Raw genomic sequence first — 201309 nt, forward strand, 5'->3', positions numbered from 1 at the left:
TCGTCAACAAAGCTTATATTATCAAGGGACTTGCGAGTTCATTCATCTTTCTAAATGCTGTTTTCTTACTTTTTCAGCAAGCCCTAAATATCTGCTAAAATTGGTACAGATTGAACTGCCGCCGCAGTCGGAGTGCGGGCTCGTTTATCTGCTACTATATCGGCGAGAGATTCGTCTCTTTCGTACCCGATGCCTGTAATAATTGGAATCGCACAATTCGCGATCGCCCTGACAACTCTTTCATCATTAAAACAAGCCAAATCTTCCGCAGAACCGCCGCCCCGCCTTCAAACGATCGCATCGGCCCTACCGTCCAATTCTACCCGGGCGATCGCGCGGGCGATCGTTATGTGTCAATAAAAGTCGCTACAAGCTGAAAAAAAACAGTAAAAATTAGGTCATAAAATTGGGTAGTTCTTATTAGACAAACCGTTGAAATCTTTATTTAAGCGTTGGTTGCTGCCAGAGAGTCCCCTCCGGAAACGTCCGCCAGCAAGCAAGCGGGGGAAGGGATTTGAACGATGGAAGAAGTCTATTATAGAAAATTTCCCAACTTTCCTAAAGCCCGCTCCTATGCCCTCTCTTCCTCTATGGAACAGGAGTCCGGCCTGTAAATTCCTGCACAACAAACAGTGGAACAGGGGGGACGTGTGTGAATCCCTGTGGTTCAATCCAACACTGCCTCACCAACAAATGTGCGGCCCAACATCCCGCCCGCCCCACATTCTCCAAAAGGCGCCAAACCATTCACTTCACCCAAGCCGGATGAGCCATCAAAGCCGAAAACGGCTGCACTCCTCGCAACTGATTCGACAGCGGCAAATGACCCCTAGGCGCGCTCAAATCCCAAATAAATTCTTGCGGATACCGCGTCCAATTATTTCCCTTCTTCCAGCCAATTAGCGGCCACAACTTATCCCAATTCTTGCCCGAACTCAGCCAAATTTCCCGCTGCACTGAAAAGCCAAATTTGCCTTCGGAATGAACTTTCCACAGCGTATTAATTGTTTGCAAATCCGCCACGGGCAAACTCTCAACTTGCGTAAAATACAGCCACTTTCTCTGCAAAGCTGTATCACCAGCCAATTCACAAAGCTTGTCTAAAGTTAAGCGATCGGCTTCTTGAAATTCCTGTAACGCCAATAATTGTTGCAGCGGAGTGTAATCAATGTTAGAGTCCGATCGCAGCGGCACGAGCCCAGTCGGAAAATTCGCTTGCAAAAACTCCGCCGCTCTCGGAGAATTAGCACTGTAAAGAATTTGGTAAGCCTTACCCATGACCGCAGTCGGTGCCTCTGACTTGCGCTCTAATAAAAATTCCATCAATACATCCCAACCGGAATCTGCTATTTGTTGTTGCAGCAGTTGCAGTTGAGCTTTTTCCGAACCCGACCTCAACTGAGAGCGGAGTTCGGCTGTATCGGCTGCCGAGTCTAGAGGAGAAGTTGAAATCGAGTCAGTCATGAGAAACTATCAGCTATCAGCTATCAGCTATCAGCTATTAGCTGAAGCCCTGGTTTTCCCCCATTGTACAATGGTACTGACTCCGATTCACTTCTCTATACTCGGATGCCTGCGCGCAATGCCGGCTAGTTAAGCCGATCGCCCGCACACTCTTGGCCAATGGCAGCAATAGCAAATAAGTCTACCATCTAAAATTTACGATCGATGCCATGTCAAAGAGTTTGTCTTGAAGCTAGTCGTCCACGATCGAAACCCATGCAGAGAACGAAGGCGGAAAAAAGTTTATGTCATATTCCGAGTCTTCCCACTCTTTGACCCAAAGCGGCACGGCGCCGGGGCGAGGAGTTGGAGCAAACGTGCGTTCTTTGACTTCGATCGAGTGAAATAGCTGTTTTAAAGTATCTCCCCGATCCAAAGCTTCGCTGAGGATGTCGTCCAAGTCAGGATCGACCCGTTTGACCCGGTTCTTGTCGTCCTCAAGCCACAGAAGTTTCAAAGACTTCAGATCCCTCGGACTGAGGATGCTCTTGTAGTAAACCCGCTTGAGGGTCGCTACGGGCTCCAACGAGCGTTCGATCCGGCGGATTTGCTGAACTCGCAGGTAGTGCCATTCCGCTAAACGCTTGCTTTCCGAAGGCGGGAGGGTTCCCTTCCCGGCTGCGTGTTTGTAGTCGTATTTAATCAAACTGCAAGCCATATTGGCTAGCAGGTGAATCAACTGTTTTTCTTTGGGTGTCGCCTGACGCCGTTCCTGGGTTCTTGTCAATACGCGCTGTCTGCGGGTAGTTTCGAGAGTATTTTCCATTGGGTTTTTACGAGATGAAATACGATTTTGCCAGATCCGAATCCCGAACATCAGAAGGTAAGGAAGTTTATAGGCGGGGAAACTGCACCGACAGACTTGCCTTACCTGTTTATTTTCCCATCCACGGTTCTCAGAAACTGACCCCCACCCCCGGGATTAGGTAGACTGATTATTGGGATCGAGTTTTAACCGCCTCGATCCGAGGCGGTTGCGACAACAAACGCCACCACAACCACAACCACAACCGCACAACAGCGAACCACACTATAGCGCCAATTATTTCCTGTTTTTACCCGTTTTTACCTCTTCTTGCTCCCCATCCTCATTCGTTCCAGTGTAGTTAAAGTCGGGACGACTCTCCCAAGCCGTCAAACTGCTGGTTGATGAAGGTTGTGGGGCGATCGCAGAAGCGCTGGCGCTGCCTGCCTCGAAAAAGCCGAAGCCAGCCGAGGCAATTACCCCTAATACTAAGATGCTGTTTTTCATGTTCGATGACCCTGATTTTCGTAGATTGACACTTTTTGGCTAACCCGATCTGTCAGAAATGGGTTGATGCAATAACCCACTTGTCTTCTGATAAATCTGCCTGCCATAATCAATTCAGACAGGCACACCCGCTTGCGATCGGAAACGCCGGAAGTGACGTGTTACTAACGTCCACGATCATCTACCAACCCGAATCTTTTGGGTAGTGGAGCGAAAGCCATCAGGGCGCCGATCCATCAGGGAGTTATGCCATCAGGGTGCTAATCCATCGGGTAGTTAAGCCATCAGGGCGCATCTTCTACAATTAGCCACAGACTTAACTTTTATAGTTGAGCGAGTGGTTTGCCGGGCTCTGACAACGCCTTTAAGAATTAAACTTTTTGTGGATTCATCCTGAAAAGTTTGTTCTTAGGAATCCCCGAACGCGAAAGCCCGGGGAAAGTCAGCAGCATGGAATTCCATGCAATCTAAGTCAACTAAAAAAAACGCAGATTAACGATATCTCCCACTCAAGCAGTCCTCAGCAAAACGCTGGGGTTTTTTATTGGCAGCCTTGCTCAGCGTTTGCCTCCGGCATCCGGCAGGCGGATCTGAAGGCAGAAGGTTGACGGCGCTGCGGTTATGAGTTTCCCTGGCAACATCATACCACCGAGTGATTTTTAAAGTATTATTGTAAAAAAATGTGAAAAAAAGGGCATTTTAGCGTTTTCAATCCGATCGGGTGAAAATTCATCAATTATGTGAACGAGCGTAAAGAATCAATTGCCGGGGTACAATTAGGCCGATCGTAGGATTTGCGGCGAACGCTTGCAAAGATACGGTAAAGATTGACAAGGAGAAAGCTGAGCTAGTAGATAATAGAGAAAGAGGAACAAAAATTTTAAACAATATTAAGCTGGCAATAATTGGAATTTTGTAACCTTTCGATCGCACAGCATAGGGGCGTAGTATCTTGATGAATTCCCAGATGACAGCAGAAGTCCACTCCACCTACCAATATCAAGTCGGAGGATATTTGCCTGCCGGTGCGCCCACCTATGTCAGGCGATCGGCCGACAGCGAACTCTACGAAGGGCTCAAAGCCGGAGACTTCTGCTACGTGTTGAGTTCGCCACAAATGGGCAAGTCCAGCCTGCTAGTGCAAACGGCCAAAATGTTGCAAGCAGAAGGTACAGCTTTTGCCGCCGTCAACTTGAGAAGCATCAGCAGCCCAAATATCTCCCCCCAAAAGTGGTATGCCGCAATCATGTACCGCATGGCAAGCAGTTTGCACCTCACAAACAGGTTTGATGCCATCAAGTGGTGGAACGATCGCGAACTGCTATCGCCGGTGCAGCGATTGGAGATATTTATCGAAAAAGTTTTGCTCAAGTCACTTCAGCAAAATCTGGTAATTTTCATAGATGACATTGACAGCATCAGCAGCCTAAATTTCAGTACCAGCGATTTTTTTGCTTTGATCCGGGCTTGTTACTCCAAGCGGGCAGAGCAACCGGAATACGATCGCCTGACTTTTGCTGTTATGGGAGTAGTAGCCCCCTCAGCATTGATCCGAGATCCAAGCTGCAACCCTTTTAATATTGGACGGCAGATTCATTTAAGTCGATTCCAACTGCACGAAAGTTTGCCGCTAGCAAAAGGATTGGCTCTCAAAGCTTTTCGCCCCCAAAAAGTGCTCCAAGAAATATTAGCTTGGACGGGCGGGCAACCGTTTCTAACTCAAAAAGTTTGCCAGTTGGTACTTGAATACGGGCCTTTTATTGGCAGAAATTCAGAAGCTCATCAGGTTGAAAAACTGGTCAAACACAGAATTATTAAAAATTGGGAAGAAGAAGACGAACCCCAACATTTGACACCCATTCGCGATCGCATTTTCCACAGCCACTGCGACCTCACACGGCTGTTAACGCTGTACCAGCAAATTTTGCAACCGCCCCAGCCAACAAAACCGGGGGAATCGCAGGGAGTCGCAGCAGATTACTCTCCCGAAAAAATCGAATTGCAACTGTCAGGACTGGTTGTTAAATCTCACGGTAAATTAATAGTTGCCAACCTAATTTATCAGTCAGTTTTTAATCGGTTCTGGGTAGAAAAAGAGCTGGGAAAATTGGCTCCGTACCGCTCCGCGCTAGCAGCATGGCTGGCTTCTGACCGCGAAGATGAATCGCTGTTATTGACAGGGGAAAGTTTGCAGTCAGCTTTGGATTGGGCTGCGAACAAACAATTAAGCCAAGAACACTATTGGTTCTTGAATCCCGATCGAACTTTTGAAGAAAAACCGACAGTCGTTGTCGCACAAGTTGCAGACAGCAGCGCAGACACCGATGCAGGCAGCAGCATCCTCACCCCGCCCTCAGAGAGTGTTCCAACTGGCAGCAACGAACAGAGATTGTACGATCACATCGTCTCCTGCGTGGAAACAGAATCCCCCGCACAGGTGATCGAACGGTTCAGAAAGCTATTTATCGACGGCATGGGCTATCCCGATCGAGAGATTGAAGCAACTTTGTACAGTATAGTCTCCGTCAAGCGAGCAAATTACGACTTTAAATATATCCTCCACCGCTGCTGCTACATCCCGATTAACCGCTGGCAATTGCATTCCCAAAACCACTTGGCTATCGCAAAGTTAGTAGCTTTATTTAAGCAGACTTCTCCCAGATTCGGGATGGAATTTTACATAGTCAAGCGCTTGCAAGAACAAATAGCTTTCTTTACTCAAAGTGAAGAATTCCAGACCATAGAGCGCTTAGTAAAAGCCTTAGATAGAGAGGCGGAACAGCAGAAACAAGATACAGATTCTCCTTTGGGCGAATTGATCTGTCGGTATCCTTATTTGTACGGCCATTCTCTACTGAGCAAGGACAGCATTGAGGAAGACCAACAAACTATCAAAAAACTGGCATTTCAAAGACAGCGACAATTTGAAATACATTTGTCTCAATATTTAAATTATTTGGTTGAGCCGAGAAATACAGAAATAGGCATTGTGCAGCGGGCAGCTAATCCCACACTTTTGAACGATGCAGAACTGCACTTAGCGGTCAGGGAATTTGCGGGAAAAGTAGTAGCAGGCGATCGCAGCTACAAAGAAGCGGCTCAATTTTTCCTGAGAGATTCCAGAAAAACTCCATCTTACGGTTCATTTAAAGTGGATTTATATGAATATTTAATATCGTCGGTCGAACCAGAATACGGCGGGCGTCAATTTAATGACCGTTTGTACAAGCAAATCAAAAATACATTGCGAGAAAATGACTCGGTGAAATTCAATAATATATTGTTAGTTCGGACTTGCCACCAGTTGTTCAACTTCTTAGTAGTGGAAAATTCCCAACATCCCAGCCACTACGTTTTTTACGACTTGGTGTACAACCTCGGCGCCAGCAGGACTATGGGTTTAATGTTCAAACTCGTTCTACTTTCGGGCAAAGTTAAACCAGAGTTGGAAAAGCGATTTTCTATTTTGTTTAATCACTATGAAGGTAAAGCTTCTAATGAAATTATGTGGTTTGTCAAATCGTTGGAAAATTTCAATGTGGCTTTGGTTGTGAATTTTGGCAAGACGGATTTGTCTTTGGTTAAACATCATCTTATTTTGAACTAAAAAATAACAAAATCGCTCGGACAGGGTTATATAATAGTATTAATTTAAAAAAGTCCAGGAGAAACAAATGAAAGCCTTTGAAGTCACAGGAACGATCGACGAAAAAGGTCAATTAATTCTCGATCGACCTTTAGCACTAGACACTCCGGGCCCCGTGCGAATTATCGTCCTTCTTCCCGAACCTACAGATGAAGCTGAAGACGACCCCGACGATACTCCAGTTGAAGAAGTAAAAGCTAGTCTCAAAAGAGCGTTGCAGGAAGCTAAAACCCGACAGCGAATACCTCTTTCTCAAATGTGGGAGGGCATCGATGTCGAATGAATCCGATCATCTAGTTCAAATCGATTTAACGCCTGAGTATAAGCGAAATTTGCGTGAATTATCCAAAAAGTATCGACAAATCCGGCTAGATACTCAGCCCGTAATTGAACAAATACAGGCTGGCAATTTTATTGGCGATCGCATTCCCGGAATGGGCGAAGATTATATCATCTTAAAAGTCCGGGTGAAAAACAGCAACATCCAAAAAGGAAAAAGTGCAGGATATCGCATGATTTACCAAGTCGAATCGCCGTCGATCGTACTTTTGTTAACCATTTACTCAAAATCCGATCGAACAGATATTAGCCTCAACGAAATCTGCAGCATCATCGCCGAGTTTGATGAAAACGAATAGCGGTGTATTATAAACTCTATGATTAGCTATCTCAAAGGCACAGTCGCCGATATCGCCAAAGGCAGCAACCGCGTCATATTGACTCTCGAAGTCAATCAAATTGGCTATGAAATCCAAATTTTGCCCCGCGTGACCGGTCAATTGCCAGCCTCCGGCGAAGTCGCCCAAATTTTCACCCACCAGCAAGTTAAGGAAGACCAAATCGTATTGTACGGTTTTGGCAGCGCGGCAGAACGCGATTTGTTTCGGCAGTTGACGAGTGTCAGCGGTGTCGGTGCTCAACTGGCGATCGCACTTCTCGATACTTTAGGATTGCAAGATTTAGTCCAGGCGATCGTCGGCGGTAACACCCGGATCCTCGCCAAAACTCCGGGCGTCGGTACAAAAACCGCTGAACGTCTTGCCCTCGAACTCAAAAGCAAACTCTCGGAATGGCGACAGCAAGCAGGTTTGACAACTTCAGTCGCCGCCGGAGTCCCCCCAGCTATTCAAGAAGAAGTCGAGATGATCCTGCTGGCGATGGGATACACTGCGGCTGAAGTCTTGCAAGCGCTGCAAACCCTCAGTCAAGACAGCACTTTGGCCGCCAAAGGTAGTGCCGATGATTGGATACGGGAGGCGATCGCCTATTTGAGCCGATAATCTGCCAGCCAATCAAGCAAACGGGAATCAAAACCAAAATTCTGCCGGGCCAACAAACCAATCCCTGGCACAAATTTTATGCTTAACGCTTTCCCTGTGATATCATTGGAGATTGTGACATCGTACAAAAAAACATAAAATCAATTCATGCCACTTACACAACAGCGCAAACTAGAAATCATGGGCGATTACCAAACCCATGAAACCGATACCGGCTCAGCAGATGTCCAAGTCGCCATGCTGACCGATCGCATCACCAAACTCAGCGCCCACCTGAAAATCAACCAAAAAGACTTCGCCTCCAGGCGCGGTTTGATGATGATGATCAGCCGCCGCAAGCGCCTGCTGGCCTACATCCAAAAGCAAAATGCCGATCGCTACAAAGCATTGATTGCCCGTCTAGGCATTCGCGGCTAAACACCAAAGCCAAAATTTGCGACAATATTCTTTAATCTTGGACAAACACCAAGACTTATTGAAAAATGTTCGAGATTTCAGGTTAGAGATAAAATATGTCCTCCGAACCACCCCGCCAGCGCTTGCCCTTTGAACCGGCAACAAATCGTAAAAAAACGCCTAAAAAGCCCCCAGAACCACAAGCAAACGCAGCCTTAGAGTCTGATTCTGCCGAGAAGCAGCCCAAAGCTAACAAAACCGGAAAACAGGCGCAATCCATCCCAGAAGCAGTTAGTAAACGCATGATATCCCGCATAGCGGTATTCTGCGGCATACCGACCCTCCTGGGAATTTCCACATTTTTTGTAAGCTATTTGGTAGTCAGCAACGGCTTGTTTGACCTGCCCAATACAGCAGTATTGCTGGTAAGCATGGGCTGTTTTGGTCTAGGGGTTCTGGGATTGAGTTACGGAGTCCTCTCGGCTTCCTGGGATGAAGAAGTTTCAGGAAGCACTCTGGGGTGGGAAGAATTTAATACCAATTTTGGCAGGATGCGAGAAGCGTGGCGCGCCGCCAAGCCAAAAAGTTAGTCATTAGTCATTAGCTAAAAACTAAGCTGTTAACCATCTAGAGTTTGTCCTTGGGGAGGGAAGAAGAACCCGCCCCACAAAATTGCTAATCATACTGATATAAATAGATTCTCGATCGCCCATTGCATCTATTTTTCTCAGTGCATCCGTGTCATAATCCGTGTCTAGCCCAACAGAAAAGGCAAAAAAAATATGATTATTGTAATGAAAGCCGGCACTCCAGAAGCCGAGATCGATCGACTAGACGAAGACCTCCGCACTACCTGGGGTTTGATCCCAGAAAAAATAGTCGGCCGTTACAAAACCGTCATGGGTTTGGTAGGCGATACCGTCGATCTCGAACCTCTGCAACTGCGCGAAATGAGCACCTGGATTGAAGAAGTGCTGCGCGTGGAAAAACCCTACAAGCGCGCTTCTCTGGAGTACCGCCAAGGAGAACCCAGCGCAGTAAAAGTTTCTACTCCTTTAGGAACTGTGACGATCGGCCTAAATCATCCGATCGCGATCGTAGCAGGCCCTTGCTCGGTCGAAAACGAAGAAATGATTGTCGAAACGGCAATGCGCGTCAAAGCTGCTGGAGCTCATTTTCTGCGCGGTGGCGCGTACAAACCGAGAACTTCCCCCTACGCTTTCCAAGGTCACGGCGAGAGTGCTTTGGGATTGCTGGCGGCGGCCCGGGAAGCTAGCGGCTTGGGAATTATCACCGAAGTTATGGATGCGGCCGACTTAAGTGCGATCGTAGAAGTAGCCGACGTAATCCAAGTCGGGGCGAGAAATATGCAGAATTTCTCACTGTTGAAGAAAGTCGGAGCTCAAGACAAACCCGTTTTGCTGAAGCGCGGCATTTCGGCAACTATTGAAGAATGGTTGATGGCTGCTGAGTATATCATGGCTTCTGGCAATCCGAACGTGATTTTGTGCGAGCGCGGAATTCGCGGGTATGACAGGCAATATACACGCAATACCCTAGATTTGTCAGCAGTACCAGTATTGCGAACCCTGACTCACTTACCGGTGATGGTTGACCCCAGTCACGGCACCGGTTGGGCGCAGTTTGTACCGTCAATGGCGTTTGCTTCGATCGCCTCCGGTACTGATTCGCTGATGATTGAAGTGCACCCGAATCCGAAAAAAGCTTTGTCTGACGGGCCGCAATCTTTAACACCGGATCAGTTCGACAAGTTGATGGAAGAATTGGCGGTGATTGGTAAAGTCATGGGTCGTTGGCCGCAGCCCGTGCCAGTTTTGGCATAAAAACAGGCGAAACGCCTAACCTAAAATGCGATCGCGGTTAAATCCCCGACTTCTTTAAGAAGTCGGGGATTTTGTTATTCGGTTTTTGGAATAGAGGCCCAGGGGCGATCGTACTTCTAGGAAAGTTGGGAAATTTTGTATAATTGATATTTGAATTAATTAGCGAGAGGGCTGGGATTCATGGTAGGCATCGGAACCAAACTCACTTTAGCAGAATTTCTAGCTTTGCCCGACGGAGATATATATTGTGAGTTTGTAGATGGTGAAGCAGTTCCTAAAGTGTCTCCAAAATTTTTTCATTCCAGTTTACAGGGAGCTTTGTGTCGCCTGATTCGTGTATGGTGTAAAGGACGCGGGCGAGTGCTTCCAGAATGGGCAATTTTGTTGAAACGTCAGGATAAAGATTGGGCACCTGTTCCCGATTTAACGTACATTTCTTATGAACGTCTGCCGAAAAGTTGGCGCCGAAATGAAGCTTGTCCCGCAATTCCTGAACTGGTGATTGAGATTATATCGCCGGATCAAAGTATGAAGGAATTTGAAGAGAAGGCGAAAGATTATTTGGCGGCGGGCGTTCCGCGAGTTTGGGTGATAGATCCAGAGGCTATTTTAATAATAAGTTTTTTGACCGATGGTTTGAGTCAAGTTTATACGGATAATACACTAATTTTGGATGAGTTGCTGCCTGGTTTGGAGTTGACGACTAGACAGATTTTTGAAGAAGCGGAATTGATTGATTGAGGGCGATGTTTTGGGGAAGGTGGGGCGTGGATGCTCGCCCCATCATTGAATTGGCTTATTTACCAGATTTGCGTACTATTGGGGCTAGAACTTGAATCAGAAGTGCGATCGATCGAACTAGGACAGCCACTGCGAGAATCGTTTCAGTTGCTCCACCCAAAGAGTGGGGTGCCATAAGGGAACAAAAGGCACACTCCCAAAAGTATGAGACAGGAGATACGGCTAACTTTATTTTATATAGCTGTGACCAAAACGTATTCCTCTGCTTTGGCAGGATATTTACATAAATTTACATATAAAGTCAACATAAATTTATTGACACCTAATCAGCGCTGACTATAATTGGAGTCATAGCAAAATGCAGCGCTTTGAGCTGGTACCTCTAGGCGCTGTCCTTGAGCTATATTGATGTTTACTCCCTAACTATATGTGTCAACCACCTTTGCTGGACCCACAGCAGCACTTATTGCAAGCGCTGCTTATGTTCATTTATCTGGTAGAGCGTACCTTTCGGTACTGGAACAAGAACCCAAAGAGCCGAAGGATAGCTGATACAGCAGCCTGTTCCTTTAGCGGGTTGTACTGCATGGCTTGTATGGCTCAACTTGTCCTAATCACCTTTCGGTAATTACCTCTTTGTCTGAGGTTTTTGACTCTACCCAGAGCTGAGCTAGGTCTGCTTGGCTCTTTCTTGGTGACATCTACAATTAGTCAGGTAAGGAAATAAAGACAGAAGTCTAAGTTTCCACTTTTTTATGATGACTGAGGTAAACAGATTGAAAATCACCACTTTTGGCTCATGTTTGAGACTGAACCTAAAAGTGAGCCGAAAATGAACCAAAAATATTTGTAATTTAGTATATAATGTGGCAATTTCTCTCAGAGCTTCTAAACAAGGGCTGGAAATCGTCGATGCAAAAAGAAAAAAGAAAGGCTGGGAAGCAACAGCAGTTGCTTGGTGTAGTGCGGCTAATACTTCCGTAGCAACTTTAAAGCGGTTTAGGCGGGGGATACCAATTGACCGAGATTTATTTATTGCTATTTGTAAAGCGGTTGGCATAGAGAACTGGGAAGAAATTATTGACAAAACCTCAACCCAGCAACCTTCAGCATATATTGACAAAACCTCAACCCAGCAACCTTCAGCATATATGGAGTTTAGCGTCTATGACGATGCGTGGGTTGGGCGAGAAAGTCTGATTCAACAGTTGAGCGATCGCGTAAATTCTTCCAGTCGTGTCTTGCTATTGGTTGGCATTACAGGTATCGGTAAAACTGCTTTGGCTGAAAGGCTAGTACAGGAATTGCGAGGAGATTGGAGGGAACACAGGGATAATTTTGAAGATGAGAATAAAACTTCAGACTTTGCCAGTGTGGCGCTGCAATGGCTGGAGAAGTGGGGAGAAATTGTCCCAAAGGACGATCGCAAACCAGAGCAACTGTTACGGCGGTTAGTCAAACGCTTGCGTGAAAATCGCTATTTAATCCTCATAGATTCTCTTGAGTACCTACTAACAGGCAATGAAGAGGATGGCTGGGGTGATTTTGCTGATGAGTGGTGGGGTAAATTTTTTGTAAGTTTCTTGGCAGAACCATCCTGTGAAAGTCGATTTATTCTTACTTCTCAGGATTTGCCAACTAAGTTTGAGACAGCAGAATGCGATCGCTACAAAAATCTCTGGTATTGCCAACTTTTGAAAGGCTTAGAAATGCCTGAGCAGGTGGCGTTATTTCAAAAAGCTCAACTAGATGGCGACTTGGAACTAGCACAGAGTCCCCTGCGAGTAATTGGTGCAGTTTATGACGGGCATCCTTTAGCTTTGCGGACAATCGCGGGAGAAATCAAGCAGTCTTATGGTGGGAAAGTCAGGGCTTACTGGAAAGAGAATAGTCGTTACATTGAAGAGGTAAAAGAAGCTATTGACGACGCTCGTAACCAAGGAATAGTGCAAGGAGATGAGGATAGGTGGGAGTTAGCATCATATACGAAAGTTTTACGAAGGAAAGTTAAAGAAAGGATTGAAAAGACATTTGAACATTTAAAAAATGATGTTTATGATGCCTATGTGTTACTTTGTACTGCCTCAATCTATCGCTGTGAAGTCAAAGAAAAGTGGTGGCTGATTAATTTAGAAGATGAGGGTTACAGTGAGGATCAGCAAAAGGCTGCAATCCAAACTCTGCGGGAAAGATATTTAGTTGAAGATGGAGGAATTGACGATGAAGATAATCGGCTTGTAGGACAACATAATTTGATTCGCAGTGTGGCGATCGATCATCGATTAAGGCTACCAGTAAACTGAATAAATTGGAGAAAATTACTATGGAAAATAATCTGACACCATCTGGTGATTTGGTTTTGGAACAGTTAGGTATCAATCCTCATAATCTCCGTGCCGATTTTCCAACTCGTGAGCAACGGCTTCAGTACAGAGCAGTTGTACAGTGGCTCACGGATTATAAACCCAAGTCAGATTCTACTAATTTGAAGAAGGTGCGTAACTATTTGGAAGCGTTTCACCACCTTTGTGCAGTCGAAGACTGGGAAAGAGCTAGCAAAATACTTTTTATCCGGCTCAATACTCCGACCAATGAAGAATTACACGCTCAACTAGATACTTGGGGATACTATAGCGAACAGATTGACTTATATAGCAGAATAGTAGGTAAACTCAGTCCCAGTTTAGACACAATTTTTTTTATGGTCTGGGCAAGGCTTACCATATTTTGGGAGACTATGCCAAGACGATTGAGTATTCTCAGCAGAGTTTGACAAATGCGCGGGAAATCAAAAACCGTAGAAATGAGAGTTTAGCGTTGAATAATCTAGGCATTACTTACTATTGTCTGGGAGATTATGCAAAAGCGATTGCTTACCATGAGCAGAGTTTGACAATTACGCGCGAAATAGGCGATCGCATTGAAGAAGGGAGATCACTGGGGAATATTGGTAATGTCTATTATTCTTTAGGAGATTATCAGAAAGCGATTGCTTGCCATCAGCAATGTTTAGCTATTGCACAGGAAATAGGCGATTGGATTGAAGAAGGGAGATCACTGGGAAATATTGGTAATGTCTACTATTCTTTAGGATATTATCAGAAAGCGATTGCTTGCCATCAGCAATGTTTAGCTATTGCACAGGAAATAGGCCATCGTTATGGTGTTGGTCATGCGCTAAACAATTTGGGCAATTCCTACTATTCTTTTCAAGAATATGACAGATCCCTTGATTTATATCAACAGAGTTTGTGCATTGCACGGGAAATAGGCTATCTCTCTGGGGAAGGAGAAGCGCTGGGGAATATTGGTAATGTCTACTACTCTTTAGAAGATTATCAGCAAGCGATTAATTACCACCAGCAATGTTTAGCTATTGCACAGCAAATAGGCAATCGCTTGGGAGAAGCAAAAGCACTGGCTAATTTAGGACGAACTTTCATCAAAATTTACCATTATTCAAAATCTTTAGAAACCTTGCAGGTTTCATTACAGATTTATAGAACTATTGGCTCTCGTTTTGGTGAGGCTGTAACTCTGAAATACTTGGCAGAACTTTATCTTCAGATAGGCGATCGCACTTTAGCTCTTGAATCTTGCGATCGCGCTTTATCCATCGCTAAAGAATTAGACATCCCGCTAGCAAAAGAGTGTCAGGAGTTGAAGGAACAATTACTGAGCGAAAAAACATAAACTGTGACGTACACAACATCTCCTCTTGTATATGTTGGATTTACTGATGAAGCTGCTACCATTGAATCTCTCCACGGGCTAACTTTTCTTCGTAGGCTTCTAAATTCTTTAAATAGTCAGAAGAGTCTGATTCCGTAAGCTGTGGCAATTCACTGTTGTATTTGAGGAGCAAAAAGTCTATAAAATCATTCACCTCTTGAACAAGTGACTCTGGCAGTTGGCTAATTTTAGCAATAGTTAGATCGTAAACTGTCATGTTTTTACCCTATTTATCTTATTCACTTAACTATAACGCTCTCGATCCAATTACCGTTTAGCTGCGAAACTCAAGCAAGCCAAAACATCCTGTTGGGTGAGATACGGAAAATCATCTAGAATTTCTTGATAAGTCATCCCAGAAGCGAGATATTCCAGCACGTCATAGACTGTAATTCTCATGCCTCGAATACAAGGTTTACCACCTCGTTTACCAGGTTCTATCGTAATTATATTAGCGATATCTTGGTCTGACATGGCTCTCTTCTGTTAGTTTCTGTTTTTAATTCTAACCTAGGAAGCTGATTTTCACGATCGCACACCCTACTCAAAGACATTCATTAAGTTGTTTCATATCCCCTTGCTGCTGCACTTGCTTGTGCAAACTAATTTTGTCGCCCACTTCATACCCCGAATTAAAACCCGCCTCGCTGCTGACTTGAGAATCTGTTCTCGTTCTAATTTTAACCCCTCGGCCCTCTAGATAATCCGCGATCGCCCGTTGATTTTTCTCAAACATCGATCGCACTACAATGCCTGGAGTCGCCGCCGCATCCCCCGAACCCGGAATCCCCGACTCTTCCATCTCCTGTTTTTGTTCCAACAATCTTTGTCTCAACCTTGTCGCGCATCCAACCCGAAAAGCATTCAGATACGCCAATCCCCTCCCATTTCCTTTGCGGTACTTCGCTCTTTTTTCAATCGCAGAACTCAAATACTCGTAAAGATGTTTGCAAACAATCAGGTTGGTAGAAGTTCCCACCAAAAACATACTGCCATTATAAGTGTTTCGCATGGCATTGCAACCGTTAGCATCGGCAATTCCCGACAGCAGCATCATTTTCCAAGTAACAAATTTCGATGTTGTTTCAACAGAGTTTTCGTCAATCTCTTCTTGGTGATTTGGCCCTAAATCCGCGAGGCTGAGATTGTACTGTGCAAGTAACAGGGAAGCTTTTTCTGCCGCAGCAGTCGATTCGTTTTCATTGGATGAGGTGGCGAGGGCTAAAAGCTTTTTGATTCTTTCAACAATACTTGTGTCTGGCATTTTTCAATCGATTTTAGGATGAGAGTACGCGGTGGCAAAGATTTGGGTAAATTCCCATTTTAGTATAGCGTGCAATGTGCGATGTTTTTTGAGGATAATTTAATTCATATAATAGGCTTTTTTTAAACCGCAGAGGGCGCAGAGAGAGAAAGAAATAAGTTGGCAACTCATGCGCGGATTGGTTACTATTCGAGGACTTCCAGGACTGATTTGGGCAACAATTTATCTTTAAACCAGACTACTTTTGCTGGCACGTCATTTACATTCACCCCGGCTTTTTCTAAATTCAGCCGTTCGGAAATAGCTAAAATCAAGTGATCGCATTCAGACTTCTGTACTTGTGCAAATTTCTTTTGCAAATACTCCGGCCGCCAATAGCCCACTATTTCTAATAAAAACACTCGCCCGTCGGGATGCACTAACCGAAAGTCGGGAATCATCACACTACCTGGAATTGGAATTAAATCAACTTCTCGCTCTAGTTGCCACTCGGTTTTTGTGGAATTCCATCGCTCAGCAAATGCTGCTTCTAACATACTATCATAAGGCTTGCCAGGGGGATAGTGGCTGACTAAACCGCAGTCGGAATTGAGGGTGAATTTACCTGTTTTCAAAACGCCGCTAAAAGGATCTTTTGTGTGCAGTGTCGAGTGCATACTCCATTTGGTGACGTGCAGCAGTGCGGGCAGCATTTTCGCGAGGGCTAAACCGTAGCGGGTGCTGGGTTTGAACAAGCTTGTAGGGCCGTCTATTGTCAGTGTAAAACCGTGGTCTGCATCGCCTTCGATGTAAGTCATTAATTGAAATAGTTTCAGATAGCGAAATAAGAGTTTGTATTCTCCTGGATCGTTGCGGTGGGCGGTTAATTGGACTTGACTTGCTCGGTAAAATATGCCTTGAACTTGAGAAAGATTGTATTTGTGAAGCAAGTTTTCGGGAGTTGGTGCATTAAACTCAGTGAGGATTTTATTTTCGTTTAAATCGGCGTATAAACCTGTAGTGATTTCGTGAGGCAAAACTTCTCTGTTTAAGTCTTGGCTGAGTTCAGTTGCTACTTTTTCCAGGGTTAATTGGGTGGATTGAGGGCTGGGAGTCGATCGCGCAGACAATGCAAAAACCCGCTGTCTCAACTCTGAGGGTTCTAGGGGACTGATGACTTCCAAGGTGCAGAAACCGCCTTTAAGGAGGTGCGCTAATCCCCGTTTCAGCCGATAATCCGGGCTGTCGCCTTCTAATTCTAGCAAGCGTCCGTCGAGCTCGCCTTGGGTTTTGCCGATCGACTCTTGGAAGCAGTTTATCGTTTCGATAGCTGCTTCTAAGTTTTTAGCATCTATCTTGAGGCGTAGCGGGACGATTGATTCTCCGTTTTGGCGGTGACTTAATAAATCAGTTGGTAGCATAAGCAGTGAAAAGTTTTACTCAATTTTTTGTTCGACAATCACCATAACTCCCCTGAGTTTTCCTTCTTCTGTCAAGCTTTGGGTAGTCCGAATTCGCCGATCGCAACTGACAAGATTTATGGTTTCTACAGCCCTGAGAATGCCAGTTGCTTTGTCCCATACTTGAAAAACGATTAAATTATCTCCAACTTCTGTGGCTAGTGTCTTGTAGTTAGAAAAGATAGAGTCATTACTTTCAATTTCTACTTGCCCTTCACCGACAACATGACCCACAAAGTTTTGTGTTTCACTCTTGCCATTGGCATAAGTTTGAACGTTAGTTTGCCTCCACTGGTTATCAACAATTTTCTGGGTTAACACTGCTGTAAAACGCTGGGTGTCTTGGAAATCAGCATTGAGGATTGTCCAAGTTCCCTCCCAAACTCCTGTATGTTTGGGGAAGACTTTAAAGTTACTTATTTGTGTGATATCGATCATTTTCCGGTACTATGAATTAGTCACTATTCAGATTGTACACTAATTGGGCAACCTTTAAAATTTCTTGAAATCATCATTTTTTACCCACTTTGCTGTGATTCTGCTGCTTTTTAGTCGCCTCTCGGTTGACTCCGTAAATCGATTGTAGATGGTAGTTTTTAAATAGACCTAGGAGTGATTTAATTATATAGCCATCTTTTCACTAAGACTACCCATCCCACAACTAACTTATTTAGGCTTGCTACCAGGGAATTTCATCATTGTCTTCTCCCCATTTGGCGGGTGATTCTGCTGCTTTTTTGGTTGTCTCTCGGTTGACTCCGTAAATGGGTGTCGGTTTGACAGTTTCTAATTTCTGATATTCTGGCTTTGGCGGTTCTATTTGTGTTTGTGGTTGGGGTTGGTGAGGCTGCATTCCTCCTCGGCGGCGTTGAGAAGTTCTTTCTTCGCTGGTGTCTTCGGTGACGACTTCGTAGAGAATTGCTAACTTATTTACATCGCTGCTTTTGCGGAGAACTCGACCCAATCGCTGGATGTATTCGCGTTCGCTGCCGGTTCCTGACAATATGATAGCAATTCTGGCGTCGGGAACGTCCACTCCTTCGTTGAGGACGTGGGAGGCGACGAGGGTTTTGTATTCGCCGCTGCGAAAGCGATCGAGGATTTCGTGGCGTTCTTTGACTGGGGTTTGGTGGGTAATTGTGGGGATGAGAAATTCTTGGGAAATTCGGTAAACTGTGGCGTTGTCTCCGGTGAAAATTAGGGTGCGCTGGGGAGAGTGTTCTGCTAGTATTGTGGCTAAAATTCGCAGTTTTCCTTCGGTACAAAGGGCGATTTCTTTGGCTTGGCGGTGGGCTAGCATGGCGCGCCGTCCCAGGGGCGATCGCGCGCTTGCCATGATAAACTGTTTCCAACCTTCGAGGCTGGATATTCTGATGTTAGACTGTTTTAAGAAGTCGTTGCGAATGTTGATTAATTCCGCGTAGCGATCGCCCTCTTCTTTTGACAGTTTTACCATGATTTGAACTATTTTATGGTCGGCTAAAGCATCGCCTGCCAAATCTTCGGGTCTTTTGCTAAATACTGTCGGGCCGATCAGGAAATGCAAATCGCTGTGGCGGCCGTCGGTGCGATCGGGTGTGGCTGTCAGCCCGAGTCGAAAAGGCGCGATCGCATATTCGGAAATTACTCGATAAAAGTCTGTTGGCAAATGGTGGCATTCGTCAAAAACCAGCAAGCCGTATTTATTGCCCAAGGTTTCTGCATGAATACTTGCACTGTCGTAGGTTGCCACTAAAATTGGCGTTTTGTCCCGCGAACCTCCGCCCAACAATCCGATTTCGATGTCGGGAAAAGCTGCTTTTAAATTAGCGTACCACTGGTGCATTAAATCGAGAGTTGGTACTACAATTAATGTACTGCGACCAGTGACTTGCATGGCTAATTGTGCCAGATAAGTTTTGCCGGAAGCGGTGGGGAGGACGACTACTCCTTGGCTTCCTGCTTCCTGCCAAGCTGCCAGGGCCTGTTCTTGATGTGGGTAAGGCTGCATTTCCACGCTGGGTACGAGTCCTAGTAGTTCGTATCCCCTAGCTTCGTCGGTGAAGTGAATGCACTCGGCTTGGAGGCATTCTACCAGCGGGCGGTAGTGAATGGCTCGAATGCGGTATTTTTCCACGCGATCGTCCCATGTCGCAAAGTCCACCCAGTCTCTGCCTTTGGGCGGCGGGTGCAGCAGGAGAGTTCCGCGATCGAATGTTAAGGTAGGTGTGCGTGGCATTTGTTTAGATAGGGGGGCGAGTTATGCCTGTTAAATTATAAGTGACCGATCAAATATATTGACACCAAACTCTCTAGAAGTTAGTTCTTTTTTAAGCAAATCTCTAGAACCACCATCTACTTTATACCGTTTCGGGTTGTTTGTTGAGATTTTTACCATTTTTTTTAGCAGATAAGTTTCCCCCAATGTCAAAAGTTCATTTGCACCTACCTAGTTAGTTGAAAGTCTGGCGAAGATGTTGGAATATCTAAAGATAGTATGGTTGCTGAGGTGGGTACTCAATACGGGCGCTTTGCCTAAAAAATAATTTTTCTTACCAGCCCAAAAAACTGCCCCTCATTGATTATAATTTGGAGTCATTTAAAGAAAAAGTAAGTCACACACAAAAAAAAAAAAAAGGGGTAGAAAAGGTAAATGTAGAGTAACCATTTTAACTGGCTTTACTTACGACTATTTTGACCTAGGGTATATCAATGCTGACTACGCATATCAAATAAAGTAGGAACAAGCTAAAAAGACGATCGACTTTATGGAAAACGATCAATTTGGGAACTTGCGATCGCACTGGCTGAAAATCCCACAAAAATTCTCCTAGCCCAGCCGGATTGCCAAATCTAAAATCTACAATGGTATTGTCCCGCTGGGGATGGTTTTTAGGTTAGATTCGATCTATGTATGCCTGAGATTAGAGGTTATAGATGGAAATAGGCGTCCCCAAGGAAATCAAGGATTTAGAGTTTCGAGTCGGGCTAAGTCCCACAAGTGTTCGGGCTTGTTCGGACAAAGGCCACGTAGTTTTCGTGGAAACGAATGCTGGTGCTGGGGCCGGTTTTGCGGACGAGGACTACGTTGAAGCAGGGGCTAAGATTGTTTTAAAGGCTTCAGATGTCTGGAATCGCGAACTAATTGTTAAAGTTAAAGAACCGCTGCCTGCTGAGTATCCGCTGATTCAAAAAGAGCAGTTGCTGTTTACATATTTGCACTTGGCGGCCGATCGCACATTAACCGAACATTTAATCAGCAGCGGAGTCCAGGCTATCGCCTACGAAACCGTCGAACTCCCCGACAGAAAGTTGCCGCTGCTGACGCCGATGAGCGTTATTGCAGGGCGTTTGTCCGTGCAGTTCGGAGCTCGGTTTCTGGAACGACAGCAAGGTGGCAGAGGAGTGCTTTTGGGTGGTGTACCGGGGGTAAGACCGGGTAAAGTTGTGATTTTGGGCGGCGGAATCGTCGGCACAGAAGCAGCGCGAATTGCTGTAGGAATGGGCGCGAGAGTGCAGATTTTGGATGTAAATGTCGATCGCCTAGCCTATTTAGAAACTCTGTTCGGTTCCAGAGTAGAATACCTCTATAGCAGTCCTTTGCAAATTGAAGCAGTTGTTCCCGATGCTGATTTGTTAATCGGTGCGGTTTTGGTCTTAGGTAAAAGAGCTCCGGTGCTGGTTTCTCGCGAATTTGTTGCGAAAATGCACCCCGGTTCTGTGATTGTTGACGTAGCCGTTGACCAAGGTGGCTGCGTGGAAACTTTGCGGGTAACTTCACACACAAATCCTACTTATGTTGAGGAAGGAGTCGTGCATTACGGCGTGCCGAATATGCCCGGTGCTGTGCCTTGGACTGCAACTCAAGCTTTGAATAACAGCACTTTGCCTTATGTTTTGCAGTTGGCAAATAACGGGATTAAAGCTTTGGAAATGAATCCGAGTTTGGCGAAGGGATTGAACGTGCAGAATCACCGATTGGTGCATCCGGCCGTGCGCGAGGTTTTCCCCGATTTGGCCGATTAGATTCCCATTTTTCAGCAAATCCCCTAGGGTGCGTCAGATCAAAGCTTGTGGATTATTAATAACCGGACGCGATCTGACACACCCTACTCAACTACACAGCGTTTGGCGATGTTTGGCTAACAGTAAATCCTCGAAACTAAAGCATTTCTCAACCCGAACAGTAATTTGTGCCAAATATTACTCACAGCCCAGAAAAAAAATAAATTCCTCAAAACACTTGACAAACTGGCGAACATATGGCAATGTAGTAATTCGTGACCGATGCGGAACTGGCGGAATTGGTAGACGCGCATGATTCAGGTTCATGTGGTGCAAGCCTTCCGGGTTCAAGTCCCGGGTTCCGCATTCCAAAGGCAGAAGGAAGTTTGGGGTTAACCCGATACAGGCAATAACCCCATTCGCTCTGCTGAATTAAACAATGCTGACAAGTATTCAAAACCCCCTAGTTAAAGAAATTCGCAAGCTGCACAGCTCGAAGGGACGCAGGGAACAACAATTATTTTTACTCGAAGGGACGCACTTGCTCGAAGAAGCTTGCGCTGCCAAATACCCGCTAGCAACGGTTTGCTGCACTCCCGAATGGCTGGAGCAGCACGGGAAACTTTGGCAGCAAGTTGGTAATTTAGCCGATCGCACAGAATTAGTAAGTGCAAAAGTGTTAGAGTCGATCGCCACTACAGTCCAACCCGACGGCATTGTCGCCACCGCACCCCGCCCCGCAACAGATCCCGCAAAATTGTCCACTTTAGGAATAGCCCTAGAAACAATCCAAGATCCCGGCAACTTGGGGGCGATCGTCCGCACGGCTGCGGCTGCTAATGCCGACGGTTTGCTGCTGAGCGCAGACAGCGCCGATTTAGACCATCCCAAAGTGCTGCGCGCCTCCGCAGGAGCTTGGTTTAAGCTGCCAATGGCAGTCAGTCCAGATTTAACCGCCGAAGTCTCCGCGTATAAAAATCGAGGAATGCAAATTTTAGCAACCGTCGCCGGGGCCAGTTTAAGTTATTGGGAAGTAGATTTGCGAGTGCCGACTCTGATAGTTTTGGGCAACGAAGGCTCTGGTTTGTCGGAAGAATTGAGGAGTTTGGCCGATCGACAAATCCAAATTCCCCTCAGTCGTGGCGTAGAATCTTTAAATGTGTCGATCGCCGGAGCCCTCATATTGTACGAAGCTCAACGGCAAAGAACTGATTAGACTTATTGCATAAATTTTTGATCTATAGGGAAACCGCAGATAAATTACGAAGCTCAACGGCAAAGAACTGATTAGACTTATTGCATAAATTTTTGATCTATAGGGAAACCGCAACGGATCGCAAATGCAACGCCGATTCATTTCAAGATTGGAGAGCGAATGCTTGCAATTCAAGTCTATGGGTCAATTGTTAATTGGTCATTATCTGTAGGGCGGGTTCATCAATATCTCTAACTTCAAATTTATACCCTTGGACAGACGGGTGGCCTGAAACCCGGTTTTTCAACCAAAATACCTCGTTACAGCCCGCAGATTCGGTAAAAAGCCCGGTTTTTTGGGTCCTTTGTGCGATCGTCAACTGAAGCTGCCGGGCATTTAAATTGTATTTTTCACTTCGCTGTGCCCCCAGCGTTTCCTCCCCCTCTACCAATCTCCCCCTCTGAGATGTGGCGGATTTTGTTTATATTGATGCAAACTGTAAAGCCAGGAAAGCGGATACTCTGGTATCAACAGTCCAGCCTGGCATGAAATAAATATGAAGAAGTGTAGGCAAGTGCTCTCACAAATGTTAAGATTCTTAACATAACGTAGTATTGTGCACACCCCAACCAAAACCTAACCTGAGACGGTGCTGACTGGGAGTAGTAGCTAGCTACCATAAAATTAAGCCTCTTTAAATGGAAGGAAAGCGCAAGTCCCCGCCCGCTTTCCTTCCCAGCTAAAGCTAGGGGTTTGCGACTACCGCAAACCTTTAGAGGCACAGATCCTCAGCGGGAAAAGCTCATGAAAACTCTTAAGTCCTCAGATACAGATTCTGTTCGCGCTTACTTGCGGGAAATCGGCCGCGTTCCCTTGTTGACCCATGAGCAAGAAATACTCTACGGGAAACAGGTACAGCGCTCAACCGCACTGCATCAGGAGAAAAATATTTTAGCCGAAGAGTTAGGCCGCGACCCGACGGCGGCTGAATGGGCACAGGCAGTTGGGCTGTCTGAGGCACAGTTGCAGCGGACGATCGAAAACGGGGAAAGGGCAAAGCGCCAAATGGTGGAAGCGAATCTCCGCCTGGTAGTGTCTGTTGCCAAAAAATATATCAAGCGCAACGTAGATTTACTGGATCTAATTCAGGAAGGCACGATCGGGATGCAGCGGGGAGTAGAAAAATTTGACCCGACTAAGGGCTACAGATTTTCTACTTATGCTTATTGGTGGATTCGTCAGGCAATTACTCGGGCCATCGCCGAAAAAGGCCGCACTATCCGCTTACCCATCCACATAACCGAAAAGCTCAACAAAATTAAAAAGGCTCAGCGCCAACTTGCTCAACAGCTCGGTCGCGCGGCCACGGCTGCTGAATTGGCATCAGAGCTAGAATTGACTCCCAAACAGATTCGCGAATATCTCGATCGCGCGCGCCTGCCACTTTCCCTGGACTTGCGCGTGGGAGACAATCAAGATACAGAGTTGGGCGATTTGTTGGAAGATACGGGTACTACGCCAGAAGATTTTGCCCTGCAATCTTCCCTGCGGACTGACTTAGACCACCTGATGGCGGAACTGACTCAGCAACAGCGAGAAGTGCTCGCCTTGCGGTTCGGTTTAGAAGACGGGCAAACCCTAACTTTGGCCAAAATAGGCGATCGTCTCAACATCAGTCGGGAACGAGTGCGGCAAATAGAACGCGAAGCTTTGACCAAACTCCGCAAGCGCAAGCAAGATATCAACGATTATCTCGCCAGCTAGCTAGATTGGGGATTGGCGATCGGACATTTCGCCCACTCGCAATCCCCAATCTAAAATCGTAAAAACCGCCGCTTTTAATTCGGTTGTGCCCACTTGGTTGCTACAACTGTCCTGCTACATTAGTAATTACTTAGTAATAAAGATCAGCAGCGATCGGATAAAGGTTATTTAATTTAACCGCCCGCGTCTAACATAACAAGCTGTCTCTGCAACGGAGGTACTCGTGAGCAACTCATCTAATAAATCCCCAGAATTCTTTGAAGAAGACGGAGAAAATGCCAACTTATTATGGCAATACGTGCAGTCCATGGCTCCCGACACAGTTTCTCAGTTGTCTAAGCCAACTTCTCACGAAGTGTTTCAAGTAATGGAGCGAAATATTGTTGGACTTTTGGGGAATTTGCCTTCGGAACACTTCGGGGTGACAGTGACTACCAGTCGCGAACATTTGGGTAGATTACTCGCCTCGGCTATGATTAGCGGTTATTTTCTCAAAAATGCCGAACAGCGAATGACTTTTGAAAAGTCCATACAAGCCAGTGAGAGACACGGCTCAGACGATTAGTAGATTCTAAACATTTAAGTGCTAAAAATGTCAAGACCCCCCTCGCAAGATGGGGGCTTAATATTTTAGATTTTAGATTTTAGATTTTAGATTTTAGATTTTAGATTAAATAATTGAATAATTATTGATATTATTCTTAAATTCCCAATTCGCAATTCCCAATTTCCAATTCCCAATTCCTAATTAATATGTCTCTTTCTCCTGTTGCCCACAAAGTTATCGGCGTTGCTGCAATCTGGAACGATCGCCAACAAATTTTGATTGACAAGCGCCGACAACACGGACTGCACGGGGGTTTCTGGGAGTTTCCGGGCGGTAAAATAGAGCCTGGGGAAACGATCGAAGCTTGCATAAAACGGGAAATTATGGAGGAGTTGGGGATTGTCGTAGAAGTTGGCGATCGCCTGATTACAATCGACCACGACTACACTAAATTCACAGTTAGACTATACGTGCACCACTGCCGCCACATCAGCGGGGAACCGCAAACGATCGAATGCGATGAAATTCGCTGGGTGACACTCGACGAAATTGACCAATTTACTTTTCCCAAGGCAAACGCACAGATTATTGCTGCACTGCGGAAACGTTGAGCTACATACCAGAAGTAAGAAGCAAGAAGCAATCTTCCGCAAGGGTTTTAGGAATTAAGAACGTCCTAACCGTCGGGCGCAGTTGCTGTAATATCAAATTCGGTTGCTACTGACAACTGTTAACTGACAACTGACAACTGTTAACTGACAATTGACAGCTAACTTTTATTTTTGGACGGGCAGAGTAAAGTGAAAACAACTGCCTCTATCGGGTACGGAGTCTACCCAAATTTGACCGTAGTGAGCGCGGATGATGCCTTGACACAGAGACAGTCCAATACCGTAACCGTCTGTTGATTTATCTCGCTGCAAGCGAAAGCTGTCTTCAAAAATGCTCGCGCAATCTTCTTCAGGAATTCCCGGGCCGCTGTTGCAAATGCTGACTTGAACTTTATAAGCGGTGCGGTGGAGAATTGAAAGATTAACAGTTCCTCGGTCTGGCGTGTACTTGCTGGCGTTGTCAAGCAGGTTGACTATGACTTGTTTGATGCGATCGGGATCGGCATAAACCAAGGGCAAATCTGCGGGAATGTCTGTTTCTAAGTTGAGACTTTTCGCCTGAAATTTGTCTTGAAACTGCAAGATTACATCTTGACAAATCGCCCCCAGTTCGATTCTTTTTGGTTCAATGTGGAGTTGAGCGTTTGTACCCCGGGCTGCTTGCAGAATATCTGTAATCATACGATCGACAATCCGGATTTGGCGGCGGGCTTGTTTCATCAAATGAGCCGCCAGAGTCGGTGTCAAACGCGACTTTTCTCCCTGTTTCACCTTCTGACTAGACTCCAAAGTCTCCAAAGCCAAAGATGCGGCCGTCAAGGGATTGCGCAAGTCGTGAGCTAGCATCGCAATAATTCGGTCTTTCAACTGCAACTGCTCTTGCAGGTGTTCTTTTTCCTGTTTGAGGCGAAAAACTTCATCAGAAAGCTGCACAATTTCGGCGGCGCAAGCAACCGAATAGATGGGTTTTGGGTCAGTCATGGCTTCAGCAAGAGCTGGGGCAGACTGTTGCTGAGCTGCGTATTCCTCTACAGAGCGCTTCCAGCGGGGCCACCAGTGTTCGAGTTGGGCGATCAAATTGCTGCCGGCGAGAGTTTGTCGCGGCTCGGGATGAATTTTGAGCAGCGAAGGAGTTGCTACAAGTTTAAAGTGTTCGGCTAAATCGGGCTGTTCTCCTACGTCGATGATTTGAAGCTCAAAGTCGCACTCTGCCTTCAAATCCTTTAGGGACTTGCGGATGTGTCTGGTCTGTTCCCTGGAAGAGGGACGCTTGTCTACGAACAGCAAAAGCTGTAAAAGCGGTGCGGAATTTGCCGGCTGTTCGGGAGAACAGTCAGTGCCGCTGGTGCCTGGTGTTGGATGGACGTTGTTGAGCTTTTCGATCGGGTGAAAATAATTGAGCATTGCCGAGCCGAGTTATTTCACTTCTACTTTAATTTAATACTTACTTTAGATTTATGCTATTGTCCGATAATTTCATTACAGGCGGGCAGATGATATTTTTGAGATGGAAGAAAAATGAATCGCTGCGGGTGGTGGTTCAAGTGGCGGCCGCCTTTTTTGTGCTGTGCCTGTTGCTGACGCTGCACCGCTACTACAGCTTTTACGCTACTTACGACCAAGGCATTTTCAATCAACTTTTTTGGAACGGCACTCGGGGTCACTTGTTTGAGAGTTCCCTATCTTCGGCTTTGTCCACTAATGTGGTTCACCAAAACCAGCTCCCGGAAGTATCTTACTATCGGTTGGGGCAGCATTTCACCCCGGCGCTGATGCTGTGGCTGCCAATTTACTCGCTGTTTCCCTCCCCCGTCACTTTGACTGTATTGCAGGTGACTTTAATTACGGCGGCTGGAGGAGTGCTCTGGGCTCTCGCCAGACACTATCTGGAACCGAGGCTGTCGGCGACAATTGTTGTGAGCTATTACTGCGCTAACGCGGTCATCGGCCCGACTTTGGGCAATTTTCACGATATTTGTCAAATGCCGCTGTATGTATTTGGCTTGCTGCTGGCGATGGAGAAGCGCTGGTGGCCCTTGTTTGGGATTCTGGCAACTTTAATTTTGGCCGTGCGAGAAGATGGGGGAGTTGTTTTATTTGGCGTCGGAGTTTACATGATTTTGAGCCGGCGCTACCCTCGGACTGGTTTAGCAGTCTGCATACTCAGTTTTGGTTATATGATCGTCCTGACCAATCTGATTATGCCTTTGTTTTCTGCTGATATATCCCAGCGGTTTATGATGGAGCGCTTCGGTCAATATGCCGATGGAGATGAAGCTTCGACTCTTGAAATTATTTGGGGAATGGTTAGCAATCCCGGGCGCTTGGTGGCTCAATTATTTACGCCGTTTTTTGGTAAGATTAGATACCTGCTTGGCCAGTGGTTGCCATTAGCTTTGGTTCCAGCTTTCGCGCCTGCGTCTTGGATGATAGCTGGATTTCCGCTGCTGAAGCTATTTTTAGCGAAAGGAGAGTCGGTGCTGGCGATTAATATTCGCTATGCGATGACTGTGGTTCCAGGGCTTTTTTATGGGGCAATTCTGTGGTGGGCCCAGCGTCAAAAGGAAGAAGATAGAATGGTGAAAGAGGAAAGAATGTTTTTGCGTTTTCCTTCTGCTTTATTTCCTCTGCCTTCGTCTTCAAAGTTTCGCCGCTTTTGGGCGTTTTGCATCTGCTTGTCGCTATTTTTTACCTTCACGTCTAACCCAAATCGGACTTTTTCTTGGATTTTGCCCGATGCGATCGATCCTTGGGTGCAGGTTCCTCTCGTCAGACAGTGGCAGCACGTATCTCAAGTGCGGCCGCTGTTGGCTCAAATTCCTGCTGATGCTAGCGTGGCAGCTACGAATACTATTGTGCCGATTTTGTCAAGCCGCCGGGAAATTCTCAGGTTTCCGATGTTTGAACTGCGCAATGATGCGGGGAAGGCCGTGAAGATGGAATATGTAATTGCCGATATCTGGCAGTTGCAGCAGTATCAGGCTGCGTTTCGCGGGGAACGGGGACAGTTGCGGGAGATCGTACCGGCGATCGATCGAATGTCCAAATCAGGAGAGTACGGAATTGTGGGCTTTGAAGACGGCGCGATTTTGATGCGTCAGGGTGCTGTTTCTAACTCTGCATCGGCTGCTGCTTGGACCGGTTTTCGCCGTGAATTGGAGCCGATTTTGAAGAAAGGGTAGGCGGATAGACGCGATCGCCATTGCTTCCTTCTGTGGCACAAATCTTGAGGAAACCTGTGTTTTCAGGCAATGGCGATCGAGCCATTTCCTGCAAAAACCCGGTTTCTGCATGATTTTCCGTCCTTGTTGCTGCCGCAAGTCAGGGATTGGGCATAAACTTGCGATCGATTAAAATTTGAGGCTGATTATCATACAATAAATCTGTCAATTCTAAACATTAAGATATATAAAATCTTTGGAGGGGAAAAAGATGAAAATTTTGGTATTGGCATGGGAGTTTCCTCCCAGAATCGTAGGCGGTATCGCCCGCCACGTAGCGGAACTGTATCCAGAATTAGTGAAGCTGGGCCACTCGATTCACTTAATTACAGTCGAGTTCGGCCACGCGCCGATGTATGAAGTGGTGGAAGGCATACGGGTGCATCGGGTGGTGGTGGGACACGCCAGGGACTTTTTTCACTGGGTAGCGAACCTCAATCAAAGCATGGGCAAACAAGGCGGCAAACTAATGCTGGAGGAAGGCCCCTTTGATATCATCCACGCTCACGATTGGTTGGTGGGAGATGCGGCGATCGCCCTCAAGCATACCTTTAAAGTACCGCTAATTGCCACCATCCACGCCACCGAATACGGGCGCTTCAACGGCATCCACAATGAGGGGCAGCACTACATTAACACCAAGGAAAACGACCTCGCTTACAACGCTTGGCGGGTAATTGTTTGCAGCGATTATATGCGGCGGGAAGTCGAACGGGTACTATCGACTCCGTGGAACAAAATAGAGGTAATTTACAATGGAATTAGGTCGGAGAAAAAACCGCGATGGCACGAATTTGACGCGATGAACTTCCGACGCCAGTTTGCGGCAGACGACGAAAAAATAGTCTATTATGTAGGAAGAATTAGCTACGAAAAAGGCATTGCTGTATTTCTGAATGCTGCGCCTAAAGTAATTTGGGAAATGGGTGGTAAAGCAAAAATTGTAATTGTTGGCGGCGGCAATACAGACCATCTAAAACATTTGGCTTGGCATTTAGGAATTTGGAATAAATGTTATTTTACAGGCTTCATGTTTGAGGAACATCTCGACAAATTCCAGACGGTGGCTGACTGCGCGGTTTTCCCCAGTCTTTACGAACCTTTTGGGATTGTAGCGTTAGAAAGCTTTGCTGCAAGGGTGCCGGTGGTTGTGTCGAATGCGGGCGGACTTCCAGAGGTGGTGCTGCACTCTAAAACAGGCGTTGTTACTGAGGCCAACAATCGGGATTCTTTGGCCTGGGGAATTTTGGAGGTGCTGAAAAATCCGGGTTACGGGCGGTGGTTGGTTGACAATGCTTATGAGGATTTGGAACGCCGGTTTAGTTGGCCGAAGTTGGCGATGGAAACCCAGTGGGTTTATGACCGGGTGGTGGAGGAAAGGGCTGAGGTTGATTGGTGAAACTGCCAGGGTGAAGATTAGACTCGGCAGTTGAAACCGCTGCAGAGAGTCAAACTTGTGCCCCTTTCTAAGAGACTAAAATATAAAGGGGTATTTAAACCGAATTCGGCAATCAAAAGGCAGGAAATAAAACTGCCGAAGTATACCTTACTTTGAGTGCATTCAGACAATTTAAAGGGAATTAGCATCTTGAATATTTTTAGGGACATAGATCCCCAACCCAGACGCGGCTTGCTGACTTTATTCACCGCAGGCCTGCTATTCTGGTCGAGTTTGGCTTCGCTGCTGCCAACTTTGCCGCTGTACGTTCAATCTGTGGGCGGCACAAAACAGCAAATTGGCTTTGTGATGGGTGCATTTGCGATCGGACTTTTGCTATCGAGGCCGCAGTTGGGTAAAATAGCCGACAGCAGGGGGCGAAAACAAGTTTTGCTTCTAGGCGCGGCAGTCGCTGCGATCGCCCCGATGGGCTACCTGTTAGCTCAATCTATCCCCTTACTCTTACTTATTCGCGTTTTTCACGGCATTAGCATTGCCGCTTTTACCACAGCTTACAGCGCTTTGGTAACAGATTTGTCGCCGCCAGGAAAGCGGGGCGAATTAATCGGTTACATGAGCTTGGTGAACCCTATTGGTCTAGCAGTTGGGCCGGCTATTGGCGGATTTGTGCAAGCTTGGGTTGGTTATATTCCTTTGTTTGCGATGTCGGCGGCTTTCGCGGCAACGGCTATATTTTTTACCTGCAAAGTTGCGGAACCTAATTTTGTAGGTTTAACAAAATCGGACTCGCTATCTGAGGACAAAAATAGCCAGAAATACTGGAAAATGCTCTGGAATCCTAGAGTGCGGATTCCGGCTTTAGTGTTATTGGTGGTTGGTTTAGTATTTGGAACTTTGAGCACTTTTATGCCTTTGTTTATCCAAGAAACCAAGGCTAATTTGAATCCGGGATTATTTTATTCTACGGCGGCGATCGCCAGTTTTGGTATTCGCTTAGTCACGGGACGGGCTTCGGACAAATACGGCCGCGGCTTGTTTATTTCTGCAGGCTTAATCTGTTATGCCGTATCTATGTTATTGTTGTATTTTGCTAACAACAGCAGTGCTTTTTTAATCGCAGCTTTGGTTGAAGGTTGTGCCGGCGGTATGGTTTTGCCGATGATGGTAACGCTGATGTCTGACAGGTGCGAACCTCATGAAAGGGGCCGCTTGTTTTCGCTGTGTATTGGCGGATTTGATTTGGGTATTGCGATTGCGGGGCCGACTTTAGGCTTTGTAGCTGAACAAGTTGGCTACAGAAATATGTTTGGTTTTGCGGCGGGACTCGCTGGCTTGGCTTTGGTGGTTTTTATTACTCTGTCTAGCAAGGGCTTGTCTAATTCGATGAAATTTGCGATCGGTCGAGGCAAAGATATTTATGCTTTGAATCAGTAAACGTACCAAATTAAAAAAGTTATGAGTTTTAAGTGGTGAGTTGAATTAATTTCTTAATTCAAAACTCAGAACTCAAAACTCATAACCTTTGATAATGGGCTTGGAGGGATTCGAACCCCCGACCTCATGGTTCGTAGCCATGCACTCTATCCAACTAAGCTACAAGCCCCTGTTGAGTTCAGATTTAATCTAAAATTGATTAAGTTCTTTTCTCACAGAATCTAACAGTAACACCATTACCAAAATAATGCAAGACCTTTCGCCAACTTTTTCTAAATTGCCCGATGCAGCACAGCTAACTCACCTCGACAGCAGCGGGGAAGCCCAAATGGTGGACGTTTCGGCGAAGATGCCGACTGTGCGACAAGCTGTGGCCGCTGCGAGGGTGCGGATGTTACCGGAGACTTTTGCGGCGATTGAAGCGGGGAATGCGCCGAAAGGTGATGTGTTGGGCACGGCCAGGTTGGCTGGAATTATGGCGGCGAAACAGACGGCGAATTTGATTCCTCTGTGTCACCCTCTACCGCTGAGTAGTGTGGAAGTGCAGGTGATAGCGGATGCTGGGTTGCCGGGGTATCAAATTCGGGCGACGGTGAAAATTAAGGCGGAAACAGGGGTGGAAATGGAGGCGCTGACGGCGGTTTCGGTGGCGGCGCTGACTCTGTACGATATGGCGAAAGGATTGGAAAAGTCGATCGCCATTGAATCGATTCGACTGGTGAGTAAAAGTGGCGGCAAGTCAGGAGACTATGAAAATTTAGAGGCATAAGTTTCCTGCCTTGAGAGGGATGCAGAATTCAAAAAGCTGCACTTAAGATTAAAATAGGCAGAGAACTACTAATATCAAGTGAAAAACTATGCCTCCTCGTTGGCCCCGCAAACCCGATCGCAATGATCCAGAGTACCGCCGTTTAGATGACCGGATGAATTTTGCTATCCACGTCGGTCTTTTTTCTGCTACAAATTCTGGTTTGTGGTTTGTTCACAATTTGCAAAAGGCTGATTGGCCTTGGGCAATTTCGGTAACGGGTGCATGGGCTCTAGTAGTTTTGGCCCACGCGGTTTACATTTTCGCGATCGCCGATTATTCGCCCCTCACCAAAGATTCTGGCTGAAGGCAGTGGTGTGCGATTTGTTAAGTCTTTTGATTGATAACAAATAACTTTCGGCTTTTTTGATATGGCTAATACTACACAGGCGATCGAATCCTTAGCCGCTGAAATCGGCGAAAATGTCTACATTGATATTGCCAAGTGGCATTTGTATCTCAGTGATGCCCACCTGCACACCGTTGTTGCTCAACAACTTTACCCGATGCTGGAAAATGGGAATATAGATGCTGACAAAGTGGGACAAGTTTTGCAAGGAATTCCAGTCAAGTTGGGCGGCGGCAAGCGAGAAGTGCCGCTGGCAGATTTAATTCCGATGCAGTGTCAAGTTCAGTTGATGGATGTGCTTGAGGAATTTCAGCGGAATATGTGATCTCAATTGTTGATTTGGACTTAAGCGCGATCGCCTTTTTTGGTCTTTTTTGATCGAAGGGGCGATCGCACTTTTGTTGATTCCTTGAATCAGCCGCAAATTTCCGATATCTATTTGCGAAAACGGCCGCGAATGCGATCGACAAACATATCAACTTCCGGCAACTTCATCTGACTGACAAACAGGGCAAAAACTCCTAACCCTACAAAACTTGCTACACTCAACTGCACTAATTGAATTACCAAACCTTCAGTACCCAAAACTCTTTGACAGGCTTGCAGAGTAGCCAAGGTAACGAAAGCAGTTAGAAAACTGCCAGAAGTTAACCCCAAAAAAGGCAAACTCCACTCCCGCCAAGGCAGGCCGCCCAGCTTTTTATCTAATAAGTACAAAAGCATAACCATCGAAAGAAGATTCACTCCCACCGTCGCCAAAACTAACCCGGGCGCGCCATAAGCTCCTACTAACAAATAATCCAGCAATCCGTTAAAAAAGATATTGATAATACTGACGCGAAAAGGGGTTTCTCCGTCTCCCAAAGCGTAAAATACCCGCACCACAACGTCGCGTCCCAAATACACAAACATTCCAATACTGTAAGCCATCAATATCGGCGTGACAAACTCCGAGGCTGACCGATCGAAAGCATAGCGTTCGTAAACAACGCGGACGATCGGCCCGGCAAGTGTTACCATTAAAGCGCTCAGGGGCAGCATCGTAATCCCCGTCAAAACTAAAGATTGACGAATTTTATTTTTTAATTCCGGCCAGTCTTTGGGTTCGGTGAGGCGAGAAAATATCGGCAAAAATGGTACTAAAATTACATTAGAAATGATGCCTAAAGGAGTCATAACTAACAACCCGCTGTAACCCATCGCAGAGGCAGCTTGAGGGATGTAAGATGCGAAAAATAGGTCAGTATAGACATTAATTTGCAGCATTCCTGAGGATAAGGTAGCAGGAACCATCACCTTAATTACTTCTTGCACTCCGGGGCGTTTAAAATTAAACCGCAAGCGCAATGTTCCCAAGCCCGCGCGCCACTGGGTTGCTAGTTGCACCAACCACTGCAAAACTGCTCCCGCTAGCGTTCCCCAAGCTAACACTAAGCCGCCAATTAATGCGTATTCTGGCTGAATAATTTTGTCTCCGAGTTGCAATGCGAGAATCCCTAAACCGCCGACAAGTGCAACGCTGGAAAATAAAGGGCTAATCGAAGGCAACCAGTACATATCGGCGGCGTTGAGAGTGCCGAAACCAATGCCGATTAAGCCTGAAAGTAATGCCATCGGCGCCATAATCCGAAATTGCTGGACGGCAATTGCTTTGATTTCTAAACCTTCTGCTGTTCTATTTAATCCCGGTGCCACCAAATCAATCAGCGGATCGGCAAAAATAATTAAAGCGACTGTCACCAACAGCAGCAAGCCGCCGACTAAGGTGGTGATAGTCTCGACTAAGGGCGCTGCTTCTTGTTTGTCGCGGCGGGCTAAAACGCTGACTATGGCGCTGTGAAATGGCCCGTTAATGCCTCCGAGCAAAATAAATAAGAAACCAGGGATGACGTAGGCGTAGTTGTAGGCATCGACGGCGACACCGACTCCAAAGGCTGCGGCGATCGCAATTTGACGCACCAAGCCGAAGACTTTGCTAATGAGAGTGGCGACTGCGACAATGCCGGCAATACCTGCGAGGGAACGAGAGGGCTTCTGTAATTGGGACACAAATGGTTACAAACGCTAATGCTAAAGGGATTCACTTATTTTAATAGCGAATCGGGAAAATCATATCATGAACTCAGAAAACTTCTATACCGAATTGCGTTTACTAGACAATTTTATCGATATTACTGACTTGCAGAACTTTGTTGACGTACCCGATGATTGGTACATTGTTATCACAGATATTCGCGGTTCTACAAAAGCGATTGAAGCTGGAAAATATAAAGAAGTTAACTTATTGGGGGCTTGTTCGATCGCTGCTGTTTTGAATGTAGCAGGCAAAATAGAAATTCCCTTTATCTTTGGTGGCGACGGCGCTTCTCTTTTAATGGGGCCATCGCTTTTACCCGCTGCCCAGACAGCTTTGCTGGCAACTAAACAAATGGCTGAGACTGAATTTGACATGGATTTGCGAGTAGGGGCTGTGCCCGTTAAAGTTGTGGTAACAGCTAATTATTCGGTTAAAATAGCTAAGTTTAAAGTTTCGGAAAATTACAGCCAAGCTATTTTGATCGGCGGCGGCTTAACCCGTGCTACTGAACTTATTAAAGACCCTGCTGCTGGTAATATTTACAGTATTAAAAATAATGGCATTTCTGCAACAGCCGATTTTTCGGGATTGGAGTGTCGGTGGCAGGATATTCCCAGCAAGTACGGGGAAATAGTAACACTGCTGGTAATGGTGCGATCGGATTTTGCTCAGGAGAGCAATCTAATTTATAGAAAAGTTTTAAAAATAATCGAATACATTTACGGCAAGGAAGATTATTTAAATCCGATAGATCGCCAAAATCTTAAATTGACATTGAATAGCGCCAAGCTGATTAAAGAAACTCTAGTTAGGGCGAGCGGTTGTAGTTGGTTAGACCGCCAGCTATATTTATCAAAAATACAGTTAGAAACGGCGCTTGGTTCGCTGCTAATGAATTTGGAAGTTAAGACAGAAGAGTTAGATTGGGGAGTTTATAAAGATATTGCGATCGCAGCTACGGATTACCGCAAATTTGATGATATGTTGAGAATGGTAATTTCGGGCAATGGGTGGCAGCGAAAAAATTTGACGGGGTATTTGGAAAAGAATTACCGAGAAGGCAAGCTGGTTTACGGTTTGCACGTTGCTGACAGAGCGTTGATGACTTGTTTGGTGTTTGAACGCAACGGCCAACAAGTGCATTTTATAGACGGTGCTGATGGTGGTTATGCTTTAGCGGCGAAGGATATGAAACAAAGAATGAATCAATAAGTAAGCCTACCTAAACTAAAAACCGTCGTTTCGTGCTATCATGCCTCAATCTAAAATCTCAAATCTAAAATCTAAAATCGAATGACCGTGCTGAAACTTTATCACAATCCGCTTTCGACTAACAGCCGCCGGGTTTGGATCGCCTTGCTCGAAAAGGATATTCCGTTTGAATTGGTGTCGCTCAAATTAAATGGCGATCAATTTCAACCGGATTTTTTAGCCATTAGCCCTTTTCACCACGTTCCTGTTTTAGCTGATGGGGATTTTCATTTAATAGAAACGCTGGCAATTCTTGATTATCTGGAAGCTAAGTATCCCGCGCCTGCACTGCTACCGGAGAATGCGAAAGCAAGGGCGATCGTCCGAATGGTACAAATGGTAACAGTGAACGAGTTGACACCGGCGATGAGTCCTTTGGTACGCCAGACTTTCGGTGGGGAAGCTGACTCGCAGCAGTTGGAGAAAGCACAGCAACAAGTAGCTACTGTACTGGGGTTTTTTGAGGGTTTGTTGGGCGATAAAACTTTTTTGGGCAGCAACGATGGAATTAGTTTAGCCGATGTTGTAGCGGGAGTTTCCGTGCCGTGGCTGCCGGAGTTAGGCGTGTCTTTGGACGAGTATCCTAAATTGCAGGCTTGGTGCGATCGGCTAAATTCCCGCGATTCTTGGCAAAAAACTCAAGCCAGTCCCGAATTAGTAGAAGCTTTTAAAGCCCAAATGAAACAGTTGATGAAAGGCAAGCAAAATCAGCCTTTGAATGAGGAGAGAAATGAGTTGAGAAAAGAAGATAAATAACAGAGAATTCATATATGTTAGATTCCCAATTTTTTGAATAAGTCGGGAATCCTGGTATTCTATTCTAGGTAAAATCTAAAATCTAAAATCTAAAATCTAAAATCTAAAATCGAATGACAGACTTAATTTATAAATATCCCGCTTTATTACCCGGAATTCTCATCAAGCGGTACAAGCGATTTTTTGCCGAAATCGAACTAACTACTGGAGAAATCATCACCGCACACTGTCCGAATACCGGCCCGATGACTGGTGTTTGCATTCCCGGAAATCCCGTGCTGGTATCTAGTAGCAACAATCCCAAACGCAAATTGGCTTATACTTGGGAATTAATTAAACTGTGCGACACCGAACCAACTTGGGTGGGAGTTAATACGGGTTTGCCGAATCGAGTAATTAAGTTAGCTTTGGAATTAGGCTTGTTTCCCGAGTTGGGTAATTACAGTTTAATTCAACCAGAAGTTGTTTACGGGCTAGACAAAAAAAGCCGAGTTGATTTTTGGTTGACTGGCGATACTAAACCAATTTTTCTGGAAGTTAAAAATACAACTTGGGCCAAAGAAAACTTGGCTTTATTTCCCGATACAGTCACAGAAAGAGGACAGAAACATTTGAGAGAATTGATCGAAGTTGTGCGGCAGGGTTCGAGGGCTGTAATGCTGTATTTTATTAATCGCGGGGATTGTACTGATTTTGCTCCCGGGGATAGTGCCGATCGCCTTTACGGAGAATTGTTCAGACAGGCGATGGGTGAAGGTGTAGAGATTTTGCCCTGTCGGTTTGATGTGACACCGGAAGGCATTCGCTATTTGGGATTGGCAAAGCTTGATGTGTGAGGACACGATCGTCTTATATTATTAATTTTTGTCCATCCACAATTAAAACCCGATCGCCATCAACAACCGGGCCTGGTAAAACTATCATTTAACCAAGAGCGATCGCCTCTTAATTTTGACGGCCAACAATCCCAATCCTGCAACGATCGTGGCAGCCATACTGCTAGGTTCAGGCACTGTTTCGGCAATACTGAGGGCATTAATTCCCAAGGCGCGATCGCCCTCAGAACTGCTATAGACGAGCCGCGAGATGTTGGCCGCATCGCTGCGAACGCCGAGAAATTGAGCCGAATTATCTAGGGTTTGCTGAATAAGCCGATCACATATTGCGTGGTCTGGGTTTTCGATCGCGCGATCGAGAATAAAGTGCAAGATAAACAGGTAAAATAGTTCAAAACCCGTGCATCACCACCTGCGATCGTGTACAAAAAAGCTGAGCTTGCCTCCAGCCCGCCATCCGAGTTTGAACTGCCTTTCGGAGGAAAGTTGTCTGCTGACAACCGTTGGGTAAAAATGGCCAAAATAATCCCGTGGTCTGAATTTGAAGCAGAATATGCTCAAAACTTCCCCACAGAAAAAGGGGCACCAGCCAAATCATTTCGGATGGCATTGGGGGCATTAATTATCAAAGAAAAGTTGGGAATTAGCGATCGGGAAACAGTCGAACAGATCCGTGAAAACCCCTATCTGCAATACTTTATCGGTCAATCAAGCTACAGCAATGAGCTACCATTTGACCCATCACTCTTAGTACACTTTCGGCAACGAATCAGTCCGAACCTAATCAATAAAGTGAACGAACGCACGCTCGAAAAAATGCGAGAAATCACGCCAGTTAAACCCGAAAAAAAAAAGGATTCGGACGGCAAAAATGAGTCATCCAATAGCGGTAAACTAATCATAGATGCAACCTGCGCTCCCGCCGACATTACCTATCCGACCGACCTAGGACTATTAAACAGAGCCAGAGTTCATACAGAAAAAATCATAGATATTCTGTATAAACAAATCAAAGAAAAAATCCATAAAAAACCAAGAACCTACCGTAATCTAGCGAGAAAAGACTACTTAGCAGTAGCCAAACAAAGACGGCCGACCAAAAACAAAAGAATCCAGGCAATTAAAAAACAACTCCAATACATCAAAAGAAACCTCGGTCATATTGAACAGCTAATCGATTTAGGTGCGAGCCTAGAAAATCTGAATAAAAAGCAATATAAAACCTTGCTAGTCCTCACAGAAGTCACTCGCCAACAACAGTGGTTACTTGACAACAATAAACAGAGTATTGAGGATAGAATAGTAAGTTTAAGTCAACCCCATATTCGTCCCATAGTCAGAGGAAAAGTAGGAAAAAGTGTAGAGTTTGGAGCTAAACTATCAGCCAGTTGTTTTGAAGGATATGTGTTTTTAGACAGAATGAGCTGGGATAACTTTAACGAATCAGGGGACTTGAAAGCACAGGTAGAATCATATCATAGATTCACGGGATATTATCCAGAGTCAGTTCATGCAGATCGCATTTACCGAAATCGGGAAAACCGAGCGTGGTGTAAAGAAAAAGGAATTAGGCTTAGTGGGCCGCCTTTAGGAAGACCGCCAGCAAATGTGAGTAAATCAAAAAAGAGGCAAGCTAAAGAAGATGAGAGGATTAGAAATGCAATTGAGGGCAAGTTTGGACAAGGAAAACGAAGATTCGGTCTCAGTCGAGTGATGGCAAAACTCGATAATACATCTGGTACAGTTATTGCAATTACTTTTTTGGTCATGAACCTTACTACCTGGTGGCGCCTGGTTTTTTGTGTTTTTTTATGTCTATTTGGAAACAGAACACCTGTTTTTGGGGTGAAGATAATCTTCCATTATATTTGGAGTGGATTAATACACAGAAGACTTATATTAAATCGAGCTTGAATATATCGATCGCTCCTGCTCTTGGTTGGCGATCAATTATTCAGCAAACCCTATCTAGTGCTAATGAGGATGTTCCCTGGGTTGAGAAACTGCCTAACAAATTATTAGCGCTGTCAAATGCCGAGATCGATGCAGTGAATAAAAATGTATCATCTACCGCTATTTGCGTCCCCGCTGCTGCTACGGGGCGATCGAAGGTAATCAATCGTCAGCGGGCCAGGGTTTCCTAGTGCTGGCGGCGGGCCTGGTATTAAGCCTGTAAACAAAATGAAATCGCCGCTGGCAAAGTTGGTGGGAATGCCTGGTGAAGGCAAGGTTTGAAAAAGTAAGGGAGGCGTCACTCCTGGATTTGCAGCTTGGGGAATATTGACATTAACTCCGAGTCCTTGTTCCGATGTGACTGAGAAGGAATTGGGCAATACTTTGAACGGCGGCTGGACTGGCCCTAAAATCGACCAATAAACGCGATCTGTACCTCCCAAGGCCGCGCGATCGCTCACGAATGTCAGATTAGCAGCTTCAACTGGCGGTGCTAACAGAATTAGCAGAGTGCCGATCGCAGTTCCCGCAGCGGATATTTTAAGCGATCGCGTTGTTTCTTCTATGAGTACAAATTCCGGCAGGCGATCGCTTTCCAATAGCTGCACTTTGAAGTGTTGAAATTTGTCACAAATCATAATAATTTCTCCAATCAACCTTTCCACAAATTATTACAAAAGTCTGGTCGCATCCAAACTGAATGTTTAAATTAGGTCGATGTCTAATATACTTTACATCCTGAGAATTCACTATAATTATTTAACAACACATAACATTACGCAGACTTTTGTAATAGTCGCTGTACTCAACATTTCGTTCAATCTGTAAATAATGGAACTTCCAGCACAAATCCAGGTAAAACATCTTCTCCAGAAAGTTGTGTTGGTAAAGAGCGAACCTCTTTTGTTTGTTCCTGTCGATAAATTTCTACCTGCTGATTCTGTGGATTAAACAACCAACCCAAGCGCACCCCACTTTGCAGGTATTCCAGCATTTTATCTTGTAAGGTTTGCAGATTGTCCGATCGCAAGCGCAGTTCAATTACAAAATCCGGCGCGATGGGGGGAAATTTCTGTCGTTGTTCTGGAGTGAGTGCTTCCCAGCGAGACAACTCTACCCATGCTACATCAGGAGAACGAGATCCTCCACCTGGCAATTTGAATAACGTGGAAGAACTAAACACCTTACCTAGTTGGGTTTGGCGATTCCAAATATAAACTTCACCGCCGAGATCCATCTCGCAACTACCGCTATCGCCGCCAACAGGAGACATAACAATTAACCTTCCTTCAGCATCGCGCTCGATCGTCAATTCAGGATTGCTGAGACAGAGTTGATAAAACTGCTCATCGGTAAATTGAACGCGATCGAGATTAACTTTTAGGGGTAACGTTAGCAAGGTCATCGTCATTACTCCCGATCTTTGAGACCTGATAATTTCTATTTTAAGATAATGTTTCGCTTACAATACACTTGTAGCATCTAATAAAAAAGAGCGATCGCACTATGGGAATGACCCTGACCGAAAAAATCTTAGCCAAAGCATCAGGCCGCACTAAAGTTGAGCCCGGAGAAAACATCTGGGTAGAAACAGATGTGTTGATGACCCACGATGTCTGCGGGCCCGGCACTATCGGCGTTTTCAAACGCGAATTCGGTGAGAATGCTAAAGTCTGGAACCCCGACAAAATCGTCCTCATTCCCGACCACTACATTTTCACCAACGACGAACGCGCTAACCGCAACGTCGATATTCTCCGCGATTTTGCCAAAGAACAAGGGATAAAATACTTTTACGACATCACGGATCGATCGGACTTCAAAGCAAATCCCGACTACAAAGGAGTTTGCCACATCGCGCTAGCACAAGAAGGTCACACCCGGCCCGGCGAAGTGCTATTCGGCACAGATTCCCACACCTGCAATGCCGGCGCTTTCGGACAATTTGCCACCGGTATCGGCAATACAGACGCGGCTTTTATCATGGGAACTGGCAAACTGTTAATCAAAGTTCCGGCAACCATGCGCTTTGTATTCAACGGCGAACTGCCGGATTATTTGTTAGCAAAAGACCTGATTTTGCAGATTATTGGTGATATTAGCGTTGCGGGTGCTAACTACCGGACGATGGAATTTGCCGGCGATACAGTTGAACGTTTGACGATGGAAGAACGGATGACGCTGTGCAATATGGTAATCGAAGCTGGTGGTAAAAACGGCACGGTTGCGCCCGACAAAACTACGTTTGATTACGTTACTTCGCGGACTGACAAACCCTTCGATTCATTTTACAGCGATGGGGATGCTAAGTTTTATAGCGATCGCACCTACGATGTCAGCAAATTAGAACCAGTCGTCGCCAAACCGCACTCCCCCGACAACCGCGACTTAGCCCGCAACTGTCGCGATGTCAAGATCGATCGAGTTTACATCGGTTCCTGCACCGGCGGCAAAACCTCCGACTTCCTGAATGCCGCCCGCATTTTGAAAGGAAACCAAGTCAAAGTTCCGACTTATTTAGTACCAGCAACTCAGAAAGTTTACGAAGATTTGTTTGTCACAAAATACGAGGGTCAAACACTTTCGGAAATCTTCTTAGCAGCCGGCTGCATCGAACCAGCAGCGCCTTCTTGCGCCGCTTGTTTGGGTGGCCCAAAAGATACTTTCGGGCGGATGAACGAACCCGAAATTTGCGTGTCTACAACTAACCGCAATTTCCCCGGCCGCATGGGGAATAAAGAAGCGCAAGTTTATCTAGCTTCGCCTTATACGGCTGCGGCTTCGGCGCTGACTGGTCACGTCACAGATCCGCGCGAATTCCTATAAGGTAGGGGCAATCCCCCCGTGGTTGCCCAGATCGGGGGTAGGCACTCTTGGCACTACCCCTACAAATCTATATGAATGATCTAGACACGATAACTAGAATAAAATCAAAATAACTATATATCTCAAATGTAAAAAATTATGGTAACTCATCAGATTTTACGCAAGATGTCTGCCGCAATTGTCCTATTAGCTGTTGCCCTATCATGCAGTTCAACTACGACAGTAACTCAAGCACAGAAAAAAGCAGAAAATCTACAGCCACAGGTTGCTTACGACGATTTAATCGTTGACCATGAATCAGAATATATTATGATTCCAGTTATCCTATCTAGCGCTGAAAAAAAATCTGGACACAATCCTATCTCATCAAAATTAAGTTTTTCAAAGAACCGTCGTATGATTGGTTATAATATGATTTTTTATAACAAAACTAACGGGGAATCTAATATTTTATTAAACAGAAAAGCGTTAATATCTAAATTTGAATATCTGTTAGGTAAAAAAAAGCCAGGAAATTCCAGCAATCAAAATGGACAAACAAGTCAACCCAAGCAAAATCCCTCAAAAAAAGTATCCAGCAAGCCTCAGGATCAATTGCTATTGTTTCATATCATAGATAGGGACACAAATGCTGATGGCAAACTTGACGATGCAGACGCGATCGTTGGATATTTATCTAACTTGGCAGGCAAATCGCTTCAGGCAATCACTCCGCCCGATACCCAGTTAATGAGTTGGGTATTTGATGAAAAGAGCGACGGGATTTTTGTTACAATTAGAAAAGACTCGGATGGCGATCGCAAATTTACCGAAAAAGATGATATAGATTTTGTCCGAGTGAATGTCAGCAAACCCAATGTTGGCCAAGAGATAATCGACGGTAAAACTCGGCAAGAATTGCAAAAAATTATTATTAATTCAAAGTAAACATACGGTGGGCTACCTACTTGAATTGACAGGAGATTTGCTTTGAAAACACTATTTTTGGCTTGGCAAAGCCCGGGCAGCCGTTCTTGGTTTCCGATTGGTCTATTGACATTTAACGGTAAAGAATACCGATTCAGTTATACAAAGGGTGTTCTAGAAGCTCAGCTTAAGTGCGGGTTTGGCCCCTTGCCATCTTTCCCTGATTTCAATAAGGTTTACACTTCACAGAAACTGTTTCCCTTGTTTTCCAATCGAGTGATGCCGCGATCGCGCCCTGACTACCCTGAATTTGTACAGTGGTTGAATATCCCTCAACACGAAGATGACCCAATTGCTTTATTGGCCCGCAGCGGAGGGAAACGGGTAACTGATAATTTTGAGGTATTCCCATGTCCCGAACCGGATGAAAATGGACGTTACCGCATCCATTTTTTTGCACATGGACTGCGACACCTTCCCAAGCCGGCAATTGAACGGATTAATGGGCTTCAAGTGGGCGAACTTTTGTATTTAGCCCACGAATTTCAAAATCGGCACGATTCCTCTGCTTTGCTTCTGTGTACTGAAGATCGCTGGATTGTAGGCTATTGTCCGCGCTATCTTTGCGGGGATATTTTGAAAATTATCTCGCAGGATCGAGAATTGGTGCGCGTAGAAGTCGATCGCCTCAATCAACCCCCAACGCCGCTACAGTTCCGCTTGCTGTGCAAGATGACCGCCGATTGGCGAGACTTTCGCCCCTTCTCCAATCCGATGTACCAGCCGGTTAGCAGTGATGTTTTAGCTGCAAGTGCGATCGGATAATCAGCAACAATAAGTAAAATTACGATTGCATAATTAGGCAAGAAGTCAAGTTAATTATTGTGAATTGAATACAGAAGATTGCACAATTTATACAAATAATTGGCTAAATATTGACATTTTTCCTCGAATGGAGTATGTTTGAGCTAATTTATCGATTTCAAATTCCGCATTCTCAGTTAAGCCCATACAAATTCTGAAAAGTAGAGCGTAACAATCCTAATGCTTTCCATTAGGATTGTTACGCTTCATGAAAGAAATTGGAACTCTATTTTTTAGAGTTAGAATTGGTCGGGTTGCGAAATTGACCGAACATAAACTTCAGAGAATTGTGAGTATGAACAAAAAAATAAAGATTGGGGTGGCTGAAGCTTTTGGTACTTTTGTGTTGGTATTAGGTGGATGTGGCAGTGCGGTTTTAGCTGGAGACAAAATCGGCTTTTTGGGAGTGTCGATCGCCTTTGGTCTATCCCTCTTAATCATGGCTTATACGATCGGGCCTATCTCTGGATGCCACATTAATCCGGCGGTAAGCATCGGTTTAGTAGTTGCCAAACTGATCGATGCTGTTTTGCTTCCTTATTATATAGGCGGTCAGATTGTAGGGGGAATTTTAGGCGGTCTTGTTTTGTACATGATAGCATCAGGAAAACCGGGTTTTGATGCGGCGGCTTCGGGATTTGCATCTAACGGTTTTGGAGAACATTCTCCCACTGGTTACGGACTTTTGGCAGCAGCTTTGACGGAAATTGTACTGACTGCTTTTCTGTTATTTACAATCATGGGTACTACCCATCCCAAATATCCCGTCGGTTTTGGCGGAATTCCCATCGGCTTGATGCTGGTGTTGATTCACTTAGTCGGAATTCCCATAACCAATACTTCTGTTAACCCAGCTAGAAGTATCGGTGTGGCACTTTTTCAAGGCGGATGGGCAATCCAACAGTTGTGGGCGTTTATTGTATTCCCAGTGCTTGGTGGAATTATCGGCGTTTTGGCTTATAATTTCATTAAACCGACTCTGGAAGAAATTTGATCTAGAATCAAAAATAAACCGGGTTTATTGAATTTTTTAGGGTGGTAGAATTCATCCGGCAACTTAAGAAACCCGGTTTGTCGATCGCACAACTCGATGAGATTGCAAGTATTTCGGTAAATAAGTGCCATGATTACGATCGTGATGGGAGTCTCCGGTTCTGGCAAAACTACTGTTGGCAAGTTGCTGGCGCAATCTCTAAATTGGGATTTCAGCGACGCCGACGATTTTCACCCATCAGCTAATATCGAGAAAATGAGTCGGGGCATTCCTTTAGAAGATGCGGATCGCGTTCCTTGGCTATTAAAATTGCAAGCTGCAATAGACAGGTGGCTGTTAGAAAATAAAAATGTCGTGTTGGCTTGTTCTGCTTTAAAAGCATCTTACCGCGAAATTCTCTGCCGCGACCCACAGCGGATGAAAATAGTTTATCTCAAAGGTTCTTTTCAGTTATTGTCAGCCCGGTTAGCAAGTCGCGAAAATCACTACATGAAAGCAGACTTGTTGTTAAGTCAGTTAGACACTCTCGAAGAACCACAAAATGCAATTATCATAGATGCTTCGCAGCCGCTAGACATAATCGTGCGCCAAATTAGAAATCATCTGATGTGCGGTTAATTGCCCACAATAAAACCTATAATACCAAATCTGGCTTAAATACCTGTTTATTTTTTAGTTCCTCTGAGCTAGGACGAGAGTTTGTATAGTAGGAGTTCAAACGCCGAGTCTTATCGAGGGTTTTTAACGCGGGTTTAGTATAAGAGTTATTTTTTTTTGAGCAACCGGGTTTCTGAACCAAATTTAGCCCCCTCTCCGTTTCCGGGGGAGAGGTTTGGCGTGCTAATGTTTGTACAAATACAAGAAAGCTTCTACTTCAGCGGCAGTTGGTTGAGATCTAATTGCCCCGGGTTTCATCGCTGTCATCGCACCTACCGCGCTCGCATAAGTTACAATTTTTTTTGTTATTTCTGACTCGGCTAAACTCTTAATTCCCACCTTGCACAATTGGCTGACAAAACCAGCCAGAAACGCGTCGCCGGCACCTGTTGTATCCTCAACATCTACTCTAAAGGCGGGGATTTTTCCTTCATTTTCCGAGAGACAATAGGCGCAACCTTTCTCGCCTGCAGTCACCAAAACGCCTTCTACGGAATCGAGGCGGTAGGTAATAGCTCCAGCATCAGTAGTTGCAAACAACCATTCGGCCTCTTCCTCAGATAACTTGACAAAATCAACTTTTTTTAAGATTTTTCTAATGTGCGCTTTTGCTTCGTCTGGATTTGGCCAAAACACGGGACGCCAATTGATGTCAAGTATAATTTTAACATCGTACTGTTCCGCTAGTTCGATCGCTCGGGCGATCGCGTCTCGACTTTCAGGATAAGCTAATTCTAAAGTGCCTAGCACTAAATAGTCGGCATTTTCAAATAGCACGTCGGGTAATTGTGCAGCGAGAAGACGGGTGTCGGCAAAATCCGCAGTATTGAATTCGCCAAAACCGGCAAAATTTCGATCGCCCGCTTGATTCCGCAAGACATAAACTTGCCGCGTCGGCGCACTTGGATGGCGCTGCACTCCAGCGGTATCAACCCCTACTTCTTGCAATACCTCCACTAGGGAATTCCCCAATTCATCCCCACCTACAGCACCGATAAATCCCGCAGCCGTCCCCAATTTAACCAAAGCGCAGGCAACATTAGCAGGAGCACCACCGGGATATGCAGTCCAAGATTCTACCTCTTCGAGAGATACTCCTGGTTTGTCTGCTAAACAATCAAATAAAATTTCACCCAGACACAGAACGCGAGGATAAGTCATATGAATTTTAGATGTTAGATTTTAGATTTTAGACTAGCAGTAGACAGGTCAATAATTATTTTTAACCCTTCCCAGAAAAATTGCCAGCTATTTTTTAATCGCTGCTCTTATAATATCAGACCTACTGATACTGGCAGTTACTCCCTTAAGGGTGAAGTTTAGTGCGGGCCTATTATTAGTTTTACGTGCAAACATCTGCGGGTTTTGCTGCCCGGATGTCAGATGCGGCCAGGTAAAGGGAGCATCCGCTACCCGGCTCGCCTGCAGTGCAAGTGGCTGTGGCTGCGCGTCTTGCTGTGGTGGCGCTGGGTTTGCACTTTTTCCGATTCTACAAGAGAGTTGGTGCTTGGGGTCCAAAAGAGTAGCACAGTAAATTTAATTTTCTCTTCATACTTCATCCCTCATCCTCTAGAATTGTAGATAGGTAAATATGCAGACATAGGAAAAATTTATGAGCGGGATCGTCTCTGGTACCCCTGTCACCCTGTCGGACAGAGAATTGCAAGTGGTAGAGTTAGTAGCGGCGGGATTGACTAATGAGAAAATAGCCGAAAAGTTAGAGATTAGCAAGCGTACAGTTGACAACCACATTAGCAATATCTTGAACAAGACGCGCGCCGACAATCGAGTTACGCTGGTACGTTGGGCGTTGCAGTGGGGGAAGGTATGTTTGGACAATATTAATTGCTGCCCTCTACCGCGGCCGCTCGATAAAGAAGTATCTTAAGTAGGGGTTCTGGTTGGGGACAGGCAAAGAAATGATGCAAACGGCACAAGAAAAACAACTCCGCTACCAAATTCAATGCCCTGGATTGCCGCTGGCGGTGTATCGCGAAGTGGCGGCCCATTTGCGTCAAGTTGAAGGGGTGCAAACCGGTTTAATTCCGCAGCAGTCGCAGCGGTTTAATTACGGCGACAGCCAAATTGGGGGTTTGTGGATACAGTATCCTGAAGGGTTCGATTTGGCAGGTCGCGAGCGGGTCGATCGCATTTTGGCTTATTATGGCGATCGTTACGGAGCTTGGGAATTATTAAGTCATTAGTCATTAGTCAGCAGTTATTAGTCATTAGCTAAGAGTTAAGGACACAGACCTAATGAATACAGAAGTTATGAGCTGCTTAGTTAAAAGGCTATTTGCTAACAACTTTCATACGAGTTACTTTCATACCAATGACCAATGATTAATGACCAATGATTAATGACCAATGATTAATGACCAATGACCAATGACTAACAAAATGAATGAGTGCAATTAAAACTTTAACGGGAACGCGAGATATTTTGCTCGATGAAATTCGATATTGGCAAAATGTCGAAGAAGTGGCTAGAACAATTTTGAAAAAAGCGGCTTATCGGGAAATTCGGACGCCGATATTTGAACAGACATCTTTATTTGAACGCGGCATCGGCGAAGCTACCGATGTCGTGGGCAAAGAAATGTACACTTTTAAAGATAAGGGCGATCGATCGATTACTTTGCGTCCAGAAGGCACCGCCGGAGTAGTCCGAGCTTTTATTCAAAATAGTTTAGAAGCTCAAGGTGGATTGCAGCGTCTTTGGTACGCGGGGCCGATGTTTCGCTACGAACGTCCTCAGCAGGGACGGATGCGGCAATTTCACCAAATTGGCGTAGAAGTTTTGGGAACTGCCGATCCGCGGGCGGATGTGGAGGTAATTGCGATCGCCTGCGATATCCTGCAAACTATCGGTTTAAAAAATTTGCGACTCGATATTAACTCTGTCGGAAACAAGGAAGACAGACAAAATTATCGGCAAGCATTAATCGATTATTTTACACCGCACAAATCCGAATTAGATGCCGATTCCCAAGACCGCTTGACTCGCAATCCTCTGCGGATTTTGGATAGTAAAAATGAACGAACTCAAGAAATTGTAGCTGGTGCGCCGAGTATTTTGGACTATTTGGGAGAGGAATCGCGATCGCACTTCGAGCAAGTGCAGCAAATGCTCACCAATTTAGGAATCAGCTATCAGTTAAATCCCAGATTAGTGCGCGGTTTAGATTACTATACCTACACAGCATTTGAAATTATTTCTGACGATTTGGGAGCGCAAGCAACAGTCTGCGGGGGCGGCCGCTACGACGGTTTAGTTAAGGAATTGGGCGGCCCAGATACCGCAGCAGTCGGTTGGGCAATGGGTATGGAAAGGCTGATTATTCTGCTGCAAAAGTTGCAACCATTGCCCGCGCCGAATTTAGATTTCTATTTGGTGTCCAGGGGAGAAAAAGCAGAACAGCAATCCGTCTTGTTAGCTCAAAAATTGCGGAGTGCGGGGTTTATTGTAGAGATGGATTTGAGCGGCAGTCCTTTCAGTAAACAGTTTAAAAGAGCAGTTCAAAGGGGCGCCGCTGCGTGTTTAGTTTTGGGAGATACGGAAGCTGAAAACGAGACGGTACAATTGAAGTGGTTGGCGAGTGGTGAACAAAGTGCGATCGCCCAATCAGAACTACTAGCAATGACCACCGAACTACAGCAGAAAATTAACAACCCTTAGAACTCTCGGTTTTAGCCCAGTCTAGATTTCCCTAAATCCCCCTTAAAAAGGGGGACTTTGAATTCCAATCCTCTCGTTACCAGGCTCTGCCTGGTAACGCATATCCAGAGGCTTTGCCTCGTCATTAAGCCATTAACATGAATCCCAAAAACCAAGAGATATAATTTAAGCCTTAAAACATTTAACCTCTGATAAACTATGTCTGTAGCAACTAAAAATCCTGAAACACAACTCACAATCACCTGGCCGCTACTACCAGAAGATTTCCAACTACCAGACGACCCCGTGGAAGACGAAAGCCAACCATTATTAGCTGCAGCTTTGCGCCAGCCGCTAACAGCATTTCCTGAATTAATGCAGGATGCCTTAATTGTTTCCAACTTTGCCTTGTGTGCCGGCATAAGTTTCCCAGGTTCAAGCAGCGACGAACAGCGCATTATCTGCAAAGCGCCAGATTGGATGTACGTGAAACCCGTCAATCCAAAAAATGTCTCGCAAGTCCGCCGCAGTTACACGCCACACACAGAAGGAACCATCCCCCAAATCGTGATGGAATTTCTTTCAGAAACCTATGGAGAAGAATACTCGGTTGAATTTACCTCGCGGGTGGGAAAGTGGTTTTTTTACGAGCAAGTAATCAAAGTACCCCGATACGTCATATTCCGAGCGAAAACAGCTCATTTAGAAGTTTACGCTTTAGAATCAGAGCACTACAACTTGCAAAAACCTGATGAAAACGGACGTTATTGGATACCGGGATTAAACTTGTTTTTAGGAATGTGGGAAGGAACGCACGAAGGGAGAACAGGCTGTTGGTTGAGGTGGTGGGATGCTGAAGGCGAGTTGTTGCTTTGGTCGGAAGAACGAGTAGAACAAGAACGCCAGCGGGGCGATCGCGAACGACTCCGCGCTGAAAGATTGGCAGAAAAATTGCGTCAAGCGGGAATCGAGTTAGATGACGAAGAGTGAAATATCAATTGATGAGTCGAGTTCGATCGTGTTTTGGTATGATGACACTCTTGTGGTGCCGGCATCCAGCCCGCCCTTGGCTAACTTTGTACTCCTATGTTAATCGAACGTCTCCAGCCGATCGCCTGGACAAAGAAACCGCGACTCATATCCTTATTTTCTGGTTGCGGCGGCATGGATTTGCCATTCCACCAAGCCGGATTTGAGGTAGTTTGGGCGATCGACTCCAATAAATACGCCTGCAAAACTTTCAGCAGAAACATTGCTGATGTCATCATCAACGACAGCATAGAAAATATAGACATTGCAGAAGTTCCCGAAGCGGAAATATGTATAGGAGGGTTCCCCTGTCAAGATTTCTCTCTGATTTGGAAGCGCCCCGGCCTTGAAGGAACCAGAGGCAATTTATATACATACTTTCTCGATTTTGTCAACAAGAAAAAGCCCAAAGCTTTTGTAGCAGAAAATGTCAAAGGCTTATTAAGTGCCAATAATTATCAAGCAATAAAACAAATAATTTCTGACTTTGAAACTATCGCTCCGGGCTACTTAGTTAAACCTAAACTCTACAACTTTGCTGATTACGGAGTTCCCCAATTTCGCCAAAGAGTGTTATTAGTTGGCATTCGGATGGATACAGGATTTAACTTTGTGCATCCTCAGCCAGAATACGGTATAAATCGCAAAAATCATTATCGAACTGCGGGCGAAGCACTCAAAAATGTAGAAACAGTTATTGACAATAACAAACATCATAAAATTCATTCCCGCACCGTTGAAATTTTAAATCGAATTAAACCTGGAGGCAATTTTTCTGATATTCCCAAGGACAGTCCATACTATGTCAAAGGCATGATCAGTCACGTTTATCGGCGAATTCATCCAGATAAACCATCATCGACAATTATTGCTGGTGGAGGTGGCGGAACTTGGGGTTATCATTATTTAGAACCGCGTTCTTTGACAAATCGTGAAAGAGCAAGATTGCAAACATTTCCCGATGATTTTGTTTTTGAAGGTTCTACGACTGAAGTGCGGCGACAGATTGGCAATGCAGTGCCGCCGCAGGGAATTGCTGCTGTTGTGGAGTCTTTGATTCCGTTATTTAAGGGGGATTATCCCCAAGTTGATTTATATGAAATGAGTAAAAAGTTGCAGGGTATGTCAATTCAGGAACGATTAAAATGGGCTGAATTAGAGGTATCCGAGCAGAGTTTACAGTTAATTTGAAATGGGGCGGTAGATCTGAGGCTTAACATTAGCTGGCTCTGGGTTTACGATTAAATAAAATACATAAGGAGGGAAAGTCAATGATTAAGTTTGATAGAGGTCACTACACCGATTTTAAATTGCCCAGTAACTCAACTATTCCAGAGCAATTACAGCAAACACTTCAGACGGTTTGGAACAGAAAATATGACGATTTATACGAAACAGGTGGAAAGTGCAATGTAGAAGAAGCTTTTGTAGAAGTAATGACAGCCTTTGGAATGCCTAATAATCCAATATCCCATCAGCGATACGTCTATATGGCTTATGGAATAGCATTAGCAGCTCAACCGACGATTAAACATTACTTTCCTGAAGAACACAAAGCTGATATCGTTGAAGGAATTGTATCTTGTTGGCTGAAGGATAGTTGTGAAATCCCAGAAACTTGGGCCGATACGTTGTTTCCTAATATCAACAAAATCGGAAAATATCAAGCTAGTAACGAAGCTTATAATATCTTCTACGGCTTGCTGCAAACACTCAATACGAAAACAGCTTATAAGGCCATCTTAGATATTCTGTATGATGGGATTACTGGTGATGCCATTTCTGGTTTTACTGAAGCCAGACGAGATCTGTTTAATTGGTGGCTGATCGAAGTAATTCCTGCTGGTTATTGTTTAAAGCTGCCATCTACTTTATATTCGAGAAAATGGGAATTTCCACCACTGAGTCAGTGCGCTTAAGTAATGACCAAAGTAATTGGAAAAAAGTGCGTGTTGCGTATTAAAGTTAACTTAAGGCACTGTGAAACCTTTGATTGAGCGCACTTTTTCCTCCTCCTTCAACCCCTTACACTGCACCAAAACCCCAAAACCTCCCAAACCCATCGGATCGATCAACTGATGCAAAGCCTCCCGTCGGCGCAAAAACGTTGCCACATCCAATACTTCCGCATCATTTGTAGACAGAGAAGCAATACGATCGCCCAAACCCAAGGCCATCAAAAACAAAGCCTGCTGAGTGAACCCCACCGTCTCCAAACCGCACAATTCACCTTGCCTTTCCAGCGCCGTAAAATTAACATGAGCCGTTAAATCCTGCCGCCCCACATTAATATAAGGATTATTGTGATATCGGTGGCGATAATAACACTGTAGCGTCCCCTCCCTGCGCCTCGGATTGTAATAGCGGTGCGCCGGATGGCCATAATCAATAGTTAACAAATATCCCCGCTGCAACTTTTGAGCAACTGTACTCATCCAGTCCAAAGCCGCCAAATTCACCTCACTTCGATAACCATCTCCATAAACACTTGCCAACAAATCGATGCCCACAAAATCAAAATATTCGGCAATTTTAGGCGTGGAAACTTCGCCAAATACTTCTATAAAATTTATTTCTTCTTGTAGACTTTTTTGTATTTCTGCGGTTACGTAAATCTCCCTCACTTGCGCTTGTTCCAGAATAATTTGATGCACGGGCAAAGCATCCACTAACTCATTAGAAAAAAAACAACCGACAATTGAGTTATTAACTATCTCATCCCAATTGCACCACTTAACACACTTGATTTCGGCTAACCTTTGCCGCTGTTCCGCTTGGAGTACAGGGGAAACTTCAATAATAATGTATTCTAAAATATGAAATAAATCGGGATATTGTATTTGCAGATATTGCAGAATATTTTCGGCGAAAGTCCCCCGTCCAGCCCCCATTTCTACGACAGTAAAAGGATGAGGCTTGCCGAGCAATTCCCACATTTCCACAAACTGCTCTGCCAAAACCTCGGCAAAATCAGCACCCCAATGAGACGACGTGATAAAATCGCCTTGTTTGCCGATCGACTGGCGATCGCTATTATAATAACCGTGCTGCGGATGATATAATGCCAAATCCATATATTCAGCAAAAGTAATACGCTGCTGGGGGCTGGCGGCAATTCTTTCGCAGATTAAAGCGCAGAGCTCCGGGTTGCTGTCATTGATATCTGATTGCTGAATTTTCATAATTTACCGAATCAAAGTTGATGTTATTTCATTTATGAAGAAGAGATTTTTTTATTAACCGCAGAGGGCATAGAGGAAGAGAGAAGAGAGAAACAAGGTACATTTTAGCTGCGTTAATAGCAAAATTAATCGATATCTATCCGCGTTTATCTGCGGTTGAAAAAAATTAACCCGGTTCCACAAAAAAACCGGGTTAATTTATCAGATAAAAACCGACCAAACCTACCTATCAACCGAGCCCATAATAATGTCGATACTCCCCAAAATTGCCACTAAATCGGCAATCTTCACGCCGCGCACAATGTGAGGCAAAATCTGCAAATTATTAAAATCCCCAGTCCGAATCTTCCAGCGCCAGGGAAACACACTATCATCCCCGATAATATAAATCCCCAACTCACCCTTGCCACTTTCAACGCGGACATAATGTTCGCCCTTGGGAATCTTAAAAGTCGGCGCAACTTTTTTGCCAATAAACTGATAGTCAAAACCATTCCATTCTGATTTTGGCCCGCTTTCTAAGCGCTTGGCTTCCAAATTCTCGTAAGAGCCACCGGGGAGTCCTTTCAAGGCTTGATAGAGAATCTTAACCGACTCGCGCATCTCCCGAATCCGCACCACATACCGGGCCAAACAATCGCCAGCAGCTTCGGTACAAACTTCCCAGTCGAAGTCGTCGTAACATTCGTAATGGTCAACTTTCCGCAAATCCCACTTAACGCCGGAAGCGCGCAACATGGGACCCGACAGTCCCCAGTTAATCGCTTCTTCGCGAGAAATAGTACCCAGGCCTTCAATCCGGCGGCGGAAGATTGGGTTGTTGGTAATTAAACGTTCGTACTCGTCAATTTTGGGAACGAAATAATCGCAGTAATCTTGGCACTTATCAACCCAACCGTAGGGCAAATCGGCGGCAACTCCGCCGATGCGGAAATAGTTGTTATTCACCATGCGATAACCTGTGGCTGCTTCCCACAAGTCTAAAATCATCTCGCGATCGCGCATAGTATAGAAAAAAGGAGTTTGCGCCCCCACGTCCGCCAAAAACGGCCCCAACCACAACAAATGGTTAGCAATCCGGTTCAACTCCAGCATGATTACCCGAATGTAACTCGCCCGTTTGGGGACAGCAATATTCGCCAACTTTTCCGGCGCATTTACTGTCACCGCTTCGTTAAACATCCCCTCCGCATAGTCCCAGCGGCTCACGTAGGGCACGTACATCACGTTGGTGCGATTTTCGGCGATTTTTTCCATCCCGCGGTGCAGATAGCCCAAAACAGGCTCGCAGTCCACCACGTCTTCCCCGTCTAGGGTGACGATTAGCCGGAGTACCCCGTGCATGGATGGGTGGTGCGGCCCCATGTTGAGCACCATCGGTTCGGTTCTAGTCTCAATTCTTGACATAATTAAATGAATTAATGATTACTAGCTATTGTTGATTTTTGTTTGGCTTTTATGATTATGAAGGATATCGAGCTCTCTGAGAAGGATACCCCTGGATCAGATGTCAGTATTGACACCTATCACGTTCCTGTTTTGGGTCAAGAATTAATTGCGGGTTTAGCAGTGCGTCCAGGCGGGCACTATTTGGACGCGACGCTTGGGGGCGGCGGACACACGAGTTTGATTTTAGCGGCGGCGGCTGATGTTACAGTGGTGGCGATCGACCGCGACGAACAAGCCATCCGTTTTTGCCAAGCCCGATTTGCCAACTCCCCCGTTGAGTTTTGGCACGGCAATTTTGCTGAATATCAGTCCCCAGAGGCCGAATTTGATGGTATCATAGCAGACTTGGGCGTCAGCTCGGCTCAGTTCGATACACCGGAACGAGGATTTAGTTTTCGCCACCCAGCTCAACTAGATATGCGTATGAACCAGCAGCAATCTTTGACGGCAGAAGAGATTATCAATCACTGGGAAGAAGTTAAACTAGCAGATATTATTTACAAGTACGGCGAGGAGCGACTGTCGCGGCGCATCGCAAGGCGGATTGTGCAAGGGCGTCCTTTTCAAACTACAACAGAACTTGCAGGGGCGATCGCCTCCAGCTTCCCCCCCAAGCAGCGCAACGGCAGAATTCATCCAGCCACCCGCACTTTCCAAGCTTTAAGGATAGCTGTCAACTCCGAACTCGCTTCTTTAGAAACTTTCCTCCACCAGGCGCCAAGGTGGTTAAAACCAGGTGGGAGAATCGGAATCATTACATTTCACAGTCTCGAAGACCGACCGGTCAAGCACCAACTCAGAGGAACACCCAGTTTGCAGGTACTTACAAAAAAGCCGATCGGGCCGCAATCCGAAGAAGTAGCTAGAAATCCCCGCTCTCGTTCTGCTAAGCTCAGACTGGCAGAAAGATTAACTTGATTCGGCAGTAGTAATATGCTTGCTGCAAAAAGTTCAGAGATTAGGGGGACTAGAATGCAACAATCAAGTTTGATTCGGCAAAGATGTAGGGAATAGCGCCAACAACCCACCGCTAACCCTCCGGGTAAAGTGGGGCTTGAAATACAGCCGGTTTTGACCGCACTCAGGTAGCGATACAGGAGTTAGTAGTAAGTGTTAAAAATCACACCGAGGACAGCGGGCAGCTACTTAAGAGCTCTGCAATCAGAGCATTAATTAGTCATTTGGGAGGCTGGTGTGTTTATAAAAGTAGCGACTGCTAACACGGTCGTTGCTCCTATCAAAGCACGAAAGCTGACTCGGGAATTTTCCCTATTGAAGCGGCCTACCGAGGCGGGTTACAGTATCAAAAGCCTCTCATCTGTTGTGCGAACAGATGGTGCGAAAGGAATGCTCACCTTAAGGTAAAACGGGTTTCTTTTACTCAACTTGACGTAACTGATATGTTGCATATATCCAGCCCCCCTTTTCCTCCCGCCACCTTGCTGAATACAGCTATGGTGGGGGTTTTCAAGGGGGAAGAAAGATGAGTCGGGGAGATGGAAGCAAGCTGAAATTGATGGTAGTCGATGACGAACCCGATAACTTGGATTTATTGTACCGGACGTTTCGACGCGACTTTCAAGTTTACAAAGCAGATAGCGCCCTCAGCGCCCTGGAAGTTCTAGACCAACAGGGCGAGATGGCGGTGATTATATCTGACCAGCGGATGCCAGAAATGAACGGCACCGAGTTTTTGGGGAAAACTGTCGAGCGATTTCCCGATACGATTCGGATTCTGCTAACGGGATACACCGATGTTGAAGATTTGGTCGAGGCCATCAACTCAGGTCAAGTTTTCAAATACATCACCAAACCGTGGAATCCAGAAGAACTCAAATTGGTGATCAATCAAGCCTCAGAAACTTACAAATACTACAAGCAGCGCAGCGTTGCACTGCGCCGCGCTTTGCGCAAAGAATCTCTGTTCAATGAGGTAATGAGCGTGATTCGCGGGTCGCTAGATTACTCTAGTATGGTACAAACTATTGTTCAAACCGTAGGCCAAACTTTTGAAGCCAACTATTGTATGCTGCGGCCGGTAGAAGCCGATCGACTATTGCCGAGTACCTTCCCCTACCAAGCCCAAACCGACGAGGCCATTCACTTTTCTTTTGATGAAAATTTGCTGGTTCAAGCCGTAGCCAGCCGCCAAACTCAAGTGAACCAAAACAGTGGGGGGGACGGTAACTCGGTTGAGATTGCCGTGCCCCTGACTTACCAGCAAGAATTGCTGGCGGTACTGGCTTTGTCTCAGATTGGCGGAACTAACCCTTGGTCGGCAGAAGAGATAGAGTTAATAGAAGGTGTAGCAGCTCAAGCTGCTCTCGCCCTGTCTCAAGCTAAGCTATACCAGCGCACTCTGGATTTAGCCAAGCAGATGCAAAACGAGTTGGAAGTGGCCCGCCAAATCCAAACAAACTTGTTGCGCCAAAGTTGGCCGGATTTTGAAACTGTCAGGGTGCAAGCTTGCTGCTATCCCGCGCGGGAAGTTGGCGGCGACTTTTTTGAAGTCTACGTCCACTCTCAAGGGGATATTTGGATAGCGGTGGGAGATGTTTCGGGTAAGGGAGTTCCGGCTGCTCTATTTATGGCCAGCGCGATTTCGGTGATGCGGCGGGAACTTTCCCAAGAAGTTTCTCCAGAGCCCGATCGAGTTATGCACAATATGAATAGCAGTATGTCTGACGACCTGATCGGCAACAACCATTTTATTACAATGGTTGTTGCTCGTTACACTCCGTCAACGGGACACCTCGCCTTTGCTAATGCCGGTCACATTTACCCGATTGTTTGGTCTCACTCGGAGGTGAAAGCTCAAGCCGCTAGCGGTAAAACGCCAGCCGAGCCGAATTTCCTGAAAGCTCGCGGCATTCCCTTGGGGATACTACCAGTTTGGAGAGGCAAAGCAGGTACGATCGAATTAAAGTCAGGAGATGTATTTCTGCTGACGAGTGACGGGATTACTGAAGCTAGCGTGACCACTGAAGGGGTCGCAGGGGGTGTACCAACCCGTTCTATGCTACAACAAGAAGGGCTTTGGCAACTCTTGATTCAGGAGCCTGGTTCCTTCAACTTGGACAATTTGTTGGCTTACATCCGAGCCGACAATCCCGTTCAGGAAGACGACCAAACCATACTCTCTCTGGAGGTTCTCTGAATCTGTCAGCGAATCCCGACGCATAGTCGGGGGTGAGAGGCGAAACAACTGAAGCCCTGCTTGTTGACCGCCCGCACAGTAGTCCCGCAAAGGACTGCGTTACAGTCAACAGTAAAAAACCTAGCCGGCGATGGCGCAGCTAGTTTCCTGAATCGCTTTCCTGGGGGATTAAACACCTGTAAAGGGTTAAAGTAGAAGGCATTCGTCAGAAATAACCAACGCTTAAAAGCCAGGGATTGAAACAAAGATTTTTTATACCTCGCTGCTTGCAGTCTCGGTATAATTATCAATTGTTAATGGGGTTTATACCCATAACTAAAGTTTTCAACAACTATACTCTTAACTTCTGCCTTCTACCGAATGACGAATGCCTGATTTTTAAACAGAAAAGGCTGGTATCCCCCGAGTAGCGACAAGTATTGAGACCGAATAAATTCGGCGCGTCGTGTTTCATCCCTGGTCTGAAGACACAGGGTTTTCAAACTTACGGGATTTTTATATGAATACTGAGCTTCATGTGCCAAGCGACTTGCGGTTTTTAACAATTGTTGAAAATTGGTTGCTGAGCAGTTTGGAAGTTGAGCTAGGAGAGCACGTCGATTGGCCTCGTCAGTCGAATCGTTTGCGCTTGGTGTTAGCAGAAGCCTATTCTAACGTGATCCGCCATGCTCACAAAGATCAACCCAATTTGCCCGTGTTAATTCGCTTGAATTTAAAAAATAGGGATATTGGTTTAGAAATTTGGGATTACGGTAAAGGTTACGAAATGGATACTTACAATCCCCCGAGGCCGGAAGCTAAACAGGAAAGCGGCTACGGCTGGCTGATTATGAGCAGACTTATGGATCGGGTGGACTACACTTTGCAAATAGACGGTCGCAACTGTCTGAAGTTAGAAGCTAGTTTGCCGGAAAAATCTTAATTTGTCATGAGTCATTAGTCATGAGTGATTAATGATTGACAATGCACTTTTTGACTCGCTTTGGCTGTCTGTCGCAGGGTGCGGTGACAGCCACTTTTTCGTGAATAATCGTCGGCTCAACGCGAGACTGTAAGATTGTAGGGGTACAGTCCCGATCGCACAAATACCGCAGAAACGGGATTTTTATACCGTGAGTGGCACTTCACCAGAGATTTGGATAAAAACCCGGTTTCTGCCTCATTCTTGCGATAAAAAGCCGATTGACCTGTCGATCGCACAACTTTAGCTATTACGTGCGATCGACAGGTCAAACCAAAATAGACAATTTAAATGTGAAACACCTTATCAAACATCTAATTTCTTGTGTGACCGCAGATTTAGCAATTCTTGGGGAGAAGCTAACAGTTTGACGGTAACAGAAAGGATTTCTTGGTCAGAATTGAGCAAGAACAGCCATCCGACATTAACACCAAATGCGGAAGTTTGCACCCGACCGCTGACCTGAACTTCAACATTGCCATCTTCTAAAATTTGGCTAACACCTTTCTGGGGTTCTAGCTGCATTCCTCGCGCTTCTGTTTGTAGATAAGTAGCGATCGAGATGCTGCCGATAATTGGCTCTTCAAAAGGCGCGTGCATAACGCCGTCATCAGCAAATAAATTAGCCGTTGCTTCAAAATCGCCCGCGTTTAAAGTTTCAAAATATCGCAGTACCGTTGGATTTGTGATGCCGGCAATCGTTATAGAGCTAGTTAAAATAGGTGGAGTTGTTGCGGTCATAAAACAAGTGATTTCAGAGGAATAAATATACTGTAATCATTCTCTTTGTCGTAGCAAATCCCTCAAAAGATATAAGTAGAGTTAGGAAAATAATTCTCCGAAAAAAGGAGGAACCGGAGAGCATCGAACCCAGCTTTCAGATCGATCGACCACAATCAATACTAATTTCAAAAAACGCAAGTGTAAGCAAGCTGCAAACCCTTATGCTATCAGCCATTTCCAATCCTTCAATTCTTGAATCTAAAATCTAAAATCTAAAATCTAAAATGATCTAAACCCAGACACCTGCCGGCATCTGGGTTCCTGGGGAAGTCTGTTTGACAGACCGAACCAGAATATTCTATTTGCGCATCAAATTGAGCAATTCCTTAGGAGATGCCAACAAGTCGATCGCCACAAAGAAAATTTGGCCTTGGGGATCTAGCAAAAACCGCCACGCGATGTTCATGCCCACATTCGCGCCGAACCAGGGAGTTTCGACTTTGCCGGTGACTTTCACTTGTCGGTAGCCATCTTCTGCGGGTTCCGATACGCCTCGCTCCGGCATCATTTTCAGTCCGATGCACTCTTCCCGCATATAGTTGAGGATAGCTTCGCGACCGACGATCGGCTTTTGGAAAGGCGGTTGCAGGGCACCTTCTTCAGCAAATAAACCGACGGCTGGGGTGAAGTCGAAGGCGTTCATGTAGTCGATGTAGTTGAGGACAGTCTGCTCGCTGATACCCTCAATTTTGGTTTTCACCCGCTCTTCTGGAGCGGTGGGAGTGCTGCGAGGGGCAGAGCGTTTGCCGTACTCTTGGCTGAAATCGGGGTCGTAGCCCATGTGAACTACGGTGTTGCGAAGTACGGTAATTTGCTGACCCGGATCTAGTTTCTTGATTGTTTCTAGAACGGTGGTGGCTTCGGGAGACATTTGATAGCCAGCGGGGATCGGAGCCACAAGGCCCTGTTTCATCAACTGCCCCAACTCGTACCAGAAACCGAGTTTGGTGTTGACGCGCAAGGAAGTGTAAATCCGACCGATCGTGGTGTCTGCGTTGCTGGCTAGGTCAAACATAGTTTTGCTTTGAGCAGCCGGCGACATTTGCTTGATTTCGTTGAGTATGCCTTCGACAAGCGCCATGCTGGCTACTCCCGGTGCTGCTGCGGTGATGGAAATGCCCATTTCGGTGTAGGCATACCAGAGCAAGGCTAGTTGGTCTTCAACGCTGAGTTTGTAAAATGCTTCGGTGGTAGCCGGAACAATGCTAGCAATCTCAGTGTTGGAAAAAATAGATTGAGCTGATTGAATGCTAACTGCCATGTGTATTTTGTGAGATTTGTGATTTTAGTGAGGTACTTGATTTAGGGACTCTCAAGCTGCCTTGATTAAAAGTATGTAACGTTTTGTTAATTTTTGCAAATATAAATTACATATGGCTGAGTTATAAAACTATAATCAATGGTTTGGTAAATAGCGATCGCCATCACTAGACCGTGCGCCGAAGTAGTTTATTTAGGAAGCCGATCGTTAAAGTTGCTTCACATATCATATAAAATCTAAATAGTCAATACAAAAGGTAAATATTTGCCTGGTGTCAAATGAAAGCGCCAATTAGCAGCAATTTGGTTAAGCAAAAAGCCCTTGAGTTGGGATTTCACAAAGTCGGGATAGCCTCAAAAGACGCGGATTTCGATCTAGAAAAACAAAGATTGCAGGCTTGGTTGGATAAAGGCTATCAAGCGGATATGGGATGGATGGCTAACCCGAAACGTCAGGATATTCAATTGGTGATGCCAGAGGTGCATTCCTTAATATGTGTCGCCATCAATTACTACACGCCTCACCAACGCCCGGGCGGTTCCGAATATGCTAAAATCTCTCGCTACGGCTGGGGCCGAGATTACCACAAAATTCTGCACAAAAAACTGAAGGTTTTGGCAAATTGGCTGCGATCGCAAGGCGAGGGAATTGAAGCACGGTATTATGCTGATACCGGGCCGATTCAGGATAAAATGTGGGCGCAGCGTGCCGGGATTGGCTGGATTGCCAAAAATGGTAATGTAATTTCGCGCGAATACGGTTCTTGGGTGTTTTTGGGCGAAATCTTGACTAATTTGGAGTTAGCGCCCGATGAGTCCCATACGGAACATTGCGGTACTTGTACTCGCTGCATTGAGGCGTGTCCGACGGGGGCAATTACTGAGCCTTTTGTGGTTAATGCCGATCGGTGTATAGCGTATCATACGATCGAGAATCGAGCCGAAAAATTGCCCGACGAAATTGCATCTAATTTACAAGGTTGGGTAGCAGGTTGCGACATTTGTCAAGATGTTTGTCCTTGGAATCAGCGTTTTGCTAAACCAACTGATGTTGCAGACTTTGAGCCTTATCCTGAAAACATAGCGCCAACACTTGCAGAATTGGCCGACATTTCTGACGAGGAGTGGAACCGCCGATTTACAGCTTCGGCGCTGCGGCGAATTAAGCCGGAAATGCTGCGGCGAAATGCTACGGCAAATCAAATCAATAGTCATTAGTCAGCAGTCATTAGCCATTAGTCAGCAGTCAGCAGTCAACAGTCAACAGTCATTCGTAACAAATAACAAATGTCAGCAAATGAACCCAAAGAATACGATGCAGTTTTGGGCGGTCAAAATTTGCCTCCAATTAATGCTGCTATCTTGGGTGGCATAGCAGGAGTCAAACAGCGCTTAGCAAGTCCGTCAGTTGAAGCAAGGCGGGCAGCAATCACAGATGCCCTAAACTATGGAGAAGAAGGTTTAGAAGCAGCAATTGCCGTTTTTGACGATGCTGACGAGCAGGTGCGTGCGTTCGCGGCTGCGATGTTTGGAGCGCAAGAACAGCTAATTTTGCTCAAAAAAGGTGCAGCAATTTGGAATAAATGGAGAGTGCAAAATCTACTTTTATTGGGTGGCTTTGTAGAGTTGAGTTGGGGAGATTTTAGCGGAGTTAATTTGGCTAAAGCCAACCTGAGAGAGTCAAACTTAGGAATGAAAAATAAATAACTTAATGAATTACTCAGGTTGGGGTACGGCTCGATAATTCCATTTGGGCAAATATTCGTCAAAAACAATTTGCATAGTATTTTTGAAATTATCAGCCACCTTTCGACCAGTTTGATAAACTTTATTAAGGATATTTACAGCTACAGATAGTCCAGTTTTAGTTTGAGTTTTTTCGACGAGAGCTTTGACTAATTCTAAACTTGTAAAAATTACTCCTTGACAAGCCCTGGTAATATGAGGAAAAAGCCGATGTTCTATGGGGTTGTATTTAGATGTATAAGGAGGGTAATGAGCAATTCTGATCTCAATTCCTATTTCATTAACTAATTTTTGTAAATCTTCTTTGAAAATATAATGATTAGCATTATTACTACCTCCACCATCACATTTAGCCAAGATAGAATTAGCGTTAGGGTAGGTAGCTTTACCATAATTATTCCACCAAGTTTTTAAAGACTCACAGGCGAATTCACTGGTATCTTTACTGTTTCCTAATGTTATATATCCTCGGTTTTGTTGAGAATCATAAATCCCATGTGGGATCACTTTACCGTGACCTAAACTCCAAAAATCATGATCGAAAGTAGTGACAGGTTCTTTTGTATAGAGAGTTCCCGGACGATACAAATTTCCTAAAACTTCTTTCTTTTTGGTATCAAAGCTAATAATAGGATTGCTGGCTTCTATATACTCTGCATGAAGTCTAGCAATGTTTTTAAATTGAGCGTCCCGATTTTTATTAATTCCTATTGTTTGTTTTTTTTGAGCTTGTCTTTTCACATACCCATGCTTTTTTAATAGTTTGGCAACGGATGGGAGACTAATGGTAAAACCTGCTGCTCGTAGTCCAGAAGCTATTTCTTTATGCGTCAAATTAGTCCATTTGATTAACTCATTCATTGGGTCTCCGGCAGTGTGGTTTTTTAAAACTTCTAAAAAGGCTGCGTCAATGCCAATTTGAGTAGACAGAATACTTTTTCTTCCCCCTCCTTTCTTTCTGATTCTGGAATTATTTAGTGTCGATTCGTCCATTTTCTCTAAATCTTCTATTCCCTTGATGATGGTATTTCGACTGCATCCCAAAAGTTGCATTACATAGCTAATTCCACCCCATCCTAATTTTTGAGCTTCTAAAGCTGCATACCTTCTTTTATCCTTTTCTGATAAGGATTTATAAAATTTTTTCATTTCTGACTCAATTGAATTAGAATAAGACATGGATTTAAAAGGAAATTAGAATAGTTAAGTAGAAAAATCCGTTGTGAGTTGCTCTCTGTAGGAGTGAAAATTGCAATAAGCGCACTTTTTTCATTATAACCTATAACTCGTCAACTTATTTATTTTCCATTCCTTAGTAGGAGCGAACTTTGCATCTGCCAACCTGCGAGGCGCAAAAATATTTAAAAGTAACTTGGAACTAACTAATCTGAAAAATGCTGATTTGACCGAAGCTAACCTGAGCCTCTCCAATCTCAGCGGCGCTGATTTGCAAGCAGCTAATCTCAGTTTAGCCAACCTCCGCTCGGTTAATTTTCGCGATGCTAATTTATCTCAAAGCATTTTGAAAAAAGCTAAACTCTGCGGGGCGAACTTGAGCGGGGCCGATTTGACGGGTGCTGATTTGAGCGGGGCGGATTTGAGTGGGGCAAACCTGGGCGGGGTGAATTTTGCCAGAGCAAATCTGGCGGGGATTAAACTAATTAGATCTAATTTTAACGGCGGGAATTTTAAAGGGTTGGTTTTGGGAGGAGCTAATTTGCGGTGGAGTAAATTTGCAGGAGCTTGTTTTATGGGAGCTAATTTGCGCGGTGCTAATTTAGAGAGAACGGATTTGACAAATACTGATTTTTTTCAAGCAGATGTTACTGGAGCCAACCTTTGCGATGCTGATTTTAATAAAGCTACTTTGGCTGGTGCTAATCTGAGCGGTGCTGTTGTGAAAAGAGCAAATTTCCTGAACGCATATCTCAGCGGAGCTAATTTTAAGGGAACTAATTTGAGCTGGTCTATTATGAAAAAAGCTAATATCGATAATCGGGGGATTTTTGCGGAAGCTAATTGCAGCGGATGTAGCTGGACTTGAGATTCTTTACAGTAAGAGAAATTGAAAATGAATAAACTGCAGCGCTGTTTTGTTTGCAAGGAGAGTTTTCAAGAGCAACATTTTTTTTACCGGGGTTTGTGTTTGAAGTGCGGCGAACTTAATTTGACCAAACGCAAACAAACTGCTAATTTGCATGGGTTGTTTGCTTTGGTGACGGGAGCGAGAGTGAAAATTGGGTATGCTGTAACTTTGAGGTTGTTGAGAGCTGGTGCTGCTGTAATTTGTACTACTCGTTTTGCTCGGGATGCTGCTAGGAGATATGCGAAAGAAGCGGATTTTGCCCAGTGGTGCGATCGCCTGCAAGTTTATGAGTTAGATTTGCGGTACATTGCGGGCGTCGAGCGATTTGCAGAACACCTCGTCTGCTGCTATCCGCGAATTGACATTATTATCAATAATGCGGCTCAAACAATTCGCCGTCCTCCTGAATTTTACCAGCATTTGATCGATTTTGAATCTCTGCCTTTGGAGGCTTTGCCTGCTGAGATTCAGCCGCTGTTGGCGCCATCGCACTTTTTGACACACAATATTTCTGACGATATCCCCAAATCTCTCACAGACTCTGTTCCAAATCGCAACAGTGAAATCCCCACGGTTTTTAACTTGGATCGAGAGAATCAATTATCACATTCATCTGATTTTAGTTTGTTTCCGCCCGGAATGTACGATCGCGACGGACAACAAGTGGATTTGCGCCCTTTCAACAGTTGGCTGATGAAGGATGATGAGGTGAGCATTTTGGAAATGTTGGAAGTTCACGTTATTAATGCGATCGCTCCTTTTGCGATTAACAGCAGGCTCAAACGGGTGATGAAAAAATTTCCTGAAGCTGGCAAATATATTGTAAATGTTTCTTCCAAAGAAGGGCAATTTAACAGCGACAAACCTTGGCGACATCCGCATACAAATATGGCAAAAGCATCGCTGAACATGATGACTCGCACTTGCGCTTCAGAGTATGCCAAACACAAAATTTTTATGAATGCTGTCGATCCGGGATGGATTAGTTTTCAGCACCCTTACCCTCAAGTTTTAGCAATGCAGCAACGCGGCGTACAACCTCCCTTTGATGCTGTCGATGCCGCCGCGCGGATTTGCGATCCAATTTATTCTGGAGTAAATGAGGGACGCTATTTTTATGGTAAATTATTTAAAGATTATGCTGAGTCGCAGTGGTAACAGTCATTTAATATTTTTGTGGCTTTTTCCATTTTCCACCAGTGGTATCAACTTAAGACTAAATTCCTTTCATACTCTCGCTTATCTCTCTGTCTCGATACGCCTCCCATCCCTCTTAATAAGGGTGACAAAAGAGACTTCTTGTCTCCCGCTTAATAGGGGGGATTAGCGGGCAAGAATCAGGGGGGGAGCGAGACTCAGCTACAAGCGAGATAGATAATTTACAATTAATATTAAGTTTGATGTCAAAATTTGCATTTAAAATGTATAATAAAATGGGGCAGTGTAGTTTAGTGGTAAAGCACTCGCTCGACAGGCGAGAGACAACCGTTTGATTCGGTTCGCTGCCACCAGCAACGTAGTTTAAATGATAGAATTCCTTGGAGCATACCAGGAGATGCGGGTGCAAATCCCGCCGTTGCTATCATTTGTTTTGACAAGCAAGAGGGAATAGGTAATATAGAAGGGATTACCTATTCCTGATTTTTTTGATAAATGACCAAAGTAATTATTTTTGATTTTGACGGTACTTTAGCAGATACGATCGATATTCTTCTGAGCATAACCAACCGTTTGTCAGTTGAATTTGGCTTTAAGTCGGCAACCAAAGAAGAACTGGCTCAACTTAGCAATTTAAATTCTTGGCAAATTCTGATGTATTCGGGAATTTCCATCTTCAAATTCCCGCTGCTAATTAGAAAGCTGAAAGCAGAGTTGCGAAGTGAAATTCCGAATATTCATTTATTTACCGGGATTAAAGAAGTTTTGTTAGAGTTAAAAAACAGCGGTTTTCAACTGGGTATTATTACCTCTAATTCTAGAGAAAATGTTTGGGATTCGCTTGAAAAAAATGGGTTGCAAGATACCTTTGATTTTATTTATTCAGGAACAACTTTTGGAAAACATAAAGTAATTAATCGATGGTTAAATAAACAAAATATTAATCCAGAACAAGTCGTTTATGTGGGAGATGAAATTAGAGATATAGAAGCAGCTAAAAAAACTAAAATTAAAGTAATTGCTGTCGGTTGGGGTTTTAATTCTCTGTCAGCTTTGGCGGCACACAATCCCGATTTTTTGATCGAACGCCCCCAGGAATTAATCGGAGTTATCAATAATATGAAATGATTGTAATGTTGTTTTATGGAATGTTACAAAGCTTTAAGCATTAAAAACTTTGTGCGCGATCGGTTGAAAAGCTCGATCGATGCTGATATAAAAATAAATAGCAAGATTCCTTCGTTCACCAAATTGGAACAGCCTTATGTCAGCATTTGAGACTTTCTTAACTTTTAGCTTTGCTTCAATCTTCGCCGTAGCCACTTTGGCAACTTGGTTGCGCTTCACAAACCCGCCTTCTACTGCTAAACGCAATTAGAAATTGTCGCCCCAAGGGCTATAGCCATACAAAAAAAGTTAATCTCCTTCGCCCCGTTTTAGTGCTGCTAAAACTGCTTGCTGGCTAACTGCTTGGTAAATTTTGGCAAAATGCTGTTTTAGCGCCTCAGATGCGGGCGATGATTTGCTAGCGGTTCCTTTTCCGTCGGTTGCGAGGGGAATCGGGCCTAAGATATCTAATACTGTTTCGCTGCTCGGTGGGGGTACAATTACTACTAGAGATGATTCTAGCTGCTGGTTGTATTCCCAAAAGCGATCGACCTTCGGCAATTTAGAATTCGCAGCGGGGGAATTTTCCCCGGAGTTGAGTTGGGAATTTTCCTCGCCTTGCGTACCTCGTCTTTGACGGAGTGCTGTCAAAATTTGCTCTTTTGTTCGGCCTCGCAATTGAAAGAGTACGAAAGGGTCTTCACTGAAGCGATCGCCCAATAAGTAGTATACTGCACTGATGTGTTTGCAAGGGTTTTTGGGGTCAGGACAGCTACAACGCGCTCGAATATCTGACAAGCTTAACGGAAATAGCGTTTTGCCTGCTGCGGCAAATACATCTTCAATATTGTGCGGCATTTCTCCTGCTAGTAATTTAGCTGAAAAAACTGCTCTTTGCGACATATTTTCAATCACATAATCCCAATCTTCATCGCTCAATGTGTCGAGCCCTAAAGAAACTTGATAGGGTTTGGGATCTGTTCCTTGAACTACGGCGATTACTTCTTGGTTAGGGAAGTTAATGCTGAGAACTTTACCCTCGCGCGCGTATTGCCAGCCGCGTTCTAAGCGTTTTTTGAAGCGGTAGGTATTGATTAAATCTAACCACTGTTGTGTCCACCATTCTCTGTCAATCATAAGCCGAAGGAAGAAGGAAGAAGGAAGAAGGAAGAAGGAAGAAGGAAGAAGGAAGAAGGAAGAAGGAAGAAGGAAGAAGGAAGAAAGCTTTAGTTATCTAGGAGAGTCAGAAACCTGGTTTTTTACGAAAAAACTGGACTCTAACCTTTAATTCTGCTAATAAACCCGGTTTCTGTGGTCAGAGTGCGTAATTCCTCGGATTTTTGAGAAGTAAAGTCCTCACTAGAAACCGAAGAAAATTAAACACATTATTCTTCTTCCGTTTCTATAATAGCATTGCGATCGAGAATTAGTAAATTGCGAAGTTGGTCTGTATCGAGTTCGGTGAGCCAGTTTTCACCGGCACTGACCACTTGTTCGGCTAAAGCTTTTTTGCTCTCGATCATATCGTGTATTTTCTCCTCTAACGTGCCCGTGCAGACAAATTTGTGGACTTGCACGTTGCGGGTTTGGCCGATGCGAAATACGCGGTCAGTTGCCTGATTTTCTACTGCGGGATTCCACCATCTGTCATAGTGGAAAACATGGGTTGCTCTGGTTAAGTTCAAACCTGTGCCGCCCGCTTTTAAGGATAATATCATAATCGGCGGGCCTTGGGGGTCGTGCTGGAAGCGATCGATCATTTCTTCCCGCTGCTGTTGCTTAATTCCTCCGTACAAGAACAAAACTTCTCGCCCTAAATGCTGTTCTAGATGCGGTTTCAGGAGTTTTCCCCATTCGGCAAATTGAGTAAAAATCAAAGCCCGATCGCCTTCTGCTAAAACCTCTTCTAACATTTCCACCAACCGCTGCAATTTCCCCGATTCCTGACTCTTAATCCCCAATTCTTTCGGCTTAACTTCTGCTTTCACAAGAGCCGGATGGTTGCAAAGTTGCTTGAGTTTTACCAGCAAAGCCAGAATCATTCCTCGGCGCTGAATGCCTTCGGCTGATTCTAATTCAGTTATTGACTCTTCGACTATTTTCTGATATAATACCGCCTGTCCAGCAGCCAGCCCGCAAAATACAGTCATCTCCTGTTTTTCGGGCAAATCTTGGATGATTTCTTTGTCAGTTTTTAGGCGGCGGAGGATGAAAGGCCGAACGAGCGATCGCAAAGTCTGCAATGATTCCCTATCTCCGTATTTCTCGATCGGAATTGCAAATCGGCGCTGAAAGAAATTGCGCGGCCCCAAATAGCCAGGATTGAGAAACTCCAAAATTGACCACAATTCTTGCAGTCTATTTTCCACCGGAGTTCCCGTCAGCGCAATTTTAAAAGATGCCTCGATTTGCCGCACCGCTTGCGACTGCTTCGCCTCGGAATTTTTAATATTTTGCGCTTCATCTAAAACCAATCCTTGCCACTTAATGCCTTGAAATTCCTTGGCATCGCGAAACACCAGCGCGTAACTGGTAATTATTAAATCCTTTCCCTTAATTGCCGTCGCAAATGCTTTTCCTTTAGCGCGTTTGTCTCCGTGGTGAACTAACACTTTCAGCGTCGGACCAAATTTTTTGACTTCCCGCTCCCAATTGCCCAGTACCGATGTCGGACAAACCAGTAATGTCGGCGCTTCCAAGGAATCTTTTTCTTGTAAATGCACTAAAAAAGCAATTAACTCGATGGTTTTTCCCAAACCCATATCGTCCGCGAGACAAGCGCCCAAACCCCAGCGTTCTAAGAATGCTAACCAGCCTGCTCCTAGCGCTTGATAAGGCCGCAATTGTCCTCGGAAACTAGCCGGAGTTGCGATCGCACTTACGGCTTGATTATCGCTCAAAGTATTCAACAATTCCTGAAGTTGACCCGTCGCCTCAAAATTCACCACAGGCAATTTCTCGATCGTCTGAGAATCGCCCGACGCCAAACGCAAAGCATCCTCCAAAGAAAGAGTCATTTGCTCTTTGCGGCTGGCAAAAAAAGTTTGAGCCGCTTTCACATCCGGCGCGCGCAACTCTACCCACTCGCCGTTAATTTCCACCAAAGGCGAATTCAACGCGATCAATCTGTCAAACTCTGCCTTAGAAATGCGCTGTCCGCCGATCGTCAATTCCCACTTAAAATTTAGCAGACTTTGCAATCCCAGCCCACCTTTCGCCGGATGCACTTTCGGAGTTTCCGCTTGAATGCTCAAACCCAAACGACTCGCCCAACCATCTGCCTTTGTCAAACTCGGCGGCAAAACCACGCCCAACCCGCTATCAGCAAACCGCCAAGCTACAGACTTAATAAACTCGTAAGCTTGCAGGGGATTTAATTGGCAAGATTGAGGCCGCTGGGCTTGCAAACTCGGTTCAATTAACGGATAAAGTTTCGAGGCTAAACCCAAGCCGCTGAGCAAAGTTTCTTGAGGCAATTCTATTGTCCGCCCCGCATAAGCCAAACGCTCGACTGAGTTGTTCCAAATAGTTGTCGCCTCTACCAAAAATTCCGCTTCATCTGCTGCTTGCAAGCAATAATTTAAACTCCAGTTGGCTTTACCAGGAGACGGCGGTATGAGTTGAAAGCAAGTGCGAAATTGGCTTTGTTGAGATAATTGGTTTTGCAGCGGTGCAGTCCAAGCACTCAGCTTGGTTGCCAAGTTTTCTAAAGCTGCTGTTTCTACTTGAACTATCCCAGATTCTTGCTGCAAAGCTTGCAGCCATTCGCGCACAGGAGAAACTGTTTTGATGTCTAAAGTAGAGCTACCAGCCGATCGCACTTGACTATCTACAATACTGCTCAAAAAGCCTAACACCAATTCCTCCGCCCCCATCGGCAAATCCACCGCTAAAGGCAATTGACTCGATTCTTCTTCCTTTTCCCCTCTTCCTTTTTCCTTCTTCCTTCTTCCGACGGACATCGAACTGACATCCGTTACATCCGTTACAGAATCCGTTGCCGAACTTCCTTCTTCCTTCTTCCCTCTTCCTTCTTCCTTCGATTGATATGTTCGGCAAGCCGTCGGCATTTGCTTGACAAAAGTGGCGAGGCGGAGTATGTCTGTAGAACTATCTAACAGCGGTTGCCATTTAGCAATAGCAGAACCGTCCGACTGTTTCTCCAATCCCGGCAAAAATTTGCATCTAGCCAACAAATCCAAACTCCACCTAGCAATATGAGACCAAAAACGCAAATCTGAGCCGACGAAAGAGTCTGGTTCCGTGCTGTTAAGCGGTAGTGATTGCAAGAAAACAAAAGCTGCTTGAGGGTTGAGACAAAAACCCTCGACTTGCCAGGGATAAAGGTAAATTTCCTCGGTTTTGGCCGATTCTTCAAGTGCTGCTGCTGAGTGCTGCGGCATCAGATTTGCGTTGGATTCTGAGATTTTGGTCGGAAGTGCGATCGCCCGAATTTCCCTTTGAATAGAGAAGTTTTGGGAGGGAATTTCTGCTGCGTTTTGAGTTTTGGGTGATCGCCTAGTTTTTTTACTTTTTTCCGGTGGAGTTTCTGCGGTTTCCGGTAATTGCCAGTTGAGTTTTCCTGACTGCTGCAATGAATTTAGGAAAGTCTTAAATTCAGCTTCGGTCATGGCTAAGGGATGCGGTAGATTTATCCCCGATTCTAGGGTGTCAATCGCCTCTATTTTTCGCCAAGTTTCTCCCCAAATAAATAAGCAACTATTATCATTTTCAACTTGCCAACTGCCGTGTAAAATTGCCATTTTTTTACCCTGATATTTTTATTTAAGTTAGAGGCTGACTACAACATTTATATGGGATTTACGAATAAATTTTTAAACAAACAAAGGATATTTTGAGCCAGACAGGACTTAAGTAGAACCTGTATCTGTAGGGTGCAACATAAGTACCTTACGGCTTATTCCCAGTCCTAGATAACTAAATCCTTCTTCCTTCTTCCTTCAACGTCCCAATTCCCAAATGAAAATTCATAGTACCATCTATGGCAGGCATTTAGCGGGCGATCGACCGGAGAATCGACCCCAGACTGCAAAAAATAATTTCGAGTATAAATGCTTACAATCGAGGCGCCCACAGTCGATCGCGAGGCGATTATCCCTGTCTTTTGGCGTCGGAGTCTCAAACCTCCTGTGGTAATGTTACGATCCCGACAGAGAAAGAATGTGGTAGATAAGGAAGCAGTGCTACATGGTAGAGATAGACAAGTCAATATCCTTCGATGGACGGGATATTAGACTGAAGATTGGTTTACTAGCGCCTCAAGCAGGCGGTGCAGTTTTGATTCAGTCGGGTGACACGGCGGTTTTGGTGACAGCGACTCGATCGCAGGGGAGAGAGGGAATTGATTTCCTGCCCCTGTTGGTGGATTACGAAGAGAGACTCTACGCTGGCGGTAAAATTCCCGGTGGATTTTTGCGCAGGGAAGGGCGTCCCCCAGAAAAAGTGACTTTGACAGGCCGTTTGATCGATCGACCGCTGCGCCCGCTATTTCCAAGCTGGCTGCGAGATGACATCCAAGTTGTAGCAACAACGGTTTCGATGGACGAACAAGTACCGCCGGACGTTTTGGCGGTGACGGGGGCTTCGGTGGCGATACTGCTGGCGAAAATGCCGTTTTACGGGCCGATGGCGGCAGTGCGAGTCGGTTTGGTAGGGGACGATTTCATCATCAACCCAACTTACAGCGAAATCAAAGAAGGCGAGTTGGATCTCGTGGTAGCCGGTTCTCCTGATGGAGTAATCATGGTGGAAGCCAGCGCGAACCAATTGCCGGAACAGGATATCATCGAGGCGATCGACTTCGGCTATGAAGCAGCCTGTGACTTGATTCAAGCCCAGCGCGAAATTATGGCGGAATTGGGCATCGATTTGGTGGTAGAGGAACGGCCATCCCTAGACTCGGCCCTGGAAAACTTTATTCGCGATCGCGCCCAAGAACCCATCCGCATCATTTTGTCAAGATTTGAAAAAGACAAAACAATACGGAATGCAGCTTTGGACGAAGTTAAGGCAAATGAAGTCGAATCTGCGATCGCCGAACTCTCGGAAGACGATCCGGTAAAACTAGCGGCCACCGCCAACAGCAAGGCGATCGGCAACGTTTTCAAAGACGTTACCAAAAAAATGATGCGGAAGCAAATCCTCGAAGATGGCGTCCGCGTAGACGGCCGCAAGCTAGACGAGGTGCGACCCGTTTCTTGTCGCGTAGGCGTGCTGCCGTCGCGAGTACACGGCTGTGCGCTGTTCAATCGGGGGTTGACCCAAGTCTTGTCAGCAGCTACCCTGGGAACCCCGGGCGACGCCCAAGACTTAGGAGACGACTTGCACCCGCAGCAAGACAAACGCTACTTGCATCACTACAATTTCCCGCCGTTTTCCGTGGGAGAAACCAAGCCGATGCGATCGCCCGGACGCCGAGAAATCGGTCACGGAGCCCTCGCAGAACGCGCTTTACTGCCTGTTTTGCCATCCAAAGAAGATTTCCCCTACGTGATTCGCGTAGTTTCAGAAATCCTTTCTTCCGACGGTTCGACCTCAATGGGTTCAGTTTGCGCCTCAACGCTAGCATTAATGGATGCAGGCGTTCCCCTTTCCCAACCCGTCAGCGGCGCGGCAATGGGCTTAATTAAAGAAGGCGATGAAGTCCGAATTTTGACTGACATTCAGGCAATTGAAGACTTTTTAGGCGACATGGACTTCAAAGTAGCCGGTACCGACACCGGGATTACTGCTTTGCAGATGGACATGAAAATCAAAGGTTTGCCCTTAGATGTGATTGCCACCGCCATCCGCCAAGCCAAACCGGCCAGACTGCACATTTTAGAAAGAATGCTGGCAACCATCGACACTCCCCGCAAGGAAATGTCGCCGTTTGCACCGCGTTTGCTAACCCTGAAAATCGATCCAGAATTTATCGGTTTGGTAATTGGACCAGGTGGCAAAACGATCAAAGCCATCACCGAAGAAACTGGTGTCAAAATTGACATCGAAGATGACGGAACCGTGACAATTGCTGGCAACGACAGCGAAAAAGCTCAGCGGGCTTACAACATTGTCCAAGGCATGACGCGCAAGTTGAATGCAGGAGACGTTTATGTCGGCCGCGTAACTCGAATTATTCCGATCGGCGCTTTTGTGGAAATTTTGCCCGGAAAAGAAGGAATGATTCACATTTCCCAGTTAGCGGACTACCGCGTTGGCAAAGTGGAAGACGAGTTAGCTGTGAACGATGAAGTGATTGTCAAAGTGCGAGAAATTGACAATAAAGGTCGAATTAATTTGACCCGCTTGAATATTCATCCCGACGAAGCGGTAGCCGCCCGCGAAGCGCTGAATAAATAGTTTACGGTTGGTAATTGGTAATTACTTGTAGAGTAATTGCTAATTGCTAATTGGTAACTGGTGATTAGTAATTGCTAATTGCTAGTTGAGATTAAATCTGATTGTTTCAGATTGATTTGAGAGTAGGTGCGCGACAGCGACAGATCGACAAGAGTGCGATCGGCTGTAGAAGTTAATACATTCGCGCACTTTACCCTCGGCGGTTGAAACCGCAACTACACAAATTAACTTCACTCCTAGCGGACTCAATCAAATATAAAGTTACCTCTTTTATCATTCGGCGGTTGAAACCGCAACTACACAAACGAAGTCCGCCTGCGCGGACTGAATAAAATATAAAGATATTACCTACAGTCAGGACACGGCAGTGCCGTTTCCCTACAATTAATCGGGGGATGATTACCTCTTTAATAGACGAATATCGATCGTTTTGGGGTAGGGAAACGGCATTGCCGTGTCCTCCGTTGCCTGTGATTCCAGTGCCACCGGAATTGATCTTAAATCAAATCACAGCAATACAGTCAATTTCAACTAACACATCTTTCGGCAAACGCGAAACCTCCACACAAGCGCGCGCCGGTGCAGTTTCCGCATCAAAATATTTCGCATAAACCGCATTCACAGCGGCAAAATCATTCATATCTTTGAGGAAAACCGTAGTTTTTACCACATCCAACCAAGTAGCGCCGGCTTCTGTGAGAATGGCTTCGAGATTTGCCATAACTTGTTCCGTTTGTTTTGCCACATCGTCGGTGTAGACAATATCGTTTAGTCTAATGTCGATCGCAATTTGACCAGCTACAAACAGCATAGTGCCCGTTGCGGCGATCGCTTGATTGTAAGGGCCCACGGGTGCCGGTGCTTTGTCAGTACGAATAATTTTGCGCGTCATAGATGTCACTTGTTGGGATTCTTGTTGAGAGGTTTCCGGTTTGTTGTCGATTTCTGGTTCTGAGATTTCTGGTTGGTAGATTTCTCCATCGGGCATTATCGCCTCAGTGAAATCTGCATTTTTAATATTCCAACCATAGGTTTGAGCATCACTCAAGTCTGCTTTCTTAAGATTGGCTCCCTCCAAACTTGCTAGCATCAAAGTTGCTTGTTTAAGACTAGATTTTTCTAGATTTGCCCCTGCCAGACAGGCTTTTTTCAAATTTGTCCCTGTGAGGTCTGCTGCACTAATATCCGCCTCAGTCAGATTCACGCCTGATAAGTTAAGTGCAGAGAGATTGACACCTCGAAGTTGGGCTTTCTGGAGATTGGCATCTTCGAGACTAGCATTACCTAAGTTCACTTGACTCAATTGTGCTCCTGTCAAATTTGCCCTCGTGAAATTTGAGCCGCTCAGATTTGCTCTCTTTAAATTTACTTCCTTCAAGGAGGCTGTAGTTAACCATACAGAGATTAATTGGGCATCACTCAGGTTTGCATTGTCCAGCTTAGTATTTCTCAAATTGGCACTGGTGAGGTCTGCCCTACTCAAGTCAGCACTGGTGAGGTCTGCAAAACAGAAGTTGGCACTATTACCTGTCACCCCGATTAAGTTTGTTCCTATCAGGGATGCTCTACTGAAGTTTGCTCCATAGAGGCTTGCTTTGTTCAGAGTTGCCTCATTCAACTCAGCTCCCGTCAAATTTGCACCGCGTAGGTCTATTCCACTCAAGTCTGCCCCTTTGAGATCTATCCCGCTTAACTGTGCTTTTGTAAAGCTTCGTTCGCCTGCAGCGTATTTTTCTAAAAGTTCTTTAGCATCCATAAATAACTTCGATCGCCCTCCGTGACACCCCACTTTCCCAGCCTATCACCAAAACCCAAAGTTTCTGCGGGCTGTAATATCAAATCCGGTGGCATGGGAATTAATATTACCCAAAATCAGGATACGGCAGTGCCGTTTCCCTACAATTAATCGGGCGATGGTTACATCTCTAATCGAGTTTGATGGATTATTTTGAGGTAGGGACACGGCATTGCCGTGTCCTCCGTTTCCGTGTTTAAGATAACGCAGATGAATATCTAAATCTGCGTTAATCCGCGTCAATCGATTTTCATCAGCGGTTAAGAAATTCTTCTTTTTTCAACCGCTGATATAGGCAGATAAACGCAGATGAATGAGATTAAACAACAACCGGAGCACCAACAACCTCACCTTTCAACATCCGAGAAGCAGCATCAAGCAATTGCTCCTCCAAATAAGGCTTAGTGAAATAGCCCTTCGCGCCCAAACTGTAAGCCATTTGGCGGTGTCTGTCAGCACCGCGAGAAGTTAGCATCGCGATCGGCAATTCACACAAAACCGCATCCTTCTGCATCCGAGAAAGTAGTTCCAAACCGTCCATTCTCGGCATCTCAATATCGCAGAAAACGATATCGCAAGGCAGACCAGATTTCATCTTTTCCCAAGCTTCCTTACCGTCGCGAGCTTCTTCCACACGATAGCCAGACTTCTCGAAAGTAATCGACAACAGCGATCGCACGGTAATCGAATCATCCACGATCAGCACAGTCGGCTCAGTCTTCTCAATTTCCGCCTCCGCAGCAATCCGATCGCCCTCATCCCAAAGCGTACCGCCAGTGTCCTTCCGCAGCCTTCCGGTAGCCAAATCGATCAGCTCCAGAACGTCCGCAATTGCCACGATCCGGCCGTCCCCGAGCACTGTGGCTCCAGCAATCCCGATCGGCTTCGGCACCGGCCCCTCCAACGGTTTGATCACAATTTCCTGTTCCGTCGAAACCTGATCCACCTGCACCGCCAAGAAATTGCCAGCAGACCGCAGCACGATCACCGAAATCATGTCATCGTCAGTATTAAACCCGTAAACACTGCCCCGACCCAAATGGCGGTTGTAACCCAGCAAATCCCGCAGCGGCCGGAACGGCAAAACCGAACCCCGCCACTCAATGCAAGGCAAACCGTCCGCCCCCGTCGTCACCTGATCGCGAGGCACATCGATCATATCCTCGACCCCATCCATCGGGAAAGCAATGCGAGCGCGATCGCTAATGCAAGTCAGAGCCTTAGAAATGCTCAACACCAGAGGTAAACGGATCGTAAACACAGTCCCTTTGCCGATCGTGGAATCGATCGACACAGTGCCCCGAATCTCCTGCAACGAAGTCTGCACCACATTCATACCGACCCCCCGGCCGGCGTACTCCGTCGCCTGTTCCTGAGTGCTGAAACCGGGCATAAACAGCAAATCGTAAACTTCGGAGCGAGACATCCTCTGAGCCTGAGCCGCCGTCAGCATACCCTGCTTGATCGCCTTCGCCTTCACCTTTTGCGGGTCAATTCCCGCCCCGTCGTCAGAAACCGAAACCACCGTTTGGTTCCCTTGGTGGAAAGCGCGAATGGTAATCCTGCCGACAGCAGGCTTCCCAGCCGCCAGACGCACCTCCGGCGCTTCGATCCCGTGAGTAATCGCATTGTTGACCAAGTGAGTCATCGGGTCATAAAGCTGATCCACAATCATCTTGTCGATCAAAATATCCTTACCCTCAACCTGCAACTGAGCCTGCTTCCCGCACTTGATCGCAATTTCCCGCACCGCCCGGAACAGCCTGTCCGTCGTCTCGGCAAACGGCTTCATCCGGGCGCGAGTCAAACCTTCTTGCAGTTGAGTCGTGACTTGCCGCAGTTGGCGAGTCACCTGATCGGCCTCATCCACCAAAAACTCAATGTCCGCCGCCGACTCCCGCACCCGCACGATCAGCTCAATAATCTCTTGAGCCAAACTGTGGAAAGGAGTAAACCTGTCCATTTCCTCCGGTCTCCAGGCACTTTCCCGGGTGTGGGCCGAATCCTCAGAGCGCCAGGCCGATCGGTGTCCCTGCCGGTTGGCGAGCAAAGCAATCTCCAAAAGACTCCGCTCGTAGAAATCCTGAGTCCGCTGGCTCACATCGCTCAGCAGCGTCACCTGGTGCAGCAAATTGTCCAAAAACTGCCGCATCCGTTCTTGGTCTTGCTCCAAGCTGTTGCGGTTCACCACCAGTTCCCCCATCAAATTGCTGAGGTTGTCCAGTTGCTTGACCGGCACCCGCATCGTCTGGTCGCCGAACCCGCCCGCGCGGGCATTCCGCCTTCCTCTGTTGAGCGCTGACGGCCCGATATTGGCTTCCCCTTGGCGACCGCCGTCCTTTGGATCTTCGAGCAGTTTTTCCAAATCGCCAAATTCGTCGTCGCTCTCATCGGCAGCAGCGCGCAGAGCTTTACTGGCAGTTGTCGTCGGTGCAGGCATTTCCGGCATAGTTGCGCTCTCGCTGAGGAGTTCTTCGAGATCCGAGAAAACTTCTGTATTTACCGGACTCTGATTTGTCCCCCCAGAAGCTGCTATTACAGCCCCAGCACCCCCTGCAATTAACAGTGCTTCTAAATCGTCAAAATTGCCTTCGCCATCCTCAGCACCTGATTCTGCCTCGCCAAAAAAGTCTGCCAGCGAGCCCTCTTCCAACTCCGAGGCATCGACCGAGACAGGCTCCTCGTCAGCGTCCCAAAAGCCCGCCGTCATTTCCGAAGTCACCAGAACCTCAGCATCGATCGAATCCAACAAATCATCAAAACCCTCCAACTCTTCGCTGTTGAGAGCGGCCTTGGTTTCCATCGCTGAGAGCAAGTCAGCATCGCCATCATCAAACATACGATCGAGAGATGCTGCAGGCAGCGCCTCTAAATCCGCACTCAAAAAATCCGTTTCCAGCGCATCAAACAAATCATCCTCGCCCTCGGACGAGCCAGCGGTATCTGTTTCGAGTCGATCGAACAAATCCGCACCCACCTCGTCGAACAAACCCTCGGGAAGTTGGGCAGACAATTCCTCGGCATCAACAGCCGCGCCCTCATCTCCCGCCGCGACAGCATCGCCCTGCTGCCCCATGCCTTCTCCAAACATATCCTCCAACAAATCGAAACCTAAACCCTCATCAGACTCGACACTTGAAATTTCCGCATCAGGACGATCGGACAAAGCCCCAAGTTCAACCGCTGCCGAATTTGCCAAGCCTTTGTCGGAAACAGCCGCAGCATTGTTCTCGAACAAACTCCCTAAGTCGCCCTCATCAAATCCCACATCCGCACCCAGCAATTCTGAACCCCCATTTGAATTCAGCCAGCGCTCATCGGCTTGCCCCGAAGCTTCCCCGTCATACTCAGTACCCGTAGGTACAGAACCGAACAGCTCAGCCAAATCCGCCGCCTCTTGGGAAGTAGCCACTCCTTGCCCATCCCGCACAGTCTGCTCGTCCCCAGAAATCGAACCCGAGGTCATATCCCCAAACAGCGCATCTAAATCCGTATCGTCCAGATCGAGGTTGACCGACTGCATAGACTCGTCTTCCAGGCCGAAAGCATCTTCTAGCCAATTTCCATCCGCAGAGATATCTAAATCCGAATTTGATGTCATGTCAAGAACGCTACCAATTTCCTCATTTTGTGCGATGCCAGCAGCTAGATATCGATCGCCCCCGCTTTCCCCACCTTCGTCTTCTGAAGAAAGGAAACTAGAAGCAATCCCCAACAGCTCGCTCAAATCCGAGTCCTCGCCAAGCTCCGAGAGCAACTCGAAATCATCTATTTCAGGCAGTTCGAGCGCTTCGGCATCCGCTGAATCCTTGCCGCCGCCTGCTGCAGGCTCGTTCGATTCTGCATCGAAAGCGTCAGGGTTGAGAGAAAAATCCGAAGAGATTGCCGGCACAGCCGTTGCCTCAGATTCGCCCTCATCGCCGAACAAGTTATCTAAATCAGCATCGTCCGCAACCACAGCAGAAGTTTGGGCGGCCACTTCGTCCAAAAGCGTACCCAGAGCATCTTCGTCAGCTTGTCCCCTGGCTGGGGGAACCGTGCCGTCTGACCGAGCCAAACCGCCCCTGCCGTTACCCTTTTCAAGCTGTTTGCCAATTAGCTGCTGCCTCGAACCCCCATTGTTCTGACCGGCAGTTACCGCCGAACCGTCTGGCTCGTCTGCAAACAGCAAATCCTCCCCAAACAAAGTCGTCAGGTCGTCAAGCGGAGGCGAGGTCTTCGTTTCCGAACTTTCCGCATCGTATTCGTCAAATAACAAATCAGTAAAATCGCCGGAATTGTCATCGTCTGACTCCAGCATTCCCGCCGATATCCTAGAAGACTGGGCATAGTCGAGGTCTTCTTGTTCTTCCCAAGCGCCGTCGAGATCCGGGGACTCGCCGTCAAACAAGTCAGCTAAAGTGTTGAGTTCTGCCACGCCCACTTCCGGGCCGCTGCGGGTCGAGCCTCTAAAAGCACTCATCTCTATATCCGATTCTGCGAAGGCGGAATCGTCGAACTGGGGCGATCGACTGCCGCTATAATCGTTGCTCTCGCCGCTGTCGAGTTGGTCGAACAGCTCGTCTATGCTCAGCCCAGAAATATTCGGCAGCAACTTGTTCAATCCATCCTGGGCATCGCCAGAGCCCACCAGATCCCAGGCCGCATCCTCAACAGTAACCGCATTTGTCCCCGATGTACCCGGTTGAGCGAATGCCAGCAAATCTTCAAAATCCGTTTCTGGAAACACAACAGCCGGCTGAAGCGCCAGAAGTTTTGCGCTCGGTGCGATCGACGATTCTAGACCCGAAACTACCAGTTCTTGCGCTTGTTTGATGTCTTTGATCACCGTTGGGGCTAAGGTGCGGTAGCTATTTTCTGGGTTGGCGATCGCCTTGGATACAGCTTGGATCAATTCTATCCAGCAGGGCAGGTCAAATTCTTCCCCCGCCCTGAGCAAGTTCCGACAAATGTTCTTGAGTTGCCGCCTGCTTTCTGGCCCTTCGGGCTGTTTGAACTCTTGCAGGAGTTCCCGCATCCTCGCCGGCACGTCCGAGTCAAATACTAGCTGCAGCGCGCTGTCTTCTGTTGCTCTGGCATCAGGTGCGTAAACCGATGATCCCGAGTCCGCAAAAGTCCTCGATGAGCCAAACGCCCCGATTCCCATTCCTGCCATAACTTTTTCGGGTAATGGCAGCAGGCTGCTCTCGTCTAAATCGTGTTCTCCGTATCCGACGAGTCCCCCCAAGTGCCCGTTGAGTTCTTCAAATACTGGTTCTAATTCTCGAACCATCTGTTCTCCCAATTCCTCTGTCAGCCCAAAAGGCCCCGACAGTTGCTCTAACAGCCCTTGCAATGTGTCAAAAATTCGCAGGAAAAGGGACTCTAGCTGTTGGTCTACTTTAACGCTGCACTCTTTTAAAACTTTAAAACTATCTTCTAGTCGGTGAGCTGTTTGCTGAATGCTGGTCAGCCCCAGCATTGCTGCTCCTCCTTTGACAGAGTGAGCGGCCCTAAATACTTCGTTGACCAGTTCTGGGTCTTCGATCGTGGTTTGCAGATTCAGCAAGCCTTGTTCGATCGTATTGAGGTGGTCTTTTGCCTCCTCAATAAAGTAGCCCATTATCCTCTGTTGTTGCTCCGGCAGCATAGTTTTATTCCTGATTTTAAGCGTTATTGTATTGAGTCTATGTTAGTAGTTTTAGAGAATCTCTTTGTATATCTCGCCCCTTGCCAAGAGAATAATCTGACTGCGAGATATCGCAAATGTCCTGGCTATTTTTGTTTTCGAGATGCCCTCACTTACAAGATAGCGAATCTCCCGCACCCGATCGGGTTTGAGTTTGCGGTTGACAGATGGAACGAAAGGAAAGCGGTTTTTTTCTATAGCATCGCGGGAGTTATCGGCGGGGGTTCCTTCCCACAAATGGTCTGGATTGACACAACCGCGATGCCGCAACTGTGACACGCAAAATAACCGGGTTTGACAGGCCTTCGCAGTTTATGTTCCCGTACAAGTCTGTGAGGGTAGAAACTTTTTGTTTTACCATTAATTTTAGTACCCTTAATGGCGCCACCATCACTTCTTTTCGCCGCCAAGGTACAAATCATGCAGCCGTTCGGCTGTATTTGGGTCCGAATACCAGGAATTATTTCTCTGCCTCGCAGTTGTTTTTGAGGTGTCGGCGCAGATGTACTTCCGACATTTTTAATACGTCCTTTTTTAAACCTATATTGAGAATTTTTCAGCCTAGAACCTTCCCACAAATGGTTAGGATTAATGCAGTTGCGGACATCGCAAGTGTGCCAAGCAAAGTATTCGGGTCTGAGCTGCCGATCTAATGAATGTTTTAATACTAAACGGTGGACAGTAAACGTTTTCCATTCACCGTTAATGCGAAGTCTTTTATTGGCATACCCCATACTAGATTTGGTTAGGCTAGAGATAATACAGCCCGTCGGCTGAACTTCACCAAAGATGCCCGGTATTACCTCTACTATGTTATCGTCCATCTGTGCAACTCCTACTTTGTTTAGGTGTTGAATTAGCAGCCCCGCAGCGGTTTCCAGACTGCGAGGTTGCTTTTTCTATGCCATCATTGCCCCACCAATGTGCTGGTAAATCAGCCGATAAAAAAGCATTAGACACTTAATTATTGTCTTTCTGCGGTTTCTACTCGGAATCTTTCCACCGATGTCAAAAGGTCGCGAGCAACGCCTACCAAGTTTTGCAAAGCACCGGAAACTCGCTGCGCTTCTTGGGATGTTTCCTGAGCAGTTAATTCCACCGCTTGCATCACAGAAGCTACCGCGCGAGCTGTTTCGTTTTGCTCTACAGTGTCGGCAGTAATCGATCGCACTAACACGTCAATTCGGTTAGTTACTTGAATGATATCTTCAAGCGATCGCTTCGCCTGTTCTGCCAATCTTGTCCCCTCAATAACCTGCTGCGTCCCTTCTTCCATCGCCGTCATTACCGCGCCGGTTTCGCTTTGAATCTGCATCACGATCTGTTCGATTTCTTTCAAAGACTTAGCCGATCGGTCTGCCAATTGTCGCACCTCGTCTGCCACGATCGCAAAACCCCTGCCCGCTTCCCCAGCTCTCGCCGCCTCAATACTGGCGTTGAGGGCCAACAAATTCGTCCGGGAGGCGATCGTCGCAATTAAAGCCACAATCTTAGAAATTTCTTGAGAAGCTTCCGCCAACCGCTTGACTTTTCTAGTGGTTTCTGCTACTGTTTCTCGAATTTCTAAAATCCCGGCCACCGTCCGCTCCACAGCCTCGCCCCCTTTCAGAGCCGTTGCTGCCGCGCCCCTGGCCACTTCTTCCGCCTCTCTAGCGCTCTCTGCGACCCGCTGAATCGCGTCGGTGAGGACTTGCACCGAATTCAGCGTTGCCGCCAGTTCCTCAGCTTGCCGCAGCGCGTCGGAAGACAAATCGCCCGCAAACTTAGCACTATCCGTAGCGCCTTTGCTGACCTCCCTCGCCGCCTGCTTCACCTGATGGACGATTTCGCGCAGATTTTGAATAGTCAAGTTAAACGAGTCAGCAACAGCACCCAAAACGTCTGCGGTCACTTCCGCAGTCACCGTCAAGTCACCCCGAGCCGCTCCTTCCACGTCGTCTAGCAAGCGAATCACTTGGCGCTGCAAGTCTTCTTTTGCCTGTTCCTGCTCGTCAGACTTGCGCCTGGTATCGCTAATCGTGGTTTGGATGACCTTCGCCATGTGGTTGAATTTAGCAGCCATTTTGCCAAATTCATCTTCCGAGTAAACCGTAGCGCGAGCGTCCAAAGTTCCTTGAGATACGGCATCGAACTGAGCTTGCAAATTGTCCGAGGACTTGCGCACCTGCTTGGCGATCAACTGGCCGATCCCCCAAGAAGTTAAAAAGCTCGTAAAGCCTGCTGCTGCAGTCATTACCCAGCCTGTTTGGCGCAGGTAAACGATCGCCTCCGGTTTGTCTTGCCGCAGAGCTTGATAGGAGGCAATGTTGGTGACGAAAGCCACAGCTACCAGAGAAACCAGCCCTGCCCCGATTGCCGTGTACAACTGTTTTGTAAACAAAGGGGCATTTTCCAAGAAAGCCAGTCCCCCCTGTTCTACCGTCACCGAAGTATCGACCGCCTCTGTTTCTGTGGGAGCAAAACTCGGCACTGACGAATCAGCCGGGCCGTTTATGCTAAATATCTCGTCATCCCGAATTGCTGAGCCATCGCTGTTGTCAAAGTCCAGGCCGCTGCCTGTCGTTCCCATCATGCCGCTGGTCGAGTTGCCGAAATTGGTATTATTTCTAGTTAGCATCGAACTGCTGGCATCTTCTGAGATGTCAAAGTCCGGCAAATTGCCCAAATCGTCAAACTCGTCAAATTCGTCTAAAAAGTCGCTGTGTTGTTGAGCGTTCGCAGCTTTTGACGACCAACCGCTGCTGTTCTTCTCCGTCGCCCCGAAAGCTGTCGCTTGTTCGTTGTCGTCGAAAGAGAAAGAATCGCTAAAAGCATCGTCATCAAAAGCATCTAACTCGAAGCTGTCTATAGAACCAAATGCCGGGGGTTCCGAGTCGCCGTAACCGTTGTTGTTGGCGGAGGATCGATCGACCGAATTAAATTTTTCCCGGCTCGACCTTTGACTTTGAGAGTTGGGGACAGCACCTCCCATCAACAGCGTTTCGTCTTCAGCCAGCGAATAGTTTGACGAGTAGTCCGACCCGCCGGTATTCGACTGCTTGTTTTGAGGTTGAGAAGACCCGAAACCCGACGAGGGCATCGCCTCGGCAAAGGGGTCTTCCTCTTCTGCAGGATCTGCGCTATGAGCGTGATTTTGGCGGCTCTGGGGCGGGGCTTGGTAGTCGTAGTCGGAGTTCCCGTCGAGTTCGTCTGGCAAATCGAACCCAGCAAAAGGTTCGCCAAAATTGTCGGAGGGCCCGATGGGGGAGTCTACTTGGTTCGAGTCGAAGGAATTCCCGATGTCTGAAGAGGCAAAACTTTGACCGTTGAGCATCTGAGTCGGAGCTTCTGAAAACGAATCTCCTGAGTAAGGTGCCTGTTTCCCAGACACTTTGCTGCTAGACACGTCAGCAGCATCAAACCCTCCGTCATCTAAGGCAAAAGGGTCTCCAAAGTCTGAGTCTGCAAAGTCGTCGATGTCTAGCGAGTCGGGAGTCTCAGCATAAGCTGCCATCCCGGCACTGTCGCTAGAAAAAGGGTTAGAATGTGAGCTTAAATCTGGGACAGGGTCGGCGCGATCGTCCTCTTCTGCTTCCCACTCCAAGCCGCTCATGCCCAAGTCTGCCAAATCCTCGTTTTCCATGTCGTCTGGCGATTGACTCCTATAGGAAAGGGAGGGGGAATTTCCTTGGAAAAGTCCCAAATCCGGGTCTTCTAACCCTTCATCGAGAGATAAGTCTGGGTAGAATTCCAATTCAGTTTCAGCAGACAAAGCCTCGACATTTTCCGGTTGCAGTTCTCCGGATAAAAATTGGTCTGTGTAAGTAATTCCGCTGTGAGCGTGTTCGACCAAAGTCGGATCGTCACTCAGGCCTAGCACAACCGTATACTGTTCCCGCGCCACCTCATACTGTTGCAGTCCGTAGCAGTAAATGTGTCCGCACAGCAGGCGAGCGCTGGGGTCTTCGGGAAAATCTTCTACTAATTGATAAACTAGGGCTGCGGCTTCTGAATAATTGCCATCCATGTAGGCCGCTTCTGCCCGTTGGTAGTCCTGCTGAAAGTTGGTACTTGTTGCCATTTGCCGCCCTCTTTTGATTTTAGATTTTAGATTTGAGATTTTAGATTTTTATCTTGAATTGAATGTTTAGATGCGCGCCTCAAGTCGTGTGACTGTTGATGGTTAGACCTCAATCGAAAATCGCAAATCGCAAATCTAAAATCGATTTCACGCTGCCCACCGCGCCGAGCGCAGAATTTTCACTTGATCTAGCAGTCGGAGCACTTTCTGAGCTGGTGCACCTAACATCCATTCTCCCCTCAGAAATGGAATCATGCCGTCTGGTGCATTGTTCTGAGAGTGCAGTTGCTCTACGTCGAGCCAGTCCATCCCCACAATTCGATCGACTGCCAGCCCTAAAATCGTGTCTTGGTCTTCCACAGCCACGATCGGGATTTCCGGTCTGTCTGTGTTCAGAGGTGTTTGGTCTCCCAGAAATTGGCCCAGGTCTGCCACCCAAATCACTCGTCCTCTCATATTTAGGGTACCTAAAAGCAAAGATGAAACGTTGGGGATCGGTGTCATGCGGTCTGGGGACGGGGCTAGTACCTCTCTAATCCCTGTCGCCGGCAGTGCGAACTCGTTCCCCGAAGGAACATAGAACCGCAGGTGCAGCTCGCCTTCGGGAGTTTCTAGTTCTTGGAATTCCGGAGCCGGATCTACGCCTAGTCCTGGTAATATAAAGTCTGGGCTGCCGCTAATCATCATTCTGACACCTGCTTTCTAGCAAATTGTTGACGTTTCCCGCCAAGAAGAACCCGATCGAAACTTCGACGATCAAAACTTGACACAGCCAAGCTTGACACAGCCAAGGGGTGAATGGCGCGACTACCGGAGGTGCTTGGCAAGAGATTTGCTCCGTCCATAATTGACTGCAATCAATAATTCACGCGACCTTTGCTGACAAATTAGCTCAAATCGACTGCGAACAATTAATTTGGAACCCCTAAAGCTTCACTTTGTACTCCCACCGCCGTCTAAATTGGTAAAACTCTGGGTAATTTCTGCGATGAATGCTAAACCGGTACTCGGATTAGCGACGGGTAGTTGACATGGTTGGTGTCGCGACAATCATGAACTGAGTCAGTTAAGACTGAGAATGCACTCTCCGACTTTGTACAGAAATACCTAGCAATTAGTAGCTCTGCGCATCGGTTTTTCGGAGCGGCTGCAAGTGGAGAACAAGTATATTATATTTGCACTTTGAGCGTGTTAGACCCACTTGGGTGGAGAAATTGAACAGAGTTTTACCGACGCCCTCATGCCAGCGCGCGGACTTACACATTCTAGTTTATGCTGCGCTCGCCAATAGTGCCCGCCCGCGAGCTTTCTGTTTGTGGCGGTCGAGACTCGATCTAAGCGCAGGTACAAGAAAGCTCCCACAATGCCACCGATGCGAAATTTATTTTTCTTCTAATTCGTCTTCTAGCGAGCGGTCTAATAATCTTTCCGATATATTGGCCAGAGGGTAGCCCGGACCCACATATTTTTCTACCAGCATCAATAACTCGCTTTCGCCAAAAGGTTTGGTGTAAAAGTCTGTAGCTCCGGCCATGCGAGCTTTAACGCGGTCAATAAATCCGTCGATGCCGGTCAGCATAACGATCGGGGTCTGCCGGAAAGCGCTAGAATTGCGCAGCATAGCGCAAATTTCGTAGCCGTCGAGTTCTGGCATGGCGATGTCACACAGAATTAAATCGGGTTTGAGTTGAAAAACCAAACTCAGGGCTTGGAGGGGATTGCCGATCGCCGTAGCTTCGTAACCGTGTTCATTTAAAATTGACTCGACTGTTTTGCGAATAATCTTGTCGTCGTCAATGCAGACAACTCTAGGAGGCTTGGTTTCTGGGGACGACCATTCTTTTTTGTTGTTGGCCGGGGCTACAGAGGACTCGTAAAATACTTGCACCAATCCCTGCTGCACGAAGGGGTAAATCGCCTTAGCGACAGTCAGCACGTCTCGGTTGAGGTAGCGCGCCATTTGGCGGATCGAAGTGTGGCCGTCGGCCCAGCGTCTGAGAGTATTAAAGGTATTGACAGGCAGCGCTACTCGCAGTTCGGAGGGATCTGAAATCACCGGGCATTGGTTGGGCGACTGAATGTGAGGGTGAAACTGCTTCCACTGCTGCACCTGTTTGACAATCTTGGCCAGCAGCGAGCTAATTTCTAAGCTGGTCAGTTGAGGAGCCAAAGCAGGGCCCATTTCAAAAGTGAAGGAACCCTGGTGGAGGCTGAGCAAGTCAAAAAGGGTTTCGTGGATCATGCTGTGGATGATGTTGCGCCCTTGAGCTGGGGTGAGGATGTGGTTTTCTAGCAGGGCCCACAGGTAGCCGTATTCTGGGGCATTCGTAGATGCCATATAGGGAACTTGGATTTTGTCGAGGGCGGTATCTGCTTTGTAGCGGCGCAGGTAGTCGCGCAAGCGAAACAAACTGCCCGCACTCTGGGTAGCGTAAATAATCTGACCGTTGAAGCAGAAGACATACCAGGATTGTCCTGCAAGGGAGCGCAGGGTAGGTTGAGTACCCGTGCTGCTGCTGGTGGAGGTGTAGGCCTCTACGAACAGTTCTCCGGTTCGCTGACCTAACTCAATCAATTGCAGGATGCTGCGGATGTCAATTTCACTCAAATTTCCCTGCATGCAGCTAAAGTGTCCTCCTTAAAACCGTTGGCGTCTGAGCTCGGAAAGACTGTGTGCTGGCGCAAAGATTGACTTTAGTTTCCGTCAATAATTTACGCACTTATGCCCATCTCACAATTGGGAATTGACGAAAGGGCGATACTTGCTGCCTAAGTAGGCCGCGCTACCAGTCCACAAGCTGAAACCGCGAAACTCGCGGCATTCTCTAAGTGTAGAGTTTCACCTTGTATTCCCACTGTTGCCTAAACTCGTAGAATCCACATCGCACAATTGCACGGGCACTTCGACTGTGCAACGCTGGCATTCCCGACTGCTTCAAGTCTTCGGCCGCCAAAGTTTTGAAGTTTTTGGCTGAGTATGCCGTCAGTTTATCCAACGCATCTTTGCGTAGGTCAACTTCAAAATACCGAGGATTCTCTGGTTTTACCGCTGCTACCAGCAGCAAGTGCCGATCGATCCCCGAGGGGAACTTGAGGCTAGTCTGTTGGGTTGGATGAGTTGCGCTTAAGGTTTTTTTTGGCTTTGGCCCAGCCCTAAAATCAGGTGCAGTCAAAATGAACCTTTGTTGGCAATTGTCAGGAAAACCCTCACTGCCGATCGACCTTTTTGCTCGCCCGCGGCTCGCGTCATAGGCTCGCGTCATTACCCTATTCTAAGGCAGCGCGGTTCAAATCCCTAGTCCGCCGGAGGATGGCGATCGCTTGGAGGCAGCGAGGGCTTTTTTCACGATCGAGCCACAACTAAAGCCTGGTACAATCAATAGAAAGTTTTTGACGGACTGACCTTTTTCAGCTTTAGGCTATGGTAGTCCCCGCAGTTTTGCTAGTCTTTAATCAAGCGGCATTGATTCTGCTGTCTCATTCGTCCAGAAAGCAGGCGGCGGTCGTGCTTTATGGACGCTCTCCCGTGAAGCAGTGCTATGCGTGAGTGCTGCTATAGTTAGGAAAAAATGCTATCCCCGGATTCGGCAAAGGACACCAAAGAGTAAGACTTAAGTGGCAAAAAGTTATCCTTACTTGCCTATACTTATTTACTTTAGGTAAGTTGACTACAGATCGCACGCAGTGTTATCTTTAGTTGAGAACCTTTGGCTTAAGGGGGATAGCCTACTTATCTTGGGATTAGCCGTCTACCCAACAGCGTAGGAAGTAAACACCACTTATCTTTTAGGCCTTTAAGTAACTTAAAGTAAGTTGGGATAGGTTTTACGAAGCAGAGGACTATTAGTGTGCTGTATCTAGCGGAAGTACAAAAACAGAGAAGCGGCTTTGGTCTCGGTGGCGGTAAGGCTGAACTGAAACTGCTAGCTTGTCAGCGGGGCGAACACAATTGGAGCGCCGTACCAGGCGATGACGCGATCCCAGTTGAGGAAGCTAATAAGTTTAACGACGGCACGCTGGTGCTGGTGGAGTTGAGCGCTAGCAAGCAAGTGCAGCGGATTCAGGAGGCGGCCCGCCAGTTGGTGAGCATTCTGCAAAATTTCTCGCGCTTGCAGGATAAGTTTAAGGATAAGGAAGAGGAAATTGAACAGTGGAAGGCTTCTCTGACGTTTTCGAGTCAGGAACTCAATCGCCGGGAAATGGAAATGCAAGCCCGCGAAGAGCAGTTGGCTCAAATGGAAGATGAGTTGGAGCGACTAGAGGCTCAGCGCTCGGAAATTGAAAATACTCGAGATGAAGCTAACCGACTGCGAGAAGAGGTCGATCGCAGCCGCGTGGAAATTGAGACCGCTTGGGAACAGTTGCGGGGCGAGCAGCAGCGGGTGGCCCAGCAGCAGTCTCAGGTTCCGCAGGGGGCGGTGGTTGATGAGCAGCAGACCCAGAGGATTCAGGAGTTGATGAAGAAGCTGGGAGGGGCAATTGCTTCGGCCCAAGGGGTGCGGGAACAACTGAATCAGTCTTTTGGTGCGGTGGGGGCTCAGCAGGCAATTCTGGATCAGCACTGGCAGCAGTTGGAGCAAAAACGGGCAAACGCTCAACAGCAGCAAGAAGAGGTCGATCGACAAAATCAGAGCCTCCAAAGCCGCTGGCAGGAGTGGTATCAATCTCAAGATGCTTTGGCGCAAGCTCGGGCGGATCTTAAAGGGCAGCAAAGTACCCTCAGCGCTAAGCAGGAGCAGGCTCAGTCGGTGTCTTTGCAGGTGCGCGCTGTTGAGGATCTGTACCAGCAACTTTCCAGGCTCGCATCTGCTTCGGGTGGTGCGGGTACTGAGCAGAGAGTAGATGTGTCAGCCCTGGAGAAGATGCCGGTTGAGGAGTTGCAGGGGCTGGTGCAACACCTGCAACAGGATTTGGAAAAGGTGTTCCGCTTTGTTAACGATCAAGAGGAGGAGTTGACTCTGCAGCGGGAGACAATCGAGGAGCTGCAAGGGAAAATTCAAGCTGCTAGCGAGTACGATCGCATGGCTTTGGAAAATGAAATGGCAGATGAACTTGAAAGTTATCAGATGTTGAACGAAACTCTGGTGGGACAGCGCCTCCGGTTGCAGGAACGCGAAGATGTTTTGAAGCAGCATCAGGCGGTGCTGTGGCGGCGGCTTGGTACTGCTAATGCTCCAAAACAAGAGCGAGGAGATATTGATTTGGGGCCGGTCGTCGCACAGCTCAATACTCAGCGGCAGCAGCAAAGCCAAGAATTGCAAAGACTGGAAAACGAAATTCAGCAAGTGCGGGAAGCCATATCCCAAATTGAGGCAAATGTAAACCGCCAAAATGGGGAAAGTGAGGCGAAACGCTACGAACTCAAGCAGTTAGAGCAGAATTTGTTCAACCAGAAAGGTGCAGTGGCTGAACTCTGGGGTCGAGTGAATGTTTATCAAGAAATGTTGCAACCGGTGCAGGACAATTTGAAGGGCCTGCGCCAAAAGCTGGAAGCGGTGGGGGGGGAACTCGATCGCGTGCAGCAGACTGGAGAGGAGCAAGATCGGGTAGTTTCTGATTTGCGGCAAGTCCTTTCGGGTTTGATAACAGCTTAAAATTTAATATCTAAAATTATCGAAGGGTGTTCTACTCGACCGATCGCTCCTCCAGGAAATGGATCGGTTTGCGATCGGTTGGGCGCTAGGATTAAGCTGGTTAGTTTTTCTACGCTTTCAAAGCTGGGTGCTGAGGGCAATATTTGTTGCAGTAGTTGCCGCATTGACCGTCGCTGCAATGCCAGGGGTGCTTCGCGCAAAATCGGGCGATTTAACTTGACGGGAAGTTGAAAATTCACCTGCGGATTATCTCCAATTGGAGACATTGCTCGCTGTAGCAAGTCGCTGGCTGCAAGTTCGAGATATTCTACGTCGGCGCGGAGGAGTTCGGCTGTTTGAGCTAGCGCTTGTTGGGCTTTTGGGTTGAAATGAGTTTCCAAATAAGGCAATAATTCCGATCGAATGCGGTTGCGGGTATATTGCAAGTCTTGATTTGTGGAATCTTCCCAAATTGGTAGTTTTTGCTCTTGACAAAATTGACCTGTTTGCGATCGAGTTATTTCCAGCAAGGGACGAACTAAATAGATTTTAGATTTTAGATTTTGGATTTTCGATTGGGAATTTTCATCCTGATTTTCCAATCTAAAATCAGCAGATATTTGGGAGTTGGGATTTTCGCCGGAATTCCCCAATCTAAAATCTAAAATCGGCAATCGAAAATCGAGCAGGGGCCTCGTCCAGGTGAGGGCAGAAAGTCCGTCGGCGCCGCTGCCGCGAATCAGGTTGTAGAGGAGTGTTTCGGCGCGATCGCTGGCTGTGTGGCCTGTAACAATGTAGGGATAGTTGTGGGCGATCGCAATTTCGGTTAAAGCTTGATATCGCCACAGTCTGGCGGCTGCTTCTGTTTTGGGGATGTCTGAGGTTGTTTCCAAATAGTAGGATATTCCCCAGTTTTGAGCTAATTGTTCTACATGATTGGCCGAGGCTTCCGAGTCAGAACGCCAACGGTGATCGCAGTGAGCAATCGCTAGGCTCCAGCCCCATTTTGACTGCAAATCTAGCAGTAATTTAATTAAACACAGAGAATCTTGTCCGCCGGATACTGCTACTAACAATGGCTGATGTGATGGCAATATTTGTCGCTGCAACAGTGTCCGGTGCAGTTGAGCGTGGAGGTGCGTCCAATTGGAAGATTCGGCCATGAGAGCAGTTTTTCATCAAGCAAGAAGAAGGAAGTTCGGAAACGAGGAGTGTAAGGAATTTAACGGATGGATTTTGAGGAAAGAAGGGCGAGCATCCCCCTCTCCCTATCTCCCACTCTTTGTCTTCCTAGCTCCACATTCCTAGACTTTGGGGGTCGCGGTCTGGATACCTAGACATAGGAAAATGATTATTTATTTCTGTTGAGTCACATTGATTTAATGGCTCATCTATATCGGTTTGATTTGAGCTATCTACGGCATGGTTTTGCACGGTGTCCGATCTTTCGGCAGCGGCAGGAAGGGCTTTTTGCTCTTTGATTTCAGGTTCGAGCGGAATGAACTCCAGACGCATTCTAAGTTTTCCTTTAGTCCAGTCTTTGCCAGCACTTAATAGCTCGCAATCCAAGCCGTCTGAAAATAATTTTTCGTCTACCAATTTTGACTGCATAATTGCCATAAATTCACTCACTTTGAATGTACATTGATACATCAAAGCGCTGGTAGGGGCGGACACAACATCGTCTTCTTGGGGAAATATTTTCGATTCGTCCATATTAATTGTCCTTAGTTGAATGAAGGAAGAAGGAAGAAGGAAGAAGGAAGAGGGAAGAGGGAAGTTAGAAGAAGGAAGAAAGCCCTTCGATTTCGCGATCGGGTAAAAAAAGGGAAGAAGGAAGAGAAAGTTAATTATTAGAATCTTGCTCGTGGAGTAAGGTGGGAATTGCCCACCCTACAACCGGAGATGATATTAATCCCGATTCTTTGACTTATCCTGTTCTTCTTTGGCCCATTGGTGGATCGGGAATTAGAAAAACCAACCGTAGGAATGTAAACCTTTGCCTAACAGATTAACGCCTAGATAGCAAATCCAAACTACCACAAAACCTGTGGCGGCTAAAATTGCTGGGCGTCTTCCCTGCCAGCCGCGAGTGATGCGGGCGTGTAGGTAGGCAGCAAATACCAACCAAGTAATCAGCGCCCAAGTTTCTTTCGGGTCCCAACTCCAGTACGATCCCCAAGCTTCGTTAGCCCAAACCGCACCGGCAATAATGCCAACTGTCAGTAAAGGAAATCCTAAACCGATGATGCGATAGCTAATGTTATCAAGAGTTTCTGCTAGATTCAAGCGCTGGGGCGAGAGAAGTTCTGCGGTTTGAGTTGGGGCGGTTGATGGGGTTTGAACGGTTGCTAATTCGAGCACTGCGGTGGTGCCCAAACCGTTATTGTTGGAGTTGAAAGAGGGTTCGCTGAAAACTAATGCGCCGTCGGCACTGGTTTCTGCAGTTTGAGGTTCGGGGTTTTGAGGGCGTTGGAGGCGGTAGCTGCCGTTGCGGTTGCTGTTGGTGCCGAAGGAACTACCGGTGAGTTCGATTTTTTGACCGCGGGTGACGATTAAAAAGGCGATCGCCAGTAGCGCTCCTACCATTAAAGTTGAGTAACTGAGCATCATGACGCTAACGTGCATCATCAGCCAGTTTGATTTGAGGGCGGGTACTAGGGGCTCTGCAGATTGCATGGTTGCGGGCAGAGTCAGGGCTGCAAAGGCGGATATTGCCATTGCTACGGGGGATGTGGCTACTCCTACTAAGCGGGAACGGCTCATGTTTTCCGCGACTAGGTGGATGGCGGTGATTCCCCAAACTAGGAAAAATAGGGATTCGTAGAGATTGCTTAAGGGGAAGTAGCCGGCTTCTATCCATCGAGAACCGAGTAAAGCGGCGATGGATAGGTTGGCGACGGCCATTCCAGCGGTTCCTAGGGCTGACAGGTAGGGAATGCCGGGGAATGCTGCGCCAACCCAGTAAATGAGCATTGTTGAGAACAAAATGGCAAAGGAGATGTTGTCCAGCCAGTTCTGGAGTACGACCAGATCCATAAAAATTACTCCGGTAGTGTTTTTACTTATTTTTGCTAACTAGATCGATCGTACTGGGGTTGGGCAGTTTTGGGTTTGGGATTTTGAATTTTTGTGGCAATTATGAGTAATTGGCGGTGGTTGAGGTGCCCGCGGGCGATCGACTTACCAAGGATTGCCAATCATTCTAAAAGCAGACCAATAATAAGGATGAGAGAAATTCTGACTCGTCGTTTTTGCCAATTCCGGGGGTAGCGGCAGATTGCCAACAGAAGTGTGCAGCATCCCCCTTTCAATTCGCACATCTCCCCGCAACATCGCTAATTGCGCTTGCCGCAGTGCTTCTGCTTTAATCGGAGCAGTTTTTAACTGCCCGTAAAACTCCGTCATCAACCCCAAACTGCCCTCGTCGCTGACATACCAAAGAGTCGCCATAGCCGATTTAACCCCGGCTTGCACGGCTAACCCGCCAAAGCCCAACTCGGCCTCTCGATCGCCCACAGCAGTCTTGCAAGCACTCAAAACTAACATTTCAACTTGCGGGCTGTGCCAATTCATTTGCCGCAACTGATCCAAACGCAATTTAGTATCCCACAACTGAATAAAGGATTCGCTGGGATCTCCCGATCGAAATTCGGCGTGAGTAGCCAAGTGAATCATCCCAAAAGGCTGCTGCTGGCGCTGCGATTTCAAATTGGCCAGGGTGAAAGCTTCGTTCAAGAAAGACTTACCCGGCCACTGCTGCGGCGTGATTGTCGATACTTCTATTTGCACTGCAGGCAAAGGACTCATATTTGCAAATTGCGACGCCCCCATTGCCAGAACTTGGGTATTTTTGAAATTGGCGGGGCTGCTATCTGTCAAACTCAGACTCGGCATCGATCCAACACTGTAACGCTCTACCAGAAAGCCTTTGCCGTCGTGCAGGGCGGCCATCGGTATCGATCGCAACCCCATATCTGAGATAAAAGATAAATTCTCAATGCCTTGGGCTTGCAGTTCTGCTTCGAGCGGCGCTACTATCCACTGGTAAAGCTGCTGAGCCAAGGGCAAATAACTTTTAGTATTGCGCTTTACCGGATTAGTCAGTTCATCGCGAAATCTCCGAACAGCTTCCATTACCTGGGCGCGAGAGGTTCCAGGGATGCGCTGGCGAACGGGCACGCCTTCGGGCGCGATCACCATCATTTCCAGTTCGTCAGAGGCTTGAATTTGCTGTTCTACGCGCAAGATGGAGGAACTGCTGTAAGGCCGATCGACTGTAGAACCCTTGGGTACAAAGCTGATATAAATGAGAGCTGGTTTGATGCCTGTGGCTTGTTGGACACTGCGAAGGGTATTTTGGGCATCTTCTAGGGTGGCGAGCGCAGTTGTTGATGGCAAATTTAGGTAATCGACAAACTCCCTGGTAAATCTCTCCTCGACGGGAAAAATAACGGCGCCGACGTTTGTTGGCGAATTGGAAGCGTCAATGTTCCAGGACGCGGGAGGTGAAATGCGCTGTTCCAAGGAATTAGATATCTGGTTTTGCTGTTGCAAGCTGGGCGAAAATAAAGGATTTGTGCTCGGTGGCTGGTTGGCCGCGAGATCCTGTGTAGGTATCGGTGCGAGATTTATTGGCGCAGCAGCAGGCGCAACCGCTGGGTTTTGAGTAATTGTGGGTGCGATCGGCACATTTGATACCGGTGCTGGATTTGGAGTAATTGTCGGTGCGATCGGCACATTTGATACCGGCGCTGGATTTGGAGTAATTGTGGGTGCGATCGGCACATTTGATACCGGCGCTGGATTTGGAGTAATTGTCGGTGCGATCGGCACATTTGATACCGGTGCTGGATTTGGAGTAATTGTCGGTGCGATCGGCACATTTGATATCGGTGCTGGATTTGGAGTAATGGTGGGTGCGATCGGCACATTTGATATCGGCGCAGGGGCTGGTGCGGGTGCGGGTGCTGGCGCAGGGGCTGGTGCTGGTGCTGGCGCGGGTGTTGGCGCTGGTGCTGGTGCTGGTGCTGGCGCTGGTGCTGGTGCTGGCGCTGGCGCTGGTGCTGGCGCTGGTGCTGGCGCTGGTGCGGGTGCTGGCGCTGGTGCGGGTGCGGGTGCGGGTGCTGGCGCTGGCGCTGGTGCGGGTGCTGGCGCTGGTGCGGGTGCTGGCGCTGGTGCTGGCGCTGGCGCTGGTGCGGGTGCGGGTGCGGGTGCTGGCGCTGGCGCTGGTGTCGGCACATTTGATACCGGTGCTGGTGTTGGCGCTGGTGCTGGTGTCGGCGCTGGCGCTGGTGTCGGCGGTGTCGGCGGTGTCGGCGGTGTCGGCGCAGGGGCGGGTGCTGGTGTCGGCGGTGTCGGCGGTGTCGGCGGTGTCGGCGGTGCTGGTGTCGGCGCTGGCGCTGGTGTCGGCGCAGGGGCGGGGGCAGGGGCTGGCGCTGGTGTCGGCGCAGGGGCGGGTGCAGGGGCTGGTGCTGGTGTCGGCGCAGGGGCTGGGGCTGGTGCTGGTGTCGGCGCAGGGGCGGGGGCTGGTGCGGGTGCTGGTGCTGGCGCTGGTGTCGGCGCAGGGGCTGGGGCTGGTGTTGGTGCAGGGGCTGGTGCTGGTGCTGGTGCAGGCGCTGGTGTCGGCGCAGGGGCTGGGGCTGGTGCTGGTGTCGGCGCAGGGGCGGGTGCGGGTGCGGGTGCAGGCGCTGGTGTCGGCGCAGGGGCTGGGGCTGGTGCGGGTGCAGGTGCGGGTGCTGGTGCTGGCGATACTGAAGAAGCCGTAATGTTAATTTGCGTCGGCTGTACTATCTGAGGGGTGGGGCTGAAATAACGTCCCTGTGTAATAACATTTTCCTTCTTTGGGCCCCCAGTGGCAATGCTGCCAGCAGTACCGTTGAGTTTGTTATAGTCGGGCCCGACGCTGAAAAGAGTCTTCGAGGCTTCGCCACCGTGGCGAATGGTGATATCTCCAGCATTAGCGCTACCAGTAGTGGATGCGCTAATGCTGCAAGCTTGCGACAAGCAGTTGTTATCGTTTGTGAAAGTGCCTGTTGCTCGGAAATAACCGCCGGCTGTAATGTCAATATCTCCTCCGGCTGTTCGGCCTTCGGTGTTGATATGCGTTACTTCGATGTCGTTGCGGGCGTTGAGGGTGACTGCGCCGCCTTGTTTTTCTTCTGAGTTGGCGTCTATGAACGCTGTTTGAATGCTGCTTGAGGGTGCTGCAATACTAACGTCTCCGGCGTTGCTGTTTTTGTCGATCGACCCTGCGTTGATATTGCCTGTTTCTACTTTTCCTGTACGGCTGGTGACGGTGATGTTGCCGCCTGCGGTGGTGTCCGAGTGGGAGTCGAGATCGACAGTGCGAATGTCGCCACTAGCTTCTAGGGCGATCGCGCCGCCTTGAGAACTTGTCAGGTTTCCGCTGGCTGCAATGGTGTTGGCTGCTTGAATTTCGATCGCCTGAGCGTTTGCATCTTTTACTGCAACGTCCCCCGCAGCTACTGCTCGGTTAGACGCCGTGAGTACCACTTCACCGCTGGCATTGAGGCCGATCCCTGTAGCGTTTGTTTCACCGATGCCTGTGAGCAGTTCGGGCAAGGATGCGATCGGCAATGTTGAATCTGTCGCGCTGGATGTTCTAGTGCTGCTCGTCCCCGAGGGCGGCTCGATTTCCAAACTCAGCAAATTGCCTCGCTGGCTGACGCGCACTAAATTTGTCCCGGAGACTGATGCTACGGTAATTTGACCGCCTGGGGCCGCAAGGCTGCCGGTGCTGACAACGGTGCCGCCGAGCAAGGTTAAGTTCTGCCCTGACTTAACTGCTAAGTCTGCCGTGCTGATAATTGCCCCTGCTCGATCGGCCCCAAAAGCAAAGGAATTGGGCGCGCCTGTCAGAGATGTGTAGGCGCTAGTACCGACAGCGTTAAACGAGTTTGAACCAAATCCAATAGCGGTGGCGGTGGTTGCTGTGAAAGAAGCCGGCACGTTTAAGCTGGCACTGTTGCCAAATATGATGCCGGATGGATTCATCAGAAACAAGTTAGAATTGCCGCCGGTTACTTGAATTAAGCCGTTAATAATCGAGGGTTTACCGCCGCCTATGCCCGCTAAAATGTTGCGAATGTTGGGGTTTGATATAAAGTTGGCAATCTGATTTTGCGACAAGCCGAATTCTGTAAAACTGTGGAAAAGATTTGCTTTATCGCTCGATAATTGCCCGCCTTGAATATCGAAGCGAGTTTGCTGCCCAGGAGTTCCGCTTTGGGGTTCGCTAGTGACTGTTGTGTTCGTTCCCTCCGCCGCTGGAACAATAGTTTGACCTTCGGCTTTTGCTTGCAAAAAGTAAAGATTTATTAAGATAATTGGCAGAGAAACTGCCAGTTTGCTTATTCTTTTTTTAGACAGACATCTCGCCTGTATTTGAATATTTTTGGCGGTTTCCATAGGTTTTTAATGGGTAAAATATATACACAGAAATTAGGTAAAAAAACCTAGTTTCTCTGAAATTTTGGGGTTAAAGACTGTATATTGATGAAGCTACCGGGTTTCGGACTGCAAGTGCGTTCCAGACTCACTTTCCCAACTCACTGAGGAAAATTTCCCTGTAAAATTTGCCTCTGCATTTGCAATTCCCCGAGCGTATCTTCTGCACAATCTAAATATAACTCGCAATGCCTAGAATCTGTATCTTCCCGATGACATATAAAAAAATTGGCTTTCCTTGACGCACTGCGACGCCGAGAAACCTGTTTTTTTATGTTAGTGAGAGTGTGAAGAAGTATGGCGGTTTAACAAATCGGCTTCTGCGCCCAGAACTGACCGGGGAAAATCCACGTAAAAAAATTTTCCTTTCGTTTTATAAAGAACAAAAAAAGCCGGCTCTACAATTGCCGACCATTAAAATTCTGACAAAAATAAGAAGTCCTGGACGCAACGGGTATATAGAGTAGGGTGCGTCAGAAACCGTGGATTGCTTCTTCATTCCTGGACGTAGAAACCGAGTTTTTTAACGAAAACAGTTAGTTGCAGTTCAAGGCTTAAAAAACTCGGTTGCTTTGGTATTCCTGGACGCAGGGCTGCATAGAAACCGGGTTTTTTAACGAAAATAATTCGTTGCAGCACACAGAAACGATAAAAAAACCCGGTTTCTTTAGTGCGTATGCGTAAGTCTTGTTCTTGCTTCTTACTTCTTGCTTCTGGCGGCTGCCTTTCGGTTTTAATCTGTCGCCCTGTTGCTGTTTAATGGGCTCTCCAGGCGGATTTGTAGAATGATTTAAGAGTTAGTTGGGAGAAGTTTGGACGGTGGGCGAGGGACTTGGTGAAGCAGGGCTCGGTGAAGCAGGGCGCGGTGAAGCAAGACTCCGTGAAGGATTTGCAGGAGGAGTGGATTGGGTGGATTTTTTGAGGCCGACAAAAGCGTCATAACGGGTGGTACGATCGCCAATGACGGCGGCTGTAACGCCGATCGACCGCGTGGCGTCTATCCACATTTTTTGGTTGGGAGGAAACTCCGGCAAAGCTAGGTTTTTCGGGTTAAACGCACTCTCGGTGTCGATGAAGAAATTGCCGTTGTGGGGTTTAAGTTGCGATCGTACTGTTTTCTGGAACAGTTCGCTGCTTAAAAGCGGACTTTTCGGTGCCGGAACGATCGCATCAACCACTGGAGCTCCTACTGTCATAAACGCTACATCGTTCATCCAGCCGCGAGTTACCGTAATCCCTCCAAACGGCGATGTCCATTTTGTCGCAGGTTTGCCGCCGACTTGAATTTCCTCAACTCTAAACCCTTTAGTTTTCATCGTTTCATCAAGCTGTTTCAGGGATTTGTCGGCTGCGCCCCGGTTGTTTGTTTCCACCATAAATACAAATCCGGCAGCAAATTTGTCTTTGGGATTCTGTGCGGGGGCTGGTATTAATGATAGAGAAAATTCTCCCCCCATCCAGTTCATCAAGTCTTTATCTAAATCCATGCCCGTAGTGGATTTTAAACCTGTGCGCAAAACTTGGGGATTAATCGGGGAAACCGGGTTCGCCTCGGCTCCCAATACATAGTCTTGCCACAAACGCTGCAAGTTACCGCCGGATACCATCATTATTGTATTGCTTGGCAGGCGGTTGACCATTTTTAGAGCATTGTTTTCTACTGCTATCCTTCTGGTAGAATCTGGTTTTAGCCAAGAGACTGATTTGAAGGCAATTCCTTCTGCATCCAGCGTCGCTGTGGTGGCAAATCCCTGATTTTGTTGCAGTTTTTCGAGGTTTTCTGGCGAAATTTCGCGAACTGAGTTGGCGGCGGCATAGGCGGCGGCAACGGGCATATTGACGTAGATTTGACCGAAGGCGCCCGGACTTTTTATTTTGTCTATGGCGTCTGCATAGCCAGGGGTTTTTGCTAGGGAAGGTTCGCCTTTGTAGGTGTCGATTATTCTGTCTGTAGCGCTAGAATCTGTGGTGACTGCTAGATAGCTTGTGCCGAGTACCGCGACAGAGAAATTGCGATCGGGTACGCCTTGAGTTTCTGTGACTTGGACGCCTTTATAATTACGCTCAACTATTTTTCCTTGGCTGAGAGGCCTGGGTTTTGTTAATAATTCTTTGGCTTTGATCGGGTTGGCAATTGGCAGGATAATTGCCACTGACTGTTGAATTGGCGGAGATGGGGGCGCGTTGGGTGCGGGCGGGGGGGCTGGTATAGCTATTTTGTTGCGGAGAAAGGCTACCATTGCTGTGTTACCCACCCAGGGTTGAATGTCTTCCTGGTAGGCGTAGCCGTTGCTGGTGAGGAGGCGATCGCGCATTTCGCTTAAAAACCTCTCAAACGAAGCTTTTGACTCCGGCGTGCCAAACTCTCGCAGTCTATTCCACTGCGATTCATCGGTGCTGATGGATAGGGCCATCATCGTATCTTGCGGGACAACCGTTGCCCCCGCCGGCAAATCTTTGGCGGGGCCACGGGAGAGGACGAGGTAGTAGGTGACAAAGCCTAAACCGATCAGAAGTGTGGCGGCTCCGATCGTAAACAGCAGGGAAGATTTATCTTTCTTAAACATTATTCGTAAGGTTCTGGTGCTCGCAACATGATAGATTATTTTCTTGGCTCATGTAACAGATACATTAGCAGATACACTTAACCGGGCAAATCTAGGAAAGTTGACTGTTGACTGTTGGCTGTTGACTGTTGACTGTTGACTGTGAGCCGAAAAACAGAAAATTGTGCTTATATTTGCTGGCAGATTGAAGGAGACTTTACCAGAACGATGCTACCGGATTTGATATAAGTCCGTGTAAGGAAACCCAACACAAAAAATGTGTCAAGACTTTTGTGAAATGGTATTAACTGAATCAGTTTCTGGCCTTAAAGTCTTTAAAGATAGTTTGAAACGAGTACATAAGTCGGTGGACATCGTTTGTGGCTCTAGGAAAAATGTTGAGTTCCCATTTTTTGCGAGCAGTAGTTAGCAGTTTTGCTATGGGTTGGGAGTAACTGTTAGAAATGAAATAGCTGCCGCCTTCGTAGCGAATGTCTGACGCTAATCCGATAAAAGCACCAGCCATTTCTAGTTTTAGTTCCGAGGTGCTGTGTTCCGATTTTACTGCTAAAATTACCTGCGAGTGCCGGGGTTCGCGGTTGAGCAAGCGGCAGATATTCGCTTCTTTTTGGTACAAAATTAAAACGTTACAGTTGTGCAGAACTCCGGCTCTACCTTGCACTTTTACTCCTAGGTGAACTTCCAAAGCTGGTTTGTCGGGAAATTCTACCACAGCATGAGTGTATGGATGTGCAGTGCCGTGGATTTTTCCCGCAGTTTTTCTAAATGTTAAATATTTCGGTGTTTCGTCGTCTAAAACATTGTTGTAATAAATAGTACCGCCTTCATTAGCAACTGCTTTTAGCAAGATGGTGAAGAGGTAAGTGTCAAAAATTCTGGCTTGTTCTGCCGCTGTGTTAAAATCGGGATCGATCGAGCTTTTTAATTTGCTTTTAATTTCGGAGTTTATGGCGTAGTTGCTGGGCCCGGAGGGCAGTTTTTCCAGCAAGTGCTTGAGGGCGATCGCCTGTTTGTGGCGGGGGGCGGTGACGCTGGAGGTAAACTCGATTGTTTTGGCAGTTTCGGCACCTGAATTGGCAAAGGTAATTTTTGTGCCGAGGGGAGAGGTTTCTGATTCTACTTTCAAGAAATAAGCAATTTCGTCTTCCATTTCGGAAGTGTTCACCGTCGCTTGTTCGACAGCATCAATTAACAGCAAAAGTTGTTCTTTTGCGGTATAATCTTCTATCTTGAGCAGGGGTGTTTTTCGTTTGAGCGATCGCTCTTCAATTACTTTGCCTATCTCTACAGTATCCGCTACTTGTTGAACTACCCAACCCAAATTAAACTCATTCAGAATTGCCGCCAGTTCTTGATAGAGTTTGGCGTACTCGATCTCGTCCATAATTGTTTCTGCGCTGCATACTATTCTGATTATACAAGCTGATTTGATTTTTTGGTCAATGGCTGGTGAGCAACTGCGCAGATTGGCTGTGATGGCGGAGTATCGAAGTGTTTGAGTGTCCGAGTCGGGAAAATCTTTCACTTGGCTGAACATCCATCCGCCACATCCGTTAAATCCCGTACATTGCTGGTTGCCGAACTTGCTGCTGCTTGAGAGAGACAATTGGCAGTAAGCTATTCTACGACATTTGTAGCGATCGAACTATGGCAACTATCAACGACAATTACCTCAAACTCAAAGCCGGCTACCTGTTTCCCGAAATTGGGCGCAGGGTGAAAGCCTTTGCAGAGGCGAATCCCGAAGCGCCCATCATCCGGCTGGGGATTGGCGACGTGACTGAACCGCTACCGGCTGCTTGTCGGGAGGCGATGGTGAAGGCGGTGGAAGACATGGGCTCGCGGGATACCTTTAAAGGATACGGCCCGGAACAAGGTTATGAGTGGCTGCGGGAGAAAATTGCCGAGCACGATTTCAAGTCGCGGGGATGCGATGTTGATGCTTCGGAAATCTTTATTTCTGATGGTTCTAAATGCGATTGCGGCAATATTCTCGATATCTTTGGCAATAATAATACGATCGCAGTTACCGATCCAGTGTATCCGGTGTATGTAGACACTAACGTGATGGCTGGACACACGGGAGATGCGAACGAAAATGGCGAATACGGCGGCTTAGTTTACCTGCCAATTACAGCAGAAAACAGCTTTACTGCGGAAATTCCCACCGACAAAAAAGTCGATTTAATTTACTTGTGTTTCCCGAATAACCCGACGGGGGCAACTGCAACTAAGGAACACTTGCAAGCTTGGGTAAATTATGCTAAAGCTAACGGTTCGATTATTTTCTTCGATGCAGCTTACGAAGCGTATATTACCGATCCGAGTTTACCGCATTCTATCTATGAAATTGAAGGGGCGCGGGATTGTGCGATCGAATTTCGTTCTTTTTCCAAAAATGCTGGTTTTACGGGTACTCGCTGCGCGTTAACAGTTGTACCGAAGACGTTGACTGGAAAAGCAGCCGATGGTTCCGATGTCGAAATTTGGAAGTTGTGGAACCGCCGCCAATCTACTAAGTTTAACGGCGTTTCTTACATCGTGCAGCGCGGTGCTGAGGCGGTTTATTCTGAGGCAGGCAAGGCACAAATTCAGGCTTTAGTCAATTTTTACATGGAAAATGCTGCGATTATTCGCGAGAAATTGACAGCGGCGGGAATCGAGGTTTTTGGTGGCAAAAATGCGCCTTATGTGTGGGTAAAAACGCCTCACGGTTTGTCGAGTTGGGATTTCTTTCAGAAGTTGCTGGAAACTTGCAATGTGGTGGGAACTCCGGGTTCTGGTTTTGGTGCGGCGGGTGAGGGTTATTTCCGCATTTCGGCGTTTAATAGTCGGGAGAATGTGGAAGAAGCGATGAGACGGATTGTGGAGAAGTTTAAGGTGTAAAAGCGCGAGAGATAAGTCTCTTTGGGGCGGGCAAGATGCCCACCCCACAAGAAATTGATATGTTGTGGAACAGGCATCTTGCCTGTTCAAGTGGGCGGGCAAGATGCCCACCCCACAAGAAATTGATATGTTGTGGAACAGGCATCTTGCCTGTTCATGAAAATAGTAAAAGATGTGAGTTATAATCTAAAATAATTGTGGCTCAGCCTTTCAATAAAAAATGCAAGCTAACACCAGGAGTTTATTATGCACTTGCTACGAGTTCAAGTTCCTGATTTTCGCGGTTTAAAGGACATTGACATCACTTTTGAAAAGGATTTTGTTCCTAATATTTTTCCGCTGGGTAGTCAAAATGGTGGCGGTAAAAGTACGCTGTTGCAGTTGATTTTTGTATTGCTGCACTGTTCTGTGGATGACGATAAAAAACTATTTTTACAAAACTTTATTCAAGGATTTAAAGTGGGTGAGGGAGAAGATAAAAAAAATTTAGCAATTATTGATATTTGGAATGGAGAAAAAATAGTTCAAATTATTTTCTTTGTGTGCAAAGATTCTTTTCTAAAAAAGTCCGACTCTTTAAATGTTAAAATCAAAAATACAGAAGATATCACTTTTTATCCTGTAACACAATTTAAAGTAATGGAAAAGCAAATTTCAGATTTAGAATCAGTAAATAACAGTTTAACACTCAGTAGTGATAGATTAGATCAAATCAAAAACATTGAAGACAATCAACAAAGGTTTGCCACGGCTCAAAGAGAATTTAGGTTTATTCAACAATTGGTATCAAATTCAAGAGTTTCAGCATTAATATCTGTTGTAAACTCAACAAAAAATGTTTCTATTAAAGAAATTCAAACTTTTCAAGACGAAATAAAACACAGACTAGAAGAAGTTGAAAGTAACCTAAAGAATTTGAAAACCACCTATGGAAGCTATGAGGAAGTTTGGGAAAAAATCGTTGAATATTTAACAGAAAAAAATATGACATATATATGTAACTATTCAAGTGAAAAAATCTCAAATGATCAGCAAAATGAAGCTTTACTCTGTCATTTAAATAATATAGATAGGAAAGAAACCAACGATTTTTTAAACATACTTTCAGATAAAATATTTTTAGCAGCTCCCTCCACACAAGTTTTTCTATTTCTCGATAGATATACTAGAGAACTATTATTTAAAAGTCACAGTCAAACAAATGAGCATTATTTCGATAAAATTCACAAAGCAAAATCTCAACTAAAAGGATTTTTTACTTATGACTTTATGGTTGTAGATTTACTCATTGAAGCCTTTAAAGCTGCTCGAGATAAAGATTTTAAAGAAGCTATAGAAACAGGTAAATATGGTAACAGCTATCAAACCTTAGTAAATGAATTAAGATTTTTATTAAGCTGTAAAACAATAAATATTGACAAAGACCTTTCGGCAGTAACTTTAAAATTAGAGAAAAATGGTGAAACTATAGAACTATATCCAGGAGATTTAAGTCACGGCGAGCTCAAAAGACTCAGCATTTATATATGGATCAAGTCTCGCAACATAGAAGATGCTATTGTTTTGATGGATGAAGTTGAAATTGCTTTTCATCCAGATTGGCAATATCAAATTATATCAGACCTCCAAGAGTGGGGGCCTAGCAATCAATATATTTTGGCAACTCACTCCTACGCATTGTGTGAAGCTTTGACACCAGCTCACGTTAAAGAAATCGAGCCAAAACTGCTCAAACAACAATCTAATATTACAAATGAGTCTTAATCCAGAACAGCTACAAAAACATTGCGAGACAATTATTTTATCTCCCAGAATTAAAAACAAAATTGTTGTCTTGTGCGAAGGCAAGATTCCCGATATCCAGGGTAGAAAATCAGTTCAATCTTATAAAGCAATGAAGGAAACGCAGGATGCCAGTTTTTATATGGCTTGCATTCCGAAATGGTGGAGACAGACCAAACAGTATATGCCACAATTTTTTAACTGTGGCGATCGCAAAGATGTATTAGACACCTACTCTACTCTTCCAATATTACACGAAAAGGATACCACTAATTCACATTTAGATCCCGATCGACTTTTTGCAATGATAGATTTAGACTTGCACCTGCAAACGATCGACAATTATATTTTTACAGATACAGAAGCAATTTTTCGCAATCTTTACGAAAAATCGCAGGTGAAAGAGGAAAACGCAGAACAGCACCGGATCTGGATTACAGGTTTGATTCATAAAGAAGCATATTTTCTGACACCTGAACTTCAACCCATATTTGAGAATTGTTGTAACGAGCCGATTTATCAGGGAAATCCTGCGGTACTCGCAAGTATTTATCTGGATATGGCTGATGAGCTTTGTAGCGACTTGGATTTACAGAACAACCTACAGAGAGCCTTCGATCGCATTAGTTACTGTTCGGGATTGGATTGTATGGAATTAGACTTAGACAAATTCCAGGATTCATGGAAACATCAATTTAAAAGTACGAAAGATGTAACGCGGAAGCATGACTTAATCATAGCTTTGCTGACAATTAAAAAAGCTAAGGAGTATTGGAGGCAAATTAAGCCACCCGCTGACTGGAGTGGAAATGAGAAAAATTTTAGAGAGCAACTCTCCTTAGAAATTGGGAGATTTTATTCAGAGCAAAGTAGCGATGTTAAGTCTCATATTCCTTTTTTTTTCAAAACATTGTATGAGTTCGTTTAAATAAAACGCCTCAATTATAATATTCCATTTTCTATCCATCAGCATCGCTAGGAAAACCAAATTGGTCTGGTAATTCAGCAGAGGTAATTTGCAAAATCTCTAGCAACTTCTTGTATTGAACAGGCGTTAGCTTAGGTACCGATCGCCCCGATTCCCAGTTCCTTACCGTCGCTTCCGTAACTCCAAGTGCTTCTGCTAGCTGCTTTTGAGTCATAAACCGCTGAACTCTCAGTCGCATTAGGGGCGATCGCTCGGCTCTTTCTGAGATTTCCATAGGCTATTTGTTACTTTATGTTAAATAATGCACGGTTTTATTAAATACGTTGACGTATACCGTTATTTAATTTACGCTTATAGCAAGAGAGATTAGACAGCACCAGCTAAGCCACTTGTGCTGTAGGGGAATTGCTGTCTTTTCTTCAACTTGTTATTGTACGCGGTTTTACCGTTACAAAGCATCAAACCTATCCAAATTATTGGTCAAAGCTATGTTGCAAGATTCATCATCGAACCAAACATCGCCGAATGTTTTAACCAACCAAACCTTTGAGGGCGATCGCGAAGCAGTGCGTCACGTCATCATCGGTTCGCCGCTGGGGGTACGGCGAACTATCCACCAACTGCACGCATTGCGCTACGAGGAAGCTGTTCGTTGGACTCATCCGATCGCCATTCCCGACAATCGCATCATTATTACACCCGAACAGGGAGAAATCATGAGTCTGTTAGTCAAATTAATCCGGCTGCAATGAAGTCATAAATGTGCGATCGATCTTTCTAGAATTGAGTCAAAAGTGCGATCGCGCTTATTCAGCCATCTCGTACCATCCAAACCAGCATTCCCAAAATTTCGTCCACCGGAGGCAAGGCATAGTCATTAAGATCGATCGATACAATTTTTTCCTCTAGTTTGAGAAATCGCCACTGCGTGCCGTTACTGACACTGCCATAAATAACTGAAATTGGTTTCCCCTTCGCTTCATTAAACTTCTGCATTGCCACCATTTCTGCAACGCACTGTCCAATTCCTGTCTTCAAATCGGCTTTTTTAGCCTCAACAACCGCCACTGCGGGTGCTTCAATCTCCAACATTTCTGGAGAACGACTAATCAAATAATCACAAATCCCGTTTAGTCCAGTTTCATAATCAACCGTAAAGTCTTCCCCCGAAAACAAGCTAATATTCTGCTGCAAAATCTTCCTGACTTCCAGCAGTACCGGAGTAATAATCATTTCCGATCGAGCTTTTTCGCTACCTGTGGCCACAGCTACGGGTAAACTATTCGCCAAAAAATCTGTCAGGGTTGCACTCGGAGCGATCGGAGTTATTTGCGGTAGAAATCGCGGGTCTTCTACAGTTGTTAATCCAAAGGCTTGTTTAACTTTGATAATTGAGGTGAAGTCGCGATAACACATCGCTCAATTTATCCTAATACTTAATTACTGCCAAATTGTCAACCCCTAAAGGTCGATAAATTGTATCTCTTTGTTGATAACTCCGCCCCAAAGAACTAATTGCATTTTGCAAATCTTGGACAGATTGACAACTGCCGCCAACTGCACCAGCCATTGTAGTAATGTGCTCTTCCATCAATGTACCGCCGATGTCATTGCAGCCCCATTTCAGCGCTTCTGTAGCTCCATCTAAACCTAATTTAACCCAACTAGGTTGGTGATTGGGAATCAAATTGCCTAAGAAGATTCTCGATACTGCGGTGAGTAACAATGTATCTGCTAAAATTGGTTGGTCGCGGCCGACTCGACTGCGCAAAGGTGCCGGTGCTTCTTGCCCGACAAATGGCAATAAAATAAATTCTGTGATGCGTGCTGGATAGTTTTGGTCGATCGCAGTTTGTTGGAGCGATCGCACTTTTTCTAAATGCAAAACCTGCTGTTCGGCTGTCTCAATATGCCCGCAAAGCATCGTACTCGTTGTCGGTAAACCCAGACTGTGAGCAGTTTCCACAATTTCCAGCCAAGTTGCCGAATTTAGTTTTTCCGGGCAAATCACCCGTCGCACAGAATCGTCGAGAACTTCCGCCGCGGTTCCCGGCATCGAACCGACTCCCGCATCCCGCAAAGCCGAAATTACATAGCTGAAACTAAGATTATCTTCTCTGGCAATAAACTCTATTTCTTGAGGCGAAAAAGCGTGCAAGTGCAACTGCGGAAACTTGTCCTTAATAATTTTTACCAATTGCAGATAATAAGGCAAAGATGCGCCGTTGAGCTTAGCTTGAAGATTTAAGCCTCCCTGCATACAAATTTCCGTTGCATCCCGCTGCACTGCATCAGTTGCCTTTTCCTGAATTTGGGCTGCATCTAACCAGAAAGCGCCCTCATCTCCCTCGTCGCGGCGGAATGCACAGAAACTGCAATGCTGCTCGCAAATGTTAGTAAAGTTAATATTCCGATTGATAACGTAGGTGACAGTATCCCCTGATTGTCGGCGGCGGAGCAAATCAGCGGTTGTTTGAATAGAAGCTCGCGCATCGGGATCTCTTTGCTGCAAAAGTACCAAGGCCTCTGCGGAAGAGATGTTATAACCTTGTAAAGCTCGATCGAGAATTGCATCCACAGTTTTCTTTTACACTCAACTACATAATTACTGACTAGAATAAAGACATTTTTATATTTTAACAATCAATTATAGAGGAACGATATTTTAAAATCTCAAGTAATACCACACCATCCTTGACTTTCTGGGAACTGAAATTATGGGCATCTACCAAGAAAATCAGGTCTTGCCAGTGCCGTCTGGGCCTTTGCAAATTCCTGCTTTACAGACTTTCGGTTCAACTTTTATACAGGCGCGCACACCGGGAATTTATTTGTCCCTCGTCATTCCCACCTACAACGAGTGCAAGAATATCAAGAGTATTGTGGAACAATTGACTCAATTGCTCGATGGCATCATTCCCGGCGACTATGAATTAATTGTAGTCGATGACGACAGCCCCGATCGCACCTGGGAAGTCGCCCTGTCCCTGACACCGGAATATCCGCAATTGCGGGTGATGCGCCGGGAAGAAGAGCGCGGACTTTCCACAGCGGTAATTCGCGGGTGGCAGGCGGCTCGGGGCGAGGTTTTGGGCGTCATCGATGCCGACTTGCAGCATCCCCCGGAGACGCTGTTGCAGCTTTTAGCAGAAATTCAGCGGGGAGCCGATTTGGCCGCTGCGAGCCGCCACGTTGGCGAGGGCGGGGTGAGCGACTGGAGCATTGTCAGGCGATTTTTATCGCGGGGCGCTCAGACTTTGGGATTGCTGATCCTGCCGGGAGTCGTGGGCCGAGTTTCCGATCCGATGAGCGGGTATTTTATGATACGTCGCAGTTGCATAGCGGGCAAAATCATGAATCCTGCCGGTTACAAAATATTGATTGAAGTGCTCGCTAGGGGGGAAATCCGCTGGATTGGAGAAGTTGGTTACGTGTTTCAGGAGCGGCAAGAAGGCGAGAGCAAAGTTACTTGGAAACAGTATATTGAGTATTTGCGGCACTTGCTCAGATTGCGCTTTGCCCGCTGGCCGGTGGGCCGATTCCTGCGGTTTGGCGCGGTTGGTTTCAGCGGCGTGTTTGTGGATATGGGAGTTTTTTACCTGCTGCGGACTGTCCTCGGTTTGGGGCTGACTCGCAGTGCAATCTTTTCTGCTGAAGTGGCAATTATCAATAATTTTTTGTGGAACGATTTGTGGACTTTTCGCGATATTTCTAAGCGGCAGCCTGGAAAGCGCCAGGGCTTGAAACGGCTGTTGAAATTTAATGCGATTTGTTTGATCGGCTTGATGATGAATGTGCTGCTGGTGAATGTGCTGTTTAATGTTTTTAAGGTAAACGAATATTTGGCTAAGTTAATTGCGATCGCAACTGTGACTCTGTGGAATTTCTGGATCAATATGAAGCTGAGTTGGCGGGTGACGGACGTTCAAAAATAGTTGGGAGTTTGGTGAGTTGTTAGTTGTTATTGGGACTGACAACTCACCACTGCAAACTGCAAACTGCAAACTGCCTTTAGATAACTGAATTAATGATTAATAAAAAACAACTGTTGTTGCTATTTCTGTGGACGGCGATCGCCTTTATTTTGCGCTTTGCCAATTTGGAATCGAAACCGCTGTGGACGGATGAGTTTTCCACTCTAGTGTTTAGCTTGGGCAACAGTTTTCGCGGAGTGCCGATCGATCGCGCGATCGATCTTTCTACATTATTACAACCGCTACAATTGCGCCCCGATGCTGACACTGCCGACGTGCTCCGCAATTTGCTGCTAGAAAGCAACCATCCACCAGTGTATTTTATGCTCGCCCACTGGTGGATGCGGTTGTTTGGGCCGACCGAGGATAGTTTAGTTTGGATAGGGCGAGCTCTTCCTGCATTATTGGGCGTGATTTCAGTTCCCGCTATTTACTTTTTGGGCAACTTTGCTTTTAATTCTCGTTTAGTCGGTCAATGTGCGGCCGCAATGATGGCAGTTTCTCCTTACGGCATTTATCTCGCTCAAGAAGCTCGACATTATACTTTAGGAATTTTATTAGTTATTGCCTCTCTTTTTTGCTTGACATTAGCTGTCAAAAAGCTGCAAATTCGCGCTCCTATGCCTGTTTGGGTGTTGTTGCTTTGGGTAGTCATTAACTGTCTGGGAATTGCCGTTCACTACTTTTTTACACTGACTTTGTGTGCCGAAGCAATAGCATTAATTGCTGTAATCTGGCACCAGTTTAATGAAAAGTTGCCAATTTCAAACAGCCAGCAGCCCAATATTTGGCAATTTCAAATCATCTGGCGGCTTTTCGCAGTAGCGATAGGTACTTTAGCTGGCGGTTTAGTTTGGTTGCCGGTATTTTTGTCAAACAAGTACGGCAGCGAACTAACTAATTGGATTGTCAGCGGCGATCGCACATTTATAGATTGGATCGGGCCGATTTTTCAAGCTTTAGCTGGATGGATCACTGTCATGTCTCTCCTGCCCGTTGAATCGCCAAATTTGGCAGTAGTAGTTGCATCGGCGATCGGAATGGCAATATTTTTGATCTGGGCGCTTCCTCTGCTGAGAGGCGCTCTTAAAACTTCCTTAAAAACAAGCGATACTCGTTTAGGTACTGTTATTTTCGGCGGATTTGTGCTAGGAGCAATCTTCCTATTTTTCAGCTTTGCATATATTCTCGGGATTGACCTAACTCGCGGCGCTCGATACAATTTTGTCTATTTTCCGGGGGCGATATTACTGTTAGGAGCAACCTTGGCAGTTATTTTTAACACACCTACAGTAAAAAGTAAATGGTTTAATTTACCTGCTGTGGAAATGGCTGGCAAAAAAGCAGTTCTGCTAATTTTAGCAATGGGTTTTTTTAGCAGTGTGACAGTAAATTCCAATCTCGGCTATCGCAAATATTACAAACCAGATATTTTAATTCCGATTATCCGCGAAGTCTCGAAAGTTCCCGTGTTAATTGCTACTACTCAAAAGACTCATGTAGAAATAGGAGAGTTGATGGGGATAGGATGGGAATGGGAAAGAAGTTCGGCAACGGATTTTGTAGCGGATGTAACGGATGTAACGGATGTTAGGAAGAAAGAAGAAGTTAAAACCTTTGATTCTCCGCTGTTTCTTTTGGCTAATCAGAGAAGGGATGCGCCGGAAATAGCGGCAGGGACACTTTATAAAACACTCAGTCAATTAGAACGCCCGCTAGATTTGTGGCTGGTTAATTTTCGTGCACCTGTTAATTTAGCAGCACAAAAATGTCAGCTTGAGTCGCGCGATTTGCCTGCGGTGGATGGGTATGAATATCAAGTTTATCATTGTTCTAAGTCATAGGTAAGTCTTAGGGGATGGATCTGGCGATCGACAAATCTACTTGGGAAAGATCGCACATGAGCAATAAATAACATCTATTGCTAACGATCGCTCGCTACGATCGCCTAAACTGGGAAACAACAGGCTTTTAAGTGCGATCGCTTATGTCCAGATTTATACAAAATTGGCTGCTACCATTGCTATTGATACTCAGTAATGCTTCCTTGGGTTGGCTGATCAACCAACTGCCCGGTAAACAGGACTTAAAAATTGAAGACCCTATAATAATCTTACTGACAGTAGTGTGTCTATTGGCACTTTTTATCCTCGGTGCTATATCCAGTCAGTCTCAGCCGAGTGCAACGCCTGCAAATCAAAATTGGCTTGTTGGTTTTTTACCCCTGCTGGGAGGTGGCATCCTTTTCGGACTCTTGAAGGGGAACCACGTAGCTGCCGAATTCAACTCAGCAGTTTTTTATACATCTCTCATTCTGTTTGGTTTGGGGACTGTGCTCCCGCCTGTACTGCTTTTACCGAGACAATGGCAGAACAGGTTGGTATGGTTGCCGCCCGGTTTGGGACTGGGGGTAATGTTGTATTTCATACTGAGGGGCGGATGGACAGCAGCATTTTTGGCTGGGGTTGTGACTGTAATTGTGACGTTGTTTATCCATGCCATCAAGTTTCTCATCCCAGTTACTAACCAACTTGCACCGAAGTTTAGGGCAAAGAGGCAGCAACTTGCACATAGTTTTGCAGACGGGATTTGGAATAAAATTGAAGATTCAACCTCACCTTTTCAGCGGGAATATTACCAGGGTTTGACTTATATCTGTCGAGACTATCAAACACAGGGATTGGAGAGAGACCGAACCCTGAAGTTGCAAAAGGTATTTGTGCCACTCAAAATTGCTGCAACAGAAGCAGCGAATACAAGCCACAAAATGATTCAGCCAGTCCAGGATGAAAGAAATAACTCAAATGAAACACAAATTTGGAATTTTTTAGCAGCAATAGATAAGAATCCGGCATTTCGGCGCATGGCAGTTTTGGGCGCACCCGGTTCCGGGAAAACTACCCTTTTGAGATATTTAACGCAGACTTATGCCACACAGCAACAGTGGAAAGTGCATCCGAAAGCGCCGCAACTGATTCCGATATTGTTGTATCTCCGAGATGTGCGTCAGGAAATTGTGAATAATAATCAACTCACTCTGGCAGAGTTAATTACTCAGCAGGTACAGCAGCAGCAGCAAAAATATCAACTGGAGAATCCACCGCCTAACTGGTTTGCCGAAAGAATACGTCAAAACCAATGTTTGGTAATGTTAGATGGATTGGATGAAGTGGCAGATGAAACCCTGCGCCAGCAAGTAAGTCGTTGGGTAGACGAACAGATGCAGACATACCCGGATACGGCTTTTATCTTAACCTCTCGACCTTTTGGCTATAAAACTGCGCGGTTGCAACAAGATGTGACTGTCTTAGAAGTGCAACCATTTAGCCTGAAACAAATGGAACAGTTTATTGGTAGCTGGTATTTGGAAACAGAGGTGATAAGTCACGCTGGGCAAGATGATGCGGGAGTGCGGGGAGACGCTAAAGAAAAAGCAGATGATTTAATTAAGCGGATTAAGAATAGCAAACCTCTGGCGGACATGGCGGTGAATCCTTTGCTGCTAACAATGATTGCCACAGTTCACCGTCGCGGTAGTGCCTTGCCAGGAAAACGGGTAGAACTTTACAAAGAAATTTGCCAGGTTTTACTAGAAAGGCGACAAAGAGCTAAAAATATTGCCGATGCGCTAACAGCGACGCAAAAGCAATCTGTTCTGCAAGTGCTGGCATTGGAATTAATGCAGCAGAAAACTCGTGAGTTCAACCTATCCGATGGAATTGATAGGATTACAGACAAATTGGCAGATGTAGCAGGCAGTGGGGCGAATGCAGAGGAATTTATTCAGCAAGTTCGGGATGTGAGTGGGTTGTTAGTGGAAAAAGAAGTAGGCGTTTATGAATTTGCTCACTTGAGTTTCCAGGAATATTTAGCAGCGGTTCAGATTAAAGAATCGAACCAAGAGAGTATGTTGATCGGAAATATTCACCAATCTTGGTGGGCTGAAACCATCCGTCTTTATGCAGCACAGAGTAATGCTAGCAATCTGATTCGTGCAGTCTTGGTGATGCCATCTCCATCGGTTGAGGTAATGGCACTCGCCTATGATTGCTTGGACGAGGGGTTGAGTGTAAATCCAGATGTTCGGCAACAACTGGAACAAAGGTTAAACGCAGATTTGGAAAGTCGATGACAGCAAGATTCATTTTAGCAGCTAATGTTTTGTTATCCCGGCGTCTGCAAAATTTGCTGCGGATTGATGAGAATGTCGAAATTGACATGAGTTACATCACCTGCGCCGAATATCAGCTTTTTATTTATGAGAAGTTGAAAGGAGCTGAACATCGTCAACCTGACCAGTGGACAAGTTACAGCTTTCCGCCAGGAGATGCCAAAAAGCCTATTACTGGAGTACGGGCTAGTGATGCTGAGGAGTTTTGTGAATGGTTAACTCAGCAGCAATTTGCATTGGGATTTAAATACAGACTGCCCACTTTAGCTGAAGTAGAGGATTATCCAGTTACAGAAAAACAAGTAGGATGCTGGTGTTTTGATGGAGAACAGCGAATCATTGTAGGAATAGAAACTCAACAGCAGCAATCTTGGGAACAGGAATTAGCTGAGGTTTTGGCTCTCAACCGCCTCCTCCAATTCTACCGTCTCCTCAAATACTACCGCGACCTCAAACCCGACCTCTACCGCGACCTCAAACCCGACTTCAACCGCGACCTCAACCGCGACCTCAACCGCGACCTCAACCGCGTCCTCTACTGCGACCTCTACTGCGATCTCTACTGCGACCTCAACCGCGTCCTCAACTCCGACCTCAACCTGTTCCTCAACCGCGACCTCAACCTTCTCCTCAACTACGATCTCAACTTCATCCTCTACCGTGACCACGAACTCGTCCTTACACTCGTCCTCAAGCGCGACCTCAATCACGACCTTTACCGCGACCTCTACCGCAACCTTCACCGCGACCTCAACTGCGACCTCAACCGCGACCTCAACCGCCTCCTCAACCGCGACCTTGAAGCCGAGTTTAAAGCCATTGAAACAAGCAAAAGCAGTAATTTCCTTTTATACTTTCCTCTGCTTTCTATTCTTGTTATCTATCGTTTCTTGTCAGTAACTTATGAGGTAATCTCCCAAAATAAAGAGGCGCTCAATACAATTGAGTTAAGCGGTCAAGAAAGTGAAGCTATTAGTCGTAAGTATGTAGAGAGTCTCAATGAAATCTACCCACTTTATGTTTATTTGGTATTACTAGATGAGCGACAAGCGGGTCGGATACCAGCATGGGAGAGTATTCGGATTGTCAGGGAAAAAGTTGAGTAGCAGATATAGCGCCTGGATAGTAGGGACACAACAGTGTTGTGTCCTTTGGCTGCGGAACACAGGATTGTTTGTGAAATAGTATTTTCTAATCTTGTCTGACACTATCGGGTACGCCCACCGCCGAAATACCCGATATTGCCTTTAAGTTTTGACACCGAATCAACTCATTAAAATCCAAACTGCGCCCTTCAATTTGCGCCACAGCCTCGATCGCCCCAAGCAAATGTCCGGCCGCTTCCGCTTCGTTGTAACCACGCCTTCCCGCGACTCTAATCGCGCCTTCATCAGCATCTAACTCTACCTGGGAACTGCGGTTGTCGCGCCAAATTCGAGTCATCGCGAGTCCCGTCAAACCGCCCGCGATCGCAGTGCCGATCGCATCTCCCTGCAACAATTCTACAACAGTCCCGACAATTCCCGCCAGAGCCGCCCCTTGATAAATATCCGGTTTAAACCACTTAACATTGCACACAAAACTCACATTCCGCAATAGCAGTAAATCCCGCTGCGGCTTAGATAGCAGCCGCCACAAATCAAAATTAATATAAATCGGGCGAGATTGATTCCAAGGTAAAGGAAAATCGCAGTTAATTACCGTTGATTGCTGTGGCTTATTAATAATTTTACACGTCATGCGGCCGGAAGCGGGCATCACATCTAACAGGCGGCGAATTTCAGGTTCGGGATTCATAAATTTAGAGTAATTGATAATTGGTAATTACATCTGGATAAAAAACAATAATATCGGTTACGGCTTCGTAGCGGCTGGTTTTACCGACAATAATTGCCTAAAACCTACAATCTCTAAAATCCGCCCTCACCCAAGGGCTGATGCGATCGAAATCAAAGTTGATGTAGGTTATTGCTTCTGTGGGGGCGGGTTTCTGGAGATTTTTGACGGTAGTTAAATATTGTTTGTCAAACCAGCCCCGACAAGTCAATAGAAGATATTAAGGGTTTTTCTTGGATGCGGGAGAAGGAGATTCTTGAACTCTGGGAGCCACTTTTTCGGTATTAGCAGAAGGCTTCGGACTGGCAATTGCTGGGGCAACTGACGGCTTTGAATTCGCGGTTGGGGATGCCGATGATTTTGGAGAATCAGGGGCGGTTAGCGGGGCAGCAGGGGCTGTTTTAGCGCCTAAAATGCTGGCGTCTCCGGTGTCGAAGGTGCCGGCGATGCAAGCGATCATCATTGTAGCTAAGGTGCCGACAAATAATGCTTTCCAACCGAGTTCGGAAATGTCTTTGCGGCGGGATGGAATTAGGGCGATCGTGCCGCCGACAAATATACCGACGGAGGCGAGGTGGGCGAAGCCGGAAAGGGCGTAACTGACAATTAAAACTGTACGAGCGCTCACCAGTCCTTTTGCGCCCGCTTCTGCTAAACTTTGATAGGGCGGAATGGCTGTTTCTAACAACCTGCGACCGATAATTACTGACGCTTGCCAAGAGTCGTCTAATGGAACTCCTGTTAATAGCGTCAAAGGATAAAATAATACTCCCATAATGTTGGCTAAGGTGACAACTTTAAAAAAGCCACCAATTGGGCCGGGCAAAATTGCCAGCCAACCAAAGAATTGATTGATTAAGGAAACTAAGCCTAAGATTAAAATCAAAACAGCGGCGATGGCCACTGCCATTTTTACACCGTCCAATGCACCAATTATCGCTGCATCCAAAGGGCTGACTCGTTCGATGGGTTCTCCTCCAACTGTCTCTTGTTTGAATTCTTCGCCGTCCATTTCGGAAATTTCTTCGCCCACAAACTCGCGGCCTTTAGGCTTCCGTTCTTCCTTGGGAATGCCGCCCATTGTCAAGGGCACGCCTGTTTCCGGGACTAAGATTTTGGAGAGAACAAAACAAGCGGGAATGGCGATAATTGAAGCTGAAACTAAGTGTCCTAAAATATTGGGAAAAACTGGCTTGAGAAAACTGACGTAAATTGCTAAAGTTGAAGAAGCGGCGGTTCCAAAACAGCAAGAGAGAATTGCACAAAGTTCGGAACGAGTCATTTTTGGCAAATAAGGCTTGACGACAATTGCCGCTTCAATTCCTACGAAAATATTAGCAGCGCCGCTGAGGGCTTCCGCCCCGCTCAACCGCATTGTCATATAAAAGATTTTGGCAAAAACTTCGGTGATAATTTGAATCACGCCGATGTTGTATAGCAATGCCATGAGGCCAGAAAAAAAGATGACTGTCGGTAAAGCTCGAAAGGCAAAAATATATCCTAAATTAATTGCTGGATCTTTACCAGGTATGGGTACAACATTGCTCCCGAATACAAATCTCGCTCCCGCGTCAGCAGCGGTGAACACTCCATCCAGCAAGCCAGTAAACCACTCTAAAGCGATGCGAGTTGGGGGGAACAGGAATACTAAAAATCCTAAGACTAATTGCAGTCCAATGCCCCAGATGATGACGCGCCAAGGTATATACTTGGACTGTCGGTTTTCTGAAAAAATCCAGGCGATCGCACACAAGCCAAAAATACCCAGAAACGAGATAAGATTGTAGATTGACATAAGCCTAGTCCTTGAAATATTTGAGAATGCCGATCGACGGTTTGCACCACATCAGTTATACTATTCATCTGACGGCAAATGCTAAAAAAAATAACGGGCAGATAAATTACGCACTCAACAGCGTACTGATGTCATTGCTTAGGTCGTTCCGAAGTCTGCAGATCTTTAGCAAGCCTTGATTTGCCGTAATTACCAGCAGTTTAGATAGAAACTCTCACACATGGAAGCTTTTGCTCCACATCCTCCTGAATGGACTGCGACGGCGGTTCACGCTAATGAGTTTTGCTGTCCCAAGTGCGGTGCTAGCTGCACTGATGCGGCTGAGGTCTGGATTAATCGCCGATCGCCAGTATACACCGAGTTCAACCGTCGCAAGTGGCAAGAATTTTACCGCTGCCAGTGCGGGGACGTGTGGTGGGCTTGGAGTAACGATAGACCTCCTTCTGAACTTGTGCGTCGCGATGAGATCTCGGATGAGGCGCCGGATGATGATTTTTAGAACGGTGACAGAATTTGCGACTTGCGATTTGCGATTTTATTTAAAATGAGGTTAAGGTGCGCTGCACCCTACATTTAGATAGGCGATCGCCAGTTCTTAACTAATTCAGCACGTCAAGCATTCCCTTAACTACGCCTTCCATGACTCTTTCAATTAATCTCAATTCATTTTCGCCGATCGACTCATTTAAGAGCATTGACTGAATTCGCTGTCTGTCATTCCGAGTCAGTTCGCCTGACGAAAATATCTGCTCTACTATTTGCTCAGTTAGAAATGAGTAAGTTGGAGTTTGCATGGTTGGTCTCTAAAAGCATCAATATTTTGTTTTTAACTTCATTAGAGGAGCCAGTTATTTTGTGGGTTTTTGCCGTCCCACTCAATCAGTGCTGAAATCATACGACTCTGGGCGGATTTTGTCAAGACACGGGCGGCAGATAAATATAAAATCTGCATTATATTTCCCACATTCTGGCAACGGGTGGTTTTGGAGTGCGATCGACTGATGCCGTGTGCCTGCAAGGTCGCTCGACCCCCGGCGGTGGCAGTGTTCGATCGACATTTTTAAGTTTATTTGCACTTCGGCGGAACATTACAGCTCAAAAAAAATCCCAACTACAATAGATTTAAATTGGTAATCGGGAATTGGCTTTTCTGACTTCCCTCTTCTTTCCGGCTAATGACTAATGACTAATGATTAATGACTAATGACTAATGGCTTCCTCCAATGACCTATTTTCCTTCGGCTCTAATTTTGACATTAGGTTTTTGGCTGCTACCGCTAGCAGTTCGATCGCAACCTGTCGTTCCGGCAAATGACGGCACTAATACTGTTGTCAACTCCGAGCAAAACCGCACAGACATTAGTGGCGGACAACTGTCAGGAAACGGGGCAAATCTTTTTCACAGCTTCAGCCAATTTAATCTCAGCGAAGGTCAAATTGCTAATTTTCTAACTAATCCCAATATTCAAAATATTTTAGGGCGGATTTCCGGCGGCGATGCTTCCGTCATTAACGGTCTGATTTCTGTCACCGGCGGCAACTCAAATTTATTCTTAATGAATCCGGCGGGAATTGTCTTCGGTCAAAATGCTAGATTAAACGTGCCGGGATCTTTTTTCGCGACAACTGCTACTGGTATTGGTTTCGGCGACCGCTGGTTTAATGCCACCGGAAGTAATGATTACAAAGCTTTACTGGGAAATCCCAATCAATTTAATTTTAATAACTCACAAGTCGGTGCAATTGTCAATGCGGGAAACTTGGCAGTTGGCAGCGGGCAAAGCTTAACTTTGCTCGGTGGCACCGTTATTAATACAGGACAATTATCCGCTCCCAGCGGTCAAATTACTGTGGCTGCTGTTCCGGGAAAAAATGCAGTCCGGATCGGTCAACTCGGCAATTTATTGAGTTTAGAAATTACTCCGTCTTTGCAGTCCGAAACATCTGCGATCGCCCCACAAGCTTTGCCTCAGTTGCTGACGGGCCCGGGCGTAGCATCAGCCACAGGTTTAACGACTAACGAACAAGGTCAATTGGTACTGACTGGCGGCCAAACAGTGCCGATAAATGGGGGAAATGCGATCGTCTCGGGTTCTGTCAATGTATTCGCCCCTTCTGGGATTGCTGGCGGCACAGTCAATATTTTAGGCGAAAAAGTCGGACTGTTCGATGCAAATATCGATGCTTCCGGGACGGACGGCGGAGGTACTGTGCGCGTCGGAGGCGGTTGGCGGGGGATGGAACCAGTGCCAAATGCCCAGGTAACTTATGTTAGTCCTGATTCTACGATCGCAGCAAACGCGATCGACCGCGGCAATGGCGGCACTGCGGTAATTTGGTCAGACAATATCACTCGCTTCTTAGGCAATATTACTGCTCGCGGGGGTACTGCCGCAGGTAACGGCGGCAGAGTAGAAGTTTCCGGCAAAAATGCTTTAACTTTCCAAGGAGAGGTCGATACCCGCGCGACTAACGGTGCGATCGGCAATTTGTGGCTCGATCCGGCAAATATTACGATCGTCAGCGGTAACGGTGACAGCAACGCGCGATCGACTGGCGGGGAACTCCAACCGGCACCAGCACCCAATGAAACATACATCCCAGAAGTGCAGTTGGAACAGATGACGGCCGGCAGCAACGTGGTTATAGATACCCCCGGCTACATCACCCTCCAAAACTTGCCCGATAACAAACTTTCCCTGCAAGCGAGAACGGGAGACACAGTAACATTTAGATCGGGCGGAGTGTTTGTTGTCAATGACCCCAAGGACTCAATCGAGACTCAAGGTGGCAACATCAACATTTTCGCCAGCAGCATCTCTGTTGGCGGACTTAATGCCAACAGCGGCAATATCGCTCTCACTGCTAACGGCATTGACTTGAGAGGCGGCAGCAATTCCGTAAGCAGTGCGGGGGGAACAATTCGCTTGCAACCCAACGACAGCCGAGCAATTCGGATCGGTGGCACCGGCGATATTTTGGGCATTTTGGACTTGACGGCAACGGATCTCGGCGCTTTGGCAGGGGATTTTGGTTCGATCGCGATCGGGCGCGAAAACGGTAGCAGCGAGTCGATCGCGATCGTCGCACCCATTACCTTCAACAGCCCGCTAACACTTCAAGGCAGCTCGATCGCGATCGACAATCCCCTGAGCGCAAGCGGCAGCGCTAGCTTGACACTCGACGCGCCCCAAACCGATCTCAACGCCAACATTGCGACATCCGGCGGCGATCTCACTTTTACAGGAAACGCCTCCCTCAATGCTGACGTGGCTTTGAGCGCGGAAGCTACGGGCAACATTCTGTTCTCCGGTAGCCTAGACGGAGATCGCGCCCTGAGACTCGACGCTCAGCGAGTGCTGTTCGGCGGTACAGTCGGTCAAGCTGCACCGCTGGCGAGTTTGACTGTCAACGCCGGCAGTACCGAGGTTTCGGGCAATATTGCGACATCTGGCGACATGACTTTCAACAGTGCCGTCACACTCAATCGCAGCGCCGCCCTAGCCGCCACTACCGGCAATATCGCTTTTGCCAATACCCTCGACAGCACGCCGGGCCGGGCTAATAATTTGACGCTGCGCGCTGGCGAGAACATTACTTTTGGCGGCAGAGTCGGTCAAACTCAGAGGTTGGGCCGGCTCTCGGCTGACGCTGCTAGCGTGACGGCGGCTTCCACAATTGCAGCGCGCAGTTTGAGCGTTAACGCCCGAGAGTCTGCTACCTTCGGGGGGGACAGCACTGCCGCTTTGGGAGTCGATATCAAGGCAGGAAATGTCCTCTTAGAGGGTAATTTAAGGACGGATGGCGGCAGCGTGAACCTGCAAGCAAGTCGCAAGGTTCGGACTGGCAATATTACCTCGAACGGTGGGAGCATTCGGGTTGAGGGAAATGCGATTGCTGCGGGTGCGATCGACTCGTCGTCAGTGTCGGGAACTGGAGGCGCGATCGCTCTCCAAACCAATGCCGGCTCTTTAACTGCGGGAGCTTTGAACGCTTCGGGGGCGATCGGCGGAAATATTGCTGTCACCTCGCAAGCGGGCATTTCGGCTCTCGATATCAATTCCAGCAGCACTTCAAACGGCAACGGCGGGGGCGTTTCCCTGAGCGCGACTGGTAACATTCAGTTGGGTTTTGTCAACGCTCAAGGCGGCACTGGCGGCACTGGCGGCAGCGTTGATGTGACAACCCTCGGTTTGTTTCGCTCGAACAGTGTTTTCAACGATATATCGGGCAATATTTCCAGTATTTCTACTGCCGGAGGTGCGGGGGCGGGGCCGATCGAAATTAGCCACGGAGGCGGTATCGATCGACCGTTTGTAGTTGGCGGCGCGATCGACAATGGAACCACGGGAAGCATTAATGCTGGCGCGGGAAACGCCATTTTGCCCAGTCTTGCTTTTGGGCAAACTTACACGCAGGGAAGTTTACCAAATCAGATTTCCCTAATTACACCGGCCGCGCCCTCTGCTCCTGCACCAATTGCCGAACCAATTCCCGCACCAATTCCCGAACCAATTCCCGCACCAATTCCCGAACCAATTCCCGAACAGCCTCTGGTGACCGTAAATCCCGATCCTGCGCTGTCACTTCCTGCATCTTTGCAAGTAGAATTGCGATCGTCAAATCGACAGAGAAATTCCCCAATTACCCAGAATATTTTCGTTCCCGATCGCAGATTCGATTCGCTCGGCTCGGGAGTTTTAGCATTTGAGCAAACCTTTAGTCGCGAGTACGAAAAATATCTCGACTTGCCGGCAAGAACGCCGATTAGTAATATGTCGGTAATTTACGAAACTCTTCGTAAAAACGAACAAATTACTGGGGTAAAATCTGCCATTATTTATCTTAATTGGGTCAGTGCCTCGGCAGCAGCCGCTGCCAAAGAAAATGGTTCGGTACTGGTGGCAAGTCAGGATTTATCTAATCTATTGCCTGTGAGAAAAAACCTCACCTCCGGGCCCCCTCACCCCTTAGAAGATAACTTGGGGGAAAGGTTTTCGCCGGAGGGCAAAGAAGTTTCCGATGTTCCTAACGGGGAGCATTTAGAATTAGTGTTAGTAACAGCTAACGCTCAACCGATGCGCGTTTTAGTTCCGGCGACAACGCGGTGGCAGGTGTTGCAATTGGCTGACGCCCTGCAAACGGAAATAACTAATCCCAGAAGAAGAAGCAGCATTAGTTATTTGGATTCTGCTCAAAAACTTTATCGCTGGTTAATTGCGCCAATGACCGCAGAATTGGCAGCTTTAAATATTGACAATTTAATTGTAATTCCGGCAGCAGGTTTGCGGAGCGTACCCTTTGCTGCTCTTCACGACGGCAAAGGCTTCTTAGTTGAGAAATACAGCATTAGTGTGATACCGAGTCTGAGTTTGACTGATATCGGCTACGACAATATTGCGGATGATGAAATTTTGGCAATGGGAGCGTCGGTATTTGAAGATAAAGCGCCATTACCGGCGGTACCGGTGGAGTTAGAATCGATCGCGCCGCCCGATCGGGGAAAATCATTTTTGAATCAAGATTTTACTCTCGCGAATTTGCAAGCTCAGCGGGCAAATCGGCCTTTTGGAATCATTCATTTAGCAACTCACAGCGAATTCCAGCCCGGGGAACCGAAAAATTCTTACATTCAGTTGTGGGATACTAAATTGCGCATCGATCAAATGCGGCAGTTGCGGTGGAATGAACCGCCGGTGAATCTGTTAGTTTTAAGCGCGTGCAGTACCGCTTTGGGCGACGAAGAGGCGGAGTTGGGGTTTGCGGGTTTGGCGGTAGCTAGCGGTGCTAGATCCGCTTTGGCGAGTTTGTGGGAAGTCAGCGATGAGGGGACTTTGGGGCTGATGACTGGGTTTTACCGCCAGTTGCGGATGCCGAGAGGTGAGGGCAATTTGATGATTAAAGCCGAGGCTTTGCGGCGCGCGCAATTGGAGATGCTGCAGGGGCGCGTGCGGATTCAAGACGGGATGCTGCGAGTCGAAGGGCTTTCTATGAGTCTAACTTTGCCTCCGGAAATTGCGTCGCGGGGCGATCGAGTGCTTTCGCATCCTTATTATTGGGCCGCCTTCACAATGATTGGCAATCCTTGGTAATGGAGAGGTTAAAGGAAGAAGAAAAAAGGGGCATTGCTGAATCAAAGTATGAATCATGCAGGAATGGGAACATCCTGAAATTTGAGGTAATGTATTTAGGACTTATATCGTTTCCGATGCAACCGGAAATGCTATCAAATGTCTCGAAACTACGATCGCCTAATACGCATCCTAAAACTCCTGACCAAAAGTGGTCAACGGCTGTCCACAGCCAGAGTTTGTGTGTGTTTTTTCACATAAGTATGTAATTCATCGAGCTCACCGACTTGGGACTCATCATCAGCGATCGATTGACGATCGCATTTAACACAAATGTAGTTATGTTTTCCTTTTTTATTACCTTTTCTAGGGCTATGGGTTGATTTGCACTCGCTTTCATTGCAGGGTGTATTCCCCCTATTTATACTCTAATTATGCAACGCCCAAATCTCCTATGAAGACTAACGGCGATCGCACTTCACTCTGTTCTGCCTGCTTTTGGAGGAAGCTGTGGAGCGATCGGACTCCTAACCTAAATATTTATTTGTACTTTTTTGAAGAAATGTAAAAAATAATATTTTTTAGTTAAAAATTCTAATTTTGCTTAAAGTGCAGGCTAGTCTTTATATTAGAGGATACATCTACTTACAAATTGAGAATTGCTAAAAAAAATGTGTATTAATTATTAAAAGAGGCTGCAAGGATGATTAACTTAGCCGGCTACGAAATTACGAACCAAATTCATGAGAGTAACAATTCTTTAGTTTACCGAGGACTGAGAAAGCAAGACAACCAACCAGTCATTCTCAAATTCCTCAAGCAAGATTATCCGATGCCAGCTTCGTTAGTCAGATACAAGCAGGAATACGAAATTACACGCAATCTTAACCTAGAAAGTGTGCCTAAAACCTACAGCTTAGAAAGATACCAGAACAGTTTGGTTATTATTTCCGAGGATAGTGGTGGAGAATCATTAAAGCAGGGGTTGGCTTCTCAAAAACTTACATTAGAAGAGTTTTTGTTAACAGCTATCAAAATAACCAGAGCTTTAGGTCAAATCCATCAACATAACATTATTCATAAAGATATCAACCCCAGCAATATTATTATTAACTCGACAACAGGGCTAGTTCAAATCATAGATTTTGGCATCTCTACTGTCTTATCGCGTGAGAATCCTACCCTAAAAAATCCTAATGTTTTAGAAGGCACTCTGAGCTATATATCGCCGGAACAAACAGGCAGAATGAACAGAGCGATCGACTACCGCACGGATTTTTACTCGTTAGGAGTCACTTTTTACGAACTGCTAACGGGGCAACTGCCATGCGATTACAACGATGCAATGGAATTAGTCCACTGTCATATTGCTAAACAAGCAGTACCGCCCCAGGAAATCAATCCAGAAATTCCTAAAGCGGTTTCTGATATTGTAATGAAACTGTTAGCAAAAACTGCTGAAGCCAGATACCAAAGTGCTTGGGGAATCATCGCAGATTTAGAAGAATGCCTGCAACAATTACAAACTAAGGGAAGTATTGCAGATTTTGCGATCGCCCAAAAAGATATTACCGATAAGTTTCAAATACCTCAAAAACTTTATGGTAGAGAACACGAAATTGAAACCTTATTAGCAGCCTTCGGGCGCGTCAGCAATGGCACAACAGAAATTATGTTAGTGTCTGGTTACTCTGGCATTGGCAAATCAGCCTTAGTGCAAGAAGTTTATAAACCTATTACAAAGGCAAACGGTTATTTTATTGCCGGGAAATTCGACCAATTTCAACGCAATATTCCTTACTCAGCTATTGTTAAAGCTTTTGGGTCCTTAGTCAAGCAACTCTTAACTGAAAGCGAAACGCAACTGGGCGCCTGGAAAGAAAAACTTTTAGCGGCGTTTGGTGATAACGGTCAAATCATTATAGATGTCATTCCCGATGTAGAATTCATTGTTGGCAAACAACCACCAGTCCAAGAATTAGGTGCTAGCGAAGCACAAAACCGCTTTAATTTAATATTTCAAAAATTTATCCGCGTGTTTTGCTCAGTTGAGCATCCTTTAGTCATCTTTTTGGACGATTTGCAATGGGCTGACTCCGCTACTCTGAAATTGCTGGAAATAATGATGGCGGATGAAGGAACAAAATATTTATTTTTAATCGGCGCGTATCGGGATAACGAAGTAAATACCAATCATCCATTAATTATAACGCTGGATTTGCTTCGGACTAAAAGTGCGATTATTAATAACATTACTCTAACTCCTTTAGCCCTGGAACACATTAGCAACCTAATTGCCGATACGCTACATACTAAGGCAGTAGGGCAGTTAGCAGAATTAGCCATAAAAAAAACTTCTGGCAATCCCTTCTTTGTCAATCAATTTTTCATAACCCTGTTTCAAGAAAACTTACTGAAGTTTATTCCTCCCTCTCAAGGCAGTCACGCCCAATGGCAATGGGACATCGCTCAAATTGAGGCCATCGGAATTACTGATAATGTTGTGGAGTTAATGATTCGCAAGTTAAGAAAACTTTCTCCCGCAACCCAAAAGGTTTTGCAGTTAGCTGCTTGTGTCGGTAATACATTTAATTTACATACTCTTTCTATCATTCAAGAAACAACAGCAACCGTAACTTATTACGACCTTTTACCTGCGATTCAGGAAGGATTAGTATTGCCTATTTCTGAATGGGAAACTACACCCGAAGAAATAATAGAAGCTCGCTTAGTAATTCTTTCCTTTAAATTTCTTCATGACAGAGTGCAACAAGCGGGTTATGCCCTCATTCTCGAAGAGGAAAAAAAGGAAACTCATTTAAAAATAGGTGAATTAGTTCTCAAAAATACTGCCGAGAAAGAATTAGAAGAGAAAATATTTGATATTATTAACCATTTGAATATAGGCGCAGAACTCCTAACCAGTTCTGAATCAATTTATGAACTTGCAAAGTTGAATTTAATCGCTGGTAAAAAAGCTAAGGCTTCGGCAGCTTATGAACCAGCTTTAAAATATCTGACTGCCGCGATCGAAATATTGCCAGAAAATATTTGGGAGCAAGATTATCGGTTAATTTTTGAGTTATACCAAGAACAGGCAGAGTGCGAATATCTTTGTAGCAATTTTGAAAAAGCCGAAGAACTTTTCGATCTAGTGTTAACTAAAGCTAAATCTAATTTAGATAAAGCAGCGATTCAAAATATGCGCTTAGTATTTTATGATAATACTGGCAAATATATAGCGAACCTTAAAGTAGGTTCAGAAGCCTTAAAAGATTTAGGGTTAAACTGGCCTAACAATAATGACGAACTGTTAGCGCAATTAGAATTAGAGTTACAGACCTATCGCACCCACCTCCACACAATTAAAATAGCAGATTTAATTGATGCTTCTGCAATGCAAGACCTAGAAATTATGGCTTGTATGCAGATATTGATGAATATGACTGGGCCTGCTTATTTTTCTGACCAAGACTTACTCGCTTTGACTACATTGAAGATGGTGAATCTCTCCATCCAATATGGCAATTCTAATGTATCTCCTCATGGCTATGCGTTCTGGGGAGTTTTAGCTGGATCGAGATTAGGGGATTATGAAGCGGGTTATCAGTTTGGTAAATTAGCGATAGAGTTGAATGAAAAACTTAATAATTTTAAGTTAATCTGTAAAGTTTCTAATTTATTTGCTGGGTTAATCGGTCACTGGCGCAGCCATTTGCAAACGAATGTACCTATTTTTAGAACAGGTTATCAAGCCGGGATTGAAACAGGGGATATTTATGCTTGCTATATTGCGTACAATTCTATTTTGCAAAAAATTTTAATGGGAGAAGAATTAACGAGCGTTCTGGAAGAATCTTATAAATATACAGAATATTTACTAAAAATAAAAAATCAAGTCTTTGTAGAGGCACAAATGATGTGCCAGCATTTTGTTTTTAATCTACAAGGTTTGACAGCAGATAAATTCTCCTTGAGCAGCGATCGCTTTAATGAAGATGGCTGTATGCAAATGGGGCAGGAAAGTCAGTTTTCCCCCGGCATAGCATTGTACAGGACATTGAAAGCTCAACTTTTTTTCCTGTATGGAAACTATGCTGAAGGGTTGAACGCAGCTAAATTAACTGAAGAAATGCTCCCCTTTACAATCGGACTCGCTAACGAATCAGAACATTATTTTTACCATTCTTTGATTCTATTGAATGTTATTCTTCAAGCCAGCCCTATAGAAAAAGCAGAGTATTATTCAAAGCTGGCAATAAATCAAGAAAAAATGAAAATTTGGGCGGATAATTGTCCGGAGAACTATTTACATAAGTATCTGCTCGTTGAAGCAGAAATAGCGCGGGTAGCTGGGAAAGATTTAGAAGCCTTTGATTTATACGACAAAGCGATCGCTTCGGCTAGAGAAAACGACTATATCCAAAACGAAGCTTTGGCGAACGAACTAGCGGCTAAATTCTGGTTAGCTAAAGGCAAAGAAGATTTTGCCCAACTTTATATCCAAAAAGCTCACTATGGCTACCAGCTTTGGGGTGCTAAACGCAAAGTAGAGGATTTAGAGGAAAAATACCCGCAGTTACTAGCTAGAACATCAGCCAAAACCATTACTAAAACAACAGTTACCCAAACAACTCAGCCTACTACCACTAGCACTAATTTGGGAGATACACTAGATTTAGCCACAGTAATGAAAGCTTCTCAAGCAATTTCAGGTGAAATCGTTTTGAGTAAGTTGCTAGAAAGATTGATGAAAATCGCCATCGAAAATGCAGGCGCCCAAAAAGGCTTTTTAATTTTAGAAAAAGCGGGAAACTGGGCGATCGAGGCTGAAGGTTCGGTGAAGGAGGATGAAGTTAGCGTGCTGCGATCGCTTCCCCTCAATGCAGAAGCTGCTTCTGGGGAAACGCCAAAACTGGCAAGTGCGATCGCCCACTACGTCATCCGCACCCAGGAAAACGTGCTTTTAAATAACGCCACCCAAGAGGGACAATTTACCCGCGATCCTTATATTGCAGCCACTCAACCGAAATCGATTCTCTGCACTCCTCTGCTGCACCAAGGCAAACTGACAGGTATTCTTTACCTAGAAAATAACTTGACAGAAGGAGCTTTTACTACAGATAGACTAGAACTGTTAAAATTGTTATCAGCCCAAATAGCCATTTCCATTGAAAATGCCCAACTCTACAATAACTTGCAGGAGTTCAATCAAAACTTAGAGCAATTAGTGTGCGATCGCACCCACGAATTATCCAACACGCTGGATGCTTTAAAAGCGACTCAAAGTAAGCTAGTGGAATCTGAAAAAATGGCCTCTCTTGGAGGATTAGTTGCTGGGGTAGCCCATGAAATTAATACTCCCATCGGCGTTGGTGTCACCGTTGCGTCAGCTTTGGCAGAACACACCACAGAATTTGCTTCTACTTATAAGAGTGGCAAAATGAAGCGCTCCGAACTAGAAGAATTTTTGGATATAGCCACCCAAAGCAGTAACACCCTTCTAACTAATCTAAATCAGGCAGCGGCATTGATTCAGAGCTTTAAAGAAGTGGCAGTCGATCGATCGAGCGAAGAACGACGAACTTTCTTGGTAAGAGATTATCTCGATGAAATTTTAATCCAATTAAAACCCAAATTGAGAAATAGCAAACATTCGATCGAAATTAAGGGAGACACCAAAATGGCCCTAGATTCTTATCCAGGTGCATTATCCCAAGTTGTCACAAATTTGCTGATGAACTCTCTGATTCACGCTTACGAACCGGGCGGTACTGGAAAGCTGGCTTTTGATTGGCAACAAGAGGGCGATCGACTTAGATTTGAATATTCCGATGATGGTCAAGGCATTCCCCCAGAAAATTTGAGTAAAATTTTCGAGCCCTTCTTTACTACCAAACGCGGTCAGGGTGGTAGCGGGTTGGGATTGCATATTGTCTACAATTTAGTTACCCAAAAACTTCTGGGTGAAATAGAATGTAAAAGTGAGGTCGGAGTAGGCACCAAATTTATTATTAAGCTACCCGTCCAAATTGATTCAAAACCGTAGTTTCCTAAATTTCAATATCAGTAACGCAGAAAGGTGAGCAGCAATGGACAAGAATATTTACGGCTTTGTTAGTGAAAATTCATCAGAAGAAGTCTTATTTGCGGAAGAAGTTAACTCAGATGAGGAGTTATTTTTTGCCGATGAAGTATCTGAAGAGTCCCCGACTGAAAGCTGGAAAATTTTGATTGTCGATGATGAGGCTCAAGTTCACACAGCTACGGATATTGCCTTAAGAAAGTTTGTTTATGAAAATAAACCTTTAAAAATTTTTAGTGCTTATTCCGCTAAGGAAGCTAAACAGTTGATCCAAGAACATCCTGATGTCGCTATCATCCTGCTTGATGTAATTATGGAAACGGATGATGCTGGCTTAGAGTTTGTGAAATATGTCCGCGAAGAGTTAGGCAATCAGTTAGTGCGAATTATTTTACGCACGGGTCAACCCGGCCAAGTACCAGAAAAAAGTATTATTATCAATTACGATATTAATGACTATAAAACTAAAACTGAATTAACGAGCTCAAAGCTATATACTACAGTGCTAACAGCTTTGAGAAGTTTTTGTCTGGGGCATAAATTGCAGTCAGAAATAGAACGGCGCGAACAAGTAGAGAAAGCACTTCGTATCAGTGAAGAAAAAGAACACCAAAAAGCTCTTGCCTTAGAGCATTTTGTCAAAGAGCTGCAAGAAACACAACTCCAGCTAGTTCAAAGTGAAAAAATGTCTAGTCTCGGTCAATTAGTCGCAGGTGTAGCTCATGAAATTAACAATCCGGTTAACTTTATTTACGGCAATATCTCCTATGCTAAAGATTATATTAAAGAACTCATCTATGTGTTGAATCTCTACCAACAGCATTACCCACAACCAGAAGCAGAAATTCTCCAGGCAATAGAACATGGAGAGTTGTCATTTATCATGGACGATTTGCCAAAATTGCTTTCTTCCATGCAGTTAGGCATTGACCGCATTCGTATGATTGTGCAGTCTCTACGCAATTTCTCGCGGGTGGATGAAACTGAAATCAAGTCAGTAGATATCCACGAAGGTATTAATAGCAGTTTGATGATCTTACAGCACCGACTAAAAGCTAGGTCAGATCGCCCTGCTATTGATGTGGTTAAAGACTATGGCCCATTGCCACTTGTGAAGTGTTATGCAGGTCAGCTCAATCAGGTGTTTATGAACCTTTTAGCGAATGCTATAGATGCTTTAGAAGAGCGGGTAAGTAGAGAAGATGGTGCAGTTTTCCATCCCGAAATTTTGATTCGTACTGAAGTTGTACCGGGCAATTCGCATGATGGGGACAACATTAGCTCTGGTTCAGGCATTCGGGTAACAATTGCTGATAATGGTGTTGGCATGACTGAGAAAGTTCGTTTAAAACTTTTCACTCCCTTTTTTACTACTAAGCCAATCGGAAAAGGTACAGGGATGGGATTGTCAATCAGCAAAAAAATTCTGCTAGAAAAACACTGCGGTCAATTGCAGTGTTTTTCTACGCCTGAGCACGGAACGCAGTTTATTATTGAGATGCCTACTATCTGTATAGCAACCAATGTCCCCGTAGTTATGCCTTAGAAAACTCATCTGGCTGAATTGATCGTATAGCTTTTCCGTTGCATGAAAACAGGGTAATTGCTAATTGCTAATTAATCTGAATTCTGACAGACTTTTTTCGCGCAGCACGCCCACCACCCCTTTAGGGATTGGGATAGGCGCTGCGGCTTTACCCACATTCTTCTAACTTAATTGCGTTGGTTTTCAATATATTTTTTAACAATCTCTTCCGAGGCATTACCAACTGTGCCGTAAAATACAGCAGATTCCATGTATAAATAGCACACTGCATTCAGTAGGTCAGCGGAAAAAATGAAACTTTATTCGATCAAAATTTGTAAAAAAATAGTTAAAGCCTATGAACCAGATGATACATCAATTAGGGCGTTGCTGAAGTAGCCTATGATAAATTTATAGTGCGATCGCCACAAAATAACACTCATTAAACGTAGAACTTATGCAATGTCCTGAATATCAGTCAACTCATGTTAATAAAAATGGTTGAAAAAAAGGTAAACAGAATTATATTTGTGTCGGTTGTAGCAGACAATTTATAGATTCTCTCTACCTCATAAAAGTTACTCTTCAAAGTTAAATGTTAATGTCTCAAATGTAGACCAATGGTAGGGATTTTTAAGCAATTGAGAGAGTCAAAAAGGTGCATCATACGACTATAATTAATAGGCTCAAACAAGTAGGAAAACTCTTCCCAGATTTTGAGCACACAGAGACAAATCCACAAGCGGGTGAATGGAATGAATGAGAAACATTTGTCGGCTCCAAAAAAGTTTTATCGGGTTAGGAACAGTAGTAGACCACTTTAAACCCGGTGTTTTAGGATAGGTATTAGGCGCTCATAGTGGCTAGAGTTTGAACCAATTTGTAGTTTTTTTAATAAAGGGAAATGCTATGTTCATGTGACCGATGCCTGGAAAGTTTATCCTAATTTTATTGCCGATGAAGCTCAAATCCCACCGCAAAACCTATAGGACAAGAGTTGAGGGCGAAAATACAAGATTAAGATATTATTTACCTTGTTTGAAACGAAAAACTCTTTGTTATTTTAAATCACGCAGCAAGTTGCTCAGACATTCCCTTCGATTATTAATTCACTATCTTAAATTTGCAGATATTCCAATTCCATATCAAAATTAAAGAAACTATTTTGGTTCGATGCGGTCGCCGACATTGCTTAGTGATACCATAATTCATCAACGCCTTTTTTTGTAATATCATCGACGCGCTCAACGCTCTTCCCTCTGCTGCAAATGTCGCCAAACTTCTTGATGACATACGTGCCAAAAATACAGGGCTAAATTCACAAGAGCTAATAATTTAGTGCCATCTTCTAACATCGCGTGTACTCCTTGGCTTGGCAAGTTTAAAATATCCTCAAACCTGGAGATAGCAAACAATAGAAATGCTGCGACTAATGGCAGGTAAGGAGTTGTTTTGATGTATTGCCAAAACTTAAGTCCGTAAAGGGAAACAGCACTACCATAACATAAATAAATTAATTTTTTAGAGATTCCAAACTCAGAAATAATCAAAGTCATCCGAAACCTGTCATCCACGTAAAAGACTCCCAGCAGTAAAGCACTAAAAAATAAGAATATCGCCGATCGACTGCGCGGATTTTTCTGGCGCAACACTCCGAAAGTAAATGCACAAATTGCTACTGGTATGCACGCGAGGACTTCGGAAACTCCGGTTAGAATGCCTTCGTAAGGGAACCAGAAATTAAAAGGATCGCTAAACAGGCGTTCAACTCCGTCTCCCTGGTTGTTGAGTTTGGCGTATACGCTCAGCCCGCCCAAAATCAGGACAGTCAGAGTGTTTAAAGCAACTAAAAATGGTACGCTAAAAAAGTGTTTTTGGAAAGCTTTTAAAGAATTTGACAAGCTGGGAATTTGATTGAAGAAAGGCAGATGCTTCATAAATAATATCTCCAAGCAATGGGGGTTCGTTACTTATTCACCGGCAGCCAAACCACAAATGTAGTGCCGCGATCCGTTGGATATAATAAAGGAGCTGCCGCAGATGGCAGCCATTCAGGATTGACTGGGGAAAATACTTCTATTTCTCCTTGCATTTGGCGGACTAAATCGCGGGCGATCGCCAAACCTAATCCTGTGCCGGGAATTTGTGTCTGCGCTTTTTCTCCTCGGTAGTGCCGCTCAAATAAATGTTCTAAATCCTGGGGAGGAATGCCAGAACCTGTGTCGCTGACTGCAACTGCTATCGCAGGCAATTGGCTGTATCCTGCCCGATCGCCCTCCGCTGCTGTGTACCTTACTTTAATATAAATTTGGCGGCCGACCGGGGTATATTTCAAAGCATTGTCAATTAAATTGCTCAAAACTTCGCGCAAAGCTCGATCGTTCGCTGAGACTGGTGGCAAATCCGCCGGAATGTCGGCTAGCAATTTCAGATGCCTTTCAGATGCGATCGCCTCGGCGGAAATTAACAGCGGTTTTAAGACTTCTGCCACAAAACAGGATTCCTCCAAATTGACAGCAGGTGACAGCGACAGAGGAGAATGCCGGATTGATTCGACATTGGACATTGCTTTTTCTAAAGTGTCCGATGGCAGTTTTAGATGTGCTTCGCCCGTGTCAACGGTTCGATCGAACTGGCCCAGCAACTCTTGTAGGCGCTCGCTCTCTCGGACAATACTAAAAGCCACATTGCGGTTTTTGTCTTCCGGTACCAGCCGCCGCGCTAACAGCTTGCCAAAAGTTCGCAACGCTGTCAGCGGACTTTTGAACTGGTGCAGTAAATTGTGCATGGTGTCGTAAACCTGAGCCTGGATTTGCCGAGCCGAACCCAATTCCTGCTGCATCCACTGCGATCGCTGGTCTAAAATGCAGGCTAGGGCTAAGGTGCGGGAAATTTGTTGCATCTGAGCCTCCTCTCGCTCGTTCCAAGGCCTGTCTTGCCGACCGCACACCAGGAGTCCCATTACAGTTCCCTCGTGTATCAGAGGAGTCACTATTTGCATCCGCTGCTGCCACAAATTCTCCGGGCCTTGGCACTGATTGGAACTGCGCTCATTACCCGGAAGCGGTTCGGGTGCGATCGCCCCCACCGTTGATTCTTCCACAGGAAGAACTGGCGGCGCCAGCAGCCGCGGCACGGGTTTCACTGTCGAACTTTCGGAAGATTGCAGCCTCAACCCGTGATTTTCTTCCGATTCGACTGAGGTTTCTGGGTAAAGCGCGATCGGCACCAACTTTGCCTCACTGCCTTCTACCAGCTCTTGTGTCAGGTATACCGCGCTGAATGTCGCGCCCAAACTGACGGCGATCGCCACCTGCGATCGGCAAAGCTTGACAAATTCTGAACTGGCTGGCATTAACATGAGCGCCACATTAAGATATCTAACGGAATTCTCAGTAAATTACAAATGATCTGCTGCCGATTACAGATCGGAGACTTCTAAATTTCAGGTGTCTTTGCTTTGATAGAAGGCAGCTATGTGGAAGGCCTTGGGCTTTCATGAACCAAAATTGCCCCCCATCCCCGTCCGGCGGGCTTCCACAATTCCCAAAGCTTTGCTTTTGCCGGAACTTGCGGCCCACAATACCACAACCGCTACACTTTTGTCGATCGGCACGAATATTAAGATTATGTCGATATATTAAAAACAGTTGAAGTTTTGAGCGAGAACGGATATACTGACCTCGGATTTGGTAGCTATCATTACAACCTGTCTGCTCACAGAGGAGGTAAAGAAATTGGCCAGGAGACGCAAACGCAAGAGTCGCCGCCGACAAGAAGGACGCAGAATTTTAGAGTGTGTGCCTCAATATAGCATCGAGAGCGGCGAAGATAAACCCGTAACAGCGGCTCGCAAGTTCATCCATGCCGAAGGCATTGCTCCCCCAGCTTTGCTGTTAGTCAAGCGTAACGAGCATACCACTGACAGATACTTCTGGGCTGAAAAAGGTTTATTTGGAGCCCAATACGTAGAAGAGAATCATTTCTTGTTCCCCAGCTTAAAGGTGATGTTGGAAGCTACCACAGAAAAAATTCCTGTGGTGTCAGCCAGCCGCGCTTAGATCGAAATGTTTAGCTCAAAACATTGACAGCAATGTTTTTCTAACTCTTTTAACAAAAGCGCGAGAGTTCTCATTGTCTGGAGAGTGCCAACTGAAATTTATGCGAAAAATCCTTAGGAATTTGGGTATAAGGAGCCATCGCAACAGGCTCGATCGCTGCAGAGGGCGATCGCCACAATTGGCACTTTCACGATAATGGTTTTTTTTGACTGTTTTGTCGATCGAACAAACAGCCAACGAAAGAGCCGCTCTTAAGTAATCGGTTTTTCAGCTCGAAGTCTAAGTACGGCATCTAGCATATCAAAAAATGTTCCGCGCCAAACTTTTAATCGAGCGGTTTCAAGTCTAAAGCTTTTTGCATGGCTGCTAGTTCATCGCGGTGAGCTCTGACAGTAACAAAGCTCTTGGTTTGGCTTCCCGACTCAGCAACAGATTCGAGTTTGAGCGAGACTTGCTCAGAGCGTCCAGCTTTTTTCCAGTAAAATACCCCCGCCAGCGGGGACAGCAGTACCAAAGCTAGGAAAATTTGACCCTGCTGGGGAACTAGCATTCCCAAAACCAGTCCCAAGCACAGAGCGCCGCCTGCACTAAGCAGAGTTAAAAAAATAGCTAGAAACCAACTCGGTCTGACAAAACCCTCAAACGTGACTTTATAGTTGGGGGCATCGACGGCTGCAACTCGGTAAGCCCTAGAAGCAAAATACTCTTGTAGCTGGGTTAACAGTGACTCTTGGGCGCTCTCGGAAGCAAGCTTGACTTGTTCGATTCTATCTTTGACCGAGGCTTTGATGAAGAAAAACAAGCCAACAGCCAGCAGCAGCGTTAGCACAAATGTTGAAGGAAGAACAGCAGTATCCATCGGTAGAAGTTTGTGTAATTGAAATTATCTACTATTACTTTACAGAAATTTACATACGAAAGCGATCGAGGACTTACGCAGACACTTTTTTACCAAAATTCGCAGAAAGCTTTGTAGCAAGGCGTTTTTCTCCCCATCACCAAATTCCCATATCTCTACCTCGTCGCTAATTCTCAAGTGACCATGCGTAAGTCCTGACGCAGTGTAGATGCTTTAATGGCTGTGCGGCGATCGAGCAAAGCGAAGGCAATCGGGCAAATCGCTTTGCAAGTAGCGCCAGCATCTCAAGGGTTTAGGCATCCGATTCAAACTCGGTTAACCCGTCTGACCAGTTTCTAATGCGTGGGAGCGACGCCCTGACGCGCCGTTTCCCTGACCGATGTACTCGTGCCAGAGACGAGCCAGGTCTTGAGCTTGGTGCCGCCACTCAGGGAGGATTTGATACATCCGGCGGGGGCGGCCGCGTCCTTCTACTTTTTTCCAGTAACCGGTGATTACAGCTTCATCTTCGAGGAATTTCAGAGCGCTGTAGAGCACGGTATCAGAAAGTCGGTAGATGGGGAATTCCCTCTCTAGTTGTCCGATGAGTTCTGTACCGTAGGAATCTCCCCGCAATAACACGGAGAGAATGTAGCACACTGCTAGTTCCTTGTTTAGATAAACAGGAGGGGGGTCTTGAAAAAATTGATAGATATGTTCAAACTTCATCTTTCTTGTCCGCTGGAAACTCTCGTGATACCGTCAGGTTAACGGGAGAGGAAAGCGGGGCGGGGGATGCCGCTTCCTAAGGATTAAGTGGGACACCGAGGAAACAGAGGTGCAGTATTTCCCCAGTGAATGTTGATAGCCCCAAACGCTTGTCCTGCACTTCGGTAATGTTTGCCTGCCCCAAGGTTGAGGAGCACTGGCCTAACGAGCGCAATTTTTTTCCTCTTCCAATGTATCGCAGCGACTATTGCCAAGTGGGCGATCGCCTGCAAAAGTTGGCAGTTACTTCCGGAGTTGGTGTTTTAACTGAAAATTAAAAATTCGCAACTTCCCGGAGCCCTTTGTCGGCCTCATCTCTGCGCTCTAGCTTGTCTGATTTACTGTTGATGTTTGCGCTCTAGCTTGGCTTTAAACCAAACTCAGACCTAACATGGCGCGCAATGTAAAAGTTAGAAAGACAAAAGTCGCTACGATCGAACTAATCAGGGCAATCGCAGTTGTCGGTCGATCGAGCAGGGGTCTGAGTCGCTCGAACAGGAAAAAGAAAATTCCCAGACATATCGTAATGAAAAAGCGGGGGTAGCGAGAGACGTTATTAATAAAATCTTGCATGAGCTTGGTTGGGTAAAGTGTCACAGCTCGATCTTTGACTGGTAACACTTGTGAGCGAGTTAGACAATTTTGGCACAGCCGGAGCTAAATCTGCCGATCGGGCGATCGGGCATTTTTGCCGGCGAGGCTGACATATATAATTCTAACGAAAACTTTTCGCCGATCGCTCCGGCGATGTCTGTTTAATGCCGGAATGCTAAGTCCGGTGACAACTTCTGAAGTATTTCTATTGAGTTCTAGTTGTGATAAATATTATAGTGCCGTTATTTCTAGATAAATGTCTGCTTCCGCACCTTTTCAAGTCTTGCCGCGTCCCTTTCTGCAATGGCTCGGAGGCAAAACTAGGTTGAAGATATTAAAAACCCAGAGAATCACACTATGCGAATTTTAGTCTTGGATTTGGTCCCAAATCCAAGAAATCCAGCCTTGGACTGTAAAGTAACGCCTTTTTATAGTTGTATCATTAATATCTGGACGATTTTCTGAGATTATTTTACAGATTGCATCTTTGGGCGGAATTCCTCCCAGTTTAAGCGCTAATTGAAACACTAAATAAAAAACTTGACGTTCTAAAATCTTATTAATCAACTCTAGATATTTTAATTTAGGTCTTTTATGTAAAATAGACCTTCCTTCACTTGTCAAGCAAAAAGTTACTTTTTTGGTCAGGGAATCTTTATAATTTTCTATCAGTCCAATATACAGACCAGCATTTGTATAATAGTCAGTTTGCCTGCGATCGAATTCATAGTTTTCTGTAATATCGTCTTTGGTTAAATCTCTTTCTAATAACAATGATAATAAATCTACTACTCTCTCAAATTTATCAGCTTGGGGAAATGGAACATCTGGCTCTGCAATTACTTTAATATTATTGAGTACCAGAGCGACATCACTCCGTTGTATTTCTTCGGGAGCGATCGTATAATTCTTTTGTTCTCTCAGTTTCAGAGAGTTATAATCTTCATCCTTGCTAAATTCATAAATAAAAAAGCTAAAAATGTCGTTAGAGTATGTCATCAATACGGGAATCACCTTTTTAGCCATTTTTTGTGACCACAATCTGTAGGGATAGTAAAGTTGTCTAATCAAAAAATCGTCTATGGCATAGTTCTTAGCTTCTATCAAGAGAAAATAGTTGTTACTTTCAAATCCGGCATCTATCTCACACTGAGAATTTTTAACCTTGATTGAATAGGGTTTATTAGCGAAGGAATTTATAATATTAAAATCAAAAGACTCTGTAGACATTCTCCCAGAAACAGTATAAGCTGTTTTCTCTCCGAATAAATCATCTATAATACCGATATTAAATGCACAGTGCAATGCGGAACTTTCAGAATATAAGTTTGTGTAATCTATACTTTCTATTCCGGGAGGAAAGTCAAAAGGAATCACTTCAATTTCACTATCATATTTAACTTCAAAGTGTGTATCAAACTTCCCAATAACGTATTTAGAACGAGAAATTGGCAAGATGGATAGATGATTGTCTCGAAAGATATCTGGCAAATTAACCGAGTGATCAAACTTTGCCATCAGCCTGCTTTCTCTTTCCTTATTAATTTGAGGCGATTCTATTTCAAAAAAACCATTTTTATCTACCTCTTCTAATATATTATGCCTTTCAAATAGTGTTTCCCAAGCTCGATCGTTTGCAGTCTTCTTGGTTTTACTCATATTTATTTATCATGAGATTCATAATTTAAAACTAATAATTCATCAACCATACCTCTTTTCAAGGCATTTGAGTTTATACTTCTCGTTGCCCTAACTTTTTTGGTTGTATCCTGATAATGCTTGTACAAGTCCAGAATAAAATCCGTACAAGAATTACTCATCATCACCTTGCAACCTTTGACAGTTAGATCGTCAAAAACTTTTTTTAGTCGTTCTTGTTCGTTTCTATTAAAGCCATTCACATCATATCCAGTAAAAGAAGCTGTTTCCGACACAGGATCGTAAGGAGGATCGAAATAAACAAAATCTCCTCTTTTGGCATCTTTAACAGCATCTTGAAAATCCTGATTTAACAGTGTGATATCATTGCTATTTAAATATTTGTTCACAGCTCTTAAAACAGCGTCATCTAAAAAATTGGGATTTTTATATCTACCAAACGGAACATTAAACTGACCTTGGGAATTAACCCTAAACAAACCATTATAGCAAGTTTTATTTAGATAAATGATTCGTGCTGCTTTTTCCACTTCCGACAAACTTGCATATTTTTTCATTGAACGATCTAAGTCTCTCATCTCATAATAAGACGTTTCGCTATTGCTATATTTATCCTTGCTTAATTCCTCCATCAGCTCATCTAATGAGTCTCGGATTACTTCATAGCAGTTAATCAGTTCTTTATTGCTATCATTGATAACAGCTTTTGGGCGTTGTAACTCAAACAAGAGTGCACCTCCACCTATGAAAGGTTCATAGTATGTGTGTTTACTTGTCAGCTTAGGAACATACTTAACAATTTCTGGCAATAATTGTCTTTTACCTCCTGCCCATTTCAAGAAAGGTCTTACTAACGGATTTTTCCCTCTTACTAACGTATCGCTTTTCACTCAGATGCCTCTAACGCTACTATCAAATAACAATACATTATAAGTTGAATTTTAGTTCAAGTCAAGAGGCAATGGTGATATCGATTCAAGGTGTAAGTCGCACTTAAATATAGCGACAAAAGCACCTTGACATAAATCTATTCATCTGATATGTCTGGGAAAACAATCTGAATTAAGCCGATCGCACTTCGATAGATCCCCTGTCAAAAACCCGTTTGTCAGTACCGATTGAACTGACAAACATCCGGTCTTTATAGACATCAAACGTCGCAAAACTCAGCCGGCTAGCAGAATACTCCGTCCACTCAGAACGCCCCACCTCACGAGTGCCACCGCCAGCACCGCAAATTAAATAAGTCGTACCGTTAATCGATCGAGTGCGTTCGTAGCTGTGCTCGTGTCCGTTGATATAAAGCTGCACGCCGTACTTTTGAAACAAAGGCGTCAAAGTCTTAATAAAAGGTTGATTCACTCCGTACACGCCAGAGGAATAAATCGGATGGTGGCCGAACACAACTTTCCAAGGTGCTGTACTCTGACTCAACTCTTTTTCCAGCCAAACAAGCTGATTTTTCCAATCCGCATTGTAATTGGTATCTAAAGCAAAAAACTGTACGGGATCGCGCCGAAAAGTATAGTAGCGACCTTGCATATTAAAACCCGCATATTTAACTTGCGGGTCGCCGTTAGCAGTGCGGATGTCGTGATTTCCCAGACAAGCATAAAATTTTACGTTTTGCTGCAATAACGGCTGATAAGGCCGCTCAAAAACAGCATTGATTTTTTCAATTTCGCCGTTATTGTAGATATTGTCGCCGGCGAGAACAGCAACATTAAAAGGGTTTTCCCGGTGATATTGCGCCATCGCCTCAGCCACAGCATACTGACCTTCAGCGCCGGTACCGGTGTCGGCCACCGAAATAAAGCGTAAAATAGGCGGTGAGGCCGGCAATGGGACGATCGTCCTTTCTGCCTCAACGTTAGAAGCCACAGCAGCATCGGTGTCTGTACCCCAGGAAGTCCGAAGCTGAAACATTTTCCAGATTCCGGCAAAACCTAAGCTGCTGAGACTGCCTAAAATTAGAAAGTGACGGCGTTTGATACTCATTTTGATTCAGTTACAACTAATGAAATGATAAATTAAGGTTGAGATGGCTCAACTAAAAATTTATCGCTTTTAGATATATTTGCAACGCCCCAAGGCAGAGAAAATGTCAGAAGAACAACTAAACCAGTCAATTCCAGAACCCTCTCAATCTCCGACACCGGAGGTTGACTCGCCTGCAAAGTCTGCCCCCACTGGTAGCAAAACTCAAAATGCCAGCAGCGCTGTTCCCAAAAATCAGAGAATCAATGCTTTGATTGCCTCGATTGGGAATTTGGGCAAAAAAGGGAAAAAATTAGCAGCAGAACCCCCGTTGCAGGCCCAAAAGCCGATCGCACCCACCGCTTCTGACTCAGCAACAGCAACTCCTCCGGCTGTTGCTGCGGAAGTTAACAGCGTGCCTCCAAAAGTTGCTGTAAAAGTTGAGAAAAAGCCTGTATCCCAACGCCAGGAAGGGAGTTTTTTAGAGAAAGTCGGTGTACTTTGGCAAAGTATTGTGCGCCTAGTGCGATCGCTACTGCCACCATCTACGAACCAGAAGCTGTCCGATCCAATTTTAAACGCCGCCATAGCAGCAATTTTGATCGTTGCAGTGGGTTTAACTTTCAACAGTTTCTCGGCAAAACCGCCAGAGAAACTAGCAAAAGTGCCTCTCCCAGCAGCGCAGCAGTCGCCGCCAACGTTTGGCGATTTTGTGGCGCCGGGAACGCCGAAATCTCCAGATGCGATCGCACCGTCAGCGCCAATATCTACTAAATTCAAAAGTAAGTTGCCCGATTTAGTGGCTCCAGAAAAACCCCAACCCGTAGAAATGATCCCACCGCCGCCGCTGACGCCGGAACAGTCTCTGATTGCTGCTATTCAAACTCAAGTTACTGAAATTAAGAATCGACTTGGCGGCGGTTTAGTTGAGTCTGTTCAAGCTAATTTTTCTAGCAGCATTTTGACTGTAAAAGTCGCTGAAGATTGGTACAAACTCAGCGAAGTCGAGCAAAATCAACTAGCAACTAAAATGTGGAAGGAAGCTAATTCACTTGATTTCAGCAAGCTAGAAATTGCGAATAGGGAAGGGAAATTAATAGCTAGAAGTCCCGTTGTTGGTTCGGAAATGATTATTTTAGAGAGAGGGATTAATTAGAATTTAAATAGTCTGTATCTGTAAACCATCAGACCAGCCTTAAAGTCCAGGACGCAAAACCTAATTATGTATGGTGCGCAGTGCGCACCATACTGCTGTTGATTTTTTTTAGGATATCGAACTTTTCCCAAATCCGACAGAATGCTACCATTAAATTAATTAACTTTGAGGAAAATTGAAAAATGACAATTTTAACTCAAGTCGAACCAGTAGAAATTGAATATCCCAGCAGCGACGGAGAGCCGATGGCTGAAAGCGACATCACGCGCGATTACAGGACTTATAGCGTTGAAGCTGTCAAGCTTTACTTTCAAGAACGTTCTGATGTTTATGTCTCAGCCAATTCTTTCATATATTATGAAGAAGGGAACAACCAGGCAGTTGTGGCCCCGGCTGTTTATGTGGTGTTTGGAGTTGCCAACCGCAAAAGGGATAATTATAAAGTTTGGGAAGAAGGGGGAATTACTCCAGATTTTGTACTAGAAATTACATCGGAAACAACTCAAACGAAAGACCAAGAAACCAAACCTGAAATTTATCGGGCTTTGGGAGTTAGGGAATATTTTCAGTACGATCCGTCGGGAGATTATCTAAATCCGATTTTACAGGGAGTACGTCTAATAAACAATCAGTACGAGCCGATTGCAGCCAACAATATCGCTTTCGATACGCTGTGGTTGTTCAGTGAAGTCCTGGAACTCGAATTGCATATAATTTCAGGAGAATTGAGGTTTAAAGTTCCTCAAACTGGTGAGTTTTTGAAGACTCACAAGGAAGAAAACCTGGGACGACTGGCTGAACAACAAGCACGGCTAGCAGCGGAGTCAGCCTTTCAACAATCCGAGCAAGCACGACTGGCAGCGGAGTCAACATTGCGATCGCTCGTAACTCAACTCTTAAATTCTGGAATGAGTCTGGAACAGGTAGCGCAAACGATCAATTTATCGACCTTGGAAGTGAGAGGATTGGTAGGGGAAAACTTTTGATCGATCGCACTTTTCCCAGATATCAGGGATAGTGCGATCGAAGTATGGCACAAAATCTGAACAGTCAACAGTCAACAGTCAACAATTAACTAAAAACTATAGAGGCTTATTAGTAGGCTTAAAACCCTGCTTTTGAAAATAGGTTCTAAATACCTCTTGAGCAATTGGTGCCGCCGATACAGCACCAAATCCGCCGCCTTCAACTATAACTGCGATCGCAACTTCCGGTTTGTCAGCAGGAGCAAAACCCACATACATAGAATTGTCAGGATGACCGGGCATTTCCACAGTCCCAGTCTTACCAGCACTTAAAGGAATAGTACCGTCATTCATGGCGCGGCCTGTACCTTTTTTCACCACGTCAATCAATCCTTGTTTAATGACGTTTAAAGTTGCAGGCTTAATACCTGTTGAAATTTTTTTAGTAACAGGCGTATTGGTTTGAGAAGCCAATAAATGCGGCTGCACTCGCCAACCACCGTTGGCAATATTTGACACCATTACGGCCAATTCTAAGGGAGTACAAAGTACCAAACCCTGACCGATCGCCATTGTTACTGTATCGCCAACGTACCAATCTTCCCCATACATTTTCTGTTTCTCTGCTGGTATCGGAACTTGACCGTGATTGGCGCCGTCTATCCCCAAAAGGTCTAAATTAATAGTACCGCCAATGCCCATTTTTTTAGCCCATTTCGCCATTTCTTCCGGCCCTGCAGTCATACCTACTTGATAGAAAAACGTATTGCTGCTGTAGGCTAAAGCATCGCGGAAACCGATAACGCCGTAACCGGCGCCGTGTTCGTTAAAGGAAATTCCGCCGATGTTAATTGAAGCAGAACTTACCAAAGTCGAGTCAGGAGAAAACTTGCCCGACTCCATCCCGGCTACAGAAGTTACAATCTTAAAAGTGCTGCCGACTGGATAGCCTTGAACTGCCCGATTTAAAAATGGTTTGTCTGGCCCTTGCAGCCGATCCCATTCTTTTTGAGTTACCTTGCGGGTGAAAATATTGGGATCAAATGTCGGCCAACTAGCCATTGTTAAAAGAGCTCCGGTTTTTACGTCGATCGCCACAACTGCACCGAGGCGATCGCCCAAAGCTTTTTCGGCAGTTTTCTGCATATCTAAATCTAAAGTTAGCTGCACCGGTTTGCCGGGAATAGGGTCTTTTACACCTAAATCTTGGATTTCTTCGCCCTTAGCATTTACCTCGATTAAACGGTTTCCCCAAACGCCCTCTAAAGTTGAATTGGCTAATTTTTCCACTCCCATTTGACCGACGATCATCCCCATCGGATATGCAGGATTAGCTTTTAATTGATCTAAACTAGCTTCGCCGACGTATCCCAAAAGGTGAGCTGCTAATTGCTGGTTGGGATTGTCTCGGCTCGATTCTACGCGAATTTCAACTCCCCGCAAAGCATTACTTTGTTCTCCCAAAGCGACGAAAGTACCGACATCGATATCCTTACTAATTCGCACTGGCAGGGCCGATCTGTAGCCAACTCCATCGATTTTTTTAACAATTTCGGCTGCGGGAAGTTTGACGATCGGACCCAGTGTAGTGGCGATTTCTTGCCACTCCTTGGCCGATCGCTCTTTTGGCCACACATAGACCGATCGAGATACGCGGCTGGCCGCAAATATTTTGCCGCTGCGGTCTAAAATTTGACCGCGATTCGCTGCGACTGACACAGGGCGAATGCGGTTATTTTCCGCGCGCTGTCGGTTGTAGGCTCCATGTATCAGTTGCAGTTCGGCTAGACGAAATGTCGGCAGCGTCACCAAGGTAGTGACTAGCAGCATAAAAATCATAGCTTGGAACGATCGGCTGCCTTGCCGTGCAGGATTGTTTAAGCCTTTTTTGTCGAATCGGACTTGAGAGTTAAAAGAAAAATCGCCAGCCATATTAATTAATCTGCTCTTTTTATTCAACTAACAGGTTGATAAGGTGCCCATCCGGATTATTTTGAGGAAGATACAGCCACGATAACTTCTAACTCTTTAGTGACAGACATAAATTCTGCCAATTGGCAGACGTATCAGCGGTTTTTTTTGATTAAGGTAGAGCTTGAATATCAGGTTTTTTTGACAATTCAACTGTTAAGGAGGTAGGGGCGCTGTGGAACCGATCGATTTTTTAATTGCTTGGCTGGTGACGGGCAGCAGCTTGCTGCTAATTTCTCAACTGCCGATCGGCGTAGAAATTGACAGCACACCGAAAGCAGTAATTTCGGCTGCGGTTTTGGGAATTTTGAATGTTTTAATTTTGCCAATTCTAAAAGCTGTTTTTTTCGTGCCGAACCTGCTGACGCTGGGATTGCTTTCCGGTGCGTTTGCTTTTGTAATGAACGTGATTATTTTTGCCTCGGCTGCGAAGTTAGTTGAAGGATTTAGCTTGCGGATGGGTCTTTGGAGCGCGGTACTGGGGGCGATCGCCTTGGCTGTAGTTAGCAGCTTTATCAACGGCGCGCTGATTTAGCAACTTCCCCAGAAAAAGGGCGATTGAAATCGCCCGATATTTCCCACCCTTACCTTGCGCCTTTCGTTTGCCTAAAAGCGATTTCAATCGCCGAATATTTATTCTCCCTTCTTCCTTCTATCCGTTACATCCGTTAAATCCGTTGCCGAACTTCCTTCTATCCGTTACATCCGTTACATCCGTTAAACAATCCGTTGCCGAACTTCCTTCTTACTTTCCAATCACCGATCTATAGGCTGTCACCTTAATATCAATCCCAGTGATATCTGCGCCGACAACCACAGCCGCCGCTCCTAAATCTAATGCTTTTTTAGCCATTTCCGGCCCAGCGATCCCGCCTTCGCAGATAACCGGAACCTTAAGCTTTTCTACCATTTCCGCCAGCAAATCAAATCCCGGCGGCGAGAAATTTTCCGTATGGGGAGTGTAGCCAAAAAGAGTAGTTGCTACAGTATCTGCGCCAGCTTGGGCAGCCGCGATCGCAGCTTCTATTGTATCTACATCCGCCATCACTAATTTACCCAATTCGCTGTGAATTTGTGCGATTAATGTCTTTAAGTCTTCGCCGCCAGCAGGACGGTTTCTCAGAGTAGCGTCAACGGCGATAATATCGGCTCCAGAAGCGGCGATCGCCCGCGCGTCTTCAAAGCGAGGAGTAATGTAAATCTCGCATCCCGGCAATTGCTGCTTCCAAATCCCAATTATGGGAGCGGATACCTGTTTTCGCACCGCCGCAATGTGAGCCGGAGTGTCAATCCGCACGCCCGATGCACCTCGATTGATGGCGGTTCGAGCCATTGCCGCAATTACGATCGGATCGTGCAGCGGCGAATCAGCAGGTGCTTGACAAGAAACAATTAATCCTGTAGGAATTTGACAATTAATCATGGCGAATTGGGAATGGGGAATTGGGCATCGGGCATCGGGCATCGGGCTTTTTTTGTAATTTATTCCCTGTGTCCTATTGAGCTCAAATAAGCGTTAAGTTTTGGTAGTATTTTATCGACAATTGGTTTAAATTGGCTTACTTCTTCGCTTGTCATAAGTTATCTAGCATAGGCTAATCTTAACCAGTTTACTGTTTCGTACAAAGAGCCTCTCGCAATTTTTACAAAACGCCGATTATCTTGGTCATTATAACGACCTCTTCCTTCAGCAATATTAGCACAGACACTATCAGCAGACCGAACGATCTGTTTACCCATCGTATCTTTTGTGAAGTAATCCCATTTTTTAACAATGTCCCAAATCTGATTCGCCAAACTTTCCGCCAACTTATAAACCTCTAATTCCTCAAAATCAGGTCTTCCCATAATTGCCTCAAAAACTCAATTATATTAAATGCCCGATGCCCCATGCCCGATGCCCGATGCCCGATGCCCCATGCCCGATGCCCCATGCCCGATACCCAATTCCCAATTATCCATTACCAATCCCGGCCATTAAAGAAATAATTTTGTCAAGCAATTGCTCAGGGTGAATCGGTTTAGCCAAACAATCGTTAGCTCCCCCCGTCACGAAAGAGATCTCATCTGCGGGAATCTCATTAGCGCTTAAAGCCAGAATTTTGATATTTTCAGTAGCGGGTTTTTGGCGCAGTTGGTGAATTATTTCGCAGCCATTCATACCGGGCAAACGCATATCCACAATCACTGCATTCGGCTGCAAAAGTTCAATTTGTTCCACCGCCGCCGAACCTTCAATCATCCACACCACTTGCAGTCCTGCGACTGTCAGGATATCGCAAATCAGCATGGCAGTTTCTTCATCTTCTTCGACGAGCACGAGGCTGCCGCGCAAAGAGGAAGAATGCAGCGGTAAAGATGAATTAGATTTTTCATATTTGAATTTGGTGGATTCATCTTTGCTTTGAGTTTGGATGGGTATAAAAACGGTAAAAGTAGAGCCGATATCAACTGTAGAGTTGACTTCGATCGCGCCGCCGTGAAGTTCTACCAACTGTTTAGTTAAAGCCAATCCCAGACCGGTGCCGCCGTATTCGCGGCGGTAGGGGGAATCCAACTGCTGGAATTTTTGAAACAAAAGCGATCGCTGATCTTCGGGAATTCCAATGCCAGTATCTTTGATTTGAAAAACAGCGGTGCTGCCTGCCGGTGCAGTACCGGGCTGCCGCACTGCCGGCGTTCGATTTTTATCTTCTGTCACCCAAACTCGCAGGATGACTTGCCCGCCTTCGGGAGTAAATTTAATGGCATTTCCTAAAAGATTGAAGAGAATTTGTCTCAAGCGGCGCGGGTCAGCGGTGAAACGATCGCACTCTTGTTTTATCCGCTGTTCTTGCACCAGTTCCACGCCTTTAGCCATAGCTTTTTCTTTGAGGGCGTGCAGGCTCTGAGAAGCTAATTTAGAAAGAGAAAACTCACTAATTTTTAATACTGCTTTTCCGGCTTCTACTTGCGATAAATCTAAAATATCGTTAATTAATTCTAATAAGTGGTCGCCACTGTCCCGGATAGTTTGCAGGTACTGTCGCTGCTTTTGCACCGGCACTTCTTTGCTGCCAACTTTGCCGTAAGACCACCGCAGCAGGGTGTCGGAAATGCCGATGACGCAGGTGAGGGGAGTCCGCAATTCGTGGCTCATAGCTGCCAAAAATTCGCTCTTGGCGAGGCTGGCAGACTGGGCGGCGACCAGTGCATCGCGCAGTTCTCGCGTGCGCTCTATTACGCGCTGTTCTGAGGTGCGCTTTTGCTGCTGGACTTGTGCATAAAGTTCGGCTTGATAAATGGCGATCGCCAAATGTTCTGCTATTTGCCGCAAAAATGTTTTTTTGCTTTCTTCCCACTCCCGAAAAGTACACTGGTGGGCAATTAGCAGCCCCCACAATTCGTCTTGAACTACGATCGGCACTAGCAACTTCGCCCGCACCTTCGCCCGCCGCATCAACTCTAAAAAACAAGGCTGCGAAGAGTAAGTTTTTTCCACATCCGCGACGCACAAAGTCAAACCTTTGCGATATTTTTCTCTGTCAATGACTCCATTCGTAAAACACTGCGCGCTTTCACTAAAATTGAGTACAGACGAGATAGTATCGTTGGCTAAAGCTTCGTAGGTGACGCGACCTAAATACAAGTAAGACCCTAAATTTTCTTTGATTTTGCCAGACCCAGAAACCGCAGCAGGTATTTCTTTAGCTAACTCACCATTATGCGGCGCTGGCACTTTTTCAAATTGATAAATTAACAGGCGATCGACCTCCAAAAACTCTCGCACTCGCTCGACTGCTTTTGACAAAATTACAGGCAATTCCAAACTCTGGCGGATTTGAGTTGTCACTTGGTTCAAAAGTCGCTCTTGTTCGAGCTGCTGCTGCAAAGCATCTTCGACTGGCTGACAAAATGAAATGCAGGGATTGGCAACTTGTAATTGATTGACGGCTTCGGCAATCTGTAGCTTTAGCGTTTCTGGAGCTATCGCTTTGGGGGCGGAATTTTGCTCTATTTCTGTTTGGTGGTGTAGGGGCTGGTGACAGTTTTTTCTGGCATCGGAACCGAGAATATCCAGCAAATTGAGGGTGAATTCGCTTTGAAAAAATGCCGAGTTTGGCTGTATATTTTTAATTGCTTGTTTGAGGGCGCGAATATCAATTTGCCGCGAGGGTGCGGGCGTTATTTCTGCGAGTTTGTTTGCGAGGGGAGAGAGGAAATTGGCGATCGCCCTGGGATCGAAAGTCAACTGCACATTCAATTGCGAAGTAAGATTTTTTTCACTGTGTTTGCGTCCGTTTGTTGCGAACTCATCTAATAGCTTGCCCCGCAGCAGCCCGCTAAAATGATCTGATACCACTGCTGCAAACCTTTCCGACGAGTTTTCCAGATTTTGATAATCAGCGATCGCATCGTCGGCCAGCCAAATCGCCCCGGGAAGTTCAGCCATTTGCTGTAACAACTGGTAAGCAGCCTCAAAGGTTGCTAGCGGCAAAGTCCGATTTAAGGTTTTTGGTTTCAATCTAGATATTTTCCCGGTTGTTTTAAAGAACAAAATATGAACGCCCCTTTTGTGGGGACGGAACCAGGGGCGCAGCAGGCGCGGCCGCTCCAAGAGACTTGAGATGAAAGTAGTCAGAAGGCGGGCTCTCGTCAGAGCCAGGAGCCAGAAACCTTATTTCTCCCTATAGTTGTCATCTTTATTCGCCGCGAGTTACCCCACTATAGCTGTAAGAGCGCGAAAGCGGTGGGAGGAAATGGGGGGCACAGATACGGCTGAATAATCGATCGGTTCTGGTCGTGTTTTTGAACCGGGTTTTGTATGGAAACTAAGGAATTCCACTCCCATTGCTGGGCTCAAGTTAGCACGGGCCTTTGTTGTAGGTCGGTACTTTGCCAAACACACTGCCTCCCAAATGGCTGTTTAATGCTTTCGTTGCAGATATCTTAACTAGCTACAGATTCCGGGCGTGTGAACTTCAACACTTGCCCACAACTCCTGTCAGTTAAGATTTAGACTGGTCAACTAGGACTCTTTCAAGCCCCCACTAAATCGGTATGCCGGTGAGTGGTGGGTTCTTGACTACTTTAAAAAATCTTATTCCAGTATAATATCAATATATAATTTGTTAACTTCTACTTAACACGATCCGGGTAAATGAGCAATCCAACTCAACTCACCCCCGATTTCACTATCGGACATCTGCCTTGTCACGACTTTCAAGTGAGTGCTGCAACTCCAGGACAGGTAGTGGCTGAAAGATTCGAGCAAGAACCAGACTTGCCGGGAGTCATTATTACCCACGAATCACAGGTATTGGGCATGATTTCTCGCGTCAAGTTTCGAGAGCAAATGAGTCTTCCCGATCGCTTAGGAGTTTACGGGCAGCAACCGATTCGCTGCTTGTTAGATTTTATTAGAATTCCGCCTTTGCTGCTTTCGGAAAACTGGAAAGTTGAGGATGCGGTGCAAGCGTCTTTCAACAGGCACAAAGACTTGATTTATGAACCCATTGTGGTAGTAATGGCAAACCGGAATTACCGCATTTTGGACGTTCATACTCTGGTGATTGCCCAGTCGAAACTTTTAGCGCAAGCTAACAAAGTTATTCAAAAATACCGAGTAGAAAGGCACAAATATCTGGCGGTAATTCAACAAGAACAGGCGAGATTCCACGAATGTAATGAGCTTTTAAAATCCCAACAGCGTCAAACAGAAAAATCGAATAATGCTCCCAGTTCCCAGGAATTGGCACTGGTAAAACAAGCTGAAGAAATTGCTCAAATGAATCAGCGATTTGTGAGAATTGCGAAACTGATTTCCTCGGAAGGTCGCCAAGCATTTCAAGCTACTTTTCAAGGTGCTAATTCTATTTGCAACAATACAGAGAAAATTTTGGGCGTTGGCAAAGCAATAGCTAATGATTTAGAAACGGTTAACCGCACTTCCCGAACCATCCGGGAGGCGATCGAACAAGTCAGGCATTTAGCAGTACAGGTGGCTGTAGTTACCAATCAAATGGGAAATCAGCCCAGCGGTCTGAGCCAAGTGAGTCTGGAAATTGGCAGACTGGCGAGTAAAACTTTTGAATTAGGGACTCAAATGGAGCAAATTGCCAGCCGGTTTAAACTTCGCGTTCATGAACTCACGCAGGCAGCAAGAGCGGGTGCTAATGTGGCTAAATCTGTGACCATCAAGATCGATCGCGCAGAAATGGCGCTGTTAGAGTTGGAGGAATTAATCGCGGAAAAAGATTTCAATTCACAGACCGCTATCAAACAACCTTTGGGAGTCAGACAAAGTGTTACCGCTGATTCTTTAGTTAAAGAGATAAAAAACGCCGAAGTCGCGGTTTCTGAGTTGGAAAACTTAGTTAAGCATCAAGATTCATCGCAATATTTGATTCAAAAAATTCAGCAGGCGCTGAAGTCAAAAAAGCCATAAAGTCCCCCGGAAAATCCGATGAAACATTGGGAGAGGTAAAAAAAGTCCCAAGAATAATTTACCGTTTTACTGTATTCAAGAATACTATTTGTTAGGCTGAAGGTGGGAAAATTTCAAATAAACTCGGAAAAAGGTTATTTAAGTCTCCCCATAATTCGATAAGAAGTCAGTCACTAAAATAGATTAAACAACAGGTTACGCTTATGAAAATTCTACTGGTAGAAGATGACACAGTTACAGTCAGTTTGCTGACCCAAGCGCTGAACTCTCACAATTACAATGTGAATGCGGCAGCAGACGGTGAAACAGCCTTGCAGTTGGTGCAGGCATACGATTACGACCTGATTGTTTTGGATGTGCTGATTCCTAAACTCGACGGCATTAGTTTGTGTCGGAAATTGCGATCGTCCGGCTGCCAAATGCCGATTTTACTGCTAACAGCACTAGATAGCAGCAACGATCGAGTCCAAGGTTTAGAGGCGGGTGCAGACGATTATGTGGTCAAACCCTTTAATCTCGAAGAATTAATCGCTCGAATTCGCGCTTTGCTGCGCCGGGGTAAGGCAACTTTGTCGAGTACAAATTTGACCTGGGAAAAACTGCAAGTCAACCCGGACACTACAGAAGTAACTTATGCCGAAAAAGTGCTGCACTTGACTCCGAAAGAGTACAATTTGCTGGAACTTTTCCTGAGAAATCCCCGCCGCATTTTCAGCCGCAGCGCCATCCTCGATCGCATTTGGTCGGCCGGCGAATTTCCTCAGGAAGAAGCCGTTACCGCTCACATCAAGGGGCTGCGGCAGAAGCTGAAAGCAGCCGGGATGACTGTAGATTTAGTGGAAACCGTGTACGGACTGGGCTATCGCCTCAAAAGTCTACAAGAAGATATTGAGAGCCAAAAAGTTGCGCGGGAAACGGCAGAAACTGCTAAAAGTCAAGAGACTTTATCTGCTGAATCCAGCGGGTCGAGCCAGGAATTAAACAATGACGACCGCCGCCTCAAAGTCCAGAATGTGGTTGCCCAAATGCGGGAAAATTTAAAAGCCAATTTTATAGAAAAGGTGGCGATATTCGATCGCGCGATCGCTCAACTGAAAAGCGGAAGCTTGGAGGGCGAACTGCGCCAGGAAGCCCAGGCTCAAGCTCACAAATTAGTCGGTTCTTTGGGGACTTTAGGGCTGCCCAAAGGTTCGGAAGTTGCGCGCAAGATAGAACATTTGTTCAAGGCTGAAAACATCTTAAAACCGGAGACGGCTCAGCAGATTGAGGGATTTCTGGATAAGCTCAAACAGATATTCGATCGCCCGTCGCCCGAACCAGAAGGCGATTTGGTTCCTGCAGTTTCCCAGAAGCGCCGAATGCTGATTGTTGATGATGATACTTTTGGGAGCGAGCAACTGAAAATAGTAGCACCCGCTTTCGGCTTCCAGATAGAAGTCGCCAGCTCTCTGCAAGCGGCAAGAAGTGCGATTTCTCAACAGCCTCCTGACGCGGTTTTGCTGGATTTGACATTTTCCAGAACTGAGGAAAACGGACTTTCTTTCCTAGCCGAACTCCGCAGTGAAAAACCAGAAATTCCCGTGATAGTTTTTAGCGAGCACAATCAATTGAGCGATCGAATAGAAGTTGCTCGTTTGGGAGCTTCCGGCTTTTTACACAAATCTATCCCCCCAGCAGATATACTCAAAGCAGTCGCCCAAGTTCTCGACCAGACTGGTCCTGCTGAAGCTAAAGTTATGGTGGTAGACGATGACGTGCATCTATTGGCTGCACTGCAAGTGATTCTACAACCTTGGGGATTTCAAGTAACAACATTGGACGATCCCGAAAAGTTCTGGGAGGTACTCGAAACCACTTGTCCGGATTTGCTAATTTTAGATGTTGAGATGCCCGGTTACAGCGGTATCGAGCTGTGTTTGGCAGTGCGCAACGATTTGCGCTGGAGCAGGCTCCCCGTGCTATTTTTGACGGCTCATTCCGAGTCGGAAACAGTGCGCCAAATGTTTGTCGCAGGTGCTGACGACTACGTGAACAAGCCGATCGTGAAACCGGAATTGATTGCTCGCCTCCTGAATCGTTTGGAGCGGACTCAACTCAGGAACAGACTGGCTCAGGCACAACACTAATACCTTTTTAGATTAAAAAATTAAAGAATTAAAGAACTGAAGGATTGGGAATGACTCATGAAACTTCTGGTTTCGAGCACCTGCGTGCAGTTGTATTCTTTTTTTGAACTGGTATAACTAGGAGGAAATATGCAGTGCGTGTCCGAAACGAATCAGGAAGCCTTAGCCAAGAATTGGGATTGTGTGGTTGTGCGATTCGGACACGGTGGCGTTGATTGATGTTAGCCCGATCCTCCAGAACATAGACTAATTTAGAGAAGTATTAATCATATGAAAGCAAGGACATTGCCCTCAAACACAGGCACTCTCAAGGATAGCGACTGCGAACTAATTTACGCCCAGGCTTCGATTCAACCTCATGGCATCCTTTTGGTGCTGGAATCTCCTGTGTTGAAAATTTTGCAAGTTAGCAACAATACTTTTGAGGCTCTCGGCATTTACGCCGAAGAACTTTTGGGCAAATTTTTACATGAATTTGTCGGGACTGAGGAAATTGAGGCTATAGAAAAAGCTTTATCTGAAAACTGTTATCAATCTAACGGTATCAAATTATCATTCAAAAGTAAAAACCGCCAGTCTTTTTTTGAGGGCACGCTGCATCAATCTAGTTCAGCATTAATTTTTGAGCTAGAGCCGATTGTTTCCCCACAAGCTAGCGATTGTTTGAATGGTTATCATTTAGTCCAAGATCCGATCGACAAAGTTCACAAAACACCAAGCCTGCAAGTGCTGTGTCAGACAGCAGTTGAAGAAGTGCGGAGGATGATCGGTTTCGATCGAGCGATCGTCTATCAATTTGATGCCACCGGTGCGGGGGAAGTTGTCGCCGAAGACAAAGTAGAAAGTTTGGCTCCTTTATTGGGACTGCACTATCCAGCTACCGATATTCCCCCCCAGGCAAGAAAACTGTTCAACATGAATTTAATTCGGTTTATTCCCGATATTAACAGTCAGCCTGTAGAACTAATTCCTCACTGCAATCCGCTGACTGGTCGCCCTGTGGATCTGGCCGGCTCTTTGTTGAGAGCAGTTTCCCCTTGCCACGTTCAATATCTCAAAAATATGAACGTTGCCGCTAGCATGACCCTGACATTAATCAAAAATAAAAAAGTCTGGGGATTGATAGCCTGTCACCACCCAACACGAAAGTATGTCAACTACGAAACAAGAACGGCTTGCGAAATGCTAGCAAAGTTTGTGAATCTCGAACTCAGCTACAAACAAGATAGCGAAAACTGGGAATATGGTATTTATTTAAAACAAAATTGCCATAAATTTATTAAAGAAATTTCTCAAAAAAACAGCTTTGTAGAAGGTTTGCTTACATTCCCAGATGAATTGCTGACCTTAGTGGGCGCTACCGGTGCAGTTGTGTGTGCCAATGAAAATTTAACAAGCATCGGCAAAACCCCGGAATTGGTAGAAATCGAAAACTTAATTGCTTGGATAAAAAGTAAAAAAAATAATGATATTTTTCATACAGATTCTCTCTCAAAGCTGTATCCGCCCTCCGAGAAGTTTAAAGAAGTGGCTAGCGGTTTGCTGATACTTGCCATGTCCGAAATGCAAAATTATTACATTTTGTGGTTCCGTCCCGAAGTAATTCAAACTGTCAACTGGGCAGGTGAACCAGAGTGGTCAATTGAATTAAAGCCGGATGGCAGCAGGCAGATGTCTCCTCGCAATTCCTTTGAGTTGTGGCAAGAAACTGTGAGGTTAAAATCTTTGCCTTGGCAGCAGTGCGAAATTGAAATAGTCCGAGAACTTCGAGTTGCTATTGCTAGCATGGAGTTGCGGAAAACCAATCAGCAGCTCAGCTTAGCTTTGTCGGCTACCAAAATCGGATTTTGGGACTGGGACGTGCAGAAAAATAGCATTGTTTGGTCGAGGGAACACGAAGAGTTGTATGGGTTGGCCCCGGGAACTTTTGGCGGAACTTATGAAAGTTTTGCAGCTTGCGTTCACCCAGAAGATTTAAACAGTATTCAGAATGCTATCAATCAGGCGATCGCCCAGCGATCGGATTTCTGTAACGAAAACCGCGTGGTTTGGCCGGACGGCAGCATTCACTGGATTGAGGGGAAAGGTAAGTTTTTTTTCAACGAAGCAGGCGATGCAGTGCGGATGGTGGGGACAGTTACAGAAATTACCGATCGCAAAGCTAGAGAATTACAGTTGCGCCTGTTGGAATCAGCAGTCACCACTACTAACGACGCCGTGTTAATTACGGAAGCTGAACCGATTAACGAACCGGGCCCGCGAATTCTTTATGTCAACCCAGCTTTCACGCGGATGACTGGCTATACGTTAGAAGAAGTTGTGGGCAAAACCCCGCGCTTTTTGCAAGGAGAAAAAACAGACCGCGCCAGTCTCGATCGAGTTCGGACAGCTTTGGAAACCTGGCAGCCGATCCGGGTTGACTTGATCAATTATCGCAAAGACGGGACGGAATTTTGGGTAGAAATCAGCATTGTGCCGATCGCAGATGAAACAGGTGGGTTTACCCATTGGGTATCAGTACACCGCGATATTAGTGAGCGCAAACAAGCTGAAGCCGCCCTCCAACAGCTCAACGAACAGTTAGAAATGCGAGTTTTGCAGCGAACCCGAGAACTAGAAAGCTCTCAAGCAGAACTCCGGGAAAGCGAAGCATTGTTTCGCTCTTTGAGCGAAAGTTCGCCCGTCGGGATTTTCAAAATCGATACTAATGGGAAATGTACCTATACAAATCCCCGCTGTCAAGCAATTGGCGGCTTCGCACCTGCAGCAGCTTTAGGAAACCGCTGGATGCGGTTTATTCACCGCGAAGACATCAAACTAATTCTGTCTAAGTGGCCGGAATCGCAATCGCTTGATGGGGAATTTTCCTGCGAATTCCGCCACATCCAGCGAGACGGAACAATCCGGTTTTGCCGGCTTAAAACAGCTCCGATTTTTTCCGACAGAGATCAACTAATCGGTCACGTCGGCACAGTCACAGATATCACAGAAAGTCGGGCAATTGAAAAAATGAAAAATGAGTTTATTTCGATTGTCAGCCACGAACTGCGAACGCCGCTTGCTTCAATTCGCGGTTCTTTAGGTTTGCTGGCAGCGGGCGTACTGAAAGATCAACCGGAAACTGCCAAACAGATGTTAGAAATTGCGTCTAGCGATACCGAACGGTTAGTGCGTTTGGTCAACGATATTCTAGACTTAGAGCGGCTCGATGCGAGCCAGGTTATCCTCGTCAAGCAGTGGTGCGATGCCGCTGTTTTGATGCGGAAGTCTGCGGAAGCTGTGCTGTCTGTGGCTGCTGAGAATAACATTAATTTGTCGATTTTGCCCGAAACAGCAAAAATTTGGGCTGACCCGGACAGGATCGTTCAACTGCTGGTAAATTTGTTGAGCAATGCGATTAAATTCTCGGCTCCGGAGAGTACAGTAACTGTCAGGGTTGAAGATTTGGGCGATCGGGTTTTATTTGAAGTCAAAGATCGAGGGCGGGGGATTCCTGCTGATAAACTAGAAACTATCTTTGGACGGTTTCAACAGGTCGATGCTTCTGACTCCCGCCAAAAAGGAGGTACCGGTTTGGGTTTGGCTATCTGTCGCAGCATCGTGCAGCAGCACGGCGGCAGAATTTGGGCCGAAAGCGTTCTCTCAGAAGGAAGCAGTTTCTATTTCACAGTGCCTGCACAGTTAGAAGGCGAAGGGGGAAAAAGTTTTTAGTTTTGAGATTGCTTTGATCGGAGATGGGGAAAGCTAACGTTCCTCGCAACGCACGCGGGGAGAATGAGTTTGCGAGGCCTATATATCGATTTTTATGTTCTCGGTTTAAGTAGGTGAGCGGCAAAATATAGCAACCGCCAAGATTATTAGGACGTTCTTAATTTCTGAAACAGTTAACTTTATTGCTGATTGCTTCTTCCCTCTTGCTTCTTCTTTCTGCTATATCTGCTAAGAAACCGGGTTGATGAGGCACCGTGCGGAAGTCCTCTTTCGGTTTACCACGATCAATTGAAAATTAGAGTTTTTATTATGTCAGCAAAGCGCATTTTGGTAATCGATGATGAAAAAAATCTCTGCAGCGTGATTCAGGCGTGTCTGGAACATTTAGGCGGCTGGACGGTAGTGAGCGCGCTCAGCAGCAGCGAAGGAAGGCTTTTAGCTGAAACTCAACTCCCTGACGCTATTCTGCTAGATGTGATGATGCCGGATATGGACGGAGTTGCTCTGTTTGGTTTGCTGCAAAACAATGCGGCTACTCGGGAGATTCCGGTGATTTTCCTGACTGCTAAGGTGCAGGCGATGGATTTGAGCGAATTTGCTGATTTGGGGGTAGCGGGGGTGATTCCCAAGCCTTTCGATCCTTTGAGTTTGGCACAGCAAGTTGCGGGAATTCTCGGTTGGGAACCGTTGTCTTAAACTCGGGAAAAATGCGATCGCGTCATTTGTTATACCAATTCAAAAATATCTTGCTACAATTTTAAATTTTATATCAATTTAAAAGTCGCATATCTCTCTAAAGACAAAGCATTTCCTTGTTCCTACAGATGCTCGCCGACAATCTATGTGTAGCCTTATTTTTAGAAATTGGTATTGCTTTTAACTCTCATTCCCTAGAAGTTGCAGAGACGATCTCACGGAGTCGGGTTTTTTTGTTACCAGCAAAGCCGATGGGCTATCAGCGTATTTACAGGCAGAATAACTCCTCCAGAAGTTACGCAGACTTGCCTCAAGAACGGGTTTTTTTAACGCGAAATCACAGATGTAGCGAATTTTTTTGGTAAAAAACCCGGTTTCTGCCTGCGTAACTCTTCTATTAGCAGGCAGAAACCGAATTTTTTAACGCGAAATCACAGATGTAGCGAATTTTTTTGGTAAAAAACCCGGTTTCTACCTAAGTCTTGTAATCCCTGCTTCGGCAAAAGTATATTTATCAAAAAAGATGATTGTCTTCATAATTTCCTCATATTTTTTAGATAAAGTTTACTCCAAGCTCTAAATTATGAAAGTCGATCGCAATCTCAGCACCATTCCGCTGCCGAAGAACCAACCTGTTGCAGGAGAGTTCGGGTCAGTGACGGTACTTTCTATTAACTGGTGCTACAGTACAACCAGCCTGAATAAGTCAGGAGTTAGGCCCTGCATACTACAAAAACCGGGTTTTTTAACCGAAAAAAACCCGGTTTCTGCACCAGTCCTCTAAGTGTGGGCAGGAGACTCAATGGTAAAAAAAATTAATAACTGAAGATGTGATTTGCGCTCTCGAATAACACCCCAAAAATAAGTCGGTCGTTTGGTCGAGAGCCCAACTCGCAATTGCCACTAACAGGCAAAGCCAAGTCTCAGTAAGTTGTTGAAAGAGTGTGGAGATTTTTCCAATGTCATATCAGCTACCTTCTAAAGGTAACAACCAGATTCTGTGCTATTACGCAAATGCTAGCAACCTAGTTCAGGTGCTGCGGATTGGGAATATTCCTAATTGGCACTTTGAAAGAGTCGTGTTTCCGGGACAGCGACTGATGTTTGAAGCTGCATCAGAAGCCGTCTTAGAAATTCACACGGGTACGGTGGCAAGTGCTATTTTATCGGACAAGATTCCCTGCTACGTCTTGCGAGTTATAGAAGAGGTAAGTTCCGAGATCGAGCTGGTGAGTCCCGAAGGACAATGTGCGGTATTAGCCCGCTAAGATTCAGCAGAAATCACAGGATCTCGATATCGGCATCAAAAATATTAGTTAACGAGTGTTTGGGGACGGTAAAAATGCAGAAAAATCTTGTCAATATTACCTTGGCAGTAGTCACAGAAGAAGTAGAAATTATCTTGGAGTCTTATCCGACGCATCCCTACCAACAAGCTTTTTCGGCTTCTGGCTTGCGACAGGATTTAATTGCTTACGTGCTCAGCAGAATTCCTAATAGATATACTGCGATCGACTCCGGCGAGTCTGTGTCAAACCAAACACTCCAGGTTCGCTGTTCTTCAGAGCAGTTGCTGCACATAGAAAATTTGATTCATACTGGCATTCGCGACGTGTTGCACAGCTATCAGAAGATAGATTACCGCCTTCCTGAAGAAGTTAAATTCGGTTCGAGAGTTGCTGGTTGGTTTTGATAGTTTGTCGTAAATGAGGGAGACGCCCAGATCCTAGGCACTCTCGGTTGGGAAGCTGGAATTGTGTACTGGCTCGATGGTTCAAGACTTTTGGTAATCGCAGCAGCGATCGCACGGGCCATTGGGATTGACAGCACAGCGCAGAATTTCCGATCGAGCATTAAAGCGGCAGCTAGCATCTCCGATAACCCAGATGCCGCTTACAAAAGTTCTTTCCCTCGGCGGTGTAGCAGACTGCACGTAGAGGGCAATTTTTTGCAATCGGTAGCGGCCGGATTTGAGCTGATAGCGGTGGTGGCGTTCCAAAACAGCGTAGGTTTGTCCCTCTAAATCTAGATAGTTCCCCGGTTGTGGCGTCCAATCCAGCCGAATGCTGCCTAAGGATTGGCGGGGGTGAGAGAGAATCACCTCTATGGGTAAAGTATTTTGTTCCATCTGGCGGTGTGTGAGCGAGCTTAACTAAATGGGCAAATAGTTGACTAAACCTACATCTTCTTCATCTAGAAAGATAAGTTCTTTTAGAGAGAGTAATTCAGGTTGAGGCGCTAAACTTAACTATATAACCTTTGGCGATCGGGGGATCGCCGGCTTATCTTGGGATAGCAGACTACCCAAAAGCCTAGGAAATAAACTTCAACTGGCTTTAGGTAACTAAAGTTAAGTTCGATTAGGTAGTATAAAGCAGCACAGGCTGATGGTATCGCAACTCGCAGGTTCGATCGATATGCGGTTGAGATTGCTGAACAGATTTTAAGGGTTTGCGGGACTTGGGGTGCGTTTGTAGGGAGGACTTCAGTCCTTTAATTTTTATGATAGCTTTAGTCCTCACTACAAACCAAACCGGATTTTAAGCAATCAAAATTTCCAAAAATATGCCATTCCTTCCATGATTCCCCAAGCGCAATCAGAACCAGCTAAATAATGATTTTCAGTGCCGTATTCGCGATGCCAATCTAAGAGTTCTGACAAAGCATTGGCTACTATTACTCCCCGGACATCCTGTTCAAACATACTGATGTCATTGCCAGAATCACCGCAAACTAATGTTGCCTCCGATGGAATTTGCAGGCGCTTTTGTAAATAAGTAAGGGCATTGCCTTTGTTGCTAGTCTGCGGTAAAATATCCACATCGCGATTGCTGCTAAAAATGATTTGAGCTGCCAGTCCCGATTGAGTTAATTTTTGCTGCAATTCCTGGAGAGTCGAGCTGTTTTCGGCTGTTGGTTCCAGACAATAACTGATTTTCCAAGGATTTTGTTCTTTTAGGGATTGGGATTTAAGCTGGGAAAACTGCTTAGCTAAAGAGGCGATCGCCATTTTATCCCAGTCTTGAGAAAGATATTCCGCCCAATCTAAGTCGAGGGCGCCGTTTTGGTAAATTTCGCTGCCTACACCTGCAATCAAATAGTCAGGTTCTAGCAATTGCTTTTGGGCAATTAATTCGCAAGTTGAAGCATGAGAACGCCCGGTAGAATAAACCAAACAAATTTGCGATCGCTTTGAGTGCAAGCGCTGATTTAAAACTTGAGTTGCTTCGTCATCTCCGACTAGCGTGTGGTCTAAATCTGTAACTAATAAAAATTTCATTTTGGGAATTAGTCAGTAGTCATCAGTGATTAGTGATTAGGAAGCGATCGATTCCTAACATAATTTTAACTATTTATAAGATTTTGTTAAACAAAATACATTTATAAGCAAGCTTATCGTTTAAGATTGGCCAAATTTAATTTTCAACAAGTGGTGTGAGTGTTTTTGTGAATAATTCAACCTCCGTTAAAGCTTTTTGGCTGTCTTTCTTGATTTCTGGTGTGGCGGTGCCTTTGGAGCCGATCGCAGCAACAGCTCAAATTCAGGATACCTCAACTCCAGAAGTTGCGCTAGAAGGTAGTGTCGTCTCTGCGGCTAACCCAGACGCAGCGCTGGCAGCAGGTAAGATTGAGATACCGCAGTTAGCGGCGATAACCGCAGAGACTAACTCAGCAATCGATCGCGCTTTACCCGAAACTGATACAGCATGGGTGGATCGAGCTTTACCCGAAACCGATGCAGCCACAGTCGATCGCGCTTTACCCGAAACTGATACAGCATGGGTGGATCGAACTTTACCCGAAACAGATGCAGCCACAGTCGATCGCGCTTTACCCGAAACTGATGCAGCATGGGTGAATCGAGCTTTACCCCAACGTAATACAGTAACAGTCGATCGCTCTTTACCCAAACAAGATAAAGCAACAGAGGATCTCGCAGCAACAGCCCCACAAATAACGGGGGCAATTCGCGAATTGCCCCCCCAGGAGTTAGAAATTGCCAACTCTCCTCAGTCTCAAAACGTTGCTGAAGCCAGAAAAGTTGCCGATATCAGCAGCGAGACTGGCACCGCTGATGACCTCAGCATACAAGAAGACGCAGCACAAGTCACCTCTGTTTCCCAACTGTCCGACGTGCGGCCTACAGATTGGGCTTTTCAAGCCTTGCAATCCCTAGTAGAAAGATACGGCTGTATTGCAGGATATCCAGACGGCACATTCCGAGGCAATCGGGCAATGACTCGCTACGAATTCGCCGCCGGATTAAACGCTTGCTTGGATCAAATTACCAAACAACTTGGCGGTTCTACTGGTAATTTAGTCAAGCGAGAAGATTTACTTGCTTTGCAAAGATTGCAAGAAGAATTTGCAGCAGAATTAGCTACATTGCGCGGTAGAGTAGATGCTTTAGAAGCTCGAACGGCTGAATTGGAAGCCAACCAATTTTCAACTACTACTAAACTCAATGGATTTGCTTGGTTTAATGTGACTGGAGCTTTTGCGGGCGATCGAGTCCGAGTTGAAGCAATAAATGGAAATGCTGCTCCGCTCGATCGAGTAGCCGGACGCGATCCTGTCACCAACAGACCGATCGTGCAGAGAGTTGACGACCCAGAAATCACTTTCAGCCAGTTAGTTTGGTTGACCCTCACTACTTCCTTTACAGGGAAAGACGAATTGATTACACAGCTAGCTGTAGGTAACGGCAATTCGCCAGCCAACCAGTTTACTTCAACAGGTTTTTTCAATACATTCGGCACTCCTTTTCTCGATCAAACTGCGGGAGTAAATCCCAATGAAGTTGTCCTGAGGGAACTTTCCTATCGGTTCCCGCTTAGCAACACCTTGCAAGTAGTAGTCGGGCCGAGGATTAATTTCTACCGCTACTTTGACAACAATAGGTTTAACTTTTTCGTAGACGGTGCGAGCAGCTTTAATTCTAACAACAGCCCTTTGTTAAGCGCTACCAGGCGCGGTGCCGGTGCTTTGGTTTTGTGGGATATCGGCCGCGCGTTGAAACTGCGTTTTGGCTATTTGGGCGAGAGTACGGAATTTTTGCCGACTTCCGTGTTTAATTCCGCTTCCAATCCGTCTCAAGGCTTGTTTGACGGCACGAATACGGCTACAGCAGAATTAACATTCAGTCCGAGCGATCGGACTAATTTGCGCTTTCTGTACAGCCGTTCCAACATCCAGCAAATCGGCGGCTTAATTGGATCTCCTAACAGCAAGCCGTTGAACGGTGTGGCAGATGACGGTTTCGGCGGCCGCCTGGGCAATGCGACTGCGAATACTTATAGTTTCAATTTCGATTGGTTAGTCACTCGCGGCTTTGGTCTTTTCGGCCGCTACGGCTACGCCGAAACCAATATATTTCCCAAGACTAACCGACCCGACGGCACGATCAAAAATCAATCTTATCAGTTAGGACTTGCATTTCCCGATTTGTTCAAAGAAGGAGCTTTGCTTACGGTGTCATATTTAGTACCTTTTGACTTTACTGGCGGTCGGAGATTTCTGATTTCTGGCGGAGGGAACGGCGGCACGCAGTACGAAATTGAGGCAACTTATTATTTGCCTCTCACCGACCATATTTCGATCGTGCCGGCATTTTATGCGATCGCCAATCCCAATAATTTCGATAACAACCCGACAATTTTTGTGGGCAATTTGCGGACGCAGTTTAGTTTTTAATTCCACGCACGGGAACCCAGAAACCGGGTTTTTTGAGGAAAAGACGCCTTGTAGTCCGTACCCAATGTAAAAAACCCGGTTTCTAAGTATGGGCCGGGCCGGTTTATATAATTTGTCGATAATTATCAAAAATATAGGCGAACCCGGCCCTACACAATTTAACATCATACAAGTCCGAATCAAACGGACATGACATGAATTGACACACGCTAAATAATTAATCCGTGTATTAATGTTGATCCGTTTAGTGCCTTCCTGATTCCTTCTACTTAATTGGAATTTCGATGATAAATTCGGTGCCTTTACCTGGTTCCGAGAGGCACTGCAATTTGCCGTTGTGTTTTTCAACGACAATTTGGTGCGAAATTGATAAACCCAAACCTGTGCCTTTTCCTACTGGTTTTGTGGTAAAAAACGGGTCAAACAAACGCACGATCTGATCTTCGGGAATGCCCGGGCCGTTGTCTTTAATCCGAATACAAATGCGATTGTTATCAATCATTTCAGTTTGAATCGTAATTGTAGGAAAGATAGTATCGGCTGTATTTTTTGCTTTGCTGCTGCTTTCTTCCAAGGCGTCGATCGCATTGGCCAATAGATTCATAAAAACCTGATTTAACAGTCCGGGATGGCATTGTATTTGCGGCAGTTCTCCGTATTTTTTAATCACTTCAATGCCCTGCCAGTTTGCCTTGGCTTTCAGCCGGCTGTTCAACATTAACAAGGTACTTTCTAAACCTTCGTGAATGTCGGCAGTCTTGATTTTCGCTTCGTCCGCCCGCGAGAAATTGCGCAGAGTTTGAATAATTTCTACAATTCGCTCGCATCCTATCTGCATCGAAGTGAGCAATTTTGGCAGGTCTTTTGCTAGAAATTCTAAGTCTATATCATCGGCTTGTTGCTGAATTTTGGCAGGGGAATCTGGGTATTCTTCTTGATACACTTGCACGATTTCTAACAAGTCGAGAACGTAGTCTCGGACATGGCAGAGGTTGCCGGCGACAAAGCCCACTGGGTTGTTAATTTCGTGGGCAATTCCTGCTAGCACCTGTCCGAGGGAAGACATTTTTTCGGTTTGTACTAACTGCATTTGAGTTTGCTGCAATTCGTGCAAAGCTGTTTGCAGTTCTTGGGATTTTTGGCGATCGCGATCGGCGGCGGCGGCCCGTTCTTCCTCAACTCCGATCGCCCCGGCAATAATTCCGATCAGCTTGCAGTCGGCTTCTGTGGGCGCGATCGGCTCAGTGTAGAGAACGCACAGCGCACCCACGTAATTGTCGCCCAGCCGCACTGCTTGTCCCAGATAGCTTCGCAGTTGGTAGCGGATGACAGCGGGATCGATTTTGCCGTAGATCGTCTTCTGCAAGTCAGGAATAGCCACAGCCCGATCGCTTCCTTTGCTGCATACGTCGGTGCAGATGTGGCCATCAGCGCGATCGACCAGCGGGTAGTCCGACGGCGCTTGCCAAGTCGCGATCGCGCGCAGCAGACCGCCACCGAGGCGGCTGTAGATAGCGCAACTTCCGCCCAAAAGCTCGCCTGCTAAGGATGTCAGGCGCTGGATGTTGTCACTGGCGTCGGTGGTGAATCCCAAAAAGCACTCGTTAATTTTGCTGAGGCGGTACTCTGCTTGCCTGCGCGCCGTCATGTCGCGGGAGTTGATCACAATTCCGCTCACAGCGGGGTCTGCTAGCAAGTTGATGCCGACGCCTTCGAGAAAACACCAAGAACCGTCAGCGCGCCGGAACCGACCTTCTAGGGCGATCGGATCGCCTGGATTTGCGATCATTTTTTCGCCGTCGGACATCAGCGAGGGCAGGTCGTCTGGGTGGATGAAATCGACGGCAATTTGACGGGCGAGTTCCTCTGGTTCGTAGCCCAAAACTGTTTCTACAGAAGGGCTTTCGTAAATAATGCGACCGCTGTCGTCGACAATAGTAATCATGTCGGAACTGTTGAGAATCAGCGATCGCCATTTAGCCTCATTTTGCAACAAAGCTGACTCGGCTTGTTTGCGATCGGTAATATCCTCTACCATTTGCAAAATAAACTGCGGCGTTCCCTGACTGCTGTCGAGCGCAGAGGCGCTGAGGCGTCCCCACCTGATGCTGCCGTCTGGGCGGAGGTAGCGTTTCTCGATTTGGTAAGCTTCGCGCGAACCCGCGGCCAACTGTTGGCGCAACTCGCGCGAAGCTTGTACGTCTTCCGGGTGCGTGCATTCGTCCAGGCCCGCACCCCGCAGTTGAGCTTCCGATCGCCCCAGCATAGCTTGAAATGCCGGATTAGTGGCGATCGCCATACCTTCGAGGGTAGCGACTACCATGCCGATCGCAGCGCGTTCAAAAATTGCCCGAAACCGCTGTTCGCTGTCTCGCAAAGCTGCATCCGCTTCCACTTCCTGGGTGATGTCCCGCCCCGCGACTGCCAAACCTTTGCGCGAACCGTCGGGGTTGAACAGCGGCACTTTCCGCACTTCAAACAAATTGCTGCCGCCTGTGGGCAAGGGGACAATTTGGCGGCTAGAGGTGAGAGTGCCTGCTTGCCAGGTTGTTTCGTCGGTTTCCTGCCAATTTAGCAGGATTTCTCTGACTCTGGGATCGGCGGCGGCAGCGAGTTCGGCAGTAGTTTTGCCCTGGTAGTCTGCGGTTTCCCAGCCCAAAAGTTTGAGGGCGCAGTCGTTGGCAATCAGCCAGCGCCCCTCGCTGTCTGTGAGGTTGATCGCGTCGGGCACGGCGTCGATCGCGGTTTTCAGCCAGTATTCTTGATTTCGCAGGGCTGCTTCGGCTTGTTTGCGGGCGGCGATTTCGGCGACGGTTCCTTCGTAGTAAAGGAGTTCGCCGCCTGCGCCGCGGACTTCGCGCACGTTTTCCGAGATCCAGGTAGTGCTGCCGTCTTTGCGGTGGACGCAGGACTCAAACTCTTTCAGGGAACCGTTTTTGCTGATTTCGGCAATGAAGGAAGCGCGGCGGGCGCGATCGGCGTAAAGGTTTTTTGCCGAACATTTTGCGATCAGTTCTGACGGGGAATCGTAGCCGTACATTCGGGCGAGTGCCTGGTTGGCGCTGAGGTAGCGCCCGTCTGGGGCGGTTTGAAAGATGCCTTCGGTGGCGTTTTCAAAGATGCTGCGGTATTTTGCCTCGGCTTGTTTGAGGGCTTCTTCTGCTTGTTTGCGATCGGTGATATCAGATTGGACGCCGATGAAGTGGGTGACGATCCCGCTGCTGTCGCGCACGGGCGAGATGGTGAGTTCGTTCCAGAAGGGGGTGCCGTCTTTGCGGTAGTTTTTCAGAACTACTTTGCAGTCGTGTTGTTCTTTCAGGGCCGCGCGGATTTGAGCGACGGCAGCGCCATCGGTATCCGGGCCTTGCAGGAAGCGGCAGTTGTGCCCGATTATTTCGCTGCGATCGTAGCCTGTAATCCGCTCGAAAGCCTGGTTGCAGTAGACTATGGGCTTGTCGGGCCGGGTAGCGTCCGCGATCGAGATGCCGTTGCTGGTAGCTGCCAGGGCGCGATCGTACAGCCGAAATACTTCTTCTATTAAATTCGGTGGATTGCCGCCAGTGCGAGTCGGCGATAGCGTTTCAGAAGGAATGCTTATATCGATCTGCATGAGTTTCTATAAATTGAGTTTATTGTCTATCCCGACTGGCCGCACCCTAGATTTTAACAGAATTTCCTGTTTGCCGAAGGCAGAATTTAGAAGGCTCTTATGCAGAATTTTGGCTGTAATTTTTACCTAGAAAAAATCGGGCTTCCCTCGTTTTTTTCTTTCTGCCTTTTGCTTTCTGCTTTCTACCTTCTCAAGAATCCTAATTGTTAATTTATAATAACTGTTACCGCGATAACTCTATCTTTGGTATGGTTTATTGGGCAGCCTTTGGGTGGCTTACAGGTTCGGGCATTTATTTTTTCACTTCACTCAAAAAAATAGAGCGTCCGGCTATATTAAAATATTTCTTAGTTAATGTCTTTTACTTAAATGATTCAAACTCTTCTGAAAAAAATAATAAAAAATTAATTTTTAACGAACACAGCAAGTTCCGAAATATCGTCGATCGCAAAAGTCGGTTCTAGGGCGAGACACTGAGCGCGATCGCCATATCCGTAAGTCGCCCAACAAACATCTATCCCAGCATTTTTAGCAAACAGCAAATCAATCGCTGTATCGCCAATCATTAAAATTTGACTGTTATCCAATTCCGGGAACAGCGGTTTAATAATCGAGTGAAAAACAGTCGGGTTGGGTTTCGGAATTATTTGTCCGTTATCACCTAATATCAAATCAAAAAAACTGTGAATCCTCAAATTTTTGAGTAATAAATTAACAAAAGTAACCTGTTTGTTGCTGAAAACTCCCAGGCTCAATCCAGACTGGCGCGCCAACTGCAAGACTTGCTTTGTCCCCGGAAATAAATCTACCTGCTTTTCACCTTCCGTCCGATAATAAGAGCGGTAAGTTTCAACCCATTCGGGAATTGCGCTTTCCTCGATCGCCGGATGGAGGATTTTAAAAGTATTTGGTAAATTGATGCCGATCGTACCTATAATAGTGTCAGCAGCAGGCGGGGTAATATTGAAAGTTTCAAAAGTTTTGGTAAAGCAAAATACAATAGCTTTGTGAGTAATTGCCAAAGTGCCGTCGAAGTCAAAAATAATTAACTTGTACTTACTCATATTTATGAAAATTTTCTATATAGCAACCGGAGGCTTCCAATGACATAATAGCATTATTAATCTCTAAGTCACCAATTATAACTATAATTTTTTAACATTCAAGAGGTCAACATGAGTGTCGCCGAAAAACCAGAAATTATAGCAACAGATTTCCCCAACCACACTCAATTACCAGACTCTGACGGTACTTTTGTAAAAAACTTCCAAGAACATCCTCAAAGCATCCTATTAACAACTTCAATTCGACTCATTCTAGACCAAATTCATCTCGACGGACAATACTGCATCGGTCAAGATTCCGGTATTTACTGGCGAGTGGCCCAACCCCCGGAACCGCCAGAAAGAGGAGCCGCAGCACCTGATTGGTTTTACGTGCCCGACGTGGCGCAAACTCTTGACGGAAATCTTCGCCGATCCTATGTAATGTAGCAGGAAATAAGCCGCCTCTGATTGTACTTGAATTTGTTTCTGGCGATGGCAGTGAAGAAAGAGATAAGACTCCTCGCCAGGGCAAATTCTGGATTTACGAGCGGATAATTCGACCTGTTTTTTACGGCATTTATGAAGTCAAAAAGGCACAAGTTGAAGTGTATCATTTGGTAGAGGATCGGTTCGAGTTAGTCCCACAAAATCAGCGCGGACATTACCCGATCGCACAAATAGGAGTGAAATTAGGCATTTGGCAAGGGGTTTATCGGGGCGTAGAGCTGCCTTGGCTGCCCTGGTAGGATGCTTCCGGGAATTTGCTGTCGGCGGCCGAGGAACGGGCAGAACAAGCCTAATTGGCTGCTGAACGAGAACGACAAAGGCGCACAGAAGCTGAGCTGCGAATTCAAGCTTTAGAAGCGCGTTTGCGAGAGTTAGAAGGCGAGTAATTCGATTTGAGATTTGAGATTTGAGATTTTAGATTGGGGATGACTGATGATTATCGGGGTTGGGTTCTTCATAAGTCATTTGCAATTCTTCAATCAAAAACTTAAATTCGCATAAGTCGCAGATGCCGGTAGAGACACGGCAATTCAGTGTCCCTAGGAATATCATGTGCTGTAAAAATGCGATCGCCTAGCAGCCTCCTCAGAAACAATATAAACATTCATCGGTTATTATCAAAAATTTGCGTATATTAACTTAAGTATTGCATCACTTTTTGTGTAAGTCCTATGGCACTAATTGTTCAGAAATATGGCGGAACCTCGGTTGGTACAGTCGATCGCATTCTGGAAGTAGCCCGACGAGTTGTAAAAACAGCACAGCTCGGCAACTCTCTGGTTGTCGTACTTTCGGCGATGGGCAAAACCACCGACGGTTTAGTTAAACTCGCCAAGGAAATTTCCGCAAATCCCAACAAGCGGGAAATGGATATGTTGCTTTCCACTGGGGAACAAGTCTCGATCGCACTTTTGAGCATGGCATTGCAGGAAATGGGACAGCCCGCAATTTCCCTCACCGGCGCCCAAGTTGGCATTGTCACCGAAGCCGCCCACACCCGCGCCCGGATTTTGCGAATCGACCCGAATCGGCTTGAAACCCAGTTAAAAAGCGGTAAAGTCGTTGTGGTTGCGGGTTTCCAAGGCATCGCCAATGCCGGAGAATTGGAAATTACCACCTTGGGGCGCGGCGGTTCCGACACAACAGCAGTTGCCCTCGCCGCAGCGCTGCGGGCCGACAGGTGCGAAATTTATACCGACGTGCCCGGAATTCTGACTACAGATCCGCGCTTGGTTGCCGACGCCCAATTGATGGATGAAATCACTTGCGACGAAATGCTGGAATTGGCAAGTTTGGGCGCAAAAGTCCTCCACCCGCGCGCTGTAGAAATTGCCAAGAATTACGGCGTGCCGCTGGTAGTGCTTTCTAGCTGGAGTGACGCCCCCGGTACGCGGGTAGTGTCGCCTCCCGCCCAATCCCGGCCTTTGGAGGGCTTAGAGCTCGCAAAAGCGGTGGATGCGGTGGAATTTGACTTGGATCAGGCGGGGGTGTCGCTGTTGCGTTTGCCCGATCGCCCCGGCGTAGCAGCGCGGTTGTTTGGTGCGATCGCGCAACAAAACCTCGATGTAGACTTAATTATCCAGTCAATTCACGAAGGAAATACTAACGATATTGCCTTCACAGTGAGGCGAAATTCCCTCAATCAAGCTGTCGCCGTTGCAGATGCGATCGTGCCCACCCTCGGCAAGAATTCTCGCCCAGAATTGGGAGAACCGGAAGTGAAAGCAGAAGAAAAGCCGATCGCTAAAGTTAGCATTGCGGGTGCAGGAATGATCGGGCGTCCGAGGGTAGCGGCCCAGATGTTTAAGACTTTAGCGGATGCAGGAATTAACATTCAAATGATTTCTACATCCGAGGTGAAAGTTAGTTGTGCGATCGATGCCGAAGATTGCGATCGGGCCGTTGCCGAACTCTGCAAAGCATTTGATGTCGCCAACTCCCCTATTGGGCGGCGTTCATCATCCCAAAAACCGCCCGCAGTCCGCGCCGTTGCGTTGGATATCAATCAAGCGCGTCTAGCAATTCGCCAATTGCCCGATCGACCCGGAGTAGCAGCAAAACTGTTCGGACTTTTAGCCGAGGAAAATATCAGCGTAGACACGATCATTCAGTCGCAGCGCTGCCACAATATCGACGGCATATTAACTCGCGACATTGCATTTACCGTAGCACAAATTGACGCCGAAGCTGCTAAAGACGCCCTCAAAAAAGCCGCCCCCGAATTTGGATGGGGCGAAGTAGCAGTGGATACACAAATTGCCAAAGTTAGCGTTGTCGGTTCCGGGATGGTAGCGCATCCGGGAGTAGCGGCAAAAATGTTTGAAGCGCTTTCTCGCCAGCAAATCAACATTCAAATGATTGCCACTTCCGAGATTAAAATTAGTTGCGTTGTGGATGAGGAACAAGGTGTAACTGCTTTGAAGGCAATTCACGCAGCCTTTGAACTTGCCGGCACCGAAAAAATCCAAGTTCCCGCCTAATCGAGGTTTGTAGTTGCGCTTCAGCGCCGGCAGACTCAAGCGCAACTACAAGCTTAAAAATTTCATTAATTAGGGTTTTCGGTAGGGACACGGCCGTGCCGTGTCCTTGCAAATATCCGGGACACAGCAGTGCTGTATCCCTACAAATATATTCGGATTTGGACAAGGCAATGCTGTGTCCTTGCAAATATCGATTGACGGTCAACGATCGGAGTTTTGAGTGCAAATTTCACAGCATGAAGCTGTGTTAAAATGAAACTGGCGATCGCCTAAAACGGATTGAATCTTATGACTGTAGCGAAAGAACAGATTACTGATAGCAGTAGCAATAGCGGTTTATGGAATTTCCGAATCACTGTTGAACGTCTGATCGAGCTTTTAGATTTAGAAGAAGAGGATGAGTACGGAATTTTAAGACCGACTGAATATGCTTTCAAGACAGCGATGAAGTTAGTTGTCGAAGCCTACGATAGCATGGGAAACAGTTTTCCCAAATGCTCTACAGGTACAGATGACAGAGGCAGTATTACACTAGATTGGACAAGCTTAGAACCAGAGCGTACAGTTCGCCTATTTTGTCCGTTCAGTGCGGAGCAACCAGTTGATATTTATCACCATGCAAAAAATGAAAATGCGGTCGAAGATATCGCTTCATCATCAACATTAGTTTACTGGTTGCAGTGGTTTAACAAAATATGATAGAACCGTCTTCAGGGAGTGCGTCAGAGTTTGAAACATTACCGGATCTTACACTTGTTTACCGAGCTCTCCGAAAAGGATGGATAGATCGGGATAGATCGATCGTCAAATCGGACGCCTACTATTTGCGCCAACGTATAAACGAACAGGGTATTTCTGTCAATTTTTCCATAGAGCAATCTTTGAGTGCATTGAGAAACTGCGAAGGAGTCGCTAGCCTTAATCTAGGGGGAATTCGAGAACTAGGTCTAAATGTAGTACGTGACTCTTCATCTCATGGGAGTATTATAGGCTTGCCCTATCGTGAAGATAACCGTCCAAGGGCTGATGAGCTTGCACTTTTGTTAGCAAGACAGTCTCGAATTGTATGGGAATCTTCGTCGAGTTAATATCAGCAATTTAAAAGGATAATCTGTATATATTCTTCAGTTTTTTTCTGTAGTTCATTTGACTTATTTGACAATATTTTTTGACTTAATATTTCTTTGGCGATCGCCTCCACCACCGGTACACAAACCGAATTGCCAATTTGCTTGTAGCTTTCCCCCGCACTCGGATAACTTTTAAAATCTTTAGGAAAACCCATAAGGCGGTAACATTCCTTCAGCGTCAACTTTCTCACCATATCTTGCTCGGGAATGTAGATAAAAAACCTGCCCGATGTTTCTTGCGAAGGAATAGTCGGATGCACTCCATCTACCGAATAAATGCGATTAGGCTGTCTGTGAACTCTCGATAAATGTTCTGTATTTGGCCTCACGCCAGTTTTCCAAGTACCTTTATTTCTGTAACCTACAAATACAAGTCCCGAATCTTGCTTTCTCGGATAATCAATTAAAGTATACTCTGATTTGTCCAATATTTCAAAATCCCCTGTCTCGTCTAGAAATTCCCTGAGTTGGGGAGGAAACTTGCTTTTAAGTCCAGAAAAATTGAATTCTTTACCTTTAGTTGCAAGAATGAATATTCTTTCACGATGTTGAGGAATTCCAAAGTCTTTCGCATTCAGCATTTTGTAATTGACGCTGTATCCCAAATCTTCCAGACTGGCAATAATTACTTTTAAGGTATTTCCCTTGTCGTGATGGATTAAGTGCTTGACATTTTCGAGAAGAATTACTTGAGGTTGCTTTATTTTTATGATTTTACAAATATCAAAGAATAGCGTACCTCTAGTATCTTCAAAACCTAGCTTTTTGCCGCAGATGCTAAAAGGTTGGCACGGAAACCCGGCGACTAAAACATCAAAGTCTTCTAACTCGACGGGATTAATTTTACTGATATCTCCAAAAGGAACCTCACCGAAATTCTCCGTGTAAACTTGTCGGCATTTGCTGTTAATCTCGCATGAAAAAATGCATTCAAAGCCTATTTTTTCAAAACCTTGTCTGAAACCTCCAATCCCTGAAAACAAATCTATAAATTTCATTTTTGCTTAGCTTTAATAAAAACAAATTATCTATACAACAATAACCGATTTTGCATCAGAGATAAGTGAGCAACGGCTAAAAAAACACAATACCCCGAGCCCCGACTTCTTCAAGAAGTCGGGGCTCTAACAGCGATCGCGTCTTAAGTTCACTCATCAATTTCTCTGTCGAGCCCGATCGACTGTAGCATAGGAGCGATCGGCAAATTGCAGGAATTGTCGATCGCCCAAACTTTCCCCCCATTCAACCAACCAACGTCCCAAACTTGTCCCGCAGCCGACTAAACTAGAAATAGCAGAACAAATCACAGCTATTGTCTACTTTCTTTCACCAACCATGAGTCAAACCTTGGAAAACCTCACCGCAATTGATGACAAGCTATCCAAACGCCACCTCGACCTCGATCCCGGCGGCTACTTCATCATCTATCTCGATCGCGAAACCAGCTTAATTTGTGCCAAACATTTCACCAACATCATCGACGATCGAGGCCTCGCCGTCGATCCCGAAACTGGTAAACCCATCCCCGCCCGCGGCAAAGTAGAACGCACTCAGGCCACACTTTTTACCGGCAGAACCGCCAAAGAACTTTGCGTCAAAATCCTAGAAGAAACCCGCCCCAGCCCGGTGACAATGTTAGATCACGCGGCTTATCTGGGACGGGAATTTGTGCGGGCAGAAATTGCATTGTTGAGCGATCGAGAATACGTTCAAGATTAGTGCAGCCCTGCCATACTTTCTTGACAAAACGGCAACCGATCGGATGCAAGCAGCACCGATCACGAAAAACCTTGATACCAGAAATAAGTCACCATCGGAATCACTGTCGCCAATACCAACAGCACAACCACAACAACTGTGGCATTGCCTTGGTCTGTTTCTTCAGCTTTTTTAAACGTGCCTTCAACTTGAATGTTGTCAACAACTTCAGGAGGACCCGGATCGGGTTCGCCCGACAAAACAGTTGCAATGCGCGTACTTGCAGCCGCAAATGCCTCGTTGTATTTATTGCCTTCGCGCAGCGGCACTTGCACGGTTTCCCCAGCCACACTCTGGGCAATTTCATCGGTTAGCAGGGATTTCACTCCTTCCCCCGTCCGAATTGCCGCGCTGTTGGTAACAGTGTCGAGAACGAGTAAAATTTGATTAGTCCGATCTTCTTTTGCGGGAAACCACTGTTCAAACAGTTGGTCGGTGAAAGTGGCAGTCGTTTCGCCGTAGTCTAAGCGGTGGATGGTGACCAACCTGACTTGTTTCCCTGTTTTATTTTCCAGGTTGTCGAGTACGCTGCTGATATTGCTTTCGCTGCTGCGGCTGAGCACGTCGCCTTTGTCGAACACCCAAGTACGATCGCCCGCCGACAACACCGGCATTTCGTACACGCCAGTCGCCAATGCCGGCAATACCGCCATCTGGGATGCCATTAGGGCGATCGCGATCGCCGCGGCCAAAGGTTGGAGGTATTTTCTCCAGTTAAATAATTGCTTCAGGAGTCTAGTCATGAGGTTAACCGTAAAACTGACTTTTTTCCAAAAATACTATAGAAATCCCCGTAAAATTCATTTTATGCAGGGCAATATTTACAATTAGCTCGCCAGTGGAACTCCCCGCCAGATTATTTTAGGATTCTAACTATGGAACCAGCAGACACTTATAAAGGTTGGATTATTCAATCCCAGAAAGTCTTCTACGTCGAGGTTTGGGATAGCCGCGGCAACCGCCACGTCGCCGTCCAAAATGCCAAGACTGAGGAGGAAGCTTTGGAATTAGCCAAAAAGTGGATAGAAAAATATGAGTCCAAACCTGGAAGAATGGCGATCGACGTACCCCATCCTTTCGGAGACATGATCGATATGCCATTTTAACTCAGTTGACTGTTGACTGTTGACTGTTAACTGTTGACTGTTAACATTACAGCTTGTAGGGCGCTCTGCTAGAGACAAAACCTCTTCAAATCGATAAATTAGGGGAATGGACGCACCCAAAGACTATGCCAGTTGCGTCCCAGACTACATTTGTCATGAGAGACAATTACGAAATTCCTCGCAATTTCCGCGTATTTTCTACTAAACTCCGAGCAAATTCGTCGAACCTTTCAGACAGTTTTTCATCCAACAATTTACCGTCGGGACTAAAAGCTTTCCAAGCTTGTCCGATCGCAATTTGTTCCGGAATTACCCAAGCGTGTACCCATCTCAAAATCACGCGCATATCGTTGAGTGCGTTGCTGTTAACTTGCCCTCCCAAAACGCTAATCGCACCCGCAACCTTCCCGTCCAAATGCTCAAAACTCATCAAATCCAGGGCATTCTTGAGAGCACCGCTGACGCTACCGTGATACTCCGGCGTTGCCAAAATCAAGCCGTCGGCTTGCTTAACCGCATTTCGCAGCTTTTCCACATCCGGGTAATCGAGATAATCATTCTCACCGTCGCAAAAGGGCAGCTTGAGCGATCGCAAATCCAATATTTCAACTTCCGCGCCCAAGGCTTGCGCCCGCTCTGCTGCCACCTTCAACGCTAACTGGCTGTAGGAGCCAGCCCGCAAACTTCCGCCAATGCCGACAATTTTTACCATAAAACTCAAAAACAATCACTGCTCGACTAAAGCGTACTCATTCCGACTATGAATAACATAGCAAGTTCGATCGGCAACTGTCAATCGATTTTAGATTTTAGATTTTAGATTTTAGATTTACGGACGGAGCCCAAAAACCGGGTTTTTTGAGCAAAATCCTTGGTTATAGCCCGCAGATTACGTAAAAAACCCGGTTTCTTGAGGAGCAGCGGGTAAGTTCAGTGGAGGGGGCCTAGAAACCGGGTTTTTTGAGCAAAATCCTTGGTTATAGCCCGCAGATTACGTAAAAAACCCGGTTTCTTGAGGAGCCGTGGATTCAAAACCCCCCCTCTTGAGGTGCCTCTTAAGATGCCAGCGAGAGATAAACCCATTCAACACCCGCCCTCTTGTTAACATAAATAAAGGTAGCAAACCAAAAGCGGTCAATCTTGGCAGTCTTCAACCTTGGGCAAAGCAATATGAAAAATTCTTGGAAACACGCATGGCTGGGGCATCTAGCTGTAAACAAAGACAAATCGAGCCAGAATCCTAAAAAATCAATTCCAGGACGGAATCTGTGGCGCATCCTGGGCAGTTTGGTGATTTCTCAAGGAATATTGCTCTCGGCCCCGGTTTTTGCCGAGAGCACCCCAACCACCATGAGTTACAGCCAACTGATTGACAACATAGAAAAAGGGCAAGTCAGTAAAATCGAAGTAGACGAAACTCAAAGAACTGCCAAAGTTAGGCTAAAAAATCAAAAAAGCGATCAGGCCCAATCAGTTACCCTATTCGACTACAACAACCGAGAACTGTACTCGCAAATCCGCGCCAAAAAGATTGACTTTGAAGTTAAACAAACAGCCGACAACGCCGCCGCAGTCAGTTTAGTAGTAAACTTGCTAGTGATTTTTGCAGTGTTGGCAGTGTTGATGGCAATCCTGCGCCGATCGACCCAATCTCAAGGAAATGCCATGAACTTCGGCAAATCTAGGGCCCGTTTCCAAATGGAAGCCAAAACCGGCGTGATGTTCGACGACGTAGCAGGCATCGAAGAAGCTAAAGAAGAACTTCAAGAAGTCGTAACCTTCCTCAAAAAACCCGAACGCTTCAACGCCATCGGCGCCAAAATTCCCAGAGGAGTTCTGTTAATCGGGCCTCCGGGAACCGGCAAAACAATGCTGGCAAAAGCCATCGCAGGCGAAGCAGCCGTCCCCTTCTTCAGTATCTCCGGTTCCGAATTTGTCGAAATGTTTGTCGGAGTCGGCGCCTCGCGCGTCCGCGACTTGTTCCGCAAAGCTAAAGAAAATTCCCCCTGCATCGTCTTCATCGACGAAATAGACGCCGTAGGAAGGCAGCGCGGCGCTGGTATCGGCGGCGGCAACGACGAACGCGAACAAACTCTCAACCAATTGCTGACAGAAATGGACGGCTTTGAGGGTAACAGCGGCGTGATTGTGATTGCAGCTACCAACCGCCCCGACGTGCTCGATACCGCCCTGCTGCGGCCAGGCAGGTTCGATCGGCAAGTAACGGTAGATTTGCCCAGTTACAAAGGGCGTTTGGGGATTTTGCAAGTTCACGCGCGCAACAAAAAACTCGACCCAGAAGTTGCCCTAGACACGATCGCCCGCCGCACTCCCGGCTTTTCCGGCGCTGACTTGGCAAACTTGCTCAACGAAGCAGCTATTCTCACAGCGCGGCGGCGTAAAGACACGATTACTAACTTAGAAGTTCACGACGCAATCGACCGGATCACGATCGGGCTTACGCTTAACCCGCTGCTGGACAGCAAGAAAAAGTGGATGACAGCATACCACGAAGTCGGACACGCCCTAGTCGCGACCATGCTCACAAATGCCGACCCGGTGGAAAAAGTAACGATTATTCCCCGTTCCGGCGGCATCGAAGGCTTTACTAGCTTCGTGCTCGACGACGAAATGCTCGACAGCGAAGGTTTGAGGAGTCGGGCTTTGCTGTTAAACCGAATTAAAGTAGCTTTGGGGGGACGGGCGGCGGAGGCAGAAATTTATGGCGATGCTGAAATAGACACCGGTGCCAGCAGCGATCTCAGAAAAGTTAGCAGTCTTGCGAGGGAGATGGTAACGCTTTATGGAATGTCGGATTTGGGGCCAGTGGCTTTGGAAAGTCCGAACAATGAGGTGTTTTTGGGTCAGAACTGGAATTCACGATCCGAGTATTCCGAAGAAATGGCAATCAAGATCGATCGGCAAGTCCGGGAAATTGCCTTTGACTGCTACGAAGAAGCTCGCCGGATTATCCGCGAAAACCGCGCTTTGGTAGACAAACTTGTCGAAGCGCTGTTGGATGAAGAAACGATCGACGGCGACGAATTCCGCCAAATTGTCGCTCGGTACACCGAGTTAACCAAAAAAGAGTTGGCCCCAACATAAAGAGTCATTAATCATTGGTCATTAGTCATTAGTTATTCAAGTTTGTGGTGAGGACTTTATTCCTAATTATCGAAAAAATAAGGACTTTATTCCTTACTACAAACCAACAAAAATGACTGCTAACTAATGACTAATGACCGCTAACTAATGACTAATTAAGATTGTTGCGCGTACATTTCCCGGAGTACCAAAGCCGGGTCTACCCAGCGACCGCCGTACTTCAATCCCCAGTGCAGGTGAGGGCCGGTCGTGCGGCCGGTCATCCCAACTCTGGCAATTCTCGCACCGGCCGGCACAGTTTGACCCTGCCAAATTACCAGGCCGCCTTCGCGATCGACATAATAACGCCCGCCGTTAGCTGTTTCCACCCGACCTCTGAGGTGACAGTAGATGTGTTCCCAATTTCCCGATCGCACCACCATACCAGTGCCGCACCGGCCATCTTCCCAAACTTCCACAATTTGCCCGCCCCACCAGTTGCGGATATAGCTGCCTTCCGGGGCTGCCAAGTCCAAACCGTAATGAAAATCGCCGCCGCGGGGGCCGAAGGCGGAACTGTAGGCTTCAAAATTTTCGACGGGAAAAGAAGCTTCTTGCCACAAATTACCCGTCGCTACTCTGCTTGGTAAGCCAGACTGAGCTGTTACCAACTGCTGCTGCAAATAAGGGCCGATCGAAACAATGCCGATCGAAAGTGCCACCAGCAGCATCTGTCTGGGACGAAAAAAGCGTTTTGCCGTCAGCGGGCCTGTAGAGTCTTGCACGATTTTTTTCACGGCTGAAAGTTGAATGTATTTGCGGGTGTGGGTTGTCGGGCCAATTCGCTGCAAGATTGCCTTCGTCAGCTCTACCCGCCAAACGAATCAGTTGACCAACGTGTATCTTACTGCATACAGAGCCGGTGTCAAGGCTTCGGGTTAAATGCTATGGGGAACAGAAAATTATTTTCCTGCGGAATTCCTGATGCGGTTGAATTCGATCGAGCTTTTGCTTGACACTATAGTTAGTTCGGGGATTTTGGATGGCGTCTGAAATCTCAAATTCATCACCAACATCAAGCAATGCTTACTGAAATTTTTCCCTTTAGTTTTGCTATAGACGCAACTGCGATCGCAGGTGCGTCTTTGTGGTCTTTGGCCCTCTATTGGGGCCTGTCGCCCCTGACAGAATGGGTAATCCTGCAACTCAACCGCTGGATGAATTTTGCTGAAAGATCCCTCTACACCTCGGAAGCCGAGTTTGAAAGAACCCGCCAAGCCAGAGAAGCTCAAAATGCTTTTTACGCTTCGCTTTTAAGCATTCTGCCCTTTTTGATTGTCGGCGGATTGTGCAATTGGGGCGTCGAATGGTCGCTGGGGACTGGTTGGGCGGTATCTATGGGTACGATCGCCTGTATTGGCGGCGGCGTTTACGAACTCGGCCGCCGAGACGGTCAATCTTAGGCGATTTTAGATTTTAGATTTTGGATTTTGGATCGATCGAGATATTCGGAGATTTACCAGTCTCTAGAATTGATCGTAATCTCAAATCCAAAACTCAAAATCTAAAAGAAATATGACATTTCCCGTCAATTATCACTCGCGCCTCAAACAAAATTAGCAATGTATTTTAACCGTAATTTGACTCGGGATGTTTGCCTAAAAGCCGCAGTTGCCGTTCAGTAGCGGTAGCGAGAATTTCGGGATTGAACTGCCACGGCCAAGGCGAAAATTTCTGAGCTATGTCGCGGTGGGAATAATGCACTTGCAGCATATAGCGAGTGCGATCTGTGGTCGTATTTTTGCCGCCGGAGTGCCAAATTTCACTGCGGAAAAACAGCACATCTCCTGCTTTGCACAAAACTGGTTCTGGGGAGTGTCCGTTCCAAGTTTCTTCCCCGCGATCTGGTTTTCGACCAGATTTGTGACTGCCAGGAATAATGTAGGTAGGACAGAGGTCTTCAGCGATGTCGCTGAAATAGAAATGGGCTGTACAAATCCATACTGGCAGTTTAAAAGTGCCATCGGCAAACACGCTTTCGGGCACGGGTACAAACACCCGATCGACGTGGACGCGCCAACCGTCATAACCGGGTCCACTTTTCCACGCAGTCATGCCGATAATGTGGCAATCGCTGCCCATTAATGCTTCTGCTAACTCAATTATACCCGGTCGATCTGCATAGGAAAGCCACAGCCGATCGCGATTAAAAACGCATTTAAAATGATGGTTCAATTCACTCCAACTGCTACCGTCGAGTCCGAAGGGTTGCAGGCGATCGAGTGCTTCCCGCGCCGCCGCTATTTCCGACGCGCTGAGCACACCGGGAATCAGCGCAAAACCATCTTCGCGCACCGCCTCTACCGCCCCCGCTGTGTCCAAAATGTCACAAGTCTTTTGCCGATAGCTGAAAACTTCGTTTAACGTGCTTGCGTTCATAATTCAAATCCGAGTAAAATTATTAACTGTTATTAAATTAACACTAATTCTGCTGGATATTTACATACTATGGAGCCAGGAATCCAGTTTCTTGGTACATCAGGACTTACACAAAATCTAATTATGTAGGGTGCGCACTGCGCACATTATGTCTGATTTGGGGATAAATTAAATGCAATACCAACCAGAACCAACATCATTAAATCAAGCCCGCGCCGCCTTCCAAAAAATCTGGGGATACGACGACTTTCGACCGCCACAAGGAGAAATCGTCGGCAGTTTACTAGCCGGAAAAGATACAATAATAATTATGCCGACAGGTGGTGGCAAATCAATCTGCTTTCAACTGCCAGCTTTGTTGCAAACAGGCTTAACTTTGGTAGTTTCGCCGTTAGTCGCACTGATGGAAAATCAAGTGCAAGAATTGCGCGATCGCAATCTGCCCGCTTCCCTCCTGCACAGTCAATTGCCAACACAGCAGCGCCGACAAACTATGCAATCGCTGCAACAAAACAAATTAAGATTGCTGTACCTGTCTCCGGAAACATTACTCAGTAAGCCTGTTTGGGAAATTATCAGTCAGCCGCACATCCAAATCAACGGTTTAATATTAGATGAAGCTCACTGTTTAGTGCAGTGGGGTGATACTTTTCGACCAGCTTACCGCCGTTTGGGAACAGTGCGATCGGCTTTGTTGAAAGCTAAACCAGCAAACAGTAAAATTGCGATCGCAGCTTTTACCGCTACCGCCAACCCCGACGCGCAGCAGACAATCAAAAATGTCTTGCAACTGCAAAAACCCGAAGCATTTTTGCTAAGTCCCTACCGTTCTAACCTGCACCTGCAAGTGCAAACAGTCTGGACGCCGAGAGGACGCAGGCAGCAGTTATTAAATTTTATTAAAGCTCGACCAAAACAAGCAGGTTTAGTCTATGTCCGCACTAGGAAAGATAGCGAAAGCTTGGCGAATTTGTTGGAAACAGCCGGTTATGAAACAGCAGCATATCATGCAGGTTTAAGTCCAGAATCACGACGAAAAATAGAAAAAGCTTGGCTGAACAATGACCTTAAATTTGTGACTTGTACCTCAGCATTCGGGATGGGAATTAATAAGCCAGATGTCCGGTGGGTTGTTCACTTTCAAGCACCTTTGCTATTATCGGAATACATTCAGGAAATTGGTAGAGGCGGACGCGACGGTAAATCGGCGATCGCCCTGACATTGATTAGCGAACCGACGGGTTTGCTTTATCCCGAAGATAAACAAAGAGCACAATTTTTTCAAGATAAATTGCGATCGCAATATCGAGAAGCCCAGCAATTAGCCAAAAAACTGCCAGTAAAAGGCGATATAGAAGCAGTTTCCCGCGAATTTCCCGAAAGCGCGATCGCCCTTTCGATTCTCCACAGCAGCGGACAATTAACATGGCAAGATCCTTTTAATTATGCGATCGACAAATCCGCACAGCAAAAAGGCGAAAAACAAAACTTTACCGCAGCGGAAGAAATGGCAACATATCTCAAACATCGCGAGTGCAGGTGGCAATTTTTGCTGCAAGCTTTTGGCTTTACCAAGGAAGCTACATCTATGCGGTGCGGCCACTGTGACAATTGTCGATAGAATTGACAATTATACTCAAACGACTTAACCGCTCCAACCCAAGAAACTGGGTTTTTTACCCAGTCAGCGGGCCCAAAGGAAGTATTGCTGTGAAACAATCCGGTTTCGACGCACCCGTGCGCTCGCGAACTCACTCACAGATGTTATGATTAAGATATTTGCTTTACAGATTTGGCAAAAAATAGTAAAAAGTAAATGATAGAAACAGACACTGCGGCACAGATTTACACAGTAGAAAATACAGAGGAATTCGATCGCAGTAATGTCAATCAGCGATTAGATATTTGGCTGTCAAACCAGATACCGGACTTATCCCGATCGCGAATCCAAAGCCTCATATCACAAGGCAACGTCAAAGTCAACGACGAAACCTGCACCTCGAAAAAAATATCAGTAAAAACGGGCGATCGCATCCATCTCACATTACCCGAAGCCCAGCCCACTTCCTTGCAGGCCGAAGCAATTCCCCTCGACATTCTCTACGAAGACGACAGCCTAATTATCATCAACAAACCAGCCGGATTAGTCGTCCACCCAGCCGCCGGACACCAAGACGGTACATTAGTCAACGCTCTCTTAGCCCACTGTCCCCTAGCAGAAATAGGCGGAGTTCAGCGGCCGGGAATCGTGCACAGATTAGACAAAGATACAACAGGTGCGATCGCGATCGCCAAAACCGACATTGCCCACCAACACCTGCAAGCCCAACTCAAAACTAAAACCGCCCGCCGCGAATATTTAGGCATAGTTTACGGCGCTCCCAACACCGAAACAGGCACAATAGACCTACCCATCGGGCGGCATCCCACAGACCGCAAAAAAATGGCAGTAGTACCAGTAGAAAAAGGCGGTCGCCCCGCAGTTACTCACTGGACAATCAAAGAAAGAATCGGCAACTATTGCTTAATGCACTATCAATTAGAAACCGGCCGCACCCATCAAATTCGCGTGCATACAGCCGAAATAAAACATCCCATTGTCGGCGACCCGATGTACAGTTCCAACCGTTCTATCGGCGTCAATTTAACCGGACAAGCCCTCCACGCATGGCGGCTGACTTTGCAGCATCCAGTAACTGGAGAATTAATAGAGGCGATCGCACCTTTACCCGATCAATTCAACACCCTGCTAAAAATATTGCGCCTGCGCTCTCACACTTGATCTCTTGGGCAGTTAAAACTGCTAAAGTTCTTACTATAAACATTTTTTGCCCTTCCTTTTTTCTTCATTAAACTTCTTGCCTAAATCTTTGATGCAAGAGGGAAACCGCAGATGAAAGTGGATGCACGCAGATCGACGCAGATATATTTAAAGATAGTTTGCGAAGGCATTCAATTCAAGTCTAATATTTCTCCATTAAATCCCGTACATTGCTCGTTGGCGAACTTCTTCCCAAAAAATTATGAGTCCTAAGTTTTGGATTCCAAGTTTATCAAAAAACTCAAACCTCAAAACTCAAGACTCAAAACTCTCTCAGCCTAAAAGCCGATCGATTCAGTCGATCGCCCGACACAAATAATCGCATCAGGGCAGCATCAATTACCGGCGACGGGGAACCATCGTGTCGATATTGATATTAGCTAGAGGCACGCGCTGCGGCGGAGTAGCAGGCAGGGGCATATTGCGCGCCATACCCAAATAGTTCGACGGATCGCCAGCTTTGGGCTGCTGCTCTTGAGGAACAAAACGGCGGACACTTGTTTGCCAGATGATTTGCGGGAAGCCAAGCTGCGAACGGTGGTACTCACCGTAGCGGGGCGTCTTCAAGTTGAAAGGAGTGTCCCCTCCAACTCGCTGAGGCAAAATTCGGCGCTGCTGGTAAGGTACTGTATCGTAGCCGAACTTTTCCAGGTACTCATCGCTATTGACCAACTCGTCAATAAAGCCTTGAGGCCCCTTATTGGCTACTACGATCGACCAAGCAATTTTTTCGCGCTCGCTGTACACATCCCGGCCCAAAATGCGCTGCACGCACATTTCCACAAACCGATAGTTGCTGTTAGTTTGATAATTCCGCTCCAAGAAAGGAGAAGAAGTCGCCAAACCGCGAATAAAGTCCCGCACAGTAATTTGGCCGAACTTGAGTTGCGACTCCAAAGACTTTTGGCGGTTGCTCTTGAGGATTTGGTGTTCGCTGTAAATCTGGCGATATCCAGCCCAAATCAAATTTTCCATGTCTCCAGATGAGAGCACATTTTCAGTTGTGAAAACTCTGGGCTTCTCGTCGCTCCCCACTTCAAAACCAGCAACGCGCTGGTTTTGGCTCTTGGGGGCGTAGCTTATCAAAGGTAGCGCCACGTTAAAATCTCCGTTATCTCAAATTTCAGAAATAGTTGACACCGTGAGCTGCCAGCATAACGGATACAACTAACCAACATACAGATTAGGGGATTCCCGCAATCTAAATCTGATTTTCCTGAATTTTTGCAACAATCTGTAACATTTGTTGACTTTGGGGAAGTCAGCAGTCAGTAATTAGCAATCACCCAGGTTCCCAGTCTCTGGCTGGGAACGCCACTTGAGAGGCTCTGCCTCGTCTAATCTAACCGGAGGCAGAGCCTGAGACCCAGGATTCCCAGGCTGAGTCTGGAAACGAAGCCAAAGTTATGACCGATGACTCATGACTAATGACTAAATTACCAGCCCAGAGCCGAATAAAACTCGCTGGCGGCCACTTGATCTCCTGCGGCTTCTGATGTTGCATCCGAGTCTGGTTCCACCCGAATTTCGGTACAAAAAGTCGAAGTGCTGAAACCGCCAAAGCGCTTTACCGTACTCGTCCGCATCCGCACGTTGGGATTAGCAAACCAGAAACGCTCGATCGAACTCATCGTCTCGTATTCCGTAATCAGCAGCAGCCCATCCTCATCATCCATCTCAAAACGGCCAGCTACCGGCACAATTTCCGCATAGCCGCGTTCCCGCAACATTAAACCCTGCCGGGGATTTTCAGGATCGGGGACGATCGCGAACACCGTAGATCCCTTGTGATTCTCATCATCCTTATCCCACGCCATCGAACCGTGCCAAGTTACAAAAGCCCCCCCAGCAGCCCGGCTCGGATCGACTTCGTGCATTTGGCAAATCTCGGCCACTCGCGCGTCATCCGCAGCCAGCGCCGTTACCTGAATATTTGAATCCCCAATCTCCGCTTGGCGGAAAGCGAGGTGGTGAGTGCTGCGCTGAGAACGCCACTCCCCAGCACTGCTTTGAAAAAACTCCATTGCATCCATACAAACTATCTCCTTTGGCTTATGCTTCCCGCTCTTGACGCCTTTTTATGATAGAGCTCCCCCCACTTAGATGTACTTTTGCGACACAAATTAGTCTCAAAATGTCTACTTTGGACATATTGTCAAGGGAATGTTATGATAGTTTACAATGTAGGAACACAACAAATCCTGCGAAACGTCATCCCGATCAATCTCGCATCGATCTCAGCAAACTGGAGGAGCGACTTATGGATATGCCTACAACCAGTCTCAGCATGGAACAGGAGTTCAAACTTCAAGTGCTGCGCGAACAAGTCAAAAGCTTAAGCCAAGACCAAGCTCAGGAATACTTGCTCGAAGTTATGCGGCAAAACATGGTCAAAGAAAACCTGTTAAAGCATTGGATGAAGAATATGTGAACTCTTCAGCATTTCTTGACAAAAATCAGTGGCTTGTATTTGCAAAAAGTACGATCGAGCTTTTAATCATAAAACCCAGAATCCCGCTTTCTCCAAGAAAGCGGGATTCTCAATTCAGAAAAGTTTTACGCAGTTTTTTTTGTCGCTACCATACTCAGAAAATAAAATGTTTTTAGTCTCTTGTAGAGGGACGACAGTTTGTGTAGCGACAGGCTTCAACCTGTCGGGGACTCAACCAAAACGGCCGCTCACATAATCTAAAGTAGACTCTTCCTTCGGACTTTGGAAAATTACCTCAGTCTTGTCACACTCCACAAGATAGCCAAACCGCTTGCCATCGTCAGAAAGTTTAGCATTGAAAAAAGCAGTCAGGTCAGAAACCCGAGAAGCCTGCTGCATATTGTGAGTAACGATCACAATCGTATACTTCTCCTTGAGTTCCCGCATCAACTCCTCAATCTTAATCGTAGAAATCGGGTCAAGAGAAGCGCAAGGTTCATCCATTAACACTACATCAGGATTAATCGCGATCGCCCTAGCAATACACAAACGCTGCTGCTGGCCGCCCGAAAGAGAAAAACCGCTTTGCTTCAACTTATCCTTCACCTCATCCCACAAATAAGCTTGGCGGAGCGACTTCTCCACCAGCTCATCCATATCCCCCTTATAATTGTTCACCCTCGCACCGTAAGCAATATTGTCATAAATCGACTTCGGGAAAGGATTCGGCTTTTGGAATACCATCCCAATCTTGCGGCGCACCTCTACAGCATCAATATCAGGAGCGTAAAGATTTTGACCGTAGTAATCAATTCTACCCTCTAAACGAAAACCGTTAACTAAATCGTTGAGGCGGTTAAAACATCGCAGAATTGTACTTTTACCGCATCCAGACGGCCCAATCAAAGCAGTAATGCGATTCTTAGGAATCTCCATACAAACATTTTTAACCGCGTGAAAAGCGCCGTAAAAAATATTGATATTTTCTGTCCGTAAAATTGTTTCCGTTTGCTTGTCTAAATCCATCATCATACAGGTAAAAATCCTCTCAAATTTTACTCAAGACCTGGGTTACATTCGACCTTCACCATAAGTGCATGAATGCCTTTTTAAAACTCACCCTTTAATACACTTTTTTGTGAGTAGCCCAGCGAGAAAGAATACTCGTCAGCAACACCATACACACCAAAATCAAAGATGCAGCCCAAGCCAATTCTTTCTGTGCCTTAAAAGGAACCGTTGCAAAGTTGTACACCAAAACCGAAAGACTCGGAGTTGGCTTATCAAACCCTGCCGGCCAAAAAGGCGAATTCAGCGCCGTGAAAATTAAAGGAGCCGTTTCTCCAGCAGCGCGAGCAATTGCCAGCGTCACGCCCGTTAAAATAGCCGGAATTGCCGCAGGCAAAACCACCTGCAACACTGTCTGATAATTAGAAGCACCGACACCAACCGACGCCCATCTAATATCTTGCGGGACGATTTGTAGAGCTTCGTCAGTAGTCCGCACAATCGTGGGCAACATCAGCACTGCCAGCGCCGCGCCCCCTGCAATTGCCGAAAAACCTCCCATATTTACCACGAACAAACCGTAGGCAAATACCCCGGCAATAATCGAAGGAACGCCGCTGAGGACATTAGTAGCAAAGCGTACCCAGCGAGCTACTTCGCCGCTGCTGAACTCCGACAAATAAACTGCTGCCAATACACCAAAAGGAACAGCAATTAAAGAAGCAATTCCCACCGTCATCAACGTACCGAGAATTGCATTAGCAATTCCGCCTCCCGACAGTCCGGGCGGCGGCGGCAGCTTGGTAAACAAGTCTAAATTCAGGCGATTGAAGCCTTGTACCGTGACGTAGGAAAGCACTGCAAACAAAGGCAGCAGAGTGATGGCAAGACTAGCTCCAGCCAGTACAGTCATTGCCTGATTAAACAGCGCTTGCGGGCTGTTTTTAACCTTCTTCAAACTGCCTGTTTTCGATACCAAAGGATTCTCGTCGGAGACGCTATTTGACATAAACTAAAACTATGTAGGAAATTGCGGCAAACTTCTAGTTGTACTTTGCTCTTACTTGAGAAACAATCCACTCTGCCAAAATATTCACAATCAGCGTCAGAATAAATAGAATTAGCCCCGTGTACATCAGAGCAGCAACTTGCAATCCCGAAGCTTCGGCAAATTGATTGGCCATCAGAGAAGCAATAGTATTTGCAGGAGCTAGCACAGAAGCACTTAACTGATTGGAATTGCCAATTAACAGAGTTGCGGCCATTGTTTCTCCCATAGCGCGACCGAGCCCGAGCATAATTCCGCCGACAATGCCGGAGAAAGCCGCCGGTACGAGCACTCTAAAAATTGTTGTCCAGCGAGTAGCTCCCAAACCCAGAGATGCTTGTCGCAATTCGGGCGGGAGACTTGCCAAAGAGTCGCGGGAAATAGCAGTAATAATGGGCAAAGTCATGATGCCCAAAATTACTCCGGCGGGTAACATTCCCGGGCCCACTGGCGGGGTGCTAAAAATCGGCAGCCATCCGAAAGTGCCGTTAAGAAACTTGCCGAGACTGGTAATAATGGGAATCAATACAGCAATTCCCCACAAACCGTAGACTACGCTGGGAATGGCTGCTAAAAGTTCTACTAAAAAAACCAAAGCTGTGCGCACTGGCAGCGGCAAAAAATCTTCACTCAAGAAGATGGCAGTCCCTACTCCTAATGGTACTGCAATTAGGAGCGCGATCGCCGAACTGACGATCGTCCCGTAAATCATCGGCAGCGCGCCGTACTCTTCTTTAACCGGATTCCAGCTACTGCTAAACAGAAAGCCCAAACCGTACTGTTGAATCGCAGGTAAAGCCCTATAAGCAACGGTGAGCGCGATTACCAGCAAAATTACACCAACTCCTATTCCCAAAATCCGAGTCAGCCAGATAAAGCCTTGGTCTAAGGATTTTTCTGCTTGAGAGCGCGATCGGCTCTCTGATTGAGCGCTGTTACGATCTGAAATCATAGAAAAAAAAACCAAATATATAGTAGCGGAAAATAGCCTGTTTCGGAAAAAGCTAGAAGGAAGCAGAAAGAAAGACCATAAATAAAATCAAAGAGGGGCGGGTTTATTAATCCCCTGAGTTTTCAACAAATATTTCTGGTAAAACCCGCCCCTACAGAAATATCTCTCTTTTTTTCTTCCTTCTTCCGTCTTCCGTCTTCCGTCTTCCTTCTTCCTTCTTCCTTCTTCCTTCTTCCCTCTTCCTTCAATTACTATTTGGCAACCTCAATCTTGTAGTCTGGGCTGATGCCGTCAGCGGCCGCGGCTACTTTTTCTTTAACGTTTTGGGGCAGAGGAACGTAGCCCAATTCGGAACTAACTTTTTGACCTTCAGTTAAGCCGTATTCAACCATTGCCTCGATGGTTTTGGCTTTGTTGGGGTCAGTAACTGTTTTGGGGACGAGCATCCAAGTGTAGGTGACAATTGGATAGGATTGAGCGCCTTCGGGGTCTTCGATAAATGCTCGCAGGTTTTCCGGCATGGGCACAGTTGCTAAAGCTTGAGAAGCTGATTCGTCGGTAGGTGCGACAAAGCTGCCTGCTTTGTTTTGCAAAGATGCAAATTTGAGATTGTTGTTTTTGGCATAGCCGTATTCTATGTAGCCGAGGCTGCCTACGGTTTGCAGAATTTGAGCTGTGACGCCTTCGTTGCCTTTTGCGCCTACGCCTACGGGCCACTGTACTGTTTTGCCGTCGCCTACTGCACTTTTCCAGTCGGGGCTGATGGCACTCAGGTGTTTGGTGAACACGGCGGTGGTACCGCTACCGTCGGAACGGTGGACGATGGTGATAGCTTGGTCTGGCAATTTAGCGGTCGGGTTGGCGGCTGCAATTTTGGGATCGTTCCAGTTGGTAATTTTACCGGCGAAGATATCTGCGTAAACATCCCGTGGCAGTTTCAGTGGTTCGGTTAAGTCTGGCAGGTTGTAACCGATGACGATGCTGCCGGCTGTCATGGGCAGTAAGAGCACGCCTTTGTCTGCTGGAACTTTGGCGATTTCGTCGTCTTTCATGCCGGTGTCGCTGGCCCCAAAGTCTACTGTGCCTTTGGTAAATTGTTCGACTCCGGCGCCGCTGCCTACTGATTGATAGTTAATTTGTACTTTGGGGTTGATTTTGTTGAAGTCTTGAAACCAACGCTGGTACAGAGGGGCGGGGAAGGAGGCGCCGGCTGCGGTGATGGCTACGTCTGAGGCTAGGGCGAGTTTGGTATTTTCCGCTGCGCCGGTGGCTGCAACGGGGGAAGCGCCGGGGGATGCTGCGGTGTCGCCACTGCTGGGGGTGCTATTTGTGGTTGTGCTGGTGCCGCAAGCTGCTACACTCAGGGCGATCGCCATAGCAGAAATTGCTGTAGTCAGACGGTTTGGATTAATCAAGTTGAGACGAAAAAGCATAGGTATAAAAAATCTGCGATCGTTATATCGGTGTCGGCATCAGCATAGCGCGCGAAAGTAAAGGTTAGGTTAAGAATCTTTACACTTTATGGCAATTTAATATTAATTAATATTATTAATGTTATTTATGAGCTTGACAATTGTGAAGTTATAAGATATAGGGCAGAGAAATAGCTACGGAAACAAGCAGTCGATCGCCCGATCGCCAATAATTCGCCATTAAATTATCGCAAGATCCAGGCTGGAGAACCAGAAAACCATACAATGGTGGTTATTTTGACAGTAGTGCTAGTATTAAGAATTTAAAAGCTGTGGGCATTGAAGCTTGCCTCGGACAAATGCCTTCTGCCTTATACCTTCTGACGAATGCCGTTTGATGATAATGCCTGCTCCTATTGAATTAATCTGGGCTGTTATTGGTTTGCTCCTGACGATAGGAGGCACTTTTTTGCCTGCATCTGTCACAATTCCGATTGGGTTTTGGGACGATCGAGGATTTCAGGCGTACTCTTTAGGTGTTACCTATCAAATAGGAGCCGTTTTGCTAGTAGGCTGCATGGGGGGGAAAAATGCTGCGGCTCTCTCGCAAATTGCTTATTTGGCATTAGGATTAACTTTGTGGCCAGTTTTTTCTCAAGGCGGTGGCATCGGCTATCTCAAAGAAGCGAGTTTTGGGTATTTGCTGGGTTTTGTGCCTGGTGCTTGGGTGTGCGGCTGGGTAGCTTTTAAGGTGGCTTCGCGGCTGGAATCTATGGCTTTTAGCTGTTTGTGCGGTTTGTTCACTGTTCACGCGATCGGCTTAATTTATCTAGTTTTTACTTACTGGCTGCCTCCGGCAAAAAAAACACCTTTATTCGATGAGATTCTTAAATATTCGATTTATCCTCTGCCGGGACAATTGGCGGTAGTTTGTGCGATCGCAGTGCTGTCATTTACTTTGCGCCGCTTGATGTTTTATTAATTGGGTAATTGGTAATCGGTAAGGTAGTTACAAATAAATATTAGATGGGGAAGGCGGGTGAGAGCAGTCATAAAATCGCTTGTTTCATAGATTGTTAGCTAAACCCACCCTTACAAGATACTATGTTTTTTTGCCTTTACTTACTTAATCGAGAATTGCTAATCGGCGATTGATAGGGGATTGGTAGTTGTGTCAAATAAGGTTATACTGTCATTGCGCAACGGGAGAGTCTTCTCGCTGCGGCTGGGATTTCTTTGCTGCACTGAATTCTGCTGGCAATAACTAGCGAAATTTGAGTAAATTATCCCATGCCCGATGCCCCATTTTCTATTCCCCAATCCATGCGTTTTAAAAGAAATCCCTTGTTCTGGGTTGCTGCTGTTATCAGTTTAGTTTTAGACCACCTGACTAAGTTTTGGGTGGTACAAAATTTTGACTTGACACTTCCTCCGCAGACGCAGCCACTGTTACCCGGGGTGTTTCACTTCACTTATGTTGTTAATACCGGTGCCGCTTTTAGTCTGTTCAGCAATGGCGGGGCGATTTGGTTGCGCTGGCTGTCTTTGGCCGTTAGTGTCGGATTGATTGTGCTGGCTTGGTTCGGACCGCGAATTAACCGCTGGGAACAAGCTGGCTACGGTTTGATTTTGGGGGGAGCACTGGGGAACGGGATCGATCGATTTGTTTCTGGCCATGTTGTAGATTTTATCGATTTTCGGCTGATTCGGTTTCCGGTGTTTAATCTGGCAGATGTGTTTATTAATGCTGGGATTGTCTGTTTGCTGATTGCAACTTTTCACAGTGCACCGCCGACTCCGAGAACTCAGGACGATCGCAATTCTATTTCAGAGTAACTTTTAACAAGTCAATCGATTTTCGATTTTCGATTTTCGATTAACCACCCACGGGTTGTACCGTTCTCAGGTTTATCGGATGCCGAACTTTTGTGCTTATCCACTGATGAATCCGGCGGCCTCGCAACCAATTGCTTTCGGTCATTTGTCAGTTGTCTGTTACCAGAAGGTATAGGTGTCAACTTAAGGTTAGAGTCATTTATGAGCTATAATTATATTTTTTATTGCTAAGGCTAAACTTGCCCGCGATCCAAAGCAATTGGGTCACAAACCCCCGGATTTATCCGTGGGAGAAATTCCATAATCTAAAATCTAAAATCTAAAATCGGATGACTCCTAATCCATTTGCTCAAGAACGCTTACTATTTGCCCCAGCCACCCCCGATGCTGATGCTATCCCGACTATTTTTGCTTTTCCCAACGAGTACACTGTGGGTATTACCAGTCTCGGCTATCAGATAGTGTGGGCAACTTTGGCTGTGCGATCGGATATTGAAGTCAGCCGTTTATTTACTGATATCCGCGAACAACTTCCCCGACATCCAGAATTACTGGGATTTTCGCTTTCTTGGGAACTAGACTATGTAAATATTCTAAATTTATTGGAATCTTTAGAAATTCCGATTTGGGCGTCAAAACGAACTGATAATCATCCGATCGTCTTCGGCGGCGGCCCGGTTTTTACTGCTAATCCAGAACCTTTTGCCGATTTTTTTGATGTGATTTTGCTCGGAGATGGCGAACATCTCATAGACAATTTTATTGATGCTTGTAAAGAAGTCCGTACCGCCGACAGACAAACTAAATTGCGGCATTTAGCCCAAGTTCCGGGAGTTTACGTCCCCAGTTTGTACGAAGTAACTTATCTGGATGCGGCTGAGGGTATTAAATCGATTCAGCCTGTCGATTCGGGAATTCCCAGTATGGTTGAAAAACAGACTTATCGCGGCAATACTTTATCTGCTTCCACTGTGGTGACAGAAAAAGCCGCTTGGGAAAATATTTACATGGTGGAAGTAGTTCGGAGTTGTCCAGAAATGTGCCGTTTTTGTTTGGCAAGTTATCTGACATTGCCGTTTAGAACTGCGAGTTTGGAGGGTTCGCTAATTCCGGCGATCGATCGCGGTTTAGCTGTGACTAATCGTTTGGGTTTGTTGGGTGCTTCGGTCACTCAGCACCCGGAATTTGAAGCGTTGCTGGATCATTTGAATCATCCGAAATACGACGGCGTGCGGTTGAGTCTTTCTTCGGTAAGGACGAATACGGTGACAGTTAAATTGGCAGAAATCTTGACAAACAGAGACAGCAAATCTGTGACAATTGCGGTGGAAAGCGGGAGCGATCGCCTCCGCCAAATCGTTAACAAAAAACTCACAAATGACGAAATTATTCAAGCTGCTATCAATGCTAAGGCTGGCGGCTTAAAGGGAATTAAACTTTACGGGATGGCGGGAATTCCCGGCGAAGAAATGGAGGATTTAGAGGAGACGGTGGCGATGATGCGGGCGATTAGAAAAGCCGCTCCCGGTTTGCGGTTGACTCTGGGATGCAGCACTTTTGTCCCGAAATCACACACTCCTTTTCAGTGGTTTGGAGTGAATAAAGATGCGGAGAAGAGGCTGAAGTTTTTAGATAAAGAATTGCGTAAGCTGGGTTTAGAATTTAGACCTGAAAGCTATAATTGGTCGGTGATTCAGGGTTTGCTCTCTAGGGGCGATCGGCGGTTGTCTCGGCTGTTGGAATTAGTGCGGCATTACGGCGATACTTTGGGCAGTTATCGGCGGGCGTTTAAGGAGTTGCGGGGACAGTTGCCGGAGATGGATTTTTATGTTTTTCAAGAGTGGGAATTGGATCGGGTTTTGCCTTGGAGTCATTTAAAAGGGCCGCTACCGGAGGCGACTTTGAAAAAGCATTTGGCTGAGGCGATGAGTCATACAACACGACAGCCAAATCAAGAATGTGAGAATTCACTAAGTCGCGTTTAGTAAATTAGATTATAATAGCCTCATGCGTGTTATTGCCAAAGAGCAGAAATCCATCTGGCATAAGGCTCACGGTAACAGGAATAGATCTCAAATGGGTTCTATATTTCACAGATCAAATTCATTGGATATAAAAAATTGTGAGGGTTTACTATTATGAAATGGAAAAAATTGCTCCTTACACTCCTAGTTATTTTACCAGTTTCAGGTACTTTTCATAAGATATCTGCTTCCTATGGAAACACAATATTCATCGCCCAAGAGAATAGAGAACAAGATAAGTTGGAACTTTGCTATATTGCCCAATCGTTTAGGAAAATCGAGGACTTAGAATTTGTTACTATAATTGACTATAAGGCTCTCAGTAGAGATGAAGGACAGGGCTACGGAGCAAAATGGAAAAATAAAGACAATACTCTCGATTTATATCTGTACGAGCTTAATTATCAAAATATTGGAAATTCTTTGGATTCTCCTTTTGTAGAAGAAGCACTTAATTCAGCTATAGAAGGAGTTAGATACGCTCTTCAAAACGGAATATACCAAAAAGCAGATATTGGAGTCACTTCCACTCGGCAATTCGGTGAATTCAAGTTTTTATTTGTACCCATAAAAATTTTACGTTCTGGAAGACAGGCAGAATCTGTAATTATCTTGACTGTACTTCAAGGGCGGTTTTTCAAAGTTCGCTTAACATCTTTTGAAGAAAATCCAAAACAAAAAATAGAACGTATTCTTACTAAATTGCCTCAACTCATCCCCACAAAATCCAAAGTAGCTAGTAACTGTCCTACTGACCCATCCTAAGTTCACCTTTGGCAAACTCGAAATTATTTTGGGGAATTTGGGAAATTGTCAATCAGTTGGAAATGGAGTCTTTGAATTAAGGATAAACTATGGCTCTGGTTTCCAGATTTATTTTGGGCAAATAGGAATGACAATTGTGATTCTCATCTGCGGAGGCGATAAAAGCACTCAAGACAGAGATATCCGCCAAGCTAAAGAATACTGGACAGATTATAGGAGTTAAGACAATGCCTAAAAGCCTACCTTATCATCCATTTTTGATTGAATCTCTCAAAAAGCCAATAGATTCTGCTATGTATCTAGAGGCTTTTTTTGAAGAAGAAAACCCCGAGGCAGAACTGCTAAAAATGGTACTTAGCAATGTAGCAGAAGCTCTTGGCAAACAGCAGATGTCTCCAGAACAATATGAAGTACAATTAAAAAAACTGGAGCAATTTCTGTCGCAGCAAGGAAGTGATGCGATTTATAATCTGGGAACTTGGCTGAATGCTTTGGGATTGAAACTAACTGTTGCTGTTTGTACTGATACAGAGGATAATACTGCAAATGCTGAAACGCGATCGCACTTAACTGTCTAGCCCAACGATACAATGCCCAATTTTAAATATTCGTCGCTGATTAATGCCACTGTTGAAGCAGTCTGGAACTTTCACCAAAGGCAGGACATTCTGCAACTTTTGACTCCGCCTTGGCAACCGGTTCAAGATAAGATGAGGAGCGACATACTATAATACAATTATGGCAGAAGTCCAACCCAGGGAAATTCAGCGTTATGTTGCCTCAGACGGTCAAGTGCCGTTTGATAACTGGTATGATTCGCTCCGAGATAGCAAAATTTCAACAATTATCAATAAAAGACTTAACCGAGTTATTTTGGGGAATTTGGGAGATTTTCAATCAGTTGGAAATGGAGTCTTTGAATTAAGGATAGACTATGGCCCTGGTTTCCGAATCTATTTTGGGCAAGTAGGCACAACAATTATACTTCTTCTGTGCGGAGGAGATAAAAGCACTCAAGACCGAGACATTCGCCAAGCAATAGAATACTGGACAGATTATAGGAGTTAAAAAAATGCCTAAAAGTTTACCGTATCATGACTTTTTGATGGCACGGCTAAAAAACCCCAGTTATGCGGCAGTCTATCTCGAAACTCATTTTGAATTAGATGAAGGCGAAGAACCTGACGAAGCATTGCTGAAACGATCTCTGAGCGATGTAGCTGAAGCTCTAGGTCAACCAAAAATGACTCCAGAAGAATATGAATTGCACTTAAAAAAACTGGATCAATTGCTGTCGCAGCAAGGAAGTGATGCGATTTATAATCTGGGAACTTGGCTGAATGCTTTGGGATTAAAACTAACTGTTGCTGTTTGTACTGATACAGAGGATAATACTGCAAATGCTGAAATGCGATCGCACTTAACTGTCTAGCCCAACGATACAATGCCCAATTTTAAATATTCGTCGCTGATTAATGCCACTGTTGAAGCAGTCTGGAACTTTCACGAAAGGCCGGACATTCTGCAACTTTTGACTCCGCCTTGGCAACCGGTGAAAATCATTCGCCGCGAAGGGGGACTCGATGTGGGTGCTGTATCAGAATTTCGCCTGTTATTGGGGCCGATTCCTGTAAAATGGGTGGCGACTCACACTGAGTGCGAACAATATCGCTTGTTTGTTGATGAACAAACTGAAGGGCCGATGGCAAGTTGGACTCACCGACACGAGTTTACCTCAGAAAATGGCAAGACTAGATTGACAGACGCGATCGCATTTTCGATACCGGGCGGCCCGATTGTAGATTTGTTGTTAGGTTGGTGGGTGGAAATGCGGTTAACAGATATGTTTCGCTACCGCCACGAAGTCACCAAAAGAGAGTGTGAAAAAGATGCAAACAACGGCTGAATATTACTGTGCTTTTTGTGGCGAACCGAGTACAACTTTTGTTGATATCAGCGCTGGTATGGAACAATCTTATATTGAAGATTGCCAAGTTTGCTGTCGCCCGAATGTTCTGTATGTCAGAATAGATGAAGATACTCTCGATATTGAGATAGACACTGACTATCAAGAATAAGTGACTATAAAAATGTATGAATTGTATTTGATGCTGACTTGGTAGAATTCATGAATTTTGAAGCTGCTGCTTCCACGAACGCCCGAAAAATTCGAGAGTTTACCGAACAGTTTGGCGACATTTCCGGATGCCATTGAATTGCTATCATCCAAGGGTGATAGCAGTGTTCCATTGCTTCTACCAAAGTGTCAGGTGCATCGGCTACAATTCGCCAATCGGATGTTACTTTCCGCACTGCTTGATGATGCCAGGAAACAACTGTTGTTGAAGTTTTTCCCATAATTTTTGCTAGCCGACTGTTTGGCTCAATTTCAATGGTATGCTCGATCGCACGTGGGGGAATTCCCGATCCGTGATTAACCTCGTCTCCGTAAGCATCCGGTACGTGAATCACCAAACTGCCACCGCTGGCTACGTTCAGCATTTGCATTCCCCGGCAAATTCCCAACACAGGTATGTCAGCCTTCAAAGCTAGCTTTGCTAAGTTTAATTCAAAATTGTCGCGTTCTGCATTAACCGAGTAAACTGTGCGATCGACATAACCGCCATAAAGTTCTGGGTTGATATCTCCGCCCCCGGAAAAAATTAAACCGTCTACTGCATCCAAAATACTACCCGGATCTAATTGATTGGGCGGCAATAAAATCGGAATGCCACCAGCCGCCTGAACAGCATCAATATAAGTTCCATTTAAGCGATATGCGCCTGCTGAACAGCGGTTATGTGTTGTGATGCCAACGATAGGAAATTTTTTCATTTGCTAGAGACTGGGAGATAATTATTTAGATTAATACTCAGATTTTGCACTATTTGTAATCATTTTTTTATCGCGGACTCGAAGCCCACCCACAATAAAACTTACTTATTGTGAAACAGGCATCTTGCCTGTTTCTTGTCTGATTACTTGTGATAGATTCCTAGATTAAACTGAAAATTCCCTGCACTGCTGTCTAATTTGTAACAGTTTTAGTATTAGTTTCTGGCAGCGGTTTGCGCGTACACAGATAAGCCAATGGCCCGAACAGCGGTACTAATGTTACTGCCCAAAATGCTGTAGAGTTCTGCATTCCTCGGCGCGCCATATCGTCTCCTAACAAGGCAGGAAATAGCAGGCAAAGCATACAAAAATCTAAACTCATTACGTGGATAAAACGGCTGGTTTGCCACTGTTCAATAAAATCAGACCAATCGCCTTTTGTCAAGCCAAAGGCAACTAAACCAACAGCAGCTAATGTTAAGAAAATCCCAGTCAAACGGGAGTCTAATATCTTTAAAAAGATATTTTTTTGACCGGAAAATTCTGGATTCGGTTCCCGCAGGGCTAAATAAGGCAGCAAGGCAAAGGCCCCGACGCCAAAGGATAAAGTGGCAAATAACCATGCAGGTATTTTCTGCCCCCTGCCGTCAGCAAATAAGACGCAACTGTAGATGAGCGGCCAGACTCCCATGATGTAGAACAACGCTACAATTAAAGGGTTGATACCTGCTATTTTGCCTGTGGAAAGATTGGTAATTAGTGTGATGGTTTTTTCTGGGCTGTCGGGTGGTGCAAATACAAAGGCGTAGGTGATAAATGCAATCCACAGCAGCCCAAATCCAATTTTTCTGAACATAGTTAGTTTTTCTGACTTCTGATATTACTATAACAATCTTAAAGGGTTTTTCAATAAGACTTTTTTATTTACCGCAGAGGACGCTATTGACGCAGAGGAAGAGAGGAGAATATCTGAATGTATTGCTATTGGGTATTGCGGGTTTTGGGCAGATTGCTAAATTTTTGCATAAATTGGCGATCGATCCAATCTTTCCAATACCACAGCAGCGCCGATTCCCACATGAAAGATCCGCGAGATGCGATCGCCCTTTTATTCCCCGTACCAATTAACCCTAAGTATTGTTCCTGCGGTGCAAAGGGTTTCAGCGGTTTTTCCAATAAAAACTGCTGCAAATTTTCAAACAGCGGTTTGCCCTGACGCACGGCAAACACGCCTGCTTTGGGACGGGGATAATTAACCATCGCAGTGATATCGCCAGCCGCAAATACGTTGGGGTGAGAGACCGATTGCAGGCAATCGTTGACTTGTATAAATCCGTTTGAGTCTGTGGCTAAACCGGATTTTCTGAGCCAATTAGCGGCGGATGCTTGTGTCACCCAAAAAATGCGATCGCACTCTAATTCTAAACCTGATTTACAGAAAATTTGGTAATCGGTCATTGGGATTTTGAAATTGGTTTCCCTGTCAATTTTTTCTACAGCACAGACTTTTTCCTTTAAATGCAATTGAATGCCGCGACTGATGAGAATTTTTTGAATGCGGCGGCGCACTCGATGGTTATGTGCAGGCATTAATTCAGCACCGCTGTGAAACAAATGAATTTCTGATGATAAATTTTCTAAATTTTCTTCCCTCTTCCTTCTTCCCTCTTCCTTCTTCCCTCTTCCTTCTTCCCTCTTCCTTCTTCCCTCTTCCTTCTTCC

Annotated in this window: 173 protein-coding genes, 4 tRNA genes and 3 pseudogenes; 99 read left to right on the forward strand and 81 right to left on the reverse strand. The window is 46.0% G+C overall.

The window, feature by feature from the left end; all coding sequences use genetic code 11:
- Positions 1–83: 83 nt before the first annotated feature.
- On the reverse strand, positions 84–260 hold the full coding sequence (locus QUA20_RS00005; RefSeq protein ID WP_333184112.1) for an exodeoxyribonuclease VII large subunit: 177 nt from the start codon (positions 258–260) through the stop codon (positions 84–86).
- On the opposite strand from QUA20_RS00005, the gene QUA20_RS00010 reads away from it, so the two are divergent.
- Entirely contained in the window at positions 190–360 is a 171-nt protein-coding gene (locus QUA20_RS00010) for a hypothetical protein (protein WP_333184694.1), read from the forward strand. The genes QUA20_RS00005 and QUA20_RS00010 overlap by 71 nt on opposite strands.
- 387 nt (positions 361–747) lie before the next feature.
- Here QUA20_RS00010 and QUA20_RS00015 read toward each other — a convergent pair whose 3' ends face one another.
- The 3 genes from QUA20_RS00015 to QUA20_RS00025 form a co-directional block, all read right to left on the reverse strand.
- Positions 748–1464 carry a GUN4 domain-containing protein gene (locus QUA20_RS00015; RefSeq protein ID WP_172186979.1) on the reverse strand — a complete coding sequence of 239 codons (717 nt, stop codon included), beginning with the start codon at positions 1462–1464 and terminating at the stop codon, positions 748–750.
- A 232-nt stretch (positions 1465–1696) separates the two neighbouring features.
- A complete protein-coding gene (locus tag QUA20_RS00020; protein ID WP_333184117.1) occupies positions 1697–2269 on the reverse strand; it encodes a hypothetical protein in 573 nt (190 codons plus the stop codon).
- Positions 2270–2545: 276 nt separating this feature from the next.
- Positions 2546–2755, reverse strand: coding sequence for a hypothetical protein (locus tag QUA20_RS00025; protein ID WP_333184120.1), 210 nt, complete (start codon positions 2753–2755; stop codon positions 2546–2548).
- A gap of 967 nt (positions 2756–3722) precedes the next feature.
- Between QUA20_RS00025 and QUA20_RS00030 the strand changes: the two genes are divergently transcribed.
- The 11 genes from QUA20_RS00030 to QUA20_RS00080 all read left to right on the forward strand — a co-directional run bounded on the left by QUA20_RS00030 (position 3723) and on the right by QUA20_RS00080 (position 14355).
- Complete coding sequence (locus tag QUA20_RS00030) at positions 3723–6362, forward strand: AAA-like domain-containing protein (RefSeq protein ID WP_333184123.1); 2640 nt, start codon at positions 3723–3725, stop codon at positions 6360–6362.
- 67 nt (positions 6363–6429) lie between these two features.
- A complete protein-coding gene (locus QUA20_RS00035) occupies positions 6430–6684 on the forward strand; it encodes a type II toxin-antitoxin system RelN family antitoxin (protein WP_333184126.1) in 255 nt (84 codons plus the stop codon).
- On the forward strand, positions 6674–7039 hold the full coding sequence (locus tag QUA20_RS00040) for a type II toxin-antitoxin system RelE/ParE family toxin (RefSeq protein ID WP_333184128.1): 366 nt from the start codon (positions 6674–6676) through the stop codon (positions 7037–7039). The genes QUA20_RS00035 and QUA20_RS00040 overlap by 11 nt, the downstream gene beginning before the upstream one ends.
- Positions 7040–7057: 18 nt before the next feature.
- On the forward strand, positions 7058–7681 hold the full coding sequence (ruvA, locus tag QUA20_RS00045) for a Holliday junction branch migration protein RuvA (RefSeq protein ID WP_333184131.1): 624 nt from the start codon (positions 7058–7060) through the stop codon (positions 7679–7681).
- A 147-nt stretch (positions 7682–7828) separates the two neighbouring features.
- Positions 7829–8098: a 30S ribosomal protein S15 gene (rpsO, locus tag QUA20_RS00050; protein ID WP_172186986.1), complete on the forward strand. Its 270-nt coding sequence runs from the start codon at positions 7829–7831 to the stop codon at positions 8096–8098.
- 95 nt (positions 8099–8193) lie between these two features.
- Positions 8194–8667 (forward strand): PAM68 family protein, encoded by a 474-nt coding sequence (locus tag QUA20_RS00055; RefSeq protein WP_333184135.1) that lies wholly within the window; start codon positions 8194–8196, stop codon positions 8665–8667.
- Positions 8668–8859: 192 nt separating this feature from the next.
- Positions 8860–9921, forward strand: coding sequence for a 3-deoxy-7-phosphoheptulonate synthase (gene aroF / locus QUA20_RS00060; RefSeq protein ID WP_172186988.1), 1062 nt, complete (start codon positions 8860–8862; stop codon positions 9919–9921).
- Between the two features lie 180 nt (positions 9922–10101).
- Positions 10102–10662 (forward strand): Uma2 family endonuclease, encoded by a 561-nt coding sequence (locus QUA20_RS00065; RefSeq protein ID WP_333184137.1) that lies wholly within the window; start codon positions 10102–10104, stop codon positions 10660–10662.
- A gap of 866 nt (positions 10663–11528) precedes the next feature.
- Positions 11529–12965 carry an ATP-binding protein gene (locus QUA20_RS00070; RefSeq protein ID WP_333184140.1) on the forward strand — a complete coding sequence of 479 codons (1437 nt, stop codon included), beginning with the start codon at positions 11529–11531 and terminating at the stop codon, positions 12963–12965.
- 20 nt (positions 12966–12985) lie between these two features.
- Positions 12986–13435: a hypothetical protein gene (locus QUA20_RS00075; protein WP_333184143.1), complete on the forward strand. Its 450-nt coding sequence runs from the start codon at positions 12986–12988 to the stop codon at positions 13433–13435.
- On the forward strand, positions 13390–14355 hold the full coding sequence (locus QUA20_RS00080; protein WP_333184146.1) for a tetratricopeptide repeat protein: 966 nt from the start codon (positions 13390–13392) through the stop codon (positions 14353–14355). Before QUA20_RS00075 ends, QUA20_RS00080 begins: the two co-directional genes overlap by 46 nt.
- Before the next feature lie 55 nt (positions 14356–14410).
- Here the strand turns inward: QUA20_RS00080 and QUA20_RS00085 are convergent, their stop codons facing one another.
- The 6 genes from QUA20_RS00085 to QUA20_RS00110 form a co-directional block, all read right to left on the reverse strand.
- Positions 14411–14611 carry a DUF2281 domain-containing protein gene (locus tag QUA20_RS00085; RefSeq protein WP_333184147.1) on the reverse strand — a complete coding sequence of 67 codons (201 nt, stop codon included), beginning with the start codon at positions 14609–14611 and terminating at the stop codon, positions 14411–14413.
- Positions 14612–14661: 50 nt separating this feature from the next.
- On the reverse strand, positions 14662–14868 hold the full coding sequence (locus tag QUA20_RS00090; RefSeq protein WP_333184149.1) for a DUF433 domain-containing protein: 207 nt from the start codon (positions 14866–14868) through the stop codon (positions 14662–14664).
- A 70-nt stretch (positions 14869–14938) separates the two neighbouring features.
- The gene (locus QUA20_RS00095; RefSeq protein ID WP_333184151.1) at positions 14939–15658 is read right to left on the reverse strand and encodes a DUF2786 domain-containing protein; all 720 of its coding nucleotides are present in this window, start codon (positions 15656–15658) and stop codon (positions 14939–14941) included.
- A 185-nt stretch (positions 15659–15843) separates the two neighbouring features.
- A complete protein-coding gene (locus QUA20_RS00100; RefSeq protein ID WP_333184153.1) occupies positions 15844–17058 on the reverse strand; it encodes a DUF790 family protein in 1215 nt (404 codons plus the stop codon).
- A gap of 15 nt (positions 17059–17073) precedes the next feature.
- Positions 17074–17535: a DUF3598 family protein gene (locus QUA20_RS00105; RefSeq protein ID WP_333184155.1), complete on the reverse strand. Its 462-nt coding sequence runs from the start codon at positions 17533–17535 to the stop codon at positions 17074–17076.
- A gap of 241 nt (positions 17536–17776) precedes the next feature.
- Positions 17777–19315, reverse strand: a complete 1539-nt coding sequence (locus tag QUA20_RS00110; RefSeq protein WP_333184157.1) for a DEAD/DEAH box helicase family protein — start codon at positions 19313–19315, stop codon at positions 17777–17779.
- 698 nt (positions 19316–20013) lie between these two features.
- On the opposite strand from QUA20_RS00110, the gene ald reads away from it, so the two are divergent.
- The 6 genes from ald (at position 20014) to mutT (ending at position 25198) form a co-directional block, all read left to right on the forward strand.
- Positions 20014–21102, forward strand: a complete 1089-nt coding sequence (ald, locus tag QUA20_RS00115) for an alanine dehydrogenase (RefSeq protein ID WP_333184159.1) — start codon at positions 20014–20016, stop codon at positions 21100–21102.
- A 263-nt stretch (positions 21103–21365) separates the two neighbouring features.
- Positions 21366–21447 (forward strand) — tRNA-Leu (locus tag QUA20_RS00120).
- 73 nt (positions 21448–21520) lie between these two features.
- Positions 21521–22297, forward strand: a complete 777-nt coding sequence (locus QUA20_RS00125) for an RNA methyltransferase (protein WP_333184160.1) — start codon at positions 21521–21523, stop codon at positions 22295–22297.
- A 783-nt stretch (positions 22298–23080) separates the two neighbouring features.
- Entirely contained in the window at positions 23081–24040 is a 960-nt protein-coding gene (locus QUA20_RS00130; RefSeq protein WP_333097347.1) for an RNA polymerase sigma factor, RpoD/SigA family, read from the forward strand.
- 223 nt (positions 24041–24263) lie between these two features.
- A complete protein-coding gene (locus QUA20_RS00135) occupies positions 24264–24605 on the forward strand; it encodes a DUF760 domain-containing protein (protein ID WP_172187001.1) in 342 nt (113 codons plus the stop codon).
- Positions 24606–24793: 188 nt separating this feature from the next.
- Entirely contained in the window at positions 24794–25198 is a 405-nt protein-coding gene (mutT, locus tag QUA20_RS00140; RefSeq protein WP_333184163.1) for an 8-oxo-dGTP diphosphatase MutT, read from the forward strand.
- Positions 25199–25363: 165 nt separating this feature from the next.
- Here mutT and QUA20_RS00145 read toward each other — a convergent pair whose 3' ends face one another.
- A complete protein-coding gene (locus tag QUA20_RS00145; protein ID WP_333184165.1) occupies positions 25364–26602 on the reverse strand; it encodes a histidine kinase in 1239 nt (412 codons plus the stop codon).
- Positions 26603–26655: 53 nt separating this feature from the next.
- Between QUA20_RS00145 and QUA20_RS00150 the strand changes: the two genes are divergently transcribed.
- The 3 genes from QUA20_RS00150 to QUA20_RS00160 all read left to right on the forward strand — a co-directional run bounded on the left by QUA20_RS00150 (position 26656) and on the right by QUA20_RS00160 (position 31252).
- Entirely contained in the window at positions 26656–28380 is a 1725-nt protein-coding gene (locus tag QUA20_RS00150; protein ID WP_333184167.1) for a DUF2079 domain-containing protein, read from the forward strand.
- A 250-nt stretch (positions 28381–28630) separates the two neighbouring features.
- The gene (locus tag QUA20_RS00155; RefSeq protein WP_333184170.1) at positions 28631–29818 is read left to right on the forward strand and encodes a glycosyltransferase family 4 protein; all 1188 of its coding nucleotides are present in this window, start codon (positions 28631–28633) and stop codon (positions 29816–29818) included.
- 189 nt (positions 29819–30007) lie between these two features.
- Positions 30008–31252, forward strand: a complete 1245-nt coding sequence (locus QUA20_RS00160; RefSeq protein ID WP_333184172.1) for an MFS transporter — start codon at positions 30008–30010, stop codon at positions 31250–31252.
- Positions 31253–31347: 95 nt separating this feature from the next.
- Here QUA20_RS00160 and QUA20_RS00165 read toward each other — a convergent pair.
- Positions 31348–31421, reverse strand: a tRNA-Arg gene (locus QUA20_RS00165).
- A gap of 78 nt (positions 31422–31499) precedes the next feature.
- Here QUA20_RS00165 and moaC point away from each other — a divergent pair.
- The 3 genes from moaC (at position 31500) to QUA20_RS00180 (ending at position 32734) form a co-directional block, all read left to right on the forward strand.
- Positions 31500–32021, forward strand: coding sequence for a cyclic pyranopterin monophosphate synthase MoaC (gene moaC / locus QUA20_RS00170; protein WP_333184175.1), 522 nt, complete (start codon positions 31500–31502; stop codon positions 32019–32021).
- Positions 32022–32109: 88 nt separating this feature from the next.
- Positions 32110–32367 carry a 2TM domain-containing protein gene (locus QUA20_RS00175; RefSeq protein ID WP_333184177.1) on the forward strand — a complete coding sequence of 86 codons (258 nt, stop codon included), beginning with the start codon at positions 32110–32112 and terminating at the stop codon, positions 32365–32367.
- A gap of 64 nt (positions 32368–32431) precedes the next feature.
- Positions 32432–32734: a DUF3181 family protein gene (locus QUA20_RS00180; protein ID WP_333184179.1), complete on the forward strand. Its 303-nt coding sequence runs from the start codon at positions 32432–32434 to the stop codon at positions 32732–32734.
- A 110-nt stretch (positions 32735–32844) separates the two neighbouring features.
- On the opposite strand, the gene murJ is transcribed toward QUA20_RS00180, so the two are convergent.
- Positions 32845–34458, reverse strand: coding sequence for a murein biosynthesis integral membrane protein MurJ (gene murJ, locus QUA20_RS00185; protein ID WP_333184181.1), 1614 nt, complete (start codon positions 34456–34458; stop codon positions 32845–32847).
- Positions 34459–34525: 67 nt separating this feature from the next.
- Between murJ and QUA20_RS00190 the strand changes: the two genes are divergently transcribed.
- The 3 genes from QUA20_RS00190 (at position 34526) to sfsA (ending at position 37329) form a co-directional block, all read left to right on the forward strand.
- Positions 34526–35698, forward strand: a complete 1173-nt coding sequence (locus QUA20_RS00190; RefSeq protein ID WP_333184183.1) for a DUF3095 domain-containing protein — start codon at positions 34526–34528, stop codon at positions 35696–35698.
- An 81-nt stretch (positions 35699–35779) separates the two neighbouring features.
- On the forward strand, positions 35780–36493 hold the full coding sequence (locus QUA20_RS00195) for a glutathione S-transferase family protein (RefSeq protein ID WP_333184185.1): 714 nt from the start codon (positions 35780–35782) through the stop codon (positions 36491–36493).
- A 113-nt stretch (positions 36494–36606) separates the two neighbouring features.
- Positions 36607–37329 (forward strand): DNA/RNA nuclease SfsA, encoded by a 723-nt coding sequence (sfsA, locus tag QUA20_RS00200; protein ID WP_333184187.1) that lies wholly within the window; start codon positions 36607–36609, stop codon positions 37327–37329.
- 84 nt (positions 37330–37413) lie between these two features.
- Here sfsA and QUA20_RS00205 read toward each other — a convergent pair whose 3' ends face one another.
- On the reverse strand, positions 37414–37701 hold the full coding sequence (locus QUA20_RS00205; RefSeq protein ID WP_333184190.1) for a PEP-CTERM sorting domain-containing protein: 288 nt from the start codon (positions 37699–37701) through the stop codon (positions 37414–37416).
- Between the two features lie 48 nt (positions 37702–37749).
- On the opposite strand from QUA20_RS00205, the gene QUA20_RS00210 reads away from it, so the two are divergent.
- Complete coding sequence (locus QUA20_RS00210; protein WP_333184192.1) at positions 37750–39243, forward strand: IS5 family transposase; 1494 nt, start codon at positions 37750–37752, stop codon at positions 39241–39243.
- Between the two features lie 149 nt (positions 39244–39392).
- Here the strand turns inward: QUA20_RS00210 and QUA20_RS00215 are convergent, their stop codons facing one another.
- The gene (locus QUA20_RS00215; protein ID WP_333184195.1) at positions 39393–39920 is read right to left on the reverse strand and encodes a hypothetical protein; all 528 of its coding nucleotides are present in this window, start codon (positions 39918–39920) and stop codon (positions 39393–39395) included.
- A 179-nt stretch (positions 39921–40099) separates the two neighbouring features.
- Positions 40100–40687 (reverse strand): Uma2 family endonuclease, encoded by a 588-nt coding sequence (locus QUA20_RS00220; protein ID WP_333184197.1) that lies wholly within the window; start codon positions 40685–40687, stop codon positions 40100–40102.
- A gap of 101 nt (positions 40688–40788) precedes the next feature.
- Here QUA20_RS00220 and QUA20_RS00225 point away from each other — a divergent pair, with 101 nt between their 5' ends.
- The 5 genes from QUA20_RS00225 (at position 40789) to QUA20_RS00245 (ending at position 45490) form a co-directional block, all read left to right on the forward strand.
- Complete coding sequence (locus QUA20_RS00225) at positions 40789–42108, forward strand: 3-isopropylmalate dehydratase large subunit (protein WP_333184198.1); 1320 nt, start codon at positions 40789–40791, stop codon at positions 42106–42108.
- A gap of 138 nt (positions 42109–42246) precedes the next feature.
- Positions 42247–43035, forward strand: a complete 789-nt coding sequence (locus QUA20_RS00230) for a hypothetical protein (RefSeq protein ID WP_333184200.1) — start codon at positions 42247–42249, stop codon at positions 43033–43035.
- 42 nt (positions 43036–43077) lie between these two features.
- Positions 43078–43839: an HIRAN domain-containing protein gene (locus tag QUA20_RS00235; protein ID WP_333184202.1), complete on the forward strand. Its 762-nt coding sequence runs from the start codon at positions 43078–43080 to the stop codon at positions 43837–43839.
- 334 nt (positions 43840–44173) lie between these two features.
- On the forward strand, positions 44174–44872 hold the full coding sequence (aqpZ, locus tag QUA20_RS00240; protein WP_333184204.1) for an aquaporin Z: 699 nt from the start codon (positions 44174–44176) through the stop codon (positions 44870–44872).
- Positions 44873–45001: 129 nt separating this feature from the next.
- Positions 45002–45490 (forward strand): gluconokinase, encoded by a 489-nt coding sequence (locus QUA20_RS00245; RefSeq protein ID WP_333184206.1) that lies wholly within the window; start codon positions 45002–45004, stop codon positions 45488–45490.
- A gap of 222 nt (positions 45491–45712) precedes the next feature.
- Here the strand turns inward: QUA20_RS00245 and QUA20_RS00250 are convergent, their stop codons facing one another.
- Positions 45713–46690: a carbohydrate kinase gene (locus tag QUA20_RS00250; RefSeq protein ID WP_333184208.1), complete on the reverse strand. Its 978-nt coding sequence runs from the start codon at positions 46688–46690 to the stop codon at positions 45713–45715.
- 451 nt (positions 46691–47141) lie between these two features.
- On the opposite strand from QUA20_RS00250, the gene QUA20_RS00255 reads away from it, so the two are divergent.
- From QUA20_RS00255 to QUA20_RS00280, 6 genes are all read left to right on the forward strand, one after another.
- On the forward strand, positions 47142–47417 hold the full coding sequence (locus tag QUA20_RS00255) for a photosynthetic electron transport-dependent transcriptional regulator PedR (RefSeq protein WP_333184210.1): 276 nt from the start codon (positions 47142–47144) through the stop codon (positions 47415–47417).
- Between the two features lie 34 nt (positions 47418–47451).
- Complete coding sequence (locus tag QUA20_RS00260) at positions 47452–47733, forward strand: hypothetical protein (protein ID WP_172191697.1); 282 nt, start codon at positions 47452–47454, stop codon at positions 47731–47733.
- A 200-nt stretch (positions 47734–47933) separates the two neighbouring features.
- Positions 47934–49208: a histidine--tRNA ligase gene (gene hisS, locus QUA20_RS00265; protein ID WP_333184212.1), complete on the forward strand. Its 1275-nt coding sequence runs from the start codon at positions 47934–47936 to the stop codon at positions 49206–49208.
- Positions 49209–49406: 198 nt separating this feature from the next.
- Positions 49407–50177: a Uma2 family endonuclease gene (locus QUA20_RS00270; RefSeq protein ID WP_333184214.1), complete on the forward strand. Its 771-nt coding sequence runs from the start codon at positions 49407–49409 to the stop codon at positions 50175–50177.
- Between the two features lie 96 nt (positions 50178–50273).
- Positions 50274–51407 (forward strand): DNA cytosine methyltransferase, encoded by a 1134-nt coding sequence (locus tag QUA20_RS00275; RefSeq protein WP_333184217.1) that lies wholly within the window; start codon positions 50274–50276, stop codon positions 51405–51407.
- A gap of 80 nt (positions 51408–51487) precedes the next feature.
- Positions 51488–52135 (forward strand): hypothetical protein, encoded by a 648-nt coding sequence (locus QUA20_RS00280; protein WP_333184219.1) that lies wholly within the window; start codon positions 51488–51490, stop codon positions 52133–52135.
- A 51-nt stretch (positions 52136–52186) separates the two neighbouring features.
- Here QUA20_RS00280 and QUA20_RS00285 read toward each other — a convergent pair whose 3' ends face one another.
- Both QUA20_RS00285 and QUA20_RS00290 read right to left on the reverse strand, forming a co-directional pair.
- On the reverse strand, positions 52187–53398 hold the full coding sequence (locus tag QUA20_RS00285; protein ID WP_333184221.1) for a class I SAM-dependent methyltransferase: 1212 nt from the start codon (positions 53396–53398) through the stop codon (positions 52187–52189).
- Between the two features lie 222 nt (positions 53399–53620).
- A complete protein-coding gene (locus QUA20_RS00290) occupies positions 53621–54805 on the reverse strand; it encodes an NAD(P)H-quinone oxidoreductase subunit H (RefSeq protein ID WP_333184223.1) in 1185 nt (394 codons plus the stop codon).
- Positions 54806–54862: 57 nt separating this feature from the next.
- Between QUA20_RS00290 and rsmH the strand changes: the two genes are divergently transcribed.
- The 3 genes from rsmH (at position 54863) to QUA20_RS00305 (ending at position 58926) form a co-directional block, all read left to right on the forward strand.
- Positions 54863–55765 carry a 16S rRNA (cytosine(1402)-N(4))-methyltransferase RsmH gene (gene rsmH / locus QUA20_RS00295; protein ID WP_333184226.1) on the forward strand — a complete coding sequence of 301 codons (903 nt, stop codon included), beginning with the start codon at positions 54863–54865 and terminating at the stop codon, positions 55763–55765.
- A 565-nt stretch (positions 55766–56330) separates the two neighbouring features.
- Positions 56331–58004: a SpoIIE family protein phosphatase gene (locus QUA20_RS00300; protein WP_333184229.1), complete on the forward strand. Its 1674-nt coding sequence runs from the start codon at positions 56331–56333 to the stop codon at positions 58002–58004.
- Positions 58005–58503: 499 nt separating this feature from the next.
- Entirely contained in the window at positions 58504–58926 is a 423-nt protein-coding gene (locus tag QUA20_RS00305) for an ATP-binding protein (RefSeq protein ID WP_006633914.1), read from the forward strand.
- A gap of 345 nt (positions 58927–59271) precedes the next feature.
- Here the strand turns inward: QUA20_RS00305 and QUA20_RS00310 are convergent, their stop codons facing one another.
- The gene (locus QUA20_RS00310) at positions 59272–59706 is read right to left on the reverse strand and encodes a nuclear transport factor 2 family protein (protein ID WP_333184232.1); all 435 of its coding nucleotides are present in this window, start codon (positions 59704–59706) and stop codon (positions 59272–59274) included.
- A 340-nt stretch (positions 59707–60046) separates the two neighbouring features.
- The gene (locus tag QUA20_RS00315) at positions 60047–61009 is read right to left on the reverse strand and encodes an orange carotenoid protein N-terminal domain-containing protein (RefSeq protein ID WP_333184235.1); all 963 of its coding nucleotides are present in this window, start codon (positions 61007–61009) and stop codon (positions 60047–60049) included.
- Between the two features lie 278 nt (positions 61010–61287).
- On the opposite strand from QUA20_RS00315, the gene queG reads away from it, so the two are divergent.
- Positions 61288–62226 (forward strand): tRNA epoxyqueuosine(34) reductase QueG, encoded by a 939-nt coding sequence (queG, locus tag QUA20_RS00320; protein ID WP_333184237.1) that lies wholly within the window; start codon positions 61288–61290, stop codon positions 62224–62226.
- Positions 62227–62295: 69 nt separating this feature from the next.
- On the forward strand, positions 62296–62715 hold the full coding sequence (locus QUA20_RS00325; protein ID WP_333184238.1) for a hypothetical protein: 420 nt from the start codon (positions 62296–62298) through the stop codon (positions 62713–62715).
- A gap of 9 nt (positions 62716–62724) precedes the next feature.
- Here the strand turns inward: QUA20_RS00325 and QUA20_RS00330 are convergent, their stop codons facing one another.
- On the reverse strand, positions 62725–63933 hold the full coding sequence (locus tag QUA20_RS00330) for an ISAzo13 family transposase (protein ID WP_333184241.1): 1209 nt from the start codon (positions 63931–63933) through the stop codon (positions 62725–62727).
- A gap of 121 nt (positions 63934–64054) precedes the next feature.
- On the opposite strand from QUA20_RS00330, the gene QUA20_RS00335 reads away from it, so the two are divergent.
- The 5 genes from QUA20_RS00335 to QUA20_RS00355 all read left to right on the forward strand — a co-directional run bounded on the left by QUA20_RS00335 (position 64055) and on the right by QUA20_RS00355 (position 67126).
- Entirely contained in the window at positions 64055–64798 is a 744-nt protein-coding gene (locus tag QUA20_RS00335; RefSeq protein WP_333184678.1) for a pentapeptide repeat-containing protein, read from the forward strand.
- A gap of 27 nt (positions 64799–64825) precedes the next feature.
- Complete coding sequence (locus QUA20_RS00340) at positions 64826–65998, forward strand: SDR family NAD(P)-dependent oxidoreductase (protein ID WP_333184243.1); 1173 nt, start codon at positions 64826–64828, stop codon at positions 65996–65998.
- A gap of 279 nt (positions 65999–66277) precedes the next feature.
- Positions 66278–66351 (forward strand) — tRNA-Val (locus QUA20_RS00345).
- Positions 66351–66422 (forward strand) — tRNA-OTHER (locus QUA20_RS00350). Before QUA20_RS00345 ends, QUA20_RS00350 begins: the two co-directional genes overlap by 1 nt.
- Positions 66423–66493: 71 nt before the next feature.
- Positions 66494–67126 carry an HAD-IA family hydrolase gene (locus QUA20_RS00355; protein WP_333184246.1) on the forward strand — a complete coding sequence of 211 codons (633 nt, stop codon included), beginning with the start codon at positions 66494–66496 and terminating at the stop codon, positions 67124–67126.
- A gap of 33 nt (positions 67127–67159) precedes the next feature.
- Here QUA20_RS00355 and QUA20_RS00360 read toward each other — a convergent pair whose 3' ends face one another.
- The 4 genes from QUA20_RS00360 to QUA20_RS00375 form a co-directional block, all read right to left on the reverse strand.
- Positions 67160–67372, reverse strand: a complete 213-nt coding sequence (locus QUA20_RS00360) for a hypothetical protein (protein ID WP_172191424.1) — start codon at positions 67370–67372, stop codon at positions 67160–67162.
- A gap of 42 nt (positions 67373–67414) precedes the next feature.
- Complete coding sequence (locus tag QUA20_RS00365; protein WP_333184251.1) at positions 67415–68242, reverse strand: SWIM zinc finger family protein; 828 nt, start codon at positions 68240–68242, stop codon at positions 67415–67417.
- A 248-nt stretch (positions 68243–68490) separates the two neighbouring features.
- Positions 68491–71868: a DEAD/DEAH box helicase gene (locus tag QUA20_RS00370; protein WP_333184253.1), complete on the reverse strand. Its 3378-nt coding sequence runs from the start codon at positions 71866–71868 to the stop codon at positions 68491–68493.
- A 167-nt stretch (positions 71869–72035) separates the two neighbouring features.
- Complete coding sequence (locus QUA20_RS00375; RefSeq protein ID WP_333184255.1) at positions 72036–72248, reverse strand: hypothetical protein; 213 nt, start codon at positions 72246–72248, stop codon at positions 72036–72038.
- Between the two features lie 65 nt (positions 72249–72313).
- Here QUA20_RS00375 and QUA20_RS00380 point away from each other — a divergent pair, with 65 nt between their 5' ends.
- The gene (locus tag QUA20_RS00380) at positions 72314–74467 is read left to right on the forward strand and encodes a polyribonucleotide nucleotidyltransferase (protein ID WP_333184257.1); all 2154 of its coding nucleotides are present in this window, start codon (positions 72314–72316) and stop codon (positions 74465–74467) included.
- 502 nt (positions 74468–74969) lie between these two features.
- Here QUA20_RS00380 and QUA20_RS00385 read toward each other — a convergent pair.
- From QUA20_RS00385 to QUA20_RS00420, 9 genes are all read right to left on the reverse strand, one after another.
- Complete coding sequence (locus QUA20_RS00385) at positions 74970–76223, reverse strand: Rid family detoxifying hydrolase (RefSeq protein ID WP_333184259.1); 1254 nt, start codon at positions 76221–76223, stop codon at positions 74970–74972.
- Between the two features lie 45 nt (positions 76224–76268).
- Complete coding sequence (locus tag QUA20_RS00390; protein ID WP_333184261.1) at positions 76269–76505, reverse strand: hypothetical protein; 237 nt, start codon at positions 76503–76505, stop codon at positions 76269–76271.
- A gap of 76 nt (positions 76506–76581) precedes the next feature.
- On the reverse strand, positions 76582–81891 hold the full coding sequence (locus tag QUA20_RS00395) for a response regulator (RefSeq protein WP_333184264.1): 5310 nt from the start codon (positions 81889–81891) through the stop codon (positions 76582–76584).
- A 51-nt stretch (positions 81892–81942) separates the two neighbouring features.
- Entirely contained in the window at positions 81943–82209 is a 267-nt protein-coding gene (locus QUA20_RS31890; protein WP_445304628.1) for a helix-turn-helix domain-containing protein, read from the reverse strand.
- The gene (locus QUA20_RS00400) at positions 82125–82754 is read right to left on the reverse strand and encodes an HNH endonuclease (RefSeq protein ID WP_333184266.1); all 630 of its coding nucleotides are present in this window, start codon (positions 82752–82754) and stop codon (positions 82125–82127) included. The genes QUA20_RS31890 and QUA20_RS00400 overlap by 85 nt, the downstream gene beginning before the upstream one ends.
- Positions 82755–82894: 140 nt before the next feature.
- A complete protein-coding gene (locus tag QUA20_RS00405) occupies positions 82895–85990 on the reverse strand; it encodes a methyl-accepting chemotaxis protein (RefSeq protein WP_333184267.1) in 3096 nt (1031 codons plus the stop codon).
- A 147-nt stretch (positions 85991–86137) separates the two neighbouring features.
- Positions 86138–86671 (reverse strand): chemotaxis protein CheW, encoded by a 534-nt coding sequence (locus QUA20_RS00410; protein ID WP_172190500.1) that lies wholly within the window; start codon positions 86669–86671, stop codon positions 86138–86140.
- 700 nt (positions 86672–87371) lie between these two features.
- Positions 87372–88610 carry a response regulator gene (locus QUA20_RS00415; protein ID WP_172190496.1) on the reverse strand — a complete coding sequence of 413 codons (1239 nt, stop codon included), beginning with the start codon at positions 88608–88610 and terminating at the stop codon, positions 87372–87374.
- Between the two features lie 205 nt (positions 88611–88815).
- Positions 88816–89253 (reverse strand): hypothetical protein, encoded by a 438-nt coding sequence (locus tag QUA20_RS00420; protein ID WP_333184270.1) that lies wholly within the window; start codon positions 89251–89253, stop codon positions 88816–88818.
- A gap of 585 nt (positions 89254–89838) precedes the next feature.
- Here QUA20_RS00420 and hmpF point away from each other — a divergent pair.
- Entirely contained in the window at positions 89839–91584 is a 1746-nt protein-coding gene (hmpF, locus tag QUA20_RS00425) for a pilus motility taxis protein HmpF (RefSeq protein WP_333184273.1), read from the forward strand.
- On the opposite strand, the gene tilS is transcribed toward hmpF, so the two are convergent.
- Both tilS and QUA20_RS00435 read right to left on the reverse strand, forming a co-directional pair.
- Positions 91581–92726 (reverse strand): tRNA lysidine(34) synthetase TilS, encoded by a 1146-nt coding sequence (gene tilS, locus QUA20_RS00430; RefSeq protein ID WP_333184276.1) that lies wholly within the window; start codon positions 92724–92726, stop codon positions 91581–91583. The genes hmpF and tilS overlap by 4 nt on opposite strands.
- 127 nt (positions 92727–92853) lie before the next feature.
- The gene (locus QUA20_RS00435) at positions 92854–93279 is read right to left on the reverse strand and encodes a KGK domain-containing protein (RefSeq protein ID WP_333184279.1); all 426 of its coding nucleotides are present in this window, start codon (positions 93277–93279) and stop codon (positions 92854–92856) included.
- Between the two features lie 15 nt (positions 93280–93294).
- Here QUA20_RS00435 and QUA20_RS00440 point away from each other — a divergent pair, with 15 nt between their 5' ends.
- Complete coding sequence (locus QUA20_RS00440) at positions 93295–93420, forward strand: hypothetical protein (protein WP_333184282.1); 126 nt, start codon at positions 93295–93297, stop codon at positions 93418–93420.
- 111 nt (positions 93421–93531) lie between these two features.
- Here the strand turns inward: QUA20_RS00440 and ccsB are convergent, their stop codons facing one another.
- From ccsB to QUA20_RS00460, 4 genes are all read right to left on the reverse strand, one after another.
- Positions 93532–94602, reverse strand: a complete 1071-nt coding sequence (gene ccsB, locus QUA20_RS00445) for a c-type cytochrome biogenesis protein CcsB (RefSeq protein WP_333184285.1) — start codon at positions 94600–94602, stop codon at positions 93532–93534.
- A 144-nt stretch (positions 94603–94746) separates the two neighbouring features.
- A complete protein-coding gene (locus QUA20_RS00450) occupies positions 94747–98994 on the reverse strand; it encodes a CHAT domain-containing protein (RefSeq protein ID WP_333184288.1) in 4248 nt (1415 codons plus the stop codon).
- 836 nt (positions 98995–99830) lie between these two features.
- Positions 99831–101600: a DUF3352 domain-containing protein gene (locus tag QUA20_RS00455; RefSeq protein ID WP_333184290.1), complete on the reverse strand. Its 1770-nt coding sequence runs from the start codon at positions 101598–101600 to the stop codon at positions 99831–99833.
- A 292-nt stretch (positions 101601–101892) separates the two neighbouring features.
- Positions 101893–103206, reverse strand: a complete 1314-nt coding sequence (locus QUA20_RS00460; RefSeq protein WP_333184292.1) for a hypothetical protein — start codon at positions 103204–103206, stop codon at positions 101893–101895.
- A 41-nt stretch (positions 103207–103247) separates the two neighbouring features.
- On the opposite strand from QUA20_RS00460, the gene QUA20_RS00465 reads away from it, so the two are divergent.
- From QUA20_RS00465 to QUA20_RS00475, 3 genes are all read left to right on the forward strand, one after another.
- Complete coding sequence (locus QUA20_RS00465) at positions 103248–104486, forward strand: LL-diaminopimelate aminotransferase (protein ID WP_333184294.1); 1239 nt, start codon at positions 103248–103250, stop codon at positions 104484–104486.
- A gap of 246 nt (positions 104487–104732) precedes the next feature.
- Entirely contained in the window at positions 104733–106250 is a 1518-nt protein-coding gene (locus tag QUA20_RS00470) for an AAA family ATPase (protein ID WP_333184296.1), read from the forward strand.
- Positions 106240–107196: a hypothetical protein gene (locus QUA20_RS00475; RefSeq protein ID WP_333184298.1), complete on the forward strand. Its 957-nt coding sequence runs from the start codon at positions 106240–106242 to the stop codon at positions 107194–107196. The genes QUA20_RS00470 and QUA20_RS00475 overlap by 11 nt, the downstream gene beginning before the upstream one ends.
- Before the next feature lie 31 nt (positions 107197–107227).
- On the opposite strand, the gene QUA20_RS00480 is transcribed toward QUA20_RS00475, so the two are convergent.
- Positions 107228–107470 carry a helix-turn-helix domain-containing protein gene (locus QUA20_RS00480; RefSeq protein ID WP_006633060.1) on the reverse strand — a complete coding sequence of 81 codons (243 nt, stop codon included), beginning with the start codon at positions 107468–107470 and terminating at the stop codon, positions 107228–107230.
- 214 nt (positions 107471–107684) lie between these two features.
- On the opposite strand from QUA20_RS00480, the gene QUA20_RS00485 reads away from it, so the two are divergent.
- Positions 107685–107948: a hypothetical protein gene (locus QUA20_RS00485; RefSeq protein ID WP_006633059.1), complete on the forward strand. Its 264-nt coding sequence runs from the start codon at positions 107685–107687 to the stop codon at positions 107946–107948.
- 58 nt (positions 107949–108006) lie between these two features.
- Here QUA20_RS00485 and QUA20_RS00490 read toward each other — a convergent pair whose 3' ends face one another.
- Both QUA20_RS00490 and cofH read right to left on the reverse strand, forming a co-directional pair.
- Positions 108007–108612, reverse strand: coding sequence for a hypothetical protein (locus QUA20_RS00490; protein WP_333184300.1), 606 nt, complete (start codon positions 108610–108612; stop codon positions 108007–108009).
- Between the two features lie 13 nt (positions 108613–108625).
- Positions 108626–109774 carry a 7,8-didemethyl-8-hydroxy-5-deazariboflavin synthase subunit CofH gene (gene cofH, locus QUA20_RS00495; RefSeq protein WP_333184301.1) on the reverse strand — a complete coding sequence of 383 codons (1149 nt, stop codon included), beginning with the start codon at positions 109772–109774 and terminating at the stop codon, positions 108626–108628.
- 139 nt (positions 109775–109913) lie between these two features.
- Here cofH and QUA20_RS00500 point away from each other — a divergent pair, with 139 nt between their 5' ends.
- From QUA20_RS00500 to QUA20_RS00515, 4 genes are all read left to right on the forward strand, one after another.
- Complete coding sequence (locus QUA20_RS00500) at positions 109914–111131, forward strand: glycosyltransferase (RefSeq protein WP_333184303.1); 1218 nt, start codon at positions 109914–109916, stop codon at positions 111129–111131.
- Positions 111132–111223: 92 nt separating this feature from the next.
- Entirely contained in the window at positions 111224–113014 is a 1791-nt protein-coding gene (locus QUA20_RS00505) for a glycosyltransferase family 39 protein (RefSeq protein WP_333184305.1), read from the forward strand.
- Between the two features lie 143 nt (positions 113015–113157).
- Positions 113158–115302 (forward strand): NACHT domain-containing protein, encoded by a 2145-nt coding sequence (locus QUA20_RS00510; RefSeq protein WP_333184307.1) that lies wholly within the window; start codon positions 113158–113160, stop codon positions 115300–115302.
- A complete protein-coding gene (locus QUA20_RS00515; RefSeq protein ID WP_333184309.1) occupies positions 115299–116447 on the forward strand; it encodes an SUMF1/EgtB/PvdO family nonheme iron enzyme in 1149 nt (382 codons plus the stop codon). The genes QUA20_RS00510 and QUA20_RS00515 overlap by 4 nt, the downstream gene beginning before the upstream one ends.
- Before the next feature lie 85 nt (positions 116448–116532).
- Here the strand turns inward: QUA20_RS00515 and QUA20_RS00520 are convergent, their stop codons facing one another.
- Positions 116533–117138: a DUF3318 domain-containing protein gene (locus QUA20_RS00520; RefSeq protein WP_333184311.1), complete on the reverse strand. Its 606-nt coding sequence runs from the start codon at positions 117136–117138 to the stop codon at positions 116533–116535.
- Between the two features lie 259 nt (positions 117139–117397).
- Positions 117398–118972 carry a nucleoside transporter C-terminal domain-containing protein gene (locus QUA20_RS00525; RefSeq protein WP_333184312.1) on the reverse strand — a complete coding sequence of 525 codons (1575 nt, stop codon included), beginning with the start codon at positions 118970–118972 and terminating at the stop codon, positions 117398–117400.
- 220 nt (positions 118973–119192) lie between these two features.
- Here QUA20_RS00525 and QUA20_RS00530 point away from each other — a divergent pair, with 220 nt between their 5' ends.
- On the forward strand, positions 119193–119471 hold the full coding sequence (locus tag QUA20_RS00530; protein ID WP_172186708.1) for a hypothetical protein: 279 nt from the start codon (positions 119193–119195) through the stop codon (positions 119469–119471).
- Between the two features lie 100 nt (positions 119472–119571).
- Here the strand turns inward: QUA20_RS00530 and QUA20_RS00535 are convergent, their stop codons facing one another.
- A complete protein-coding gene (locus tag QUA20_RS00535) occupies positions 119572–119766 on the reverse strand; it encodes a hypothetical protein (protein ID WP_172186707.1) in 195 nt (64 codons plus the stop codon).
- 157 nt (positions 119767–119923) lie between these two features.
- Positions 119924–120061 (reverse strand): hypothetical protein, encoded by a 138-nt coding sequence (locus QUA20_RS00540; RefSeq protein ID WP_333184316.1) that lies wholly within the window; start codon positions 120059–120061, stop codon positions 119924–119926.
- 134 nt (positions 120062–120195) lie between these two features.
- On the opposite strand from QUA20_RS00540, the gene QUA20_RS00545 reads away from it, so the two are divergent.
- Positions 120196–125064: a CHAT domain-containing protein gene (locus QUA20_RS00545; protein ID WP_333184318.1), complete on the forward strand. Its 4869-nt coding sequence runs from the start codon at positions 120196–120198 to the stop codon at positions 125062–125064.
- 232 nt (positions 125065–125296) lie between these two features.
- On the opposite strand, the gene QUA20_RS31895 is transcribed toward QUA20_RS00545, so the two are convergent.
- Positions 125297–125443, reverse strand: coding sequence for a hypothetical protein (locus QUA20_RS31895; RefSeq protein ID WP_445304629.1), 147 nt, complete (start codon positions 125441–125443; stop codon positions 125297–125299).
- Between the two features lie 303 nt (positions 125444–125746).
- On the opposite strand from QUA20_RS31895, the gene QUA20_RS00555 reads away from it, so the two are divergent.
- From QUA20_RS00555 to QUA20_RS00565, 3 genes and pseudogenes are all read left to right on the forward strand, one after another.
- The gene (locus tag QUA20_RS00555; RefSeq protein WP_333184320.1) at positions 125747–131092 is read left to right on the forward strand and encodes an ATP-binding sensor histidine kinase; all 5346 of its coding nucleotides are present in this window, start codon (positions 125747–125749) and stop codon (positions 131090–131092) included.
- Between the two features lie 43 nt (positions 131093–131135).
- A complete protein-coding gene (locus tag QUA20_RS00560; RefSeq protein ID WP_333184323.1) occupies positions 131136–132674 on the forward strand; it encodes an ATP-binding protein in 1539 nt (512 codons plus the stop codon).
- 436 nt (positions 132675–133110) lie between these two features.
- Positions 133111–133808 (forward strand): annotated as a pseudogene (locus QUA20_RS00565) (IS1 family transposase).
- Between the two features lie 89 nt (positions 133809–133897).
- Here the strand turns inward: QUA20_RS00565 and QUA20_RS00570 are convergent.
- Positions 133898–134590 carry a hypothetical protein gene (locus QUA20_RS00570; RefSeq protein WP_333184326.1) on the reverse strand — a complete coding sequence of 231 codons (693 nt, stop codon included), beginning with the start codon at positions 134588–134590 and terminating at the stop codon, positions 133898–133900.
- A 29-nt stretch (positions 134591–134619) separates the two neighbouring features.
- Positions 134620–136008: an ATP-binding protein gene (locus tag QUA20_RS00575; protein ID WP_333184328.1), complete on the reverse strand. Its 1389-nt coding sequence runs from the start codon at positions 136006–136008 to the stop codon at positions 134620–134622.
- A gap of 121 nt (positions 136009–136129) precedes the next feature.
- On the opposite strand from QUA20_RS00575, the gene QUA20_RS00580 reads away from it, so the two are divergent.
- Positions 136130–136297: a hypothetical protein gene (locus QUA20_RS00580; RefSeq protein WP_333184330.1), complete on the forward strand. Its 168-nt coding sequence runs from the start codon at positions 136130–136132 to the stop codon at positions 136295–136297.
- Between the two features lie 93 nt (positions 136298–136390).
- Positions 136391–136714: a DUF3155 domain-containing protein gene (locus tag QUA20_RS00585; protein WP_006635576.1), complete on the forward strand. Its 324-nt coding sequence runs from the start codon at positions 136391–136393 to the stop codon at positions 136712–136714.
- Between the two features lie 325 nt (positions 136715–137039).
- On the opposite strand, the gene QUA20_RS00590 is transcribed toward QUA20_RS00585, so the two are convergent.
- From QUA20_RS00590 to QUA20_RS00615, 6 genes are all read right to left on the reverse strand, one after another.
- The gene (locus tag QUA20_RS00590) at positions 137040–137573 is read right to left on the reverse strand and encodes a cofactor assembly of complex C subunit B (RefSeq protein WP_172186699.1); all 534 of its coding nucleotides are present in this window, start codon (positions 137571–137573) and stop codon (positions 137040–137042) included.
- Between the two features lie 315 nt (positions 137574–137888).
- On the reverse strand, positions 137889–138281 hold the full coding sequence (locus tag QUA20_RS00595; protein WP_172186698.1) for a PadR family transcriptional regulator: 393 nt from the start codon (positions 138279–138281) through the stop codon (positions 137889–137891).
- 408 nt (positions 138282–138689) lie between these two features.
- Entirely contained in the window at positions 138690–138893 is a 204-nt protein-coding gene (locus QUA20_RS00600) for a DUF751 family protein (RefSeq protein ID WP_172186720.1), read from the reverse strand.
- Positions 138894–139280: 387 nt separating this feature from the next.
- The gene (locus tag QUA20_RS00605) at positions 139281–140573 is read right to left on the reverse strand and encodes a type II restriction enzyme (protein ID WP_333184336.1); all 1293 of its coding nucleotides are present in this window, start codon (positions 140571–140573) and stop codon (positions 139281–139283) included.
- Positions 140574–140575: 2 nt separating this feature from the next.
- Positions 140576–141463, reverse strand: coding sequence for a DNA adenine methylase (locus QUA20_RS00610; RefSeq protein ID WP_333184339.1), 888 nt, complete (start codon positions 141461–141463; stop codon positions 140576–140578).
- A gap of 172 nt (positions 141464–141635) precedes the next feature.
- A complete protein-coding gene (locus tag QUA20_RS00615) occupies positions 141636–142571 on the reverse strand; it encodes a metallophosphoesterase (protein WP_333184341.1) in 936 nt (311 codons plus the stop codon).
- Positions 142572–142674: 103 nt separating this feature from the next.
- On the opposite strand from QUA20_RS00615, the gene QUA20_RS00620 reads away from it, so the two are divergent.
- Both QUA20_RS00620 and QUA20_RS00625 read left to right on the forward strand, forming a co-directional pair.
- Entirely contained in the window at positions 142675–143706 is a 1032-nt protein-coding gene (locus QUA20_RS00620; protein ID WP_333184343.1) for a hypothetical protein, read from the forward strand.
- A gap of 182 nt (positions 143707–143888) precedes the next feature.
- A complete protein-coding gene (locus tag QUA20_RS00625) occupies positions 143889–144692 on the forward strand; it encodes a Uma2 family endonuclease (protein ID WP_333184347.1) in 804 nt (267 codons plus the stop codon).
- Between the two features lie 96 nt (positions 144693–144788).
- Here QUA20_RS00625 and mrdA read toward each other — a convergent pair whose 3' ends face one another.
- Positions 144789–146603 carry a penicillin-binding protein 2 gene (gene mrdA, locus QUA20_RS00630; protein ID WP_333184350.1) on the reverse strand — a complete coding sequence of 605 codons (1815 nt, stop codon included), beginning with the start codon at positions 146601–146603 and terminating at the stop codon, positions 144789–144791.
- Between the two features lie 214 nt (positions 146604–146817).
- On the opposite strand from mrdA, the gene QUA20_RS00635 reads away from it, so the two are divergent.
- Complete coding sequence (locus QUA20_RS00635; protein WP_172186692.1) at positions 146818–147177, forward strand: phage holin family protein; 360 nt, start codon at positions 146818–146820, stop codon at positions 147175–147177.
- Between the two features lie 210 nt (positions 147178–147387).
- Here the strand turns inward: QUA20_RS00635 and QUA20_RS00640 are convergent, their stop codons facing one another.
- The 3 genes from QUA20_RS00640 to QUA20_RS00650 form a co-directional block, all read right to left on the reverse strand.
- Complete coding sequence (locus QUA20_RS00640) at positions 147388–148065, reverse strand: N-acetylmannosamine-6-phosphate 2-epimerase (protein ID WP_333184355.1); 678 nt, start codon at positions 148063–148065, stop codon at positions 147388–147390.
- Between the two features lie 158 nt (positions 148066–148223).
- A complete protein-coding gene (locus QUA20_RS00645; protein ID WP_333184358.1) occupies positions 148224–148490 on the reverse strand; it encodes a four helix bundle protein in 267 nt (88 codons plus the stop codon).
- A 106-nt stretch (positions 148491–148596) separates the two neighbouring features.
- Positions 148597–151146 carry an ATP-binding protein gene (locus tag QUA20_RS00650; RefSeq protein ID WP_333184360.1) on the reverse strand — a complete coding sequence of 850 codons (2550 nt, stop codon included), beginning with the start codon at positions 151144–151146 and terminating at the stop codon, positions 148597–148599.
- Positions 151147–151782: 636 nt separating this feature from the next.
- Here QUA20_RS00650 and QUA20_RS00655 point away from each other — a divergent pair.
- The 7 genes from QUA20_RS00655 (at position 151783) to QUA20_RS00685 (ending at position 161295) form a co-directional block, all read left to right on the forward strand.
- Entirely contained in the window at positions 151783–153069 is a 1287-nt protein-coding gene (locus tag QUA20_RS00655; RefSeq protein WP_333184361.1) for a chemotaxis protein, read from the forward strand.
- 203 nt (positions 153070–153272) lie between these two features.
- Positions 153273–155195 (forward strand): response regulator, encoded by a 1923-nt coding sequence (locus tag QUA20_RS00660; RefSeq protein WP_333184363.1) that lies wholly within the window; start codon positions 153273–153275, stop codon positions 155193–155195.
- A 270-nt stretch (positions 155196–155465) separates the two neighbouring features.
- On the forward strand, positions 155466–158906 hold the full coding sequence (locus QUA20_RS00665) for a PAS domain S-box protein (RefSeq protein WP_333184365.1): 3441 nt from the start codon (positions 155466–155468) through the stop codon (positions 158904–158906).
- 309 nt (positions 158907–159215) lie between these two features.
- Positions 159216–159602: a response regulator gene (locus tag QUA20_RS00670; RefSeq protein ID WP_333184367.1), complete on the forward strand. Its 387-nt coding sequence runs from the start codon at positions 159216–159218 to the stop codon at positions 159600–159602.
- 583 nt (positions 159603–160185) lie between these two features.
- Entirely contained in the window at positions 160186–160386 is a 201-nt protein-coding gene (locus tag QUA20_RS00675) for a hypothetical protein (RefSeq protein ID WP_333184369.1), read from the forward strand.
- 175 nt (positions 160387–160561) lie between these two features.
- Positions 160562–160870 (forward strand): DUF1830 domain-containing protein, encoded by a 309-nt coding sequence (locus tag QUA20_RS00680; protein WP_333184372.1) that lies wholly within the window; start codon positions 160562–160564, stop codon positions 160868–160870.
- A 74-nt stretch (positions 160871–160944) separates the two neighbouring features.
- On the forward strand, positions 160945–161295 hold the full coding sequence (locus QUA20_RS00685; protein WP_333184375.1) for a late competence development ComFB family protein: 351 nt from the start codon (positions 160945–160947) through the stop codon (positions 161293–161295).
- An 81-nt stretch (positions 161296–161376) separates the two neighbouring features.
- On the opposite strand, the gene QUA20_RS00690 is transcribed toward QUA20_RS00685, so the two are convergent.
- Positions 161377–161730, reverse strand: coding sequence for a DUF6464 family protein (locus QUA20_RS00690; protein WP_333184378.1), 354 nt, complete (start codon positions 161728–161730; stop codon positions 161377–161379).
- A 420-nt stretch (positions 161731–162150) separates the two neighbouring features.
- On the reverse strand, positions 162151–162882 hold the full coding sequence (locus tag QUA20_RS00695; RefSeq protein ID WP_333184381.1) for a sucrose-phosphate phosphatase: 732 nt from the start codon (positions 162880–162882) through the stop codon (positions 162151–162153).
- Between the two features lie 167 nt (positions 162883–163049).
- On the opposite strand from QUA20_RS00695, the gene QUA20_RS00700 reads away from it, so the two are divergent.
- Positions 163050–165296, forward strand: a complete 2247-nt coding sequence (locus QUA20_RS00700) for an iron uptake porin (RefSeq protein ID WP_333184383.1) — start codon at positions 163050–163052, stop codon at positions 165294–165296.
- 265 nt (positions 165297–165561) lie between these two features.
- Here QUA20_RS00700 and QUA20_RS00705 read toward each other — a convergent pair whose 3' ends face one another.
- On the reverse strand, positions 165562–168906 hold the full coding sequence (locus QUA20_RS00705; protein WP_333184386.1) for a PAS domain S-box protein: 3345 nt from the start codon (positions 168904–168906) through the stop codon (positions 165562–165564).
- Between the two features lie 404 nt (positions 168907–169310).
- Positions 169311–169970 (reverse strand): HAD family hydrolase, encoded by a 660-nt coding sequence (locus QUA20_RS00710; RefSeq protein WP_333184389.1) that lies wholly within the window; start codon positions 169968–169970, stop codon positions 169311–169313.
- A 111-nt stretch (positions 169971–170081) separates the two neighbouring features.
- Between QUA20_RS00710 and QUA20_RS00715 the strand changes: the two are divergent.
- The 3 genes and pseudogenes from QUA20_RS00715 (at position 170082) to QUA20_RS00725 (ending at position 173638) form a co-directional block, all read left to right on the forward strand.
- A pseudogene (locus QUA20_RS00715) lies at positions 170082–170845 on the forward strand (Uma2 family endonuclease).
- Positions 170846–171130: 285 nt separating this feature from the next.
- Positions 171131–172939 (forward strand): aspartate kinase, encoded by a 1809-nt coding sequence (locus tag QUA20_RS00720; RefSeq protein ID WP_333184392.1) that lies wholly within the window; start codon positions 171131–171133, stop codon positions 172937–172939.
- Between the two features lie 288 nt (positions 172940–173227).
- Entirely contained in the window at positions 173228–173638 is a 411-nt protein-coding gene (locus tag QUA20_RS00725) for a hypothetical protein (protein ID WP_333184395.1), read from the forward strand.
- 391 nt (positions 173639–174029) lie between these two features.
- On the opposite strand, the gene dcm is transcribed toward QUA20_RS00725, so the two are convergent.
- Together dcm and QUA20_RS00735 are read right to left on the reverse strand one after the other, a co-directional pair.
- On the reverse strand, positions 174030–175067 hold the full coding sequence (gene dcm / locus QUA20_RS00730; protein WP_333184397.1) for a DNA (cytosine-5-)-methyltransferase: 1038 nt from the start codon (positions 175065–175067) through the stop codon (positions 174030–174032).
- A gap of 156 nt (positions 175068–175223) precedes the next feature.
- Positions 175224–175376: a hypothetical protein gene (locus QUA20_RS00735; RefSeq protein WP_333184399.1), complete on the reverse strand. Its 153-nt coding sequence runs from the start codon at positions 175374–175376 to the stop codon at positions 175224–175226.
- Positions 175377–175404: 28 nt separating this feature from the next.
- On the opposite strand from QUA20_RS00735, the gene QUA20_RS00740 reads away from it, so the two are divergent.
- Positions 175405–175788 carry a DUF4346 domain-containing protein gene (locus QUA20_RS00740; RefSeq protein ID WP_172189606.1) on the forward strand — a complete coding sequence of 128 codons (384 nt, stop codon included), beginning with the start codon at positions 175405–175407 and terminating at the stop codon, positions 175786–175788.
- Positions 175789–175847: 59 nt separating this feature from the next.
- Here the strand turns inward: QUA20_RS00740 and psb32 are convergent, their stop codons facing one another.
- Complete coding sequence (gene psb32, locus QUA20_RS00745) at positions 175848–176570, reverse strand: photosystem II repair protein Psb32 (RefSeq protein ID WP_333184402.1); 723 nt, start codon at positions 176568–176570, stop codon at positions 175848–175850.
- 132 nt (positions 176571–176702) lie between these two features.
- Here psb32 and QUA20_RS00750 point away from each other — a divergent pair, with 132 nt between their 5' ends.
- Positions 176703–176933, forward strand: a complete 231-nt coding sequence (locus tag QUA20_RS00750; protein ID WP_172189601.1) for a hypothetical protein — start codon at positions 176703–176705, stop codon at positions 176931–176933.
- Positions 176934–177099: 166 nt separating this feature from the next.
- On the opposite strand, the gene QUA20_RS00755 is transcribed toward QUA20_RS00750, so the two are convergent.
- Complete coding sequence (locus tag QUA20_RS00755) at positions 177100–177645, reverse strand: NADPH-dependent FMN reductase (protein ID WP_333184405.1); 546 nt, start codon at positions 177643–177645, stop codon at positions 177100–177102.
- A gap of 458 nt (positions 177646–178103) precedes the next feature.
- Here QUA20_RS00755 and ftsH point away from each other — a divergent pair, with 458 nt between their 5' ends.
- Positions 178104–180038 (forward strand): ATP-dependent zinc metalloprotease FtsH, encoded by a 1935-nt coding sequence (gene ftsH / locus QUA20_RS00760; RefSeq protein ID WP_172189599.1) that lies wholly within the window; start codon positions 178104–178106, stop codon positions 180036–180038.
- Positions 180039–180193: 155 nt separating this feature from the next.
- Here the strand turns inward: ftsH and QUA20_RS00765 are convergent, their stop codons facing one another.
- Positions 180194–180748 carry a M23 family metallopeptidase gene (locus QUA20_RS00765; protein ID WP_172189616.1) on the reverse strand — a complete coding sequence of 185 codons (555 nt, stop codon included), beginning with the start codon at positions 180746–180748 and terminating at the stop codon, positions 180194–180196.
- Positions 180749–181099: 351 nt separating this feature from the next.
- Between QUA20_RS00765 and QUA20_RS00770 the strand changes: the two genes are divergently transcribed.
- A complete protein-coding gene (locus QUA20_RS00770; protein WP_172189597.1) occupies positions 181100–181480 on the forward strand; it encodes a hypothetical protein in 381 nt (126 codons plus the stop codon).
- Between the two features lie 166 nt (positions 181481–181646).
- Here QUA20_RS00770 and QUA20_RS00775 read toward each other — a convergent pair whose 3' ends face one another.
- On the reverse strand, positions 181647–182456 hold the full coding sequence (locus QUA20_RS00775; RefSeq protein WP_333184409.1) for a phytanoyl-CoA dioxygenase family protein: 810 nt from the start codon (positions 182454–182456) through the stop codon (positions 181647–181649).
- Between the two features lie 172 nt (positions 182457–182628).
- On the opposite strand from QUA20_RS00775, the gene QUA20_RS00780 reads away from it, so the two are divergent.
- Both QUA20_RS00780 and QUA20_RS00785 read left to right on the forward strand, forming a co-directional pair.
- Positions 182629–184077 (forward strand): RecQ family ATP-dependent DNA helicase, encoded by a 1449-nt coding sequence (locus QUA20_RS00780; RefSeq protein WP_333184412.1) that lies wholly within the window; start codon positions 182629–182631, stop codon positions 184075–184077.
- Positions 184078–184272: 195 nt separating this feature from the next.
- A complete protein-coding gene (locus tag QUA20_RS00785) occupies positions 184273–185238 on the forward strand; it encodes an RluA family pseudouridine synthase (RefSeq protein WP_333176956.1) in 966 nt (321 codons plus the stop codon).
- A 378-nt stretch (positions 185239–185616) separates the two neighbouring features.
- Here the strand turns inward: QUA20_RS00785 and QUA20_RS00790 are convergent, their stop codons facing one another.
- Together QUA20_RS00790 and QUA20_RS00795 are read right to left on the reverse strand one after the other, a co-directional pair.
- On the reverse strand, positions 185617–186375 hold the full coding sequence (locus QUA20_RS00790) for a phycobilisome rod-core linker polypeptide (protein ID WP_172189583.1): 759 nt from the start codon (positions 186373–186375) through the stop codon (positions 185617–185619).
- 338 nt (positions 186376–186713) lie between these two features.
- Positions 186714–187310 (reverse strand): phycobiliprotein lyase, encoded by a 597-nt coding sequence (locus tag QUA20_RS00795; protein ID WP_172189581.1) that lies wholly within the window; start codon positions 187308–187310, stop codon positions 186714–186716.
- Between the two features lie 227 nt (positions 187311–187537).
- On the opposite strand from QUA20_RS00795, the gene QUA20_RS00800 reads away from it, so the two are divergent.
- Positions 187538–187708, forward strand: a complete 171-nt coding sequence (locus QUA20_RS00800; RefSeq protein WP_333184417.1) for an NblA/ycf18 family protein — start codon at positions 187538–187540, stop codon at positions 187706–187708.
- Between the two features lie 231 nt (positions 187709–187939).
- On the opposite strand, the gene pstB is transcribed toward QUA20_RS00800, so the two are convergent.
- The 5 genes from pstB to pstS form a co-directional block, all read right to left on the reverse strand.
- Positions 187940–188740 carry a phosphate ABC transporter ATP-binding protein PstB gene (gene pstB / locus QUA20_RS00805; protein WP_015176818.1) on the reverse strand — a complete coding sequence of 267 codons (801 nt, stop codon included), beginning with the start codon at positions 188738–188740 and terminating at the stop codon, positions 187940–187942.
- Between the two features lie 91 nt (positions 188741–188831).
- Positions 188832–189725, reverse strand: coding sequence for a phosphate ABC transporter permease PstA (gene pstA, locus QUA20_RS00810; protein WP_172189579.1), 894 nt, complete (start codon positions 189723–189725; stop codon positions 188832–188834).
- Between the two features lie 34 nt (positions 189726–189759).
- A complete protein-coding gene (gene pstC, locus QUA20_RS00815; protein ID WP_333184421.1) occupies positions 189760–190716 on the reverse strand; it encodes a phosphate ABC transporter permease subunit PstC in 957 nt (318 codons plus the stop codon).
- Between the two features lie 122 nt (positions 190717–190838).
- On the reverse strand, positions 190839–190964 hold the full coding sequence (locus QUA20_RS00820) for a hypothetical protein (RefSeq protein ID WP_333184422.1): 126 nt from the start codon (positions 190962–190964) through the stop codon (positions 190839–190841).
- A gap of 3 nt (positions 190965–190967) precedes the next feature.
- On the reverse strand, positions 190968–192149 hold the full coding sequence (gene pstS, locus QUA20_RS00825) for a phosphate ABC transporter substrate-binding protein PstS (protein WP_333184424.1): 1182 nt from the start codon (positions 192147–192149) through the stop codon (positions 190968–190970).
- A gap of 382 nt (positions 192150–192531) precedes the next feature.
- Between pstS and QUA20_RS00830 the strand changes: the two genes are divergently transcribed.
- From QUA20_RS00830 to QUA20_RS00880, 11 genes and pseudogenes are all read left to right on the forward strand, one after another.
- On the forward strand, positions 192532–193110 hold the full coding sequence (locus QUA20_RS00830) for a biotin transporter BioY (RefSeq protein ID WP_172189575.1): 579 nt from the start codon (positions 192532–192534) through the stop codon (positions 193108–193110).
- Between the two features lie 341 nt (positions 193111–193451).
- Positions 193452–193964 (forward strand): signal peptidase II, encoded by a 513-nt coding sequence (gene lspA, locus QUA20_RS00835; protein WP_333184684.1) that lies wholly within the window; start codon positions 193452–193454, stop codon positions 193962–193964.
- Between the two features lie 329 nt (positions 193965–194293).
- Positions 194294–195949: a radical SAM protein gene (locus QUA20_RS00840; RefSeq protein ID WP_333184426.1), complete on the forward strand. Its 1656-nt coding sequence runs from the start codon at positions 194294–194296 to the stop codon at positions 195947–195949.
- A 153-nt stretch (positions 195950–196102) separates the two neighbouring features.
- Positions 196103–196753 (forward strand): hypothetical protein, encoded by a 651-nt coding sequence (locus QUA20_RS00845; RefSeq protein WP_333184428.1) that lies wholly within the window; start codon positions 196103–196105, stop codon positions 196751–196753.
- A 28-nt stretch (positions 196754–196781) separates the two neighbouring features.
- Entirely contained in the window at positions 196782–196976 is a 195-nt protein-coding gene (locus QUA20_RS00850) for a type II toxin-antitoxin system RelE/ParE family toxin (RefSeq protein ID WP_445304630.1), read from the forward strand.
- A 4-nt stretch (positions 196977–196980) separates the two neighbouring features.
- Complete coding sequence (locus QUA20_RS00855) at positions 196981–197331, forward strand: transcriptional regulator (RefSeq protein WP_333184430.1); 351 nt, start codon at positions 196981–196983, stop codon at positions 197329–197331.
- 12 nt (positions 197332–197343) lie between these two features.
- Positions 197344–197457 (forward strand): annotated as a pseudogene (locus QUA20_RS00860) (SRPBCC family protein); the annotation flags it as partial.
- A gap of 34 nt (positions 197458–197491) precedes the next feature.
- Positions 197492–197821, forward strand: a complete 330-nt coding sequence (locus QUA20_RS00865; RefSeq protein ID WP_333184432.1) for a type II toxin-antitoxin system RelE/ParE family toxin — start codon at positions 197492–197494, stop codon at positions 197819–197821.
- Positions 197822–197825: 4 nt separating this feature from the next.
- Positions 197826–198185 carry a transcriptional regulator gene (locus tag QUA20_RS00870; protein ID WP_333184434.1) on the forward strand — a complete coding sequence of 120 codons (360 nt, stop codon included), beginning with the start codon at positions 197826–197828 and terminating at the stop codon, positions 198183–198185.
- A 12-nt stretch (positions 198186–198197) separates the two neighbouring features.
- A complete protein-coding gene (locus QUA20_RS00875) occupies positions 198198–198659 on the forward strand; it encodes an SRPBCC family protein (protein ID WP_333060397.1) in 462 nt (153 codons plus the stop codon).
- Positions 198643–198831 carry a CPXCG motif-containing cysteine-rich protein gene (locus tag QUA20_RS00880; RefSeq protein WP_015176827.1) on the forward strand — a complete coding sequence of 63 codons (189 nt, stop codon included), beginning with the start codon at positions 198643–198645 and terminating at the stop codon, positions 198829–198831. Before QUA20_RS00875 ends, QUA20_RS00880 begins: the two co-directional genes overlap by 17 nt.
- A gap of 4 nt (positions 198832–198835) precedes the next feature.
- On the opposite strand, the gene QUA20_RS00885 is transcribed toward QUA20_RS00880, so the two are convergent.
- The 3 genes from QUA20_RS00885 to QUA20_RS00895 all read right to left on the reverse strand — a co-directional run.
- Positions 198836–199588 carry a gamma-glutamyl-gamma-aminobutyrate hydrolase family protein gene (locus QUA20_RS00885; RefSeq protein ID WP_172189567.1) on the reverse strand — a complete coding sequence of 251 codons (753 nt, stop codon included), beginning with the start codon at positions 199586–199588 and terminating at the stop codon, positions 198836–198838.
- Positions 199589–199781: 193 nt separating this feature from the next.
- Positions 199782–200444, reverse strand: a complete 663-nt coding sequence (locus tag QUA20_RS00890) for a DUF2834 domain-containing protein (RefSeq protein ID WP_333184436.1) — start codon at positions 200442–200444, stop codon at positions 199782–199784.
- Between the two features lie 125 nt (positions 200445–200569).
- The coding region (locus tag QUA20_RS00895) for an FAD-dependent oxidoreductase (RefSeq protein ID WP_333184438.1) at positions 200570–201309 on the reverse strand (740 nt) is incomplete at its 5' end.

This window comes from Microcoleus sp. Pol7_A1 (genome assembly GCF_036701085.1).
Taxonomy (GTDB): domain Bacteria; phylum Cyanobacteriota; class Cyanobacteriia; order Cyanobacteriales; family Microcoleaceae; genus Microcoleus; species Microcoleus asticus.

Bases quoted from the DNA above. Each gene is read 5' to 3' on its own strand.
- QUA20_RS00010 (WP_333184694.1), top strand. From the start codon at position 190: ATGCCTGTAATAATTGGAATCGCACAATTCGCGATCGCCCTGACAACT.
- QUA20_RS00015 (WP_172186979.1), bottom strand. From the start codon at position 1,464: ATGACTGACTCGATTTCAACTTCTCCTCTAGACTCGGCAGCCGATACA.
- QUA20_RS00020 (WP_333184117.1), bottom strand. From the start codon at position 2,269: ATGGAAAATACTCTCGAAACTACCCGCAGACAGCGCGTATTGACAAGA.
- QUA20_RS00025 (WP_333184120.1), bottom strand. From the start codon at position 2,755: ATGAAAAACAGCATCTTAGTATTAGGGGTAATTGCCTCGGCTGGCTTC.
- QUA20_RS00030 (WP_333184123.1), top strand. From the start codon at position 3,723: ATGACAGCAGAAGTCCACTCCACCTACCAATATCAAGTCGGAGGATAT.
- QUA20_RS00035 (WP_333184126.1), top strand. From the start codon at position 6,430: ATGAAAGCCTTTGAAGTCACAGGAACGATCGACGAAAAAGGTCAATTA.
- QUA20_RS00040 (WP_333184128.1), top strand. From the start codon at position 6,674: ATGTCGAATGAATCCGATCATCTAGTTCAAATCGATTTAACGCCTGAG.
- ruvA (WP_333184131.1), top strand. From the start codon at position 7,058: ATGATTAGCTATCTCAAAGGCACAGTCGCCGATATCGCCAAAGGCAGC.
- rpsO (WP_172186986.1), top strand. From the start codon at position 7,829: ATGCCACTTACACAACAGCGCAAACTAGAAATCATGGGCGATTACCAA.
- QUA20_RS00055 (WP_333184135.1), top strand. From the start codon at position 8,194: ATGTCCTCCGAACCACCCCGCCAGCGCTTGCCCTTTGAACCGGCAACA.
- aroF (WP_172186988.1), top strand. From the start codon at position 8,860: ATGATTATTGTAATGAAAGCCGGCACTCCAGAAGCCGAGATCGATCGA.
- QUA20_RS00065 (WP_333184137.1), top strand. From the start codon at position 10,102: ATGGTAGGCATCGGAACCAAACTCACTTTAGCAGAATTTCTAGCTTTG.
- QUA20_RS00075 (WP_333184143.1), top strand. From the start codon at position 12,986: ATGGAAAATAATCTGACACCATCTGGTGATTTGGTTTTGGAACAGTTA.
- QUA20_RS00085 (WP_333184147.1), bottom strand. From the start codon at position 14,611: ATGACAGTTTACGATCTAACTATTGCTAAAATTAGCCAACTGCCAGAG.
- QUA20_RS00090 (WP_333184149.1), bottom strand. From the start codon at position 14,868: ATGTCAGACCAAGATATCGCTAATATAATTACGATAGAACCTGGTAAA.
- QUA20_RS00095 (WP_333184151.1), bottom strand. From the start codon at position 15,658: ATGCCAGACACAAGTATTGTTGAAAGAATCAAAAAGCTTTTAGCCCTC.
- QUA20_RS00100 (WP_333184153.1), bottom strand. From the start codon at position 17,058: ATGCTACCAACTGATTTATTAAGTCACCGCCAAAACGGAGAATCAATC.
- QUA20_RS00105 (WP_333184155.1), bottom strand. From the start codon at position 17,535: ATGATCGATATCACACAAATAAGTAACTTTAAAGTCTTCCCCAAACAT.
- QUA20_RS00110 (WP_333184157.1), bottom strand. From the start codon at position 19,315: ATGCCACGCACACCTACCTTAACATTCGATCGCGGAACTCTCCTGCTG.
- ald (WP_333184159.1), top strand. From the start codon at position 20,014: ATGGAAATAGGCGTCCCCAAGGAAATCAAGGATTTAGAGTTTCGAGTC.
- QUA20_RS00125 (WP_333184160.1), top strand. From the start codon at position 21,521: ATGCTGACAAGTATTCAAAACCCCCTAGTTAAAGAAATTCGCAAGCTG.
- QUA20_RS00130 (WP_333097347.1), top strand. From the start codon at position 23,081: ATGAAAACTCTTAAGTCCTCAGATACAGATTCTGTTCGCGCTTACTTG.
- mutT (WP_333184163.1), top strand. From the start codon at position 24,794: ATGTCTCTTTCTCCTGTTGCCCACAAAGTTATCGGCGTTGCTGCAATC.
- QUA20_RS00145 (WP_333184165.1), bottom strand. From the start codon at position 26,602: ATGCTCAATTATTTTCACCCGATCGAAAAGCTCAACAACGTCCATCCA.
- QUA20_RS00150 (WP_333184167.1), top strand. From the start codon at position 26,656: ATGCTATTGTCCGATAATTTCATTACAGGCGGGCAGATGATATTTTTG.
- QUA20_RS00155 (WP_333184170.1), top strand. From the start codon at position 28,631: ATGAAAATTTTGGTATTGGCATGGGAGTTTCCTCCCAGAATCGTAGGC.
- moaC (WP_333184175.1), top strand. From the start codon at position 31,500: ATGCAAGACCTTTCGCCAACTTTTTCTAAATTGCCCGATGCAGCACAG.
- QUA20_RS00175 (WP_333184177.1), top strand. From the start codon at position 32,110: ATGCCTCCTCGTTGGCCCCGCAAACCCGATCGCAATGATCCAGAGTAC.
- QUA20_RS00180 (WP_333184179.1), top strand. From the start codon at position 32,432: ATGGCTAATACTACACAGGCGATCGAATCCTTAGCCGCTGAAATCGGC.
- QUA20_RS00190 (WP_333184183.1), top strand. From the start codon at position 34,526: ATGAACTCAGAAAACTTCTATACCGAATTGCGTTTACTAGACAATTTT.
- QUA20_RS00195 (WP_333184185.1), top strand. From the start codon at position 35,780: ATGACCGTGCTGAAACTTTATCACAATCCGCTTTCGACTAACAGCCGC.
- sfsA (WP_333184187.1), top strand. From the start codon at position 36,607: ATGACAGACTTAATTTATAAATATCCCGCTTTATTACCCGGAATTCTC.
- QUA20_RS00215 (WP_333184195.1), bottom strand. From the start codon at position 39,920: ATGATTTGTGACAAATTTCAACACTTCAAAGTGCAGCTATTGGAAAGC.
- QUA20_RS00220 (WP_333184197.1), bottom strand. From the start codon at position 40,687: ATGACCTTGCTAACGTTACCCCTAAAAGTTAATCTCGATCGCGTTCAA.
- QUA20_RS00225 (WP_333184198.1), top strand. From the start codon at position 40,789: ATGGGAATGACCCTGACCGAAAAAATCTTAGCCAAAGCATCAGGCCGC.
- QUA20_RS00230 (WP_333184200.1), top strand. From the start codon at position 42,247: ATGGTAACTCATCAGATTTTACGCAAGATGTCTGCCGCAATTGTCCTA.
- aqpZ (WP_333184204.1), top strand. From the start codon at position 44,174: ATGAACAAAAAAATAAAGATTGGGGTGGCTGAAGCTTTTGGTACTTTT.
- QUA20_RS00245 (WP_333184206.1), top strand. From the start codon at position 45,002: ATGATTACGATCGTGATGGGAGTCTCCGGTTCTGGCAAAACTACTGTT.
- QUA20_RS00250 (WP_333184208.1), bottom strand. From the start codon at position 46,690: ATGACTTATCCTCGCGTTCTGTGTCTGGGTGAAATTTTATTTGATTGT.
- QUA20_RS00255 (WP_333184210.1), top strand. From the start codon at position 47,142: ATGAGCGGGATCGTCTCTGGTACCCCTGTCACCCTGTCGGACAGAGAA.
- QUA20_RS00260 (WP_172191697.1), top strand. From the start codon at position 47,452: ATGCAAACGGCACAAGAAAAACAACTCCGCTACCAAATTCAATGCCCT.
- hisS (WP_333184212.1), top strand. From the start codon at position 47,934: ATGAGTGCAATTAAAACTTTAACGGGAACGCGAGATATTTTGCTCGAT.
- QUA20_RS00270 (WP_333184214.1), top strand. From the start codon at position 49,407: ATGTCTGTAGCAACTAAAAATCCTGAAACACAACTCACAATCACCTGG.
- QUA20_RS00275 (WP_333184217.1), top strand. From the start codon at position 50,274: ATGTTAATCGAACGTCTCCAGCCGATCGCCTGGACAAAGAAACCGCGA.
- QUA20_RS00280 (WP_333184219.1), top strand. From the start codon at position 51,488: ATGATTAAGTTTGATAGAGGTCACTACACCGATTTTAAATTGCCCAGT.
- QUA20_RS00285 (WP_333184221.1), bottom strand. From the start codon at position 53,398: ATGAAAATTCAGCAATCAGATATCAATGACAGCAACCCGGAGCTCTGC.
- QUA20_RS00290 (WP_333184223.1), bottom strand. From the start codon at position 54,805: ATGTCAAGAATTGAGACTAGAACCGAACCGATGGTGCTCAACATGGGG.
- rsmH (WP_333184226.1), top strand. From the start codon at position 54,863: ATGAAGGATATCGAGCTCTCTGAGAAGGATACCCCTGGATCAGATGTC.
- QUA20_RS00300 (WP_333184229.1), top strand. From the start codon at position 56,331: ATGAGTCGGGGAGATGGAAGCAAGCTGAAATTGATGGTAGTCGATGAC.
- QUA20_RS00305 (WP_006633914.1), top strand. From the start codon at position 58,504: ATGAATACTGAGCTTCATGTGCCAAGCGACTTGCGGTTTTTAACAATT.
- QUA20_RS00310 (WP_333184232.1), bottom strand. From the start codon at position 59,706: ATGACCGCAACAACTCCACCTATTTTAACTAGCTCTATAACGATTGCC.
- QUA20_RS00315 (WP_333184235.1), bottom strand. From the start codon at position 61,009: ATGGCAGTTAGCATTCAATCAGCTCAATCTATTTTTTCCAACACTGAG.
- queG (WP_333184237.1), top strand. From the start codon at position 61,288: ATGAAAGCGCCAATTAGCAGCAATTTGGTTAAGCAAAAAGCCCTTGAG.
- QUA20_RS00325 (WP_333184238.1), top strand. From the start codon at position 62,296: ATGTCAGCAAATGAACCCAAAGAATACGATGCAGTTTTGGGCGGTCAA.
- QUA20_RS00330 (WP_333184241.1), bottom strand. From the start codon at position 63,933: ATGTCTTATTCTAATTCAATTGAGTCAGAAATGAAAAAATTTTATAAA.
- QUA20_RS00340 (WP_333184243.1), top strand. From the start codon at position 64,826: ATGAATAAACTGCAGCGCTGTTTTGTTTGCAAGGAGAGTTTTCAAGAG.
- QUA20_RS00355 (WP_333184246.1), top strand. From the start codon at position 66,494: ATGACCAAAGTAATTATTTTTGATTTTGACGGTACTTTAGCAGATACG.
- QUA20_RS00365 (WP_333184251.1), bottom strand. From the start codon at position 68,242: ATGATTGACAGAGAATGGTGGACACAACAGTGGTTAGATTTAATCAAT.
- QUA20_RS00370 (WP_333184253.1), bottom strand. From the start codon at position 71,868: ATGGCAATTTTACACGGCAGTTGGCAAGTTGAAAATGATAATAGTTGC.
- QUA20_RS00380 (WP_333184257.1), top strand. From the start codon at position 72,314: ATGGTAGAGATAGACAAGTCAATATCCTTCGATGGACGGGATATTAGA.
- QUA20_RS00385 (WP_333184259.1), bottom strand. From the start codon at position 76,223: ATGGATGCTAAAGAACTTTTAGAAAAATACGCTGCAGGCGAACGAAGC.
- QUA20_RS00395 (WP_333184264.1), bottom strand. From the start codon at position 81,891: ATGCTGCCGGAGCAACAACAGAGGATAATGGGCTACTTTATTGAGGAG.
- QUA20_RS00400 (WP_333184266.1), bottom strand. From the start codon at position 82,754: ATGGACGATAACATAGTAGAGGTAATACCGGGCATCTTTGGTGAAGTT.
- QUA20_RS00405 (WP_333184267.1), bottom strand. From the start codon at position 85,990: ATGGCAACAAGTACCAACTTTCAGCAGGACTACCAACGGGCAGAAGCG.
- QUA20_RS00415 (WP_172190496.1), bottom strand. From the start codon at position 88,610: ATGCAGGGAAATTTGAGTGAAATTGACATCCGCAGCATCCTGCAATTG.
- QUA20_RS00420 (WP_333184270.1), bottom strand. From the start codon at position 89,253: ATGACGCGAGCCTATGACGCGAGCCGCGGGCGAGCAAAAAGGTCGATC.
- tilS (WP_333184276.1), bottom strand. From the start codon at position 92,726: ATGGCCGAATCTTCCAATTGGACGCACCTCCACGCTCAACTGCACCGG.
- QUA20_RS00435 (WP_333184279.1), bottom strand. From the start codon at position 93,279: ATGGACGAATCGAAAATATTTCCCCAAGAAGACGATGTTGTGTCCGCC.
- ccsB (WP_333184285.1), bottom strand. From the start codon at position 94,602: ATGGATCTGGTCGTACTCCAGAACTGGCTGGACAACATCTCCTTTGCC.
- QUA20_RS00450 (WP_333184288.1), bottom strand. From the start codon at position 98,994: ATGGAAACCGCCAAAAATATTCAAATACAGGCGAGATGTCTGTCTAAA.
- QUA20_RS00455 (WP_333184290.1), bottom strand. From the start codon at position 101,600: ATGTTTAAGAAAGATAAATCTTCCCTGCTGTTTACGATCGGAGCCGCC.
- QUA20_RS00465 (WP_333184294.1), top strand. From the start codon at position 103,248: ATGGCAACTATCAACGACAATTACCTCAAACTCAAAGCCGGCTACCTG.
- QUA20_RS00470 (WP_333184296.1), top strand. From the start codon at position 104,733: ATGCACTTGCTACGAGTTCAAGTTCCTGATTTTCGCGGTTTAAAGGAC.
- QUA20_RS00475 (WP_333184298.1), top strand. From the start codon at position 106,240: ATGAGTCTTAATCCAGAACAGCTACAAAAACATTGCGAGACAATTATT.
- QUA20_RS00480 (WP_006633060.1), bottom strand. From the start codon at position 107,470: ATGGAAATCTCAGAAAGAGCCGAGCGATCGCCCCTAATGCGACTGAGA.
- QUA20_RS00485 (WP_006633059.1), top strand. From the start codon at position 107,685: ATGTTGCAAGATTCATCATCGAACCAAACATCGCCGAATGTTTTAACC.
- QUA20_RS00490 (WP_333184300.1), bottom strand. From the start codon at position 108,612: ATGTGTTATCGCGACTTCACCTCAATTATCAAAGTTAAACAAGCCTTT.
- QUA20_RS00500 (WP_333184303.1), top strand. From the start codon at position 109,914: ATGGGCATCTACCAAGAAAATCAGGTCTTGCCAGTGCCGTCTGGGCCT.
- QUA20_RS00505 (WP_333184305.1), top strand. From the start codon at position 111,224: ATGATTAATAAAAAACAACTGTTGTTGCTATTTCTGTGGACGGCGATC.
- QUA20_RS00510 (WP_333184307.1), top strand. From the start codon at position 113,158: ATGTCCAGATTTATACAAAATTGGCTGCTACCATTGCTATTGATACTC.
- QUA20_RS00515 (WP_333184309.1), top strand. From the start codon at position 115,299: ATGACAGCAAGATTCATTTTAGCAGCTAATGTTTTGTTATCCCGGCGT.
- QUA20_RS00520 (WP_333184311.1), bottom strand. From the start codon at position 117,138: ATGAATCCCGAACCTGAAATTCGCCGCCTGTTAGATGTGATGCCCGCT.
- QUA20_RS00525 (WP_333184312.1), bottom strand. From the start codon at position 118,972: ATGTCAATCTACAATCTTATCTCGTTTCTGGGTATTTTTGGCTTGTGT.
- QUA20_RS00530 (WP_172186708.1), top strand. From the start codon at position 119,193: ATGGAAGCTTTTGCTCCACATCCTCCTGAATGGACTGCGACGGCGGTT.
- QUA20_RS00535 (WP_172186707.1), bottom strand. From the start codon at position 119,766: ATGCAAACTCCAACTTACTCATTTCTAACTGAGCAAATAGTAGAGCAG.
- QUA20_RS00540 (WP_333184316.1), bottom strand. From the start codon at position 120,061: ATGTTCCGCCGAAGTGCAAATAAACTTAAAAATGTCGATCGAACACTG.
- QUA20_RS00545 (WP_333184318.1), top strand. From the start codon at position 120,196: ATGACCTATTTTCCTTCGGCTCTAATTTTGACATTAGGTTTTTGGCTG.
- QUA20_RS31895 (WP_445304629.1), bottom strand. From the start codon at position 125,443: ATGAAAGCGAGTGCAAATCAACCCATAGCCCTAGAAAAGGTAATAAAA.
- QUA20_RS00555 (WP_333184320.1), top strand. From the start codon at position 125,747: ATGATTAACTTAGCCGGCTACGAAATTACGAACCAAATTCATGAGAGT.
- QUA20_RS00560 (WP_333184323.1), top strand. From the start codon at position 131,136: ATGGACAAGAATATTTACGGCTTTGTTAGTGAAAATTCATCAGAAGAA.
- QUA20_RS00570 (WP_333184326.1), bottom strand. From the start codon at position 134,590: ATGAAGCATCTGCCTTTCTTCAATCAAATTCCCAGCTTGTCAAATTCT.
- QUA20_RS00575 (WP_333184328.1), bottom strand. From the start codon at position 136,008: ATGCCAGCCAGTTCAGAATTTGTCAAGCTTTGCCGATCGCAGGTGGCG.
- QUA20_RS00580 (WP_333184330.1), top strand. From the start codon at position 136,130: ATGTGGAAGGCCTTGGGCTTTCATGAACCAAAATTGCCCCCCATCCCC.
- QUA20_RS00590 (WP_172186699.1), bottom strand. From the start codon at position 137,573: ATGGATACTGCTGTTCTTCCTTCAACATTTGTGCTAACGCTGCTGCTG.
- QUA20_RS00595 (WP_172186698.1), bottom strand. From the start codon at position 138,281: ATGAAGTTTGAACATATCTATCAATTTTTTCAAGACCCCCCTCCTGTT.
- QUA20_RS00600 (WP_172186720.1), bottom strand. From the start codon at position 138,893: ATGCAAGATTTTATTAATAACGTCTCTCGCTACCCCCGCTTTTTCATT.
- QUA20_RS00605 (WP_333184336.1), bottom strand. From the start codon at position 140,573: ATGAGTAAAACCAAGAAGACTGCAAACGATCGAGCTTGGGAAACACTA.
- QUA20_RS00615 (WP_333184341.1), bottom strand. From the start codon at position 142,571: ATGAGTATCAAACGCCGTCACTTTCTAATTTTAGGCAGTCTCAGCAGC.
- QUA20_RS00620 (WP_333184343.1), top strand. From the start codon at position 142,675: ATGTCAGAAGAACAACTAAACCAGTCAATTCCAGAACCCTCTCAATCT.
- QUA20_RS00625 (WP_333184347.1), top strand. From the start codon at position 143,889: ATGACAATTTTAACTCAAGTCGAACCAGTAGAAATTGAATATCCCAGC.
- mrdA (WP_333184350.1), bottom strand. From the start codon at position 146,603: ATGGCTGGCGATTTTTCTTTTAACTCTCAAGTCCGATTCGACAAAAAA.
- QUA20_RS00640 (WP_333184355.1), bottom strand. From the start codon at position 148,065: ATGATTAATTGTCAAATTCCTACAGGATTAATTGTTTCTTGTCAAGCA.
- QUA20_RS00645 (WP_333184358.1), bottom strand. From the start codon at position 148,490: ATGGGAAGACCTGATTTTGAGGAATTAGAGGTTTATAAGTTGGCGGAA.
- QUA20_RS00655 (WP_333184361.1), top strand. From the start codon at position 151,783: ATGAGCAATCCAACTCAACTCACCCCCGATTTCACTATCGGACATCTG.
- QUA20_RS00660 (WP_333184363.1), top strand. From the start codon at position 153,273: ATGAAAATTCTACTGGTAGAAGATGACACAGTTACAGTCAGTTTGCTG.
- QUA20_RS00665 (WP_333184365.1), top strand. From the start codon at position 155,466: ATGAAAGCAAGGACATTGCCCTCAAACACAGGCACTCTCAAGGATAGC.
- QUA20_RS00670 (WP_333184367.1), top strand. From the start codon at position 159,216: ATGTCAGCAAAGCGCATTTTGGTAATCGATGATGAAAAAAATCTCTGC.
- QUA20_RS00675 (WP_333184369.1), top strand. From the start codon at position 160,186: ATGAAAGTCGATCGCAATCTCAGCACCATTCCGCTGCCGAAGAACCAA.
- QUA20_RS00680 (WP_333184372.1), top strand. From the start codon at position 160,562: ATGTCATATCAGCTACCTTCTAAAGGTAACAACCAGATTCTGTGCTAT.
- QUA20_RS00685 (WP_333184375.1), top strand. From the start codon at position 160,945: ATGCAGAAAAATCTTGTCAATATTACCTTGGCAGTAGTCACAGAAGAA.
- QUA20_RS00690 (WP_333184378.1), bottom strand. From the start codon at position 161,730: ATGGAACAAAATACTTTACCCATAGAGGTGATTCTCTCTCACCCCCGC.
- QUA20_RS00695 (WP_333184381.1), bottom strand. From the start codon at position 162,882: ATGAAATTTTTATTAGTTACAGATTTAGACCACACGCTAGTCGGAGAT.
- QUA20_RS00705 (WP_333184386.1), bottom strand. From the start codon at position 168,906: ATGCAGATCGATATAAGCATTCCTTCTGAAACGCTATCGCCGACTCGC.
- QUA20_RS00710 (WP_333184389.1), bottom strand. From the start codon at position 169,970: ATGAGTAAGTACAAGTTAATTATTTTTGACTTCGACGGCACTTTGGCA.
- QUA20_RS00720 (WP_333184392.1), top strand. From the start codon at position 171,131: ATGGCACTAATTGTTCAGAAATATGGCGGAACCTCGGTTGGTACAGTC.
- QUA20_RS00725 (WP_333184395.1), top strand. From the start codon at position 173,228: ATGACTGTAGCGAAAGAACAGATTACTGATAGCAGTAGCAATAGCGGT.
- dcm (WP_333184397.1), bottom strand. From the start codon at position 175,067: ATGAAATTTATAGATTTGTTTTCAGGGATTGGAGGTTTCAGACAAGGT.
- QUA20_RS00740 (WP_172189606.1), top strand. From the start codon at position 175,405: ATGAGTCAAACCTTGGAAAACCTCACCGCAATTGATGACAAGCTATCC.
- psb32 (WP_333184402.1), bottom strand. From the start codon at position 176,570: ATGACTAGACTCCTGAAGCAATTATTTAACTGGAGAAAATACCTCCAA.
- QUA20_RS00750 (WP_172189601.1), top strand. From the start codon at position 176,703: ATGGAACCAGCAGACACTTATAAAGGTTGGATTATTCAATCCCAGAAA.
- QUA20_RS00755 (WP_333184405.1), bottom strand. From the start codon at position 177,645: ATGGTAAAAATTGTCGGCATTGGCGGAAGTTTGCGGGCTGGCTCCTAC.
- ftsH (WP_172189599.1), top strand. From the start codon at position 178,104: ATGAAAAATTCTTGGAAACACGCATGGCTGGGGCATCTAGCTGTAAAC.
- QUA20_RS00765 (WP_172189616.1), bottom strand. From the start codon at position 180,748: ATGCTGCTGGTGGCACTTTCGATCGGCATTGTTTCGATCGGCCCTTAT.
- QUA20_RS00770 (WP_172189597.1), top strand. From the start codon at position 181,100: ATGCTTACTGAAATTTTTCCCTTTAGTTTTGCTATAGACGCAACTGCG.
- QUA20_RS00775 (WP_333184409.1), bottom strand. From the start codon at position 182,456: ATGAACGCAAGCACGTTAAACGAAGTTTTCAGCTATCGGCAAAAGACT.
- QUA20_RS00780 (WP_333184412.1), top strand. From the start codon at position 182,629: ATGCAATACCAACCAGAACCAACATCATTAAATCAAGCCCGCGCCGCC.
- QUA20_RS00785 (WP_333176956.1), top strand. From the start codon at position 184,273: ATGATAGAAACAGACACTGCGGCACAGATTTACACAGTAGAAAATACA.
- QUA20_RS00795 (WP_172189581.1), bottom strand. From the start codon at position 187,310: ATGGATGCAATGGAGTTTTTTCAAAGCAGTGCTGGGGAGTGGCGTTCT.
- QUA20_RS00800 (WP_333184417.1), top strand. From the start codon at position 187,538: ATGGATATGCCTACAACCAGTCTCAGCATGGAACAGGAGTTCAAACTT.
- pstB (WP_015176818.1), bottom strand. From the start codon at position 188,740: ATGATGATGGATTTAGACAAGCAAACGGAAACAATTTTACGGACAGAA.
- pstA (WP_172189579.1), bottom strand. From the start codon at position 189,725: ATGTCAAATAGCGTCTCCGACGAGAATCCTTTGGTATCGAAAACAGGC.
- pstC (WP_333184421.1), bottom strand. From the start codon at position 190,716: ATGATTTCAGATCGTAACAGCGCTCAATCAGAGAGCCGATCGCGCTCT.
- pstS (WP_333184424.1), bottom strand. From the start codon at position 192,149: ATGCTTTTTCGTCTCAACTTGATTAATCCAAACCGTCTGACTACAGCA.
- QUA20_RS00830 (WP_172189575.1), top strand. From the start codon at position 192,532: ATGCCTGCTCCTATTGAATTAATCTGGGCTGTTATTGGTTTGCTCCTG.
- lspA (WP_333184684.1), top strand. From the start codon at position 193,452: ATGCGTTTTAAAAGAAATCCCTTGTTCTGGGTTGCTGCTGTTATCAGT.
- QUA20_RS00840 (WP_333184426.1), top strand. From the start codon at position 194,294: ATGACTCCTAATCCATTTGCTCAAGAACGCTTACTATTTGCCCCAGCC.
- QUA20_RS00845 (WP_333184428.1), top strand. From the start codon at position 196,103: ATGAAATGGAAAAAATTGCTCCTTACACTCCTAGTTATTTTACCAGTT.
- QUA20_RS00855 (WP_333184430.1), top strand. From the start codon at position 196,981: ATGCCTAAAAGCCTACCTTATCATCCATTTTTGATTGAATCTCTCAAA.
- QUA20_RS00865 (WP_333184432.1), top strand. From the start codon at position 197,492: ATGGCAGAAGTCCAACCCAGGGAAATTCAGCGTTATGTTGCCTCAGAC.
- QUA20_RS00870 (WP_333184434.1), top strand. From the start codon at position 197,826: ATGCCTAAAAGTTTACCGTATCATGACTTTTTGATGGCACGGCTAAAA.
- QUA20_RS00875 (WP_333060397.1), top strand. From the start codon at position 198,198: ATGCCCAATTTTAAATATTCGTCGCTGATTAATGCCACTGTTGAAGCA.
- QUA20_RS00880 (WP_015176827.1), top strand. From the start codon at position 198,643: ATGCAAACAACGGCTGAATATTACTGTGCTTTTTGTGGCGAACCGAGT.
- QUA20_RS00885 (WP_172189567.1), bottom strand. From the start codon at position 199,588: ATGAAAAAATTTCCTATCGTTGGCATCACAACACATAACCGCTGTTCA.
- QUA20_RS00890 (WP_333184436.1), bottom strand. From the start codon at position 200,444: ATGTTCAGAAAAATTGGATTTGGGCTGCTGTGGATTGCATTTATCACC.